Origin of the sequence: Bradyrhizobium sp. CCBAU 51765, from assembly GCF_015291725.1 — a bacterium.
Taxonomy (GTDB): domain Bacteria; phylum Pseudomonadota; class Alphaproteobacteria; order Rhizobiales; family Xanthobacteraceae; genus Bradyrhizobium; species Bradyrhizobium liaoningense.
Map to the genome: position 1 here is coordinate 3,587,051 of NZ_CP030038.1, position 222,768 is coordinate 3,809,818.

The 222,768-nt window shown below is 63.9% G+C and carries 221 protein-coding genes, 2 tRNA genes and 2 pseudogenes (2 of these 225 only partly in view); 115 read left to right on the forward strand and 110 right to left on the reverse strand.

Translation table 11 applies throughout. The features are described 5' to 3' along the window. A protein-coding gene (gene panC / locus XH96_RS17200; protein WP_194393493.1) for a pantoate--beta-alanine ligase crosses the window boundary here: on the reverse strand, positions 1–619 show its 5' portion. 233 nt of this gene lie to the left of the window's left edge; 619 of the gene's 852 nt are visible here — the first part of the coding sequence; it begins with the start codon at positions 617–619; its stop codon lies beyond the left edge, outside the window. 284 nt (positions 620–903) lie between these two features. Here panC and XH96_RS17205 point away from each other — a divergent pair, with 284 nt between their 5' ends. The 4 genes from XH96_RS17205 (at position 904) to XH96_RS17220 (ending at position 4,729) form a co-directional block, all read left to right on the forward strand. Further along, complete coding sequence (locus XH96_RS17205) at positions 904–1,827, forward strand: division plane positioning ATPase MipZ (RefSeq protein ID WP_194393494.1); 924 nt, start codon at positions 904–906, stop codon at positions 1,825–1,827. Between the two features lie 344 nt (positions 1,828–2,171). Continuing rightward, complete coding sequence (locus tag XH96_RS17210) at positions 2,172–3,032, forward strand: alpha/beta fold hydrolase (RefSeq protein ID WP_194393495.1); 861 nt, start codon at positions 2,172–2,174, stop codon at positions 3,030–3,032. Between the two features lie 148 nt (positions 3,033–3,180). Next, on the forward strand, positions 3,181–3,930 hold the full coding sequence (locus tag XH96_RS17215) for a VWA domain-containing protein (RefSeq protein ID WP_194393496.1): 750 nt from the start codon (positions 3,181–3,183) through the stop codon (positions 3,928–3,930). 73 nt (positions 3,931–4,003) lie between these two features. After that, positions 4,004–4,729, forward strand: a complete 726-nt coding sequence (locus XH96_RS17220; RefSeq protein WP_194393497.1) for a DnaJ domain-containing protein — start codon at positions 4,004–4,006, stop codon at positions 4,727–4,729. 240 nt (positions 4,730–4,969) lie between these two features. On the opposite strand, the gene XH96_RS17225 is transcribed toward XH96_RS17220, so the two are convergent. Next, complete coding sequence (locus XH96_RS17225) at positions 4,970–6,808, reverse strand: D-alanyl-D-alanine carboxypeptidase (RefSeq protein ID WP_194393498.1); 1,839 nt, start codon at positions 6,806–6,808, stop codon at positions 4,970–4,972. Positions 6,809–7,194: 386 nt separating this feature from the next. Between XH96_RS17225 and XH96_RS17230 the strand changes: the two genes are divergently transcribed. From XH96_RS17230 to clpA, 3 genes are all read left to right on the forward strand, one after another. After that, positions 7,195–7,533: a phasin family protein gene (locus XH96_RS17230; protein ID WP_011087913.1), complete on the forward strand. Its 339-nt coding sequence runs from the start codon at positions 7,195–7,197 to the stop codon at positions 7,531–7,533. A gap of 1,153 nt (positions 7,534–8,686) precedes the next feature. Then, positions 8,687–9,019: an ATP-dependent Clp protease adapter ClpS gene (clpS, locus tag XH96_RS17235; RefSeq protein WP_028135886.1), complete on the forward strand. Its 333-nt coding sequence runs from the start codon at positions 8,687–8,689 to the stop codon at positions 9,017–9,019. Positions 9,020–9,306: 287 nt separating this feature from the next. Next, positions 9,307–11,715, forward strand: a complete 2,409-nt coding sequence (gene clpA / locus XH96_RS17240; RefSeq protein WP_194393499.1) for an ATP-dependent Clp protease ATP-binding subunit ClpA — start codon at positions 9,307–9,309, stop codon at positions 11,713–11,715. A gap of 72 nt (positions 11,716–11,787) precedes the next feature. Here clpA and XH96_RS17245 read toward each other — a convergent pair whose 3' ends face one another. From XH96_RS17245 to XH96_RS17265, 5 genes are all read right to left on the reverse strand, one after another. Further along, a complete protein-coding gene (locus XH96_RS17245) occupies positions 11,788–12,237 on the reverse strand; it encodes a PEGA domain-containing protein (protein ID WP_194393500.1) in 450 nt (149 codons plus the stop codon). A 126-nt stretch (positions 12,238–12,363) separates the two neighbouring features. Then, positions 12,364–13,785, reverse strand: coding sequence for an MFS transporter (locus XH96_RS17250; protein WP_194393501.1), 1,422 nt, complete (start codon positions 13,783–13,785; stop codon positions 12,364–12,366). Positions 13,786–13,869: 84 nt separating this feature from the next. Beyond that, on the reverse strand, positions 13,870–14,214 hold the full coding sequence (locus tag XH96_RS17255) for a c-type cytochrome (RefSeq protein WP_194393502.1): 345 nt from the start codon (positions 14,212–14,214) through the stop codon (positions 13,870–13,872). Between the two features lie 113 nt (positions 14,215–14,327). Continuing rightward, positions 14,328–15,353: an aldo/keto reductase gene (locus tag XH96_RS17260; protein ID WP_194393503.1), complete on the reverse strand. Its 1,026-nt coding sequence runs from the start codon at positions 15,351–15,353 to the stop codon at positions 14,328–14,330. A 151-nt stretch (positions 15,354–15,504) separates the two neighbouring features. Further along, positions 15,505–16,461: a helix-turn-helix domain-containing protein gene (locus XH96_RS17265; RefSeq protein ID WP_194393504.1), complete on the reverse strand. Its 957-nt coding sequence runs from the start codon at positions 16,459–16,461 to the stop codon at positions 15,505–15,507. A gap of 190 nt (positions 16,462–16,651) precedes the next feature. Between XH96_RS17265 and XH96_RS17270 the strand changes: the two genes are divergently transcribed. Continuing rightward, positions 16,652–17,668, forward strand: a complete 1,017-nt coding sequence (locus XH96_RS17270) for a carbon-nitrogen hydrolase family protein (RefSeq protein ID WP_194393505.1) — start codon at positions 16,652–16,654, stop codon at positions 17,666–17,668. A 27-nt stretch (positions 17,669–17,695) separates the two neighbouring features. Here the strand turns inward: XH96_RS17270 and XH96_RS17275 are convergent, their stop codons facing one another. Then, the gene (locus XH96_RS17275) at positions 17,696–18,334 is read right to left on the reverse strand and encodes an HAD family hydrolase (RefSeq protein ID WP_194393506.1); all 639 of its coding nucleotides are present in this window, start codon (positions 18,332–18,334) and stop codon (positions 17,696–17,698) included. A gap of 88 nt (positions 18,335–18,422) precedes the next feature. Here XH96_RS17275 and XH96_RS17280 point away from each other — a divergent pair, with 88 nt between their 5' ends. The 4 genes from XH96_RS17280 (at position 18,423) to tsaA (ending at position 21,245) form a co-directional block, all read left to right on the forward strand. Next, positions 18,423–19,376 (forward strand): transglycosylase SLT domain-containing protein, encoded by a 954-nt coding sequence (locus tag XH96_RS17280; RefSeq protein WP_194393507.1) that lies wholly within the window; start codon positions 18,423–18,425, stop codon positions 19,374–19,376. Between the two features lie 259 nt (positions 19,377–19,635). Continuing rightward, positions 19,636–20,376, forward strand: a complete 741-nt coding sequence (locus XH96_RS17285; RefSeq protein ID WP_194393508.1) for an AzlC family ABC transporter permease — start codon at positions 19,636–19,638, stop codon at positions 20,374–20,376. Then, positions 20,373–20,723 carry an AzlD domain-containing protein gene (locus XH96_RS17290; protein WP_194393509.1) on the forward strand — a complete coding sequence of 117 codons (351 nt, stop codon included), beginning with the start codon at positions 20,373–20,375 and terminating at the stop codon, positions 20,721–20,723. The genes XH96_RS17285 and XH96_RS17290 overlap by 4 nt, the downstream gene beginning before the upstream one ends. Before the next feature lie 30 nt (positions 20,724–20,753). Then, positions 20,754–21,245: a tRNA (N6-threonylcarbamoyladenosine(37)-N6)-methyltransferase TrmO gene (gene tsaA / locus XH96_RS17295; RefSeq protein ID WP_131867964.1), complete on the forward strand. Its 492-nt coding sequence runs from the start codon at positions 20,754–20,756 to the stop codon at positions 21,243–21,245. Between the two features lie 133 nt (positions 21,246–21,378). Here the strand turns inward: tsaA and XH96_RS17300 are convergent, their stop codons facing one another. The 4 genes from XH96_RS17300 to XH96_RS17315 form a co-directional block, all read right to left on the reverse strand. Beyond that, the gene (locus XH96_RS17300) at positions 21,379–21,804 is read right to left on the reverse strand and encodes an HIT family protein (RefSeq protein WP_194393510.1); all 426 of its coding nucleotides are present in this window, start codon (positions 21,802–21,804) and stop codon (positions 21,379–21,381) included. Between the two features lie 60 nt (positions 21,805–21,864). Beyond that, the gene (locus XH96_RS17305) at positions 21,865–23,106 is read right to left on the reverse strand and encodes a GNAT family N-acetyltransferase (RefSeq protein ID WP_194393511.1); all 1,242 of its coding nucleotides are present in this window, start codon (positions 23,104–23,106) and stop codon (positions 21,865–21,867) included. Between the two features lie 210 nt (positions 23,107–23,316). Then, positions 23,317–24,063, reverse strand: coding sequence for a glycerophosphodiester phosphodiesterase (locus tag XH96_RS17310; protein ID WP_194393512.1), 747 nt, complete (start codon positions 24,061–24,063; stop codon positions 23,317–23,319). A 5-nt stretch (positions 24,064–24,068) separates the two neighbouring features. Next, complete coding sequence (locus XH96_RS17315) at positions 24,069–24,536, reverse strand: RidA family protein (protein ID WP_008130072.1); 468 nt, start codon at positions 24,534–24,536, stop codon at positions 24,069–24,071. Positions 24,537–24,758: 222 nt separating this feature from the next. Between XH96_RS17315 and XH96_RS17320 the strand changes: the two genes are divergently transcribed. Then, positions 24,759–25,604, forward strand: a complete 846-nt coding sequence (locus XH96_RS17320) for a cell envelope integrity EipB family protein (RefSeq protein ID WP_194393513.1) — start codon at positions 24,759–24,761, stop codon at positions 25,602–25,604. Between the two features lie 204 nt (positions 25,605–25,808). Continuing rightward, positions 25,809–26,210, forward strand: coding sequence for a RidA family protein (locus tag XH96_RS17325; protein ID WP_194393514.1), 402 nt, complete (start codon positions 25,809–25,811; stop codon positions 26,208–26,210). Positions 26,211–26,298: 88 nt separating this feature from the next. On the opposite strand, the gene XH96_RS17330 is transcribed toward XH96_RS17325, so the two are convergent. The 3 genes from XH96_RS17330 to XH96_RS17340 are packed head-to-tail and all read right to left on the reverse strand — an operon-like array spanning position 26,299 to position 28,297. After that, a complete protein-coding gene (locus tag XH96_RS17330) occupies positions 26,299–26,700 on the reverse strand; it encodes an ACT domain-containing protein (protein WP_194393515.1) in 402 nt (133 codons plus the stop codon). Further along, positions 26,700–27,989, reverse strand: a complete 1,290-nt coding sequence (locus XH96_RS17335; protein ID WP_194393516.1) for a DNA polymerase IV — start codon at positions 27,987–27,989, stop codon at positions 26,700–26,702. Before XH96_RS17335 ends, XH96_RS17330 begins: the two co-directional genes overlap by 1 nt. Beyond that, entirely contained in the window at positions 27,986–28,297 is a 312-nt protein-coding gene (locus XH96_RS17340) for a DUF3572 domain-containing protein (RefSeq protein WP_061877289.1), read from the reverse strand. Before XH96_RS17340 ends, XH96_RS17335 begins: the two co-directional genes overlap by 4 nt. A gap of 238 nt (positions 28,298–28,535) precedes the next feature. Between XH96_RS17340 and XH96_RS17345 the strand changes: the two genes are divergently transcribed. Together XH96_RS17345 and XH96_RS17350 are read left to right on the forward strand one after the other, a co-directional pair. Beyond that, entirely contained in the window at positions 28,536–28,901 is a 366-nt protein-coding gene (locus XH96_RS17345; protein WP_028177873.1) for a response regulator, read from the forward strand. Positions 28,902–28,915: 14 nt separating this feature from the next. Next, positions 28,916–30,289, forward strand: coding sequence for a PleD family two-component system response regulator (locus XH96_RS17350; RefSeq protein ID WP_131867980.1), 1,374 nt, complete (start codon positions 28,916–28,918; stop codon positions 30,287–30,289). Between the two features lie 427 nt (positions 30,290–30,716). On the opposite strand, the gene XH96_RS17355 is transcribed toward XH96_RS17350, so the two are convergent. The 6 genes from XH96_RS17355 to XH96_RS17380 form a co-directional block, all read right to left on the reverse strand. Next, complete coding sequence (locus tag XH96_RS17355; RefSeq protein WP_194393517.1) at positions 30,717–32,963, reverse strand: DUF3604 domain-containing protein; 2,247 nt, start codon at positions 32,961–32,963, stop codon at positions 30,717–30,719. Between the two features lie 40 nt (positions 32,964–33,003). Continuing rightward, positions 33,004–33,801 (reverse strand): ABC transporter ATP-binding protein, encoded by a 798-nt coding sequence (locus XH96_RS17360; RefSeq protein WP_194393518.1) that lies wholly within the window; start codon positions 33,799–33,801, stop codon positions 33,004–33,006. Between the two features lie 13 nt (positions 33,802–33,814). Continuing rightward, positions 33,815–34,678 carry an ABC transporter permease gene (locus tag XH96_RS17365; protein ID WP_194393519.1) on the reverse strand — a complete coding sequence of 288 codons (864 nt, stop codon included), beginning with the start codon at positions 34,676–34,678 and terminating at the stop codon, positions 33,815–33,817. Positions 34,679–34,689: 11 nt separating this feature from the next. Beyond that, complete coding sequence (locus XH96_RS17370) at positions 34,690–35,688, reverse strand: ABC transporter substrate-binding protein (protein WP_194393520.1); 999 nt, start codon at positions 35,686–35,688, stop codon at positions 34,690–34,692. 31 nt (positions 35,689–35,719) lie between these two features. After that, on the reverse strand, positions 35,720–36,484 hold the full coding sequence (locus tag XH96_RS17375) for a GntR family transcriptional regulator (RefSeq protein ID WP_210337893.1): 765 nt from the start codon (positions 36,482–36,484) through the stop codon (positions 35,720–35,722). Between the two features lie 253 nt (positions 36,485–36,737). Then, positions 36,738–37,343, reverse strand: a complete 606-nt coding sequence (locus XH96_RS17380; RefSeq protein WP_194393522.1) for a TetR/AcrR family transcriptional regulator — start codon at positions 37,341–37,343, stop codon at positions 36,738–36,740. Positions 37,344–37,472: 129 nt separating this feature from the next. Here XH96_RS17380 and XH96_RS17385 point away from each other — a divergent pair, with 129 nt between their 5' ends. Further along, a complete protein-coding gene (locus tag XH96_RS17385) occupies positions 37,473–38,711 on the forward strand; it encodes an MFS transporter (RefSeq protein ID WP_194393523.1) in 1,239 nt (412 codons plus the stop codon). A 1,336-nt stretch (positions 38,712–40,047) separates the two neighbouring features. Here the strand turns inward: XH96_RS17385 and rpmG are convergent. From rpmG to topA, 6 genes are all read right to left on the reverse strand, one after another. Further along, on the reverse strand, positions 40,048–40,215 hold the full coding sequence (rpmG, locus tag XH96_RS17390; RefSeq protein ID WP_007603295.1) for a 50S ribosomal protein L33: 168 nt from the start codon (positions 40,213–40,215) through the stop codon (positions 40,048–40,050). 124 nt (positions 40,216–40,339) lie between these two features. Next, the gene (locus XH96_RS17395) at positions 40,340–41,665 is read right to left on the reverse strand and encodes an LLM class flavin-dependent oxidoreductase (RefSeq protein WP_194393524.1); all 1,326 of its coding nucleotides are present in this window, start codon (positions 41,663–41,665) and stop codon (positions 40,340–40,342) included. Positions 41,666–41,840: 175 nt separating this feature from the next. Further along, complete coding sequence (locus tag XH96_RS17400; protein WP_194393525.1) at positions 41,841–42,593, reverse strand: NUDIX domain-containing protein; 753 nt, start codon at positions 42,591–42,593, stop codon at positions 41,841–41,843. A 31-nt stretch (positions 42,594–42,624) separates the two neighbouring features. Next, positions 42,625–43,065 (reverse strand): DUF983 domain-containing protein, encoded by a 441-nt coding sequence (locus tag XH96_RS17405; RefSeq protein ID WP_194393526.1) that lies wholly within the window; start codon positions 43,063–43,065, stop codon positions 42,625–42,627. After that, positions 43,059–45,416 (reverse strand): ribonuclease R, encoded by a 2,358-nt coding sequence (rnr, locus tag XH96_RS17410; protein WP_194393527.1) that lies wholly within the window; start codon positions 45,414–45,416, stop codon positions 43,059–43,061. The genes XH96_RS17405 and rnr overlap by 7 nt, the downstream gene beginning before the upstream one ends. 7 nt (positions 45,417–45,423) lie before the next feature. Then, on the reverse strand, positions 45,424–48,198 hold the full coding sequence (gene topA, locus XH96_RS17415; RefSeq protein WP_194393528.1) for a type I DNA topoisomerase: 2,775 nt from the start codon (positions 48,196–48,198) through the stop codon (positions 45,424–45,426). A 323-nt stretch (positions 48,199–48,521) separates the two neighbouring features. Here topA and XH96_RS39145 point away from each other — a divergent pair, with 323 nt between their 5' ends. Both XH96_RS39145 and XH96_RS17425 read left to right on the forward strand, forming a co-directional pair. After that, positions 48,522–48,665, forward strand: a complete 144-nt coding sequence (locus tag XH96_RS39145; protein ID WP_246790118.1) for a hypothetical protein — start codon at positions 48,522–48,524, stop codon at positions 48,663–48,665. A 9-nt stretch (positions 48,666–48,674) separates the two neighbouring features. Beyond that, on the forward strand, positions 48,675–49,064 hold the full coding sequence (locus tag XH96_RS17425; protein WP_210337894.1) for a hypothetical protein: 390 nt from the start codon (positions 48,675–48,677) through the stop codon (positions 49,062–49,064). A gap of 52 nt (positions 49,065–49,116) precedes the next feature. Here XH96_RS17425 and XH96_RS17430 read toward each other — a convergent pair whose 3' ends face one another. Further along, positions 49,117–49,581, reverse strand: a complete 465-nt coding sequence (locus XH96_RS17430) for a helix-turn-helix domain-containing protein (protein WP_194393530.1) — start codon at positions 49,579–49,581, stop codon at positions 49,117–49,119. Between the two features lie 122 nt (positions 49,582–49,703). Between XH96_RS17430 and XH96_RS17435 the strand changes: the two genes are divergently transcribed. Then, positions 49,704–50,477 carry an SDR family oxidoreductase gene (locus XH96_RS17435; protein WP_194393531.1) on the forward strand — a complete coding sequence of 258 codons (774 nt, stop codon included), beginning with the start codon at positions 49,704–49,706 and terminating at the stop codon, positions 50,475–50,477. 167 nt (positions 50,478–50,644) lie between these two features. Continuing rightward, positions 50,645–50,812, forward strand: a complete 168-nt coding sequence (locus tag XH96_RS17440) for a hypothetical protein (RefSeq protein ID WP_061877300.1) — start codon at positions 50,645–50,647, stop codon at positions 50,810–50,812. 78 nt (positions 50,813–50,890) lie between these two features. Here the strand turns inward: XH96_RS17440 and XH96_RS17445 are convergent, their stop codons facing one another. Next, positions 50,891–51,499 carry an FMN-dependent NADH-azoreductase gene (locus tag XH96_RS17445; protein WP_194393532.1) on the reverse strand — a complete coding sequence of 203 codons (609 nt, stop codon included), beginning with the start codon at positions 51,497–51,499 and terminating at the stop codon, positions 50,891–50,893. An 83-nt stretch (positions 51,500–51,582) separates the two neighbouring features. Here XH96_RS17445 and XH96_RS17450 point away from each other — a divergent pair, with 83 nt between their 5' ends. Then, entirely contained in the window at positions 51,583–52,005 is a 423-nt protein-coding gene (locus tag XH96_RS17450; RefSeq protein ID WP_194393533.1) for a helix-turn-helix domain-containing protein, read from the forward strand. A 273-nt stretch (positions 52,006–52,278) separates the two neighbouring features. Here the strand turns inward: XH96_RS17450 and dprA are convergent, their stop codons facing one another. Next, complete coding sequence (gene dprA, locus XH96_RS17455) at positions 52,279–53,421, reverse strand: DNA-processing protein DprA (RefSeq protein ID WP_194393534.1); 1,143 nt, start codon at positions 53,419–53,421, stop codon at positions 52,279–52,281. Positions 53,422–53,512: 91 nt separating this feature from the next. Here dprA and XH96_RS17460 point away from each other — a divergent pair, with 91 nt between their 5' ends. The 3 genes from XH96_RS17460 to XH96_RS17470 all read left to right on the forward strand — a co-directional run bounded on the left by XH96_RS17460 (position 53,513) and on the right by XH96_RS17470 (position 56,321). After that, positions 53,513–54,754: an amidase gene (locus tag XH96_RS17460; RefSeq protein WP_194393535.1), complete on the forward strand. Its 1,242-nt coding sequence runs from the start codon at positions 53,513–53,515 to the stop codon at positions 54,752–54,754. Positions 54,755–54,824: 70 nt separating this feature from the next. Further along, positions 54,825–55,682, forward strand: a complete 858-nt coding sequence (locus XH96_RS17465; protein WP_194393536.1) for an AraC family transcriptional regulator — start codon at positions 54,825–54,827, stop codon at positions 55,680–55,682. 42 nt (positions 55,683–55,724) lie between these two features. Further along, entirely contained in the window at positions 55,725–56,321 is a 597-nt protein-coding gene (locus tag XH96_RS17470; RefSeq protein ID WP_194393537.1) for a cupin domain-containing protein, read from the forward strand. Positions 56,322–56,330: 9 nt separating this feature from the next. Here the strand turns inward: XH96_RS17470 and XH96_RS17475 are convergent, their stop codons facing one another. The 4 genes from XH96_RS17475 to XH96_RS17490 all read right to left on the reverse strand — a co-directional run bounded on the left by XH96_RS17475 (position 56,331) and on the right by XH96_RS17490 (position 60,626). Next, positions 56,331–57,515, reverse strand: coding sequence for a patatin-like phospholipase family protein (locus tag XH96_RS17475; protein WP_194393538.1), 1,185 nt, complete (start codon positions 57,513–57,515; stop codon positions 56,331–56,333). 212 nt (positions 57,516–57,727) lie between these two features. Continuing rightward, positions 57,728–58,324 (reverse strand): glycerol-3-phosphate 1-O-acyltransferase PlsY, encoded by a 597-nt coding sequence (gene plsY / locus XH96_RS17480; protein WP_194393539.1) that lies wholly within the window; start codon positions 58,322–58,324, stop codon positions 57,728–57,730. 47 nt (positions 58,325–58,371) lie between these two features. After that, complete coding sequence (locus XH96_RS17485; RefSeq protein WP_194394166.1) at positions 58,372–59,673, reverse strand: dihydroorotase; 1,302 nt, start codon at positions 59,671–59,673, stop codon at positions 58,372–58,374. Between the two features lie 5 nt (positions 59,674–59,678). Next, on the reverse strand, positions 59,679–60,626 hold the full coding sequence (locus XH96_RS17490; protein WP_124157940.1) for an aspartate carbamoyltransferase catalytic subunit: 948 nt from the start codon (positions 60,624–60,626) through the stop codon (positions 59,679–59,681). Between the two features lie 277 nt (positions 60,627–60,903). Here XH96_RS17490 and XH96_RS17495 point away from each other — a divergent pair, with 277 nt between their 5' ends. The 3 genes from XH96_RS17495 (at position 60,904) to XH96_RS17505 (ending at position 64,415) form a co-directional block, all read left to right on the forward strand. Beyond that, complete coding sequence (locus tag XH96_RS17495; protein WP_371740170.1) at positions 60,904–61,623, forward strand: M15 family metallopeptidase; 720 nt, start codon at positions 60,904–60,906, stop codon at positions 61,621–61,623. Positions 61,624–61,813: 190 nt separating this feature from the next. Next, positions 61,814–63,457, forward strand: coding sequence for an isovaleryl-CoA dehydrogenase (locus XH96_RS17500; protein WP_194393541.1), 1,644 nt, complete (start codon positions 61,814–61,816; stop codon positions 63,455–63,457). A gap of 187 nt (positions 63,458–63,644) precedes the next feature. Then, a complete protein-coding gene (locus tag XH96_RS17505; RefSeq protein ID WP_194393542.1) occupies positions 63,645–64,415 on the forward strand; it encodes a CPBP family intramembrane glutamic endopeptidase in 771 nt (256 codons plus the stop codon). 46 nt (positions 64,416–64,461) lie between these two features. Here the strand turns inward: XH96_RS17505 and XH96_RS17510 are convergent, their stop codons facing one another. Together XH96_RS17510 and ruvX are read right to left on the reverse strand one after the other, a co-directional pair. Next, positions 64,462–65,382, reverse strand: a complete 921-nt coding sequence (locus tag XH96_RS17510; RefSeq protein WP_194393543.1) for an AEC family transporter — start codon at positions 65,380–65,382, stop codon at positions 64,462–64,464. A 3-nt stretch (positions 65,383–65,385) separates the two neighbouring features. Further along, the gene (ruvX, locus tag XH96_RS17515) at positions 65,386–65,877 is read right to left on the reverse strand and encodes a Holliday junction resolvase RuvX (protein WP_194393544.1); all 492 of its coding nucleotides are present in this window, start codon (positions 65,875–65,877) and stop codon (positions 65,386–65,388) included. A 45-nt stretch (positions 65,878–65,922) separates the two neighbouring features. Between ruvX and XH96_RS17520 the strand changes: the two genes are divergently transcribed. Both XH96_RS17520 and XH96_RS17525 read left to right on the forward strand, forming a co-directional pair. After that, a complete protein-coding gene (locus XH96_RS17520; RefSeq protein ID WP_194393545.1) occupies positions 65,923–66,150 on the forward strand; it encodes a hypothetical protein in 228 nt (75 codons plus the stop codon). 272 nt (positions 66,151–66,422) lie between these two features. After that, on the forward strand, positions 66,423–68,657 hold the full coding sequence (locus tag XH96_RS17525; protein ID WP_194393546.1) for a DNA/RNA non-specific endonuclease: 2,235 nt from the start codon (positions 66,423–66,425) through the stop codon (positions 68,655–68,657). A gap of 111 nt (positions 68,658–68,768) precedes the next feature. Here XH96_RS17525 and XH96_RS17530 read toward each other — a convergent pair whose 3' ends face one another. Together XH96_RS17530 and XH96_RS17535 are read right to left on the reverse strand one after the other, a co-directional pair. Next, positions 68,769–69,704, reverse strand: coding sequence for a cyclase family protein (locus XH96_RS17530; protein ID WP_194393547.1), 936 nt, complete (start codon positions 69,702–69,704; stop codon positions 68,769–68,771). Between the two features lie 186 nt (positions 69,705–69,890). Beyond that, positions 69,891–70,781, reverse strand: coding sequence for a LysR family transcriptional regulator (locus XH96_RS17535; protein ID WP_194393548.1), 891 nt, complete (start codon positions 70,779–70,781; stop codon positions 69,891–69,893). 97 nt (positions 70,782–70,878) lie between these two features. Here XH96_RS17535 and XH96_RS17540 point away from each other — a divergent pair, with 97 nt between their 5' ends. The 8 genes from XH96_RS17540 to XH96_RS17575 all read left to right on the forward strand — a co-directional run bounded on the left by XH96_RS17540 (position 70,879) and on the right by XH96_RS17575 (position 78,797). Next, entirely contained in the window at positions 70,879–71,901 is a 1,023-nt protein-coding gene (locus tag XH96_RS17540; RefSeq protein WP_194393549.1) for a nitronate monooxygenase family protein, read from the forward strand. A gap of 145 nt (positions 71,902–72,046) precedes the next feature. Beyond that, positions 72,047–73,123: a nitronate monooxygenase family protein gene (locus XH96_RS17545; protein WP_194393550.1), complete on the forward strand. Its 1,077-nt coding sequence runs from the start codon at positions 72,047–72,049 to the stop codon at positions 73,121–73,123. Positions 73,124–73,262: 139 nt separating this feature from the next. Then, on the forward strand, positions 73,263–73,550 hold the full coding sequence (gene gatC, locus XH96_RS17550; RefSeq protein ID WP_194393551.1) for an Asp-tRNA(Asn)/Glu-tRNA(Gln) amidotransferase subunit GatC: 288 nt from the start codon (positions 73,263–73,265) through the stop codon (positions 73,548–73,550). 18 nt (positions 73,551–73,568) lie between these two features. Continuing rightward, positions 73,569–73,781 carry a hypothetical protein gene (locus XH96_RS17555; protein WP_027547180.1) on the forward strand — a complete coding sequence of 71 codons (213 nt, stop codon included), beginning with the start codon at positions 73,569–73,571 and terminating at the stop codon, positions 73,779–73,781. Next, a complete protein-coding gene (gene gatA / locus XH96_RS17560; RefSeq protein WP_194393552.1) occupies positions 73,778–75,253 on the forward strand; it encodes an Asp-tRNA(Asn)/Glu-tRNA(Gln) amidotransferase subunit GatA in 1,476 nt (491 codons plus the stop codon). Before XH96_RS17555 ends, gatA begins: the two co-directional genes overlap by 4 nt. Continuing rightward, positions 75,244–75,546, forward strand: coding sequence for a hypothetical protein (locus XH96_RS17565; protein WP_194393553.1), 303 nt, complete (start codon positions 75,244–75,246; stop codon positions 75,544–75,546). Before gatA ends, XH96_RS17565 begins: the two co-directional genes overlap by 10 nt. Continuing rightward, on the forward strand, positions 75,543–77,021 hold the full coding sequence (gene gatB, locus XH96_RS17570) for an Asp-tRNA(Asn)/Glu-tRNA(Gln) amidotransferase subunit GatB (RefSeq protein ID WP_194393554.1): 1,479 nt from the start codon (positions 75,543–75,545) through the stop codon (positions 77,019–77,021). Before XH96_RS17565 ends, gatB begins: the two co-directional genes overlap by 4 nt. Positions 77,022–78,530: 1,509 nt before the next feature. Beyond that, positions 78,531–78,797 carry a hypothetical protein gene (locus XH96_RS17575; protein ID WP_194393555.1) on the forward strand — a complete coding sequence of 89 codons (267 nt, stop codon included), beginning with the start codon at positions 78,531–78,533 and terminating at the stop codon, positions 78,795–78,797. A gap of 440 nt (positions 78,798–79,237) precedes the next feature. Here XH96_RS17575 and XH96_RS17580 read toward each other — a convergent pair. Then, positions 79,238–79,330, reverse strand: a tRNA-Ser gene (locus XH96_RS17580). 834 nt (positions 79,331–80,164) lie between these two features. On the opposite strand from XH96_RS17580, the gene XH96_RS17585 reads away from it, so the two are divergent. Further along, on the forward strand, positions 80,165–81,703 hold the full coding sequence (locus XH96_RS17585; protein ID WP_194393556.1) for a porin: 1,539 nt from the start codon (positions 80,165–80,167) through the stop codon (positions 81,701–81,703). Positions 81,704–82,174: 471 nt separating this feature from the next. On the opposite strand, the gene XH96_RS17590 is transcribed toward XH96_RS17585, so the two are convergent. After that, positions 82,175–84,640, reverse strand: coding sequence for a transglycosylase SLT domain-containing protein (locus tag XH96_RS17590; protein WP_194393557.1), 2,466 nt, complete (start codon positions 84,638–84,640; stop codon positions 82,175–82,177). A gap of 227 nt (positions 84,641–84,867) precedes the next feature. Here XH96_RS17590 and dapA point away from each other — a divergent pair, with 227 nt between their 5' ends. The 4 genes from dapA to XH96_RS17610 are packed head-to-tail and all read left to right on the forward strand — an operon-like array spanning position 84,868 to position 87,349. After that, entirely contained in the window at positions 84,868–85,758 is an 891-nt protein-coding gene (dapA, locus tag XH96_RS17595; protein ID WP_194393558.1) for a 4-hydroxy-tetrahydrodipicolinate synthase, read from the forward strand. 57 nt (positions 85,759–85,815) lie between these two features. After that, positions 85,816–86,229 carry a large conductance mechanosensitive channel protein MscL gene (gene mscL / locus XH96_RS17600; protein WP_061877353.1) on the forward strand — a complete coding sequence of 138 codons (414 nt, stop codon included), beginning with the start codon at positions 85,816–85,818 and terminating at the stop codon, positions 86,227–86,229. Positions 86,230–86,289: 60 nt separating this feature from the next. After that, the gene (smpB, locus tag XH96_RS17605; protein WP_024341117.1) at positions 86,290–86,763 is read left to right on the forward strand and encodes an SsrA-binding protein SmpB; all 474 of its coding nucleotides are present in this window, start codon (positions 86,290–86,292) and stop codon (positions 86,761–86,763) included. 4 nt (positions 86,764–86,767) lie between these two features. Continuing rightward, a complete protein-coding gene (locus XH96_RS17610; protein ID WP_194393559.1) occupies positions 86,768–87,349 on the forward strand; it encodes a peroxiredoxin in 582 nt (193 codons plus the stop codon). Between the two features lie 84 nt (positions 87,350–87,433). Here the strand turns inward: XH96_RS17610 and XH96_RS17615 are convergent, their stop codons facing one another. Both XH96_RS17615 and XH96_RS17620 read right to left on the reverse strand, forming a co-directional pair. Continuing rightward, positions 87,434–88,108 carry a uracil-DNA glycosylase gene (locus XH96_RS17615; protein ID WP_194393560.1) on the reverse strand — a complete coding sequence of 225 codons (675 nt, stop codon included), beginning with the start codon at positions 88,106–88,108 and terminating at the stop codon, positions 87,434–87,436. Continuing rightward, positions 88,089–88,733: an NYN domain-containing protein gene (locus XH96_RS17620; RefSeq protein WP_028179699.1), complete on the reverse strand. Its 645-nt coding sequence runs from the start codon at positions 88,731–88,733 to the stop codon at positions 88,089–88,091. The genes XH96_RS17615 and XH96_RS17620 overlap by 20 nt, the downstream gene beginning before the upstream one ends. A gap of 327 nt (positions 88,734–89,060) precedes the next feature. Here XH96_RS17620 and rpoZ point away from each other — a divergent pair, with 327 nt between their 5' ends. The 11 genes from rpoZ (at position 89,061) to parC (ending at position 99,934) form a co-directional block, all read left to right on the forward strand. Beyond that, the gene (gene rpoZ / locus XH96_RS17625; RefSeq protein ID WP_007603391.1) at positions 89,061–89,453 is read left to right on the forward strand and encodes a DNA-directed RNA polymerase subunit omega; all 393 of its coding nucleotides are present in this window, start codon (positions 89,061–89,063) and stop codon (positions 89,451–89,453) included. A gap of 205 nt (positions 89,454–89,658) precedes the next feature. After that, on the forward strand, positions 89,659–91,947 hold the full coding sequence (locus XH96_RS17630) for a bifunctional (p)ppGpp synthetase/guanosine-3',5'-bis(diphosphate) 3'-pyrophosphohydrolase (RefSeq protein ID WP_194393562.1): 2,289 nt from the start codon (positions 89,659–89,661) through the stop codon (positions 91,945–91,947). A 45-nt stretch (positions 91,948–91,992) separates the two neighbouring features. Then, positions 91,993–92,745: a pyridoxine 5'-phosphate synthase gene (locus tag XH96_RS17635; RefSeq protein WP_194393564.1), complete on the forward strand. Its 753-nt coding sequence runs from the start codon at positions 91,993–91,995 to the stop codon at positions 92,743–92,745. Beyond that, positions 92,742–93,161: a holo-ACP synthase gene (acpS, locus tag XH96_RS17640; RefSeq protein WP_194393565.1), complete on the forward strand. Its 420-nt coding sequence runs from the start codon at positions 92,742–92,744 to the stop codon at positions 93,159–93,161. Before XH96_RS17635 ends, acpS begins: the two co-directional genes overlap by 4 nt. 249 nt (positions 93,162–93,410) lie before the next feature. Further along, positions 93,411–94,175, forward strand: coding sequence for a signal peptidase I (gene lepB / locus XH96_RS17645; RefSeq protein ID WP_061877333.1), 765 nt, complete (start codon positions 93,411–93,413; stop codon positions 94,173–94,175). After that, entirely contained in the window at positions 94,172–95,008 is an 837-nt protein-coding gene (gene rnc, locus XH96_RS17650; protein WP_194393567.1) for a ribonuclease III, read from the forward strand. The genes lepB and rnc overlap by 4 nt, the downstream gene beginning before the upstream one ends. Beyond that, positions 94,998–95,924: a GTPase Era gene (era, locus tag XH96_RS17655; protein ID WP_194393568.1), complete on the forward strand. Its 927-nt coding sequence runs from the start codon at positions 94,998–95,000 to the stop codon at positions 95,922–95,924. Before rnc ends, era begins: the two co-directional genes overlap by 11 nt. 21 nt (positions 95,925–95,945) lie before the next feature. Beyond that, positions 95,946–96,326 carry a hypothetical protein gene (locus XH96_RS17660; RefSeq protein ID WP_194393570.1) on the forward strand — a complete coding sequence of 127 codons (381 nt, stop codon included), beginning with the start codon at positions 95,946–95,948 and terminating at the stop codon, positions 96,324–96,326. Between the two features lie 147 nt (positions 96,327–96,473). Then, the gene (gene recO / locus XH96_RS17665; RefSeq protein WP_194393571.1) at positions 96,474–97,226 is read left to right on the forward strand and encodes a DNA repair protein RecO; all 753 of its coding nucleotides are present in this window, start codon (positions 96,474–96,476) and stop codon (positions 97,224–97,226) included. 100 nt (positions 97,227–97,326) lie between these two features. Further along, complete coding sequence (locus XH96_RS39150) at positions 97,327–97,614, forward strand: hypothetical protein (protein ID WP_246790119.1); 288 nt, start codon at positions 97,327–97,329, stop codon at positions 97,612–97,614. 61 nt (positions 97,615–97,675) lie between these two features. Further along, positions 97,676–99,934 carry a DNA topoisomerase IV subunit A gene (parC, locus tag XH96_RS17670; RefSeq protein WP_194393572.1) on the forward strand — a complete coding sequence of 753 codons (2,259 nt, stop codon included), beginning with the start codon at positions 97,676–97,678 and terminating at the stop codon, positions 99,932–99,934. Between the two features lie 98 nt (positions 99,935–100,032). On the opposite strand, the gene XH96_RS17675 is transcribed toward parC, so the two are convergent. Then, a complete protein-coding gene (locus XH96_RS17675; protein WP_194393573.1) occupies positions 100,033–100,350 on the reverse strand; it encodes a hypothetical protein in 318 nt (105 codons plus the stop codon). On the opposite strand from XH96_RS17675, the gene XH96_RS17680 reads away from it, so the two are divergent. Together XH96_RS17680 and XH96_RS17685 are read left to right on the forward strand one after the other, a co-directional pair. Next, positions 100,337–101,887, forward strand: a complete 1,551-nt coding sequence (locus XH96_RS17680; protein WP_194393575.1) for an ABC transporter substrate-binding protein — start codon at positions 100,337–100,339, stop codon at positions 101,885–101,887. The two genes, XH96_RS17675 and XH96_RS17680, sit on opposite strands and share 14 nt — an antisense overlap. 4 nt (positions 101,888–101,891) lie before the next feature. Further along, positions 101,892–103,436, forward strand: coding sequence for a GMC family oxidoreductase (locus XH96_RS17685; RefSeq protein WP_194393576.1), 1,545 nt, complete (start codon positions 101,892–101,894; stop codon positions 103,434–103,436). Positions 103,437–103,774: 338 nt separating this feature from the next. Here the strand turns inward: XH96_RS17685 and XH96_RS17690 are convergent, their stop codons facing one another. Next, positions 103,775–104,530: an SDR family NAD(P)-dependent oxidoreductase gene (locus XH96_RS17690; protein WP_194393577.1), complete on the reverse strand. Its 756-nt coding sequence runs from the start codon at positions 104,528–104,530 to the stop codon at positions 103,775–103,777. 214 nt (positions 104,531–104,744) lie between these two features. Here XH96_RS17690 and XH96_RS17695 point away from each other — a divergent pair, with 214 nt between their 5' ends. Continuing rightward, entirely contained in the window at positions 104,745–105,638 is an 894-nt protein-coding gene (locus XH96_RS17695) for an AraC family transcriptional regulator (protein WP_194393579.1), read from the forward strand. Between the two features lie 57 nt (positions 105,639–105,695). Here the strand turns inward: XH96_RS17695 and chrA are convergent, their stop codons facing one another. Next, positions 105,696–107,081 (reverse strand): chromate efflux transporter, encoded by a 1,386-nt coding sequence (gene chrA, locus XH96_RS17700; protein ID WP_194393580.1) that lies wholly within the window; start codon positions 107,079–107,081, stop codon positions 105,696–105,698. Beyond that, entirely contained in the window at positions 107,082–107,900 is an 819-nt protein-coding gene (locus XH96_RS17705; RefSeq protein ID WP_194393581.1) for a chromate resistance protein ChrB domain-containing protein, read from the reverse strand. Between the two features lie 196 nt (positions 107,901–108,096). On the opposite strand from XH96_RS17705, the gene dmeF reads away from it, so the two are divergent. Both dmeF and XH96_RS17715 read left to right on the forward strand, forming a co-directional pair. Further along, positions 108,097–109,062 (forward strand): CDF family Co(II)/Ni(II) efflux transporter DmeF, encoded by a 966-nt coding sequence (dmeF, locus tag XH96_RS17710; RefSeq protein ID WP_194393582.1) that lies wholly within the window; start codon positions 108,097–108,099, stop codon positions 109,060–109,062. A 99-nt stretch (positions 109,063–109,161) separates the two neighbouring features. Continuing rightward, positions 109,162–110,041: pseudogene (locus XH96_RS17715) on the forward strand (DMT family transporter). On the opposite strand, the gene XH96_RS17720 reads toward XH96_RS17715, so the two are convergent. Together XH96_RS17720 and XH96_RS17725 are read right to left on the reverse strand one after the other, a co-directional pair. Continuing rightward, entirely contained in the window at positions 110,038–110,229 is a 192-nt protein-coding gene (locus tag XH96_RS17720) for a hypothetical protein (protein ID WP_194393583.1), read from the reverse strand. The pseudogene XH96_RS17715 and the gene XH96_RS17720 sit on opposite strands and share 4 nt — an antisense overlap. Before the next feature lie 31 nt (positions 110,230–110,260). Then, positions 110,261–111,418 (reverse strand): MFS transporter, encoded by a 1,158-nt coding sequence (locus XH96_RS17725; protein ID WP_194393584.1) that lies wholly within the window; start codon positions 111,416–111,418, stop codon positions 110,261–110,263. 171 nt (positions 111,419–111,589) lie between these two features. Between XH96_RS17725 and XH96_RS17730 the strand changes: the two genes are divergently transcribed. Then, entirely contained in the window at positions 111,590–112,849 is a 1,260-nt protein-coding gene (locus XH96_RS17730; RefSeq protein WP_194393585.1) for an adenylate/guanylate cyclase domain-containing protein, read from the forward strand. Positions 112,850–112,964: 115 nt separating this feature from the next. Here the strand turns inward: XH96_RS17730 and XH96_RS17735 are convergent, their stop codons facing one another. Continuing rightward, positions 112,965–114,209 (reverse strand): MFS transporter, encoded by a 1,245-nt coding sequence (locus XH96_RS17735; RefSeq protein WP_194393586.1) that lies wholly within the window; start codon positions 114,207–114,209, stop codon positions 112,965–112,967. 169 nt (positions 114,210–114,378) lie between these two features. On the opposite strand from XH96_RS17735, the gene XH96_RS17740 reads away from it, so the two are divergent. Beyond that, positions 114,379–115,731, forward strand: coding sequence for an Nramp family divalent metal transporter (locus XH96_RS17740; RefSeq protein WP_194393587.1), 1,353 nt, complete (start codon positions 114,379–114,381; stop codon positions 115,729–115,731). Positions 115,732–115,802: 71 nt separating this feature from the next. On the opposite strand, the gene XH96_RS17745 is transcribed toward XH96_RS17740, so the two are convergent. The 3 genes from XH96_RS17745 to hemB all read right to left on the reverse strand — a co-directional run bounded on the left by XH96_RS17745 (position 115,803) and on the right by hemB (position 118,620). Beyond that, positions 115,803–116,579, reverse strand: coding sequence for an arginyltransferase (locus XH96_RS17745; protein WP_061877765.1), 777 nt, complete (start codon positions 116,577–116,579; stop codon positions 115,803–115,805). Between the two features lie 119 nt (positions 116,580–116,698). Continuing rightward, the gene (locus XH96_RS17750) at positions 116,699–117,241 is read right to left on the reverse strand and encodes an RDD family protein (protein WP_194393588.1); all 543 of its coding nucleotides are present in this window, start codon (positions 117,239–117,241) and stop codon (positions 116,699–116,701) included. Positions 117,242–117,558: 317 nt separating this feature from the next. Then, positions 117,559–118,620 carry a porphobilinogen synthase gene (gene hemB / locus XH96_RS17755; protein WP_194394167.1) on the reverse strand — a complete coding sequence of 354 codons (1,062 nt, stop codon included), beginning with the start codon at positions 118,618–118,620 and terminating at the stop codon, positions 117,559–117,561. A 122-nt stretch (positions 118,621–118,742) separates the two neighbouring features. On the opposite strand from hemB, the gene XH96_RS17760 reads away from it, so the two are divergent. The 13 genes from XH96_RS17760 to XH96_RS17820 all read left to right on the forward strand — a co-directional run bounded on the left by XH96_RS17760 (position 118,743) and on the right by XH96_RS17820 (position 131,224). Next, the gene (locus XH96_RS17760; RefSeq protein WP_035674874.1) at positions 118,743–119,246 is read left to right on the forward strand and encodes a DUF6163 family protein; all 504 of its coding nucleotides are present in this window, start codon (positions 118,743–118,745) and stop codon (positions 119,244–119,246) included. A 518-nt stretch (positions 119,247–119,764) separates the two neighbouring features. Next, positions 119,765–120,283, forward strand: a complete 519-nt coding sequence (ldtR, locus tag XH96_RS17765; protein WP_025036696.1) for a transcriptional regulator LdtR — start codon at positions 119,765–119,767, stop codon at positions 120,281–120,283. Positions 120,284–120,484: 201 nt separating this feature from the next. Further along, the gene (locus XH96_RS17770; protein ID WP_194394168.1) at positions 120,485–120,721 is read left to right on the forward strand and encodes a hypothetical protein; all 237 of its coding nucleotides are present in this window, start codon (positions 120,485–120,487) and stop codon (positions 120,719–120,721) included. 37 nt (positions 120,722–120,758) lie between these two features. Further along, positions 120,759–120,980: a hypothetical protein gene (locus tag XH96_RS17775; protein WP_014494771.1), complete on the forward strand. Its 222-nt coding sequence runs from the start codon at positions 120,759–120,761 to the stop codon at positions 120,978–120,980. A 268-nt stretch (positions 120,981–121,248) separates the two neighbouring features. After that, a complete protein-coding gene (glyA, locus tag XH96_RS17780; RefSeq protein WP_194393589.1) occupies positions 121,249–122,547 on the forward strand; it encodes a serine hydroxymethyltransferase in 1,299 nt (432 codons plus the stop codon). A 15-nt stretch (positions 122,548–122,562) separates the two neighbouring features. After that, positions 122,563–123,045, forward strand: coding sequence for a transcriptional regulator NrdR (gene nrdR / locus XH96_RS17785; RefSeq protein ID WP_011087793.1), 483 nt, complete (start codon positions 122,563–122,565; stop codon positions 123,043–123,045). Further along, a complete protein-coding gene (gene ribD, locus XH96_RS17790; protein ID WP_194393590.1) occupies positions 123,042–124,190 on the forward strand; it encodes a bifunctional diaminohydroxyphosphoribosylaminopyrimidine deaminase/5-amino-6-(5-phosphoribosylamino)uracil reductase RibD in 1,149 nt (382 codons plus the stop codon). The genes nrdR and ribD overlap by 4 nt, the downstream gene beginning before the upstream one ends. Next, positions 124,190–124,813, forward strand: coding sequence for a riboflavin synthase (locus tag XH96_RS17795; RefSeq protein ID WP_194393591.1), 624 nt, complete (start codon positions 124,190–124,192; stop codon positions 124,811–124,813). The genes ribD and XH96_RS17795 overlap by 1 nt, the downstream gene beginning before the upstream one ends. Positions 124,814–124,977: 164 nt before the next feature. Continuing rightward, positions 124,978–125,469 (forward strand): 6,7-dimethyl-8-ribityllumazine synthase, encoded by a 492-nt coding sequence (ribH, locus tag XH96_RS17800; RefSeq protein ID WP_061021904.1) that lies wholly within the window; start codon positions 124,978–124,980, stop codon positions 125,467–125,469. Positions 125,470–125,473: 4 nt separating this feature from the next. Continuing rightward, positions 125,474–125,971: a transcription antitermination factor NusB gene (gene nusB / locus XH96_RS17805; RefSeq protein WP_194393592.1), complete on the forward strand. Its 498-nt coding sequence runs from the start codon at positions 125,474–125,476 to the stop codon at positions 125,969–125,971. A 175-nt stretch (positions 125,972–126,146) separates the two neighbouring features. After that, a complete protein-coding gene (gene thiL / locus XH96_RS17810; protein ID WP_194393593.1) occupies positions 126,147–127,139 on the forward strand; it encodes a thiamine-phosphate kinase in 993 nt (330 codons plus the stop codon). Positions 127,140–127,378: 239 nt separating this feature from the next. Then, positions 127,379–129,499 (forward strand): sodium-translocating pyrophosphatase, encoded by a 2,121-nt coding sequence (locus XH96_RS17815; RefSeq protein WP_194393594.1) that lies wholly within the window; start codon positions 127,379–127,381, stop codon positions 129,497–129,499. Between the two features lie 174 nt (positions 129,500–129,673). Continuing rightward, on the forward strand, positions 129,674–131,224 hold the full coding sequence (locus tag XH96_RS17820) for a heme peroxidase family protein (RefSeq protein WP_194393595.1): 1,551 nt from the start codon (positions 129,674–129,676) through the stop codon (positions 131,222–131,224). A 49-nt stretch (positions 131,225–131,273) separates the two neighbouring features. On the opposite strand, the gene XH96_RS17825 is transcribed toward XH96_RS17820, so the two are convergent. Then, positions 131,274–132,275 carry a tripartite tricarboxylate transporter substrate binding protein gene (locus XH96_RS17825; RefSeq protein ID WP_194393596.1) on the reverse strand — a complete coding sequence of 334 codons (1,002 nt, stop codon included), beginning with the start codon at positions 132,273–132,275 and terminating at the stop codon, positions 131,274–131,276. Positions 132,276–132,492: 217 nt separating this feature from the next. Further along, the gene (locus XH96_RS17830; RefSeq protein WP_194393597.1) at positions 132,493–132,978 is read right to left on the reverse strand and encodes an outer membrane protein assembly factor BamE; all 486 of its coding nucleotides are present in this window, start codon (positions 132,976–132,978) and stop codon (positions 132,493–132,495) included. 98 nt (positions 132,979–133,076) lie between these two features. On the opposite strand from XH96_RS17830, the gene XH96_RS17835 reads away from it, so the two are divergent. The 10 genes from XH96_RS17835 to XH96_RS17880 all read left to right on the forward strand — a co-directional run bounded on the left by XH96_RS17835 (position 133,077) and on the right by XH96_RS17880 (position 139,743). Continuing rightward, complete coding sequence (locus XH96_RS17835) at positions 133,077–133,640, forward strand: ubiquinol-cytochrome C chaperone family protein (RefSeq protein ID WP_194393598.1); 564 nt, start codon at positions 133,077–133,079, stop codon at positions 133,638–133,640. Then, on the forward strand, positions 133,637–134,206 hold the full coding sequence (locus XH96_RS17840) for a DUF177 domain-containing protein (RefSeq protein ID WP_194393599.1): 570 nt from the start codon (positions 133,637–133,639) through the stop codon (positions 134,204–134,206). Before XH96_RS17835 ends, XH96_RS17840 begins: the two co-directional genes overlap by 4 nt. A gap of 296 nt (positions 134,207–134,502) precedes the next feature. Continuing rightward, positions 134,503–135,564 carry a phosphate acyltransferase PlsX gene (gene plsX / locus XH96_RS17845; RefSeq protein ID WP_194393600.1) on the forward strand — a complete coding sequence of 354 codons (1,062 nt, stop codon included), beginning with the start codon at positions 134,503–134,505 and terminating at the stop codon, positions 135,562–135,564. Further along, the gene (locus tag XH96_RS17850) at positions 135,561–136,541 is read left to right on the forward strand and encodes a beta-ketoacyl-ACP synthase III (protein WP_194393601.1); all 981 of its coding nucleotides are present in this window, start codon (positions 135,561–135,563) and stop codon (positions 136,539–136,541) included. The genes plsX and XH96_RS17850 overlap by 4 nt, the downstream gene beginning before the upstream one ends. A 133-nt stretch (positions 136,542–136,674) precedes the next feature. Further along, positions 136,675–137,019, forward strand: coding sequence for an integration host factor subunit alpha (locus XH96_RS17855; RefSeq protein ID WP_028136003.1), 345 nt, complete (start codon positions 136,675–136,677; stop codon positions 137,017–137,019). Positions 137,020–137,042: 23 nt separating this feature from the next. Further along, the gene (locus tag XH96_RS17860; protein WP_194393602.1) at positions 137,043–137,621 is read left to right on the forward strand and encodes a MerR family transcriptional regulator; all 579 of its coding nucleotides are present in this window, start codon (positions 137,043–137,045) and stop codon (positions 137,619–137,621) included. 112 nt (positions 137,622–137,733) lie between these two features. Beyond that, positions 137,734–137,811: transfer RNA gene (locus tag XH96_RS17865), tRNA-Pro, on the forward strand. 80 nt (positions 137,812–137,891) lie between these two features. After that, positions 137,892–138,578: a hypothetical protein gene (locus tag XH96_RS17870; protein WP_194393603.1), complete on the forward strand. Its 687-nt coding sequence runs from the start codon at positions 137,892–137,894 to the stop codon at positions 138,576–138,578. Positions 138,579–138,649: 71 nt separating this feature from the next. Then, positions 138,650–139,525: a serine dehydrogenasease gene (locus XH96_RS17875; RefSeq protein WP_194393604.1), complete on the forward strand. Its 876-nt coding sequence runs from the start codon at positions 138,650–138,652 to the stop codon at positions 139,523–139,525. Continuing rightward, on the forward strand, positions 139,522–139,743 hold the full coding sequence (locus tag XH96_RS17880; RefSeq protein ID WP_194393605.1) for a hypothetical protein: 222 nt from the start codon (positions 139,522–139,524) through the stop codon (positions 139,741–139,743). The genes XH96_RS17875 and XH96_RS17880 overlap by 4 nt, the downstream gene beginning before the upstream one ends. A gap of 13 nt (positions 139,744–139,756) precedes the next feature. On the opposite strand, the gene XH96_RS17885 is transcribed toward XH96_RS17880, so the two are convergent. Genes XH96_RS17885 through XH96_RS17895 form a run of 3 tightly spaced genes read right to left on the reverse strand, consistent with a single transcriptional unit; the run spans position 139,757 to position 141,809 of the window. Next, the gene (locus tag XH96_RS17885) at positions 139,757–140,434 is read right to left on the reverse strand and encodes a hypothetical protein (protein ID WP_194393606.1); all 678 of its coding nucleotides are present in this window, start codon (positions 140,432–140,434) and stop codon (positions 139,757–139,759) included. After that, on the reverse strand, positions 140,431–141,189 hold the full coding sequence (locus XH96_RS17890; RefSeq protein ID WP_194393607.1) for a terminase large subunit domain-containing protein: 759 nt from the start codon (positions 141,187–141,189) through the stop codon (positions 140,431–140,433). The genes XH96_RS17885 and XH96_RS17890 overlap by 4 nt, the downstream gene beginning before the upstream one ends. Next, entirely contained in the window at positions 141,183–141,809 is a 627-nt protein-coding gene (locus tag XH96_RS17895) for a hypothetical protein (RefSeq protein ID WP_194393608.1), read from the reverse strand. The genes XH96_RS17890 and XH96_RS17895 overlap by 7 nt, the downstream gene beginning before the upstream one ends. 321 nt (positions 141,810–142,130) lie before the next feature. On the opposite strand from XH96_RS17895, the gene XH96_RS17900 reads away from it, so the two are divergent. Beyond that, positions 142,131–143,744, forward strand: a complete 1,614-nt coding sequence (locus XH96_RS17900; RefSeq protein WP_194393609.1) for a PIN domain-containing protein — start codon at positions 142,131–142,133, stop codon at positions 143,742–143,744. A 165-nt stretch (positions 143,745–143,909) separates the two neighbouring features. Here the strand turns inward: XH96_RS17900 and XH96_RS17905 are convergent, their stop codons facing one another. The 5 genes from XH96_RS17905 to XH96_RS17925 form a co-directional block, all read right to left on the reverse strand. Continuing rightward, positions 143,910–146,309, reverse strand: coding sequence for a bifunctional DNA primase/polymerase (locus tag XH96_RS17905; RefSeq protein ID WP_194393610.1), 2,400 nt, complete (start codon positions 146,307–146,309; stop codon positions 143,910–143,912). Between the two features lie 73 nt (positions 146,310–146,382). Next, positions 146,383–146,607, reverse strand: coding sequence for a hypothetical protein (locus tag XH96_RS17910; RefSeq protein WP_194393611.1), 225 nt, complete (start codon positions 146,605–146,607; stop codon positions 146,383–146,385). Further along, positions 146,604–146,891 (reverse strand): cold-shock protein, encoded by a 288-nt coding sequence (locus tag XH96_RS17915; protein ID WP_371740122.1) that lies wholly within the window; start codon positions 146,889–146,891, stop codon positions 146,604–146,606. Before XH96_RS17915 ends, XH96_RS17910 begins: the two co-directional genes overlap by 4 nt. Continuing rightward, the gene (locus XH96_RS17920) at positions 146,852–147,031 is read right to left on the reverse strand and encodes an AlpA family transcriptional regulator (RefSeq protein WP_194393613.1); all 180 of its coding nucleotides are present in this window, start codon (positions 147,029–147,031) and stop codon (positions 146,852–146,854) included. The genes XH96_RS17915 and XH96_RS17920 overlap by 40 nt, the downstream gene beginning before the upstream one ends. A gap of 128 nt (positions 147,032–147,159) precedes the next feature. After that, positions 147,160–147,324 carry a hypothetical protein gene (locus XH96_RS17925; RefSeq protein WP_194393614.1) on the reverse strand — a complete coding sequence of 55 codons (165 nt, stop codon included), beginning with the start codon at positions 147,322–147,324 and terminating at the stop codon, positions 147,160–147,162. A gap of 110 nt (positions 147,325–147,434) precedes the next feature. Between XH96_RS17925 and XH96_RS17930 the strand changes: the two genes are divergently transcribed. Further along, entirely contained in the window at positions 147,435–147,761 is a 327-nt protein-coding gene (locus XH96_RS17930) for a hypothetical protein (RefSeq protein ID WP_194393615.1), read from the forward strand. A gap of 3 nt (positions 147,762–147,764) precedes the next feature. On the opposite strand, the gene XH96_RS17935 is transcribed toward XH96_RS17930, so the two are convergent. Together XH96_RS17935 and XH96_RS17940 are read right to left on the reverse strand one after the other, a co-directional pair. Beyond that, positions 147,765–148,175 carry a hypothetical protein gene (locus XH96_RS17935; RefSeq protein ID WP_194393616.1) on the reverse strand — a complete coding sequence of 137 codons (411 nt, stop codon included), beginning with the start codon at positions 148,173–148,175 and terminating at the stop codon, positions 147,765–147,767. 313 nt (positions 148,176–148,488) lie between these two features. Then, the gene (locus XH96_RS17940; RefSeq protein WP_194393617.1) at positions 148,489–148,830 is read right to left on the reverse strand and encodes an excisionase; all 342 of its coding nucleotides are present in this window, start codon (positions 148,828–148,830) and stop codon (positions 148,489–148,491) included. 182 nt (positions 148,831–149,012) lie between these two features. Here XH96_RS17940 and XH96_RS17945 point away from each other — a divergent pair, with 182 nt between their 5' ends. Next, positions 149,013–149,441: a hypothetical protein gene (locus XH96_RS17945; protein WP_194393618.1), complete on the forward strand. Its 429-nt coding sequence runs from the start codon at positions 149,013–149,015 to the stop codon at positions 149,439–149,441. A 184-nt stretch (positions 149,442–149,625) separates the two neighbouring features. On the opposite strand, the gene XH96_RS17950 is transcribed toward XH96_RS17945, so the two are convergent. From XH96_RS17950 to XH96_RS17970, 5 genes are read right to left on the reverse strand one after another with little or no spacing between them, the layout of a single operon-like run. Continuing rightward, the gene (locus tag XH96_RS17950; protein WP_194393619.1) at positions 149,626–150,093 is read right to left on the reverse strand and encodes a tetratricopeptide repeat protein; all 468 of its coding nucleotides are present in this window, start codon (positions 150,091–150,093) and stop codon (positions 149,626–149,628) included. Positions 150,094–150,141: 48 nt separating this feature from the next. Further along, positions 150,142–151,410 carry a CHAT domain-containing protein gene (locus tag XH96_RS17955; protein ID WP_194393620.1) on the reverse strand — a complete coding sequence of 423 codons (1,269 nt, stop codon included), beginning with the start codon at positions 151,408–151,410 and terminating at the stop codon, positions 150,142–150,144. Positions 151,411–151,413: 3 nt separating this feature from the next. Beyond that, the gene (locus tag XH96_RS17960) at positions 151,414–154,785 is read right to left on the reverse strand and encodes a tetratricopeptide repeat protein (RefSeq protein ID WP_194393621.1); all 3,372 of its coding nucleotides are present in this window, start codon (positions 154,783–154,785) and stop codon (positions 151,414–151,416) included. Continuing rightward, entirely contained in the window at positions 154,739–155,917 is a 1,179-nt protein-coding gene (locus tag XH96_RS17965) for a S8 family serine peptidase (RefSeq protein ID WP_194393622.1), read from the reverse strand. Before XH96_RS17965 ends, XH96_RS17960 begins: the two co-directional genes overlap by 47 nt. Beyond that, positions 155,914–156,246: a hypothetical protein gene (locus tag XH96_RS17970; RefSeq protein ID WP_194393623.1), complete on the reverse strand. Its 333-nt coding sequence runs from the start codon at positions 156,244–156,246 to the stop codon at positions 155,914–155,916. The genes XH96_RS17965 and XH96_RS17970 overlap by 4 nt, the downstream gene beginning before the upstream one ends. A gap of 392 nt (positions 156,247–156,638) precedes the next feature. Here XH96_RS17970 and XH96_RS17975 point away from each other — a divergent pair, with 392 nt between their 5' ends. Then, positions 156,639–156,815: a hypothetical protein gene (locus tag XH96_RS17975; RefSeq protein WP_194393624.1), complete on the forward strand. Its 177-nt coding sequence runs from the start codon at positions 156,639–156,641 to the stop codon at positions 156,813–156,815. Between the two features lie 185 nt (positions 156,816–157,000). Here XH96_RS17975 and XH96_RS39155 read toward each other — a convergent pair. Both XH96_RS39155 and XH96_RS17980 read right to left on the reverse strand, forming a co-directional pair. Further along, positions 157,001–157,344, reverse strand: a pseudogene (locus tag XH96_RS39155) (DNA ligase); the annotation flags it as partial. A 414-nt stretch (positions 157,345–157,758) separates the two neighbouring features. After that, positions 157,759–158,709, reverse strand: a complete 951-nt coding sequence (locus tag XH96_RS17980) for an ABC transporter substrate-binding protein (protein ID WP_194393625.1) — start codon at positions 158,707–158,709, stop codon at positions 157,759–157,761. Positions 158,710–159,131: 422 nt separating this feature from the next. Between XH96_RS17980 and XH96_RS17985 the strand changes: the two genes are divergently transcribed. After that, positions 159,132–160,922: an adenylate/guanylate cyclase domain-containing protein gene (locus XH96_RS17985; RefSeq protein WP_194393626.1), complete on the forward strand. Its 1,791-nt coding sequence runs from the start codon at positions 159,132–159,134 to the stop codon at positions 160,920–160,922. Positions 160,923–161,214: 292 nt separating this feature from the next. Here XH96_RS17985 and XH96_RS17990 read toward each other — a convergent pair whose 3' ends face one another. Both XH96_RS17990 and XH96_RS17995 read right to left on the reverse strand, forming a co-directional pair. Beyond that, positions 161,215–161,529 (reverse strand): hypothetical protein, encoded by a 315-nt coding sequence (locus XH96_RS17990; protein WP_246790120.1) that lies wholly within the window; start codon positions 161,527–161,529, stop codon positions 161,215–161,217. A gap of 336 nt (positions 161,530–161,865) precedes the next feature. Continuing rightward, a complete protein-coding gene (locus XH96_RS17995) occupies positions 161,866–162,138 on the reverse strand; it encodes a hypothetical protein (protein WP_194393628.1) in 273 nt (90 codons plus the stop codon). 748 nt (positions 162,139–162,886) lie between these two features. Here XH96_RS17995 and XH96_RS18000 point away from each other — a divergent pair. Both XH96_RS18000 and XH96_RS18005 read left to right on the forward strand, forming a co-directional pair. Then, a complete protein-coding gene (locus XH96_RS18000) occupies positions 162,887–163,105 on the forward strand; it encodes a hypothetical protein (protein WP_194393629.1) in 219 nt (72 codons plus the stop codon). Between the two features lie 66 nt (positions 163,106–163,171). Beyond that, positions 163,172–164,797, forward strand: a complete 1,626-nt coding sequence (locus tag XH96_RS18005; protein ID WP_194393630.1) for a recombinase family protein — start codon at positions 163,172–163,174, stop codon at positions 164,795–164,797. On the opposite strand, the gene XH96_RS18010 is transcribed toward XH96_RS18005, so the two are convergent. The 5 genes from XH96_RS18010 to XH96_RS18030 all read right to left on the reverse strand — a co-directional run bounded on the left by XH96_RS18010 (position 164,787) and on the right by XH96_RS18030 (position 167,954). Beyond that, entirely contained in the window at positions 164,787–166,322 is a 1,536-nt protein-coding gene (locus tag XH96_RS18010) for an FAD-dependent monooxygenase (RefSeq protein ID WP_194393631.1), read from the reverse strand. The genes XH96_RS18005 and XH96_RS18010 overlap by 11 nt on opposite strands. A gap of 229 nt (positions 166,323–166,551) precedes the next feature. After that, positions 166,552–166,887 carry a response regulator gene (locus XH96_RS18015; RefSeq protein WP_194393632.1) on the reverse strand — a complete coding sequence of 112 codons (336 nt, stop codon included), beginning with the start codon at positions 166,885–166,887 and terminating at the stop codon, positions 166,552–166,554. Positions 166,888–166,951: 64 nt separating this feature from the next. Continuing rightward, entirely contained in the window at positions 166,952–167,140 is a 189-nt protein-coding gene (locus XH96_RS18020; RefSeq protein WP_194393633.1) for a hypothetical protein, read from the reverse strand. A 64-nt stretch (positions 167,141–167,204) separates the two neighbouring features. Then, positions 167,205–167,474: a hypothetical protein gene (locus XH96_RS18025; RefSeq protein WP_194393634.1), complete on the reverse strand. Its 270-nt coding sequence runs from the start codon at positions 167,472–167,474 to the stop codon at positions 167,205–167,207. A gap of 12 nt (positions 167,475–167,486) precedes the next feature. Beyond that, complete coding sequence (locus tag XH96_RS18030; RefSeq protein WP_194393635.1) at positions 167,487–167,954, reverse strand: hypothetical protein; 468 nt, start codon at positions 167,952–167,954, stop codon at positions 167,487–167,489. Between the two features lie 840 nt (positions 167,955–168,794). On the opposite strand from XH96_RS18030, the gene XH96_RS18035 reads away from it, so the two are divergent. Both XH96_RS18035 and XH96_RS18040 read left to right on the forward strand, forming a co-directional pair. Next, complete coding sequence (locus XH96_RS18035; RefSeq protein WP_194393636.1) at positions 168,795–170,069, forward strand: hypothetical protein; 1,275 nt, start codon at positions 168,795–168,797, stop codon at positions 170,067–170,069. Beyond that, positions 170,066–171,058: a glycosyltransferase family 2 protein gene (locus tag XH96_RS18040; RefSeq protein ID WP_194393637.1), complete on the forward strand. Its 993-nt coding sequence runs from the start codon at positions 170,066–170,068 to the stop codon at positions 171,056–171,058. The genes XH96_RS18035 and XH96_RS18040 overlap by 4 nt, the downstream gene beginning before the upstream one ends. Before the next feature lie 57 nt (positions 171,059–171,115). On the opposite strand, the gene XH96_RS18045 is transcribed toward XH96_RS18040, so the two are convergent. Beyond that, complete coding sequence (locus XH96_RS18045) at positions 171,116–171,319, reverse strand: hypothetical protein (protein WP_246790121.1); 204 nt, start codon at positions 171,317–171,319, stop codon at positions 171,116–171,118. A gap of 447 nt (positions 171,320–171,766) precedes the next feature. Between XH96_RS18045 and XH96_RS18050 the strand changes: the two genes are divergently transcribed. After that, complete coding sequence (locus tag XH96_RS18050; RefSeq protein WP_194393639.1) at positions 171,767–172,270, forward strand: hypothetical protein; 504 nt, start codon at positions 171,767–171,769, stop codon at positions 172,268–172,270. 320 nt (positions 172,271–172,590) lie between these two features. Here the strand turns inward: XH96_RS18050 and XH96_RS39160 are convergent, their stop codons facing one another. The 12 genes from XH96_RS39160 to XH96_RS18110 all read right to left on the reverse strand — a co-directional run bounded on the left by XH96_RS39160 (position 172,591) and on the right by XH96_RS18110 (position 182,954). Next, on the reverse strand, positions 172,591–173,991 hold the full coding sequence (locus tag XH96_RS39160) for a carbohydrate-binding protein (RefSeq protein WP_246790122.1): 1,401 nt from the start codon (positions 173,989–173,991) through the stop codon (positions 172,591–172,593). Then, positions 173,988–174,356: a hypothetical protein gene (locus XH96_RS18060; protein ID WP_194393640.1), complete on the reverse strand. Its 369-nt coding sequence runs from the start codon at positions 174,354–174,356 to the stop codon at positions 173,988–173,990. Before XH96_RS18060 ends, XH96_RS39160 begins: the two co-directional genes overlap by 4 nt. Positions 174,357–174,474: 118 nt before the next feature. Continuing rightward, positions 174,475–175,620, reverse strand: coding sequence for a hypothetical protein (locus XH96_RS18065; protein ID WP_194393641.1), 1,146 nt, complete (start codon positions 175,618–175,620; stop codon positions 174,475–174,477). Further along, positions 175,569–176,327, reverse strand: a complete 759-nt coding sequence (locus XH96_RS18070) for a hypothetical protein (RefSeq protein WP_194393642.1) — start codon at positions 176,325–176,327, stop codon at positions 175,569–175,571. Before XH96_RS18070 ends, XH96_RS18065 begins: the two co-directional genes overlap by 52 nt. Further along, positions 176,324–176,554 carry a hypothetical protein gene (locus tag XH96_RS18075; protein WP_194393643.1) on the reverse strand — a complete coding sequence of 77 codons (231 nt, stop codon included), beginning with the start codon at positions 176,552–176,554 and terminating at the stop codon, positions 176,324–176,326. The genes XH96_RS18070 and XH96_RS18075 overlap by 4 nt, the downstream gene beginning before the upstream one ends. Positions 176,555–176,605: 51 nt before the next feature. After that, positions 176,606–177,259, reverse strand: a complete 654-nt coding sequence (locus XH96_RS18080) for a hypothetical protein (protein ID WP_194393644.1) — start codon at positions 177,257–177,259, stop codon at positions 176,606–176,608. A gap of 93 nt (positions 177,260–177,352) precedes the next feature. Then, positions 177,353–177,565, reverse strand: a complete 213-nt coding sequence (locus tag XH96_RS18085; protein WP_210337895.1) for a hypothetical protein — start codon at positions 177,563–177,565, stop codon at positions 177,353–177,355. Between the two features lie 110 nt (positions 177,566–177,675). Continuing rightward, positions 177,676–178,074 (reverse strand): hypothetical protein, encoded by a 399-nt coding sequence (locus tag XH96_RS18090; protein WP_194393645.1) that lies wholly within the window; start codon positions 178,072–178,074, stop codon positions 177,676–177,678. Beyond that, positions 178,071–179,489 (reverse strand): site-specific integrase, encoded by a 1,419-nt coding sequence (locus XH96_RS18095; protein ID WP_194393646.1) that lies wholly within the window; start codon positions 179,487–179,489, stop codon positions 178,071–178,073. The genes XH96_RS18090 and XH96_RS18095 overlap by 4 nt, the downstream gene beginning before the upstream one ends. Positions 179,490–179,935: 446 nt before the next feature. Further along, complete coding sequence (locus XH96_RS18100) at positions 179,936–180,463, reverse strand: hypothetical protein (protein ID WP_194393647.1); 528 nt, start codon at positions 180,461–180,463, stop codon at positions 179,936–179,938. After that, positions 180,460–181,569, reverse strand: coding sequence for an NAD(P)/FAD-dependent oxidoreductase (locus XH96_RS18105; RefSeq protein ID WP_194393648.1), 1,110 nt, complete (start codon positions 181,567–181,569; stop codon positions 180,460–180,462). The genes XH96_RS18100 and XH96_RS18105 overlap by 4 nt, the downstream gene beginning before the upstream one ends. Further along, complete coding sequence (locus XH96_RS18110) at positions 181,566–182,954, reverse strand: MFS transporter (RefSeq protein WP_194393649.1); 1,389 nt, start codon at positions 182,952–182,954, stop codon at positions 181,566–181,568. Before XH96_RS18110 ends, XH96_RS18105 begins: the two co-directional genes overlap by 4 nt. Before the next feature lie 124 nt (positions 182,955–183,078). Between XH96_RS18110 and XH96_RS18115 the strand changes: the two genes are divergently transcribed. Then, positions 183,079–183,831 carry a GntR family transcriptional regulator gene (locus tag XH96_RS18115; protein WP_194393650.1) on the forward strand — a complete coding sequence of 251 codons (753 nt, stop codon included), beginning with the start codon at positions 183,079–183,081 and terminating at the stop codon, positions 183,829–183,831. 39 nt (positions 183,832–183,870) lie between these two features. On the opposite strand, the gene XH96_RS18120 is transcribed toward XH96_RS18115, so the two are convergent. Beyond that, positions 183,871–184,494, reverse strand: coding sequence for a TetR/AcrR family transcriptional regulator (locus XH96_RS18120; RefSeq protein ID WP_194393651.1), 624 nt, complete (start codon positions 184,492–184,494; stop codon positions 183,871–183,873). Positions 184,495–184,615: 121 nt separating this feature from the next. Here XH96_RS18120 and XH96_RS18125 point away from each other — a divergent pair, with 121 nt between their 5' ends. Continuing rightward, entirely contained in the window at positions 184,616–185,590 is a 975-nt protein-coding gene (locus tag XH96_RS18125) for an alpha/beta fold hydrolase (protein WP_194393652.1), read from the forward strand. A 127-nt stretch (positions 185,591–185,717) separates the two neighbouring features. On the opposite strand, the gene XH96_RS18130 is transcribed toward XH96_RS18125, so the two are convergent. Beyond that, positions 185,718–185,957 (reverse strand): hypothetical protein, encoded by a 240-nt coding sequence (locus XH96_RS18130; protein ID WP_028178804.1) that lies wholly within the window; start codon positions 185,955–185,957, stop codon positions 185,718–185,720. 565 nt (positions 185,958–186,522) lie between these two features. On the opposite strand from XH96_RS18130, the gene XH96_RS18135 reads away from it, so the two are divergent. Together XH96_RS18135 and XH96_RS18140 are read left to right on the forward strand one after the other, a co-directional pair. Further along, positions 186,523–187,494 (forward strand): SDR family oxidoreductase, encoded by a 972-nt coding sequence (locus XH96_RS18135; protein ID WP_194393653.1) that lies wholly within the window; start codon positions 186,523–186,525, stop codon positions 187,492–187,494. 251 nt (positions 187,495–187,745) lie between these two features. Next, complete coding sequence (locus tag XH96_RS18140; RefSeq protein ID WP_194393654.1) at positions 187,746–188,858, forward strand: S9 family peptidase; 1,113 nt, start codon at positions 187,746–187,748, stop codon at positions 188,856–188,858. A 27-nt stretch (positions 188,859–188,885) separates the two neighbouring features. Here XH96_RS18140 and XH96_RS18145 read toward each other — a convergent pair whose 3' ends face one another. Further along, the gene (locus XH96_RS18145) at positions 188,886–189,392 is read right to left on the reverse strand and encodes a MarR family winged helix-turn-helix transcriptional regulator (protein WP_194393655.1); all 507 of its coding nucleotides are present in this window, start codon (positions 189,390–189,392) and stop codon (positions 188,886–188,888) included. Positions 189,393–189,798: 406 nt separating this feature from the next. Between XH96_RS18145 and XH96_RS18150 the strand changes: the two genes are divergently transcribed. Further along, positions 189,799–191,322: a porin gene (locus XH96_RS18150; RefSeq protein ID WP_194393656.1), complete on the forward strand. Its 1,524-nt coding sequence runs from the start codon at positions 189,799–189,801 to the stop codon at positions 191,320–191,322. A gap of 271 nt (positions 191,323–191,593) precedes the next feature. On the opposite strand, the gene XH96_RS18155 is transcribed toward XH96_RS18150, so the two are convergent. The 3 genes from XH96_RS18155 to XH96_RS18165 form a co-directional block, all read right to left on the reverse strand. Then, complete coding sequence (locus XH96_RS18155; protein WP_194393657.1) at positions 191,594–192,073, reverse strand: GcrA family cell cycle regulator; 480 nt, start codon at positions 192,071–192,073, stop codon at positions 191,594–191,596. Between the two features lie 76 nt (positions 192,074–192,149). Beyond that, positions 192,150–192,347, reverse strand: coding sequence for a hypothetical protein (locus XH96_RS18160; protein WP_024341172.1), 198 nt, complete (start codon positions 192,345–192,347; stop codon positions 192,150–192,152). Between the two features lie 199 nt (positions 192,348–192,546). Next, positions 192,547–193,488: an acetamidase/formamidase family protein gene (locus XH96_RS18165; RefSeq protein WP_194393658.1), complete on the reverse strand. Its 942-nt coding sequence runs from the start codon at positions 193,486–193,488 to the stop codon at positions 192,547–192,549. A gap of 168 nt (positions 193,489–193,656) precedes the next feature. Here XH96_RS18165 and XH96_RS18170 point away from each other — a divergent pair, with 168 nt between their 5' ends. The 3 genes from XH96_RS18170 to XH96_RS18180 are packed head-to-tail and all read left to right on the forward strand — an operon-like array spanning position 193,657 to position 196,451. Then, positions 193,657–194,424 (forward strand): YdcF family protein, encoded by a 768-nt coding sequence (locus tag XH96_RS18170; protein WP_194394170.1) that lies wholly within the window; start codon positions 193,657–193,659, stop codon positions 194,422–194,424. A gap of 56 nt (positions 194,425–194,480) precedes the next feature. Further along, positions 194,481–195,263: a DUF169 domain-containing protein gene (locus tag XH96_RS18175; protein WP_194393659.1), complete on the forward strand. Its 783-nt coding sequence runs from the start codon at positions 194,481–194,483 to the stop codon at positions 195,261–195,263. Positions 195,264–195,272: 9 nt separating this feature from the next. After that, entirely contained in the window at positions 195,273–196,451 is a 1,179-nt protein-coding gene (locus XH96_RS18180) for a trans-acting enoyl reductase family protein (RefSeq protein WP_194393660.1), read from the forward strand. Positions 196,452–196,606: 155 nt separating this feature from the next. On the opposite strand, the gene XH96_RS18185 is transcribed toward XH96_RS18180, so the two are convergent. After that, positions 196,607–197,803, reverse strand: a complete 1,197-nt coding sequence (locus XH96_RS18185) for an FAD-dependent monooxygenase (protein ID WP_194393661.1) — start codon at positions 197,801–197,803, stop codon at positions 196,607–196,609. A gap of 147 nt (positions 197,804–197,950) precedes the next feature. Between XH96_RS18185 and XH96_RS18190 the strand changes: the two genes are divergently transcribed. Then, on the forward strand, positions 197,951–198,427 hold the full coding sequence (locus tag XH96_RS18190) for a MarR family winged helix-turn-helix transcriptional regulator (RefSeq protein ID WP_194394171.1): 477 nt from the start codon (positions 197,951–197,953) through the stop codon (positions 198,425–198,427). Here the strand turns inward: XH96_RS18190 and XH96_RS18195 are convergent. The 3 genes from XH96_RS18195 to XH96_RS18205 form a co-directional block, all read right to left on the reverse strand. Then, positions 198,396–199,652 (reverse strand): O-antigen ligase, encoded by a 1,257-nt coding sequence (locus tag XH96_RS18195; RefSeq protein WP_194393662.1) that lies wholly within the window; start codon positions 199,650–199,652, stop codon positions 198,396–198,398. The genes XH96_RS18190 and XH96_RS18195 overlap by 32 nt on opposite strands. Positions 199,653–199,822: 170 nt before the next feature. Then, positions 199,823–201,373: an undecaprenyl-phosphate glucose phosphotransferase gene (locus tag XH96_RS18200; RefSeq protein WP_194393663.1), complete on the reverse strand. Its 1,551-nt coding sequence runs from the start codon at positions 201,371–201,373 to the stop codon at positions 199,823–199,825. Positions 201,374–201,491: 118 nt separating this feature from the next. After that, positions 201,492–202,625: a glycosyltransferase family 4 protein gene (locus XH96_RS18205; RefSeq protein WP_194393664.1), complete on the reverse strand. Its 1,134-nt coding sequence runs from the start codon at positions 202,623–202,625 to the stop codon at positions 201,492–201,494. A 201-nt stretch (positions 202,626–202,826) separates the two neighbouring features. On the opposite strand from XH96_RS18205, the gene XH96_RS18210 reads away from it, so the two are divergent. After that, positions 202,827–205,112: an exopolysaccharide transport family protein gene (locus tag XH96_RS18210; RefSeq protein WP_194393665.1), complete on the forward strand. Its 2,286-nt coding sequence runs from the start codon at positions 202,827–202,829 to the stop codon at positions 205,110–205,112. A gap of 271 nt (positions 205,113–205,383) precedes the next feature. Here the strand turns inward: XH96_RS18210 and XH96_RS18215 are convergent, their stop codons facing one another. After that, positions 205,384–206,565, reverse strand: coding sequence for a GNAT family N-acetyltransferase (locus XH96_RS18215; RefSeq protein WP_194393666.1), 1,182 nt, complete (start codon positions 206,563–206,565; stop codon positions 205,384–205,386). Positions 206,566–206,694: 129 nt separating this feature from the next. Between XH96_RS18215 and XH96_RS18220 the strand changes: the two genes are divergently transcribed. Further along, entirely contained in the window at positions 206,695–207,741 is a 1,047-nt protein-coding gene (locus tag XH96_RS18220) for a polysaccharide deacetylase family protein (RefSeq protein ID WP_194393667.1), read from the forward strand. Here the strand turns inward: XH96_RS18220 and XH96_RS18225 are convergent. Next, positions 207,738–207,959, reverse strand: coding sequence for a DUF2842 domain-containing protein (locus XH96_RS18225; protein WP_194393668.1), 222 nt, complete (start codon positions 207,957–207,959; stop codon positions 207,738–207,740). The two genes, XH96_RS18220 and XH96_RS18225, sit on opposite strands and share 4 nt — an antisense overlap. 93 nt (positions 207,960–208,052) lie before the next feature. Here XH96_RS18225 and XH96_RS18230 point away from each other — a divergent pair, with 93 nt between their 5' ends. After that, the gene (locus XH96_RS18230; RefSeq protein ID WP_194393669.1) at positions 208,053–209,135 is read left to right on the forward strand and encodes a COX15/CtaA family protein; all 1,083 of its coding nucleotides are present in this window, start codon (positions 208,053–208,055) and stop codon (positions 209,133–209,135) included. A 26-nt stretch (positions 209,136–209,161) separates the two neighbouring features. Here XH96_RS18230 and XH96_RS18235 read toward each other — a convergent pair whose 3' ends face one another. The 4 genes from XH96_RS18235 to XH96_RS18250 form a co-directional block, all read right to left on the reverse strand. Continuing rightward, positions 209,162–209,506 (reverse strand): hypothetical protein, encoded by a 345-nt coding sequence (locus tag XH96_RS18235; RefSeq protein WP_194393670.1) that lies wholly within the window; start codon positions 209,504–209,506, stop codon positions 209,162–209,164. A 220-nt stretch (positions 209,507–209,726) separates the two neighbouring features. Continuing rightward, positions 209,727–211,007 carry an O-acetylhomoserine aminocarboxypropyltransferase gene (locus XH96_RS18240; RefSeq protein WP_194393671.1) on the reverse strand — a complete coding sequence of 427 codons (1,281 nt, stop codon included), beginning with the start codon at positions 211,005–211,007 and terminating at the stop codon, positions 209,727–209,729. 138 nt (positions 211,008–211,145) lie between these two features. Beyond that, on the reverse strand, positions 211,146–211,730 hold the full coding sequence (locus tag XH96_RS18245) for a CoA-binding protein (RefSeq protein WP_194394172.1): 585 nt from the start codon (positions 211,728–211,730) through the stop codon (positions 211,146–211,148). A gap of 25 nt (positions 211,731–211,755) precedes the next feature. Continuing rightward, on the reverse strand, positions 211,756–212,580 hold the full coding sequence (locus tag XH96_RS18250) for an enoyl-CoA hydratase (protein WP_194393672.1): 825 nt from the start codon (positions 212,578–212,580) through the stop codon (positions 211,756–211,758). An 86-nt stretch (positions 212,581–212,666) separates the two neighbouring features. Between XH96_RS18250 and XH96_RS18255 the strand changes: the two genes are divergently transcribed. The 6 genes from XH96_RS18255 to XH96_RS18280 all read left to right on the forward strand — a co-directional run bounded on the left by XH96_RS18255 (position 212,667) and on the right by XH96_RS18280 (position 216,351). Beyond that, positions 212,667–213,095 (forward strand): PaaI family thioesterase, encoded by a 429-nt coding sequence (locus XH96_RS18255; RefSeq protein ID WP_061877809.1) that lies wholly within the window; start codon positions 212,667–212,669, stop codon positions 213,093–213,095. 156 nt (positions 213,096–213,251) lie between these two features. Further along, on the forward strand, positions 213,252–213,716 hold the full coding sequence (gene rplM, locus XH96_RS18260) for a 50S ribosomal protein L13 (protein WP_011087726.1): 465 nt from the start codon (positions 213,252–213,254) through the stop codon (positions 213,714–213,716). A gap of 1 nt (position 213,717) precedes the next feature. Beyond that, a complete protein-coding gene (rpsI, locus tag XH96_RS18265) occupies positions 213,718–214,197 on the forward strand; it encodes a 30S ribosomal protein S9 (RefSeq protein WP_028178828.1) in 480 nt (159 codons plus the stop codon). 229 nt (positions 214,198–214,426) lie between these two features. Beyond that, entirely contained in the window at positions 214,427–215,647 is a 1,221-nt protein-coding gene (locus XH96_RS18270; protein ID WP_194393673.1) for a GGDEF domain-containing protein, read from the forward strand. Positions 215,648–215,703: 56 nt separating this feature from the next. Further along, positions 215,704–215,940, forward strand: coding sequence for a hypothetical protein (locus XH96_RS18275; protein WP_131868128.1), 237 nt, complete (start codon positions 215,704–215,706; stop codon positions 215,938–215,940). Between the two features lie 114 nt (positions 215,941–216,054). After that, entirely contained in the window at positions 216,055–216,351 is a 297-nt protein-coding gene (locus XH96_RS18280; protein ID WP_131868129.1) for an antibiotic biosynthesis monooxygenase, read from the forward strand. A 111-nt stretch (positions 216,352–216,462) separates the two neighbouring features. On the opposite strand, the gene XH96_RS18285 is transcribed toward XH96_RS18280, so the two are convergent. Then, the gene (locus XH96_RS18285; protein WP_194393674.1) at positions 216,463–217,614 is read right to left on the reverse strand and encodes an AI-2E family transporter; all 1,152 of its coding nucleotides are present in this window, start codon (positions 217,612–217,614) and stop codon (positions 216,463–216,465) included. A 279-nt stretch (positions 217,615–217,893) separates the two neighbouring features. On the opposite strand from XH96_RS18285, the gene XH96_RS18290 reads away from it, so the two are divergent. Beyond that, complete coding sequence (locus XH96_RS18290; RefSeq protein ID WP_194393675.1) at positions 217,894–218,667, forward strand: gamma-glutamyl-gamma-aminobutyrate hydrolase family protein; 774 nt, start codon at positions 217,894–217,896, stop codon at positions 218,665–218,667. Positions 218,668–218,806: 139 nt separating this feature from the next. On the opposite strand, the gene glnA is transcribed toward XH96_RS18290, so the two are convergent. Together glnA and XH96_RS18300 are read right to left on the reverse strand one after the other, a co-directional pair. Continuing rightward, a complete protein-coding gene (gene glnA / locus XH96_RS18295) occupies positions 218,807–220,216 on the reverse strand; it encodes a type I glutamate--ammonia ligase (RefSeq protein ID WP_194393676.1) in 1,410 nt (469 codons plus the stop codon). Positions 220,217–220,368: 152 nt separating this feature from the next. Further along, a complete protein-coding gene (locus tag XH96_RS18300) occupies positions 220,369–220,707 on the reverse strand; it encodes a P-II family nitrogen regulator (protein WP_007603495.1) in 339 nt (112 codons plus the stop codon). Positions 220,708–221,088: 381 nt separating this feature from the next. Between XH96_RS18300 and XH96_RS18305 the strand changes: the two genes are divergently transcribed. Continuing rightward, positions 221,089–222,588: an NAD(P)H-hydrate dehydratase gene (locus XH96_RS18305; RefSeq protein ID WP_194393677.1), complete on the forward strand. Its 1,500-nt coding sequence runs from the start codon at positions 221,089–221,091 to the stop codon at positions 222,586–222,588. Beyond that, on the forward strand, positions 222,588–222,768 hold the 5' end (the start) of the coding sequence (locus tag XH96_RS18310) for a GNAT family N-acetyltransferase (RefSeq protein ID WP_194393678.1). It continues 257 nt past the right edge of the window; 181 of the gene's 438 nt are visible here — the first part of the coding sequence; its start codon is at positions 222,588–222,590; the stop codon falls past the right edge of the window. Before XH96_RS18305 ends, XH96_RS18310 begins: the two co-directional genes overlap by 1 nt.

The window sequence follows — 222,768 nt, forward strand, 5'->3', positions numbered from 1 at the left end:
GGACAGTGGCGGTCTGGCGCTCCTCGGGCGAGAGGTAGACGTTGCGCGAGGACATCGCGAGCCCGTCGCGCTCGCGCACGGTGCGGGAGCCGATCACCTTGACGCCGAGGTCGAGGTCGCGCGCCATCTGCGTCACCACCCGCAACTGCTGAAAATCCTTTTCGCCGAAGATCGCAAAGTCCGGCCGGCACTGCGTGAACAGCTTGCCGACGACGGTGGCGACGCCGCCGAAGAAGTGCGGGCGGAAGCGGTCCTCGAGGCCGGCCAGCGCCGGTCCTTCCGGCGCGATGCGGGTGGCAAAGCCCTCCGGATACATGGCCTCGACGCCCGGGTGCCAGACGATGTCGACGTCCTCGGCCGCGAGCTTGGCGATGTCGGCCTTCCAGGTGCGCGGATAGGCGCCAAAATCCTCGGTCGGGGCAAACTGAGTCGGGTTGACGAAGATCGACACCACGACGCGGCTGGCGCGCCGCTTGGCGAGGCGAACCAGGGACACATGCCCGTCATGGAGGGCCCCCATGGTCGGGACCAGCGCGATCGTGGCCTTTCGCTTGCGGAGATTGTCGACGGCACGTCGCAGGGCGGGGACCGTGCGGGCGATCAATGGGCTTGCTGACATCAGGACTCGACGGATTGGGAAACGGCGCGGGTGCGGGCGTCGTGCCCGACCGGCTAACCTTAACAAGCGGCGATCGTGGAGGCCATGCATCCGGATGCGGCACAGCATCCCGCGCAAGGTGGTGCAGGACGTCGCGACATTGCAGACCGGATCAACAGTCGAAAGACGGCGCCGCGATTCACGATGAAGCAGGGCGCGTTGCGATTTGCACGACTGTCACGCATTTCACTTGACCGCAGACGCGGTCAACTCGAAGATATTCGCGAGCGGCGTTGAGGATCACTATGCTTGTGCAGGCTAGCCAAGGCCGATCGGGCTCGGCGCATGTGGTCGTGCTCGGCAACGAGAAGGGCGGCTCCGGCAAATCGACCACCGCCTTGCACGTCGCCGTTGCGCTCCTCAAAGCCGGCCAGCGCGTCGCCACGATCGATCTCGACTGCCGCCAGCAGAGCTTCACCCGCTATATCGACAACCGCGCCGCCTGGGCCCGCCGCACTAAGCTCGATCTCGAACTGCCGGTGCATCGCTGCATCAAGCTCGGCGAGACCATGCAGATCGCCGAGAACGAGCATTCCGAGTTCGAGCAGTTCATGGAAGCGGTCTCGGCGGTCGAGAACAGCTTCGACTTCATCGTCATCGATACGCCCGGCACCGACAGCTATCTCATGCGGCTCGCCCATTCGATGGCCGACACCCTGGTGACGCCGCTCAACGACAGCTTCCTGGATTTCGACGTGCTCGGTACCGTCGATCCCGCCAACTACGCGGTGACGGGCGAGAGCCACTATGCCGAGATGGTGCGCGACGTCAGGCGCAAGCGCCGCCAGCTCGACGGCGCAACCACCGACTGGATCGTCGTGCGCAACCGCCTGTCGATGCTCGGCTCCCGCAACAAGCAGCTCGTCGCCGAGGGCCTGAAGGATTTGTCGCTGCGGCTCGGCTTCCGCTACGTCGACGGCTTCGCCGAACGCGTCGTCTACCGCGAATTCTTTCCGCGTGGTCTGACCGCCCTCGACGAGATCGACGAGGCCACGCTCGGCATGCGGCCCAATCTCGGCCATCTTACCGCGCGGGAGGAGGTGACGAGCCTGCTCCGCCAGCTCAAGCTGCCGCTCGACGAGCGCGGTCGGCGCCGCGCGGCCAACCGGGCCGAGTGGTTCAACCAGGTCGACAAGCCGCTCGAGGTCCACGACATCCTGGGCGTCTGAGGCAGCGGTAAGGTGCTACTCTCCACCGGTCCAAAGCGGCCGGTTCCTGCGGGAACCGTGGCTGCGCTCGACGCGTTTTCACTCCGTGTTGACTGCGAAATCAAACCCAATCAGGGACGGTTGCGTCGGATGGCGGGCTGCACCTGACGTAGTGGTATGAGAATGGGGTGCACAGAAAACGTGTGCGTCGCACAATCGAAGGGCTGCGATTTCACATTATTTAGCCTTCCTGTCACGCTGCTGTGACATATATTAGGGAATAGGCGACAAGGGGCCAAAGAGCTCCGGAAGAACACGATTTTCAACAGGGATTCAGGCCACTAAGCCTGAGGCTGAGGACGAAAATGAAGCGTGGAATTGCCGTTCTGGTTTCGGTCAGTGCCCTCTGCGGCATCGCCTATTTCACGGCGAGCAAGTGGGCCATCAAGCACGAGACCATCACCTTCTACGACACCTCGCGCGACAATCGTCCGGTGCCCGTCTACGTCGCGGTGCGCCGCGACAAGGAAATGCAGGCCAACGCCGGCATGATCACGCTGCCGGTCGCCGTGATCAATCACGGCAACACCGTCAAGAACACCGAGTACGGCTTCCTTGCCAACATCTTCGCTGCGCGCGGCTACATGGTCTTGAGCCCGCAGCATGACCTGCCGACCGATCCTCCGATGGTGACGAAGCCCGGCGAGCTTTATGTCGGCCGCCTGCCGCAGATCCTGCGCGGCGTCGCCAACATTCATCTCGCCATGCACGAGATGAAGAAGGTTCAGCCCAATGCCGACTACGACAAGGTGACGATGGTCGGCCACTCCATGGGCGGCGACATCACGATGTACTTCGCCAAGCAGTATCCGGATGAGGTCAAGAAGGTCGTCACCCTCGACAATCTGCGCGTGCCCTTCGTCACCGCCGGCAAGTTCAAGATCCTGTCGTTCCGCTCCCAGGATCCGCAATTCAAGACCGATGCAGGCGTGCTTCCGACCGACGAGGAATGCGAGAAGGCGGGCATCCAGGTCGTGAAGACCGAATTCCAGCATAACGACATGCGCGACACCGGTCCGGATGTGGCGAAGAACTCGATCCAGAGCATGCTCGACAAGTTCTTGAGCACGACGGACAGCGAAGTGGCGCCGGTCGACACGCAATCGTCCCCGCCCAAGATCCTTGAGCCTGGTCCGGTCGCTCTGATGGCACCCGCCAAAAGTTGACCTACCAGAGCTGACGCACATGAGCTGACGTCACCGCTCGACTGCACCGATCGTCAAAGCCTCCGCCGGCCTTCCCGCGGAGGCTTTGCACATTGACCGGGCCGCATGCGCTGACCACATTAGTCGCTGACGCAAGGTGCAAGCAGCGATGTCGGGCGAACCCATCAAACCGCGCAGTCGCGATGCCGTCTCGGCGCAAGCAGACGGCGCGCTGCCGCAAGCAGCGACCTCAACCTCGGAAGACATCGCCGCCTTCGTCGCCAGGGCGCGGGCACTTTCACCGCATTCGCCCGGCGCAAAGGGGCGGCTGATCTTCGCGCTGGATGCAACGATGAGCCGGCAGCCGACCTGGGACCTGGCCTGCGCGCTCCAGGCCGACATGTTTCGCGAGACCGCAGCGCTCGGCAGTCTCGACATCCGGCTGGTCTACTATCGCGGCTTCAACGAGTGCCGTGCCACGGGCTGGATCTCCGACAGCGCCAAGCTGGCGGCGCTGATGAGCAAGATCGATTGCCGCGGCGGCGATACCCAGATCGGCAAGGTGCTGAGCGAGGCCCGGCGCGAAGCGGTGGCGTCCGGCGTGCGGGCCGTGGTCTTCGTCGGGGATGCCATGGAGGAAAAGGTCGACGAGCTCTACGCCAAGGCCGGCGAGCTCGGCATGCTCAAGGTGCCCGTGTTCGTGTTTCAGGAAGGCCGTGACGCCGTCGCCGAGCAGGCCTTCCGCCAGATCGCGCGCCTGACCGGTGGCGCCTGGTGCCGGTTCGATCCCGGCGCGGCGGCGCAGCTGCGCGAGCTGTTGCGGGCAGCCGCGGCCTATGCAGCCGGCGGACGCGAAGCGTTGCTGAAACTGGCGAAGACCGCGAGCGGCGCGGCGCTTCTGATCGGCCAGATGAAGTAGCGATCGGGCTGGCGCAGCTCGCAGCGGCAGTGGATGCGATGCATTTTGCCGCGAGGGCGACTATATTCCGGTCATGACCCTGATTGCCGGCGCTGTCGCCGTTATCACGCTTTATCTGCTGCTTCAGATGTTCCGCGCGGCCAATCCGGCGGTGCTGGCGCGAACCATCAAGTTTGGGGGCGGCGTGCTGGCGCTGGCGGTCGCGGCCTTCACGGGTTTGCGGGGCGAGCTGGCGGTTGCGATCCCGCTCGGAATCTTCGGCGCGGGGCTGCTCGGCTGGACACCACTGGCGAATGCCGGCTTCGGCAATATCGGCGGGCTGTTCGGTGGTGGTGCGGCGCCGGCGCAAGGGCAGGTTTCGCGCGTGCGCTCGCAATTCCTTGACATGCGGCTCGACCACGATTCCGGGCAGCTTACAGGCCAGATCGTCGCCGGACCTCACGCCGGGCGCAATCTCGGCGACTTCGATCTCTCCGGCCTGCTGGCGATGGTCCCGACGTTCGACGCCGAGAGCGTGGCCTTACTTGAAAGCTATCTGGACCGCCGGTTTCCCGCTTGGCGTCAGAACGCGCAGGGCGATGCGGCAGGGCGGCAGCGCCGCACGGCGGCGAGCGGCAAAATGACGGCGGAGGAAGCCTATCAGATCCTTGGCTTGCAGCCGGGAGCGGGACGCGACGACATCAGCCGGGCCCACAAGGCCCTGATGAAGAAACTCCATCCCGACCAGGGGGGCTCGACGTATCTCGCTGCTCGGGTAAACGAGGCCAAGGATACTCTGCTTCGCACGCATAACGGCTAACTCCGGCACTACGCTACAAACGCCCGTACCGCGTAAGCTCCGTTCGCTCCGTCTGCCGTCGCCCCGATGCCCGCCATTGTCGGCGTGGTCGATCCCTTGAGTAAAGTTTTAACCGTAAATCCTTGACGAGAGGTTGTCGTGGAACGGTCTTGTCAGGAATAGCCTCGGCATCACCGCATCCCCAAAACGAAAATGCCCGCGCAAGGGCGCGGGCATTTGGCTCGGAACGGAGAAGGGAGATCAGTTGCGCACGGTGATGCAGGAGATCTCGGCGCGCTTCAAGGTGCGGCAGACGGCTTCGGCCTGATCGCGCTCGAGCCCGGCGAAGCGGGCGCGGTAGAGCTTGCGATTGTCCTTGGCGACAACCGGCTCGGTGAACGGATCAGCCTTGCTGAGCAGGCCGCGGGCGGAGCTGCGGGCAGCGTCGATGCGCTGCTGGGCTTCGTTCTCGCTCTCGAGCGCGCCGACCTGGACGATCCAACCGCTGTGAGTGACGGCCGGCTTGGTGGTGCTCATCTGGATCGGCTGCGGCGCCGGGTCGGCGGACGCGAGCTTCGGACCGGCGGGGGCGGGCGCAGCGGCGGTTGCCGCCGGCAGGACCCCGAGGATGCCGTTGCCGGTGCCGAAGCCTGCCGGCTGCCGCGGCAGTTCGGTGCGGGCAATCTCGGCCTTCGGTGCTTCCGGCTGGCTGACCGCCTCGGGCCTGTTGATGAGATCCGCCCGGGCGACGACGGCGCCGGAGGTTTCCGCGACGTCGGAACGGGGCGGGATGGTGCTGGTGACCGGCGGGGCGACCTGGGTCGGTGCGGCGGAGGCGACCTTCACGGCGCCGGCCTTGACCTGAACCGTCTTGACCCGAACCGGCTTCATCGGCTCGGACGAGCCGGGGATGATGGAGAGCGGCTGGCTCGAAATCACGCCATTGGTGAGCGGCGCCGGCTCGACCTTGGATTCAGTCGGCCGAACTTCAGGCTTGCTGGCTTCAGATCTGGCGTGAGCGGGCGGCATCGCGGCAGCCGCAGCGGCCAGCGTCGACAGCCGAGAGGCGAGACGCGACGGGGCTGCTTCAGGAGCGGGGGCCTGAACCTGCGGCGCGGAGCGTGCCGGAGCATCCGAGGCATCGGCGACGTCGGTACTGGCATCGGCGCCGTTGCGCTCCGTGACCGCGGCGACCGTGTGGACAGTCGCGCCCTTGTCGAGATTCTCCGCGAGCAGGTTGCGCATGATGGCGTCGCGCGAGCCGCCGCTGCGGCCGCCCAGCACCACGCCGATCAGGTGGCGATTGCCGCGGCGGATCGAGGTGACGAGGTTGAATCCGGAGGCGCGGGTGTAGCCGGTCTTGATGCCGTCCACGCCCTCGACGCTGCCGAGCAGGTGGTTGTGGTTGCGGATCGACTGTCCCCGCCAATTGAAGGTCGAGGTCGCGAAATAGCGATAGTAGCGAGGGAAGCGCTCCTGGATGGCGCGACCGAGCGTCGCCTGGTCGCGCGCGGTGGTGACCTGCTCGTCGTTGGGAAGGCCATTGGCGTTGCGGTAGACCGTCCTGGACATGCCGAGCGAGCGCGCCTTGCGCGTCATCATCTGGGCGAAGTCGTCCTCGTCGCCGGCGATCGCTTCCGCGATCACGACGGCAGCGTCGTTGGCCGAGCGGGTCACGAGGCCCTTGATCGCGTCCTCGACGCGAATGGTCTGGCCGGCACGCAGGTTCAGCTTGGTCGGATCCTGATTGGCGGCGTGCTGGGACACCGGCATCTCGGTGTCGAGCTTCATCTTGCCGGATTCGAGGCGCTCGAACAGCAGATAGAGCGTCATGATCTTGGTCAGTGACGCCGGATGGCGGATCCCGTCAGGGCTTGTTGCCTGGAGCACCGCGCCGGAATTGCCGTCGACGATGATGGACGCGAATTTCGGGCTCGAGCTCTCGGACACATCGCGCTGGACGCGGTGATGCACATGGTGGCGGCGATGGCGCCGCGCCTCCGCGGCATCGGTGGTGATGATGACCGCGATGGTGACCGTAAGAAGCCCCAAAACGCCAACCCGCGCCAAGCGCGAGGAAGACAAGTTGTTACGAAGCATGGAACCCCGTCCCCGTTTCTGACTTGATCACCGGCCCGTGAGGCGAAATTGTGCCCAATGGTCCCGGGATCATTACCTGCTCAGGCTGTCCCTCCGCTGGTGTTTGCCGCGGGGGACGTTGGACCCGAGCCGCTGTTCTGGCTAAGGTGATGTTCTCAAACGGCTTTGGCCGCCTGCGGAAGTGAACACGTCCAGGGAATCAGGGTAGGGGGCCGCGGTTTCTAAAAGCTTAAGGAACCCTTGCGGGAAACCCCGGGAATCTCCGCGAATTGCATCGAATTTTGTGCGACGCACAAGATTCTTGACATTTTTGTGCGTTGCACTATTTTTGGGCGGAGTCAGGGAGCCGGGGCTTCCCGACGCGAGCCAGGGAAAAGGATTCCGACATGTTCAAGGTTGAAGACTTTCAGAGCTACGGGAAAGAGCAGTTCGAGCAGTGCGTTGCTTCCGCGACCTCGGTGCAGCACGGCCTCCAGGCGATCGCCAGTGCCTATGGCGACTACACCAAGAAGTCGTTCGAAGACACCAAGTCCTTCGTCGAGAAGCTTTCCGGCGTGAAGTCGCTGGACAAGGCGATGGAAGCGCAGACCGATTTTGCCCGTTCCGCCTACGAGACCTTCGTTGCGGAATCGCAGAAGATCGCCGGCCTCTACAGCGACCTCGCCAAGCAGGCGTTCAAGCCGGTCGAGACCATCGTGTCGAAGTTCACCCCGGCCGCGAACTGATCCGCTCAACTCGCTCCTGGAATTAAAAGCCCGGCCAGATCTGGCCGGGCTTTTCGTTTGTGGATACGGATGAGAATGACTTCGCGACGCGCAGCTTGGAAATCTGCGTCAAGGTGTTCTTGAACGCGTCCGATGTCTGAGAGGCACTCCGGATCATTTGGAAGTTCCCACTGGTCGGGCAATCCTGCAGCGCTCGAGGTTTTGCGTCCGCCTTGTTGATGTTGACTTGGATCGTGAAGATCGTGGCGCGATCCGGCCGCGGCCAAGTTGAAGGCGAATGCAAACGTCGCCCGTCTGCCTGTCATAGTCGGACAAGGCGCCGACCATGTCCTTTGGCCGCGGCTTGCGTGACCGTCATTTTGCCGCTCTCGGCCATCGATCCTGTTATTCAGAACCATCGCCAGCGCGTGCGGGTATTTCCCCATGCCGCAGTAGAACTCGCGATGTGCGGGTGTCCGCCGTCGACATCGTGCGGGTGCGACCAGTGTAGCGGCCAGTAAACTAGGATCTTGCCTCAGACTCGATCGTTGGTCAGACCTTTGAAAACCATCAACGCCGAATCCAACGCGACCTGCAGCGAGGGACGTGCTTGCACTGCGCGGCTGTAGTTCACCGCGGCACTGAAGGTCAGCGTGGGCACCCGGGGCGGCTGAGGAGGGGCAGGCGAGACTGGCCGTCCCCGAAATCTGTGTTCTGCCCGATTTCGCGGCATGCCATTGAACGGCAGGTCATTTGGACCGTAGAAGCCCGGAGCCATCCGCGAAAAACCGTCGCAGGCTGGTTAACGGCCGGGTTCCTGGTCAACATGTTCTAAACATGCCGGGCGGAAATTTTTGTCAAATCGGTCCGGATTGATTAACCTGACGAGATCGCCCGGACCGGGAATCGCGACTGCCCACAGCCGCATCGGCCCGATCTCCGCATGCTTGCGGCCAGCCGTGGGCAGGCCCATATTGCTGGCGAACGGTCCGGCTCGAGCCGGATGTGTCGGGAGCGGCGATCCAACAAGGCGGCGCGCCTGCGCCAGGCTCCGAAGGGCGGAGTCGCGCGGCGACCGCAATGCGCTTCCGTGGGGAATTTGAACGCCTGTGCCATGCCGCAATTGACTTTCAGTATCGACCTGTCCGCGCCAGCCGCCGCCGACGCTCCTCGCATGAGCAATGACGAGAACCGTTCGGGCAGCCCCTCGGGTCCGAACACTTCGGTCATCACCAAGGTCAAGCCCAAGACCAAACGGCCGAACCTGTATCGCGTGCTGATCCTGAACGACGACTACACGCCGATGGAATTCGTCGTCCACGTGCTGGAGAAGTTCTTCAACAAGGACGTCGAAGCGGCGACCAAGATCATGCTGCACGTCCATCATCACGGCATCGGCGAGTGCGGCGTGTTCACCTATGAGATCGCCGAGACCAAGGTGACGCAGGTGATGGACTTTGCCCGCAAGCACCAGCATCCACTGCAATGCGTGATGGAAAAGAAGTAGGACGCCTTGCGGCGCGTTTGAAGCCGGCTCTTGTGCAAGTCGCGGCGTGATTGCTGCAGTCACGGCTGCGCGCGAGTCCCGTTGCCGCCGGAAACTACGGAATTTCGCGCCGGCGCCGATCCTGCCCAAATCGGAACGGGTTTTGCATTGAAAATACCGCAGGTGTGTCGCCGCCGAGTCGCGGAACCGGTCTTTCGCCGCGGTCTTGTATAACTATATGTGACAAAGGTTGTTGTTGCCTGACCGGGCGAGGACGATCATGATGGTGGGGGCCATAGAGGACGCGAATGCCGACTTTTTCCCAAAGCCTTGAACAATCCCTGCATCGTGCGCTGGCGATCGCAAACGAGCGTCATCACCAATACGCGACGCTCGAGCATCTTTTGCTCTCACTGATCGACGACTCCGATGCAGCCGCCGTCATGCGCGCCTGCAGCGTCGATCTCGACAAGCTCCGCACGAGCCTCGTCAACTACCTTGAGACCGAATTCGAGAATCTGGTGACGGATGGCGCCGACGACGCCAAGCCGACCGCTGGTTTCCAGCGCGTGATCCAGCGCGCGGTGATCCACGTGCAATCCTCCGGTCGCGAAGAGGTGACCGGCGCCAACGTGCTGATCGCGATCTTTGCCGAGCGCGAGAGTCATGCCGCGTATTTCCTGCAGGAGCAGGACATGACGCGCTATGACGCGGTCAACTACATCAGCCACGGCATTGCCAAGCGGCCGGGCGTGTCCGAGGCGCGCCCCGTGCGCGGCGTCGACGAGGAGACCGAGACCAAAGGCAGCGAGGACGCCAAGAAGAAGGGCGAGGCGCTCGAGACCTATTGCGTCAACCTCAACAAGAAGGCGCGCGACGGCAAGATCGACCCGGTGATCGGACGCAATTCCGAGATTAACCGCGCGATCCAGGTGCTGTGCCGCCGCCAGAAGAACAACCCGCTGTTCGTCGGCGAAGCCGGCGTCGGCAAGACCGCGATTGCGGAGGGCCTTGCCAAGCGCATCGTCGACAGCGAGGTGCCTGAGGTGCTTGCGGCCGCGACCGTGTTCTCGCTGGACATGGGCACGCTGCTCGCGGGCACGCGCTATCGCGGCGACTTCGAGGAGCGCCTCAAGCAGGTGCTGAAGGAGCTCGAGGCGCATCCCAACGCCATCCTGTTCATCGACGAGATCCACACCGTGATCGGTGCGGGCGCCACGTCGGGCGGGGCGATGGATGCTTCGAACCTGCTCAAGCCGGCGCTGGCGTCGGGCACCATCCGCTGCATGGGCTCGACCACCTACAAGGAATATCGCCAGCACTTCGAGAAGGACCGCGCGCTGGTGCGGCGCTTCCAGAAGATCGACATCAACGAGCCGACCGTCGAGGACGCGATTGCGATCCTCAAGGGCCTCAAGCCGTATTTCGAGGACTACCACCGGCTGAAGTACACCAACGAGGCGATTGAAGCCGCCGTTCAACTCTCCTCACGCTACATCCACGACCGCAAGCTGCCGGACAAGGCGATCGACGTGATCGACGAGTCGGGTGCGGCGCAGATGCTGGTCGCCGAGAACAAGCGCAAGAAGACCATCGGCATCAAGGAGATCGAGACCACGATCGCCTCGATGGCGCGGATCCCGCCGAAGAGCGTGTCGAAGGACGACGCCGAGGTGCTCAAGCATCTCGAGCAGACCCTGAAGCGCACCGTCTTCGGTCAGGACAAGGCGATCGAGTCGCTTGCCGCCTCGATCAAGCTCGCACGCGCGGGCCTGCGCGAGCCGGAGAAGCCGATCGGCTGTTACCTCTTCTCCGGTCCCACCGGCGTCGGCAAGACGGAAGTGGCAAAACAGCTCGCGGCGTCGCTCGGCGTCGAGCTCCTGCGCTTCGACATGTCCGAATACATGGAGCGGCACACCGTGTCGCGCCTGATCGGCGCGCCTCCCGGCTATGTCGGCTTCGATCAGGGGGGCCTGCTGACCGACGGCGTCGACCAGCATCCGCATTGCGTGGTGCTGCTCGACGAAATCGAGAAGGCGCATCCCGACCTCTACAACGTGCTGCTGCAGATCATGGATCACGGCCGGCTCACCGACCACAACGGCAAGCAGGTCAACTTCCGTAACGTGATCCTGATCATGACCACGAACGCGGGTGCTTCGGATCTCGCCAAGCAGGCGTTCGGCTTCACCCGTTCGAAGCGGGAAGGCGACGACCACGAGGCGATCAACCGGCAGTTCGCGCCGGAATTCCGCAACCGTCTGGATGCCATCGTCTCGTTCGGCCATCTCAGCGTCGAGGTGATCGGCACCGTGGTCGAGAAGTTCGTGCTTCAGCTCGAAGCGCAGCTCGGCGATCGCGACGTCACGATCGAGCTGTCCGAGCCGGCCAAGACCTGGCTGGTCCAGCACGGCTACGACGAGCAGATGGGCGCGCGCCCGATGGCCCGCGTGATCCAGGAGCACATCAAGAAGCCGCTGGCCGACGAGGTGCTGTTCGGCAAGCTGAAGGGCGGCGGTCACGTCCGCGTTGTTCTCGTCAAGGACGAGGCCGACGAGACCAAGGAGAAGATCGGCTTCGAGTTCGTCGAGGGGCCGGTCACGCCGAAGCAGGAGAAGCTGCCCGGTGCTCGCAAGCGTCCGCCGGGCAAGTCGAAGCCGGGCGGTCCCGGCGGCTCGAAGGGGCCGACCTCCAAGGGCCCGCTGGTCAAGGCTTGATCCGCACGCCATGAATTGAAAAGGCCGGCTGCGAAGCCGGCCTTTTCTTATGCGGACGCCGAACCAGCGGCATTAGGTTCCAGCCTCCGGCGCGCGTGGCGGCCGTGGCTTTCTCGGAGTGCGCGGTGCGGCGTGCGGGGTTGACGGCTGCATCGTCACGATCACTGGATTCGGCTTGTGATCGGTGGCCGCCCCCGTTGCGGCATCGACGCCCATGCCGATGAGGCCGCCAGCCAGGAGATTGCCGGCGAACCCGGCGGCGCCGGTACCCGACACTTCCTTGGTGAGCTGCACCGTCTGGGATTGGTAGCCCTCCTTCTCGAAGGTGATCGTGATGTCCGCGCTACGCTTGGCGACGACGGCGCAAGGAGTGGTGCAGGTGGTCGGCACTTCGAGCCCGGAGACCACGGCTTCCACGCCTGACGGTGTTGATGAGATGCTGATATTCTCGGTCGTGCCACGCGTGACCGACGCGCAGCCGCCCAGCATGACGCTGAGCGCCACAATTCCAAATAAACGCATGAAATGCCCCTGTCCCGGCGCCACTGAAGCGCAACCAAAGCGGGATGGCAATACGTCATACGTCGCGATAGTTAAGCCGCGCAACAGTTGTGCACGAAAACAGCGGTAGCCCGGACGTGGTGCCTTCTAGTCTCCTCGCAGGCGCTGGTCGTCCTGGACGCGGACGTGCTCGGCGCCGCGCGCGCCCGCGGGAGACAGCCGCAGCATGCTCAGCACCGCGCCGCAGAGCGCAAATCCGACGCCGACGAGGAGCGCCAGCCTGGTGCCCTCAACCGGATACCGTCCGAGCAGCAGCGCCACCAGCGCTGCCCCCGTGGTTTGGCCGAGCAGGCGCGCCGTGCCCAGCATCCCGCTGGCGCCGCCGGCGCGCTCGCGCGGGGCGGCCGCGATCATGGTGCGGTTGTTCGGGGTCTGGAACAGGCCGAAGCCGGCACCGGCCAGCGCCATGCGCCAGATCACGTCGAACGGGGTCGGGCTTGCGGGCAGGAAGGCCAGCGCGGCGAGACCGCAGGCGAACAGCGTGAGCCCGATGCCGCCGAGCAGGCCGGCCGGATAATGCTCGACGAGGCGGCCGGCGAGGGGGGCCGCGAACGCCACCGCGATCGGCCAGGGCGTGATCAAGAGGCCCATATGCACGGCCGAATAGCCGAAGCGGCTCTGGAGATAGAAGGGGATCGCGACGAAGGCCAGCATCTGCCCGCAGAATGATGCGATCGAGGTCGCTATCGACAGCGCGAACACCGGAATGCGCAACAGATCGACCGGCAAGAGCGGCGAGCTCATGTGGGTTTCGCGATAGATCAGCAGCACGCCGGCGACGATGGCGATGGCGAATTGTGCGAGGCAGGTGATGGCGGCCTCGCCATGACCGACGCTGTCGACAGCGGCGATGCCGACACCGAACGTGATCGCGGACAGGCCCGCGCTCTGCCAGTCGAAGGAACGGTTGGCTGGCTTGGTGTGCGGCAGGCTGCGCAGGCCGATCAGGAATGTCACCGCGCCGAGGGGCACGTTGATGGCGAACAGCCAGGGCCAGCTTCCGACGGCCAGGATACCGGCGGCGAGCGTCGGTCCGACAGCAGCCGAGAAGGCGACCACGAGCGCGTTGAGCCCGATGCCGCGGCCGAGCTGGCTGCGCGGATAGGTGAAGCGCACCAGCGCCGCGTTGACGCTCATGATGCCGGCCGCGCCAAAGCCCTGGAGGATGCGCGCGGCCGTCAGCAGCGGCAGCGTGTGCGCCAGCGCGCACAATGCGGAGGCCAGCGTGAACAGCACCAGTCCGACCAGATAGACGCGGCGATAGCCGACGATCTCGCCGAGCGAAGCCAGTGGCAGCAGTGAGATCGTGATCGCGAGCTGGTAGCCGTTGACGATCCAGATCGAGAAGGCCGGGCTTGCATCGAGGTCGGCCGCGATCGTCGGCAGCGCGACGTTGGCGATGGCGCTGTCGACCACCGCCATGATGATGCCGAGCGCAATCGTCAGCACCGCCTGGTTGCGCTGTGGCTGCGGCAGGCCGTCGGCATGCTCGATGGTGGTCGATGACATCGTGAAGCGTGCTTGCTCGAGACGCGGTTGCTGGTCCGCAACCTGATCCGACCCGGGATGGTTCCAGCCAAAGCCTGCGCAGTTTCAGTGCTGTTTCGGCTTCCGTGGTTCCTGAATCGCCTTGAGGTAGCTTACCACGGCCTCGGCGTCGTCTCGGCCGAACCGAGCCGTGGGCATCGAGCGGTGGATGCTGCTGTAGCCGTCCTGGAGGCGCTGCATGAAGTCGGGGTCGTAGAGTTTGTTCTCGCTGAGGTTCCGGAAGGGCGGAGCCAGCTCGTTCCGGCTCTTGCCCGTCCTGCCGACCGTATGGCACTCCGCGCACATCCGTTGCAGCATTGCTTCGGCGCGCCGCTGTTCGCGATCCAGGGCTTGACTTGCCGTGCTCCACAGAACGCCAACGGCCAGCAGCGCTGGCGCGATCCTATTCATCGCTCATGTCCATCATTCCCGGCGCAGGGCCTTCACGGCAAATCGGCGCGGCAGCATCGCGCGTGGCAGCGTGTCACGGCCGACGCAGGCGGGCTTGATGCAGCTCAACTGTCCTACACGGCCGGCGGATTCCGCTCGGTGAAGGTCACGCGCTGGTGCCAATAGGGATAGGGCAGCGTCACCGTGCTCGCGGCATCGAGCTTTGCGACCTGGTCCTTGGTCAAGGACCAGCCGACCGCACCGAGATTTTCGCGCAGCTGGGTCTCGTTGCGCGCGCCGATGATCAGCGTCGAAACGGTCGGACGCTGGAGCAGCCAGTTGAGTGCGATCTGCGAGACGCTCTTGCCCGTCTCCTTCGCGATTTCGTCGATGGCCTCGACGACACGGTAGACATGTTCGTCCGGCACGGGCGGTCCGAACTCGGCCGTCTTGGGCAGCCGGCTTACTTCCGGCTTCGGCTGGCCACGGCGGATTTTTCCGGTGAGACGTCCCCATCCGAGCGGCGACCAGACCACGGCACCCAACCCCTGGTCGAGCCCGAGCGGCATCAACTCCCATTCGTAATCGCGCCCGATCAGCGAATAGTAGGTCTGGTTGGCGACGTAGCGCGGAAAGCCGTGCTTGTCGGCGACGGCGAGCGATTTCATCAGGTGCCAGCCCGAGAAATTCGAGACGCCGACATAGCGGATCTTGCCGGCGCGCACGAGCACGTCGAGTGTTGCGAGCACCTCTTCAGGCGGGGTGAAGGCGTCGAAGCCGTGCAGCTGGAACAGGTCGATGCAGTCAGTGCCGAGCCGGCTGAGCGAACCGTCGACGGCCGCGAGCAGATGCTGCCGCGACGAGCCGATATCGTTGGGGCCCTCGCCGAAGCGGAAGGTCGCCTTGGTCGAGATCAGAACCTTGTCGCGGCGGCCCTTGATTGCTTCGCCAAGCACCCGCTCGGATTCGCCGAGAGAGTAGACATTCGCGGTGTCGAACATCGACACGCCGGCCTCGAGGCAGATGTCCAGAAGGCGCCGCGCTTCGGTCGCGTCGGTCGTGCCCCAAGCCGCAAGGCGGCCGACGCCGCCGAAGGTGCCGGTGCCAAGACTGAGGGCGGGCACCATGAGGCCTGAACTGCCCAAGCGTCGGTATTCCATCGATGTGCTCCTCGGCTGGCCGCTGGTTGATCGATGCGGCCTTGCGGGCCGATGGTAATGCAAGCAGGCGCTGCGTCCTATCACGCGCTCACATACCGGCCTTGCTTCGGGATGGCCTGGTCGTGCAGGGGATCGCTGACTGAAAGCGATCTCAATGCCGCAACTGGCTCTGCCGGAAGTCGCGCGGCGACATTCCGAAATGCTCGCGGAAGACGCGGCCGAAATGCGAGAGGTCGTTGAAGCCCCAGCCGAACGCGATCTCGCTGATGTGGCGGTGGGCGAGCACGGGCGAAGCGAGGTCGCGCCGGCATCGGGCGAGGCGTTCGGCAAGGACATGGCGCTGGAAGGAAGTGTCCTCGTCGGCGAGAAGATCGTTGACGTAGCGCGGCGAGATGCCGAGCGCGCCGGCGGTCTCCGCGAGCGAGAGGTCGGGATCGGAGAGATGCGCGCGGATGTGCGCCTTCAACCGGTAAAGCAGGGCCGAGCGGTGGGTCGAGGACGGCAGCGATGTCCTGCCGAGCCGCTCGCTCAAAGCCATGGCGAGCAGATCGACCGCCTGCTCCGACAGCGCGGCGGCGGTGTCCGGGGCCAGCCCGTCCGCGCTCTGGCAAAGCCGGAAGATGAAATCATAGGCGAGCCGCTCGAGCGGCGCGTCGGCCCCGAACGACATCGCAGTCAGCGTTTCGGTGCCGCCGAGCCGGCGCCGCAGCATCTCGCGCGGCACCTTGAAGATGGTCTGTGTGAAGGCGTCGTTGAACTTCAGCTCATACGGACGCGTGGTGTCATAGAGCGCGAACTCGCCGGGATGGATCACGGTCTCCCGGCCGTCCTGCACAACGCCGCCGCTGCCGCGATTGCCGAGGGCAATGAGAACAAAATCCTGGCCCGAGCGCGCGATGCGAGAGGGCGTGCGGAACACGTGCTGGCGGTCCGAGCAGACTTCGGAGCATGCGGCCTTGCCGAGCGAAGCCTGCGTGACCGAGCCGCGAAAGGCGCTGCCGAGGTCGGACTTGCAGTCAAGGCCGACGAAGACGTCGCAGACGATGTCCTGCCAGAGGGCGAGCCGCCGATAGCCGGGGCTGCCGTCGGTCGTGAACTGGATTGTCATCTGGACAGCCTCCCTTTCACATCCCGCAAAATCGCCGGGGATCCAGCCTGCCAGAGGCAAATGCCGTACCGGCCCACGGTCCCTTCCCAGTCGAGTTTTTGTTCCGCCGTGGTCGAGCGCCCGGCCGCCCGGCTTGGCCAAATAGACTGCATCGGACGAGGTTTCCGATCAACCGGCAATGGAGGCGGGAATGGGCATCGAGCATCCGAAATACAAGGTCGCGGTGGTGCAGGCGGCGCCGGCCTGGCTCGATCTCGACGCCTCGATCGACAAGTCGATCGCCCTGATCAGGGAGGCCGCGGAAAAGGGCGCCAAGCTGATCGCCTTTCCCGAGGCCTTCATCCCCGGTTACCCCTGGCATATCTGGATGGACTCGCCGGCCTGGGCGATCGGCCGCGGCTTCGTGCAGCGCTATTTCGACAATTCGCTGTCCTACGACAGCCCGCAGGCCGAGCGGCTGCGCGAGGCCGTGCGCAAGGCAAAGCTCACCGCCGTGGTCGGCCTGTCCGAACGCGATGGCGGCAGCCTCTATCTCGCGCAATGGCTGATCGGGCCCGACGGCGAGACCATCGCAAAGCGCCGCAAGCTGCGGCCGACCCATGCCGAGCGCACCGTCTATGGCGAGGGCGACGGCAGCGACCTTGCCGTGCATGCGCGACCCGACATCGGCCGTCTCGGCGCACTGTGCTGCTGGGAGCATCTCCAGCCGCTGTCGAAATACGCGATGTATGCCCAGAACGAGCAGGTCCATGTCGCGGCCTGGCCGAGCTTCTCGCTCTACGATCCCTTCGCGCCGGCGCTGGGTGCCGAGGTCAACAACGCCGCCTCGCGCGTCTACGCGGTGGAGGGCTCCTGCTTCGTGCTGGCGCCTTGCGCGACGGTGTCGCAGGCCATGATCGACGAGCTCTGCGACCGGCCGGACAAGCATGCGCTGCTGCATGCCGGCGGCGGGTTTGCCGCGATCTACGGCCCCGATGGCAGCCAGATCGGCGAGAAGTTGGCGCCGGCCCAGGAAGGGCTGCTGATCGCCGAGATCGACCTTGGCGCGATCGGCGTCGCCAAGAACGCCGCTGACCCGGCCGGCCACTATTCGCGGCCCGACGTGACGCGGCTTCTGCTCAACAAGAAGCGGTACCAGCGCGTCGAGCAGTTCGCGCTGCCGGTCGACACCGTCGAGCCCACGGAGATCGCGGCGGCGGCAAGCTGAGCGTCGCTGGGCGAAGACGGGCTTACGTCAAGCCACACAATGTCCTAGCAGTTCGGGATGTGCGGCGCAGATATGGTGCGCGCCGGCATCGCGCAGCTCGGCCTCGCTGCCATAGCCATAGAGCACGCCGATTGCGGTCATGCCGTTGGTCCTGGCTCCCACCACGTCATGGCTGCGGTCGCCGATCATGATCGCGTTGTTCGCGTCGATCCTGGCCTCGTCGAGCGCATAGCGGAGCAGGTCGCGCTTGTCGACGCGGGTGCCGTCGAGCTCGGAGCCGAACACGCGCTCGAAGTACGGCTTCAGGCCGAAATGATCGACGATGCGGGTGGCGTAGACCGCAGGCTTGCTGGTCGCGACGAACATGCGCGGTGTTGTCGCAGCAAGCCTCGTGAGGGTGTCCATGATGCCGGCATAGGCTTCGTTCTCGAAAAGGCCGATATCGCTGAAGCGCTCCCGATAGAGCAGCAGCGCGCGGTCGGCGAGTTCGTCGGATCCGGTGAGCTTTTTCAAGCTTGCATGCAGCGGCGGCCCGATGCACCAGGTCAGCTCGTCCTCGCTCGGGACAGGCTGGTTGAGCCGCTCCAGCGCGTATTGGATGGATCGCGTGATCCCCGGCTTGGGATTGGTCAGCGTGCCGTCGAGATCAAAAAAGATTGTCACCATTCGGGCGCGACCTGCGTTGATACTGCCGCTTGTGCTAGTTGGCTGGGGTTCCAAGTCAAGGTCCGATTTGTCCGATAGCGTCAATGCCATGCGAATAGCTCGGGTCATCGCAGTCTTGTGCCACGCCGTCGTGCTGTCGCCGGTGCTCGCGGAGGAAACGCCGTCCCCCGTCGTGCCTTCCAATGCCGAGGAACCCGCGAAGCCTGCGGAGAAGCCCGCAGACGCGCGCGAGAGCGACACGCGGGAGTCGATCTGCCTGATCGTGGAGGCGGCTGCGCGCGATGCCAATCTCCCGCTCGAATTTTTCGCCCGGGTGATCTGGCAGGAGAGCCGCTTCCAGGCCGATGCGGTCGGCCCCATGACGCGCAACGGCGAGCACGCACAAGGGATCGCGCAGTTCATGCCGGGGACTGCAAGCGAGCGCGGGCTGCTCAATCCATTCAATCCGGTGCAGGCATTGCCGAAGTCTGCCGAGTTTTTGAACGAGCTGCGCAACCAGTTCGGCAATCTCGGCCTCGCCGCGGCGGCCTACAATGCTGGTCCGCGGCGTGTGCAGGAATGGCTTGCTGGCACCGGGCCGATGCCGGAGCAAACCCGCAACTACGTCTTCGCCATCACCGGCACCAGCGTCGATGCCTGGGCCAAGGCAGGCAGCACCGGCAAGGGGCCGCCGAGTTCACCTCCGACGAGCTGCCGTGATCTGATGGCGCTGCTCAAGCGCGCGCCGAACCCGTTTGTCGCCGAGCTCGAGCAGCATGTGGAGCTTGCCGCTGCAAAGATCTGGGGGGTGCAGCTCGCGGCCGGCTTCGACCGCAACAAGGCGCTGGCGATGTATTCCAGGGCGGTCACGAAACTGAGCGCCGTGATCGGCGAGCGTGACCCGAGCCTGCTAAGCTCGGTGATGCGCAGCCGCGGCACGCGCGCCTTCTACCAGGTCCGTATCGGCGCGGATACCAGAGCCGAGGCCGATGATCTGTGCAACCGCATCCGCAAGGCAGGCGGCGCCTGCTTCGTGCTGAAGAACAAGGGTGTGAGCGGGTAGGGCGCGTCTCTCTCCGCTGGTCATTCCGGGGCGCGCCCTCTTCGGCGCGAGCCCGGAATCCCTCGCACGGCAGTCTCTGCGGCCCAATGGATTCTCAGGTGCGCAATTGCGCACCATAGCTCGCGATTTCGTCCCGCCCGGGAATGACCGCTGTGGGTGTCGGCGCTACGCATGCCAGCCCCGCCGCCGGCTTCCTTGACGCGGATGCCCCCATTGCCCGTTATGCAGGCACGATTCCGTAACCCCGATCGACACTCCCGTGGCGCTTCCTCCGCTCGATTCCCCTCAATGGCAAAGTCCGTGGCGCGCGTTTGCGTGGGGACTGCGTTCGATCACGCAGACGATCCTCACCATCGTGCTGTTCGTGACCTATCTCGGCATCGGCGCGCTTGCTCACGACACCCATTTCAGCCTGGTCTGGGCGCTCGCCTCGACGCTGTTCGTCTGGGCCGGTCCCGCGCAGATCATTCTCATCACGACGCTCGGCTCGGGCGCGACCATCATCCAGTCCGCGATCGCGGTGACGGTGAGCGCCATTCGGCTGTTTCCGATGGTCGTGTCGGTGCTGCCGCTGATGCGGACGCCGACGACGAAACGACGCGAGCTGGTCTTCGCCGCGCATCTGACGGCGGTGACGCTGTGGGTCGAGTGCCATCGCTTCCTGCCGCTTGTGCCGCGGGAGCGGCGCATCGCCTTCGTCCACGGGCTCGGCTGTGGCCTCGTATCGGTGTGCCTCGTCGCCAACACCGTCGGCTATTTCCTCGCCGCCAATCTGACCCAGACGCTGGGAGCGGCGATCCTGCTGCTGACGCCGCTGTCCTTCCTGTTCTCGACCGCGCGCAACAGCCGCGAGGTCGCCGACGTCGTCGCGCTGGCGCTCGGGATCGTGCTCTATCCGCTGGCCGCCAGGATGAACTCCGGCCTCGACATCCTCGTCAGCGGTGTCGCGGCCGGCACGATCGCTTATGGCGTGCATTGGTGGCGGGAGGTGCGCGCATGAGCTTTGCACAGCTCATCGGCGACTGGCACGCGCTCGCCGTGCTGTTCGTCGCCGGCGTCGTTCCGAACCAGATCTGGCGCATGCTGGGGCTGTGGTTCGGCGGCGGCATCGACGAGGGCTCGGAGCTCCTGGTCTGGGTGCGGGCGGTCGCGACCGCGATCCTGGCCGGTGTCATCGCCCAGATCGTGGTGGAGCCGCCAGGGGCGCTTTCCACTGTACCTGACGTGCTGCGCTATGGCGCGGTCGGCGCCGGACTCGTCGTCTTCCTGCTGACCCGCCGCTCGATCTTCGCCGGCGTGGTCACGGGCGAAGTCTTCATGCTGGCCGGCAAGTGGTGGTTGGGCTAAAACCGCCGGCGAACAGCAAGGAACTGAAACATGGTTCGCGAACAGGAGCTACGCGAGGGCGAGGTCGCCATCGAGCTGCCGCCGACGCAGGATGCCGGCCTCGTCTTCATCGGCCGTATCCGCACGCCCTGGACGTCGCGCCTGGAAACGCCGCGGCAGGGGCGTCAGGACGGCCCGATATGCCGGCTCGAGATCTTCGAGCCGTTCGTGCCAGCGATCAAGGGCGTCGATTTCTACAGCAATCTCGAAGTGCTCTACTGGCTCGACCAGTCGCGCCGCGACATCATCCTGCAAAGCCCGAAGAATAACGAGAAGACCCGCGGCACGTTCTCGCTGCGCTCGCCGGTTCGGCCCAACCCGATCGGCACGTCGATCGTGAAGCTGGTCGGCATCGAGGGCAATGCGATCCTGGTGCGTGGGCTCGATTGCCTCGACAACACACCGCTGATCGATCTCAAGCCCGACCGCTGCGAGTTCACGCCACTGGCCGCGCCGCAGAAGGGCGATTTCGAGATGGAGTGATTTCCTCCGTCATTCCGGGGCGTGCCGAAGCCACGAGCTATGGTGCGCAATTGCGCACCTGAGAATCCATTGGGCGGCGAGACGGTGGTGAAATGGATTCCAGGCTCGCGCTACGCGCGCCCCGGAATGACGATCAACCCTTCAACGCCGCGATCAGCTTGGCCGCGTGCTCTTCCAGCACCTTGGCGTCTTCCATGCGGCTCGCTGGCGGCAGCATGGCGACGCCGTCGTGGCGTGGCATCACATGCATGTGCAGGTGAAACACCACCTGTCCTCCGGCAGGCTCGTTGAACTGCTGCACGGTGATGCCGTCAGCGTTGAACGCCTTCATCGCGGCGGCCGCGATCTTGTGCGCGGCGCGGGCGACATGGGCGTAGTCGTCCGGCTTGATGTCGAGGATGTTGCGGGCAGGGGCCTTGGGGATCACGAGGGTGTGGCCGGGCGTGCGCGGCATGATGTCGAGGAAGGCCAGCACGTGCTCGTCCTCGTAGACCTTGTAGCAGGGCAGCTCGCCGCGCAGAATCTTTGCGAAGATGTTGTTGGTGTCGTAGGCGGTCATGATAGCTCCTCGGCGGCTCCTCGAGATTTTGCACTTACTGTCACCAGCGGCGGCGAGGCGTCAAGGCGCCTCATCGGCGCCCTTGCGGAACGGGCCGAGCTCGGCGAGCTCCCGTCCGGCCTCCGCGACATAGGCGCGCTCGCGCTTGAGGTAATCGTCGATGGCGCGGCGCAGGCCCGGATCGGCGATGAAGTGGGCGGAGTAGGTGGTACGCGGCAGGTAGCCGCGCGCGATCTTGTGTTCGCCCTGCGCGCCGGCCTCGACATGCTTCAGGCCGTGTCTGATCGCGAAGTCGATCGCCTGATAGTAGCAGACCTCGAAATGCAGGAACGGATGATGCTCGACCGCGCCCCAGTTGCGGCCGAACAGCGTGTCCGAGCCGATGAAGTTGATCGCACCCGCGATCCAGCGGCCGTTGCGGCGGGCCATCACCAGCAGCACGTCCGCGCTCATGGTCTCGCCGATCAGTGAGAAGAACTCGCGCGTCAGGTAAGGCCGGCCCCATTTTCGCGAGCCGGTCTCCATGTAGAATTCGAAGAAGGCATCCCAGGCGTCCTCGGTGATGTCCTTGCCCGTGAGGCAGTGGATCGTGATCCCCGCGGCCAGCGCGTCGCGCCGCTCGCGCTTGATCGATTTGCGGTGGCGGGAGTTCAGCGTCGCCAGGAAATCGTCGAAGCTCGTAAACCCCTCGTTGTGCCAGTGGAACTGCTGGTCGGTGCGCTGGAGGAAGCCGTGCTCTGCGAGCAGCTTCCATTCGGCCTCGCGCGCGAAGGTGACGTGGACCGAGGACGCCTTGCTGACGCCGCACAGCGCCACCAGCCCGCTCGCCAGCGCCTCAGTGATCCGCTCGCGGTCGATGCCGTCGCGGACCAGCAACCGCGGTCCCGTGGCCGGGGTGAACGGCACCGAGACCTGGAGCTTTGGATAGTAGCGCCCGCCCGCGCGCTCATAAGCGTCTGCCCAGCCGCGGTCGAAGACGTATTCGCCTTGCGAGTGCGATTTCAGATAGCAGGGCACGACGCCGACGACGCGGCCGTCGAGCTTGGCCACCAGATGCCGCGGACCCCAGCCGGTGCGGATGGTCGCCGAACCCGATTTCTCGGCGGCGGATAGAAATGCGTGCGAGACGAAGGGGTTATAGGCAGGACTTGAGAGGCCGAGGGAATCGCCTGGAAGGACGGATGAGGTTCCCAGGCCATGCCCCTTGCAAGCCTTGCCGGGATTGGCGCAGGCGTCCCAATCCTCGGGCGAGACTTCGCCGATGGATGGTACGGCCTCGAGCGTAATGTCGGATGATGCCATTGCGCCCAAGATCGTGCATTGCAGCAGCGACTTCAAGGGGTGGAGGAACACAGGTCTCGTGCCCCGGACGCAGCGCAATACCTGGTGGTGCGCTGCTGAGCCGGGGGCCAGGTGGCAGCGCGCTCGCGGAGAGATGGGTCCGGCTCTGCACAGCGATGCGTTGCAGCGCGTCCGGGACACGAGAGCTTATGTGCGGCGACGACGACGCCTCTACGGCACAAACCCCTCGAAGATCATCTGATCCGCATACTGGGCGACCCGCGTCCGCTGCTCCGGGGTGCGCACGGTCCAGCCGAGCAGGGCGCAGCCGAAGACGTTGCGGGCGATCCAGGGGGCGGGGGCCGGGAGGTGGTCGACCTTGAAAGCGACGAAGTGGGGCTGGGTCTGGAAGCCGTGGCGCAGGTACAGCATGCTGTCGCGCTGCTGCTGCGTCAGGTCAGCCCAATACTCATCCTCATAGGTCCGTTGCGCGACGATGCCGCGCGGACGGGAGGGCAGCAATTGGCGCAGCGCCAGCACCTGGTCGGGATCGAACGACATGCCGACCGCCGGGCCGTCATAGGACGCCAAGACTTCAGCCATCCGCTTCACCAGCTTGCGGTCGCCGCCAAAATGACTCTTCACCTCGATCACCAGCGGTACGCGCCCAGCGACGATGGCGCAGAGGTCGCTGAGCGACATCATCCGCTCGTCGGTGTCCCTGAACCTGACCGCCTTCAGCTCCGCCGCGGTCTTCGAGATGACGTCCCCGGTGGCCTCGGTGAGGCGGCCCAGCGCGTGATCGTGATGCACCATGGCCTCGCCGTCGGACGAGAGCTGGATATCGACCTCGATCGTGAAATTGCCCGCAATCGCAGCCTGCACCGCGGCCGGCATGTTCTCGACGATGCCGCGCGAAATGTCGTGCAGGCCGCGATGGGCGACCGGCCGGGCTGTCAGCCAATCCGGAGCGCGCATTCGTGTCAGGCGACCTCGAACACGCCTTCGACCTCGACCGCCGCATCGGCGGGCAACGAGGCGACCCCGACGGTGGTCCGGGCATGGCGGCCCTTGTCGCCGAAGGCGGCGACCATCAGGTCGGAGGCGCCGTTGAGCACCTTCGGCCCGTCGAGGAAGTCTGGCGCCGAGTTGATGAAGCCGCCGAGGCGCACCACCCGCACGACCTTGTCGAGATCGCCGAGCGCCGCCTTGACCTGGGCCAGCAGGTTCACCGCGCAGCCACGCGCGGCCGCCGCGCCCTCTTCAATGGAGACCCCAGCACCGAGCTTGCCCTTGGCGATCAGCTTGCCGGCGGGGTCGAAGCAGACCTGGCCGGAGACGAACAGCAGATTGCCGGTGCGCACGAACGGGACGTAGTTGGCGACGGGAGTGGGCGCCTCGTGCAGCTTGATGCCCTGTTCCGCCAGTTTCTGCTCGACCGTGCCCGCCATGTCCGACCTCGTTGTCCAAAATCATTGCCCCGGCGCGTCCGTTTGAAGGCCGGGCGCGCCCTGTTTCGCCCATCGTGCCGTCACATGCAAGCAACCGGAAGGGGGCGCATTTTGTTGAGGCTGGCCAACGCGAAGGGGCAACTTTACGTGAAACGGCCTCAGTTGCGACGCAATGGAACGGTCATTAAAATGTCGAATCTGCGCTTTCCTCAGGGAACAGACATGGTGCACCTTTTCCGGACTTCGCTCGGTGTGATGGCGCTCGCGGCGGCCGCTTTCGGCCCCGGCGGCGGGGCGTTGGCCGCCAATGGTCCGTTCCTCGCGCACCAGGCGCTGTATGACCTCAATCTCGTCAAATCGCGCTCCAATTCGGTCAACAGTGCCCGCGGCCGCATCCTCTACAATTTCACGGGGAACGCCTGCGAGGGCTATACCTCGGAATTCCGCCAGGTTTCCGAGCTCGACAGCGGCGAGGGCAAGGTCACGCTCAGCGACCTCCGCTCCAATTCCTGGGAGGACGCCGCCGGCAAGAGCTACCGCTTCAAGATCGAGACGCGCATGAACGAGGTGGATGCCGGCCGCGTCGACGGTTCGGCCGAGCGCGACGGCGACCACATAAACGTCAAGCTGAAGCTGCCGGCGCCGAAGAGCTTTACACTCGACGGCAAGATCGTGTTCCCGACCGAGCAGATCCAGCGCATCATCGCCGCCGCCAAGGAAGGCAAGTCGCTGCTCGAGCTCTCCGTCTATGACGGCTCGGACGACGGCCAGAAAGTCTACAACACGCTGACCGTGATCGGCCAGCCGATCCCCGCCGACCGCGCCACCTCGTCCGATCCGTCGACCTCGGACGAGCACATGAAATCGATGAAGCGCTGGCCCGTCACCGTCAGCTATTTCGATCGCGACGCCCAGCAGAAAGAGGGCGAGCAGACGCCGGTCTATGCGATGTCGTTCGAGCTCTACGAGAACGGCGTCTCGCGCCAGCTCGTGCTCGACTACAACGATTTCGTGATCTCGGGTTCGATGGGCAAGTTCGACGTCAAGGATAGCAAGCCCTGCAATTGAGGGGGCGTGCTCTCTCCTCCGTCATTGCGAGCCAACGGGTCCGCGCGGCGCGCGGCCCGATGACAGGCTCCGCGAAGCAATCCAGAATCCCTCCGCGGAACGATTCTGGATTGCTTCGTCGCTTCGCTCCTCGCAATGACGGGCTAGCTCTCAGCTCGCTCTCCAGCTACGCTCCTCCGAACCACGAATTCCGGGAGCCAGCCCATGCCGAAGCTCGACCATCTCCGCCCCAGCGGCCTGCATCACAATCCGGCCTATTCCCACGTCGTGACCGCGACCGGTGCGCGCACCATCTACATCTCCGGCCAGGTGTCGGTGGATGAGGAGGGGCGCATCGTCGGCGAGGGCGATATCGCCGCGCAGACGACGCAGGTGATGCAGAACCTCGGCCTCGCGCTGAAGGCGGCGGGGGCGACCTACGCCAACATCGTCAAGATCACGACGTTCGTCGTGAACTACAAGCCGGAGCTGCGCCCGATCATCGGCAAGGCCCGCTCCGCCTTTTTCGAAGGCATGGAGCCGCCGGCCTCGACGCTCGTCGGCGTCTCCGCGCTCGCCGCGCCGGAATGGCTGATCGAGATCGAGGCGGTCGCAGTCGCGGATTGAGGGACTGTAGGATGGGGAGAGCGCAGCGAAACCCATCGTCCTTGCCGCGTGGATGGAGCTTGATGGGTTTCGCTGCGCTCTACCCATTCTACGTTGCTATGGACAGCTCTTGCAGAACGGCTATCGCCTCATGCGCATGGTCAACGGGTACGAAGAGATGGTCGTGGTGGAACGCCGAAACAGCATTCACGCTGATGCCGGCTTCGGCGAGACGCGCGGTGATGGCCGCCAGGAAGCCGACCGCATCGAGCGCCGAGGGAACCGTGAGCGTGATCAAGCGTGAGGCGAATTCGTAGCGCAGTCCCGCGCGTTCGGCATCCTCCAGGAATGCTACGACCGTTGTGCCCTCCTGCTCGCGGAACGTCAGGAGGGGATTGAGTGCTGAGGGCACGCGCTGCCCTGCCGGGATCGTGCAGAACACGAAGATGCCCGGCTGCAGCTTCGGCTTCATGTGTCGCAGCAGCATCCGGAGATCGCGTTCACCTGACATCACTCCTGCGCCTTCTCCGGCCCGTCATAGGCGATGCCGCGGATCACCGCGGCGCTGCCGAATTTCTTGCGCAGGCTGTCCACCGCGCGCTCGGCGTGCGCGGCGCGGCGGTCGAGCATGTCGGTATCGTCGCTCGCTGAGCCTTCGCGCAGCGCGCTGACGCCGGCGCCCATCAGGCGGAAGGCGGTGCCGTCGATCTCCTTGGCCAGCATCTCGCGGCAGATCGAGAAGATCTTTGCTGCGAGCTGGGTCGGGGCCGCAATGGACTGCGAGCGCGTGCGCTGGCGGAAATCGGCGGTCTTCAGCTTCAGCGTGACGGTCGAGCCCGCAAGCTCGCTGCTCTTGAGGCGTGACGAGGTCTTCTCGCACAGTCGCCACAATATCTTCTCCAGCGTCGCGAAATCGCGGATGTCGGTCTCGAAGGTGGTTTCGCTGGAGATCGTCTTGGCGCCGCGGTCAGGCTCGACGCGGCGGTCGTCGATGCCGCGCGCGAGCCGCCACAGCCGGCGGCCGTCGCTCGGAAACTGCCGCATCATCTCGATCTCGTCGGCCTTCTGCAGGTCGGCGATGATGCGGAAGCCGCGCTGCACGAGGCGCTCCTGCGTCGCTGGTCCCACGCCGAAGATGAAGCCGACCGGCCTCGAAGCCAGCATCAGACGGGCTTCCTCCTGGTCGAGTGCGGCAAAGCCGCGGGGCTTGTCGAGATCGGAGGCGATCTTGGCCAGGAACTTGTTGCAGGACAGGCCGACCGAGACGGTGATGCCGATGTCACGCTCGATGTCGCGGGCGAAGCGCGCCAGCACCTTTGCCGGGATCATGCCGTGCACCCGTTCGGTGCCGGAGAGATCGAGGAAGGCTTCATCGATCGAGAGCGGCTCGACCAGCGGCGTCAGCGCCTGCATGGCCTGGCGCACCTCGCGGCCGACGCGGACATATTTGGCCATGTCCGGCCGGATCACGGTGGCATGCGGGCAGGCCTCCAGCGCCTTGAACATCGGCATCGCCGAGCGCACGCCATAGGTGCGGGCGATGTAGCAGGCGGCCGACACCACGCCGCGTTTCCCCCCGCCGATGATGACGGGCCTGTCGGCGATGTCAGGATTGTCGCGCTTCTCGACCGTCGCGTAGAAGGCGTCGCAGTCGATATGGGCGATGGTCAGGCCCGCCAGCGCGCGGTGGCGGACGAGGCGAGGGGAACCGCAGGCCGAGCAGCGCCGCACCTCCATATCCAGGTCGGCCAGACAATCCCGGCAGAAGCAGCGGGGCCCGGCCGGGTCGGCGGCCGTCACGGCACGTCGCGCTCCCAGGAGGGGTCGCCGAGCGCGTCCCCGAGGACCTGCCGCGCTGCGGCAACGTTGGTCGGATGCAGCTCCGAGGCGCTCGCGAAGGCCTTCACGGTGGCGTCATCGCGCAGCACGAAATCGAGCACGTTGAGGAGGAAATTCGGGTCCGAGGCGGCGTTCCGGAGGGTCTCCGGGCCCACACCTGTCTCAGCCAGGAACAGGCCCAGCCGCTCGGGCTCGCTCGCGACGAAGGACAGCGCCTGAATCGCAACGATTTCAGCGACTTCGCGGGGGTTGTGAACAGGCTTTTTCACGGGCCCGATTTGCCTTTCCGTTAACTTTCGGTGTCTACTTTGCATCATGCCCGAGTCTCCGCCTTGAGTCTTGCGACCCGGGGGCAAGCAACTGGAAACCACATCGCAGAAAGTGGCCCCTCGGCTTTAACGAAACTAGAGCGAATCTGAGGCTAGTTTGAATCCAGTTTTCGAAGCGCCGGAAAGCGGCGCCTGAGGCGTCACATGTATCCGGCTTCGTGCCAATCAGGAGGACGGGATGGCTAAGACCGTCCTGATCGTGGAAGACAACGAGCTCAACATGAAGCTCTTCCGCGACCTGTTGGAGGCGCATGGTTATCAGACTTCGGGCACCAGCAACGGTTACGAGGCGCTCGATCTCGTTCGCAAGATGCGGCCTGACCTCGTGCTGATGGATATCCAGTTGCCGCAGGTCTCCGGCCTCGAGGTGACGCGCTGGATCAAGGACGATCCGGAGCTGCGCGCCATTCCCATCGTCGCGGTCACGGCATTCGCGATGAAGGGCGACGAAGAGCGCATCCGCGAGGGCGGCTGCGAGGCCTATTTGTCCAAGCCGATCTCGGTCGGCAAATTCATTGAGACGGTCCGGCGTTTTATCGGATAGGAAGTGAGTTCAAAGTGTCCGCGCGTATCCTGGTTGTCGATGACGTTCCTGCCAACGTCAAACTCCTCGAAGCCCGCCTGTCCGCCGAATATTTCGACGTGATGACCGCTTCGAACGGCACCGAGGCGCTGGCGATCTCAAGGCGTGCCGAATGCGACATCATCCTGCTCGACGTGATGATGCCCGACATGGATGGCTTTGAAGTCTGCCGCCGCCTCAAGACCGATCCCGCCACGCACCACATTCCCGTCGTCATGGTGACAGCGCTCGACAGCCCCGCCGACCGCAACCGCGGCCTGGAAGCCGGTGCCGACGACTTCCTCACCAAGCCCGTCTCCGACGTCGTGCTGATCGCGCGCGTGCGCTCGCTGACCCGGCTGAAGATGATGACCGACGAGCTGCGCATGCGCGCCATCACCTCGCTCGAGATCGGCATGCAGACGCCGGAGCGCAGCGCCGTGGCCGACACCGGGAAGGGGGGCCGCATCCTGCTGGTGGACGACCGCGAGTCCTCCTACGAGCGGCTGGCGACCATCCTCGCCGCCGAGCACACCATCGACGTCGAGCCAAACCCGACGGAGGCGCTGTTCCACGCCGCCGAGGGCAACTACGACCTCCTGATCGTCTCGCTCGACCTCAACAATTTCGACGGCCTCAGGCTGTGCAGCCAGGCGCGCTCGCTGGAGCGCACGCGGCATGTGCCGATCCTGGCCATCGCCGACCCCGAGAACTCGACGCGGCTGCTCCGCGGCCTCGAGATCGGCGTCAACGACTATCTGCTGCGCCCCATCGACAAGACCGAGCTGCTGGCCCGCGCCCGCACCCAGATCCGCCGCCGCCGCTACACCGATCACCTGCGCGACAACGTGCAGAACTCGATCGAGATGGCGATCACCGACGCGCTTACCGGTCTGCACAATCGTCGCTACATGGAGAGCCATCTCGCGACCCTCGCCGAGCAGGCCTCGATCCGCGGCAAGCCCCTGGCGCTGATGATCCTCGACATCGACTACTTCAAGTCGATCAACGACAATTACGGCCACGACGCCGGCGACGACGTGCTGCGCGAGTTCGCGGTGCGCGTGCGCAAGTCGATCCGCGGCATCGATCTCGCCTGCCGCTACGGCGGCGAGGAGTTCGTCATCGTGATGCCGGAGACCGATCTTCACGTCGCCGGCATGGTCGCCGAACGCCTGCGCCGCTCGATCGCCGGCGAGCCGTTCGCGATCCACAAGGGCACCAAGCGCATCGAGGTCACGATCTCGATCGGCCTCACCACGCTGGAGCGGAAGGGCGAGGCGGTTGCCGACGTCCTCAAGCGCGCCGACACGGCGCTCTATCGCGCCAAACACGACGGCCGCAATCGCGTGGTGTCGCACGCGGCCTGAGGCCGCCACGACACAGAAATTGCGAAAACAACCCCATGCACAGTAGCCGGCGTTAGTCGGATCAATGGGTTACGCGGGTAGCCAAAAGAATTGCGCTGTCGGCGGCGCGATTTGACTTGTCGGGCAAAACAGGAGCATGTTGGTAGCGTCGCGAAATGGTCCTGACGAGTAGTCAGGCGCCCGCGCTTCCTCCATAAACTCCGCTGTCATTCCCCGCGAAAGCGGGGAATCCAGTACGCCGCAGACTGTCGGCTCCATCACAACCATCTCTGGAATACTGGAGCACCCGCGGGTGATGACACCGTGCCATGCGTGGAAGCGGTTGGTGCGGCGTGCGCTGCCTTCCCCACAGCTGGTGCAAGTCAAATTATGCGCGGAATCCCAGCGGTGCGGTCCCGGCTCCTGTTTGGCAGCTCGAAGCAGAGCCTCAAGGAATGAGATAGATCGGGCTGGACCAGGCCTGGTGACCGTCTTCCTGAGTCACACGTACGTAGACCGGCAAGTCCGCCTGGAGATCACGTCCCTCGACGCGATGCCGGATCCGCATAGACATCGCGCTGCCGTTTTCCGGCAGTCGCCAGACGCGCAGCCGCCGTGCCAGCCCTCCGGCTTCGATCACACGTTCGTCGGAACCGAGAGATGCCAAGTCGACGTCGAGCGAGGCAAGATTGGTTTCGATCGCCAGATGTCCCACAGCCTTGTCTTCGACGAGAACATCGAAGCCCGCCATGTTGCCTGTCGTCACGGATTTCCAGGAGACGATGTTTTCGCCGTCCGACCAGGACAAGGGCTGCTGCGGGTTGAGGAAGTTGATCGCTTTGACCTGCTTGATGCGGTTGCCCGAGAGCCGAGCCTTGCCAGTCCATGAGGTTTCCCGGCCGCGGCCCCGATACTCTGCGCCGCTCCACATCACGCGGATGCGTCGGCCGAGATCAGCGGCGGTGTAGGGACGGAACGTCTCGGCGACCTCCTTGCCGTGGAAGATGTCGATGCGCTCGATCGGTGCCGAGCCGGAGACATCGACGTCCAGGCTCAACCCGGTTCGGTTGGGTGCCACCACCGCGCCCATCAGGACGCTGGTGCCGCGCCGGGACTCCGTCGCTCCGAGCAACGGATCGTCGGCGTAGATCGCGACTGGTGTGTCGAAGGTGCCGTTCACATTCATGTAGAGGCGCGTTCCCGTCGTGCCGTATTGCCGGCGCGCGCGTAGCGCGTCGAAGACGCCGTCGCGAGTCAGTTCCGTTGCCAGATAGCAGGTGAGGCCGCCGATGGCGCCAAACGTCGATGCGCCGGGTTGGGTCGCGCCCTGGCGTCCCTTGTGGTCGTCACTGTGGCAGACGATGCCGGGGCGGTGCCCGAGATCGAAGGCGTCGTGGAGAAGCCATTCAAACGTGCCCCAGCTCGAATGGATCTCGACGGCGCGTTCGAGGCGACCGTCGTGCGCGACGCCGAGATCGGCGTATCGCCCGCCGACATGCGCGATCACGACCGCATCCTCTCTGGCCTGCGCCAAGGTGTCGAACAGTGCGCCAGCCGTATAGCAGTCTGCGTCGGCGGCATCATCGACGAGAATGCGCGAGGAGCGGTGGATCGGCCTGCCTTCGCGGCGGTAGAACACATTGCGATCGCCGCCCATGCCGGTGTTGCCCGACCATTCATAGCCGGGCAGGGTGACGAACCGGCCAGGCTCGTAGAGCTCGGCCGTGAGCGCGTTGAGCTCGGCCCAGAAACCGTCGGTGATCTGAAAATCGTTGCCTTGATGTCCGATCACGTCGAGAAACGCCTGGTCGCGGCCGAACAGGAAGTAGTCCCTTACAGGATTGGTGCCGATTGTCTCGCCGCTCTGCCCGTGCAGGTCTCCCCAGAAATGCCAAAAAGGAGCGCCGTCAACGATCCTCGCGGGGGTCGAGGTGCACAGGACGTGTCGATCCCCAGCCGCTCGGACGTCAATGCGCAGGTCGCCTGGCTTGAGGGCCTTCAAGCCGTCGATGACCAGGGTCCCGCGTTCGCCAACGGCGAGCGCATGCTCCGGCAGTCCGGAAATGCTTGAAGACGCGGTCAGGCGAACGGGCTGCGCTCCCTGCGCCGTCGGGTTGCCCCAGATGTCTTCGGCCGCGATGCACAGCCGGAAACTTTCGCCAAGGATGTTCTGGCTCGGCAAGCTCGCGCGCCAGCGCACCGCTTCTCCCGGTACGAGGCGGATGTGGGGTGAGAGCGGCAGCTCGGTGTACTGATTGGTCGCGAATGCGTCGACGAGGGTCTTGAACTGAAAATGCTCGACCGCCGTCTGAAGCCGAATGCCTGGCGATCCCGCCCTGCGGTCGCCCATCCTGATCGTGATGGTCTCGCCCTTGCGCAGAAAGCCGCGGCCGACCCGAACGGTCAAGCTGTTGGCCCAGGGGCGGACGCCGCTGCGATCAACGGAATATTCGAGCTTGGCGCCGTTCGAGGCCTCGATGGTCGTGTAGTTGAGAGCCTCGGGATCGCTGAACTGCGGCTTGCCCATATCGGAGGTCGTGCGCCAGCAGACGCGGAGCCCGCCGGTGTCGTCGATGCCGAAATCGCCCGCCGTGTACACGAAGGTGAGACTCTGCACCGAGCCGGCCGCGACCGGGTCTATCTGGTCCAGCGACATCGTTCCCATCTGGGCGGGCAGGTAGTCCTTGCAGATCATGTGACGTTCTTCTCGGTTCTTGTGATCGACGATGACCGGCTCATTCCATCATCCTGGCGACTTCTTCATCGAGACTGGCCAGAAGGGCCGTTTCGATCTCCAGGAATTCCGGTGCGGTGATGTCCCGAGGCCGCGGCAGGTTGACTTCAAACACCTGCTTGATCCTGGAAGGCCTCGCGGAGAACAAGTAAACCTTATCGGCGAGAAGCAGCGCTTCCTCGACCGAATGGGTGACGAACACGACGGTTTTGCGGTTGTCCTCCCAGATGCGAATGAAGTCATTGATGAGACGACGCTTGGTTTGCGCGTCCAGGGCGCCGAACGGCTCGTCCATCAGCATGACCTCTGGGTCGTAAGCCAGCGCGCGCGCGATCGCCACGCGTTGCTGCATCCCGCCGGACAAGGTGTGCGGAAAAGCCTTCTCGAAGCCTTTGAGTCCCACGAGCGAAATCAGATGCCGCACGCGCTCATCGGATGCGGCATCCCGACGTCCCTGGACGTCGAGCCCGAAGCGGATGTTGCCTTCGACCGTCAGCCAGGGAAACAGGACATATTCCTGAAAGACGATACCGCGGTCCGGCATCGGCCTGTCGACGGTCCGTCCGTTCATCGAGACCGTGCCGGAAGAGGGGTGCTCGAAGCCGGCGATCATGTAGAGCAATGTCGATTTGCCGCAGCCGGACGGGCCGATGAAGGCGGCGAATTCGCCCTCCGCGATCTTGAGCTCGGCATCGCCGATGGCATGCACCATCTCTCCGTCCGCCGTGCGAAAGCTCTTCGCGACATGAATGACGTCGAGCTTGGGCGCGGACGAGTCGATCTGCGTCGAGATTGTCATGGATTGGCTCTCCTCAGGCGGCGCGGACGGTGCCCCAACGCTCGATCGTGTAGCGTTGCAGCGGACGGAACAGACCTTTCTCGATCAAGAGGCCGAGCAACGCGATCATGACGATGCCGCCATAGACCGTTTCAGTGTCCATGAAGGTTCGGGCGTCGAAGATCAGATAGCCGAGGCCCCAGCCCGAGCCCGCCAGCATCTCGGCGCCCACCAGAGCGCGCCAGCCGTTGCTCACGGCGAGGATGTGGCCGGTGATGATCGAGGGCAGCGCTCCCGGCAGCAGGACCTTGAAGAACAGCTTGAAATGGCTCGCGCCCATCAGCTCGGCGGCCCACAGATGCTTCTTCGAGATGCCTCGCACGCCCGCGGCCGAGTTGTAGATGATCGGAAAGAGACCGGCGAGAAAGATCACGAAAATGATCGTCGCGTCCGTCATGCCGAGCCACAGGATGATGATCGGCACCCAGGCAAGCGTCGGAATCGGCATCATGACGGTGATGATCGGGTCGAAGAAGGCATGAACGCTTCGGTTGATGCCCATGAGCAGACCGAGGGCCGTGCAAATGACAGCGGCTAGCCCGTAGCCGACGGCAATGCGCCCGAAGCTCACGAGTGTATGCTTGAGAAGCACCGGCAGGGCGCCGTTCTCACTGTGGAGCAGGCGCACCATATTGGCCACGACCGCCGAGGGAGGCGGCATCAAGACCGGATTCATCAGACCGAGGCGGCTGCTGGCTTCCCACAGCAGCAGCACGGCTGCGATCGGCCAGCAGAACCGCAAGCCCGCGCGGATCATCTGGACACCATGTGCGGCTGCCGACGTGCCCGCCGGGCGGACCATGCCTTCGCGGGGCGTCACTTCGATTTCGACCGTCATCCGTCAGCCTTTCAGTTCGTGCCGCGCAGTTTGCGTGCGGCTTCGATGGCGCTGCCATCGAATGCCGTCGACCAGTCGGGTTCACTGCCGCGCAGCTTTCCGGCTTTCTTCAACAGCTCGAAATTGGCCTTGGCCTCGGCCTTCACCTGATCTGTCAGATCGATGGCATAGTCGGAGGAGGGGATCGACATCTCGATGGCGGTGCTGTCGATCTGCTGGCCCGCGCGATTCATGGTCTCGGTAATCACCTTGGCGGCGCCCGGCACGTCGTCACGCAGCAGTTTCTGGCCGTCCATGAAGGCCGCAAGATATTTCGCGAAGGCCTGCGGCTTCGCGGCCAGCGCCTTGCGGTTGGCGACGATGAAGATGGGGTTGTTGACGATCCCCTTGAAGCTGAAGATCGGTCGCGCGATTCCCTTGGCGATCAGCACCGATACGATCGGCTCCCAATAGATCACCGCATCGACCGAGCCGCCGGCGAGTGCCGCGATTGCTTCCTGGTCGCCGCTGTTGACGAGTTGAAATTCGCTTTCCTTCCAGCCGCGCGACGCGATGTAGGTCAGGAAGGCGGAATAATTGCCGGATCCGATCCTGATTGCGACCTTCTTGCCGCGCAAATCGTCCATCGACTGATAGGGCGATTCCTTGCGGACCACTGTCCGATAGGTGCCGCCGCCGGAACTTGCGACGCCGATGGCGACCACGTCCGGAGAACGCGACAGCAGCGTCACGAATGGCGTGATCCCGACCTCTCCGACCTCGATGGCGCCGGTGAGGATGGCTTCGTTGGCCTCGATACCGGTCGACATCTTGGCGACGTCGACGTTCAGGCCGTACTTGTCGGGATATCCGGTGTCCTTCGTCGCGATCGACGTGCTGGTCAGTCGATAGGCTGCCCGGATCATGTCCCGATCTGCGTAGGCCAGACGGGCACCGGTCACGAATACGACAGCGATGAGTCCCGCAGAGCACAGGGTGCGGCGGGCCTTTCTGAACAGGTCATGATCCATGGAAATTCCTCGCCAAATCGGCGGCCGCCCGTCAGGCGGCCACCAGCGTGAGAGACGGATGGCTGTCGAGACCGAGAACGTTGTCGATCGAGAATTCGTAGGAATCCGCGTTCATGTAGGCGCGGACCACATCGGCGGTCCGGCCATCCTGAAGCAAGCGCCGGCGATGAAGCACCAGCACCGGCGCGCGTTCGTTGATCTTGAGATGCTGGGCCGTCTCGCGTCCGGCCGATGCCGCGCGGATCGAGACTTCCGACTTCTTGATCGGTTGACCGAACACGCGTTCGATCAAATACGCCGTTGAATGGCTCGCAGCTTCCTCCCTTGAGATTGCTGCGACTTCAGCGCGAAGCCAGCCGACGACCATTCCGACCGGGCGGTCGTTCAGGAGGTAGAGCCGATCCAGGCGCATCAGCTGGCCACCTTCCGGACAATCGAAGAACGGAGCGATATCCGCCGGGGAGTCCTGCAGACCAAAGGCCAGCAGCCGGGACGAGGGGGCATGCTTCTGCGCGAAAAGCGTGTCGAAGAGTCTGTCCGCACCGCTCAAGCCCGTTCGGATCAGCGGGCGAGCCACGAAGGTGCCCTTGCCCTGCCGGCGATCGATCAAGCCTCTGGTCAGGAGGTCCTCGAATGCTTGCCGCACGGTGATGCGACTGACGCTCAGATGCCGGCAGAGCGCCGTCTCAGAGGGCAGCATCTGCCCTGGACCGAAATGGCCCCCTTCGATCTTCGCCTCGATTGCCCGGGAGATTTGGAGGTAGAGCGGCAGCGCGCTGTCGCGCTCCAGAGACAATTCCGAGAGTGTTGCGATGGCTTCCCGTTGTTTCAATCTCTTAACCCGTCCCAAGTTGTCCTAAGATGTCTTATTCAAGAGCCGTGCCAGGTGGGCAAAACGGGCAGAATCGGGCTTGGGAGAGCGGCCAGGGGCGTGCCAAGTGCTTGTGCCGCGTTTCTGGCGGTCCGGGTGGGAGCGTGCGGCGGACGTCATGCCCGGACCGGCGCGAAGATTGCCGACGGTTGAGGCAGTCTGATTGGGACGGCGGCGTTTATTGCGGCATGGACTTGCGTTGCTTCGCCGGCTTCGCATCACCACCCACATCCACCCCCGCATTGCGCAGCAGCACCGTCGCCGCTTCCTTCGCGGCGCGCGCCATCGCGGGATCGTCGCGCACGAGGTCCTGGGCGATGGAGCCATCGACCAGCAGCACGAGCTGCGTCGCCAGCGCATCCGCATCGGCAACGCCGAGCTCGGTCAGCCGGTCGCGAAACCAGATGCGGCGGCTTTCCTTGAAGGCAATCGCGATCTTCTTCACAGCGCGATCCGTGGGACCCAGCTCGGCGACGGCATTGACGAACGGGCAGCCGCGAAAATCTTTCGCCGCAAACCGCCGCTCCAGCGAATCGAACGTCGCGAGGATCTGCTCGGCCGGAGGTTTGTCGGAGGGACGCTGAGATACGAAGCGGCGCTCGAGATAGGCCGCGATCAGTGCGTCCTTGGAGGGGAAGTGGTTGTAGAGCGTGCGCTTGGAGATGCCGATCTCGGCCGCGATGGTGTCGACGCCGATGGCGCGAATGCCTTGCAGGTAGAACAGCTTGTCGGCGGTCTCGAGGATCCGCTCTTTCATCGTCTGTTGTTTGGGCGGGGGAGCCATGCGGCAGCACGCGTCCTGTTCGCTTGACAGCACCTGACATCCATAGCCTATGTAAACAGGTCTGTGTACCCAAAATCATCGGCAAAAGCAGACGACGGCATTTGCGCCGTGCCGACGAGGGAGAAGAAAATGCCCCTGCTGCAGGTCCTGCGTCCGACCTTGCCGATCCTGATCGGCGCCTCGATCATGCTGACGCTGAGCATGGGGCTGCGGCAGAGCCTCGGCATCTTCATGCAGCCGCTGACGCACGACATCCACATTTCGATCTCGGATTTCACGCTGGCGCTGGCCGTGCAGAACCTCGCCTGGGGCTTTCTCCAGCCGCCCGCCGGCGCGCTCACCGCGCGTTACGGCTTCCGCCCGATCATGATCGCGGGCGCGCTGATGTACATTGCGGGGCTCGTGCTGATGGCAACCGCGAACGGGCTCGTCAGCATCATGATCGGAGCGGGGGTGCTGATCGGGACGTCGCTGGCCTGCACCGCGGCGGCGATCGCGATGTCGGTGGCGGCGCGCGCGGTGCCGGAAACGGTGCGCTCCACCGTGCTCGGCATCGTCTCCGGCGCGGGCTCGCTCGGCGCGCTGTTGTCGGCGCCGATCGGGCAGATGCTCAACGAGGGTTTCGGCTGGCGCATCGGCCTTGCCGGCTTCGTGGTCATGTCGGTGCTGATGATCCCCGCCGCCTGGTATGCCGGCCGTGTCGACAGTATCCCGCTGCCGAAGCCGGCCGCCGACGAGATCGACGATGCCACGGCGGCGGCAGCGGCGAGGACCGCATTCGGCAATGCCTCCTTCGTGGTGATGACCTGCGCCTATCTCGTCTGCGGCATGCAGCTCGTGTTTCTCACCACGCACCTGCCGTCGTATCTGGCGATATGCGGCCTCGATCCGATGCTGAGCGCGCAGACGCTCGGCATGATCGGCGGCTTCAACGTGCTGGGCTCGCTGTTCTTCGGCTGGGCCGGCCAGCGCTGGAACAAGCTGGCGCTGCTCGGCGGCATCTACATCCTGCGCTCGCTGGCGCTCGCCTGGTACTTCACGCTGCCGGCGACGCCGTTCTCGACGCTGCTGTTCGGCGCGATCATGGGCTTTTTGTGGATGGGCGTCGGCCCGCTGGTCGCGGGCGCGGTCGCCGAGATGTTCGGCCTGCGCTGGCAGGCGATGATCCAGGGCCTCGCCTTCATGAGCCACCAGATCGGTAGCTTCCTCGGTGCCTATGGGGGAGGGGTGCTCTACGACGCGCTCGGCTCCTACACCATGGCCTGGCGCATCGGCGTCGCGCTGGGCCTTGCCGGCGGCATCGTGCAGGTTGCATTCGCATTGATCCGCCCGTCGCAGCCGCCGGCGCCGGTGTTGCGGACGGCGTAGCAGGGCGACCGGTCGCTTTCCTCAGCTTGGGAGCTTTCAGCGGACGCCGCGCAGTTTGGAGCGGACGTCTGGGGCTTCGGCTGACGCCTGCGTTTTCGAGCGAAGTGGACACCGCTTCGCGTCAAGAAAACGCGTCAAGGCTAGGATCCAGAGCCATTCCGAATCCATCGGAACGGGAAAGGCTTCCAGGTCACCAGGAATGGCGCCCAGCGTAGCCCTATCGGAAGCCATGTTGGAGTCTGTCTTGCTAGGACTTGTCGGACGTCAAGTCGTCTGATCACAAAACCGCTAGCACGCCCCTCGCCACAGGGACTAAGACATGGAATGGGCGGGCCATACGACGCATTGGACACTTGAGACCGGAGCTAAGGTGTGGCTGAGGACCAATTCCGGATTTCACGATTTTCCACCGGCAGGAACCGACCTGCCGATCATACTGGGTGATGCAACTGTCATCAGTACCCAGGTGGTGAGCTCGTCGCCGAGCAAGCTTGTCCTCGAGCTGGACGACGGCCATCGCCGAAGTCTGACGCCGGGCGCTTCACGCCTATCGCCTCGCGGATTTCCGGGCTCAGAGTGGATCGTGCAGCGGCGCGTGTAGCTAAGCGGTCGGCCGCTCGTCACGCGTCGAACGAAGTGATTTGTACCGATCAATCTGGTTTGCAAGGCGGACCCAGCTTTGCGACAGAGACTTCAGGAGTCTTGCTTCAGTCTCGTCGCGCGCTGATTGCATCAAGCTGAGGCATTCAATGGACTTGGCTCGACAATGTTTCACCGTTTCCATGAATGCACCCCACCCAATCGCCAAACATGTCCGCCAGCTTGACATACTTCCGGGCGAAAATCTGTGGGCTGGCTCACATTTCTTGTTGCGCCTGGTTCCGCCGCCATAAATGCGCTGAGCGTGGTCGACAGCATCGAGCAAGGCAAGCCAGCGCCTGTTTCGTGCGGTTCTTAGGCGTCTCTACACGGTTCGATAAGTGGTCGGTTCTGCGCTGAGGTCGCGGAGGCTGCGCGGCGTCACCTCGAGGATTGTGCGGCACAGCCGAGGCCCATGATCCAAGAGCATCGCGGGCGAGTCTCGGGATACGGAATCGACGGGTGCTGTCATCCTCATTCCGTCATTGCGAGCGCAGCGAAGAAATCCAGAGTGCCTCTGCGGAACGATTCTGGATTGCTTCGTCGCAAGAGCCCCTCGCAATGACGCCGTGGAAAAGAGTGGCGCGTCGATCTCCTTCTCGTGCCCCGGACACGCGCAGCGTCCGGGACATGTCGCGGAGAAAATGAAAACGGGGCCCGTGAGGGGCCCCGTCAAAGTCTTCAACGTCCCGCGATCTTACTTGATCTTGGCTTCGCGGAATTCGACGTGCTTGCGCGCTACCGGGTCGTACTTCTTCTTGACCAGCTTGTCGGTCATGGTGCGCGAGTTCTTCTTGGCGACGTAGTAGAAGCCGGTGTCGGCCGAGGACACGAGCTTGACCTTGATGGTGACCGCTTTGGCCATGTTCTGAACCTCAGAATATCGGGGAATCTGGAGCCGGCCAAACGGCCCGCGTTGGCCGGCAACCTAGCCAGAAACCGCCTGATGTCAAGGTTTTACAGCCCGAGAACCACCCAAATCGGGCCTATTACCCCTCAAAGAACCGGTTTTTCGGCCGCGGCAGGCCCAGATTCTCCCTCAAAGTGGGCCCTTCATACTCTTTGCGGAAAATCCCGCGCTTCTGGAGCTCCGGGACGACCTTGTCGACGAAATCGTCGAGGCCGGCGGGCAGGAACGGGAACATGATGTTGAAGCCGTCGGAGCCACGCCCGACCAGCCACTCCTCCATCTGGTCGGCGATGGTCTTTGCGGTCCCGACAAAGGACAGGCCGCCATAGCCGCCGACGCGCTGGGCGAGCTGGCGCACGGTGAGCTTTTCGCGCGCGGCGAGATCGACCATGCGCTGACGGCCGCTCTTGCTGGCGTTGGTCTCGGGGATCTCCGGCAGAGGGCCGTCGGGATCGAAGCCGGATGCATCGGTGCCGAGGATGACGGAGAGCGAGGCAATGGCGCTGTCGTAGTGCACGCGGCTGTCGAGCAGGGCGCGCTTCTCCCTGGCCTCATCGACGCTGTCGCCGACCACGACGAAGGCGCCGGGCAGGATCTTGAGGTGCTCGGGATCGCGGCCGATCTTCTCCATGCGGCCCTTGATGTCGGCGTAGAGCTTCTGGCCGTCGGCGAGGCTGCCGCCGCCGGTGAACACGGCTTCCGCGGTCTCGGCCGCAAGCTGCTTGCCGTCTTCGGAGGCGCCGGCCTGCACGATCACGGGCCAGCCCTGCACGGGACGGGCGATGTTGAGGGGACCGCGAACTTTCAGATATTTGCCCTTGTGGTCGAGCGTATGCATCTTCGCGGGATCGAAGAACAGGCCGCTCTCGACGTCCCGTACGAAGGCGTCGTCGGCGAAGGAATCCCAGAGGCCGGTGACGACGTCGTAGAATTCGCGGGCGCGCTTGTAGCGCTCGGCGTGCTCCATATGGTCGTCGAGGCCGAAGTTGAGTGCGGCGTCAGGATTCGAGGTGGTGACGATGTTCCAGCCGGCGCGGCCACCGCTGATGTGATCGAGCGAGGCGAAGCGGCGTGCGACGTGATAGGGCTCGTCGAAGGTGGTCGAGCCTGTCGCGATCAGGCCTATGCGCTCGGTGACGGCCGAGAGCGCGGACAATAGCGTGAACGGTTCGAACGAGGTCACGGTGTGGCTGCGCTTGAGCGCATTGATCGGCATGTTGAGGACGGCGAGGTGATCGGCCATGAAGAAGGCGTCGAACCTGCCGGCCTCGAGCTTCCGGATCAGCGTCTTGATGTGCGAGAAGTTGAAATTGGCGTCGGGCCAGGCCCCTGGATAGCGCCATGCGGCGGTGTGGATGCTGATCGGGCGCATGAACGCGCCAAGCTTGAGTTGCCGTTGTGCCATCGCCCGGGGTCCGTTCTTGGTGACGCTCGGGAAGACATAGGGACGCGGCGGAGCTCCGCCATCGGGCGCGGCGGGAAGATTATTTTGTTTTTTGCAGATCTCTCAGCACGTCATTCCGGGGCGCGCCTCTTGGCGCGAACCCGGAATGACGAGGAGAGAGCCGCGCCATGACGGCCTAGCTCAAAATATCCTTCTGCATCCTGCCGCCGTAGAAATGGAAGAACGGCACCGGCGCATCGTGGCGGAGCGGGCCGGTGGCAAGGCGGGTGTCGAGCTCGTTGAGCACGTTGCGCGTCATCGGATGGAGGTCGGCGAGCGGTTTCGAGCCGAGCTCGACCCAGACCAGTTCGACCAGCTCGGCATCGGCATGGATCACGCCCTCGACGCGATGGGTGATCGCGGAGGCATCGGCGGTGAAGAAGCGCGTGTCGAACCGCTTGACGCGGCCGGGCGGGGTGATCGCACGCGCGATCAGGAACAGACTGGACGGATCGGGCAGCAGGCCCGCATCCGCAAAGGGCTGCCAAGGGCCGTCGAGCCTCGTCACCTTGCCCTCAGCCTTGCGGCCGAGGCACAGGCCGGTTTCCTCACAGGCCTCGCGGATCGCGGCAATGGCGAGCGATTTCGCGCGCGAGGCCGGCGTCTTCGGGCTGCCCTTGGCGAGATTGGCCTCCAGCTCCGCGGTGATGGGCGCAGCACATGGCACGCGATAGTCGGCCTTGTCGACGCGGCCGCCCGGGAAGACGAATTTGCCGGGCATGAACACCACCTTGTCGTGGCGCTTGCCGACCAGCACTTTCGGAATGGCGCCGCTGCGATCGACCAGGATCAGTGTCGCCGCATCCCGTGGGCGGAAATAGGGATGATGGTCGGCTTCCTTCTCCTCGTGGACTTTGGTTTTCTCCGCTGCCTGCGCAATTTCCGTCATGTCCTCACCCAAACCGCTTCTTGCTTGTTGCTTACACAGGCGGAATACCATCCGGAGGGTTCTCGTCAAACCCGTGCATGCGCAGAGCCCATTGCAAGCCGACCACAGCTCCCTTCACCGGTTGCAGCAGCGCGAGCGAGGCGACGAGGGTGAAGGGCAGGTAGGCTGCGAAGCTGATCCAGACCGGCGTGGTGTAGTTGGTCTCGATCCACAAGACGGCCGGCACCACGACGTGGCCGACGATGACGATGACGAGATAGGCGGGCAGATCGTCGGCGCGATGCGGCGTGTAGTCGAGGCCGCATGTCGCGCAATTGTCCGCCGTCTTCAGGAAGGCGCGGAACAGCTTTCCCTCGCCGCAGCGCGGGCAGCGGCCGCGAAAACCGCGCTTCATTGCCGTCCAGACGTCGCGCTTCTCGACCAGGCCACTCTCGCGCGTCCAGATCTTCGGGGCCGTGCTCATCGTCACCATGCCTTGCCCTTCTGTCCCTTGCCTTTTCCCTTGTTCTTGCCTTTGCCCTTCTTCGGCTTGCCGGATTTCGGCTTCGCCGGCTTGCGTTTTCTGTCCGGGCTGCGTCCGGGCTGCGCCTTGAACGAGGGACGGCGTTGCGGACCGGGTGACCTGCGGTCGCGCGGCGCGGTCTCACTGGAGGACGACAGCAGCTCGAAGCGTAACGCGCCTGCGATGGGAGCAGCCTCTATCAGGCGGACATCAACCACATCGCCCAACTGGTACATGGTGCGGCTGCGTGTGCCGACCAGCGCGTGACGGCTCTCGTCATAGTTGAAATATTCCGTGCCGAGGGATCGGATCGGGATCAATCCGTCGGCGCCGGTCTCGCTCAGCTTGACGAACAGGCCGGCGCGCGTGACGCCGGAGACGCGGCCCTGGAAGCTTGCGCCGATGCGATCGGCGAGGTGATGGGCGATCAGGCGGTCGACGGTCTCGCGCTCAGCCTTCATCGCGCGCCGCTCGGTCAGAGAGATGTGGGCGGCGACCTCGCTCAAGGTCTCGGGCGTCTCGCTGTCGGGCAGGGCGCCTTCGCCGAGGCCGAGCGCGCGGACCAGCGCGCGGTGCACGACGAGGTCGGCATAGCGGCGGATCGGCGAGGTGAAATGCGCATAGCGGCGCAGGTTCAGGCCGAAATGGCCGTAATTCTCGGAGGAATATTCGGCCTGCGCCTGGGCGCGCAGCACGACTTCGCTCACCAGCGGATAGTAGTCATGGCCTTCGAGCTGGGCCAGCACGCGGTTGAACAGTGTCGGGCGCAGCGCGCCTGATTTCGTGAAGGGGACGTCGAGCGTCTCCAGAAATTCCGCGAGCGCGTGCACCTTCTCCAGCGTCGGCTCGTCATGCACGCGGTAGATCAGCGGCAGCGATTTCTTCTCCAGCATCTCGGCTGCCGCGACGTTGGCGAGGATCATGAACTCCTCGATCAGCTTGTGCGCATCGAGCCGCTCAGGCACGACGACGCGATCGACCGTGCCGTCGCTTTTCAGTAGGATCTTGCGCTCGGGCAGATCGAGATTGAGCGGATCGCGCTCGTCACGCGCGCGCTTGGCGCAGGCATAGGCGGCATAGAGCGGCTTCAGGATCGGATCGAGCAGCGGGCCGGTGGCGTCGTCGGGCCGCCCGTCGATCGCAGCCTGCGCCTGCGCGTAGCTGAGCTTCGCGGCCGAGCGCATCAGGATGCGGTGGAAGCTGTGCGAGCGCTTGCGGCCGTCGGGGCCCAGCACCATGCGAACCGCGAGCGCGCCGCGCGGCTCGCCAGGCACCAGCGAGCAGAGATTGTTGGAGATGCGCTCGGGCAGCATCGGCACGACGCGGTCGGGGAAATAGACCGAGTTGCCGCGGTCGAGCGCGTCGCGATCGAGCGCAGCGCCCGGCCGGACGTAGAAGCTGACATCGGCAATGGCGACGTTGACGATGAAGCCGCCTTTGTTGTTCGGATCGTCATCGGGCTGCGCGTGGACGGCGTCGTCGTGGTCTTTTGCGTCCGGCGGATCAATCGTGACGAGCGGGACGTCGCGCCAGTCCTCGCGTCCCTTCAGATTGGCGGGCTCGGCCGCCTCCGCCTCGCGCTCTGCGGCGGCGGAGAATTGCAGCGGGATGTCGTGAGCGTAGATCGCGATCAGGCTGATCGCTTTCTCGGACTTGACCGAGCCGAGCTTCTCCTTGACGCGTCCTGAGGCCAGGCCGAAGCCGCGCGAGCGGACGATGTCGACGCTGACGAGGTCGCCATCCTGCGCGCCGCCTGTATCGGCCTTGGCGATGTTCAGCTCGCGGTCGGCGAATTTCTTGTCGACGGGAATGAGCCGTCCGCCGCCTTCGGGAAGCTCGCGGAACACGCCGAGGATGCGGCTCTTGGCCTTGTCGATGACCTTGATGATGCGGCCGCGCCAGGCCGGGCCTTCGGTCTCCTCCGAGCGCTCGACGCGCAGCAGCGCACGGTCGCCGACACCGGCGGCGGTGCCGGGTTTTGGCCGGCGCGGCATCTCGATGAGGATCTTCGGCGGCTCGCCGCTCTCGACCTCGTCCCATTCGGCGGGGGAGGCGATCAATTCGCCGTCGGAGTCGCGGCCGGTGATGTCCGCGAGCAGCGTCGGCGGAAGCGTATCCGGCTCCGAGATCTTGTGGCGCTTCTTCTTGACGATGCCGTCGTCGGCGAGCTCGCGCAGCATGCGCCTGAGCTCGGCACGGTCGGCGTTCTTCAGGCCGAACTCGCGTGCAATTTCGCGGGTCCCGACATTTCCCTGATTTGCCTTGATGAAGGCGACGATGGCGTTCCTGTCGGGAAAGCCATGGTCATTCTTGCGTTTCACTTAGCCTCTAACTCTTGCCGGCACTTTTCTTGGCCGGAGTATTTGCAGGATTCTTGGGGGCGGCTGCCTTGGTCGGTGACGTCTTGGCAGTCGACGACACGGCGGCGCGCGCCTTGCTGGTGGATTCGGATTTGGTTTTGGCCGCGGCTTTCTTCGCGGCCGGCGTCTTCGGTTTTGGCGCGGAATCTTCGCCGTCCGCTGTTTTCGCTGCAGTCTTCTTGGCCTTGGCCGGCTTGGCCGCCTTCTTCGCCGCCTTGGTGGTCTTGGCCTTGCCGCCGCCCTTGGCGGCGCGCTCGTCGATCAGCGCGATCGCCTGCGGCAGGGTGATGGTATCCTTCTCGAACTCGGCCGGGATCGTCGCGTTGACGCCGCCGGCCGTGACATAGGCGCCGTAGCGGCCGCTCTTGACGGTGACGGTGCCGAGCGTCGGATGATCGCCGATCGCCTTGCCGGGATCGGCGCCGAAGCGGCGGCTCGGGCCCTTGGCGACCTTTTCCGCAATCAACGTCACCGCGCGGTTCAGGCCGATGTCGAACACTTCGTCGCCGGCTTCCAGGCTGGCGTAGGTCTTCTCGTGCTTCACGAACGGGCCGAAGCGGCCGAGGCCGGCGACAATCGGCTGGCCGGTTTCCGGGTGCTTGCCGATCTCGCGCGGCAGCGACAGCAGTTTCAGCGCGAGCTCGAGGTCGACATCGCCCGGCGAGGTACCCTTGGGGATGCCGGCGCGCTTGGGCTTTTCGCCTTCCGCATAATCCTTCTGCTCGCCGAGCTGGATGTAGGGCCCGAAGCGGCCGGCCTTGACCCAGACGTCGAAGCCGGTGTCGGGATCCTGGCCGAGCGAACGATCGGCGGTCGCCTCGCTGTCGGCGGCGAGCTGACGGGTGTAGCGGCATTCCGGATAGTTCGAGCAGCCGACGAAGGCGCCGAACTTGCCGGCCTTGAGGTTCAGCCGGCCGGTGCCGCAGTTCGGGCACTGCCTGATGTCGCCGCCGTCGGCGCGCGGCGGATAGATGTGCGGCCCCAGCATCTCGTCGAGCACGTCGAGCACCTGCGCGACACGCAAATCCTTGATGTCGTCGACGGCGCCGATGAAGTCGCGCCAGAAATCCTTCAGCACCTGCTGCCAGGAGATCTCGTTGTTCGAGATGCGGTCGAGCTGTTCTTCAAGGGCCGCGGTGAAATCGTATTCGACATAGCGGCTGAAGAAGCTCTCCAGGAACGCGATCACGACGCGGCCCTTGTCCTCGCCGTGCAGGCGCTTCTTCTCCAGCTTGACGTAGCCGCGGTCCTTCAGGACCTGGAGGATCGAGGCATAGGTGGAGGGCCGGCCGATGCCGAGCTCTTCCATGCGCTTGACCAGGGATGCTTCCGAGAAGCGCGGCGGCGGCTCGGTGAAATGCTGGGTGACGGAGAGCGACTGCCGCTTCAGGGCGTCGTTCGGGCTCATGGCCGGCAGGCGGCGCGAATCCTCGTCTTCCTCGTCATCGCGGCCTTCCTGGTAGAGCGCGAGGAAGCCGTCGAACTTGACGACCTGGCCGGTGGCGCGCAGCTCCAGCGTGCGGGAGCCTGCCTTCGCCACGATGTCGACCGTGGTGCGCTCGAGCTCGGCGGATTCCATCTGACTCGCGATCGTGCGCTTCCAGATCAGCTCGTAGAGCTTCGCCTGATCGGCATCGAGCCTGCGGTTCAGGCTGTCGGGGCGGCGGGAGAGGTCGGTCGGTCGGATCGCTTCGTGCGCTTCCTGGGCATTCTTGGCCTTGGCCTGGTACTGGCGGGGGCTATCCGGCACGTAGGCGTTGCCGTAATCCTCGCCGATCACCTTGCGCGCCTGGGTGATCGCGGACGGATCGATCTGCACGCCGTCGGTACGCATATAAGTAATGAGTCCGGTGGTCTCGCCACCGATGTCGATGCCCTCATAAAGGCGCTGGGCGATGCGCATGGTGTGCGCCGGCGCAAAGCCGTATTTGCGGCTGGCTTCCTGCTGCAGCGTCGACGTGGTGAAGGGCGCCTGCGGATTGCGTCGGGCCGGCTTGGCATCGACCGCGGTCACGGTGTAGCTGGCTGCCTCCAGCGCCTTCTTGAAGTCTTCGGCTTCCGCACCCGTGCCGATGTCGAGACGCTGGATCTTCTTGCCATCGGCACCGACGAGGCGGGCCTCGAAGGCGTCGCCGCGGGGGGTGAGCAGGGTCGCGATCAGCGACCAATATTCGCGCGCCACGAATTTCTCGATCTCGAGCTCGCGGTCGCAGACGAGGCGCAACGCCACCGACTGCACGCGGCCGGCCGAGCGGGCGCCCGGCAGCTTGCGCCACAGCACGGGGGAGAGGGTGAAGCCGACCAGGTAGTCGAGCGCGCGGCGCGCCATGTAGGCGTCGACCAGCGCGCCGTCGATCTGGCGCGGATGCTTCATCGCGTCGGAGACCGCCTGCTTGGTGATGGCGTTGAACACCACCCGCTCGATCTTCTGGTCCTTGAGCGCGCGCTTTTCCTTCAGCACCTCCAGCACGTGCCAGGAGATGGCCTCGCCCTCGCGATCAGGGTCGGTGGCGAGAATCAGACGGTCGGCGCCCTTCAGGGACTTGGCGATCTCGTTGAGCCGGCCGGCCGCCTTGGGATCGACCTCCCAGATCATCTTGAAATTGGCATCGGGATCGACGGAGCCGTTCTTCGCGGGCAGGTCGCGGACATGGCCGAACGAGGCCAGAACCTCGTAGGACGAGCCCAAATATTTGTTGATCGTCTTGGCTTTCGCCGGCGACTCCACGATGACGATATTCATGTAGTTCCAGTAACTTATGGGGAAATCTTGGGCCGAAAACGAAAGGACTCGGGTCGGCCGTTTCGACCCGAACATGGGTGGTGCGGCCTCCGCTGTCAAATCGAGGGGTGTTGAAAGCCGCCTCGATGGGAAAAGTTTCATATCGAGAAAGTTGCAGAATACCACCTTGGAGTTGCGGTCGATGTGGGCGTAATGTTGCCGTTGAGGCCATGGATTCGGGTGGGGTCTTGGTGACTAAGCCAAAGAAACGGAAGCGTGCCGCATCGGGCGCGCGGGGAGGCTCGCGTCCTGAGGAACCAGGGGAGGGCGGCGCGGACGAGGCGGTGGCCTTCATCGCCGAGCAGACCGGAGCATTGCGCAAGCTCGCCGAGCGCCACAAGCTCGCCGTGCTGCATTATCTTCTGGGCATGACCAAGCTGGAGGCCGACGAGCATCTGCGGCTGCGGACCAAGCGCAAGCTGTCGTGACAAGGCTGGATGCTTTGGCGTGAACTATCGCGTTCGACCGACGACAAAGCCAATGTGAAGAACGCGTCCAATCCCTTGAGCCTTGCGGACAAGCTCCGCAACGACGTTCGTAGCCTCGTGATCATCGCGGCATTGATCGGAGGGTTGATCCTCTGGTTTGCGACCGTCGGCTGGACCGATCGGGTGATCTATCGTGGCGTCGATCAAGCCTGGTTCGAGCCCGGTCGCGTCCATCTCAAGACGGAGCCTTCCGGTCATTACACGATCGAGCGGAATGCGGACTTTGCCGCCATGAAGGTCGGCTGCGTTTATGACCTGAACTACGAGGCCGAGTTCGGCCGGCGCCAACGCGCCGATCGCCAGAAAACGGTTCGCAGGGCGACCCTGGTCGGATGCTAGCCTGAGTTCGCTCCGCGCGCATTGACGGTGTGGTGGCAGCTCGCCGCCGCAATCAGGCTGACCGCCGTCGCGCCGGCCGCGGCTTCAGCGTGGTGTCGGCGGGACTGAGCAGCCGGCCGTCCTCGGCGCGCATTTCCAGCTTCTTCACCGGGCGGCCTTTCGCACGATCGACCAGGATGGTCGCGATCTCTTCGGGGTGGTCGTCGAACGCCTCGCTCCATTGCCGCAGCGCGACCAGGATCGGGAAGGTGCCGCGGCCCTTCGGCGTCAGCAGATATTCCTGATAGGCGCTGCCGTCGGAGGCGGGGGCGGTCTCGAGAATGCCGTGGTCGACCAGCGATCGCAGGCGGGCCGACAGGATGTTCTTGGCCATGCCGAGCCTGCTCTGAAACTCGCCGAAGCGGCGGATGCCGAACAGCGCCTCGCGGATGATCAGCAGCGACCACCAGTCGCCGAGTGCCTCCAGCGAGCGTGCGATCGGGCAGGAATCGCCCTCGAAGCTGGTTCGTTTCACCATCCTGGTCCGTCCTATCGCGTTCGCACGGCGTCGGCGCCGATCACGCGCTTGTGTGGTTGCATTATAAAACCATTTGCCCTAGATGGCAACATAGTTTCATTATGCAACCACTGGAGGCGAGCGTGAGACTGAAAGACAAGACGGCATTGATTACGGGCGGCAACAGCGGCATCGGGCTTGCGACGGCAAAGCTGTTCGCGGCCGAAGGCGCCAAGGTGGTGATCACCGGGCGCAACAAGCAGACGCTGGAGGCTGCCGCGAAGGAGCTCGGGCCGAACGCCCTCGCACTCGCCGCCGATGCCACCGACATCGCCGCGACCGAAGCCGCCATCAAGCAGGGCGCGGAGAAGTTCGGCAAGTTCGACATCGTGTTTGCCAATGCCGGCATCGCCGGCGGCACGCCGCTGGGCTCGGCGACGCCCGAGGTCTTCGAGAAGGTCATCAGCACCAATCTGACCGGTGTGTTCTTCACCGTGCAGTCGGCGCTGCCCTATCTCAACGACAATGCCTCGATCATCCTCAACGGCTCGGTGATCTCCGTGCTCGGCATTCCCGGTTACTCCGCTTACGGTGCCGCGAAGGCCGGCGTGCGGGCGATGGCGCGGATCATGGCCTCGGAGCTGTCGCCGCGCGGAATCCGCGTCAATGTCGTGGCACCCGGCGCGATCCGCACCCCGATCTGGGGACCCGCGACCGCGACGCCCGAAGCCGAGAAGGCGTTCGAGAAGCGGATCGCGCTAACGACGCCGCTCGGCCGCATCGGTGAAACGGATCACGTCGCGAAGACGGTGCTGTTCCTCGCCTCAGATGATTCCGCGCATGTGCAGGGCCAGGAAATCTTCGTCGATGGCGGTGCGGTGGCCTCCCCGAGCGGCGCGCCGATCTATCGCGGCTGATCAAGCCAGGCGCAATCCAACTGGCCGGCGCAGTCCATGGGTTGCGCCGACCGGTTCCGGCGTCCTGCGGGATCACCTAACCTTTGCGCGCGGCGTTGAACCTTCGCGCGAGCTGGAAAGACCCTCTTATGGGGCGGGGCAGACTCATTATTTATATGGAGTCTAGCATGCCGAAAGCAGCCCGCTTTTTCTCGTCGCTGTCATCGCCGCGCATCTTCACCGAAAGATCCGCCGTTCCGGCCAGGCGCTCCGACACGTCCGAGTTCGTCGCCATTGCGTTGTTTTGCGGGATCGGCCTGTTCGTCTCGCTCGTTGCCGTGATCCTGGGCATTTAGGGCGTCTGGTTCCAGCTTTGCAGATCGTGCAGCCGTCAGCCGCCGCGCATTTCGGCGGCGGCCGATCTCGGCGCGGCGTCAGGCCGCCCGCAGGCTGGTGGCCGCTTGAAGCGCGCCAGCCAGCGCTTTCTCGCGGTGATCCGGTCCGACCTGGATGCCGTCGGCGATGATGAATTCGGCATTGTGGATGCCGATGAAGCCGAACACGCCGCGCAGATAGCTTTCGAGGTGCTCCAGCGCTGCGACGGGCGAGCCCGCTCCATAGTAACCGCCGCGCGAGATCGCGACGATCACGCGCTTGCCCCCGGCAAGCCCCTCCGGCCCGGCCGCGCCATATTTAAAAGTCTTCCCCACCACCAGGATGCGGTCGATCCAGGCCTTGAGCTGGCTCGGAATCGTGAAGTTGTACATGGGTGCACCGATCACGACGATGTCGGCACTCAGGAACTCCTCCAGCACGGCCGCGCTTGCGGCCAGGTCGGGTGCGAGTTCCGCCGGTGCGGGGGCGCCTTGGGCTGCCGCGAGGTGCGAGCCGGAGAGATGGGCAAGCGGCGTCTGGGTCAGGTCGCGATAGACCACTTCGAGCGAAGGCGTCGCCTGGCGCAGCCGGTCGACGATGGCGGCGGAAACCTGCCTGGATACGGAGTGGGGGCCGAGGACGCTGGAGTCGAGATGGAGCAGTTTCATTTGGGGTCACCATGGTATAGGTTTGTAACCAGGACTACATGAGTGACTGTCGGAATCCCCGCAAGAACGCACATTTTTGAGCCATGGGCACAACTTTGAAACCTGAGAACACCGGTTTTCCTGCCACGCCGAGGCCCGATCCCATGCCGCATCCGGACCATGCGGACTGCCGCGGGGTCGCCTCCGTGCTGTCCCGCGTCGGCGACAAATGGAGCGTGTTCGTCATCATGATGCTGAGCGACGGGCCGAAGCGCTTCAACGAGCTGAAGCGCATGATCAACGGCATCTCGCAGCGGATGCTGACCTTGACGCTGCGAGGTCTCGAGCGCGACGGCCTCGTCACGCGCACGATCTTCCCGACCATCCCGCCCCGCGTCGATTACGAGCTCACCGATCTCGGCCGCGGTCTTCAGCAGCCGGTGAAGGCCCTCGGCGAGTGGGCGATCGAACATCAGGTGCAGATCGCGGCAGCACGCACGCGGTTCGACGCGCGCAACGAGGGTTAGGACGTGATCAATCTCGGTTCACCGATGCGAGCCGACCGTCACCTCCCACTGAGGGGCACGCGCTTTACCCTCCCCTGGAGGGCAGGGCTATCGCATTTGAATTTTCGAGAGGCCGTCATGCCCGGGCTTGTCCCGGGCATCCACGTTCTTAGTGCTGCGTAGAAAGACGTGGATGGCCGGGACAAGCCCGGCCACGACGATGTGGAGAGGCTCGGTGCCCATAGCCCACATCTCATATGCGATAGCCCTGCGCTCCAGGGGAGGGTAAGCACTCTAAAGCAGCGACACCAATCCGCCGCCGTGGCGCTCTAGCCGGCCGGCGAGCTCGAGCTCCAGCAGCACGGTGCGCACGATCGTGGGCGAGGCGCCGGACATTCGTACGAGATCGTCGATCGAAACAGGCGCCGGACCGAGCAGGCCGATGATCTGATCACGGTCATGGCCCTGCGGATCACTCTCGAACGGCTCGCTGTCGGGCTCGCCTGCGGGGTGCATCAGGGGCCGCTCCATGATCGGCTGCACTGCATTTACGATGTCGGCGGCTTCCGTGACGAGCGTCGCGCCCTGCTTGATCAGGTCGTTGGCGCCGGCGGCACGCGGATCGAGCGGCGAGCCGGGCACCGCGAACACCTCGCGGCCCTGTTCGGCCGCCATGCGCGCGGTGATCAGCGAGCCCGAGCGGTGCGCGGCTTCCACGACGACGACGCCGAGCGAGGCGCCCGAGATCAGCCGGTTGCGGCGGGGAAAGTCGCGGGCGCGCGGGTCGTGGCCGAGCGGCATCTCGGAGATTGCCGCACCCGCGTGGCCGAGGATCGCGGCGAGCAAATCGCCATGCTCGGGCGGATAGATGCAGTCATGGCCGCCCGCGAGCACGGCGATCGTGCCGTTCTCGACGCTCGCGCGGTGCGCGGCCTGATCGACGCCGCGGGCGAGGCCCGAGATGACGACAAAGCCGGCTTCGCCAAGTTCGCGCGCGAGCTGACCGGCGAATTTCAAGCCCGCGCCGGAGGCGTTGCGCGAGCCGACGATGGCGATCATCGGCCGCATCAGGGTTTTCGTGTCGCCGCGTACGGCGAGCAGCGGCGGTGCGTCGTCGATCATCGCCAGCCGCGCCGGATAGCCGTCCTCGCCGGGCGCCAGCCAGGCGATGCCGAACTTGCGGCTCGCGGCAAGCTCGGCCTTCGCCTCATCCGCGTTGCAGATACGCCCCGAGCGTACCGCGCCGCCGCGGCGGGCGAGATCGGGCAGCCGCTCCAGCGCTAGCCGCGCTGTGCCGAAATGATCGACCAGCGACCGGAAGGTGCGCGGCCCGACATTGTCGGAGCGGATCAGCCGCAGGCGGTCGATCCGCTCAGCTTCGGTCAGCTCCACGCTGGGATTGATGGCGTCCACGGTGTCTCCTTGCAGGGACAGCATGGAACAACCAGAAGGCGTTGCGCAACAGTCACCTGCGCTTGCGCGGCCTCGTCGCAATGCTAAAAGCGATCCCAATAAGAAGGATTTTGCCATGATCTCACTTGCCGACCTCCAGCGCCGCATCGAAGCGGGGGAGATTTCGCCTGACGCTGCCATCGCGCAATCGCATGCGGCGATCGAAGCCAAGGAGAAGGACGTCCACGCCTTCGTCCGCCACGACAGGTCGGCGAAGGCGCAAGGCTCCGGGCCGCTGCGCGGCATCGCAGTCGGCATCAAGGACATCATCGACACCGCCAACATGCCGACCGAGATGGGCTCGGAGATCTATCGCGGCTGGCAGCCGCGCGCCGACGCACCTGTGGTGATGATGCTGAAGCGGGCAGGGGCCACCATCATCGGAAAGACCACCACGACCGCGTTCGCCTCGCGCGATCCGACCCCGACACTCAATCCGCACAATCTTGGTCATTCGCCGGGCGGCTCCTCCTCGGGCTCGGCGGCAGCCGTCGGCGCCGGCATGATCCCGCTGGCGCTGGGCACCCAGACCGGCGGTTCGGTGATCCGGCCAGCCGCCTATTGCGGGACGGCCGCGATCAAGCCGTCGTTCCGGATGCTGCCGACGGTCGGCGTGAAGTGCTACTCGTGGGCGCTCGACACCGTCGGCCTGTTCGGTGCGCGTGCTGAGGATCTCGCACGCGGACTGTTGGCGATGACGGGCCGCACCGAATTTTCGGGCATCGCCCCGGCGAAGCCGCCCCGCATCGGCGTCGTCAGGCAGGAGTTTGCCGGCGCGGTCGAGCCGGCGGCCGAAGAGGGGCTGCTGGCCGCGATCAAGGCGGCCGAGCGCGCCGGTGCCAGCGTGAAGGTCATCGATCTCCCCGAGGCGGTGCAGCAAGCCTGGCGCATCCATCCCATCATCCAGGACTTCGAGGCGCATCGCGCGCTCGCCTGGGAGTTTTCCGAGCGTCACGACGAGATCGCGCCGATGCTGCGCGCCAGTCTCGATGCGACGGTCGGGCTGACGCCGAAGGAATATGACGAGGCGCGCCGGATCAGCCGTCGCGGCCGGCGCGAGCTCGGCGAACTGTTCGAAGGTGTCGACGTGCTCTTGACCTATTCGGCGCCAGGCACGGCGCCGGCCAAGGAGCTCGCGAGCACCGGCGATCCCCGCTACAACCGGCTCTGGACGCTGATGGGCAATCCTTGCGTCAACGTGCCTGTCCTGAAGGTCGGCGGCCTGCCGATCGGCGTGCAGGTGATCGCCCGCTTCGGCAACGATCCGCTCGCGCTTGCGGCGGCCTGGTTTCTGGAGGACGCGCTGGCGCGGGCGTGAGTGTGCGCCTCAATTTTATGTGAGCGCTGCGGATGCAACCGTGCCGCAGCTGGCCCGACCAATTGAACTCATGACCCTGCCGAACCCACACTGCACAGCCGGCTCGCAGTTCTTCGCCGCCGGCGCAGGCCTCGACGGCATCGTCGAGTCGTTTTGCGATGTCGATCTCGCCGACGCCGCGTTCGCGCGTGCGTGCACCATCAACGTGCTGCCGACGACGGCGCCGGTCGTCATCGTGCACTACCGCGCGCCGATGGCCTCGCAGCGCGGCACCTACAAGCGCACCATCAACGGCATGCACACCCGTGCCGCGGCGCTGAAGCCATGCGGCCCGGTCGGCGCCGTGCTGGTTCGGCTCAAGGCCGACGCGGCCGATCGCGTGCTCGGGGTGAGGCCCGCCGACTTGCTCGATGCCAGCATCGAGCTGTCGGACATTTTTGGCGACGGCGCCGCCGCGCGGCTCGAGGCGCAACTGGCCGAGGCCGGCAGCGCAGCGGCGCGCGTTGCCTGCATGCGGGATTTTCTCCGGACGAGGACAGGGCCGGGCTGCCTCGATCCGCTGGCAGTGCAGGCGATGCGCGCGATCCAGCGCAATCCGTCGATCTCCATGCGCAGGCTTGCCGGACTTCTCGACATCGGCGAGCGCAGCCTGCAACGGCGCTTCAAGGCGGAGACCGGCGCGAGCGCAAAGCAGTTTGCGCGGATCGAGCGGATGCAGCAGGCGGTCGCCGCATATCGCGCCGGACTTGATTGGGCCGGAGTCGCGCATGCGAGCGGCTTCACCGACCAGGCGCATCTGATCCGCGATTTCCGCGCGCTCGCAGGTGTGCCGCCGGACGCATTCTGCCGGCGTGCCGCGGCCGAGCGCGTGCAGGCCTGGAACACGGAACTCGCTGCGTCGGATTTTTACAATACGTTCATCGCCTAGGTCGCTACCAGCACGTCTCCTGAACCTGCAAGGAGACATGACATGCTGACCGAGATCGCCCGCGGCACGCGGCTGCGCAATGCCTTCAACAAGGAGACGTTCGTCTTCTCCGGCCCGCTCGACAATCTCGACGTCGCGCGGTTCGGCGTGATTCTCGAAAAGGGCGGCTCGGGCGGCGGCAATGCGCTGGTGCATGTCCATCCCGGCGCGGACGAGCATTTCGCGGTGAGGAGCGGTCGCGTCAAGATCGTCGTCGACGGGCGCGAGCAAGTGGTGGAGGCGGGCGGCGGTGTGACCGTACCCCGCGGCCGGCCGCACTACTTCGCCAACGTCGGCGAGGGCAATGCCGAGCTCGAGGTCTCGTTCACGCCGGCGCAGCAGCATCTGCGCTTCTTCGCCAATTTCGTCACGCTCACGGTGAAGCAGCCCAAATGGTTCTCAAGCGCCGGCGATCCGAACTTCCTGCTGATCGCACTGGTGCTACACACCTATCGCAATCACATGTATCTGGCCGGCGTGCCGATCTGGCTGCAAAAACTGCTGTTCGCCGTGCTTGCGCCGATGGCGCGCCTTGCCGGCTATCGGTTGGCGATCGAGCCGTTGCGTGAGGCGCCGGCCAGGTTAGGCCTTGCCGCGTGAGGCGAGGGATTAGACCAGTGCCGGCTCGGCTGCCGCGGGCGCGGCTCCCTGCGTCGCACCCGCGTCTTGCCCGAGCCAGCGTGCGGCGGCCTCGCGACCGCTCCGGTGCAGCAGGCGAATGAAGCCGCGGCCGAGATCGGTCGATGAGCGCTGTGCCAGGCCGTCGACGGAGTCTTCTGCCGCGATCCTGGTGAGGCGCAGCGAAGGCGCAGCATGAGCCTGCACCCATTCGATCGCCGCGATCTCGGCATTGAGGGCGGCGTTGGCCACGATCTGGTCGAGCCTGCGGTCGATCGCGGCGAGCGTGATCGGCACATATCCGTCGCGCGTCGGCGTGACCTGGACGAGCAGGACGTCGGACGTCGTCGTTTGCTGCGCCAGCCGCAGCAGCGGCGGATTGCCGCCGAAGCCACCGTCCCAATAGGCCTCGCCGTCGATCTCGACGGCGCAGTGAACCAGCGGCGGACAGGTCGAGGCCAGCGCGACGTCCGCGGTGATGGCGTCGTTGGCGAAGATCTGCTGCTGCCCGTCGCGGATCCGCGTCGCCGCGATCAGCAGCTTCGGGCAGCGCGCGTCGCGCAAGATCGAAAAGTTGATGTCGCGCGCCAGCGCCTGCCGCAGCGGATCGAGATCGAACGGATCGAACTGCCCGGAGCGCAGCGTCGGGCCGAACGCGACCGAGCTGCCCACCGGCGAAAAGCCGCCGACAAGCATCAGCGAGCGGAACGAGGCCTCGTGCATCAGCCGGACCCAGAACCGGTTCAGCCGGCTGCGGGCGCCTTCACGGCCGCCTTCGGCAAGGCCGCAGGCGAGCAGCAGCGCATTGATGGCGCCGGCGCTGGCGCCGCTGACGGTGTCGATCGCGATGTCAGGCTCTTCCAGCAACCGCTCCAGCACGCCCCAGGTGAAGGCGGCAAAGGTGCCGCCGCCCTGGAGCGCTAGCGAGAGTTTTCGCGGCGGCCATTGTCCGGAACGCGCCTGCGGGAGCGCGACCGGTGCAGCCTTGGTGACCACGACGTCGCGCGGAGCGTCGGCTTGCGCGACGGGTTCAGGCTGCGGCACTTGCGGCGAAGCGGGCGCGGGCGGCGGCGCATCGGACCAGATATTGGTCGCCGAGAGCAGCCGGCTCGCCGCGCTGCCGGAAGCACTGAGCGAACCAACCCCGTCATGCGTGCCGTCAATCATCTGGCTCATTCTGAGCAACCGCGTAACGCCGTTTCCTGTGTCAGGATGACAGGCCTGGAACCCGTTCGCTACTGTCTGCACCGAGCGGTGCGGAAGTTGCGAACAGGATTTGGCGTACAATGCGGAGGGGGTGCGGCGATATCCGTACTTTTTTCCGGCTTCAGGTTCTTGTTGGACGCGTTTTCTTGACGCGAACCGGCACCCACTTCGCGCGAAACGCTTCAGGCCTTTTCGCCGATCCGGCTTTCCTTGCCGGTTTGCAGGCGCCTGATGTTCTCGCGATGCGCGTAGAACAAGAGCAGCGTCAGCACCGCCGTCAGCGCCGACAACGCGAGGTGGCCGAACCACCACAGGAACATGGGCGTGATAAAGGCCGCCACCAGCGCGGAGAGCGAGGAATAGCGGGTGGTGAAGGCGGTCGCCAGCCACAGCACGCAGAACACGACGGCGCCCGGCCAGAACAGGCCAAGCAGGACGCCGATATAGACGGCGACGCCCTTGCCGCCCTTGAACTTGAGCCAGACCGGGAAGAGGTGGCCGAGGAAGGCGCCGAGCCCGGCCACCATGGCGGCGTTGGGCCCCGCGATGTAGCCGGCGATCACCACGGCCACGGTGCCCTTGAGCGCGTCGAACAGCAGGGTGGCCGCGGCAAGGCTCTTGCGTCCCGTGCGCAGCACATTGGTGGCGCCGATGCTGCCGGAGCCGATCGAGCGGATATCCTGCGTGCCCGCGAGCCTGGTCAGGACGAGCCCGAACGGAATCGAGCCGAGGAGATAGCCGATGACGAAGGCCACCGGCAAAAATGCTTCAAGCCCCATGACGGCAGCTCCAAAGGCAGGATTCGCGTGTTGAACGATCGCGTATGTCAGACATGCTCGTAGACCGTCCGGCCGCCGACAATGGTGCGCACCACGCGGCCTGTAAAGCGGGCCTCGTCGAACGGGGTGTTCTTGCAGGGTGATTTGAGGTCGGCGGGATCGACCACCCAGGGCGTGTCTGGATCGATCACGATGACGTCGGCGGGGCTGCCGGCGCGCAGGGTTCCGCCGGGCAGCCCAAGCAGCTCGGCCGGACGGGTCGACATCGCCCGGATCAGCGTCTTCAGCTCCAATTCGCCATTGTGCACCAGCCGCAGGCCGGCCGGCAGCATGGTCTCGAGCCCGACGGCGCCGGGCGCGGCTTCCGCGAACGGCAGGCGCTTGACCTCGACGTCCTGCGGATTGTGGTCGGACATGATGACGTCGAGGAGGCCGGAGGCGATCGCCGCTACCAGCGCGCGGCGGTCGTCCTCGGTCCGCAGCGGCGGCGACAGCTTCAGGAAGGATCGATAGGGGCCGATGTCGTTCTCGTTCAGCGCCAGATGGTTGATCGAGACCGAGGCGCTGACGGCGAGCCCGGCGTCGCGGGCGCGCTGGAGGATGTCGAGGGAGTCGATGCAGGTCAGCGAGGCCGCGTGGTAGCGCCCGCCGGTGAGCGCGACGAGGCGCAGGTCGCGCTCCAGCATCACGGCTTCGGCGGCATTGGGGATGCCCATCAGGCCGAGCCGGGTCGCGAACTCGCCCTCGTTCATCACGCCTTCGCCGACGAGGTCAGGGTCCTCGGTGTGATGCACGATCAGCGCGTCGAAGTCGCGGGCATAGGTCAGCGCGCGGCGCATGACCTGCGCGTTGGTCACGCTCTTGTCGCCGTCGCTGAAGGCGACCGCGCCGGCCGCTTTCAGGAGGCCGAACTCGGTCATCTCCTCGCCATGCATGCCCTTGGTGAGCGCCGCCATCGGCTGGATGTTGACGATCGCGGTGTCGCGGGCGCGGCGCATCACGAAGTCGACGGTTGCCGAATTGTCGATGACGGGAGAGGTGGCCGGCTGGCAGATGATGGTGGTGATGCCGCCCGTCGCGGCGGCCTGGCTCGCGGAGGCAAAGGTCTCGCGATGGCTGAGGCCGGGCTCGCCGACGAAGGCGCGCATGTCGATCAGGCCCGGTGCCACGATCTTGCCGGAGCAGTTGACGATGTCGGTGCCCTCGGGGACGCCGGCCGCGCCGATGCCGCGGCGGGTCTCGCGGATGGTGCCGTCCGCAATGAGAACGTCGCCGATGCCGTCGAAATCCCTGGAGGGATCGACGACGCGGGCATTGGCGAGCAGGATGGGGCGGCGATCGGTCAGCATCGGCATCACGCGTTCGGCAGGTTGCGGGCGAGCGCTTCCAGCACGGCCATGCGCACGGCGACGCCCATTTCCACCTGTTCGCGGATCAGGGACTGGGCGCCGTCGGCCACGATCGAGTCGATCTCCACGCCACGGTTCATGGGACCCGGATGCATCACGAGGGCATCCGGCTTGGCGTAGGCGAGCTTCTTCTGGTCGAGCCCGAAATAATGGAAGTATTCCGACGACGAGGGCACGAAGGAGCCGTTCATGCGTTCGCGCTGCAGCCGCAGCATCATGACGATGTCGGCGCCCTCGAGGCCCTCGCGCATGTCGCGCGCCACCTCGACGCCCATCCGCTCGATGCCGGGTGGCAGCAGGGTGGAGGGCCCGACGACGCGGACGCGGGCGCCCATGGTGTTGAGCAGGATGATGTTGGAGCGGGCCACGCGCGAATGCAGCACGTCGCCGCAGATCGCGACCACGAGGCCCTCGATACGGCCCTTGTTGCGGCGGATGGTGAGCGCGTCGAGCAGCGCCTGCGTCGGATGCTCGTGTGCGCCGTCGCCGGCATTGATCACGGAACCGTCAACCTTGCGCGCCAGCAGTTCCACCGCGCCGGAGGCATGATGGCGCACCACCAGGATGTCCGGGTGCATCGCATTCAGTGTCACGGCAGTGTCGATCAGGGTCTCGCCCTTGCGGATCGAGGACGAGGACACCGACATGTTCATGACGTCTGCGCCGAGCCGCTTGCCCGCGAGCTCGAACGAGGACTGGGTCCGGGTGGACGCCTCGAAGAAGAGGTTCACCTGCGTCCGTCCACGCAGGACGGTGCGCTTCTTGTCAACCTGTCGGTTGACCTCGACATATTCTTCGGACAGGTCAAGGAGGCCGCTGATGTCGGCCGCGGAAAGGCCCTCGATGCCCAGCAAATGCCGGTGGCCGAGGACGAAGGTCGATTTCGATGTCATTAAAAGCAGAGCTATAGGGGCGGATGGCGGGGGGAGCAAGGGGCAAAGAGCGGGGCGGGAGTTATCCCCTGATCTGTCGGCGCGGGCGGCGCGACGTCATCCTCTCCGTCATGCCCGGGCTTGTCCCGCCTGCGCGGCCGAAGCCGCTTCGGCGCGGCGAAGGCCCGGGCATCCACGCTCTTCTATCGCATTTGACGCAAAAGAACGTGGATGGCCGGGACAAGCCATGACGGTTGGAGGCCATAGCGTGAGATCACTTCTGATTGCGACTGTCGTGATGGCTATCGTTTCGCCTTCCCACGCCCAACCTCTCCCCGGCGGCTTCGTTTACCTGCGCGACATCGATCCCAGCATCATCCAGGACATCCGCTACGCCACGTCGAACAATTTCGTCGGGCGTCCGCTCGCCGGCTATGGCGCCGGCGAATGCGTGGTGAAGCGCGAGGTGGGGCTGCGGCTGAAGGCGGTCCAGCAGGAACTGGCCGCGCAGAACCTATCGCTGAAAATGTTCGACTGCTACCGGCCGGCGCGGGCCTCCCTCGACATGGTCAAGTGGTCGCAGAACGGTCATGAGACTGCGGCCGAGCGGCGCTACAACCCAAACATTCCGAAGACCGAGCTGTTCCGCCTCGGCTACATTGCGAGCCGCTCGCAGCATTCCACGGGCGCGGCGCTCGATCTCACGCTGGTCGATCTCAAGGCCGACAATTCGGGCAGCTACGACCCGTCGAAGACCTATGCCGACTGCACGGCGCCGGTTGCGATGCGCGTGCCGGAGGGCAGCGTCGACATGGGCACGGGCTACGACTGTACCGACGCAAAGGGGCATACCGCCGCGACCTCGATCAATCCGGAGCAGCGCACCTGGCGCAAGCGGCTGGTCGCAGCGATGGCCAGGCAAGGCTTTGTGAACTATTCGAAGGAGTGGTGGCATTTTTCCCTGCCGGGGGCCGGCGGGGCGGCCTATGATTTCCCGATCCAGCCCCGACCAAGGTAGAGTTTGATTGAAGCAGATGCAGCCGCGAGTCGGATTACCTCTCCCAAGGGGAGAGGTCGGCGCGAAGCGCCGGGTGAGGGGACCAGATCCCTCGATAGAGCGTAACCCCTCACCCGCGCCTCCGGCGCGACCTCTCCCGTCGGGAGAGGTGGCACCGCCCGCGCCGAGACAGATTTGATCGGAAGCGCCTATGACCCAGCCGAGCTTTGCGACCCACGAGGTCTTCAACCAGTCGCCGCCGTTCGAGGACGTCGACCTGTTCGCCGCGGACCTGCCGCTGGTGGAAGCGGTCAAGGCCAATGGCGGCGCGGCGGCGGAGCGGGAGCTGTCGGCGTTCGGCAAGCAATGGGGCTCGGCCGCGATGGCCGATCGCGGGCGCCTCGCGAACGAGAACACGCCGAAACTGCGCACCTTCGATGCCAAGGGCAATCGCCGCGACCAGGTCGAGTTTCATCCCGCCTATCACGAGCTGATGGCGCACAGTGCGCATGCGGGCGTGCATAATTCGACCTGGACAGCGGACGGACGGCCAGCGGGCGATGCGGCCGAAGTCATTCGTGCCGCGAAGTTCTACATGGCCGCGCAAGTCGAGACCGGCCATCTCTGTCCGATCACGATGACACGCGCCGCCGTGGGTGCGCTGGCGATGCAGCCTGATTTGCTGGCGCGCGTCATGCCGGTGCTGTCGACGAAGAGCTACGATCCCACCTTCGTGCCGTGGTGGCAGAAGCGCGGCATGACGGTCGGCATGGGCATGACCGAGAAGCAGGGCGGTACCGACGTGCGCGCCAACATGACGCGCGCCGTGCGCGACGGGGACGGCTATCGCATTACCGGTCACAAATGGTTCATGTCGGCGCCGATGTGCGACGCGTTCCTGGTGCTGGCGCAGGCCGAAGGCGGGCTGACCTGTTTCTTCATGCCGCGCTTCGCGCCGGACGGCTCGGTCAACGCCATCCAGTTCCAGCGGCTGAAGGACAAGCTCGGCAACCGCTCCAACGCCTCGTCCGAGGTCGAGTTCGCCGGCGCTTATGCCGAAAGGGTCGGCGAGGAGGGCAAGGGCATCCGCACCATCATCCAGATGGTGCAGCTGACGCGGCAGGATTGCGCGATTGCGTCCGTTGGGCTGATGCGCTCGGGGCTTGCACATGCGCTGCATCACGCGCGGCACCGCAGCGTGTTCCAGAAGCATCTGGCCGATCAGCCCCTGATGCAGGCCGTGCTGTCGGACATGGCGCTGCATGTCGAGGCGAGCACGGCCCTGGTGATGCGGCTCTGCCGCGCCTTCGACCGCACGCCGCATGATGCGGCGGAGGCGGCCTATATGCGGCTGCTGACGCCCGCGATCAAATACTGGACCTGCAAGAGCGCGCCGCCGTTCCTCTACGAGGCGATGGAGTGCCTGGGCGGCAACGGCTATGTCGAGGACGGCATTTTGGCGCGCCACTATCGGGAGTCGCCGGTCAATGCGATCTGGGAAGGTTCGGGCAACGTCATGTGCCTCGACGTGCTCCGCGCGCTCTCGCGCGAGCCGGAGCCGGCGATGGCGGTGCTGCAATCGCTTGCGGCCGAGACCAAGGGCCTGCCGGGAGCCGGTGAGGCGGCCACCTTCATCGGCCAGACCTTCCGTCGCGCCGACGGCGAGCGCGTCGCGCGCCTTGCCGTCGAGAAGCTGGCGCTGCTTGCTGCGACGGCTGCGCTCAATGGCGTGTCGGCGCACAATGCCGAATTGTTTGCGCGCACGCGCCTCGCGGCCAATCACGCCAGCATGTATGGCGCGGTCGAACTCGACAGCGGCGACGTGCGCGCGCTGCTGGAGCGGGCGCTGCCGTGAGTGGGGCATTCTCAATCCACATCGTCATGGGCGGGCTTGACCCGGCCATCCACGTCTTGAGTTGCGGCGCGAAGAACGTGGATGCCCGGGCCTTCGCCGCGCCGAAGCGGCTTCGGCCGCGCAGGCGGGACGAGCCCGGGCATGACGGCTCTCTCGGCAGCTCGCCCGGTCTAACGAAAGCCTCCTGATGGACTCCCTCAATCCCGATCATCCGCCGATCTCAGCGGCGCCTGCCGATCTCGCGCCACGTGTCTGGAAGTTCTGGGGCACGGCGCTGTGGGGCGTCTTCATCTTCGTCGCGATGTTCGTCGGGCAGATCGGCGCCGTCGTTCTGCTGGCGGTGCAGCGCGGTCTTCCGATGGACCTGTCTTCGCTCCAGCTCATCGGCCGCGAGCCCCAGACGCTCGCGCTGTCGGTCATCACGGGCCTGCCGGCGACGCTGGCCGCGGTTTGGCTCGCCATCCGCATCAAGAAGGCGTCCTTTGTCGACTATCTCGCGCTGCATTGGCCGTCCTGGAAGCAACTGCTGTTCGGCGCCGTCGGCCTCATCCTGATCGTGCTGGTCTGGGAGACGATGTCGCGCGCGCTGGGGCGCGAGGCGACGCCGGGCTTCATGACCGATCTGTTGAAATCGGGACGCGACAAGGGCGCTGCCCTGTTGCTCCTGTTCGCCTTCAGCGTGGCCGCGCCGATGTCGGAAGAGATTCTGGCGCGAGGCTTCCTCTATCGCGGCTGGTCGGCGAGTTTCCTGCGCGTGCCCGGCGCGATCCTGCTGTCGTCGCTGATCTGGACGGTCGTGCACCTGCAATACGACCTGTACTTCCTCACCGAAGTCCTCGCCATCGGCCTGTGGTTCGGCTACATGCGCTATCGCTCCGGCTCGCTCTGGCTCACCATCGTGCTCCACGCGCTGAACAATCTGACTGCGGTGGTGCTGACGATGTGGCTGGGGAGCTGAGGTCTCATACTTCGTCATTGCGAGGGCAGCAAAGCAACCCAGAATCCTAGGCCAGCGCGATCGCGATCGGCATCGTGATTGCCGCCAGGATCGTCTGCAGCGTGATGATCTGCGCCAGCAACGGCGCGTCGCCGCCCATCTGGCGGGCCAGCACATAGGCGCTGGGCGAGGTCGGCACGGCCGCGCAGATCGCGACGATTGCGAGGCTGTTGCCGGTGATGCCGAACCAGGCCGCGAGCCCCAGCGCGAGCGCGGGCATCAGCACCAGCTTCAGGCCGACGCCGATCGCTGCGCCCAGGCTGGGACGCAACAGCCCCTTCAGATGCAGGCCCGCGCCGGTGACGAGCAGGCCGATGGCGAGCGAGGACCGGCTCAGCGCGTCAGCCACCTCGTGCCAGAGTTTTGGCAGCGGCAGGTGCATCAGATTGACGGCAAGGCCGATCACGCACGCCCAGATCAGGGGATTGCGGATCACCGTCATGGCGATGGCGCGCGGGGATCGCTTCTCATGTGCGGCGTAGTGCGCGAGCACGGCGACGCTGAACACGTTGACCAGCGGGATGATCGCGACCATGGCCACGGAGGCGAGCGCAAGCCCGAGATCGCCGAACATGTTGGCGGCGATCGACAGCGCAACGAAGGTCTGCCAGCGCGTTGCGCCCTGGAAGATCGAGGTGAAGGCGGGGCCATCGATGCCGAGCCGCGACAGCGCCGGCCGCAGCGCGAGACACAGCAGCGACATCGCGAGCGCCGACAGCAGCAGCGCGCCGCCGACGCCGGCGACCGGTACCCTGGAGAGGTCGGCCTTGACCAGGGTCTGGATCAGCAGCATCGGAAACAGCACGAAATAGGTCAGTTGCTCCAGCCCGTGCCATTGCGTGTCGAGACGCATCAGGCTGTGCTTCAGCACGACACCGAGCACGATGAGGATGAAGACCGGCAGCAGCGCCGCGACCACGACCGGCATGGATCAGTCCGTCCCCGGCGCCGCGCGCAGATTTGCCAGACGGTCGAGCGCGCCCTGCAGGATGAAGATCGCAGCATGCTCGTCGATCACCTCGGCGCGCTTGGCGCGGCTGACGTCCATGCCGATCAGCTCGCGCTCGACCGCCGCGGTCGAGAGGCGCTCGTCCCAGAGGCCGATGGGCAGCTGGGTCAGTCCGGCGAGATTGCGGGCGAAGGCGCGGGTGGATTGCGCGCGCGGACCCTCGCTGCCATCCATGTTGATGGGCAGGCCGAGCACGAAGCCGACCACCTTGCGCTCGGCTGCGATCGCGAGCAGCCGGGCGGCGTCCTGCTTGAACGCCTTGCGGGCGACGGTCTCGACGCCGGTGGCCAGCCGACGATCGGGATCGGACACGGCAACGCCGATGGTCTTGGTGCCGAGATCGAGCCCGACCAGCGCGCCGCGTTGGGGCCAGTGGGTTGCAGCATCGACGAGGGGCAGGATAAGAGCCGGCATGGCGTAGCGCATATCACGCGTCACGCAGCGGAGTGAACCCGGAACATGGATGCGCTGACATTATTCGGCCTGTTCGCCGTCACGGCGATGCTGGTCACCTACGCCCTGGAGGACCGCAGCCATTGGTTCGTGCTGCTGTTCGCCGCATCCTGCGCGCTCGGCTCGGTCTACGGTTTTCTGCAGGGCGCCTGGCCGTTCGGGCTGGTCGAGGCGATCTGGTCCGTCGTGGCGCTGCGGCGGTGGCATCTGAAGGCGACAGCAAGATGCGGGTGAGAATGGCCACGCACAAATGCAACGATCGTTTGTGGTGAATCTCACACGGGCGACGTCGCAGGCCATGGCATGATGTCGCGTCCCCAGCAGCGCATGTCGATTGACGCTCTGGTTGCGGAGCGATAGAAATATAGGTCTAAAGTAGTGTGGGGCGCGTGCCCCCGATTTTGAGAACGATCGGCAGCGGCCGGCAGTCAGGCCCGCGCTGCAACCTTGGCGCAGATTTTCAGGCGCCGACCATGTCCAATACTCGCCCTATATTTTGAGAGGTCATGATGCTCATCAAGCCAAGCCTGATCGCGGGCTCAGAAAGGCGATTCAAGCAGGCCGAGTTCTCACCCGAGGCCTTGAACCGAAAATTGGGCGACGGTCCGATCGAGATGACCGTCGAGAAGATGCGCCTGCGTCAGCGTCAGCTGCTGGCCGAGACGCGCGACGTGCAAGCGGCCGAGATCGGCCTGGAGCGGATCATCCAGGGCAATGATCTCGACAGCATCAATTATCTTGCCAAGGGGACCGCCGCCGCGCGCTCGGTCTGCCGTATTCAGCTCAGGGATACCAAGTCGAATCTGCTCGGCTATGGCTCCGGCTTTCTGATCGGGCCCGGCCTGCTGCTGACGAACCATCATGTCTTCGGCCGGCCGGCCGACGCAGCCCATTCGATCGCCGATTTCAACTACGAACTGGACGCTTCGGGAGAGGAGCGTGTGCCGGTGAGGTTCGGATTCGAACCGGGCAGATTCTTCTACACCAATGACCGGCTGGACTTCTCTGTCGTCGCGGTGGCGCCGACCTCGTTGTCAGGCCACGAGGAACTCGAGGATTGGGGATGGCTGCCGCTCAGTGACGCGCCCGGCAAGGCGGATCCGGGGGAGTATCTCACCATCGTCCAGCATCCCAGCGGGCAGATGAAGCAGGTCTGCGTCCGCGAGAACAAGCTGCTCAAATATGTCGGCGACTTCCTCTGGTACAATACCGATACGACGGCCGGATCATCGGGCTCGCCGGCGTTCAACCGCTTCTGGCAAGTGGTTGCGCTGCACCACAGCGGTGTTCCCCGGAAGAATGCGCAGGGCCGTACCCTGACCAAGGACGGCAAGGTGTGGAAGCCGTCGATGGACGAATCCTCGATCGACTGGATCGCCAATGAAGGCATCCGGATCAGCGCGATCGTCGCCGATCTCAAGGTGGCCGTCGGCTCTCACCCTCTGATCAGGCCGGTGCTCGACGAGATGGAGCCGCCGAGCCGGCGCGAAATCGAGCGAGCCTCGCCGTCGCCGGTTGCCGCAACTCCGTACGGCGCCAATGTCTGGGTCGAGCAATCCGTCGACGGCACGTCTTTGGTGGTCCCGATCCGCGTTCCGCTGCCGATCTTCAGGAAGGAGATTCCTCTCGCTCCAACGGCGCCGCTACCGAGCCCGGCGGGAGGTCATGGCAATGGCCGGACGCCGAACGGCGGCAAGCGCAACGGCGGCACGCCATTGATCGCGCCGCCGACCGGCCTGTTGCCTCACATCAGTGCGAGGAACGGCCTGCCGATGGAGGCCGTGCATATCGATCAGAGCACGCTGAAATCGCGTCCCGGATACAAGGCGAATTTTCTGGGCACCGGCAAGTTTTCGGTCCCGTTGCCGAAGATTCCGGCCGCCCTCAAGTCCAGGATCGCGATGCTCAAGGGCCGCTCCAGGCAGTTCGAGCTGAAATATTTCAACTACAGCGTCGTCATGAACAAGGAGCGCGGGCTCGCCTTCTTCAGCTGCGTCAATATCGACGGCGGCAAGCAGCAGGACGTCGGCAGGCGTGAAGGTGATTCCTGGCTGCGCGATCCGCGCATCGACGAGGATGCCCAGATCGGCGACGAGTTCTACCGCAAGCAGGCCACTTTCGAGGCCGATCGCAGCAAGAATCCGTTCGACCGCGGTCATCTGGTGCGCCGCCTCGACGCGACCTGGGGCGACACCGTCGCCGCGGCCAAGCAGCATGGCGACGATTCCTTCCATTTCACCAACTGCTCGCCGCAGTTCTTCTCGTTCAATCAGGGCAAGCAGCTCTGGGCAGGACTGGAGGATTACACGCGCGATGTCCTGCTCGAAGGCGAGGAGAAGGGCATCGTCATGAACGGCCCGGTGTTCGATGGGCCGGATGCCGATGGCTCCGATCTGCCCAATCCGGCCGGCCGGCCGCACAAGGATCCGAGCTTCGGCGGCGTTCAAATCCCGAAGTATTTCTGGAAGATACTGATCCGCCGCAACGACGATGACGACGCTCTCAAGGCGGCGGCATTCCTGATGAGCCAGCGTAAGCAGGTGATGGAGATCGACCGTATCCAGGAGGCGGATCTGCTCGAGCGGATGTCCGAGGAGGATGTCAGCGTCTTCCAGGTCCCGATCGCGGACCTGACGAAACTGACCAAGCTCGACTTCGGCAATCTCGCCGACGCGGATTCGCACGAGGCGACCTCGGTCGGCCCGCGGCGGATCGAATCCTATGAGGACATTCGGATCTAGGACCCAGGTTCTTGGAGTGGGGACCGACGCGGCTTTCGGGTGAGGGGAGCGGTGTGCTCTGTCGAGACACTGATAGCCCTCACCCGGAGCGCTTGCGATGCGGGCCGCGCGTCAGCGGATCGCGATCGGGTTGATCATCGCCTGCACGCCGCCGGTCCAGCGCGGCTGTCCCAGCACGAACAGGAATTCATAGCCCTTGTCGCGGGCCAGCGCGGCGGTATCCATGTTTTCGAGGATGTAGGTCCCGTTCATCGCGAGCAGGATCTGGTGCACCTCGAACACGTTCTTGGATTCGAACGGCAGCACCTCGAGTCCCCAGGTGTCGGCACCGACCGCGACGACACCCTTGCCAGTCAGGTATTTTGCACCCTCGACGCCGAGGCCGGGCTCGCCGGCCGAATAGCGCTTGTCGTCCTTGCCCATCAGGCTGAGCCAGCCGGTGTGGAAGATGACGACGTCGCCCTGGCGGATCTCGACGTTCTGCTGCTTGGCGGCTTCCTCGATCTCCTTGACGTTGAAGGCGGTGCCTTCCTTCACCACGTCGGTCTTGAAATAGGCGGCCATGTCGAGCAGCACGCCGCGGGTGACCATCGGCGGCACCTTCTCGATGCCGAGCTTCTTCAGACCGGTGGGATCGGCGAAGTCGGCGAGCTTGTTGCCGTTGTAATAGACGTGTTCGATGCCGAGATGGCCGAGCCCGTCGAGCTGGCTGCCGATGCCGACCCAGCTGTCGAGGATGTCATCGTTGTAGGTGGCCTTGTTCGGACCAAGCCCCGCGATGCCGGCCTGTCCCGGCTGCACCACCGTGATCTTGTAGGTGCGCGGCGGATAGGCGGGCGTCTGCGACGTGACGGGAATGCCGAGGGCGTAGGTCTTGCCGGTCTTCACCAGCGATGCCGCCTTCACCACGAGCTCGGGCGTCATGTAGTTGGCGGCGCCGACCTCGTCGTTCGGCCCCCATTTCGATTTGGTCCAGTCCTGTGCGCTTGCAGTTCCTGATATCGCCGACAACACAGCGACACAGCACAACACGAGCGTATTGCGCATCGATAGTCCTCCCGATGTTCTTGCCGATGTTTGGCTTCGTTATGGTTTTGCGCTGGCCAGTCAGTCACCCTAACGTAGAATGATCGCGGGCATCAAAGCTTTTTGATGTGCTGCGTTGCCGCGGAAGGCAGCGCGGAAACGCGATGGATTTGTGACGAATTTCGTGGAGTGGAACGCTGCGTCGCGTCAGGCCGCGATGACGTCGTCGTCCTTCTCCAGGCAGTCGGCAAAGCCGCTCAGCGCGCTGGTTTGATGGCCCGCGCGGCGGTGGATGAACAGAGTCTCGACGCGGGCGTGCGCCGGGCTCAGCGTGTGGATCGCGATGCTGCCGTTCATCGCGCTGCGCTCGACGACCGCGCGCGGCAGCAACGTTACGCCCATGTCGGCGGCGACACAGCCGATCATGCCGTCGAGCGTGCCGAGCTCGAAGCGCGCGGCCGACGGCCAGCCGAACTCGACGAACACTTGCTCGAGCCGCTGGCGGTAGGTGCAGCCGGTGCGGAAAACCAGCGCGGTGGGCCCGGATTCCGGCGTTCCTGCGCGCAGCTCGGCCATCGAGGCCCAGCGCCGCGCGCTGACCAGCACCAGCTCCTCGCGGAAGGCGCTCGTCGTGATGAGATCGGCATGCGTGATGGGACCCGCGACGAAGGCGCCGTCGAGCGAGCCTTCAAGCACGCCGGTGACGAGGTCGGCCGTCGGCGCGGTGCGCAAGGAAAGGCGCACGGCGGGGAAGCGGCGGTGGAAATCGGCGAGCAGCGGCGGCAGGCGCACGGCCGCCGTCGTCTCCATCGATCCGATCGCGAGCGGTCCTTTCGGCGCGCCATCGTCGCGTGCGGCGAGCAAGGCTTCGCGCGAGAGCGCCGCCATTCTTTGCGCGTAGGGAAGAAGGCGCTTGCCGGCACCCGTCAGCGTCATGCCGCGGCTGTGGCGCTCGAACAGCGCCGTGCCGATCTCCGCCTCCAGCGCCTTCACGCGCTGGGTGACGTTCGACTGTACCGTGTTGAGCTCTTCGGCGGCGCGGGTGATGCCGCCCGTGCGGGCGACGGCGGCGAAGGTCTGGAGATCGCTGAGTTCCATGGCGCCGTTCCGTTTTCGAGATGGCAGCGTTCGCAACAATTCATTTCTGGAGAATGCTAGTCGCGCCTAGTCTCGCTGTCCAGATCGGGGAGGAGCCATGCCGATGACGACGCCGCTGACCACGTTGCTGGAGATCGCGCATCCGATCTTGCTGGCGCCGATGGATGTCGTCGCCGGCAGCCGCCTGGTCGCGGCTGTGAGCCGCGCCGGCGGGTTCGGCATTCTCGGCGGTGGCTATGGCGAGCGAGCGTGGCTGGAGCAGGAGACTGCGAAGCTCGCCGAACTGCGGGCGCCGTTCGGCATCGGCTTCATCACGTGGAGCCTCGCCAAGCGGCCCGAGTTGCTCGACATCGCGCTCAGCGCGAAGCCATCGGCGATCATGCTGTCGTTCGGCGATCCCGCGCCGTTCGCAGCGAAGATCAAGTCCGCCGGTGCACGCCTGATCTGCCAGGTCCAGGACGAGGCGATGGCTCGACAGGCGCTCGATGCCGGCGCCGATGTCCTGATCGCGCAGGGAACGGAGGCGGGCGGGCATGGTGCCTCGCGCACCAGCGTCGATCTCGTGCCGGCGATCGTCGATCTCGCCGCAGGCCGCGTGCCGGTGGTCGCGGCCGGCGGCATCGCCGACGGGCGCGGGCTCGCCGCCATGATGATGCTGGGCGCAAGCGGCGTGCTGCTCGGTACGCGCTTCTATGCGAGCCGGGAGGCCGACGGCGCGGAGGAGGCGAAGCGGCGCATCTGTGCGGCGAACAGCGGCTCCACGGTGCGCGGCATCATCTTCGATCTCTCGCGCAACAATGTCTGGCCGGCGCCCTTCACCGGGCGGTGCCTGATCAATGATCACGCCCGGCGCTGGATCGGCCGCGAGGTCGATCTGATGCAGAATGTCGCCGCAGTTGCGGTGGACTATGCCGCGGCCAAGGCAGCCGGCAATTTCGATGTCGCAGCCGTGATCGCGGGCGAGGCGGTCGGGCTGATCCATGATATTCCCCCCGCGGCGGAGATCGTCGCGCGGATTGTGGTGGAGGCGGAGCAGTTGCTGGAAGGAAGACGTAATTCGGTGACAGCGGCACGGAATTCCTCACCCTCCCTTGGAGTGGGAGGGTCGCTGCGCATGTAGCGAAGCGAAATGCGGAGCGGGGTGGGGTGATCTCTCCACACGGGCAGCTTCCCCGTGGAGAGACTGTCACCCCACCCCGCTCGCGCTTCGCGCGATCGACCCTCCCCCTCCAGGGGAGGGTCAGAAAGAACACGGGAGAACAACCATGTGGCCTGACCGTCGACTGATCGACCTTTTCAAGACCGAATTCCCGATCGTGCTGGCGCCGATGGCGGGGGCGATGGATGCGGAACTGGTGATTGCAGCTGCGCAAGGCGGGGCACTGGGCTCGCTGCCTTGCGCGCTGATCTCGGCCGAGAAGGCGCGCGAGCAGGTTGGTCTCATTCGCCAGCGCGCGAAGGCGCCGGTCAACATGAACTTCTTCTGCCACACGCCGGTCGAGCTGACAGCCGAGGCCGAAGCGCGCTGGAAGCAGCGGCTCGCGAGCTATTACACCGAGCATGGTCTCGATCCGGCGGCGCCGATCGCTGCGGCGAACCGCGCGCCGTTTGACGCGGCGTTCTGCGAGGTCGTCGAGGAACTGAAGCCGGAGGTCGTCAGCTTCCATTTCGGCCTGCCGGAGCAGGCGCTGCTCAAGCGGGTCAAGGCGGCCGGCTGTCTCGTCATCTCGTCCGCCACGACGGTGAAGGAAGCGGTCTGGCTGGAAGAGCGCGGCGTCGACGCCGTGATCGCGCAAGGCGCCGAGGCGGGTGGTCATCGCGGCATGTTCCTGACCGACAGGATCGCAGAACAGCCCGGCACTTTCGCGCTGGTGCCGCAGGTTGCCGATGCCGTGAAGGTGCCGGTGATCGCGGCGGGCGGCATCGCCGATGGACGCGGCATCGCCGCGGCCTTCGCGCTCGGCGCATCCGGCGTGCAGATCGGCAGCGCTTATCTGCGCTGTCCGGAATCCAGGGTCAGCGCGGGCGGCCGCAAGGCGCTCGCTGAAGCGCGGGACGATTCCACCGTCATCACCAATGTCATGACGGGCCGTCCGGCGCGCGGCGTCCAGAACCGCCTGATGCGCGAGGCCGGCCCGGTCTCGTCGGATGCGCCGCCGTTTCCCCATGCCGCGACCGCGCTGGGGCCGCTGAAGGCCGCCGCCGAAAAGCAGGGCAGGGTGGATTTCACCAATCTCTGGGCGGGACAGGCCGTTGCGCTGGGTCGCGAGGTCCCCGCCGCCGAGTTGACCCGGGATATCGCCAAATCGGCCTTGGCTCGCCTGAAAGCGCTGGCCGGATAAGCCTCCAGGTTCTTGTTTGCGCATGATCTTTTCGGAAAACCGCTTCACACTTTTCCGGATCCTGCGCTAGCGCCGGTTGCGGCGCAAAACCGGCCTCTGCTATACGGCACATGGGTTTTGCCGTGAGAGGCCTTATATAATGTCCGTCGACGCCGCTACCGTCCGCCGCATCGCGCATCTGGCGCGCATTGCGGTTTCCGAGGACGAGGTTCCGCATCTGCAGGGCGAGCTCAACGCCATGCTTGCTTTCGTCGAGCAGCTCTCGGAGGTCAATGTCGAGGGCGTGGAGCCGATGACCTCGGTCACCCCGATGCAGATGAAGAGGCGGCAGGACGTGGTCAATGACGGCGAGATCGCCGACGATATCGTTGCCAACGCGCCCGCGACCGAAGGTCACTTCTTCCTGGTGCCCAAGGTCGTCGAGTAACTTTTAGGACGTAGTCCGATGTGTCTGCTTTGCGACGATGAGAAGGCCTATCAGGCCTACATGAATTATCTCGACAAGATGGAGCGGCAGGGCAAGGCCGCCGACCCCAATGTCGCCGTCAACGCCGTGCTCGACGAGATCGAGGCCGCTGCGAAAGCCGCCGCCAAAAAAGACGACCCGGCCAACGACAAGACCCTGTCTCCGTTCTTCTGCAGCCCGATCAATAAATGACCGATTTGACATCGCTGACGCTCGCCGAGGCCCGCAAGGGTCTCGCCGACAAGACTTTCACGTCGCTCGAGCTGACCGACGCGCATCTTTCCGCGATCGAAGCCGCGCGCGTGCTCAACGCCTTCGTTATGGAGACGCCCGACCAGGCGCGCGCGATGGCGCGCGAGGCGGACGGCAAGATCGCCAAGGGCGATGCGGGCCCGCTCGCGGGCATCCCGCTCGGCATCAAGGACCTGTTCGCGACCAAGGGCGTGCGCACCACGGCGTGCTCGAAGATCCTCGGCAATTTCGTGCCGACTTATGAGTCCACCGTCACCTCGCAGCTCTGGCGCGACGGCGCGGTGATGCTCGGCAAGCTCAACAATGACGAGTTCGCGATGGGCTCGTCGAACGAGACCTCCTGCTTCGGCCCCGTCGGCAATCCCTGGCGGCGCGACGGCAGCAACACCACGCTGGTGCCGGGCGGCTCGTCCGGCGGCTCGGCCTCCGCCGTGGCGGCGCTGCTCTGCATGGGCGCGACCGCGACCGACACCGGCGGCTCGATCCGCCAGCCGGCGGCGTTCACCGCGACCGTCGGTATCAAGCCGACCTATGGCCGCTGCTCGCGCTGGGGCATCGTCGCCTTCGCTTCGTCGCTCGACCAGGCCGGTCCGATCGCGCGCAGCGTCCGCGATGCCGCGATGCTGCTGCGTTCGATGGCCGGTCATGACCCCAAGGACACGACCTCGGTCGACATTCCCGTGCCGGATTACGAGGCCGCGATCGGCAAGTCCGTGAAGGGCATGAAGATCGGCATCCCCAGGGAGTATCGTCTCGACGGCATGCCGGCCGAGATCGAGAAACTCTGGAGCGAGGGCGCGGCCTGGCTGAAGGCGGCCGGCGCCGAGCTGGTCGAAGTCTCGCTGCCGCACACCAAATATGCGCTCCCGGCCTATTACATCGTGGCACCGGCGGAGGCCTCCTCCAACCTCGCGCGCTATGACGGCGTCCGCTACGGCCTGCGCGAGCCGGCCAAGAACATCATCGAACTCTACGAGAATACCCGCGCGTCGGGCTTTGGCGCCGAGGTGAAGCGCCGGGTCATGATCGGCACCTATGTGCTCTCGGCCGGCTATTACGACGCCTATTATCTGCGCGCGCAAAAAGTGCGGACGCTGATCAAGAAGGATTTCGAGGACTGCTTCGCGAAGGGCGTCGATGCGATCCTCACCCCCGCAACGCCGTCGGCGGCCTTCGGCATCGGCGAGAAGGGCGGCGCCGATCCGGTCGAGATGTACCTCAACGACATCTTCACCGTGACCGTGAACATGGCGGGCCTTCCGGGCATCGCCGTGCCCGCCGGCAAGGACGCGCAGGGCTTGCCGCTCGGCCTGCAATTGATCGGCCGTCCGTTCGACGAGGAGACGCTGTTCTCGCTCGGCGAGGTGATCGAGCAGGCCGCCGGCCGCTTCACGCCCGCGAGGTGGTGGTGAATGTCGCCGATTTCATCGCGAGCCTCGGCGGCTCGGCGCCCGCGCCGGACCTGAGCGCGCCGGTCGCAGGTCTCTGGTGGGCCGCGAAGGGGGACTGGGACCGCGCGCACAAGATCGTTCAGGACGAGAGCAGCCGTGAGGCCGCCTGGGTGCACGCTTACTTGCACCGCGTCGAAGGCGATCTCGGCAATGCCGGCTACTGGTATCGTCAGGCCGGTCAGCCCACGGCAAAGGATTCATTGGAGGCGGAGTGGGAGCGGATCGCTGCCACGCTGCTCGGGAGCAGGACATGAGCACGGCCACGCACAAGCTTCTCAAGGGCGCCACGGGTGACTGGGAGATGGTCATCGGCATGGAGATCCACGCCCAGGTGACCTCGAACGCGAAGCTGTTCTCCGGCGCCTCCACGGAATTCGGCGGCGAGCCGAACACGCACGTGTCCCTGGTCGATGCCGCGATGCCGGGGATGCTGCCCGTGATCAACGAGGAATGCGTCAGGCAGGCTGTCCGGACCGGGCTCGGTCTTAACGCCAGGATCAATCTGCGTTCGGTGTTCGACCGGAAGAACTATTTCTATCCGGACTCGCCGCAGGGCTACCAGATCAGCCAGTACAAGTCGCCGGTCGTCGGCGAAGGCGAGGTGCTGGTCGAGCTCGACGGCGGCCGCAGCGTCACCATCGGCATCGAGCGGCTGCATCTGGAGCAGGACGCCGGCAAGTTGCTGCACGACCGGTCGCCGACCATGTCCAATGTCGATCTCAACCGCTGCGGCGTGGCGCTGATGGAGATCGTGTCAAAACCGGACATCCGCGACGCCGAGCAGGCCAAGGCCTATGTCACCAAGCTGCGCTCGATCCTGCGCTATCTCGGCACCTGCGATGGCGACATGGAGAAGGGCTCCTTGCGCGCCGACGTCAACGTCTCGGTGCGCAAGCCGGGTGGGCCGCTCGGCACCCGCTGCGAGATCAAGAACATGAACTCGATCACCTTCATCGGCCAGGCGATCGAGTACGAAGCGCGGCGCCAGATCGAAATCCTCGAGGACGGCGGCCAGATCGACCAGGAAACGCGGCTCTATGATCCCAACAAGGGCGAGACGCGCTCGATGCGGTCCAAGGAAGAGGCGCATGACTACCGCTACTTCCCCGATCCCGACCTGCTGCCGCTGGAGTTCAGCCAGGAATTCGTCGACGCGTTGAGGTCGAAGCTGCCGGAGCTGCCGGACCAGAAGAAGACGCGCTTCATCGCCGACTTCGGCCTGTCGGCTTACGACGCGAGCGTGCTGGTCGCCGAGCGCGAGAGTGCGGTGTTCTACGAGACCGTGCTCGACAAGCTCGCCAATCGCGCCGGCGACGGCAAGCTGGCGGCGAACTGGGTGATCAACGAGCTGTTCGGCCGTCTCAACAAGGAAGGACGGGATATTGCGGGCTCTCCGGTCAATGCGGAGCAGCTGGCAGCGATCATCGACCTGATCGGCGAGGGAACGATCTCCGGCAAGATCGCCAAGGATCTGTTCGAGATCGTCTGGCAGGAAGGCGGCGATCCCCGCACGCTGGTGGAAAGCCGCGGCATGAAGCAGGTGACGGATCTTTCGGCGATCGAAAAGGTTGTCGACGACATCATCGCTGCCAATCCCGACAAGGCAGCGCAGGTGAAGGACAAGCCGCAGTCGCTCGGCTGGTTCGTCGGCCAGGTGATGAAGGCGTCCGGCGGCAAGGCCAACCCGCAGAGCGTCAACGACCTGCTCAAGTCCAAGCTCGGCCTCTAGCCTCACGCGGTCTAACGAGGTGGCGGACATGCTTCGCCGCCTCCCATTCTGCTCTCGGTGCGACGCTCGCGCGCATCCTCGGCAGCAAACTTCATCCCGATCGACAGTGCCGCAGCGACCGAATCGCCGTCACGCGATTCGCGCAAAACGGCGGCTTGCACACGCTCAGACGAGCGTTCGCGCCATTAAGGATGAAAATATTTTCGTTGCCAAAATTCGCGACTCAGAGTCCGCGAAGTGCCTCTGCGAGACAGTCGGGGGAATGGCGATGCACATCATCGCGTCCATCACGTGCGATGCGCGCGTGCAGAAAAATACTTGCTGCATAGTGTTTTTCTGCAATCGCATCAGTCGCGAAGGTCGGCGCTACGCATGTTCTCCGCGATCGCAGGTACACCTCGTGCGGTGCGTTTGCGTCGCGCTCGCCAAGCGCACGCGCGTTGCGCCGTCAACACTTCTTTAAGCGAGACGCTGTTTTTTTCTTCGTGTTGGTGTATTCGGGATGAAGTGCATTCGATCCCCGAGTGCACGCAGCGATTAAAGCCATCTCACACATCGGAGGGCAACATGGCCAAGAAAGCGAAGAAGGCGAAGGCGAAGAAGGCGAAGAGCGCAGTGAAGAAGACTGCGAAGAAGACCCGCAAGGTCGCGAAGAAGAAGAAGTAACTTCGCTTCTGAAGTTGCCGGCTCCAGATAGCCGGCACGTCATCAGCGCCTCCTAGAGGGTTCTGGTCGACGATAGAGGGTGTCGGCGAGACATCAGGTCAACGGTCGGACCGTTCTCTTTCGCGGTCCGGCAGAAGAAACGAGTTTTCTTCGTTCGGTGCGGTTCTCCGGAAGGAGCTCCGCAATTTCACGAGAGGCCTTCGGGCCGAAGTGGAATCTGGTCCTGACGTGTTCGCCGACGCCCTCGTTCTCATGAGGCCGGGGTATTGCCGGCATTCCTTTCCCCCCCCGACATTGCTGATCTGACCGCGACTTGGCCGCGCTGCCTTGGTGCAGGCGAGGGCCGTGCGTGATTGCACGCCGTCTGCGTGCCGCTTCTCCAGGCGCGGTGTCGTCGCCCGGCTCCGACCGGGCGATCCAGTACGCCGAGACCGTCGTGGTTGAAACGATGGGCCGCAGCGTACCGGATTCCCGCCTGCGCGGGGAACGACAGGCGGGCGCGGCCACGACGGCGCGCCGCTCCATGAATTGGAGCCGTAGCACGCGCCACCGCGCGCGATGGTTATCGATCTGCCAAAATCCCAGGGTAAACCGAATCTGACGAATTGCAGAAGTGCCTGCAAATCAGGGACTTTTTGAATTTCCCATACGCGCCTCGCGCGCTCGCGTTTACGTCTGCTTCATTGCGATACTTAAACTGCCATTCAAATTTGCCCGCCATCATCGCCTCCAACAAGCCGGCAAACGGCATGGGCAAGAAGACTCGGGGAAGAGTTGAACAGCTATTTGGACGGGAGCCGCGCTCGGTGGAGCGGGACGGCATAAGAACAAAGGGGATGCGTGATGTTTCAGGGTACTTTCGATCCGGAGACGGCGACGCCGATCGACGCGAGCGCGCTGTCGGACGTGCTGTTCGAGCGCGGGATCTATTGGGCGAGCGGTCGCTCCGGGATCGTCGATCTCGTCGCCGCGCACAAATGGTTCAACCTCGCGGCGTTGAAGGGCCGCAAGGACGCGGTGGCGCTGCGCCAGGAAGTCGCCGGACAGATGTCGGATGCCGAGATCTCCATCGCCCAGCGCGAGGCGAGGGCCTGGGTCTCCGCACACTGAGATGAGAACCGCCTCCGATCCGTGTTTGCACGGGTGGGCCCGGTTGCGCTGAATCAATTTTGCTTGTCGTGCCGCCGCATAAGACCCGACGGCATGGGCGACCAAAACACGAATGGACGATGGCTTCCGATTCAGATCGCTCCCGACGAGTGCGACCTGGAGCTCGGATGCCTTCACAAGACGGGAATTCAGCCCTGGTCCTTCCCGTGCCGGCGCAAGGGCGGCGTCTGGTTCAATGTCTGGGCCGGCGAGGCTGTGCTGATCTCACCCTCGCATTGGCGGATATGGCGATCCGGTATCTAGGTGCGCGCGCACATATATAAGGAATCATGCGAAGCGGGCTGAACGCCCCGTGCTCGTCCGTGGGCTAGTCTAGGCTCTGCGTCGGCTTCACGATCGCTGTCAGGTGAAAGAACGCAGTGATTGATTCTGCTGCTGGGTGGCGGAGAGGGAGGGATTCGAACCCTCGATACAGCTTGAGACCGTATGACGCTTTAGCAAAGCGTTGCCTTCAGCCACTCGGCCACCTCTCCGGTGCGAGCCTTATGCCTCTAATTACTTGGGCCGGTCAATTTAGAAGCGTGTGTTTTCGCTCGAATATTCCCAGTGATCTTCGCCACAAGACCGATGTTGTCGCGGCGAGAGTGTGGCGCTGCGAGAGCGGACGCGAAGCTTGAACCTCGGGCCCATCCCGCGAGGGTGTTCCCCGCATGGAAACCTCCTTGCTCACGCCGGAAGCCGATTTGCTAGGAAATTCAATGGCTCGCGAGAAGGGGCGATAGAGACTTGGCGCCCTGCGTCTCGGCTCGCCCAGCTGTCGGCCTGATTCCCAATAATCCCGCCTCCATAAAGAGTGTCTGCCGGCCGTCTCGGGCGTAGCGGGTGGCCAGCTTGCATCCGACTGGCCGCCCCGGAGGCGGTTGATACCCCCTCATTGAGTCTCGTTTCTGATTCCACGATTCGAGGTCGTCAAAGCCCTCCAGGCCGACGTCTCGGCTGGGCGCCTCATGTGGGGAACTTTGATGGCGGATGGAACTGTCGAAAAAAACATCAATGTAAACAATGTGTTGCGAGGGCGGTTTGATCACATCTGCGTGTTATTTGTGCAACACCCGTTGGAAAACACGCTTCATCGGCCCGTTTCGGAGCGTTCTTTTGTTGTGTGTGCAAGGGCGTTCGGTAATTGTGGCTGAGCGACGGAGGGGGGCATCCCGAGGTCGTCCCGTCTAGGTCTTTCGCTTAAGTCCCTCGCGTTCATGCGGGTGTGTCCGAAGGCGCGAAGGGACTTGAAGCGGTGATTTAGAGGGGGTTTGGGAATTGGCCGTCCGGTCAGTGACCTTCCCTGAAGAGCAACTTGGAGGTTTAACATGAAGTTGGTTAAGAGCCTTTTGCTCGGCTCAGCGGCGGGTCTGATCGCCGTGGGCGGAGCGCAGGCAGCCGATCTCCCCGTGAAGGCCAAGGCGGTCGAATACGTGAAGATCTGCTCCCTGTACGGAGCCGGGTTCTACTACATCCCGGGCACTGACACCTGCATCAAGCTGGGTGGTTATCTGCGCGCTGAAGTCGCGCTGAACACCAACTCGGTCTACGGCGGCCAGTTTAGCGGTACCGGCGGGGCGCACAACCGTCTCAGCAACTACTACACGATGCGCGCTCGTCAAGATCTCAACATCGACACGCGCACCGCGACCGAATACGGCGTCGTCCGCACCTTCTTCGATGCGACGTTCTCCTGGACCACTGGTAACTACACCGGTCAGGGGTCGGCCACTGGCGCGACCGGCTACTCCGCCACGACTGCTGGTACCGCCACCATCAACCCGACCGACGGTGGCACTTCGGGCGGCTCGCTCGGCGTGTATTACGCCTTCATCCAGTTCGCCGGCTTCACCATGGGTAAGGCCGTGTCGCAGTTCGACGCGCCCTGGACCAACTATCCCGGCAACAACTTCGACGGTCTCGTCGGCGGCAGCGGCACGGTCACTGGTGTCAACCAGTTCACCTACACCGCTGACTTCGGTCAGGGCATCACGGCGTCGTTCTCGGCGGAAGATGCGACGGCTTACTATCAGGCAGGCAATCTGAACCTGACGGGCGCAACGGTTGCTGGCATCGCTGGCGGTTCGTACGGATCCAACGCCATCGGCGGCTCGCGTTCGCCGAACCTCGTCGGTATGGTCCGTGTCGATCAGGCTTGGGGTCTGTTCCAGGCGTCGGTTGCCGCGCATGACAACCACGTCGCCTATTACGGCCCGACCGAGATCACTGGCCACCCCGACGACAAGTGGGGTTGGGCGGTTCAGCTCGCTCTGTCGATCAAGAACATCCCGACCGGCGCGGGTGACACGATCAACATTTCGGGCGTCTACACCGATGGTGCGACCCGCTACAACTTCCAGAACCTGGCAGGTAGCTCGTACTCGATGTTCAGTGGTTCCGACGTCGGGTACCAGAGCATCGGCTTCGCCAATGCTCCGGACACCGTGTTCGTGACCGGCGGCTCGCAGGAAACCGTCAAGACCTGGGGCTTCCGTGGCGCGTACACCCACAACTGGGATCCGTACTGGAACACTGCGATCTACGGCGCTTATGCTGCGGCCCAGTTCGGTTCGCTGGCCAAGAACGCCATCTGCGGCGGCGGCGGTTTCGTCGGTGTCATGGCTGTGGCCGGTGTCACCAGCTGTAACCCCGACTTCAACATCGGCCAGGTGGGCGTGATCACCCGCTGGACGCCTGTGAAGAATCTGACCTTCTCGGCGGATTTCAACTGGACCCGTCTCGATCAGAAGTATGCCGGCACGGCCGTCATCACTCCGGCCGCTGCGGTTTCCAAGCCGACCGCAGTGTATGAGCTCAAGGATCAGGACTCCTTCACCCTGCTCCTCCGCGCTCAGCGCAACTGGTAAGTTCGGTCTAACGACCTGACAGAGAACCCCGGCGGGCAACCGTCGGGGTTTTTCTTATGCCGGTCGTGTCTGGTTCGCTCGCGCAGGTGGTACCGCCACTCTCCGTTGATTTCGCGGCTTTGGTTGCGACCTGATGGAAGTCACTGTGGAGGGATGCGCTGCAAGCGCTCTCCGACCGGGGTGCGCAGAGAAGTCCGCCTTTGCCAGGCCCAACCGTACCAAGCGCCCCGACGATTTCGCCCTGCAGCAGGAGCGACCTACGCCTTCATCTGTCAGGGCACCGGTTCATCTGCCAGCCGGCACACCGGCGAGCGCGGCCGATCGGGCCGCAACGGTCGCAGCGCTCAGGGCGCGCGTCGGAAGGGATCGCCAGCGGATCGTGGTCGGTCGCCGGCTATGTCTCGGCGACTCAGGTCCTGACGAAGGCGACGCTCGCCCCCATGCTCGGCCGCGAATCGGAACGGGGCAGCGTCATTCCACGCTTACGGCGCCGCGACGCAGATCGGCTTCGATCTGCAAGCGCGTGCCGCCGCCGAAGCGGGCGCGGTAGACCTGAAGGTTCTCCATGATCCGCTGCACGTAGTTGCGCGTCTCGGAGAACGGAATCAGCTCGACCCAGTCGACCGCATCGACCTTCGGATCGCGCGGATCGCCGTAACGCTCGACCCACTTCTTCACGCTGCCGCGGCCGGCATTGTAGGCGGCGAAGGTCATGATGTAGGAGCCGCGATAATCCTCGAGCAATCCGCCGAGCTCGGCCGAGCCGAGCGCGGCGTTGTAGACCGAATCGTTCTTCAGCCGCCCCAGGTCGTAGGTCGCGCCGTGGCGTTTGCAGACGTAGCGGGCGGCGTCCGGCGTCACCTGCATCAGTCCATAGGCCTGCGCCGGCGAAACCACGCGCGGATTGAACGCGCTCTCCTGTCGCGCGATCGCATAGATGATGCTGCGCTCGACGTCGGGGCCGATCGGCGTGAACTGCGGAATGCCGTTGACGGGATAGGCGTAGAAATCGAACGGCAGGCCGCGGTTGAGCGCACCCTTGCCGACCAGCAGCATGCCGCGCGCATCGCTATAGCGCTGGGCGAGCTCGCCTAGGCCCGCAACCGCTTCAGGATCGCCATTCTCGCCCATGTCGGCGAGCATGGGCACCGCGAGCTCGCGCTCGTCGAGCTCGTAGAGCAGATGGGCAGCGCGCACGATCTCAAGCCGCTCGGCGCCACGCCCGCGCGGCTGGCTGTTGAGCTCGATCTGCGGCAGGCCGAGTTTGGCCCGGGCGAGCTGGCCGTAATAGCTGGTCGACTGTTCGGCGGCGCGCGCATAGGCGTTGCGCGCCTCCTGCTGACGCCCCATCGCTTCGGCCGCGCGGCCCTGCCAGTAGCCGGCGCGCGCCAGCGCGGTCGGATTGACGCTGCCGACGCCGATGCGGGCAAAATGCTGGGTGGCGGTCGCGGGGTCGTTGAGGAATCGCAGCGCGATCCACCCGGCGGTGAACTCCTGCTCGGTCTTGTAGATGTCGCGCGAGGGCAGGGCGGCATCGCGCGCGATCAAATAGGCCGTGCGGAATTCCTCGGTGTCGATCATCTTGCGCGCCAGCAGGCGCCGCTCGATCCACCATTCGTCGAGATTGTGAAGGCGACCCGGATCCTTGGGCGCCGACAGCATCAGCTGGGCGGCTTCAGTGAACTTCTCCTCGCGGCGCAGGAGCTGGATCTTGCTGAAGATGTAGCCGGGGTCATTGTGAAGCTCGCGCGGCACCGCGTCGAGCAGCGCCCGCGCGTTCGGCGCTTTCTTGACGGCGGCGATGCGGGCCTTGGCGAGCGCGACATAGCCGGCGCCGAGGCGCTTTGCGGCGCGCAGGGCCGCCTCGGTCTCGCTGCCGTAGAGCAGGGTGTCCATCCGCGCCTTCTGGTCGCCCGGCGTCAGCAGGGCACCGAACTGGTCGAGCGCGTTGTTCTCGGTGTCTTCCGACATCGGATCGCTGCGCCAGGCCTCGCGCACCAGCCGCTCGGCATTGGCGCGGTCGCCGCGCGCCAGCATCGCCTTGGCGAGCGTGAAGCGGCCCTTGGCGGAGATCGGAGACTCGTTCTCGAACCACGACCACGCGACCGAATCGTCGCGCCTGTCGTCCCACATCGCGGCCTCGAGGCGCCGGCGCAGGAAGGTCTGCGACGGCCAGGTCGGGTTGGCGGAAATGAAGGCGCGATAGCGTTCCACGGTCGCGCCGTTGTCCTCGCTGCGCAGAATGATCCATTCGGCGAGCTTTCGCGCGACCGGATCCGAGATGCCGGCGGCGGCATCGGTGGCGTCGCCGGCCTTGCGCTTGCGTACAAGCTCGATGACGCTCTCGAGCGTGTCCTTGTCGGCTTGCGACGTCGACGATGTCGCTGCGACCGCGGCCGGGATGACCGGCTTGCGCGGCGCCGCATGCTGGCGGGTCGCGGGGGCCAGCACGGGAGCTGTGAGCGGTCTGGCGGCGGCCGGGGCGGTGGGCCTGTCGGTGGCCGTCACGGGTGCGGTCTTTGCGGATTTGGGCGGCGATCCGTTGCTCGCCGGGTGCGATTTCGGCGAGGAGGCCGCTGCCGCGGGTTTCGGCTTGTCCTTCGCCGGTTCCTTGGCGGCAGCATCCTTGGCTGGCGTCTTCGCGCCTTCCTTGGCCGGGGTGCCACCCTTGCTCGCGCCCTTCGCGGCGTCCTTGCCGGCTCCCTGGACCGTGCCCTTGGCTGTTTCCTTGGCCGCGCCCTTGTTCGAGCCCTTGCTCAAGTCCTTGGCCGGTCCCTTCGCGGCGTCCTTGGCAGCTGGCTTCGCGGTCTCCTTGTTGCCGGTCTCCGCGGTCGTCTCATTGGACTTGGCGAGGGCGGCGCAGCCCAGCGACAGCCCTGCCGTCAGGCACACGACCAGACTGGTGGATCGCCATGCGGCACGAGCAAAGGAGGTCACGGCGTTTCGTCGCCCCGAATCAGTGAAGTGGCTCAAGACCTAGCTAAGTTTGATTGAATATGCGGACAAAATACCAACAGCCGCTTACCTCGGGCCGATTTGCACCATCACCGCGGCAAAATCGCGGCCTAAACGTTGCCCACACCCAGAAGCGGGCCTTTTACCGGCAGGATAGACCCGATATGAATGGGGCTTGCTCAAGAGATAGCCGCGTACGGAGGAAGTCCATGGCAGCCAAGACGAAGTTCCGGGGGTCGTTCACCGCCTTGGTCACGCCGTTCAAGAACGGCTCGCTGGACGAGGCGGCGTTCCGCTCCCTGGTCAACTGGCAGATTTCGGAGGGGACCAACGGCCTGGTCCCGGTCGGCACCACCGGCGAGAGCCCGACGCTGAGCCATGACGAGCACAAGAAGGTCGTCGAATGGTGCATCGCTGAAGCCAAGGGCCGCGTGCCGGTCATCGCGGGCGCCGGCTCCAACTCGACCAAGGAAGCGATCGAGCTCTCCCAGCACGCCGAAAAGGCGGGTGCGGACGCCGTGTTGATCGTCACGCCCTACTACAACAAGCCGACCCAGGAAGGGATGTACCAGCACTTCAAGGCGATCAACGACGCGATCGGCATTCCGATCATCATCTACAACATCCCGCCGCGCTCGGTGATCGACATGTCGGTCGACACCATGAAGCGGCTGTGGGAGTTGAAGAACATCGCCGGCGTCAAGGACGCCACCGCCAGCATGGTTCGCGTGTCGCAGCAGCGCGCGGCGATGGGCGAGGATTTCAACCAGCTCTCGGGCGAGGACGCCACCATCATCGGCTACATGGCCCATGGCGGCCATGGCTGCATCTCGGTGACCTCGAACGTCGCGCCGCGCCTGTGCTCGGAGTTCCACGCCGCCTGGCACAAGGGCGACACCAAGGCGGCGCTCGCGATCCACGACAAGCTGATGCCGCTGCACAACAACCTCTTCATCGAGAGCAATCCGGCGCCGATCAAGTACGCGATGTCGCTGCTCGGCAAGCTGGAGGAGACGCTGCGGCTGCCGATGGTGCCGGTCTCCGAGCCGACCCGCGTCGCCGTGCGCAGCGCGATGGTGCACGCGGGCCTGATCAACTGAGGCGTTAGCTTTTCCGGGGGAGCGTTCATGAGCGCGGTCGAGGAAAAGGGCAGGCGGATGCTCAAGGAGTTCCGCGAGTTCGCCATGAAAGGCAACGTCGTCGATCTCGCGGTCGGCGTCATCATCGGTGCGGCCTTCGGCGGCATCGTCAACTCGCTGGTCGGCGACGTGATCATGCCGATCATCGGTGCCGTCACCGGCGGCCTCGACTTCTCGAACTACTTTACCCCCTTGTCGGCGAAGGTCACCGCCACCAACTTAGCTGATGCGAAAAAGCAAGGCGCCGTGCTGGCTTGGGGCAGCTTTCTCACGCTGACGATCAACTTCATCATCATTGCCTTCGTGCTGTTCCTGGTGATCCGCGCCATAAACACGCTGAAGCGCAAGGAAGAGGCGGCGCCGGCCGCTCCTCCGAAGCCGTCGGCCGAGGTCGAACTGCTGACCGAGATCCGCGATCTCCTCAAGAAGTGACGCGCGCGCTTCATCCGAACTGTTAGATTCCGCGCGCATCTCAATCGGGTTTTATCCGTCATGGCCGACAAGAACGAACGTCCGATCAAGGTCATGGCGGAAAATCGCAAGGCCCGCTTCAACTATGCGATCGAAGACACGATCGAGGCGGGGATTGCGCTGACGGGGACCGAGGTCAAGTCGATCCGCAACGGCAAGAGCACGATCGCGGAATCCTATGCCGATTCCAAGAACGGCGAGATCTGGCTGATCAACGCCACCATTCCCGAATATCTCCAGGGCAACCGGTTCAATCACGAGCCCAAGCGGCCGCGCAAACTGCTTCTCCACCGCCGGCAGATCAACAAGCTGATGGGCGCGGTCGACCGCGAGGGCATGACGCTGATCCCGCTCAAGCTCTATTTCAACGAGCGTGGTCGCGCCAAATTGCAGCTGGCGGTTGCAAAGGGCAAGAAGCTGCACGACAAGCGCGAGTCCGAGAAGAAGCGCGACTGGAGCCGGGAGAAGGGCCGGCTGATGCGGGCGAGGGGATGACGAAATGAATCAACGGAACCTGCTCGAGGTCGACTGGAGCCAGATTCCCGCGCCTGCCGACGACGGCGGCGCCGCGCATCTCAAGGGCATGACATTGCCACCGATCGGACTGCTCGCGACCGATGATACGTCAGTCACGCTGTCGGCGCTGCGCGACCGCACCGTCGTGTTCGCCTATCCCCGCACCGGCGAGCCCGGCAAGATCGCGCTGGTCGACGATTGGGACATGATCCCGGGGGCGCGCGGCTGCACGCCTCAGACGTGCGCATTTCGCGATCTGTTCGCGGAGCTGAAAGCCGCGGGCGCCTCACACGTGTTCGGCCTCTCGACCCAGAGCAACGCCTACCAGACCGAGATGGCTTCGCGCCTGCATCTGCCGTTCCCGGTGCTCTCGGACGAGAAGCTGGTGCTGACGCGCGCCTTGAACCTGCCGACCATGGAGGTCGCGGGCCTGACGCTGATCAAGCGTCTCGCGCTTGTCATCGACGACGCCAGGATCACGCATGTGTTCTACCCGGTGTTCCCGCCCGACCGGAACGCCGGCGACGTGCTCGACTGGCTGAAGGCCAATCCCGCCAAGGGTTAGATCGCCCGCCCCAGGATGAAATGATTCCGGTCGAACCGATGCGAGCCAGCTGCGGGCATCGCAACCGCCTGACTCCATCAGGCCCTAATCGAGACCGGCCTTCACCTTCGCGAACACGCTTCGGAACATGTCCGGCGTCAGCACGCCGGTGTTCGTGTTGTAGCGCGAGCAATGATAGCTGTCGTAGAGCTTGAACCGGCCTGCCTGATGCACTGCGCCGTGGCCGAAGGGCGCCTGCGAGCCCTTCAGATTCAGCGGCTTGAGCACACTGTCGTGCGCAATCCGCCCGAGCGCGACGATCGCGCGCAGGTTCGGCATCGACGCCAGATTCGCCACGAGAAACTGGCGGCAGGTGTTGATCTCGACCGGCAGCGGCTTGTTTTGCGGCGGTACGCAATGCACGGCGTTGGCGATCCGGCAGTCCACCAGTTTCAGGCCGTCATCGGGGCGCGCCTGATAGCTGCCCCTGGCAAAGCCGTATTCGAGCAGCGTGGCGTAGAGCAGGTCGCCGGCATAGTCGCCGGTGAAGGGCCGTCCCGTGCGGTTGGCGCCCTGCATTCCCGGCGCGAGGCCCACGATCAGGAGGCGTGCCTCGAGGTCGCCGAAGGGCGCAACCGGCGCATTGTGCCACGTCGGCTCGCGTGTGCGGTTCGCCTCGCGAAAGGCGACCAGGCGCGGACAGAGCGGACAGTCACGGTCGGGAACGACGGCGAGAGGCTGGCGGCTTGACCGGGCCGCCTCACTCCTCGAAGTCTTCATCGCCCCTCGGCGCCATCGTGGTTGCGCGCTGGAGGAATTGCGGGGCGTGGTGACGTTCGCCACGCTCGCCGCGGTCGCGCGGGGCGGGGCGCTCGGACGGGTCGCGGCCGAGCTTGGATTGCAGCTCGACGAGGTCGGTGAAGACGTCGGCCTGGCGGCGCAGCTCGTCGGCGATCATCGGCGGCTGGCTGGCGATGGTGGAGATCACCGTGACCCGCACGCCGCGGCGCTGCACGGCCTCGACCAGGGAGCGAAAGTCGCCGTCACCCGAGAACAGCACCATCTGGTCGATGTGCTCGGCGAGCTCCATGGCGTCCACGGCAAGCTCGATGTCCATGTTGCCCTTGACCTTGCGGCGGCCGGAGGCGTCGATGAATTCCTTGGTCGCCTTGGTGACGACGGTGTAGCCGTTGTAATCCAGCCAGTCGATCAACGGGCGGATCGAGGAGTATTCCTGGTCTTCGATGATGGCGGTGTAATAGAACGCCCGCAACAACGTCCCGCGGCCCTGAAACTCCTTCAGTAGACGCTTGTAATCGATGTCGAAGCCCAGAGTTTTCGCGGTCGCGTAGAGATTGGCCCCATCGATGAAGAGCGCGATCTTGTTGGTCGGAGAAGGTGACATTCAGTTTGCTCGCGTAGTGTTCGTGATTGATCGTTTTTTGTTGGCGCGGCGACAGCAAGCCGCGCAGTTCTAAAGTGCCGCTGAGACCCGTCGAAACCGCAAGTCCGGAGAAGTCGGGGCAATCAAGGTATAGTTATGGCGGACTTGCATACACCCGGGGCTGCCCTCGATGGCAGCCCAGAAAACCCCGTCCCAGCCCCAATGTGGCGTTAGCAGAGCCGTTTGGCGAGACCAAATCACAAATTAGCCTTGCGAAATCGTCCCGGCCCCTATAACTAGCCCCAATCATCCACATATTTCGTCCCACCCATAACGGAGCGACAGTCCATGGCTCGCGTCACCGTAGAAGATTGTATCGACAAGGTCGACAACCGGTTTGACTTGGTCCTGCTGGCCGCCCACCGAGCCCGCATGATTTCGTCCGGTTCACAACTAACGGTTGACCGCGATAACGACAAGAACCCTGTTGTGTCTTTGCGTGAAATTGCCGAGACGACGATCTCGCCGGAGGATCTCCGCGAGGAGCTGGTGCACTCGCTCCAGAAGTTCGTCGAGGTGGACGAGCCCGAGCCGGATACGGTGCCGCTGATCGGTTCCGCAGGGGCGAGCGTCGATGCCGACGATACCGAAGTCGCCGTCGAGCGCATGACCGAAGAGGAGCTCCTGAAGGGTCTGGAAGGCCTCGCGCCTCCCGAGGAGCAGCCCGAGGAAGACGAGTAATTCCTCCATCGTGATCATCGACTGCTTGTGATCTTATCAAAGGCCCGAACCCTTGTTCGGGCCTTTGCTTTTGTTGACGTTTTCGTGGTTACCATAATGTTGCCGGTTGGCGCTGCGCCTGTCACTGAATTGATCGGACACGCGCGCGATCGGAGCTAGGATGTATACAGCGGACCGCCTCGGGCCCGTTTGAAAGCAGGACGGAATGGTATATCGGCGCCGCAGATCCACGCAGATGCAGGCCGCAACCGAATCGGTTGCCGTGGCCCCGACTGCGCCGGTCGCGCGCCCCGCCAGGCCCCGCGCGCGCATGATGCGTCAATATGACCTCGTCGAGCGCGTCAGATCCTACAATCCCAACACCAACGAAGACCTGCTGAACCGCGCCTATGTCTACGCCATGAAGGCGCATGGTTCGCAGACCCGCGCCTCGGGCGATCCGTATTTCTCGCATCCGCTCGAAGTGGCGGCCATTCTCACCGACCTGAAGCTCGACGACGCCACCATCGTGGCAGCACTGCTGCACGATACGATCGAGGACACCGAGGCGACGCGGGCCGAGATCGATCAGATCTTCGGGCCGGAGATCGGCGCGCTGGTCGAGGGCCTGACCAAGCTGAAGCGGCTCGAGCTGGTGTCACGCGAGGCCAAGCAGGCCGAGAACCTGCGCAAATTGTTGCTGGCCATTGCTGATGATGTCCGTGTGCTTCTGGTCAAGCTCGCCGACCGCCTGCACAACATGCGCACGCTGGAATTCGTGCCGACGGAATCGCGCCGGCGCATCGCCGAGGAGACGCTCGACATCTACGCGCCGCTCGCGGGGCGCATGGGCATGCAGGAAATGCGCGAGGAGCTGGAGGATCTGTCCTTCCGCACCCTCGATCCCGAAGCCTATTCGGTGGTGATGCAGCGGCTCGATGCGCTTGCCGAGCGCAACCGCAATTTGATCGGCGAGATCGAGGACCAGCTCTCCAACAATCTGCGGCACAGGGGCCTCGGCGCGCGGGTCTATGGCCGCCGCAAGAAACCATTCTCGATCTGGACCAAGATGGAGCGCAAGTCGGTCGGCTTCGAGCAATTGTCCGACATCTTCGGCTTCCGCCTCGTCGTCAACGACATCGAGGCCTGCTATCGCGCGCTCGGGATCGTCCACACCACCTGGCCGGTCGTGCCGGGGCGCTTCAAGGACTACATCTCGACGCCGAAGCAGAACGACTACCGCTCGATCCACACCACCGTGATCGGCCCCGGCAACCAGCGCGTCGAGCTCCAGATCCGCACCGAGGCGATGGACCAGATCGCAGAGCGCGGCATCGCCGCGCATGTCTTCTACAAGGAAGGCGTGGGCTCGCCGACCGAATACCTCAAGCGCGAGTCCAACGCGTTCGCCTGGCTGCGCCACACCATCGGAATCCTCTCCGAGAGCGCCAATCCCGAGGAATTCCTCGAGCACACCAAGCTGGAGCTGTTCCACGACCAGGTGTTCTGCTTCACCCCGAAGGGCAAGCTGATCGCGCTGCCGCGCCACGCCAACGTGATCGACTTCGCCTATGCGGTGCACACCGACGTCGGCAACAGCGCGGTGGGCTGCAAGATCAACGGCAAGTTCGCGCCGCTGTCCTCGGAGCTCCAGAACGGCGACGAGGTCGAGGTGCTGACCTCGGAAGCGCAGTCCGCGCCGCCGTCGGCCTGGGAAACGCTCGCAGTCACCGGCAAGGCGCGCGCCGCGATCCGCCGCGCCACGCGCACCGCGGTGCGCGATCAATATGTCGGCCTCGGCCGGCGCATCGTCGAGCGTCTGTTCGAGCGCGCCAAGATCGAATATGCCGACGACAAGCTCAAGGGCGCGCTGCCGCGGCTCGCGCGCACCTCGATCGAGGACGTCATGGCGGCGGTCGGTCGCGGCGAGATCAAGGCCTCCCACGTCGCGCGTGCGATGTACCCGGACTACAAGGAGGAGCGCATCGCACGCTACGGCGTCAAGAAGGGCCTCGCCGCGAAGCTCAAGGAAAAGGGCGCCTCGGAGCCGCCGCGCAGCCCGGTCGCGATCCCGATCCGCGGCATCAACTCCGACTTGCCGATCAAGTTCGCGCCCAATGGCGGCGCCGTGCCCGGCGACCGCATCGTTGGTATCGTCACGCCGGGCGAGGGCATCACGATCTATCCGATCCAGGCGCCGGCGCTGAAGGATTTCGAGGAGGAGCCGGAGCGCTGGCTCGACGTCCGCTGGGACATCGAGGACTCCGCGCCGCAGCGCTTCCCGGCCCGCATCAGGGTCGAGAACGTCAACGAGCCCGGCGCGCTGGCGCAGATCGCGACCGTGATAGCCGAGCACGACGGTAACATCGACAACATCAGCATGCAGCGCCGTTCGCCGGACTTCACGGAGACGACGATCGATCTCGAAGTCTACGATCTGAAGCACCTGAGCGCGATCCTGGCTCAGTTGCGCGCGAAGGCGGTCGTCGCCAAAGTCGAACGTGTTAATGGATAGGCGCTTTGCGTATGCGCCTGTCGCCCCGATTTCGTGAGTCCTGAAATGCCCGCAATTCCGCTCCGCCTCGGCGTCAATGTCGACCATGTCGCGACCCTGCGTAACGCGCGCGGCGGCCGCAATCCGGATCCGGTGCGCGCGGCGCTGCTCGCGATCGGGGCCGGCGCCGACGGTATCACCGCGCATCTGCGCGAGGATCGCCGGCACATCCGCGACGAGGACATGGCGCGGCTGAAGGCGGAGATCTCCAAGCCGCTCAATTTCGAGATGGCGGCGACTGACGACATGTTGCGCATCTCGCTCGCCACCAAGCCGCATGCGGTCTGCCTGGTTCCGGAGCGGCGCCAGGAGGTGACGACCGAAGGCGGGCTGGATGTGGTCGGCCAGCACAACGCGCTCGCGCCCTATATCGCGCGGCTGAACGATGCCGGCATCCGGGTCTCGCTGTTCATCGCCGCCGACCCCGCCCAGATCGAAATGGCGGCACGGCTGCGCGCGCCCGTGATCGAGATCCACACCGGCGCCTGGTGCGACGCCGTCGTCGACGGCCACACCGACAAGGCCGAGGCCGAATGGCGGCGGATCGTGGCGGGGGCGAAGCTGGCCAGGGATGCGGGGCTCGAGGTCCATGCCGGTCACGGCCTCGACTATGCGACAGCGGAGACGATCGCCGCGCTCCCCGAAATTATGGAGCTCAACATCGGCTATTACATGATCGGCGAGGCACTGTTCGTGGGTCTGGCCGAGACCGTGCGCAACATGCGTGCTGCGATGGACCGTGGCCGGAGCCGGGCATGATCATCGGCATCGGCTCCGACCTGATCGACATCACCCGTGTCGCCAAGGTGATCGAACGTCATGGCGAGCGCTTCCTCGACCGCATCTTCACCGAGGCCGAGCGGGCCAAGGCGGAGCGGCGCGCCAAGAACGAGAAGATGGTGGTGGCGACCTACGCCAAGCGCTTCGCCGCCAAGGAGGCCTGCTCCAAGGCCCTCGGTACCGGCATCAGGCGCGGCGTCTGGTGGCGCGACATGGGGGTGGTCAACCTGCCGGGCGGGCGGCCGACCATGCAACTGACCGGCGGCGCGCTGGCCCGGCTTCAGGCCCTGACGCCGGACGGATTCGAGGCGCGGATCGACGTTTCGATCACCGACGACTGGCCGCTGGCGCAGGCCTTTGTCATCATTTCCGCCGTGCCGCCTGCGAAGCCCTGAGAATATCCGTCCTATTTTATAATTCATATGTAAAATCAATATCTTACTCAGTTTTGATGCGATCCTTGATTGCGTGGCCTCCGACAACCGTCTAAAAGTCCGCCGTCGCAAATCAGCTTGGGCGAATTCGGCTTTACGCCGGAATTGGCCCTCACTATCAGAATCAGGACAATCTCCATGGGCCGCGAAGCAATGGGCTGTTCGCGCCAGGAGGGCGCTCTGTGACCGCCGGCCGGAATTGAGAGAGCAATGAGCGTGACTTCAGGAACGAAAACTGAGAGCGGCGTCGGTGAAACGATCCGGGTCGTCATTCATGCTCTCCTGATCGCGCTGGTGATCCGCACCTTCCTGTTTCAGCCTTTCAACATCCCGTCGGGCTCGATGAAGGCGACGTTGCTGGTCGGCGACTATCTGTTCGTCTCGAAATATTCCTACGGCTATAGCCACTATTCGATTCCGTTCTCGCCGCCGCTGTTCTCGGGGCGAATCTGGGGCTCGGATCCGAACCGCGGCGACATCGTCGTGTTCCGCCTGCCGAAGGACGATTCCACGGACTACATCAAGCGCGTGATCGGCCTTCCCGGCGACCGCGTCCAGATGCGCGACGGGCTGCTCTACATCAACGACACGCCGGTCGAGCGGCAGCGCATGAGCGAATATGTCGGCGAAGACCCCTGCGGCTCGGAAGGCGGCGGCATCTCCCGGGTGAAGCGCTGGAAGGAGACGCTGCCGAACGGCGTGTCCTACGAGACGCTGGACTGCGCCGACAACGGCTACATGGACAACACCAACGTCTACACGGTGCCGCCCGGCCACTTCTTCATGATGGGCGACAATCGCGACAACTCCACCGACAGTCGCTTCCTCGGCCAGGTCGGCTACGTGCCGCAGGAAAATCTGATCGGCCGCGCCCAGATGATCTTCTTCTCCATCGCCGAAGGCGAGCATGCCTGGATGTTCTGGCGCTGGCCTTGGGCGGTACGCTGGAATCGTTTCTTCAAAATCGTCCGATGAAAGACGAAGCCAAGGACATCGCGACCCAACCGACCGAGGCGCAAGCGGGCCCCGAAGGGGAAGCTGCGACCAGGACAGCTGCAGACAAGGCGCCTGCGAAGAAGAAGCGGGTGCGGAGCAGCAAGGCCAAGGCCACGGATGCGAACGCGGCGCTCGAGGCGCGCATCGGCCACGGCTTCGCTGACCCGAACCTCCTGATGCAGGCGATCACGCATGTCTCGGCGCTGAAGTCCGGACGCAAGCGCGGCGACAGCTATCAGCGGCTGGAATTCCTCGGCGACCACGTGCTCGGGCTCGTCGTCTCCGACATGCTCTATCACGCCTTCCCGAACGCCGACGAAGGCGAGCTGTCCAAGCGTCTGGCCGAGCTCGTGCGCAAGGAAAGCTGCGCCGACGTCGCCAAGTCGCTCGGTCTGCTCGACGACATCAAGCTCGGCTCGGTCGGCCCCAGCGCCGACGCGCGCCTGCGCAAGAGCGTGTTGGGGGACATCTGCGAGGCCGTGATCGGCGCCATCTTCCTCGACGGCGGCCACGCGGCGGCAGCCGAATTCGTCAAGCGCAACTGGACCGAGCGCATGCACAAGCCGCGCCGTCCCTTGCGCGACCCCAAGACCGTGCTGCAGGAATGGGCGCAAGGGAAGGGGCTGCCGACGCCTGTTTACCGCGAGGTCGAGCGCACCGGCCCGCATCACGACCCGCAGTTCCGCGTGGCAGTCGATCTGCCGGGGCTGGCGCCGGCGGAAGGTATCGGCGGCAGCAAACGCGCGGCAGAGAAGGTGGCAGCTTCAGTGATGATCGAACGCGAAGGCGTTGGCGGCGGCAATGACGGCTGAAGCAAGCAGCGAGGCGCCCACTGGTACGCGCTGCGGCTTCGTTGCGCTGATCGGCGCGCCGAATGTCGGCAAGTCCACGCTGGTCAACGCGCTGGTCGGGGCCAAGGTCACGATCGTCTCGCGCAAGGTGCAGACCACGCGCGCGCTGATCCGCGGCATCGTCATCGAAAACAATGCGCAGATCATCCTGGTCGACACGCCCGGCATCTTCTCGCCCAAGCGCCGGCTCGACCGCGCCATGGTCTCGACCGCCTGGAGCGGGGCGCATGACGCCGACCTCGTCTGCGTGCTGCTGGATGCCAAGACCGGGATCGACGAGGAAGCGGAGGCGATCCTCGCCAAGGCCGCTGGCGTCAATCACGACAAGATCCTGGTGATCAACAAGGTCGATCTGGTCCAGCGCGAGAAGCTGCTGGCGCTGGCGCAAGCCGCCAACGAGCGCATGAAGTTCGCGCGGACGTTCATGATTTCGGCGATCTCGGGCGACGGCGTCGACGACATCCGCAAGACGCTCGCGGAAATGGTGCCGCCGGGCCCGTTCCTCTATCCCGAGGACCAGATGTCGGACGCGCCGATGCGGCAACTCGCGGCCGAGATCACGCGGGAAAAGATCTATCAGAAGCTGCACCAGGAATTGCCCTACCAGTCCACGGTCGAGACCGACAAGTGGGAGGAGCGCAAGGATCATTCGGTGCGGATCGAGCAGACGATCTTCGTCGAGCGCGAAAGCCAGCGTAAGATCGTGCTCGGCAAGGGCGGCGCAACCATCAAGTCGATCGGCGCGGATTCGCGGAAGGAACTGATGCAGATCCTCGACGTGCCGGTGCATCTGTTCCTGTTCGTCAAGGTACGCGAGAACTGGGGCGATGATCCCGATCGCTACCGCGAGATGGGCCTGGACTTCCCCAGAGAATAACCAAGAAAAGATCGGTATCCGATGAGCGTGCCCAGCAACGTCCGGCGCTTCGAAGCGCTGCTCTATGCATCGTTGATGCTGGATGCCCTCTCGGTCGCGGTGCAGGACCGCACGCCCAATGCCGAGATGACTGAGCAGATGATCATGACGGCGACCTTGCTCGCCGGCGGCATGATCCTGCTGCTGGTCTATTTCGTCTGGCTGGCCGCGCATCGGCGCAAGAACTGGCCGCGCTGGGTGCTGGCGGCGGCCCTGGTGTTGTCGGTGATCTCGCTCGGCCAGATCATCGGGGAGAGGGGCCTGGAGTTCGATAGCGCCATCGAGATCGTCTCCTGCGCGCTGACCACGATCGGCCTTTATTTCTCCTTCGCCGGCGATGCGCAGGGCTGGTTCAACGCGTGAGTTTTCAGGCGGTGTCGTAGGGTGGGCAAAGGCGCGCCCTTGCGCGCCGTGCCCACCGCGATCGCCAATGTTCGGTCGATGAAAATTGGTGGGCACGCTTCGCTTTGCCCACCCTACGAAAGCTCGAATTGCGCTAGACTTCCTCCCATGGAATGGACCGACGAAGGCATCGTGCTGGGGGTGCGGCGGCATGGCGAGAGCAGCGCCATCGTCGAGCTGCTGACGCGCGCCCATGGCCGGCATCTCGGCCTCGTCCGCGGCGGCGCCGGCTCGCGGATGCGGCCGCTCTTGCAGCCCGGCAACAGCGTCAGCGCGGTGTGGCGGGCGCGGCTCGACGAGCATCTCGGGACCTATGCGGTCGAGGGATTGAAGCTGCGCGCGGCGACGCTGCTGGCATCGTCCCACGGGGTCTATGGCGTCACCCATCTCGCCTCGGTTGCGCGGCTCTTGCCGGAGCGCGATCCGCACGAAGAGATCTTTGCGTTGCTCGAACATTCGCTCGACGATTTCGAGGACATCGGCAGCGCCGCCGTGCATCTGATCCATTTCGAGCTGGCGATGCTCGCCGAGCTGGGTTTCGGCCTGGCGCTGGAGAATTGCGCGGTGACCGGCGAGACCACGGACCTGATCTACGTCTCGCCGAAATCCGGCGGTGCGGTGTCGCGCGGCGCGGGCGAGCCGTGGCGCGACCGGTTGTTGCGGTTGCCGGCCTTTCTGCGCCATGGCGAGACCGCGAGCGATCTCACCGAGCAGGATCTCCAGGACGGCTTCCGGCTCACCGGCCTGTTCCTGCTGCGTCACGTGCTGGAGCCGCGCGGGCAGGGCCATTCCGATGCGCGGGCCGGCTTCATCAACGCCCTGATACGGCAGCAGGCGAGGGCAGCGATTCCCGCGCCATGAGCTCATCGGGACTCTGCACTGCCCGTTGGCATGGAGTTCCCCGGAACGAAATCGGGCCGGTCGAGTTCGCCTTCAGGTTCCACAACGGGGGACAGCCTAAATGTTGATCAGGGGATTCGCCTTCTCCGCGGCGCTGTTTGCGCTTGCGCCCGATGCAATGGCCGGCGAGCCGCAACCCGGCTTGTTTCGCCGGGCTTCCTGCACAGTCGTCCGGTATTATGTGGCAAAATATTCTGCTGCGGCCGCAGAGACATGGGCGCGGGCCCATGGCGCGACCGAGGCCGAGATCGAGGCCGCCCGCCGCTGCGTGAGCAATGCGCCGGCACCCACCCAAACGCCTGGTCAGGCCAAAACCCAGACATTCACGGCCGGCTGGGCAGGCCACTAGGCCGCCCCCAGGGAACCATTCGATCCTTGCCCGATTCGCTTCCACGGTTTAACCGGGCGGCATGGGAAAACGAATCGTTCCGCCGGAAGAACCGGCCGAAATCCATGATGTGCCGCTGCGCGAGGCGCTGGAAGAGCGCTATCTCGCCTATGCGCTCTCCACCATCATGCACCGCGCGCTGCCGGACGCACGCGACGGCCTGAAGCCGGTGCACCGCCGCATCCTCTACGGCATGCGGCTGCTCAGGCTCGACCCCGGCACGGCCTTCAAGAAATCCGCGAAGATCGTCGGCGACGTGATGGGCTCGTTCCATCCGCATGGCGACCAGGCGATCTACGACGCCATGGTGCGCCTCGCGCAGGATTTCTCCTCGCGCTATCCGCTGGTCGACGGCCAGGGCAATTTCGGCAATATCGACGGCGATAACCCCGCCGCCTACCGCTACACCGAAGCGCGCATGACCGACGTCGCGCGGCTTCTGCTCGACGGCATCGACGAGGACGGCGTCGAATTCCGCGCCAATTACGACGGCCAGTCGAAAGAGCCGGTCGTGCTGCCCGGCGGCTTTCCGAACCTGCTCGCCAACGGCGCGCAGGGCATCGCGGTCGGCATGGCGACCTCGATTCCGCCGCACAACGCCGCCGAGCTCTGTGACGCCGCGCTGCATCTGATCGAGAAGCCCGACGCGAAATCCAGGGCGTTGCTGAAGTGGGTGAAGGGTCCGGACTTCCCGACGGGCGGCATCTGCGTCGATTCCAAGCAGGCCATCGCGGAGGCCTATGCAACGGGCCGCGGCTCGTTCCGCGTCCGCGCGAGATGGCAGCAGGAAGAGGGCGCGCGCGGCACCTGGGTGATCGTCGTCACCGAGATCCCCTTCCTGGTGCAGAAGTCGCGCCTGATCGAGAAGATCGCCGAACTGCTGGACCAGAAGAAATTGCCGCTGGTCGGCGACATCAGGGACGAGTCGGCCGAAGACGTCCGCATCGTGATCGAGCCGAAGTCCAAGAATGTCGATCCCGCGCTGATGATGGAATCGCTATTCCGGCTGACCGAGCTCGAGAACAAGATTCCGCTGAACCTGAACGTGCTGATCAAGGGGCGCGTCCCCAAGGTGGTCGGCCTTGCGGAGGCCTTGCGCGAATGGCTCGACCATCTCCGCGACGTGCTGATCCGCCGCACCAAGCACCGTAAGGGCGAGATCGAGCACCGGCTCGAAATCCTCGGCGGTCTGCTGATCGCCTATCTCAACATCGACGAGGTGATCCGGATCATCCGCACCGAGGACGAGCCGAAGCCGGCCTTGATCAAGGCGTTCAAGCTCACCGAGTTGCAGGCCGACTCCATCCTCAACATGCGGCTGCGCAATCTGCGCAAGCTCGAAGAGATGGAGATCCGCACCGAGGACAAGGATCTGCGGAAGGAGCTGAAGGGCATCGAGGCCCTGCTGGCCTCCGAGCCTGAGCAGTGGAAGAAGGTCAGCGAGCAGGTTGCCAAGGTCCGCGACATGTTCGGGCCCAAGACGCCGCTCGGCAAGCGCCGCACCACCTTTGCCGACGCGCCCGAGCACGATCTCGCCGCGATCGAGGAGGCCTTCGTCGAGCGCGAGCCGGTGACCGTCGTCGTCTCCGACAAGGGCTGGATTCGCACCATGAAGGGGCACGTCGAGGATCTCTCGGGCCTCGCCTTCAAGCAGGACGACAAGCTCGGCTTCGCCTTCTTCGCGGAGACGACCTCGAAGCTGTTGCTGTTCGCGACCAACGGCAAGTTCTACTCGCTCGACGTCGCGAAGCTTCCGGGCGGCCGAGGTCACGGCGAGCCGATCCGCCTGTTCATCGACCTCGAGCAGGAAGCCGCGCCCGTCGCGCTGTTCGTCCACAAGGGCGGACGCAAATTCCTGGTCGCGAGCCACGAGGGCCAGGGCTTCGTCGTCAACGAGGATGATTGCGTCGGCACCACCAAGAAGGGCAAGCAGGTCCTCAACGTCGACATGCCGAACGAGGCGTGCGCGATCACCGAGGTGCTCGGCGACACCGTCGCGGTCATCGGCGACAACCGCAAGATGCTGGTCTTCCCGCTCGACCAGGTGCCGGAAATGGCACGCGGCCGCGGCGTTCGCCTGCAGAAGTACAAGGATGGCGGCCTTTCGGATATTGCCGTGTTCGACGCCAAGGCCGGCCTGACCTGGAAGGACTCCGCCGGTCGCGAATTCTCCGCGACCATGAAGGAGCTCGCCGAGTGGCAGGGCACCCGCGCCGACGCCGGCCGCCTGCCGCCGAAGGGTTTTCCGAAGTCGAACAAGTTCGGCAAGGTGATCGGGTAGGGTGGTGTGGTGTCCCGGACGCGCTGCAACGCCCTTCGCGTTGCTGCGCAGAGCCGGGATCCATGCCGCGCGGATTGCCTGGCGACCTGGGCCCCGGCTCAGCAGCGCACCGCCGAAGAAGCGCTGCGCTGCGTCCGGGGCACGAGATTGGTGCCCAACTGCATCCACATCGTCATTGCGAGCGCAGCGACGCGATCCAGAGTCTTTTCGCGGTGGCAGTCCGGATTGCGTCGCTGCGCTCGCAATGACGGGATGCGATGGAGTTGCGCTCCAACCCTGAAGTGCACATCCGCGCAAACGCGCGGCTGATAGCCGTGTGCGCATACGTGCTTCTGCCGTGTGGGCACGAACATTGCTTTTTGCTGGCGACCATAACCGTTTCGCCAAGGCAAGAAGAAACCAATGTTCAAACTCAAGTCTTTCATTCCCGCGCTGTTCGGCCTCGCGCTGGCCGCGGCGCCTGCGCATGCGGCGGGGAATCTCGTCGCGGTGCTCGAGGCGGAAATCGTCACGCTCGATCCGCATTTCTCCACAGCCTATATTTCGCGCACGTTTGGCTACATGGTGTTCGATACGCTGTTTGCGAAGGACTCCAAGGGCGACATCAAACCGCAGCTGGTGCAGGACTGGAAAGTCTCGCCCGATGGCCTGACCTACAGTTTCACCCTGCGCGATGGCCTGAAGTGGCATGATGGCCAGCCGGTCACCGCGGCCGATTGCGTGGCCTCGCTGCGCCGCTGGGGCACGCGCAGCGCGCTCGGCCGCCGCATCTTCGCGATCACCGCTTCGCTCGAGCCGACCGATGCCAAGACCTTCGTGCTGACGTTGAAGGAGCCGTCGGGTCTCGTCATCGATGCGCTCGGCAATCCGGTCAGCCCCGTCGCCTTCATGATGCCCGAGCGCATCGCCAAGACGCCCGGCGATCAGCGCATCACCGAGATCATCGGTTCCGGCCCGTTCGTCTATAGCAAGGCCGATCACCGCACCGGCGATCGCATGATCCTGAAGAAGTTCGCCGACTATGTGCCGCGCCCCGAGCCCGCCGACTTCCTCGCCGGCGGCAAGCGAGTCAATGTCGACACGCTGGAGATCCGCGTCATTCCCGACGGTGCGACCGCAGCCTCCGCGCTCCAGGCCGGCGAGATCGACTTCATGCAATACGCCCCGTTCGATCTGTTGCCGCAGCTGGAGAAGAACTCCCGCGTCAAGCTCGTCAACTTCACCGGCGGCAACATGTTCGCAGGCGCCTATCGTCTCAACGCCGCGTCGAAACCGTTCGACGATCCCGCGATCCGGCGCGTGCTGTGGAAGCTGGTCGATCAGCGCGAAGTGCTGGATGCGCTCGGGCTCGATGCCAAATACGCCACACCGTGCGCGACGTTCTTCACCTGCGGCACCACCTATGAAAGCAAGGCCGGCACCGAAGCGGCGGCAAAGCCGTCGATCGAAGCGGCGAAGGCCGCGCTGAAGGCGACCAAATATGCCGGCGAACCCGTCGTCGTCATGGAGGCCAACGATCTCGAAGCCCCGCGCGTCTCGGCGCAGGTGCTTGCGGAACGGCTGAAGGCTGCCGGCTTCAACGTCGATCTGCAGGTGATGGATTGGGCGAGCGTGCTGGCGCGCCGCGCCAAGAAGGAGGGCTGGAGCGTCTATGGCGTTCACGCCGGTGGCTTCGATCTGGGCTCGCCGCTGACCAATGTCATGGTTGCCTTCAACTGCGCCGACTTCACCGGCTGGCAATGCGATGCGCGCATCACGCCCTTGACGGAAGCCTTCGCCAAGGCGCCGGCCGAGGAGGACCGCAAGAAGATCGCGGGCGAGATCCAGGCCGTCATGTACGATCAGGCACCCGCGATTCCGTGGGGCCAGTTCGCCCAGCCGGCCGCCTATCGCGCGACCCTGCGCGGTCTGATACCGTCCGCCATCCCGGTGTTCTGGAACGTTGAGAAGTAACGCGATGTACGATGTCATTGTTGTCGGCGGCGGCTCCGCCGGCGCCGCTGTTGCGGCACGGCTGTCCGAGGATCCCGCACGGCGCGTCCTGCTGCTCGAAGCGGGGCGCGACTGGCGCGCCGATGAGGCACCCTGGGAAGTGCGGACGCCCAATCCCATTCCGATCATCCACAAGCGCGAATACCAGGAGAAATGGCAATGGCCTGACCTTCTGACGCGCCGGGTGGCGGGGCAGGAGCCTCGCTTCTACTGGCGCGGCAAGGGGCTCGGCGGCTCATCGATGATGAACGGCCAGATAGCCATCCGCGGCGTTGCGGACGCCTTCGACGAATGGGCGGCCAATGGCTGCACCGGCTGGTCTGCGAAGGAGGTGATGCCGCTGTTCTCCGTGATCGAGGACGATCTGGAATTCGGCGACGCCGAGGGCCACGGCCGCGGCGGGCCGTTGCCGGTCTATCGCGCGCCACCCGAAAAGTGGGGTCCGATCGATCGCGGCTTGCGCGATGCGGCGCTCGCGGCCGGGTATCCCTGGTGTGCCGATGTCAACGGCCCGGACGGCGAGGGTGTCGCCTGCTATCCCATCAACAGCCGCGACAGCCGGCGCATCACCACCAATGAGGGCTATCTCGAGCCCGCGCGCGGCCGCGCCAATCTGGAGATCCGCGGCCATGCGCTGGTCGATCGCGTGCTGATCAGCGACGGCCGCGCAACAGGCGTTCGCGTTCATGCCGAGGGGCAGGGCACAAGCGAGATCAGCGCGCGCCAGATCGTGCTCTGCGCCGGCGCCATTCACAGTCCGGCGATCCTGCTGCGCTCGGGCATCGGACCAGCCGAGGAGTTGCGGGCGATGGGGATCGCGGTCGCGCGCGATCTGCCGGTGGGGCGGCACTTCTTCGACCACCCGCTGTTTCGCGCCACGATCCAGCTCCGGGAGGAGCTTCGCCCCACCGATCCCGATACGCGCCACACCAATTGCTGCGTGACCTACTCCTCGGGCCTCGCCGATGGCGGCAAGCGCGACATGATCCTGATCGCGTTCAATCACCGCGGCATCGGGGTAGCAGGGGCGATTGGCGCCGGGCTGTTCAACGCCTATTCGCGCGGCACGCTCAAATTGGCCTCGACCGATCCCGCGATCGATCCCGTCGTCGAGGAGAACATGCTGGCCGATCCCCGCGACATGCTGCGGATGATGGATGCGGTGAAACGCCTCGCCGTCATCACCTCCCAGCCGGCGCTGTCGGGCATCGCCGACTGGATCCGGCTGACCGACACCGACCTGACGCTGCCGCAGGCAGCCAGCCTGCCGGATCACGAGCTCGACGCGGTGCTGCGTCGTGAGACCGGCGACATCCAGCACGCCGCCGGCAGCTGCCGCATGAGCGGCGTTGGCGATCCCGATGGCGTGGTCAACCCCGATGGCACGGTGAAGGGCATCGCAGGCTTGCGCGTCGCCGACGCCTCGATCATGCCGTCGGATTGCCGGGCCAACACGCATTTCACGACGGTGGTGATTGGGGAAGCGATCGCGCGGATGATGATGCGGTAGAGCGACAACAACGGTGTCATGCCCCGGCTCGACCGGGGCATCCAGTACGCCGCGGCCTTTCTTCTCAATCACGCCCGTCTCGGAGTACGGATCGCCCGGTCAAGCCGGGCGATGACACCGAGCGTGGGGCAAGCGGCTCCCACGTCATTGCGAGCCAACGGGTCCGCGCGAACCGCGGCCCGACGACAGGCTCCGCGAAGCAATCCAGGATCTTTCCGCGGAGACAGTCTGGATTGCTTCGCTGCGCTCGCAATGACGGAGCAAGCGGGGAGGCCATCGCTCTCCAGTTCACACTCAAACAGCGACCCTTGCATGTCCGCAAAGGCAATGTTCGGCGTTCAGATCATCTGGCCGCCTGATACTTCAATCCGTTGCCCCGTAACCCAGCGATTGTCCTCACTCAGCAGGCTGGCGACCATCGGCCCGATATCATCCGGCACACCAACGCGGCCCAGCGCAGTCATGCCGGCGAATTGCTTGTTCACGTCGGGATTATCACGCACCAGGCCGCCGCCAAAGTCGGTTTCGATCGCGCCGGGCGCAACGCTGTTGACGCGGATGCCACGCGGCCCAAGTTCCCTGGCCATGCAGACCGCCATCATGTCAGCGGCGGCTTTCGCCATGGTGTAGACGGCGAAGCCCGGATAGGTGACGCGCGTCAGGCCACTGCCGATGGTGACGATCGAGCCACCGTCGGCCATCAGGGGCAACAAGGCCTGGGTGAGGAAGAATACGCCTTTGACATGCAGGTTCATCTGCTGATCGAACTGAGCCTCGGTGGTCTCGCCGAGCGGGGCGAAGAGGCCGTCGCCGGCATTGTGCACGAGGTAGTCGAAGCTCTCGCGACCAAATTTCTCCTTCAGCGTCTGGCCCAGTCTTCGCGCGAAGGAGGGAAATTTGGCGACGTCGGCGCTGTCCAATTGAAAGGCCACGGCCCGGCGTCCCAGCGCCTCGATCTCGGAAACGGCGCTCTCCGCGAGGTCCGAACGGCTTCGGTATGTGATGATGACATCGCTGCCCTTGCGCGCGATGTTGACGGCCATGTTGCGGCCAAGGCCGCGGCTCGCACCGGTGACGATTGCAATTTTTGTCATGTGATGTCTCCTTCGTTTGACACGGCGAAGGTGGCAGACACCGCGGCATTCGAGTTGCCGGATCCTTGAGCCTTCTTGCCTAATCCTCCAAATGACCGCGAGTGTCGCTCGGGCCGGGCCGTCGCTGCGTTGAACGATCAATTCACATGCCCAAAGTTGGAGCAGTCCGGCCATGTCCGGTTGCCGGAGCCCGCGGCTGGTATAAATTCGTGGAATGACAACGACCTTGCTCGAAACTGTTCGCCGCTATGCGGACTTGCATTCCGACCAAAACGGCACGGCCAGGACGCCAATCCCGGGCCTTACGGCCATACGGGCGCTGACGCAGGGCCAGCTTCAATACGCGATCAACCGGCCGCTCGTTGCGCTCGTCCTGCAGGGCCGTAAACGCGTGACAATGGGATCTCACAGCTTCGATTTCGGCGCGGGGGAGTCGCTCTTGATCTCGGCGGATGTGCCGACTGTCAGCCAGATTACCCGCGCCAGCGTAAAGGCCCCATATTTTTCCCTGGTCGTTGAGCTCGACCCGGCGGTGATCGCGAGTCTGATCGTGGAGATGAACCTTGCTCCCGAGCAGCAAGGCATTCCCGTGCGCGTCGATCCGACCGAATCGGAGGTCGCCGATGCCGCGCTCCGCTTGATGCGGCTGCTCGAGCGTCCGTCTTCTTTGCCGGTTCTGCGATCTCAGTTCGTTCGCGAAATTCACTATTGGCTGCTGGCGGGGCGACACGGCGCGGCAATAAGGGCCCTCGGGGTCGCCGACAGCCATGCGCAACGTATCGCGCGCGCCGTCGCGATCATTCGTTCCGAATATGCAAAGCCGCTGCGCATCGAACGCCTGGCGGAAGCGGCTGCCATGAGTCCTTCCTCGTTTCACCAGCACTTCCGCGCGATTACATCACTCAGTCCCTTGCAATTTCAGAAGCAGCTGCGGCTCATTGAGGCGCGTAGGATGATGTTGTCGGAGGGCTCTGACGTGAGCAGCGCGGCCTTCGGAGTAGGTTACGAAAGCGTCTCGCAATTCACGAGAGAATATGGGCGCTTGTTCGGGCTGTCGCCTGCCAAGGATATCAAGGCCGCGCTCGGTCAACTGGACACCGCAGCCTGACGCTAAGCCGGATCATCGACCACCCGGGACATGCAAGGTAACGGCGCTCTCCTCTCCCTAGATCATTCCCGCCAACCTTAGCGTCACGCCCGCGGCACAGCTGCCGGCGAGCACCGTCAGCATGCCCAGCTTGAACCGGAAGATCGCCGTCGCCGCCGCGATCGCCAGCACCAGCGCGGGAATGTCCACGCTCGTCAGCACCGGCATGTCGAAGTTCAGCGGAAACGCATGTACCGGAATGGTCTCGCGAAACAGCGTGTGCAGCGCGAACCAGATCGAGAGGTTGAGGATCACGCCGACGACGGCGGCGGTGATCGCGCTGAGCGCGCCGGCAAGGCCCGCGTTGCCGCGCAGGCGCTCGATATAGGGCGCGCCGACGAAGATCCAGAGGAAGCAGGGTGTGAAGGTGACCCAGGTCGCGAGCAGTCCGCCGAGCGTCGCTGCCAGCATCGGCGACAGGCCGCCGGGATCGCGGTAGGCCGCCATGAAGCCCACGAACTGGAGCACCATGATCAGCGGGCCCGGCGTGGTCTCGGCCATGCCGAGGCCGTCGAGCATCTCGTGCGGCTTCAGCCAGTGATAGTGCTCGACCGCCTGCTGGGCGACGTAGGCCAGAACGGCGTAGGCGCCGCCGAAGGTGACCAGCGCCATCTTCGAGAAGAACAGCGCGATCTGGCTGAACACATTGGCCTGTCCGACGAACAACAGCAGCGCGATCACCGGGACAAGCCAGAGCGCGAGCCACAGTGCGCCGACGCGAATCGCGCGCGCCGCGTTGGGGCGGACATGATCGGGCACGGCATCGCCGAGCATGCTGTCGATCACGGCGCCGCTGCCGCCAGGACCGTGACCGGCCGACGCGAACTCCGGCCGGCCCCTGCGCGCGCCGACATAGCCGATCAGGCCGGCGGCGATGATGATGATCGGGAAGGGGACTGCAAAGAAGAAGATCGCGACGAAGGCCGCGGCGGCGAGCGCGACCATAATGCGGTTCTTCAGCGCGCGCTTGCCGACGCGCACCACGGCCTCGACCACGATGGCGAGCACGGCGGCCTTGAGGCCGAAGAACAGTGCCTCGACGACGCTGACATTGCCGAATGCGGCATAGATGTAGCTGAGCCCCATGATGGCGATGATGCCGGGCAGGATGAACAGCCCTCCCGCCATCAGGCCGCCGGCGGTGCGATGCATCAGCCAGCCGACATAGGTCGCGAGCTGCTGCGCCTCAGGTCCCGGCAGCAGCATGCAGTAGTTCAGCGCATGCAGGAACCGGCCTTCCGAGATCCACTTCTTCTCCTCGACCAGGATGCGGTGCATCACCGCGATCTGGCCCGCGGGCCCGCCAAAGCTGAGGCAGGCGACGCGGAGCCAGACGCGAAAGGCCTCGTTGAAGCTGACGCCGTGACCGGCGTCAGCTTCTGCCTGAACGTTACGGATGTCCATCTACGCCTTCACCTTGTTGGTCGGCCAGTTGTGCGTCTCGGTGGTGGCGTCGCGGCACCAGCGGTAGAAGGCATCGTAGAGCGTCATGCCGGCCTCGAGCTGTTCGAGGTCGTCGTCGTACATCCGGGACAACCCGAGCGAGGCCGCGAGCAGGCCCGGTGCCTCCGGCGCCAGGTCCGGCCGCGCGGTGTCGGCGCCGCGCACCAGCGTCGCGAGGCGAAGCAGGGCCGGCGTTGCGATCCCGAACTCCTCGATCATCACGTCGAAGGTACAGAGCTCGCCACGGTGGCTCCAGAACACGTTCTCGATGTCGAAGGGGGCGGCACCAAAGCGCTCGCCGACGGCGACCACCTCGGATGGCGCGACATAGAGGAACGCCGCATTGGGATCGACGAAGCGGCGGATCAGCCACGGGCAGGCGATGCGGTCGACCTTCGGTCGCGCCCGCGTGACCCAGACGGTGCGTCCCTTGGCATCGCGTGGCGGCAGCTTGCGGGCGTCGACCAGCGGCAGCTTGGCCGCCTTCCAGCCCTCGAAGCCGCCCTCCAGGGTCTCGGCCTCGACGCCGAGCTGGCGCAGCCAGGCCGCGGTGCCCTGGGCGAGCTTCTCGCCGCGGAAGCAGGAGACGACGGCGCGGCGGCCGGCGAAGGTGCCGCCCCAGTCCGTCACATTGTCGTGGCTGAGCTTGATGGAGCCGGGGATCAGCCGCCGGTCGGCGGCAAAATCCTCCTCGGTGCGCACATCGATCAGTGCAGGCGCGTTCGCCGTGCCGATCAGCCGTGCCATTTTGTCAGACGAAATGGTCGTGAATGTAGACATGATGCGTCCTCGCAAGAAACGAACGGGACGCGATGCTTGGGCCTGTCGCCTCGTGGGGAGATCGCTCAAATCCCCATGGCCCAGATTACAGCGAAACTAAGTAGCACTGTCAATCCGCGGGACGATTGGACCTTAGAAAATTGGTGCCCGCCGTCTATATTGCGCGCCGGCAGACCTGAATCTTCCGGAGAATTCGATGCATTCCCATTCCATCGAACAATGGACCCATGACCACGCCTTCCTGGGCGAGAAGCACGACGAGAACGAGCGCCGCACCTGGTTCGTGGTCGTCCTGACCCTGATCATGATGGTCGGCGAGATCGTGGCAGGCTCGTTGTTCGGCTCGATGGCGCTTCTAGCCGACGGCTGGCACATGGGCACGCATGCGGCGGCGCTCGGCATTGCCGCCTTCGCCTATCGTTTCGCGCGCCGCCACCTGGGGAATGCGCATTTTACCTTCGGCACCGGCAAGTTCGGCGACCTCGCCGCCTTCGCCAGCGCGATCATCCTGGGCCTGATCGCAGTCGAGATCGCCTATGAGAGCGTGCTGCGGCTGTTCACGCCGGTGCCGATCGTCTACGGCGAGGCCATGGCCGTGGCTGCCCTCGGCTTGTGCGTCAATCTCGCCAGCGTGTGGCTGCTGCGCGATAGCCACGACCATCACCATCACGACCATGGCCATGCGCATGACGACCACGACGATCATGACCACGATCATCACGGCCATCATCACCATCACCACGACAACAACCTTCGCGCGGCCTATGTCCATGTCATGACCGATGCGGCAACCTCTGTGCTGGCGATCGCAGCGCTCGCCGTCGCCATGTATTCAGGCTGGGTCTGGGCCGATCCGGCGGTGGGCCTGATCGGCAGCGTCGTGATCGCGAGCTGGGCGTTCGGCCTGATCAAGTCATCGGGGGCGGTGCTCCTCGACGTGCGCGCCGACGAGAAGCTGGAGCGGGTGATCCGAGCCCGCATGGAGGTCGGCGACGATCGCGTGACCGACCTCCATCTCTGGCAGGTCGGCCCCGGCCATTGCGCCGTGCTGCTGTCGGTGGTGTCGGACCAGCCGAAGCAGCCGGCCGTCTACAAGCGGCGGCTCGCGGGGCTGAAGGGCCTCAGCCACGTCACGGTTGAGGTCGAGACCTGCCCGCATTGACGGGCCGCGCGAACGGACCCGCCGCGTTGTGCTGCTGCCACCAGGCTGGCAGCAGTGACGTGCTAACGCCCCGGAGGAACTCCGTGACGGGAGATGGCGGTGGGCGAGTGGGCCGGAGTTGCGATCGCGCTGGCGTCGAGCAGCTTCGGCGGGACCGCTGCGGCCATTACGCGCTATCTCGTCAACGGCGCCGATCCCATCCTGCTCGCGATCCTGCGCTGGGGGATCGGCTTTCTCTGCTTGTTGCCTTGCGCGCTTCTGCTCGGCGTGCGGTGGCCGCAACGGCCCGACTGGCCGGTGGTGATGCTGCTTGGCATCTGCTTCTTCGGCCTGTTTTTCATCCTCTATAACATCGCGGTCTCCTACACGACCGCCGCGCGCGCCAGTCTCGCGCTGGCGACGTTGCCGCTCCACACCATGATGGTCGGCGCGCTGCTTGGCGTGGAGCGCCTGTCCGCGCGCAAGATCACGGGCGTCGGCACCGCCGTGCTCGGTGTGGCGGCGGCCCTTGCCGCGGGCCTCGCGCAGAGCCCGCCCGGCGCCTGGCGCGGCGAGTTGATCATGACCGGCGCCGTGTTCTGCATGGCGTTCTACAACGTGCTATCGCGTCCGCTGATGCAGCGCTCCAGCGCGCTCGGCTTTCTCACCGTCGGCATGGGCGCGGGCGCCGGGATGCTGGTGCTTTGTGGGCCTGGTGAACGGCAGCTTTGCGGCGCTCTCGCACTTCACGGCGGCGCAGTGGATTGCCGGCGTCTATCTGGGCATTGGCGGCGGCGCTCTCGCCTTCATCCTCTGGGTCATGGCGCTGGCGCGGGCGACGCCGACCCGGGTCGCCAATACGATGACGGTCAATCCGGTCGCCGCGGCTCTGCTGGCGGCGCTGCTGATCGGCGAGCCGATCACGGGAAATCTTCTGGTCGGGCTGGTCGCGGTGTTCGCCGGTATCTGGATTGCGACCAGCGAGGCAAAGGCGGCCTAGCTCCGCGGCGCGGTCGCCGGCGGCGGGCTCGCCTCCGGCGTCTTCTTCGGCTTCAGCGTGCCGGCATAGAACGACAGCAGCCAGACCAGAAGGAGGGCGAGGAGGTAGACGCCCCAGGCCTGCGGCGGCGTGGTCGCCCAGCGCAGGAGGCCTTTGAATGTGCGGGGCGGGCCGGCATCGTCGCTCATGGCTCGCTTCTGCGCGAAAGCGGCTGCGCCGTCAATCCGGCGGCCGCTCGGGGCGGATCAGGAACAGCGCCACGAGCGCCGAGAGGCTGAGCGCAGAGGAGACGATCAGCACCTTGGCGCCCATGAGGTCGATGAGCAGGCCGAAGGCGAGCGGCGCCACGGCCTGCGCCATCCGTGCCGGGGCGCCGATGATGCCGAGACGATAGCCGAAATCCTTCGGGCCGAAGATCGACAGCGGCAACGTGCCGCGCGCGATCGTCAGGATGCCGTTGCCGGAGCCGTGGAACAGCGCGAACGCGCTCGCCGCAGCGCCGCCGAAGATCGCGACGATCACGGCGCCGACCGGGTGGGTGAGGCAGGCGAGCCGTGTCGACCACAGCGGATGGAAGCGGCTGAGGAAACCGGCCTCGAGCATGCGCGCCCCGACCTGCGCCGGGCCGATCAATGCGCCGGCCGCGATCGCCTCGGCCGGCGTCGCCCCTGTCGCCTCCAGGATCCGCGGGAAATGCGCGGCCATCGCGCCGGTGACGGTCCAGACCGCGGCGAAGATGAAGGCCAGCAGGAGCATGGTGCGGTCGAGCGGCAGATGCGGCTTCTCGGTCGCAGCCGCGGCCTGCTTCGCGCCCTTGATCGCCGGCAGCATGAAGAAATTGAGCGGCAGGCCGATCAGGACGTTGGCGGCGGCCCATGCAAAACAGGTGTCGCGCCAGCCGATATGGGCGATGCCCCAGGCGGTGAGCGGCCAGCCGACGGTGGAAGCGAAGCCCGCCATCAGCGTGATGCCGGTGATGGGCCGGCGTGCCTCGGTGCCGTAGATGCGCCCCAAAGCTGCGAAGGCGGCGTCATAGAGCCCCATCGCCATGCCGATGCCGAGCACGAGCCAGGCGATCGCCATCACCGCGATCGATTGCGAGAACCCAAGGAGCACGAGGCCGGCGGCGATGATCAGGTTCGAGGCCGACAGCACCTGACGGCCGCCGACGAGGTCGATCTGCCGTCCGATACGCGGGCCGAGCATGGCCGAGATCACCAGCGCGGCCGAAAACGCGCCGAAGATCCAGTTGGAGGAGACGCCGAGGTCGTGCGCCATGGGATCGGCGAGCAGCGCCGGCACATAATAGCTCGAGGCCCAGGCCAGGGTCTGCGTGGTACCGAGCGCCAGGATGATCGGAAGCTGGCGCCGGGTCATCCGCGCGGGCTTCCGATTTCGGCCGACGAAGTCATCATCGCCGACATTTGCCGTTCGCGCGGCGAGGGCGTCAACCGGCGCTGCGACATATTCGACCTGCAGGGGATGGGAGCCTGGTGCACACGCGGGCCTGCGCCTTTCGCTCGTCACGAATGCACGCCATAATGGCGCATGCAATTGACCTCGCGCCTTGCGCTGATGAACTGGCTGACGGGCCAGGGGCTGACTGGCCTGCCCGAAAACGAGCTGCTCCGCGGCTTCTGCGAGCGCTGCTGCGCCGAGGGGCTGGAACTGTCGCGCGGGCTCGTCGTCATCGACACGCTGCATCCGATCTATGAGGGCCGGGGCTTTCGCTGGAGCGACCGGCCCAGCAACGAGAGCGATGCGTTCGAATACGGCTCGACCGCCGACGGCGACGCGGCAAAGAGCTGGCGCCGGTCGGTGTTCTTCCACATGCTCGAGAATGGCCACGACGAGATGGTGATCGATCTCGCGGAGGCCCCGTCGATGGATTTCTCGCAGATCGGCGAACTCGCCGAAAAGGGCCACAAGCACTATCTCGCCTTCGTGCATCGGTTCGGCGAGAATGGCGCGCTCGGCCTGATGGATTGCCTCTATTCATGCTGGACCACCCGCCGCGAGAGCGGTTTCTCCGGACTGGAGCTGGAGGCGCTGCGCGATCTCGTGCCGGTGCTGGGGCTCGCGATCAAGTCGGCACAGCAGGTCGACATCGTGCGCACGCTCGGCCGGGTCTATCTCGGCCGCGATGCCTCCGAGCAGGTGCTGCGCGGGCGCATCTCCCGCGGCGTCACCGAGCGCATCAACGCGGTGCTTTGGTATTCGGACCTGCGCGGCTCGACCGGGATCAGCGAGAGCATCGGCCCCGACGAGATCATTCCGTTCCTCAACGACTATGCGCAGACGGTGATCGACGCGATCCACCACGCCGGCGGCGACGTGCTGAAGCTGATCGGCGACGGTGTGCTGGCGATGTTCTGGGGCGAGGATATGGCGGATGCGCGACGGGCCGCGCTGCGGGCCGAGCACCTGTTCCGCAAGAATGTCGCTGCGCTGAACAAGCGGCGGGCGGCGGAGGGCCGTCCGACCACGTCGGCCTATGTCGGCCTGCATGTCGGCCAGGTCTTCTACGGCAATATCGGCAGCGAGGACCGGCTTGATTTCACCGTGGTCGGCCCGACCGTCAACGAGGTCAGCCGCATCGCCTCGATGAGCCGCTCGGTCGACCGCGAGCTGCTGGCCTCATCCGAGTTCTATGGTGGCCTCGATGCCGCCGGCCGGCGCTATCTCGTCTCCACCGGCCGCTACGCCCTGCGCGGCATCGGACGCGCGCAGGATCTCTATACGCTTGATCCGGAGGTCGACGCGAACGAGCCGGTGACGGGGAGCTACGAGCGCTATCTGGCGGGTTAGGCCTCGCTGTCTCGACATGCTCCGTCATTGCGAGGGGCTCTTGCGACGAAGCAATCCAGACTGTCTCCGTGGAAAGATTCTGGATTGCTTCGCTTCGCTCGCAATGACGGCGTGGTTAGCATTGCGCCGCCACTTCGTCCCCCACCATGTCCGGCTGCCGGTCCAGTGCGACCGCCGGTGACAGCAGGATCACCAGCGCCTGCAGGCCGAAGACGGCGGCGGCGAGATAGAGGCACGCTTCCGCGCTCCAGAGGCCGCCGACGATAGCGCCCAGCGCCGAGCCGAGCGGACGGGCGCCATAGCTCATGATGTTGATGGCGGAGACGCGTCCCAGGAGGCGCGGCGGCGTCACCGACTGGCGCAGCGTCGTGGTCGAGATCACCCACAGGATCGGACCGACGCCGAGCAGGAAGAAGCTCAAGCCCGCGAGCCACGGCGAGGGCAGCAGCACCGTCAGCGCCATCACCAATGCGGCGACGAAGCCGGTGACGGGGCCGAGTCCGACGACGGTGCCAAACGCGATACGCTGCATCACGCGCGTGGCGAGGAGCGCGCCGATCACCATGCCGACGCCGTACATCGTCAGCACCGCGCCGACACCGGCCGCCGTCAATCCGAGATGGCGCACGGCATAGGGCACGAACACGGCGATCTGCAGGAACCAGCCGGTGTTGAAGATGAACTGGGTGATGAACACCGGCCGCAACAGCGGATGGTGGAACACGAAGGCCGCGCCCTCGCGGATCTCCTGGAGCGGATGGCGTCGCGGCGCCGGCCCGCGCGCGGGCTCGTAGATGCCGGAGAGCAGCACGACGGCGATGGCCGAGAGTGCCGCGGCAAAGCCGAAGGCCGGGCTGGCGCCCCACCATCCCACCAGCGCGCCGCCGAGCGCAGGGCCGCTGGCGAAGGCGATGGTGCGCGCGAGCTCGATCCGCGCATTCGCCGCGGGCAACAGCTCCGAGCTCACCAGCGAGGGCACCAGCGCCGGCGCGGCGACGCTGTAGACGACGGTGCCGCACACGGCAGCGAAGCCGAGCAGGGCCAGCAGCGGCAAGTCGAGGGCCCCCAGCGCCAGCAGGAGGACGATGGCGGCGAGCGCTGCCGCCCGCAACGCCTCGGCGCCCGCCATCAGCCGGCGGCGGGAGATGCGGTCCGCGAGCACGCCGGCGGGAATGGCGAACAGCACGAAGGGCAGGGTGAGCGCGGTCTGAAGCAGGCCGGTCTGCCCTTCGGCCACCCCCAGCGTCAGCACGGCGACGATGGGCGCCGCGGCGAGCGCGACCTGCTCGGCCGATTGCGCCGCGAGATTCGACCAGGCGAGGCGGTTGAAGGTGTCCGGGAGGCGAGGGGGCGTTGACATGGCTCATATCCTGCAAAGGCGAATTGGCACCAATGTTCACCCTGACGACCACCGGGCCCACCCGCTTCCCGATAACAGGGGCGGCCGGCACAGTCCTGGGCGCGAACGGTCCGGCTAGATGCAGTTGCAAATGAGTTGCAATAAGAATGAACTTGGGTATTGTGCCGGCATGGATGCCCTATCGCCCCACCTGAATCCCGATTCCGCCGGCTGGCGTGCCGACGCGCCCACCACCAAGAGCCTCGCCGAGGTCAATGCCACGGTCGCAGTTCCGAGAGCCGGCCACTGGTCGCGGCGGCTGCTCGCCTTTATCGGTCCGGGCTATCTCGTCTCGGTCGGCTACATGGACCCCGGCAATTGGGCGACCGACCTCGCCGGCGGGTCGAAGTTCGGCTACACGCTGCTCTCGGTCATCCTGCTCTCGAACCTGATGGCGATCCTGCTGCAGTCGCTGGCCGCGCGGCTCGGCATCGTCACCGACCGCGACCTCGCGCAGGCGTGCCGCGCGACCTACTCGCCTGCGGTGAACTTCCTGCTCTGGATCGCCTGCGAGGCGGCGATCATCGCCTGCGATCTCGCCGAGGTGATCGGCACCGCGATCGCGCTGAAACTGCTGTTCGGCATTCCCCTGATCGGCGGCGCATTGCTCGCCGCGCTCGACGCCTTCCTGCTGCTGCTCCTGATGAACCGCGGATTCCGCTTCCTGGAAGCCTTCGTCATCGCGCTGCTGGCGGTGATCGCGGTCTGCTTCGCGGTCCAGATCGTGGCTGCGGCGCCGCCGGTGGCGGAGGTTCTGCGCGGCTTCGTGCCGAAGACCGAGATCTTCACCAATTCCGACATGCTCTACATCGCGATCGGAATCATCGGCGCGACCGTGATGCCGCATAATCTCTACCTGCACTCCTCGATCGTGCAGACGCGTGCCTACGAGCGCAACGACACCGGCCGGCGCGAGGCGATCAAATGGGCGACGACGGATTCCACCATCGCCCTGATGCTGGCGCTGTTCATCAACGCCGCGATCCTCGTCGTCGCTGCCGCGACCTTCCACAAGAGCGGTCATTCCGATGTCGCCGAGATCGGCCAGGCTTTCGAGCTGCTGTCGCCGCTGCTCGGTCTCGGCATCGCCTCGACGCTGTTCGCGGTGGCGCTGCTCGCCTCGGGCCTCAATTCGACGGTCACCGCGACGCTCGCCGGCCAGATCGTGATGGAAGGTTTCCTCGACCTGCGCCTGCCGAGCTGGGCGCGCCGCCTGCTGACGCGCGGCATCGCCATCATTCCCGTGATCATCGTCACGGCGATCTATGGCGAGCGCGGCACGGCGGATCTGCTGGTGTTCAGCCAGGTCGTGCTGTCGATGCAGCTGCCTTTCGCTGTCATCCCGCTGGTCCGCTTCGTCTCCGACCGCCGCAAGATGGGCCAGTTCGCGATACCCAAATCCGTCGCCGCGATCGCCTGGATCGTGGCGGGTGTCATCGTAATCTTAAATCTGAAGCTGCTCGCCGATACGCTGTTCGGGTGAGGAGCGCGAATGGCGGGTGGCGAATAGCGAATGGAGTTCTCATCGCCATTCGCCACTCACCATTCGCCCTTTCAATCCTGCGGCTCGGACGCCGCATCGCCCTGCGCGTCGATGCGTAGCCAGCCTGAGGGGGCAAGGCGCTGCTGCGGCAGGAAGCGGGCCTTGTAGTCCATCTTCTTGGAGCCTTCGATCCAGTAGCCGAGATAGACGTAAGGCAGGCCTTGCCGGCGGGCGCGCGCGATGTGGTCGAGGATCATGAAGGTGCCCATCGAGCGGCCCACCTGGCTCGGCTCGAAGAACGAATAGACCATCGACAGACCATCGCTGAGCACGTCGGTCAGGGCGACCGCGATCAGTTCCTCGCCGCGGCCGGTGATGCCGCTGTCGGGGCCGCGCTTGCGGTACTCGATGATGCGGGTCTCGACGTGGCTGTCCTCGACCATCATGGCATAGTCGAGCACGGTCATGTCGGCCATGCCGCCGTGGCGGTGGCGGGCGTCGAGATAGGCGCGGAACACCGAATATTGCTCGGATGTGGGCACTGCGCTGCGCTGCTCGCCGATGATGTCGGCGTTGCGCGCCATCACTTTCCGGAAGCTGCGGGAGGGCCGGAACTCGTTGGCGATCACCCGGACCGAGACGCAGGCGCGGCACTGGTCGCAGGCCGGCCGGTAGGCGATTGACTGGCTGCGGCGGAAGCCGCCGTGAGTCAGGAGGTCGTTGAGGTCGCCGGCGCGGTCGCCGACGAGGTGCGTGAACACCTTGCGCTCATGCCGGCCGGGCAAATAGGGGCACGGCGAGGGCGCCGTGAGGTAAAATTGGGGGGTGTCGCGCGAGTGCTGGGTCAAGGGACGTCGTGGGCCTCCGAACTGAGCATCAGCATCGCGCTACGAAAGCCCCTGGTCAATCGGTCTGCTCGGCAGGTCAGATCACTCAGCTTAGTCGGTCCTGGTTGATAGGTTCTTGATCAGTACGGTCCTGCCGCTTGAGGCACGGGAGCGCGGACGGAATTGTTGATCACGACCGTGCCCAGCACGAAATCGTGCAGCAGGCGACGGCGGCCGTTGAACAGGCCGACCAGCACCACGAAGGGCGACAGGAACGAGACCGTGATCCAGAACAGCACGGCATGGGTGGCGCCGAGCACGAAGTAGCCGGGCGCGCCGTACCAGGTGCGCAATTCCAGGTCCATGACCCGCATGCCGATCGTCGCCGACGACGGACCGCCGATGCAGGCGCCGTAATAGACGATGGCCCAGATGACGGAGGCCGGCCAGGCGATCCAGAACAGGGCCCAGCCGATGCCGAGGGTGACCACGCCGAACAATGCGATGAAGACGTAGCCGAGGATCACGGGCACCGAGATCACGACCATGTCGATCAGGAACGCGAACACCCGCCGCGTCGCGACGCCGCGGAACAGTTCCGGATGCAAGTAGGGGTCGTAGGCGTGCGGCTGCACCCCGCCGTCATTGCGCCAGACGCCTGAATCACTCGAGTCATACGACATCGTCCGTCCTCCCGGGAGGAAAACCCCTCGTGTCACGACATGGGAGCAGACCATGCCCGTGCCAAGGGCGCGCGAGCGTCAGCAAACCGAAATATTCCGGCGATTCGGGGGCGGGGGAGGCCTGATGGTCGGGGGCTGACATCGGCGCCACATCCTCGGTGTCGTCCCCGCGAACGCGGGGATCCATAACCACAGGGAGGAGTTTGGCGAAGACTCGCAGTTTATCCTTCGTCTGTACGACTAGCGTGCATCATGGATGGATCACGCGGTATGGGTCCCTGCGTTCGCAGGGACGACACCGAAGATGGAGCGTGAGCTTACCCCTGTGCCCGCAGCTTCTCCGCTGCGTTCGGCGCGAAATAGCTCAGCACGCCGTCGGCGCCGGCGCGCTTGAAGGCGAGCAGGCTCTCCATCATGGCTCGTTCGCCGTCGAGCCAGCCGTTGTTCGCGGCGGCCACGATCATCGCGTACTCGCCGGAGACCTGGTAAGCGAAGGTCGGCATCGCAAACGTGTCCTTCACGCGGCGGACCACGTCGAGATAGGGCATGCCGGGCTTCACCATCACCATGTCGGCGCCTTCGGCGATATCGAGCTCGACCTCGCGCAGCGCCTCGTCGGTGTTGGCGCTGTCCATCTGGTAGGTGCGCTTGTCGCCGGTCAGCGCCTTGGCCGAGCCGATGGCGTCGCGGAACGGGCCGTAGAAGGCGGAGGCATATTTGGCTGCATAGGCCATGATCTGCACGTCGAGCAGACCTGAGCGATCCAGCCCCTCGCGGATCGCAGCGACGCGGCCATCCATCATGTCGGAGGGGGCGATGATGTCGCAGCCGGCCTCGGCCTGCACCAGCGCCTGACGCACCAGCACCGCCACCGTCTCGTCGTTCAGGATCTTGCCGTCAGAAATCAGGCCGTCATGGCCGTGGCTGGTGAAGGGGTCGAGAGCGACATCGCAGAGAATGCCGATCTCCGGAAACTCTTTCTTGATCGCGCGCACCGCCTGGCAGACCAAGTTGTCCGGATTGGTGGCTTCCGAGCCTTCCTCGTCGCGCAGGGACGGGTCGGTGTAGGGAAACAGCGCGACGCAGGGGATGGTCAGCTTCATCGCGCGCTCGGCCTCGCGCACGGCCTGGTCGACGCTGAGGCGGTCGACGCCCGGCATCGAGGCGACCTGTTCGCGCTTGTTGTGGCCGTCGATCAGGAACAGCGGCCAGATCAGGTCGTCGGTGGTGAGGACGTTCTCGCGCACCATGCGCCGGGCCCACTCGGCCTTGCGGTTACGGCGCGGACGGACGGTCAGATCGAGGGCGTGGGGCACTGCCGTGCTATCCCGGCGCGAAACCTCGCGCAATTCGATCGGACGTCCGTATTTGATCGCCATCATTCTTCCTCCGGCTGGAATTATTCTTATACCAGCTCGCACGGTTCCCGTCACCGCGGCTTGACCTGCCGCAAGGGATGGCAGCCGATTGATTTTGCGGGGCGAAGCAGCCAGAAGGGGCCATGTCCGAGATCTCCACCCGCGATGCGGCCCGCGACGGCGCCCAGGCCAGGGACGCCGCCCGAGACAATGCCAGAGAGAGCGCGTTGTCGGTGGCGGCGATCTCCTCGGAGCGCACCCAGTCCGATGACAATGTCTGGACGCGCCGGCTGGTGCTGTTCCTGCGGGTGATGGCGCTGCTCTCGATCCTGAAGGGTCTCTATCACTGGGCCCAGGTGACGGGGTTCGTCGGCGGCGAGGACGAGGCATTCGAGAACCAGTCGATGGCCTGGCAGGCCGCGACCGTCTACTTCGCCGTGATCGAGCTCGTGGCCGCGGTCGGCCTCTGGCTCGCCACGCCCTGGGGCGCGGTCGTGTGGCTCACGACCGTGGTGTCGATGGCCGTGATCGAGCTGATGTTCCCCGGCATCTACGGCGGCAGCCTCGTCGTGGTCGGCGTCGAGGTCTTCATGCTCGCCGCCTATCTCGCGCTCGCCTGGATGGCCGCGCGCGAACGGCCGCCGTAGGCGTCGCGTCGCGCGCAATTCTCTCGTGCCCTGGAGGCAATGCAGCGCGCCGCACATGCGGCGTGATGCGTTGCAGAGCCGGGGCCCATCTCTCCAACATCTCGCTTGCAGCTCTGGATCCCGGATCTTCGCTTCGCTCGTCCGGGACACGAGAGTAGCGTCAGCGGAGTTGTACGCGTTTGGTTGACCGTTGGTTGCGTAAAATTCGACGTAAGTTTTCGCTAACCAGCCGCTTTCGCCACAGCTCTTACGCGCTCGTTTCGAAACGGGGCGGGGCTGTTCTGGAATGCGACAGCAGGGGCGGACGGAGGGTGAACAGGACCTTGCGAAGGTCAACAGACGGTTGCGAAAAGCCCTTGTGGCACAGGCTTAATCCGCAATTCACTGTCTTAAATTCATGATCTCTTTATTCTCTTATTTAAGCCGATCTTCAAACGGCCCCCTTAAGTTGCACCTATCAGGCGGGACACAAGTTTCGTCGAATAAGTGTCGATAAAAACGACAACAGGGGAAGTGTCATGATGAAAGCCGTCGCAACTGCGGCAGATACCGCAGAGCGCGTCTCCGGCCAGCAAGGTTCGGTGCAGTCGCTCTATCTGGAAGCTTTGACTCTGGTGGAGCGGCTGCATCGCCGGCTCCTCGACGTGATCAAGGATGAATTCGATCGCCGCGGCCGTGCGGACATCAACTCGGTCCAGGCGCTCTTGCTCTACAACATCGGCGACAAGGAGCTGACCGCGGGCGAGCTGCGCACGCGCGGTTACTATCTCGGCTCCAACGTCTCCTACAATCTGAAGAAGCTCGTCGAGCTCGGCTTCCTCGATCATCAGCGCTCGCGCGTTGACCGCCGCTCGGTGCGCATCCGCCTGACGCCGCAGGGCCAGGAAGTCCGCCGCATCGTCGATGCGCTCTACCAGAAGCACGTCAAGACGGTGGAGCAGGTCGGCGGCATCTCCGGCGACGAGTTTGCGACCCTGAACAAGTCGCTGCACCGCCTCGAGCGGTTCTGGACCGACCAGATCCTCTATCGCCTCTGAGTTTTCTGAAGGGATCAAGGCCAAGCCGGCCCGCAACAAGACCGGCAGCCTTCCCGAACGAGCCTGACCTCCCCAAGCGCGCCGGCCCGGATTTTCCGGACCGGTGCGTTTTGTGTTCTCGCACCTGCGAAAAAAATGTGCCGGCCGTGAGGAACCAGTTCCGGGCCGGGCGCTTATCTCCTTCGGATCGGAGGGATGTCGATGCTGGTCGAGCGCGGGCTTCGGGCGATGAACGTGGAACTCGTCAGCGAGGCTTATGGCATCGCCGCGAATTACCTTCGCCGTTCCGGCGCGATCCCCGACACGCTCGTCACTGACGAACGCCTGCTCGGCCTCATCGTCAAGCTGCTCCAGCAAGGCGAATTCAACAAGATCGGGCTGGCCAACAAGGCGATTGCCCGGTTCCAGGTGCAGATCGAGGCCAAGGCGGTTGCCTGATCGAAACTCCCAAAATCGCGACCAACCAGAGGATGCCATGGAAGCTGCCATCGACCGCATCATGCAGACTTACGACCTGCTCGCCAACCGCACCGCCGCGGCCAGCGAGGAGGCCCGGGCCAAGGTCACGAACTATCTCAATACGTTGATGGAAGCCGGCGAGAAGGACCCTCACAGGTTGACGGTTTGCGGCCTGACCTATCTGCGCCAGCTCGACGGCAGCGTGGATCCGGTGAAGGCGGGGTACACGGGGCTGTGAGACGGCACTGGGTCGGGCCGGTGGCTCTTGGCGTGAGATGAGGCCCCCAGCGCCCCTGTCGAGATATTGCAGAGGAATGGTTCCATAGAACCGCTCCCGCGCCGAAAACCTCCAATCCCCCACCATATCTTGCATAAATATCAGGCTCGACCCGCAACTACTTGGCCTGTTGCGGGCGATGTGGTAGATCGCGCTCGCCGCTTCCGATCGCCACACCAGACCCGTCCGTAGCCCGCCAAACGGCTGCGGGGGTGGAGATATTCGCAAGATGACCGCACCCAAAACCGCCTCCGCGCCTGATTCGTTTTTCACCGCCTCGCTCGAGCAGGCCGATCCGGAAATCGCCGCCGCCATCAAGGGCGAGCTCGGCCGGCAGCGCCATGAGGTCGAGCTGATCGCCTCCGAGAACATCGTCAGCCGGGCCGTGCTGGAAGCGCAGGGCTCGGTGATGACCAACAAGTACGCGGAAGGCTATCCGGGCGCGCGCTATTACGGCGGTTGTGAGTGGGTCGACGTCGCCGAGAACCTTGCGATCGATCGCGCCAAGAAGCTGTTCGGCGCTGGCTTTGCCAATGTGCAGCCGAACTCCGGCAGCCAAATGAACCAGGCCGTGTTCCTGGCGCTGCTGCAGCCCGGCGACACCTTCATGGGGCTCGATCTCGCGGCCGGCGGCCATCTCACCCATGGCTCGCCCGTCAACATGAGCGGCAAGTGGTTCAAGGCCGCGCACTACACCGTGCGCCGCGAGGACCAGATCATCGACATGGATGCGGTGGCCAAGCAGGCCGAGCAGGTCAAGCCGAAGCTGATCATCGCCGGCGGCTCGGCCTATTCGCGCGCCTGGGACTTCAAGCGTTTCCGCGAGATCGCGGACAGCGTCGGGGCGTACCTCCTGGTCGACATGGCGCATTTCGCCGGGCTCGTCGCCGGCGGCGTGCATGCTTCGCCGGTGCCGTATGCGCACGTCACCACGACGACGACGCACAAGTCGCTGCGCGGTCCGCGCGGCGGCCTCATGCTGTGGAATGACGAGACCCTGACCAAGAAGCTCAACTCGGCGATCTTCCCGGGCCTGCAGGGCGGTCCCCTGATGCACGTGATTGCGGCGAAGGCGGTCGCCTTCGGCGAAGCGCTGCGTCCGGACTTCAAGGTCTACGCCAAGAACATCGTCGAGAACGCCAAGGCGCTGGCCGAGACCTTGAAGGGCCATGGTCTCGATATCGTCTCCGGCGGCACCGACAATCATCTGATGCTGGTCGATCTCCGGCCGAAGGGCCTCAAGGGCAACGTCTCGGAGAAGGCGCTGGTCCGCGCGGCCATCACCTGCAACAAGAACGGCATTCCGTTCGACCCGGAATCGCCCTTCGTCACGTCAGGAATTCGGCTCGGCACGCCGGCGGCAACCAGCCGTGGGTTCGGCGTGGCCGAATTCCAGCAGGTCGGCGGCATGATTGCCGAGGTCCTCAACGCGATCGCGCAGTCCTCCGACGGCAAGGCGCCGCTGGTGGAAGCTGCGATCAAGGAACGGGTCAAGGCGCTCACCGACCGGTTCCCGATCTACCAGTAAGGCTAGGCCAAGCGGATGCGCTGCCCGAACTGCAACAGTCTGGATACGCAGGTAAAGGACTCGCGTCCGACCGAGGACTCGTCCGTGATCCGCAGGCGGCGCGTGTGCGTCGCCTGCAATTTCCGTTTCACCACCTTCGAGCGCGTGCAGCTGCGCGAGCTCACGGTGATCAAGCGCAACGGCCGCCGCGTGCCGTTCGATCGCGACAAGCTGATGCGCTCGGTACAGATCTCGTTGCGCAAGCGGCAGGTCGAGCCGGAGCGGGTCGAAAAGATGGTCTCTACCATCGTGCGCGAGCTCGAGACCGGTGGCGAGGCCGAGATCTCCTCCGAGGTGATCGGCGAGACCGTGATGGAGCACCTGCGCACGCTCGACGACGTCGCCTATGTGCGCTTTGCTTCGGTCTACCGCAATTTCCGCGAAGCCAAGGATTTCGCCGACGTGCTCGGCGAGCTCTCCGGTGAGGAGGAAGCGCGGCTCGCCGCGATCCGCAAATGATCTTCCGCATCCTGGAAGACCAGTTCGCGCAGAAGGCCCGCGAGGCCAGGGACGCTGATCGCCGATTCATGGAGCTGGCGCTCGCACTGGGCAAGCGCGGGCAGGGGCGGACCTGGCCCAATCCGGCCGTGGGCGCCGTCATCGTCAAGGACGGCGTCATCGTCGGCCGCGGCTGGACGCAGCCTGGAGGACGACCGCATGGCGAGCCTGAGGCCTTGCTGCGCGCGGGCGAGGCGGCGCGCGGCGCCACGCTCTATGTCACCCTGGAGCCATGCTCGCATTTCGGCAAGTCGCCGCCTTGCGCAGATGCGGTGATCGCTGCGGGCATCAAGCGGGTGGTGGCGGCGATCGAGGATCCCAATCCTGAGGTCGCAGGCCAGGGGCATGCGCGTCTGCGCGCTGCCGGCATCAATGTGGATGTGGGTCTTTGCGCGGCGGAGGCGGCCTTCGACCATGCCGGCCATTTCCGCCGCATCAGGGATCGCCGCCCGCATGTGATCCTCAAGCTCGCGGTTTCGCCCGACGGCAAGATCGGCGCGGCCGGCGGCAGGCCGTTCGCGATCACGGGTGAAGCCGCGCGCGACCGCGTGCATCTTCTCCGCGCGCGCAGTGATGCGATCCTGGTCGGCATCGGAACGGTGCTGGCGGACGATCCGCTTCTCACTTGCCGCCTGCCGGGCATGGCGGCGCGCTCGCCGGTGCGCGTGGTGCTCGACCAGAGCCTGCGCATTCCCGCATCGAGCCAGCTCGTGCGATCCGCTCGCGAGACGCCGCTCTGGGTGGTGGGGTCCGAGCTCGCCGAGGCTGCCGCCGCCATGCGGCTTGGCGCGGCCGGTGCGCAGCTCATTCGCATGTCGCCGGGGGACGCGTCCGGGCTCGATCTTGCGGCCGTGCTGCGCGCGCTGGCCGAGAAAGGGATCACGCGGCTGATGGTCGAGGGCGGTAGCCGTGTCGCCGCGTCCTTCGTTGCGGCCGATCTCGTGGACGAGATTTGGCTGTTCCGCGGGGCGGAAACGGTGGGCAGCGGCGGCGTGGATGCGCTCGATGCATTGCCCCTGTCGAAAATCACGCAGTCGCCGGCCTACAAGGTTCATGCTAGCGAAACCTTGGGCAAGGATACTCTCACCATCTACGAGCGCGCGTAATGTTCACCGGCATTGTCACCGATATCGGCGAGATCATCAGCTTCACGCCCACGGCGAAGGGGCAGCTGCATCGCCTGCGCATTGCTTGCCACTATGATCAGAGCACGATTGCCGACGGCGCCTCAATCGCCTGCAACGGCGTCTGCCTAACGGTGGTTGCCTCGGGCGTGGAAGGCGGCAAGGGCTCTGCTCAAAGGACCTGGTTCGACGTCGATACCGCCGCCGAGACGCTGGCGTTGACGACCGCCAAGCACTGGAAGGTGGAGACGAGGCTCAATCTCGAGCGGGCGCTGAAGATCGGGGACGAACTTGGCGGGCATATCGTCGCCGGCCATGCCGACGGCATCGCGACGCTTCGCAGCCGCGAGGATCTGCCCGACATGGCGCGGTTCGAGCTCTCCACCACGCGGGAGCTGGCGCGGTTCATCGCCACCAAGGGCTCGATCACGCTCGACGGCGTGTCGTTGACGGTCAATACGGTCAAGGACGCGAGCTTTTCGGTGCTGATCATCCCGCACACGCTGACGGTCACGACGATCGGCGACTGGAAGGCGGGGGATGAGGTCAACATCGAGGTCGACCTGATGGCCCGCTACGCGGCGCGGCTGACGGAAATGAAGTGACGGCAGGGCCGTCATTCCGGGGCGATGCGTTAGCATCGAACCCGGAATCTCGAGATTCCGGGTTCGGCTCTTCGAGCCGCCCCTGAATGACAGTGTCTTTAGAACTTGGCTTACCCGTTTGCGGCGACTACATAGCGCCGACCCCTTTCGAAACGGATTGAACGATGGCAGACGCGCGGCGCGCACCCCTGAAGGACCAGACCGACATTTCCGGCGCGCGCGCGCTGATCGTCGAGGCGCGGTTCTATGACGATCTCCAGGACGCGCTTCTGGATGGCGCGGTGGCCGAGCTGAAGGCGGCCGGCCTGACGCATGACGTGATCACGGTTCCCGGTGCGCTGGAAATCCCGGCGGCGGTCGCCATCGCGGTCGATGCCGCGGCGGCGAACGGCAAGCCCTATGATGCGGTGATCGCGCTCGGCTGCGTGATCCGCGGCGACACCATTCATTTCGAGATCGTGTCGCAGGAATCCTCGCGCGCGCTGATGGACCTCGCGGTGGCGCGAAAACTGCCGCTCGGCAACGGCATCCTCACCGTCAACACCGAGGCGCAGGCCTGGGCGCGGGCGCGCGCCAGCGAACTCGACAAGGGCGGCGATGCCGCGCGCGCCGCGCTGGCGATGCTGCGCATCAAGCGCCGCCTGGCGCAGGCCTGAAGCCATGGCCGACAACACCAGAAAGCCGCCGCTCGGCACCGAGAAGAAGGCCAACCGGCGCGGTGCGGCGCGGCTCGCGGCCGTGCAGGCGCTGTACCAGATGGATATCGCAGGTGCCGGCATCAACGACATTTTCGCCGAGTTCGAGAGCCATTGGCTCGGCAACGAGGTCGAGGGCGACACTTACCTGCCGGCCGAAGCCGCCTTCTTCCGCGACGTGGTCTCGGGCGTCGTGCGCGACCAGAAGAAGCTAGATCCGCTGATCGACGAGGCGCTGTCGAAGGGCTGGCCCCTGAAGCGGATCGAAGCCATCCTGCGGGCGGTGCTGCGGGCCGGAGCCTATGAGCTCCAGCACCGCAAGGACGTGCCGGGCCGCGTCGTGGTCTCCGAATATGTCGATGTCGCAAATGCCTTCGTCGACCGCGAGGAGACCGGCATGGTGAACGCCGTGCTCGACCAGATCGGCCGGCAGTTTCGCGGCGACGAGTTCGGGCGGGGGTAATTTCCCGCGAGGGCGGTGAGGTGATGCGAGACGACTGCCCCATACTCCGCTGTCATCACCCGCGAAGGCGGGTGATCCAGTACGCCGCAGCCTATCGAGCTGACACGACAGTCTCTGGAATACTGGATCGCCCGGTCGAGCCGGGCGATGACAGCGGTGGATGGGGCTGGCGCTGATGGCAAACAATCCCTCCGGCGAAGATTCCCTCATCGCGCGCTACTTCAAGCCGCTGGCGACCGATCCCGGCGCATTCGGGCTCGTCGATGACGCCGCAGTCCTGTCCTCATCCGGCGAGGACATCGTCGTCACCACCGACGCCGTCGTCGAGGGCGTGCATTATCTTGCCGACGATCCGCCCGCCACCATCGCGCGCAAGGCGCTGCGGGTGAACCTGTCCGATCTCGCCGCCAAGGGCGCGGTGCCGGCCGGCTTCGTGCTGACGCTGGCGCTGCGCATCCAGGAGGATGCCTGGCTCCGTCCGTTTGCGGACGCGCTGGGCGAGGACGCCAGGACATTCGCATGCCCGCTGCTCGGCGGCGATACGGTGTCGACGCCGGGCCCGCAGATGATCTCGATCACTGCCTTTGGCCGCGTGCCGCAGGGGCGGATGGTCGGGCGCACCGGTGCAAAGCCAGGGGATTGCATCCTCGTGACGGGAACGATCGGCGATGCCGCGCTCGGCCTCGACGTGCTCAAAGGCGGTGCCGCTGCCGCAGCGGTCGCGTCCGATCCTGCCGCGAGGGAAGCCCTGGTCTCACGCTATCGGGTGCCACAGCCGCGCAACGTGCTGGCGCGGGCGGTGCGCGATCATGCGACCGCAGCAATGGACGTCTCCGACGGTCTCGCTGGCGATCTGGCCAAACTCTGTGCAGCGTCGGGGGTTTCGGCTTCGGTCGACGTGACAAGCGTGCCGCTCTCGGCCGCGGCGGCCGGCCTGCTCGCAAGCAACGTCGTTTGCGTCGAGACGCTGCTTGCGGGGGGCGATGACTATGAAGTGCTATGCACCGTTCCGCCGGCGCAAAGCGAGGCGCTGATGGCCGCCGGGCGGGCCAGGGGCGTTGCGGTGACCGCGATCGGCAGGATCGTGCAGGGTCATGAGCGGCCGCGCTTCCTGGACGGGCAGGGCCAGGAACTGCTCTTGACGCGGCTGTCCTACAGCCACTTCTAGGAATTGCTCCAAACCGGCATCCTGGTTCTCAGCACTTGGTCCTAAATACCTGCCGAGATCGGCGCTTTCGGCCTTATCCGGCGTTGCACCCTCAATTTGATTTTGGCAAGCTCGCGACCGACTGAGGCCGCCTCTTTTTTTGGGCAAGGGGGCGGCCTTGTTCGAAATCAAGGCGCCGCACCGCACGACGGACAACAAAAGGCGCCGGGGGTACATCAAGGATCTGAGGCAAAAATCACATGACAGCATTATGGTTGATAGTGCTCTGCGGAGTGCTTTCCGTCGTCTACGCGATTTGGGCGACGTCTTCGGTGTTGAGCGCGGATGCGGGGTCGCCGCGCATGCAGGAGATCGCAGGAGCCGTGCGCGAAGGCGCACAGGCCTACCTGCGGCGCCAGTACACCACGATCGGTCTCGTCGGCATCGTCATCTTCGTGCTGCTTGTCTATTTCCTCGGGCTCTATGTCGCGATCGGTTTTGCCATCGGCGCGATCCTGTCCGGCGCTGCCGGCTTCATCGGCATGAACGTCTCGGTCCGCGCCAATGTGCGTACCGCCCAGGCCGCGACGAAGTCGCTTGCCGGCGGGCTCGAGCTCGCCTTCAAGGCGGGAGCGATCACCGGAATGCTGGTGGCGGGTCTCGCGCTGCTGGGTGTGACCCTCTATTTCGGCTTTCTGGTCCACTCGCTGAAGCTCGCGCCCGATAGCCGCGTCGTGGTCGATGCCCTGGTGGCGCTCGGCTTCGGCGCCTCGCTGATCTCGATCTTCGCCCGTCTCGGCGGCGGTATCTTCACCAAGGGTGCGGATGTCGGCGGCGACCTCGTCGGCAAGGTCGAGGCCGGCATTCCCGAGGACGATCCGCGCAACCCGGCGACCATCGCCGACAATGTCGGTGACAATGTCGGCGACTGCGCCGGCATGGCTGCCGACCTGTTCGAGACCTATGCGGTGACCGCGGTCGCCACCATGGTCCTGGCGGCCATCTTCTTCGCCAAGACGGCGATCCTCTCCAACATGATGACGCTGCCGCTCGCGATCGGCGGCATCTGCATCATCACCTCGATCATCGGCACCTTCTTCGTCAAGCTCGGGCCGAGCCAGTCGATCATGGGCGCGCTCTACAAGGGCCTGATCGCGACCGGCATCCTGTCCCTGATCGGCATCGCGCTGGTGATCTACTACCTGATCGGCTTCGGCAAGCTCGAGGGCGTCGACTACACCGGCATGGCGCTGTTCGAATGCGGCGTGGTCGGCCTCGTCGTCACCGCGCTTATCATCTGGATCACCGAATACTACACGGGCACCGACTACCGTCCGGTGAAGTCGATCGCCCAGGCCTCGGTGACCGGTCACGGCACCAACGTGATCCAGGGCCTTGCCGTCTCGATGGAAGCGACCGCGTTGCCCGCGATCGTGATCATCGCCGGCATCCTGGTCACCTACAGCCTCGCGGGCCTGTTCGGCATTGCGATCGCGACCGCCACCATGCTGGCGCTGGCCGGCATGATCGTCGCGCTCGACGCCTTCGGTCCCGTCACCGACAACGCCGGCGGCATCGCCGAGATGGCGGGCCTGCCGAAGGAGGTGCGCAAATCGACCGATGCGCTCGACGCGGTCGGCAACACCACCAAGGCGGTGACCAAGGGCTACGCGATCGGCTCCGCCGGTCTCGGCGCCCTGGTGCTGTTCGCGGCCTATAACCAGGACCTCAAGTTCTTCGTTGCCGGCTCCGCGCAGCATCCCTACTTCGCCGGCGTCAATCCGGACTTCTCGCTCAACAACCCCTACGTGGTGGTGGGCCTCTTGTTCGGCGGCCTCTTGCCGTATCTGTTCGGCGCGATGGGCATGACGGCCGTGGGCCGTGCGGCGAGCGCGATCGTCGAGGAGGTGCGACGCCAGTTCCGCGAGAAGCCGGGCATCATGCAGGGCACCGACAAGCCTGACTACGGCAAGGCGGTCGACCTGCTGACCAAGGCGGCGATCAAGGAGATGATCATCCCCTCGCTGCTGCCCGTGCTGTCACCGATCTTCGTCTACTTCGTGATCTACGCGATCGCGGGCGGCGGCGCGGCCGGCAAGTCGGCGGCGTTCTCGGCCGTGGGCGCAATGCTGCTCGGCGTGATTGTGACGGGCCTGTTCGTCGCGATCTCTATGACCTCGGGCGGCGGCGCCTGGGACAACGCCAAGAAGTACATCGAGGACGGTCATTTCGGCGGCAAGGGCTCTGACGCCCACAAGTCTGCCGTCACCGGTGACACCGTCGGCGATCCCTACAAGGACACGGCGGGCCCCGCTGTGAATCCGATGATCAAGATCACCAACATCGTGGCCCTGCTGCTGCTGGCGATCCTGGCGCACTGAGCCGCGTCACGAATTTGCACGACAAACCCCCGCGGTGCGAGCCGCGGGGGTTTTTGGTTCACGATATCGTTCCTTCGCAGGTGCTTTGTCGCGGCGGAACTGTGAGATCAATTACAAGGTGTCTTCTCTCCGGGGACTACCGTGCAGCTGCTGTCTCACCCACTGGAGGGAAGAATGACGCAAGCTGCAAACCTGAATCCAAGACACGGGAAAGCCGGACGCCAGCCGACCAGGGCCGGACTGAAACCGCCCAGCGCCAATGCAGACCCCGGCTTGTTCGGCAGGATGTTCGACTTGCCGGCCTTAACGGCGCCGGAGCCTGCGCTGCAGGCGCTTGCCGCCGCGATGAAGGACGTCGCTCCGGACGATGTGACCGGTGACAACTCCAGCATTCCGTCGGGCTTCACCTATCTCGGCCAGTTCGTCGATCACGACATCACGCTTGATCTCACGTCGCTTGCCGAGAAGCAGGAGGATCCCAACGCGACCACAAACTTCCGCACGCCGAGGCTCGATCTCGACAGCATCTACGGTCTGGGACCGGATGGCAGCCCCCAGCTCTACGCTCGCGACACCAACAACGTCACACAGCCCGGGCCGAAGTTCCTGCTCGGCAAGACAGAGCCCACGCCGCGCGCGGCCGGCGTCTTTCCGAATGATCTGACGCGGAATTCGGAAGGGCGGGCCCTGATCGGCGACCATCGCAACGACGAGAATCTGCTGGTCGCACAGACGCACCTTGCGTTCCTGAAATTCCACAACAAGGTCGTCGACAGGCTCGCGGCCGGTCCCAACGCGCCGGCGCCCGACAAGCTCTTCTCTGAAGCACGAAAGCTGGTGACTTGGCACTATCAATGGATGGTGCTGCACGATTTCGTCGAGCGCTTAACGGAGAAGGGCATCGTCGCCAGGATTCTGGACGAGGGCCGGAAGTTCTATCGATTCCAGAAGGTGCCCTACATGCCGGTCGAGTTCTCGGCGGCAGCCTACCGGCTCGGACACAGCATGGTTCGCGAGACATACAGCCACAACCATGTGTTCACGAAGCCTGGCGGCTTTGCTGCGGCGACCCTCAACCTCGAGTTCTTCTTCTCCGGGCTCTCCGGCCGCATCCTGGGCGAAATTGCCGGTACTACTCCCAACGCGTCCAATTCCCCACCCAACGTCAGCACCTTGCCTACGGACTGGATCATCGACTGGAGCCGCTTCTACGAATTCGATCCGGCGATCGCGCCGACGCCAAACTTCCTGTTCAACCATTCGCGCAAGATCGATCCATTCCTCATTCCGAAATTGCACGATCTTCCAGGTGGCGGCGGCAGCCTGCCGCTCCGCAACCTGCAGCGCGGAGTCAATCTCGGACTGCCGTCGGGGCAAGACGTGGCTCGTGCGATGGGGATTCCTGCGCTCAAGCCGGCGGAGATCGCAACCGGTACCGACGGCGCCGTTGCGGCCACGCATGGCTTCGATCGAAAGACGCCGCTCTGGTACTACATCCTCAAGGAGGCCCAGGTGAAGACCGGCGGTCTTCGGCTCGGTCCGGTCGGCGCGCGTATCGTGGCCGAGGTGTTCATCGGCATCGTCGCCGGCGACAACCAATCCTATCTCAGCCAGAAGAACTGGAAACCGACGCTGCCGGCGAAGACCCCGGGCACGTTCCTGATGAGCGATCTGTTGCGCTTCGTCGGAGATATCAGCCCGATCGACGGGGTCACGACCGGATAGCAGTCGCTCAAGTCCCGGATGCCGCAGGCGGCATCCGGGACACGAGAAACTACTGCACGTCCATCTGCAGGCCTTCCTTCTGGATGATGCCGGCGAATTTCTTCGTCTCGGCGTCCAGGAAGGCGGCGAACTGCTCCGGCGTTCCGTAGTCGGCGCGGGCGCCCATGGCGGCGATCTGCTTCTTGATGTCTTCGCGCTCCAGCATCGCCTTGACCTGGAGATTGAGCGCGTTGAGCACCTCGGGTGAGACGCCCTTCGGCAGGAACACCGAGAACCAGGACGAGATGTCGAAATTCGCCAGCTCCGGCGCGCTCTCCCGCATCGTCGGCAAGTTCGGCGCAAGGTCGCTGCGCTCGGTCGTGGTGACGCAGAGACCTGTGAGCGTGCCGTTCTGCACCTGAGGCAGGCTCGGATAGAGGTTGTCGAACAGGATCTGGATGTCGCCGGCGAGGGCCGCCTGCAGCGCGGGTCCGGCGCCGCGGAACGGGATGTGCGTCATCTTCAGGCCGGTGAGCTGGAGAAACCAGGCGCCGGTGAGGTGAGGGCTCTGGCCGACGCCCGAGGAGGCGTAGCTGAGCTTGTCCGGATTGGCCTTGAGGTAGGCGATCAGCTCGGGGATCGACTTGATGCCGGTCTTCGGATGCGCCGAGACGATGTTCGGGATCCGGATCATGTTCGAGACCGGCTGCAGCTGGTCGGGCTTGTAGGTGAGGTTCTTGAAGATGCTGTAGGCGATCGCGTTCGGACCGGGATTGCCGACCAGGATGGTGTGGCCATCAGGCTTGGCGCGGACCACCTCGGCGGTCCCGATGGTGCCGCCGCCGCCCGAGCGGTTTTCCACGACCGCCGACTGGCCCCAGGCGGTTTGCAGATGCGCGGCCAGGAGCCGGCCCATCACGTCGGTCGAGCCGCCGGCCGCAGCCGGCACGACGAGGCGAACGTTTTCGGTGGGCTTCCAGTCGGCGAGGCTCGATCGCGGAAGTATGGCTGCGGCTGAAAGGCCGGCAGCGCCGGTGAGCACGCGACGGCGGGACAACAAAGGCTTAGGCACGAATCCACTCCCTGCTTCTTATGTTGCGGGGACCGTACGGAACCGCTCGTGCGACCGCAAGTCGCGTGCGACGGCATGTGGCGCGCGCAGAGCGGCACGACGCCGCAGTTCAGAGCGATTTACCTTCCGGCGGAATTGAAAGGGCTCTGGCTGCGTGTTGGACGCATTTTTTTCCGCGCGAGCCGTTATCGACTTCGCGCGAAAGCGCTCTGGAGTCTCAGTTGAAGCTGAGCAGCTTGAACAGCGGCGTGAGGTAGCTCATCTCCTGGCCCGACGTCGGCGTCGTACGGCTGATGAAGTCGAAGATCTTGCCGTCCTGCAGACCGTAATTCGCAAGCCGGCGCACGCGCCGGTTCTTGTCGAAATAGATGGCGATGACGCGCTGGTCGACCACCTTCTGGTTCATGAAGGCGACCGGGCGCTCCGAGCGCTGCGAGATGTAGTAAAACACCTCACCGTCGAGGGTTGCGACTGTGGAGGGGGTGCCCATCACGATCAGCACCTGGTCCTGGCTCGCGCCGATCGGAATCTGCTCGAGCGCGCCGGGCGGCAGGATGTAACCCTTCTGGAACTGCTCGCCCGTACAGCCCGCAAGAGCCGCGCCGACCACGGCGGCAGCTGCGAGCATGCGCAAGCCGCGCCAGCATGCGTGAAGGCCTCGCCGCTGGTTCGCGCGCAGGCTGGTCTTGTTCGTTGTCGTCATAGCGGAACTGATTCCGTCCCCTTGCGTCGCGCGAGGCGCTGAAGTACCGGGCGGAGGCTCTGAATGCAACACGCGCGCGCCCGCTTGCGGAAACCACAATGCTTTGGCCGTTCAATCACTTCAGGAAACCCCGACTAACCCCGCCGGGCACCATTGAAGCCATCTATGGCATGATCGTGACGCAGGCGCGAGAACCCATATTTTACCGAGACTTGGGCGTGCCCGATACGGTTAACGGGCGTTTCGACCTGTTGCTGCTGCATCTCTGGCTGCTGCTACGCCGCCTGCGCGCGGTCCAAGGCGGCACTGCAGGCGCAACGGAGCTGTCCCAGGCGCTGTTCGATCGTTTCTGCGAGGACATGGACGACAATCTGCGCGAGATGGGAGTGGGCGACCAGACCGTGCCGAAGCGGATGCGGGCCTTCGGCGAGGCGTTCTACGGTCGCGTCCAGGCCTATGACCAGGCGATGGAAGGCGGCGGCGAGGCGCTGGCATCGGCGATCTGCAAGAATATCTTGAATGGGACCGGCTTCGGCCAGGCCCAGCAGCTCGCGGCCTATGCCCGGGCCAGTGAAGCCGAGCTTAGCCGGACCGACGAGGCCGCGCTGCTGCGCGCCTCCTTCAAGTTTCCTCCAGCACTCCCCGAGGATGTCACGCCATGAGCCGACCGAATGCCGGATCCGAGCCTGATCCCTGGCGGGCACCCGTCATCGTTGCGCAGATCCCCGATGCAGGCCTGCATCGCGAGCTCGAGGCCTCAGCGGCCGAGCGGCAGGCCATGGCGGCGCTCGCCGGCGTGCGGGAGATCCTGTCCGCGCATGCCAGCTTCGATGTCGTGCCGAAAAGCGGTGGGCGGGTCCATGTCACGGGGCTTGTTCGCGGCCGGATCGGCCAGACCTGCGTCGTCACGCTGGATCCGATCGAGAGCGAGATCGAGGAGGAGGTCGACCTGATGTTCGCCCCCGAGGCAGAGGCACGGCGCCTGGCCGATCTGATCGAGGAGGGGCAGGACGATGAAGGGCCGTCCGAGGTCGCCGATCCTCCTGAGCCGATCGCTGGTGGCATCATCGACCTCGGCCGGCTCGCCACCGACGCCCTGTTCCTGGCGATCGATCCGTATCCGCGCAAGGAGGGGGCCGTGTTCGAGACGGAGGTCACCGCCCCCGATCCCGAGGACCATCCCTTCGCGGTGCTGAAGGCGCTTCACGACAAGAAGAAGGGCCAATAGGGCATTTCCGCTTGTGCCCGCCTTGCGAGGGGACGCAAGGCATTTCCCTTGATGGTTTGAAAGAAGCATTTATCCTTCTGATTTCAATGTCTTTCCTGCTCAATCCGGGATACGAGGCCGCATCGCCCCAAATGCAAAAGGCTGGGGGCAAGAGGTTGTTTCGGGGTAACAAAACGCTATTGTCGCGCCCCGGTCCGGGTGCGGCGAGGCGCCTGACCGATCGCCATGTCCGTGGCGAATTCATTTTGCGGCCCCGCTAGCTCAAGACCGCACCAGACCAGGTTTCCAGGACTTTTATGCCAAGCAAGGTTCGCATCGCGCTGGACGCCATGGGGGGCGATGTCGGCCCCGCCGTGGTCATTCCGGGCGCCGCCATCTCGCTTGGCAGGCATCCCGATACCGAGTTCCTGCTGGTCGGCGACCGCGCCAGGATCGAGCCCGAACTCGGCAAGCACCCGAAGCTCAAAGCCGCCTCCAGGATCGTCCATACCGACGTCGCCGTCAGCATGGAGGACAAGCCGAGCCAGGCGCTGCGGCGCGGCCGCAAGACCTCCTCGATGTGGCTCGCGATCGATGCGGTCAAGAAGGGCGAGACGGATGTCGCGATCTCCGCCGGCAACACCGGCGCACTGATGGCGATGGCGCGCTTCCACCTGCGGACGCTGCCGGGCATCGACCGCCCGGCCATCTCGGCGATATGGCCGACCATGCGCGGCGAATCCGTCGTGCTCGACCTCGGCGCCACCCTCGGCGGCGATGCGCACCATCTGGTGTCGATGGCGGTCATGGGCGCAGCCAAGGCGAGCGTGCTGTTCAACAAGAAGCGGCCGACGGTCGGGCTGCTCAACATCGGCGCCGAAGAGATCAAGGGCCACGAGGAGATCCGCGAGGCCAGCGAGATCCTGCGGTCGAGAAACCTGCCGGAGCTCGACTATATCGGCTTCGTCGAGGGTGATGGCATCGGCAAGGGGCTGGCCGACGTCATCGTGACCGAGGGCTTCAGCGGCAACATCGCGCTCAAGGCCGCCGAGGGAACCGCGCGCCAGATGGCGGAATTGCTCCGTAACGAGATGCAGCGGAGTTGGCTCTCCAAGCTCGGCTATGTCTTCGCCCGCAGCGCTTTCCAGGCCCTGCGCGACAAGATGGACCCCAACAAGTCCAATGGCGGCGTGCTGCTGGGACTGAGGGGGGTGGTGGTCAAGAGCCACGGCGGAACCAACGCCGAAGGCTTTGCCTATGCGATCGATGTTGGCTATGAGATGGCTCACTACGATCTCCTGAACAAGATCAATCAGATGCTCAACCGCGAGGGTGGTGCACTCAGTTTCGTGCAGCCCGCGCCGGAGGATGTTTCGTGACTCAAATTCGTTCGGTCGTGCTTGGCTGCGGCTCATATCTGCCGGAGCAGGTGGTGACCAACGCCCAATTGGCGGCCCGCATCGACACCTCCGACGAGTGGATCGTTCAGCGCACGGGCATTCGCGAGCGGCACATCGCGGCGGAGGGCGAGTTCACCTCGCACCTGGCGATCAAGGCGGCGCAGGCCGCGCTCCGCGATGCCGGCATGGACGCGCAGTCGATCGACCTCATCGTGCTGGCGACCTCGACCCCGGACAACACCTTCCCGGCGACCGCCGTCGCCGTGCAGCACGCGCTCGGTATCAACCACGGCGCGGCCTTCGACCTTCAGGCGGTGTGCTCGGGTTTCGTGTTCGCGCTTGCCACCGCCGACAACTTCCTGCGCACCGGTGCCTTCAAGCGTGCGCTGGTGATCGGCGCCGAGACCTTCTCGCGCATCCTCGACTGGAACGACCGCGGCACCTGCGTGCTGTTCGGCGACGGCGCCGGGGCGGTGGTGCTGGAGGCGCAGGAGCAGCCCGGCAATGCCGCGACCGACCGCGGCGTCGTGACCACGCATCTGCGTTCTGACGGCCGCCACAAGGCAAAGCTGTTCGTCGACGGCGGCCCGTCCTCGACCCAGACCGTCGGCCATCTGCGCATGGAGGGCCGCGAGGTCTTCAAGCATGCGGTCGGCATGATCACCGACGTCATCGTCGACGCCTTCCAGGCGACCGGGCTCAATGCCGACAGCATCGACTGGTTCGTGCCGCACCAGGCCAACAAGCGAATCATCGACGCCTCCGCCCACAAGCTCCACATCCCGCCGGAAAAGGTGGTGCTGACGGTGGACCGCCACGGCAACACCTCCGCCGCCTCGATCCCGCTGGCGCTGTCGGAGGCGCGCAAGGACGGCCGCATCAAGAAGGGTGACCTTGTTCTCCTGGAGGCGATGGGCGGCGGCTTCACCTGGGGCTCCGCGCTGGTGCGCTGGTAAGCCGCAGTCGATAAAATTTTGCCGGAATCAGTGCCGATTATCGATGCGTCTGCATTGATGAGCGCTGTTGACCGCCGTGTCGTAACCTCATAATTTCAGACAACAATTGTTCGCCGTGATGTGGGGCAGGGCGATGACCGATCAAAGTAAAACCGTAACGCGTGTCGATCTCTGCGAAGCCGTCTACCAGAAGGTAGGGCTGTCGCGCACGGAATCGTCCGCTTTCGTGGAACTCGTGCTGAAGGAGATCACCGATTGCCTCGAAAAGGGCGAGACGGTGAAATTGTCCTCGTTCGGGTCCTTCATGGTGCGCAAGAAGGGTCAGCGCATCGGCCGTAATCCGAAGACCGGTACCGAGGTGCCGATCTCGCCGCGCCGGGTCATGGTGTTCAAGCCGTCGGCGATCCTGAAGCAGCGGATCAACGGCCAGCACCGCGCCAATGGCGACGCCACCAGCAAGGCTCAACAAGAGGCGTAACCCTTTCGCAAAGGATTTGGCATTTGGACAAGGCGCCGGATGCGTTCCGAACCATCAGCGAAGTAGCGCAGGAACTCGACATTCCGCAGCACGTGCTGCGGTTCTGGGAGACCCGGTTCTCCCAGATCAAGCCGATGAAGCGCAGCGGCGGCCGCCGCTATTACCGCCCCGACGACGTCGACCTGCTCAAGGGCATCCGCCGGCTGCTCTACGGCGAGGGCTACACCATCCGCGGCGTGCAGCGGATCCTGAAGGAGCACGGCGTCAAATCGGTGCAGGGCCTCGCCGACAGCGCGGCCGCGGTCTCCTTCGGCGCCATCGAGGACGCCATCGGCGCGAGCCTGATGGAGCCCGAGGACGAGGCGCCCATCAAGGGCGTCGCCGACACCGACGATGACGACTACCAGGGCAACGAAGAGGAAGGCATCGACTTCCGCTTCAGCGAGATCGACGACGAGGAGATCCTCACCACCTTCCGCAAGGGCGGCGCCCCCGCCGCGCCCGCCGGCCCCAGCGCGCTGGACCGGGAGCGCCTGGGCCGGGCGCTCGCCGACCTCGTCGCCTGCCGTGAGATGCTGGATCAGGCGCTGAAGGACGGCTAGGGGCGGTGGTCCCACCGGCTTGCCGGCAGTTCCGCGTGCTTTGGGCGGATACACCAAAATGCTGCGGCCTCGCCTTGCGCAAAGCGGCGATCCTAGCTAATGGAACGACGTTCGGAGCGTGGCGCAGCCCGGTTAGCGCACTAGTCTGGGAGACTAGGGGTCGGAGGTTCAAATCCTCTCGCTCCGACCAACACTTAGCCGGATTTCAGGGCGTCCGGATTTTCCACAAGGTAACGATTGGGGTAACGGTTCTCGGCTGAAGGGATAAGCATGATCACTGACGAGGAGTTGGACAATCTCTCCGAGGATGATGAGTTAGCATTTGTTCAGTATGAATCGATCGTCCGGGCATCGATGGAGCAGGCGCGAACCAACAACAGTTGGGACGCCGAAAGATCTTACGCCACCCACATGGTCGCTTTCCTCGACCACCGCCCTATCGCCTTCCAGTACTCACGTCCTCCACAGGCAGAGGAGGAATTTGTCGATTGGTTTGAAGAGTTCCAACGGGCTGTCGATACTTACAAGATTTCGGTGCGGCTGAAGAGTTCAATCCGCAAGAAGCAAAACGTTGCCGTCTTATCGTTGTCTCAGGAATTCAAAACTCAGATCGGTGGCCATCTCACCGCCATACGAAAGATCGTCTTTGATGCGGACCATCTGCCACTTAGCAAACGCGAGGCATTGATTCGGCGGATCAACAATCTTCAGGAGGAAGTTGATCGCGATCGCACGCGAACCGAGGCTGCTATGGCTCTTTGGCTTGAGCTAACCAGTGCCATCGGCAAGGGTGCGACGAATCTTGATCCGGCAATAGAGCGGCTAGGTCGAATCGTGAAGGTGCTGTCGCTTCAGAAGGATGAGAACGAAACTAAGGCGCTGGAGCCGCCTTCAAAACCGAAACAAATTTCTCCTCCCAAACAATCCAAGACCGAGGACGACGGCATTCCCTTCTAGGCGGGTATGTACGGCCAATTGTCGCGGTGGCAGAATCATGATACCGCAAGTTGTTTTTGCGCGAGATGTTTATGAATCCGCACGATTTAGATCATACGATTATCCATCACATCAACATCAAGGCGCGAGAGCTCGAAAGCACGCTCAAGTCTGATGTTGTCTCCTACTTCGGCCAGATCCATCCGCAATACTTTCGTCTTTTCCGAAATTTCGTTGAAGAGGTTCAAGCCAAGAGCCAGCGTAAGGAAAAGTGTCTGTCGATCGTTCTTAGGACGCCGGGCGGATCAGCGGAGACAGCAGAGCGCTATGTGACAGTGGTCCGCCAGCACTATGACACCGTCAACTTCATCGTGCCGGATCTCGCCATGTCCGCAGGCACGATATTCTGCATGTCTGGCGATAAGATCCATATGGACTATTCTTCCTCTCTTGGTCCGATTGATCCGCAGATCATGGCGTCAGATGGGAGCGGCTACGTTGCCGCCTTGGGTTACCTCGACAAGGTGGCCGAGATCACACAGAAGAACTCGCTTAGTCCTGCCGACGTCGTGTTCCTCAAGGGCTTGGATTTGGCAAAGCTCGCGCTGTTCGAGCAGGCCCGGGATCTGTCTATCGATCTCCTCAAAAAGTGGTTGGTGCAATACAAATTCAAAGATTGGAATAAGCATCGCACAACCAACCCAGGCGCCGCCGTCACCGACGACGAGAAGACTGCCCGGGCCGCAGAAATCGCCGCGGCACTTTCGGATCACAAGAAATGGTTCTCGCATGGTCGTGCGCTCAACCTTGCGAAGCTTCAGGAACTAAAGCTGGAGATCGACGATTATTCAAACGATACAGTATTGAGGTCGGCAATCAGAGCGTATAATGATTTATTAACCGCCTACACCGATAGGATGGGCTTGCCATTCTACCTGCACAGCCACTTGACGACGGAGCCAACATGACCGTTCAGCTAGCCAAAGTTGTGCAAGACCGCTTGAGTGAGAATTCTCAGTCCCTGTTCTCGCCGGAAGCACTGGCGGCATTGCGGCTTTGCGACGTATTCGACAGCGTGCGCCCGCAAGAGTATGTTCTCCCCTTGGACGCGATGGCCGGGTTCCCCAGTCATACCCAATCGGACGATCGCGCAGCAATCGTGTATCGACGTGATCTTGGCGTTTGACTGATTCGCGCCTCTAAACCCGCAGCTCCCAACTGCTCGTCTCCGGCCCCTGCGTCGCCATCCAAAGCGTGATGGCGACCGAGAGCACCAAGTCATCGTGAGCGCCGACGCGCGCCGCGTAGGTCGTGCGCCCGGCCTCCGAAATCTTCCGTTTGAAGTCCTTCAGTTCTTCCTTCAGCGCCGCGGCGTCGCTCGCGGCTGCCGCGATACGCAGTTCTCCGGTGTGCGAATGCGCTTCGAGGTTCGAGATCAGCAAACCTTTGGGTACGTGCCAGGTACTGCCGCCGTGCTGCGTCGCCTCGAGTCCCGCGGTGATGGTGATCCTGTTTGGGTGAAGGCCGGCAGCATCGAACATGTCGCCGACTGGTCGGCCGACACCGGTTTCGTCAATGACCAGCTTGGGCTTGAGCGCGTCGAGCGGCGGGCGAGCCAATAGGTTGATCACGCGTTGAATCTGTTGCGGATAGGACATGCCGAGCGGCAGGCGCTCCAGATGACGCACGTCGAAGTGCTCGGTCCGGTCCTGGCGCCAGTAGCCGGCCTTGATGTTCTCTTTCCACGTGTCCAGCGGCACGACGCGATGGTTCATGACGCTGATCGCGGTGGGGTCGGTGCTCTGACCAAGGTCGACGCCGACTAACCAACGGTTGACCGCGCGGGCAGGGATTTCACGTCTACTGATTGCCGTCATGCCCATAGCGGACGAACCTCATTGGTGAACATTGCATCGATGATCGACGTGGAGAACGCGGCGTCTTCGGTGTCTAGGAATTCGCAAAGGTACTCTTCGCGGAATTTGGTCTCACCGAGGTTCTTACGCTCGCGCGCCAGGAATTCCGGTGTGATGCGAGGGCACGCCCCCAGCTCGACGCGGATGCGATGCCACTCTGAATCGCGCGACGTCCAGGTTTCGTAAAACGCACCCCGCTTGCCTTTGGGTGTCGACAAATAGACCAGTTGCGCACGCCGATTAGTCGCGAGCATGGGGCGGATGGCGGCAATCAGCGCGTCGGAACAGCGCGCCGCCTCATCGATGATAGCCAATCGAACATTGGCCAGGCCGCGAATGGTGTCGCCGTCGTTGTCACCAGGCAGAGCCAGTAAGCGGCTGCCGTTTGCAAACTCGATGCGCCGGGCCGCATCCCCTACGAGGGGCGCAGCATCCCTGATTCGGTTGTACGTGGTGCGGGACCGCAGCACAAATTCGTCCGACAGGCGCTGTGCCGGCGACGCGATCAAGATCAGGCTGTCCGGCTCGGTTGTCGCGACGGATAGAGATTTGATGACGCTCGCCTCGGTCTTACCGTGCTGCCGCGGGATCAACATGGCGGTTTGGGGTGCATCGGAGCGGACGAAATCGGCCTGCCAATCGTCCAATTCGATATCCGCGTCGCGGGCGAGCAATGCCGGATCCAGCGCCCGAGCTATGTCAGCGGCCATCAGCATGGCAGCGGGACCGGGCAGGGCGGTACGGCGGGCTTGGCCTCGATGACCAAGGGGGGCTTACCAGCGCGGGCGGCGATCGCGGCGGCTGCGTCCGTCTCCAACCGGTGCAGGGCCGCGCCCACGGCTTGCGCAGCCTCAGGGAAGGGGCGTAGGGCGGTCACGATCGCCTGGCGCATGGCCAGGTAGTCCGCGCTGATCAGGAGCGACGTCGACCGCACGTCGTGGCGCTGCACGATCATGCCCAATAGCTTGCCGACGAGTGCCAGGTTTGCGGTGATCGCGCCTTCCGCGCTGATGGCCGCTTTGATGTCGCCGAAATCGATCGCGGTTGCCACGTGCTGTTGCAGCCGGGCGCGCTGGTGCACGAGATGCGACAGTAAGCCTTCCTGCTCGCTCGCTTGCAGCGCGTCTAGATCGATCTCGGTGGGCTTCTGTGCGGTCAGGATCGCCGCGCGCATGGCGGGGCTGACATGGTTCGCAGCGTGCCGGCCGACGGCATCAGCGCTAACGTTAAACCGGCGGGCGAGGGCGTTGTGCGCGATGCCGTGCGCGAGTCCAATCTCGATCTGATGCCGGGACTTGTGAGAGCAAATGCTGCACTTCGGGCCAGTCTTGCCCATTACTCAACTCACCTGCGATTTGGTCACGCGAATTCGCGTTTCGATACCCCAACGTTTACCCCAGCATACCAAAGAATCCGTGAATCAGCAAAAGTGCTGCAATGTTAGTAACACAGCGTAACGGAGCACTAGTCAGTAGAACTAAGGCGCGTCGAATCGAGTGCTCAGAACGGCGCGATCGGGTGGAGACGAACGGGCGTATTGATGCAGCGTTGCGACAGCAAGAACTTGGCTGAACCGGCAGAATTGTGCTCGCGACTAAATATCATAAACGTCGGTCAAGGCTGCAAAGGAACCCACGTCTTTCCGGGAGCCAGGGAAATGACCATTCTTCTGGACAAAAACGTGATCACGAACATTGCACGGGGGGACGTAGCCACTTCCCAAGCTCTGAAGCGAATTCTCGCGTCGGGAGAACAGGTTTACATAGCCCATGCCGCATATAACGAACTGGTGCGGGACTCTCCGATCCAAATGCGCATGGGGTACGAAAAGTTGCTGAAGGACCTGCAGCTCACAACGCCTCCGGCGGGTGCCACTAGCGTCAAAGATCGGGGAGACTTCTACGCAGACAACATCACTCATGTGCCGGCGCCGGGGAAGCCGGGCCAAATAAAGGAATATGGGAGACGAGACAGCACAACGCCTGGCGACGCTTTCATCGCTGCGGAAGCGAAAGCCCTGAACGCACGCTTGTGGACCCTTGATGAACGGTTCGCCAAACGAGCCGAGAACCTCGGCGTCACTCTCCTTGCGGGAGTTTCCGGAATTAAGAGCCAGAGCGGCCCCGAAAGCATCGCGCAGGCCAGGAAGCTAATGGGCTTGAAGCCGTTGAGCATGTTGCAGAGTGCCTCGGTCAAACCAAACAAAGGCGGACCCTCCAGTCCTCCATCCGGCGGCACAAAAGTAATTAGCAAGGGCGGTCCCGCGAGTCCGCCGTCCGGCCGCACCACAACGTCCAGCAAAGGCGGCTCAGGGGCTTCTGGGGCTAAAACGAATATAACTACTGCCGAGGTTGGGCCACCGATCAAGCCTGTGCAGGAACATGGCCCTAGTGCGAGCGGCGATGCCAAATTTCAGGCCGCCACCTTGGTGTTCGATGGCGTGAACTTTTTACTGCAAAAGATCAACGATCGGATTCAACGCCAGCGCTTTGAGGCCGAGTGGTCACGCTTGGCTCCCGAAGTAAAGAGGCGGCTCGACGCGGACCCTCAACTTGGCGCCATGGTGTTGATTTCCTATTGGAAGGGGCAGGGCGATGTTAATAGTGCTATCGATACAGTTGCGGTCTTTCAGAACATTCAAGTGGGCTATGGGCTAACTCCTGATGACGCCCGGCGCGACGCTTATTCGCAGAGCCGTTGGAGTGCCGGGTTCTCAAATGTTGGCGACCAGATCTGGCTCAAACCCAAGGCGCCACCGGACATCAAAAGACTAAAGCTTCCTTTTGACTGCACCATCGCCGGACTGGCCACCTTCGTTCCCGGAAAAGAAAAGCTTGTGCGAGTCAAATTCAGCGGAAAGGCGGGCTTCGACGATAGAATGCAAAGCAGAGAAGTGTTGAGTGTTCCGGCGGGGATGACACCGCGGTTTTTCTATCTTTGGCCACCGGACAAGGTCCGCTATTTTCAGGACAGATGGGTAACGCAGGAGGTGGATTGGGAAATGTCCAACGATGCTGACGTTCGCTATGGGGACGTTGATCCCTTTTTTAGCGGCGTACCGGTGATAAAGCTCGACTCGTGGTACAATCCGGGCAATGCCACCGCCGCGATGGTTTGGCCTGCCGACAATAGCACCGCCAATCTGTTCCAGGGCGCCGCGAAGACTCAGGACAATTACGGTCTGCTCCGTGATCAGATGATAGGGCCGTTGCGATGGGTCAGGCCAGAGTTCATCCGCATTCTGAAAGCTCCTTACGAATCCACTCCTTAAATCCGCTCGCACCTTCCACCATCGCCGTACCTCTGGGCATTTGGGCGCGGTGGGCGCGGTTTCTTATGTGCTCTCTTTTCTCCCTATCTTCCCTGTCTACACATTATTGAACTCAGATTCTGACAACATAAATAACCGTGCCCACCGCGCCCACCCTGCCCAGGCTCATTGCCTCGCCGGTATCGGCGGCGGCACCATTGCGCTCACGCTCAGCGACCGAGCAGCCGCCAAGCGACCGTCCTCGGTCAACTCCTGCCGCGCATAGATCGTCGTCTTGCATCCGGGCATGCGCCAGCGACCGCCGCTGTCCCGAGCGTCGGGATTTGAGACGGCGACGTAACCGCATTCCGCAAGGCGCTTCGGAATTGCTCGGCGAAGCTTCGCGTCCTCGAACAGCAACCGCAACTGACTGTCTCCAGGCGTGTGCGAACGGACCATCGCGAGCGTCAGCGCGTCGGGCTTGCCCATAGTCTCGATCACGTCCGCTAAGTCGCTGCTCTCGGGCGCCACGCCGGCCGCGACCACCATGTGCCAGGCAGCCGTTTTCGGCGGCGGTGCCTTTGCGTTGAAGGTCGAAAGGTCGAGGTGCGCTAGGTAGTGCGCGACTGTTTCGTTCCCGCCGTTCTCGAACCACGCGTTGATCTCGTCCCAATATGCCGGCGTGAAATCGTCCTGCGTTCGGGTCGACACACAGACGAAGTGCCGGCGGTCGTCGGGAGCTAGATACAGCGCGTCGTGGTGGTTCGACGTCATAATCACCCCGCACACATTGACCGCGGCATATTGCGGCACGTGCTTGGTGTTGATCCGGTGCGCCTCGGGCGGGTTGGTGATTACGTCCTTGGTGGCGTCGTAGAAGCCATATCGGGACTCGCCTCCGAGGTCGTGGACCTCGTTAATTCGAAGGATGACCGACTGCAGATAGTCGTTCCATTCCGAATTGAAGAAAGTCTTTGCCGTGATCTGCTTGAAGTTCTGGCTTCCGATCGCGGTGATGGCGGGCTTTAGGATTGTATCTTTGCCGATCCCCTGTGAGCCGATGAACATCAGGGCGTGGTTGACCTTGTCGCCTGGTTGCTGCACGCGGTGCGCCAGCCACATGACGATGTGCTCGGCCTCGCCAGGATAGACGAACCGGACATGGTCCAACCACTTCGAGACGTCGCCCTCGACCGGTTCAATGTGAGACGGAATATAGCGGTTGAACGTCCGGTCACCGGGGCTGCGGATCCAACCATCGATCGTGAGCACCTTGTTTTCGATGATCTTCGGTTCGCCAGGTGCCCAACCCATCGATTTGACGAACCGGTGTTGCGAAAGCCACGTGGTTGCCAAAGTCCCCGGGCCTTCGGTTTTCATCGCGTCTTTGACCCGGCCGATGTGCTTGTCAACGCTGCTCGCGCTGAACAACTCGCTTGTCCGCTCATAGATCATTTTGCCGGACGGCAGATGCGCCCAATAGTCGTTCAGCGCGTGCGCCTGGTCGATCGGTAACTCCGGATGATCGGGCAGCGGACCGAGCACCGCGGCTTGATACTGCTCCCGATCGAGTCTGAGCCGTTCGAGAATTTCGGCGGGGATCTGAACCGGAAGTGGAACAGGACATACCGGAGGCTGCGGACAACCGAAAAGCTCCTTAAACATCCACGTAATGTCGCGTTTCAACAGAGCCAGCAGCGTCTCAAGGTTCTCGCCCTCGGTCTTGAAGTCGGTGGGATTCCACCAGCGCCGCGTGATCAGCTCGTGTTGGTCCGCCCAACACATTGCCAGGAACGCGTTCAGCCCATCTTCACCGGGGAACGAAAGCTTGATCCGCTTCCCGATTGAGATCCACTCATCGTTTCCCAGCGTTTCGGCGCCGCTTGTCCAACGCTCCACCTTCTTGCCGATCCACCAGCAAAGTTGATCGTATCGGATGCCGTCGTGAGAGACGCCGCCGACTGCGTCGGGCACCGGTCCGGTGATTGAACCGCCTTCCGGGCGCTTCAACAGGTCGAACAGCGGTGCAGTTCTTTCACTATACGGGATCGGCGGCGGCGCGTTGGCGGCGAGCAGATACGGACGTCCGCCAAACGCCGAGCCGGGCGCGACATTGTAAGCAAGATTGCGTACCGAGATTCGCTCGCCATCGTCCGCGGGCATCGTGTCCGGCCGAAAATGCGAGATCCTGACCTTGTAGTGTCCGCGATGCTTTTGCGGATCGAAGCCGGAGGGACAGCGGAATGCAAAGTGCCATCCGCCGCTCGGCGAATGTCCATAGGGCGTGGGAACGTCTATGCCGATCTCGGCGCACCAGGCGGCAAACTGCATCCATGCCTCGTCGCGATCGCCGTGCGCGTCGACATCAAGCAGAACGAGTCCGGACAAGCAGGCGCTGATACCGAGCTGATGCCCTTGTGCCAGCCAGGCTTTCCAGTCCGTGGGGTGAGGTGTCGCGTCGTAGAACCCGTGCTCACATGCCGGCGTCTTTGTATCGGCTCGGAGCGGAAATAGCGCCAAGGCGTGCAGCTGCGCGTATTCGAAAAACGTTGCAAAATTGGAAGCGGTGCTGTATGTATGTTGCATCGATTGCGCCCTCCATCGGCGCGGTCAGGTCAATACAGAGCCCTGCAATTGCCGTTGCGGGGCTCTTGCTTTTTCAGGGTCGCAAAGGTGGCGGCGGGGGGTAGTTGGGCGGGAGCGTCTTTGGCGCCCGCGGCAATTGCTGTTCCTTGCAGAAAATCAACCACGACAGATTTTCAGCGAGTTCCTTTGCACGCCGGTGCCAGGCGCCCGGCTCGCACACAATCTCCTTGCGGTACAGTTCACAATGACGGTGCAGCAGCTCGGTTGCGTGCCCGATGGCGAGTTCGATTTCGCTCATCGGCCGATCACTTGCACGGCGACGGCTTTCGCCTGGCGTCCGACCGGCTTGCGATCGTCGTGCAGGACTTCGTATTTCACGCGGTCGCCGACAGCGATTGAATGGAAATCCACGACGTTGCTCGCGTGAAAGAATAGATCCGGGTCACGCTCGGAATCGGGTCTCAGAAAACCGAAACCACGGGTGTCATTGACGAATGTGATTCTTGCGGTGGGCACGTGTGTTTCCTTCTGATGATGGAGAGCTAGGAGCAGGCGGGACTCGACTCGCGCGCTGCCATCCACTCGGCGGCGGCGGCTTCGCTGATGCGGGTGCTTCGTTTGCCGACCTTCACCACGCGTGGGCCGTCGCCGTTGGCGAGCAGGCGATAAAACGTGCGCCGGCAGATGCGGTAGCGCTCGCAGAATTCAGACACGGTCAACATGCTGCCTCCGGGTTGAACGCAAAAAAGCCCGCCGGCGGGCACTCAAGCCGCAGGCGGGTGGAAGTCGCAATTATACACGAAAGGCACGCCGAGTAAACTAACGGCGCGTTAATGCCCCAGTTGCGGCGCTACTCCTTAACGCGCGCTTTCAATCCGATCTCGATCAATTGCCGGATGGCATCTGACACATTCGGGATCGGCTTCTGCTTCGCACGCCATTTGTCGATTGCTTCGAGCATGCTTTCAGTGAGCCCGACGAGTTTCTTGACGGGATAAATTTCGGGACGCGGCATCGGTACTACTCCAACAAATAGCGCATATGCGTTATTGACAATATCGCATATATCGCATATACGCTATTTTCGAGCTTGAGGCAATGGCCCGGCCGAATCGGAGAGCAGCAATGATTAATCTTGCCAAATGCACGTTCGATCAAAACTTGCCCGGCGCGTTCTTTTCGAGCGCCCGCACTTACCTCGGCTCTCACAGCGAGCGCCGCGAATATGAGTCCGCCGTGCGGGCTTTCGCCATCGAAGCCAGCCCGACCGCCATCAGCAACGCGATCAAGGCGGCCCATCGGCGCGGTTTCCGCCTGACCAAGGCCGACGCTCGCGAAGCCGCGGTGGCGGGCCTGCGCGACAGGCTGTTGGCGTTGCCAGGGTATAGCGAGACGGACGTGCAGTGGCATGCGGTTCGGCGCGGCCGGCGCGAGCGTCACTTTTACGCCTAACTGTCATTTGCGGGGCGGCCGGGCTCTAGCCTGTGCCGCCTTCCGCGCGGCGCGGCGCTCAGCGTCCCGTTCCGCCTTTCTGATTAAATTATTGCGATCGCGCTGCGCTCGTGCCGCTTGTTTCTTTTCTTGATCAATACGGCGGAGATTTTCCAACACGAGATCTAACGCCGCTTTCGATCGCTCCATTGCGGCGGCATCCAGTCGGGATTGTTGAACCACCCTTGCAGGCGTCACGCGAGAATTGACCTTTACCGCCTCGATGACGTTTGCCGCGGTCGTAAGCAGCTTCTTGCCCGGCCTGTAACAGACCAGCTTTCCAGCGCGGTGCATTTGCTTCAAGGTGTCCGCGTCGGCGCCAGGGATGAGCTTGGCGGCTTCGTCGAGGGTGATCAGCGGGTCATCATCAGTCATCGAGGACGCCGAGCTTTTCTCGCTTCATATTTCCGTTCCCATTCCGCCTCCGCTCTAGCAGCGTTCTTGCGCGCCTCATTTTCGGCTTTCCAGGTGGCCAAAGTCGCGCCGACGTCCTCTTCCGGACGCTCTGCAGGGGCCTCAATGCCCGACAACTTGTCCAACGCTAGGTCGAGCGCCTTGCGGTCCCAACGGCGCGTGCCTGGCAATGGCGGCGGCACAATGCCGGATGCAACCCATTTCGCCCACGTCGCCTGCGTAACGTTGCAGTACGCAGCGGCTTCACGTCCGGTCATCAAGCGAGGGGCGGCGGTCATTTTCGCGGCCAGGGTGGCCGGCTCTCCAGCCGCTTTCGGAAGGCCTCCAGCTTCGATGCTGCAGATTCCAGTGCTTCGCTTGAATTCACTTCCGACGCCGCAGGAATGCGGCAGAGTTCTCTCATCTTAGCGATTGCGGCCAAAGTCGTGTAATCCTTACCTGCAATTCTCTCGATCATTAGCCGGCCGCGCGCAGCCTCTTTACGGAGTCCGCTAGCGGTCATACCGCCCTGCGGGAAAGCAACTTCCGCGGCAATGGCCAGGCGAAGCGGCGTCTCAGGAGAAATCGCGTCTCTCTCGGTTTCGAAGTGACCGTTGAGTCGGGATTTGCTTTTCATCTCAGATCGCCAAGTTCTGTCTGAATTTCTCGCGAGCACGCACCATGAGCCGAGCCGATCAGATAACACGCGCGCGCCTCAGGTTATGTTGACAATCTACATAAGCACCTGTTTCCACAAACATTTTGTAGTTGCGTCGGGTCGTCGGTTGCGTTTGAATGTCGCAATTGGGGGTATTTCAAATGAGTATTTTCGCGCGCGCGGCGCTTTATGCCGCATTGGGTGTTTGCGCTTTCTCACTGGTGGCCTGCTCGTCCACGCCGGCCGATCTCGAAGCCAAGGCGGCACCGATCGTCCAGGCGTATTCCGAAAACTACCAGGAGATTTATCGGAGAGTTTCGACGACGGCGAAACGCTGTTTCGCGGGCAATGTTAGTGCTTATGCATCCTTTGCGGTCGACTCAGAACTGTATTCGGAACTCGGCTATGGAGAGCTAACGCTTTCTCTGATCAACCTGGGGACGCGCAACTACTACCTTTCGGTACGCGTCGACAAGGAGCCGACTGGCTCAAAGTTGACGGTACGCTCGGGTAACACCCTGGCAAGCGAGCGATACAAAGCGCTGATACTTGGGTGGGCCGGGGGCGATCAGAACTGTCCTGTCATTTAGCCTCCGCGAGGCACACAGAAGGGAAGGCTAGTGAGCGATCAAAGCCAGGATAAACACAAAGAAATCGCGAAGCTTACGGCAGCCACGTTGAGGAAATTCACCTAGTCGTTTTACGATCTCACCACTTGGTGCGATCGCCGGGCGCGAGCTACATTTAAAGCTCAAAGATGCCGCCCAAACCTGATCATGCAAGTTGCGCCAGCGCCTGGCGCGCGAGGTGATAATCGGGATCGAGAGCCAGTGCTCGCTGGAAGCATGCTCGGGCTTCGTCGCTCTCACCGGCCATCAGGTAAACATTGCCGCGGCCAAAGTGATTCTTCGCGTAGTTAGGATCTGCTTCGATTCCCGCCTCGAACGCGCTCGCCGCCCCAACCCAATCGTTGAGCATCGCTAGCGCGGTTCCTAGGTTGTTCCAAGATTGCACGAACTTCGGCGCGAGACTGGTGCTGTTGCGCAGGGCGACCACAGCTTCCTCGGGCTGCTGAAGCTTCAGCAGGCACAAGCCCAGGTGATGCCAGCTAGCCCAGTCGCGCTCGTTGATCTGAACCGCGGCGATAAACTTCTCCGCAGCTGCAAGAAAGTCTCCAGCTTGCGTCAGTTGAACACCAGCTTCCGCCAGTTGTAGCCCTTCGGGTGTGTGCTCGTCCGACAAGGCGACCTCCCGTATGTTTGACCTGCACGATCGACCAGTAATAACGCATCAGAGCTTCCAGTCCCCGTGAAGAAAGAAACCGGCCCAGTGTTGCTCGGCATTGAACGGCCTCCGCTCGTAATTCAAGGGCGGAGGCTTCAGTAGCATGCGGAACTCAAGTTCCTCGATCTGATCCGGAAGATAATCGCCGCGACGTGGAAACGCTGCAGGTGATGACTGGGCGAGCGTTCGCAACAACTGGTAGCGCCGCAGCGCTTCCTGAAGATCCCCGGCCGCGGTGACCAATTCAGCCGCTTTCTCCAGCAAATCGAACTGGCCCTGCAAATCGGATCGCGCAGCGCATTGCGCGGCCGTCACGTCGCACTGGCCGACCACATCACGCACAGTCAGGTCATACACGTATCGCTGTGCTTCGCGGATGGCCGTTGCTTTGTCCCCAGCGCCTTCCGCGATCATATGGCGCAGGCTCTCATAGGCGCGCGTAACGATAAGATAGGTCGAAAAGTCATCGAGCGGCCAGTAAGACAGCAACACTGACGCAGCGCCGGCGTACAACAGCGCGCGCGTAAGTCCAAGGACCTCATCTGAGGCCGTGACCTGACCAAGCCCAGCATCGCAGGCACTGACTGTGACGAGGCCGGCGTGCAGCTTGCGCCTAAGTATTTCATTGGCCGCCAGAAGCTCGCCGCGCAGCTCGTCGCTCGCGGGATCGGCAGCCAGGATGATTCCGGATTGCATGGCTTCCTTAGCGCCGGCGAGCCCATGACAGGCGAGGTGAAGAATGTCGACTGCGTCGTATCTTGCAAGCTCGGCGAACAGGGCTTTCTTGGTTGCGCGGGCGCCGGATAGAAGCGTGCCATGGAACGCTTCAGCCACGCTCTCTGCCTCGCGACGCGCGTACTTGAGATCACCCGTCGGATCGCCTGCGACCACGACGGGATTGCCTCCGAGGCGGGTCGCGCCACGACAAACGGACAATGCAGATGCGCTCGGCGCGTAGCAGACGGGATTGCGGAATCCCAGGATTCCTTCGGATGTCGGTAGCGCGTGAAAAGGCAGGTAGTGCAGCATGTCGTACGGTACGACGCAGACGACCTCGTCCTCGTTGCTGTGCTCGATGATGGGTTGCACAAGCGAGCGCAGCGCATTTCCGGCTTCGCTGCTACCCGCTCTGAGAAGCTTGCCTAGGTACACGGTAATTTCCTCGTAGAGCGGCTGCAGCGGGAAGCGCGTGACATGCAGGTTGCTCCTGCGCGCACTGGCAATGAACAGGTAAATTTCGTCGCGACCGCAGAAGTACTCGGCAAGGAGAGTCATCGGCTACCCCTCTAGAAGTGCAGCGAGCTCGTCGAGCCCAATGACCGCGTCCACGGCGCCGCTTGCCGCGTCTCTCATCGCTCGCTCCTGGTCCGAGATCCGGCCGCGACGCTCGTCCAGCATTCCCTTCAGACCCGGCAGGTCGCGCTCCTTGAAGGAAGGTGAGGCAAGCACGTCCTCAAAAGAAGATTTCAGGAGATGCGCGAGCTTGGCCAACATCTCGATCCGCGATGGGTCCGCATCTTCCGCAGTTCTTGGATCGACGCCACGCTCGATGATCTGTATGGCCTGCTCGACCGTCTCCAGGTGTTCGACGAGCGCGGCGTGCTCCGGAGACAGCGCCCCCCTTCCGGCCAGCTCATCGAGAAGGGTTCTCGCCTTGGACATCTCGACGTTGTGCCAGGCTTCTCCCGGACAACCCATGTCGACGTGCAGCTTTACTGCAATCGAGTACATATTGGTCTGCTGCCCCTGCCACGCGCGCCGGCTGGTGACATCCCTAATTTCCACTCTGCGCCCCTCCGCTATGGCAAGCGCCTTGCTCACCGAGTTCAGCGCGTCGGCGTAGGCAAGACGGTCGGCATCGATTGCCGCTGCCAGCGTGTAGTACATCAAACGATCGCGGTCCGACGAGGCGGCCTGCTCGATGTCGAGTTTCTTCACGGTCTCGCGCGCGTCGGCGGCGCGACCGACGTTGAGGAGGCTGGCAGCGTATTGAAGGTACGGCGTAACGCCCGCGGCAGCCGGTCGCTCCCCGATGACCGCGAGGGCCTTCTCATAGGAATCGACCGCGAGCAGAGACTTTCCGTTGGCGTCGTAGATCAGACCGCGGGCGTAGAGCACATCGAAGGACTTACGCCTCTCCACGGCAGGTCCTTGAAGCAAATCGAGCAGGCCCAACGCGTCGTCGTAACGCCCGGCGCTGCGCAGGATTCCCGCGACCTCGATGACTTCCTGGACATTAAAGTATCTGTCCAGGACCTGATCGAGGTCCGAGAGCAGCGGCATCAAGAGGTCGGCACACTCGACAGCGCCGGCCAGGTTGCCGACGCGATGGCAATACGTGCCTTTAATGATCATCAATTTCAGTTGGTAGTGCGCCGTGTGGTCGTAGATCCAGGCGTACTCCAGCTCGCGGCCGAGTGTCGGACTCTCGTAGCGTCCTCGCTTGGTTACAAGCTCCCGATACTGCTCCTGTACATCGAGGCTTAACGGCACATTGACCAGGAAGTGCCAGTTCTCGGCTCGTTCGAGATGTGTTGCCGCCTTCTCCAGGTCGAGCAATCGCAGATGAACGTCAGCAAGGCGAAGGTGGACGCTCTCCGCCAGGATCATGAAGCCCAGCTTCTCATAGGCCCGCATCGCCGCGGTCCATGCGAGCGCGCACTCGGCGTACTGCCGCTTCACGCCGAGGGAGTCGGCCTTCCAGGCCTGTTCGAACGCGGATTTCAAACCCGGGAATGCGTTGAATAGATCGCCCTCTTGGGATCCGCCGGCCGAGAATATTTCGTACATTTCGGGGTTCGCGGCGGCGCGCTCGACGAGCCACTGGATGACGCGCCGGACCTCCGCATGATCGGGACTTAGCTTCAACGCGGCGTAGAGATCGCTTAACGATTCGCGTATGTGCCGCATGTTGCGCGACTTGTTCCAATCAGTCTGACCTTCCTGTATTCCCGCTGTGATGCGGGCCAGGGCGCGCCAAAGCAGGGTCTCCGGGTCCGTGGGGGCCGCCTTCAGCGACGCATCGAGGTCCTCGAGTCCTTCCCGAGGCCAACCGCCCTCGGTTTTCGCGTAGCCGCGCCATTTAAGGGCACGCGCGTGGCCGCTCCAGTTCCCCGGAATGCGATCGAGCAGCGCGATACATTGCTCGGGCCGGCGGCTCTTGTGGCAGAGGGGGGCGATCGATTCGAGTGCCTCGTCGAACCGTCTTTGCTCGACGAGCACCGTTGCGAGGCGCAACTCGACGTCGTCGAAAGGCTCGGAGCCGAGTGATAGGGCAAGCCCGAGCAAGTCTGCCGCTTCCTGCAGGCGTCCTTCTTCCCGCGCCCACTCAGCGAGCAAGACGAGCGCGCTGCTTCGGGAGACCTTGTCCCCGTGACCCAACAGCAGTTGAAGGCCGGACACCGCCTCGGCTTTGCGCCCGTCGCCGCGCTGGCGGTAGGCGCGGCGGAAGATGGCAAAGTCGCGCAGATCCTCGATCGAAACGTGCTCCTGGTGTGATGACGCTTGTGCCGGTCTCGATGGCGCGTCCGCGAGACGCTGCTGGCAGATTCTAATCGTTTCCGTGTATTCCTCGACGGCACGGCTGGCGTCACCGGTAGCTTCGAGAATCTGAGCCGCGGCGAACCTGAGATAAGGGCTCAACGGCGCAGCCTGAATGCCACGCTGGATTGAAGCGACTGCTTCCGGCGCGCGATTAAGGTGCAGAAGACACATCGCGCGGCGGTGATGCAGGTCCGATACGTCGTAACCACCGTGCCTTTCGCCGGGCGCCTCAAGCAGCCTATCCAGCCATACAAGCGCGTCGGCGAAATCCTCCAGCGCAAAAGCGGTACGCGCGAGCACCAGTAGTAGTGGCCTGTTCGGGCCGGCTTTCTCGTCCAGGATGCGCGCGATCCGTCGCGCCGAAGCATATTCCGCCTCACCCGCCTCATATAGTCGCGCTGCCGTCGTGCCCAGGAGCGTCACCAGGTGTTCCCGAAATGCGCGGTCGCTTGCGCTGGCCTTCCAGATCGGCAAAGCGATCAGGCGCAGCGCATGGGCTTTAGCCGAGGCGAGATCATCGGTCGACAGCGCCAGCCAGAGGAGTCTGGCGACGATGCTTAGCTGAAGGTCCGGTGAAGGCGCCCCCCTCGCGCGGCGCAGGACCCGGCCCAGCAGCTCACGCGCCTCGGCGGTCTTGCTCTCCCGTATCGCATGTTCGGACAGCGAAATGCCGGCGGCGCAATAAGCTCTCAGGAGCACCTCGTCGTTCGGCGTGGAGGGCACGTCGAGGAACTCGAAGCCTTCGCGGAGCAGCGACTGCGCGCGCGCGTCGTCGTGCCGACGCGCGGCGATGTGGCCGCGAGCGGTCCTCGCCCAATACCGGATCGACTCCATGTCAACGAGTCTTGCCGCACGCTCGGTCAGCATCAGCATCGCGTCTGCCGCATCGAGGTCGCCGGCTTCGGCTGTTTCGCGAACGACGCTCTCGATTTTCGCGAGCACATCGGAATTCAGCCGCTTGGCCAGGTCGAATGCGGAATTAGCAGTTCCTGTCCTCGCCTTGAGCAGAATGGCGATCGAATCCGAAGCAGTAGGTGAGGGTGTGCTCATTGACGGCAGTTCACCCTTGAGGTGCCTGAACGAGGCCTGCCCCGGTGTCACCGGCATCGACGCCAGGACTCATACCGGTCGTTGTCGCAGTCCCAATGAGACGATCCACGAGCAGCTGACCGCTGAGCTGGTCCGAATTCGACAGCTGCTGCGCCCAGAGCGCCGCAACCCCGGCGACATGGGGCGTTGCCATGCTCGTGCCGCTCATGCTGACGAGCCCGCCGGTGTGTCGCGCGGACACGATGTCGACGCCCGGTCCGGCGACGCGAGCGCCGACGTTCGAGAATGGCGCCACGGTGAATCCTTGGTGGCCGTTGTTGCCCACGGCCGCGACCGAAACGAACCCATCGGCGACCGAGGGAGGGCTGGCGGCTACTTCGAAGTCCGGGCTCAAGTCCCGGCGGCTCTCGTTCCCGGCCGCGGCGATAAGGATCGCGGGCTGCATGAACGCCCCCTGTGCCGCGATGAAGGCGGCAAGGCGCTCGAACAGCAGGATGTTCGCTCGGTAGCCTTCGAGCGCCATCGAGGTCGCCAGCTCAGTGGGCACGCCTTCGGTCTCTAGTGACTTCACGTAGCCCGGGAAGTCGATTCCGAGAGACATCGAGATCACGTGGGCACCGCTGCTTACCGCCCATTGAATCGCCTGTGCCACCCTATCGCTGCCGCCGCCACCTTCACCGAGCACTTTGCCGATCAAGGCCTTCTTAACGCCAGGTGCGACGCCGATCCGAAGTCCTTCGATCTCGCGGCCGAAGATGGTGGCTGCGCAGTGAGTGCCGTGTCCATGTTCATCGTCGTCGCCAGCCTCAGTGAAATTCTTGCGCACGATCTCCACCCCGGCGAAGGCGGGGTGCGAGGGGATGATGCCCGTGTCGAGAACCGCGACCACGATCCCCGCGCCGGTGAAGGGTGATGTGTCGGCACGAACGGCCTGAATACCCCAGGTCGCGCTGCCTGTCTGTGCCGCCGCGGAGGGTGCGACGGCGAAGGGCGCGATCAACTTCATCGGCACCACGGGCGCTACTGCCTTGACGAACTTCTTTTGCGCTAAGCTGGCGGCGATCCGCGGCTGCAATTCGCCGACGTCGACTTCGGGCCTCGATATGGAGTGACCATCAGAACCGCCGTTCCCACGAGTTCTGGCTGTAGGTTCCATCACACTCCGCAGAATGATGTACTTCCTTGTCATAAGTCGCCCCCGTCTGCCAGGACGTCCTCGATGTGCTTGGCAAAGACTCCTGAATCGTCTTGCGATAGTACGCCTTTTGGCGTTTTCGGATGATTGACGTGAACGATCGGTCCAGCGATACGCGCGATTTCCTTGTTGTAAAATTCCGTTCGATCAGAGCCCCACAATATGAGCATTGGGTGATCCGCGTTTTGTATAAAGCTGGCAGCGATGGAAAGGGCCGAGGGCCAATCGTCGCGTTGACCATATGGTGCGACAGGCTCCGCTGGGGTTTCTAGGCCCGTTACCGATTTCCTGCCGTTGTCAAAAGTCACCTGACGATCGACCATCTGATGCTCCGGTCGAGAGAAAGGCAGTCAAATCAATCTGGTGGCGAGCGCATATGCGCGAACCAAAGAATTGGGTGCACGATACCACCGTTTATGCCAGTGAATGGTGAAATGCCTCACATCTCCGTTAGCACTCAGCCGCGCGGTTGGTGGCGTAAGGCTAAGACGTCTGCCGCGCCCGTTGCATCATCCACCCGTACTGATGAGTTGATCGAACAACCATTGTCGCTCCCGCTCTTGAGGCCATCGCGACGTTGCCGCCCGAAGTCGGTCGCTATAGGGGCAAAGCAGACATTGCTTTAGTCGCATCACGCCGCCGGGTTTATGGGTACACGGCCTAGTATGGAGCCGATTTAAAATAGAGAGCCGTGCTTCTGCTGGCGTCTGGCCACATGCTCAATGTCGCTGGTATCATGCTGTATCCGGCCGGATCGCTGGCCGAGATCGCTACCATTCGTGCCCAGGCAGCGGAAAAGCTAGGTGGGATGTCGACGGGGATAGGCTTTATTGGTTCACCGGCTTGGGCGATTGGTGCTGGTGCGGCATTGGGTTTGCTGGAGGGGCAATGACGAACGTTGCGAGAAAGGATGCAGTTCTGCTGCTCCAGCGCGCTCGTGAAATGGAGCAGAGTGTGCTCGCCGCTGGTCTGCTTTTTCGCGTTGGAGAATTAAGGGAATCGGCAGGCCAATTCCGGCAGGTTGGACGGCCGTTGCCCAGGTTGAACGTGTCCACCTTAATCCCCTTGACCGTCGACAGCGAGCAGCGCCTTGAGGGCGGCCTTCCGCTCGAGCAGCGGTAACTGCCGAAGATCCCGGCCATCGAAATAGAGCAGGTCGAATGCCACCATCACGAGGTTGTCGGCCTTCGTGCGCCACTTTCCGGAAACGCTTGGTCCAGTCGAGTCCGCGCCGCGTGTAGATCCTGATCTCCTGCTTGGCGATGTGGAGTTGGGCGCGGTAGCCGTCAAATTTTGATCTCGTGAATCCATCGCTCGCCGCGGGGTACGCGGTCGACCTGCTCGGTAAGCACCGGTTCGATAAAGGCGGGGAAGGGCGCCTTCGTCCCGATCGCCTTCCGCTTCTGACGCTGCAACGCCACTGACAAACTCCACGGAACAAACACATGGACTCGAGTCCTTTAGGGCCGTTCGTTCCGACGGCGAGATCTAGCGGGCGAGCTTGGCGGTGTCGGCACTAGCGGTCGAAAAGAGAAGGCCGCCTTCGCGGCGGCCTTGTCAGAAGTCTGTTCGCCAGTCAAAAGATTAGGTCCACAAAGCCAGCCCCGGGATAAAACATCTAAGGATACAAACATCGCGCCCGGATAGTGGGAATGAAAGCAGCGGTTTGTTTCAGGAGTATGTCGTCGTCGGTAAATCGATGGTCGGACAAAGGAACTAAGGCGTGTCCTCATAAATGAACTGTCCCCCTGACGTCCGGTTTGCCGTCAACATCGGTCGAAGAGCAGCTGGCCTTCAAGGTCGCAGATGGGCCACAAGGCGACTGGCCCAGTCCTTTATTCGATCACCTCGTCGGCGCGCGCGAGGAGTTTGGGCGGTATGGAAAGTCCGATGGTCTTCGCTGTTCTCAGATTGATCGCCAATTCGAATTTGATCGGCTGCTCGACAGGAAGATCTGCGGGGGCAGCACCATTCAAAATCTTTCCCGTATAGACGCCAAGCTGACGGGAAACATCGGTGATGCGAGGCGAGTAACTCATAAGCCCCCCATACTTCACGAAGAGCGACCATTCGTAGATCGCAGGAATTCGATTTTGCTCGCAAAGCATAGCTAGTCTCTCTCGACGCGCAATGTAGAATGCGTCTGGACTGACAAGAAGCGCAGCGTGTTTCCGGTCTTTGATCTCGCCGAAGGCAATAGCAATTTGCTCGTCCGTGCTTGCCTTCAGAACTTGGATTGTCCGCCCAAGCGACTTGGCCGCAGCTTCAGCATCCGAAGCGACTACACTCCCGTTGGGATTTGTCGGATTGATTAGAACAGCGATTGAACCGCCTTCAGGCGTCAACTCGGCCAGGAACTCAAGTCTCTTGGCGGTGAGCTGCGGAGTGTACATGCTCACGCCGGTCGCGTTGCCTCCCGGCCTGTTCAGACTGGAAACAACACCAAGGGATACAGGGTCCATAGCGATTGCAAACACGATGGGGATCGTCTTTGTTGCAGCCGTTGTCGCCAATACCCCGTTGGTACCGGTGGCGGCGACAATTACTTGGACCCGATCTTGAACAAAGTTTGCGGCCAATTCCGGAAACCGATCATACTTTCCCTCGGCGAAGCGGTACTCGATTGCAACGTTCTGGTTTTCCACAAAACCCCTGGAGCGAAGGCCGTCGCGAAAGGAGACAAGCAGTTCCTTGCTCTTCTCGGCGGAGTCGAAGCCAAGATAGCCAACTACCGGAAGCGTGCCCTTCTCTGCGTATGCCGCACACGGCAAGATTACCGCGATCATGAAAAACGGAATGAACTCCCGCCGCCTCATTTGGGGCCCCAAGCTAGTGAGAGGAGACCGCTCTAGGATATCAGTTGCTGGTCGTCGCACCCAATGCAAGATCGTCACACCCGATGTCAATGTTGCGTCGCAAATGCCGTGCGAGGGCTCAGCCGCTTTGCGGTCAGAAGCGCCGGTTTGAACGGCGCCGCGTCACTTCCGGTGTGCCCGATACCTGAGCCAAACCGCACTTCGCCATCGGGCCATTCAGCGACATATCGGCACCCCCTCAAAACGTTCGCGTACCCGCAGCATCAGTCAGTGCGGCTGACATTTCAGCCCGATGAGCAACGAACATCAGCTAGGCGGCAGCCCGTCATGGCGCGGTTTGGCAGTCCTCTGTGATCCGGTGTACGGTGTGCCGTGGATTGGATTTGCGGGCCATGGTGCAAGAGTGGCCAGTCCGGGTCGAGCGCAGATTGTCGGCAATATTGGCCGCCGACGTGGTTGGCTATTCGCGGCTAATGCACGACAACGAAGAGGTTACCCATACCAAACTTGCAATGCTCCTGACGGAAGCTGTCGGTCCTGCGATTACGGAGCATCGTGGCCGCATCGTGAAGAACACTGGCGATGGGTTCTTGGCAGAATTTCCGAGCGCGGTTGAAGCAGTCCGAGCGGCTGTGCGGTTCCAAACCCGAGTTGCGGAACTTACAATTGGAGACGCGGAAGGCAGTCGCATTGCGTTTCGGGTGGGGGTCAACATCGGCGACGTAATCATCGAACCTCATGACATATTCGGGGATGGAGTAAACATCGCGGCGCGGCTTGAGACCATCGCAGAGCCCGGCGGCATCTGCATCTCGTTCTCTGCGTATGATCACGTCCGAGGCAAAGTCGGCGTCGAGTTCGCCGACATAGGTGAGCAGAGCCTTAAAAACATTGCCCGCCCGGTCCGTGCCTTTGCCGTGGTCTGGGAAGAGCAAAGCCCCGCGACCCATGGTGTGTGCGCAAAGTCGGACACGGCTTCGGCGCCTCACCTGTCCATAGTAGTGCTTCCTTTCACCAACCTCAGCGGTGATCCGGAACAAGAGTACTTCGTTGATGGCGTGACCGAGAGTTTGACCACGGACTTATCGCGCATCTGTGGCGCGTTCGTGATTGCACGCAACACCGCCTTCACGTTCAAGGGCAAAGCCTTGGATGTAAAGAAGCTGGGACGTGAGTTGCACGTCCGTTATGTACTTGAAGGTTCGGTGCAGCGAAGCGGTAACCGCCTCCGCGTGAACGTGCAGTTGGTTGATGCCGAAACGGGCAACCACCTCTGGGCCGAACGCTTTGACAAGCCTATTGCCGACCTCTTTGACATGCAGGATGAAATCGTATCGAGGCTCGCCAACGCGCTCGATGCCGAACTCATTGCCGCCGAGGCACGGCGAGCGGAGCATTTGGTGCATCCAGACACGATGGATTTGGTTTTCCAGGGTAGAAGTTGCTTCAACAGGGGGCTAATCCCCGATTACATGATACAAGCGCGCCATTTTTTCGAGCAGGCTTTGGCGCTCGATCCCGAAAATATCGAGGCCATGGTCGGTTTGGCGCGGGTTGATCAGAACCTTGGAGCTTCCTTGATGACCGACGACCGGTCGGCGCGGCTTGTGGCGGCAGAGACAACCATAGCCAAGGTGTTATCCCTCGCACCGAAACACGCTTCGGCTCACGCGATTGTGGGCGCCGTGCAAATATTTACGAAACGCGCAGCTCAGAGCATCGCAGAATTCGAGCAGGCTTTAGCGCTGGATCACAATTTGGCCCGTGCTCATGCTCTTATCGGCCTTGCGAAACTCTTTCTTGGTCGGGGCGAAGAAACCGAATCTCATGTGAACGAGGCAATTCGCCTTTCTCCTCGTGACACCTTTGCTGCTGAATGGCTGATATACGTCGGCATAGCGAAGGCGCAGTTCGGTGCCGATGCCCAAGCAGTCAGTTGGATGCGTCGGGGGCTCGATGCAAACCGAAACTATTCGATCGCGCATTTCCATCTCGGGGCTGCACTCGCACGGCTTGGCGAACTAGAGCAGGCGCGCACTGCGGTACAGGCGGGACTTGCGCTAGATCCGAACTTCACAATCCACCGGTTCCGCGCTCATGCACCAAGAGACAATCCGATTTCTCTTGCTAGCCGCGAACGCCTCATTGAGGGCATGCGTATGGCCGGGGTGCCGGAAGGATAGCGTGCGTCATGTCAGACCCCACTGGCGGAGGAACGACTCTCATGCCGAGCGAATTTAGATTTTCGGTCTGTGGCGCGACACTCCAAGTGTCACGACATCCACCCGGGACGGCCCATCGTCTGACGCGCGTTTGGCGATGGGTCGGTTCTCGCCGCCTGGCGCTAGCCTTTCCGACCTTTGAAATTGAGAGTGGCCTATTTTGATTTAGGACCCTGTTTGGCCGTGATACGTTAGCTTCCCATGACGGACCAGATTTGTCTTACGGAGGTGCAGAGGCAGACTCCGCAAGTTGTCACTGCCCATCGCGAGAATGTCGAACGCGTAAAGCTGGACTTTCGTGATCATGCTTGTGGGAGTGCAGCGCGTTGAAGTCGGATAAGCCGTCCACCCCAAGGATCACGGCCTCCCCATCGATCACAAAGCGCTTTTGCCGGTTCTTCAGCGCCGCCTGAGCAATCCAGGGATAACGCTTGGTCCGATCGGTGCCGCTGCGCGACAGCAGGCGCGCGCGCTCGTTCTCCCGGATGATTAGCGTCCGGTAGCCGTCGTGCTTCACTTCGTGGATCCAGTCAGGCCCGTTCGGGACCTGCTTGCTGGCGGTAGCCAAGCAAAGCTCGTACGCCGTGCGCATGGATCGAAGATAAGACTTCCCGGTCGGCTTTACCAATCGGGAACAAGTGGCAATCTGGCGAATTGGCTTTCTGCTCCGGCGTTCCCAAAGCCCCCCTGAAGCCGGAGCAGACCCCAACGGCCTCAGCCGCCCAGCTGAGGCCGCTCTTTCGGTAAGCTACATGTCAGCGGGCGTTCTCCGGCCCAGAACAATTGAAAATATAACCAATCCGGCTTTGTTCTCTCTGCGTGTATCCATAAACGGAGCACCCAGAAGAAGGTCATTGGATTCGGCAGTTCCCTGGACCGCGGCTCTAGGCGCTGGCTACCGATCTTAGCTGCCCGTGATTGCAAGCCGCGGATTTCCGCGATCGAAGTCGGGCCGCACGTCGGCACCTCGACTGCCACAGCCTTGGCAGACGAACCGAGGTTCGATGTCCGACAGCCGCACCTCGTCCGGCCACCTGGCACTGTCCAAGGCGACATGATGGCCGCAGTGGCAGTAGACCAGAACCCCGCGCAAGCCCATCGCGCGCATCTGGCCGAACGTGATCTTCATCTGCCGGCCATCGGGGTGGGTGGGAGTGGCGCGTTTAGGGCGCAGCACGCGGCCTCTCCCAGCCAATGATCCGGCCGCCCCAAATGACCTCTAGCGATTTGGTGCTCATGCGAGATAGATTCCGCGAGGAGGCTCAAGAGGCAAGCCGCTAGATTTTGCGACGGAGCCGAGACCGCATACCTCAACTCGGTCAAGCGCGACACTGAGCCTATCCGCTCCAACTATCGTACGTGATTCGGCTGGTTCGCCGCTGCGGCGCCTACCATGTTTTGCTCAGTGCCGCATGTTGATTTCGCTCTGCGGTTGCGGTTCTATACGAGCAATATTCTTGTTTGGGGGATATCTTAATGCGCGTTCTGGCCATCTTGGCGCTTAGCTTGTCGTTGGGCGGATGCCTCACTAGCGAGCAACTTATTGCGGAACGCAATGCCAAAGACGATCAAAAGTGTCAGGGCTACGGGGCTCGGCAGGGCACCGATGCCTACGTAAATTGCCGTGCTCAGTTAGATAGCGCTCGCACGACGGCGATAGCTATTGACAGCGCGGCGCCGGCGCAAACTACGGTGGTCGTGCAGTCCCCTAGCGTGCCGACACCCATGCCCTCGACAGTCCCCGGGCAACGCTGCACTTCGCGTGGGCCCTTCTGCTAAGGCAAAGATCATGGCGGTTCTATCTCGCTTGCGGCAGTTACTCCCCGCAAACCTAAAAGATTTTTGATAAAGCGAATTTCGCTTGCTCCGTCGGGCAAAACAGGAGTTTATAGGACGCTGGCTTCAATCAAGAGGGGACCAGCGCAATGGCCGGCGAAATCGATACCTTTGATCTTGCCAACATCGCAAAGCTCAATGGAGACTTCAGGAGGAACTACGGCACGCTATTAGGTGCGTTCCTCTATCTGCGGTCGATCAGTGCAGCGCGCCGTACATCGAGTTGGGGCGGATTGATCGTGGCCCTTGCGACAGCCATTCTGACCTGGGTGGTGAAGTATGGGTGCTCTTGGAGTAGCCCGTTCTAAGACGTGAACTTCACGCCGCTCGCTGGCCGTCGTAAATTGCCTAGGCGCAAGGTGAGGCGACGTCCGATGATCAACGCGCTCATTCCGCACAAAGTCTCTTTACCCAAAGCACAGCGGACGCTCTGCGCTGCGCAATACGTTAGAATGTCGACGGACCACCAGCGCTACTCGATCGAAAATCAAGCTGCGGCGATTGCGACCTACGCGCAAGCGCGCGGACTAGAGATCGTGCGAACTTATCGCGACGACGGCGAAAGTGGTCTCGGGATCAGAAACAGACCGGGTTTGACCAGTTTGATTACGGACGTCCGTCAAGGCCGCGTGAATTTCGATCACATCCTCATCTACGACGTCAGCCGCTGGGGGCGCTTTCAAGACATTGATGAAAGTGCTCACTACGAATTTATCTGCAGGGAAGCAGGAATGACGGTTTGCTATTGCGCAGAGCAATTTGAGAACGATGGGAGTGTCATTTCGGGCATTATTAAGAACATCAAACGGGTGATGGCAGCTGAATACAGTCGAGAACTTGGGGTCAAGGTGCACACTGGCGCGTGCCATCTCTCAAGGCTTGGCTTTCGACAGGGCGGCCACCCGAGCTTCGGACTTCGCAGAGAACTGATTGATGAAAACGGCCGATCCAAAGGAATAATGGAGACCGGTCAATGGAAGTCGCTTCAAACCGACCGCGTTATCCTACGTCCAGGACCGCAACACGAAATCGAGATGGTGAGGCTAATATTTGATTTTTTCGTGAAACGTCATCTTACCGAGACGAAGATTGCGCGGGAGCTCAATCTTGGTGATGCCCGCAATCGGGGACGGCCATGGACCTTCGCCCAAATCCACTACCTGCTACAAAACGACAACTACATTGGCACCAATCGTTACAATCGCCATAGTGCGAGACTGCGAACAGTCCGAAAAGAAAATCCTCCGGCAGATTGGATCAAGAAGGAAGACGCTTTCGAGCCAGTAGTCGACAAGGAAATTTTCGCGAAGGCGCAGCAGATACTTGAAGATCGACGACACTGCTGGGGGGTGTCCGATGAGGAAATGCTCAAGCGATTGAGGGTCTTGCTTCACCGAAGAGGGCGGCTGAGTAGGGACATTATCAATGAGACAGAGGGTATACCTAGCTCGGTAGCATACCTGACGCGTTTCGGCAGCTTGAGGGCGGCTTATCGCCTGATCGGCTACAGTCCTAAGCGAAGCTACGAGTACGTCGAGTCTCGAACCGTTCGCCGCGATATGGTCAAAGCCCTAGCCCGAAAGATCGCGGCGTGGCTCGCCAAATCTGGCGAGGATGTCAGGCTCAATCAAGCTCATCAGATACTCAAGATTCACGCCGTCGCAATATCCTTTCGCGTGGCGCGCAGTCGGCTTTCTCATGGTGCGACACATCCGAGTTGGGTCATCATACGTGGCCGGCATCTTCCTCCCGGCCTGATCGTCGTGGTTAGGTTGAATGAGGGTAATCGAGAGATAAAGGACTACCTCCTGATGCCTGCGTCTCAATTGGTTGGTCGCGAGTTGCGCTTCAGTGAGAGAAACCAGGAGCGTTTTGGGTTGCGACGATATGGGACTGTCGCCGGAATAATGGAAACGATCAAGCGACGCTTAAGCAACTTGGCTTTTCTGACCAAGCCGACGGCATCTGATCTGGATCGGTCCACAGAAACTACGCAGTAGTGATCGGTCCGAACCAGGCAGTCAGCGCCTCCGCAAGTCCCCGTTCGCTCCCATCTCCTACCCAGGCCACATGGCCGTCCGGCCGCACTAGCACGGCGGCGGGCGCGGCGACATCGCCGATGGCCGGAAGCTGCCATGGGCCGTCATAGTCGCCATCGACAATAGTGATGCGATCGGCCCAGGGCGTTGCCCTGACGCTGCTGCGCTGTCCGAAACTGAGCAGCACGCCGCGCGCGCCGTGCAGCAGCGTGAACAGTTTGAGCGGCCGGCCGTCGACCATAAAATCGAGATCGGGCATGCGGCGTCCGAGCAGCGCGTGGTCTGCGCCGAGATCATAGCGAATGTCGAGCCCGCTCATCATCGCGCCAAGACGCTGTCGCGGCTCGTCCATGGCGAGCAGCTCGGAGATCACCTCGCGCGCGGCCTTGCGGCCGTCGTCGCCGCGGCGGAGCAGGGCGATCTGCGCCATGGTGTTTTTCAGCACGCGTGCGGCCACGGGGTGGCGCTCGTCGTGATAGGTGTCGAGCAGGCTCTCGGGCGAGATGCGCTTGACCACCTGCGCCAGCTTCCAGCCGAGATTGACCGCATCCTGCACACCGAGGTTGAGGCCCTGGCCGCCCACGGAGTGGTGGATGTGCGCGGCATCGCCGGCGAGCAGCACGCGGCCCTTGCGATAGGACTTCGCCTGCAGGGCGGAATCGGTGAAGCGGGAGATCCAGGCGGGGTTCTGCACGCCGAAATCGGTGCCATAGACTGCATTGAGGGCCCCGCTGAGATCGCGCAAGCCCGGCTCGCCGCTGCGCGCGAGCGTTGCTTCCGTCACGACGACCAGCACGCGCCCGCTCTCGGTCTTGCTGAGTCCATGGAAGCCGAGCGCGTCGTGGCGCAGGCCGAACCTAGGGGCCTCGCGCATCTCGACCTCGGCCATGAGATTGCTCAGCGTCGGCTCGAAACCGGCGAAGTCGATGCCGGCCGCCTTGCGCACCACGCTGCGGCCGCCGTCGCAACCGACGAGATAGTTTGCGCGCAGCACCTTGCCGCCCGAGAGCGTGACGTGGACGCCGGCCTCGTCTTGCGCAAAACCTGATACCTCGGTGTCGCGATAGACCGCGACCCCGAGCTCGGTGGCCCAATCGGCCAGGATGCGCTCGATGTGGGCCTGTCGCAGCGCGAGCCCGTAGGGATGCCGCGTGGGGAGGTCGCTGATGTCGAGCCTGGTCCAGGCGAAACCCGCGAGCTGGGTGATCTGGCCCTCGCGCAGGAAGCGTTCGGCGATGCCGCGCTGATCAAGGATCTCGAGCGTTCGCGCATGCAAGCCGCCGGCGCGGGTCTCGACCAACGCTTGATCAGCGCGCCGCTCGATCACGGCGACGTCGATTTTGGTGAGCGCGAGCTCGGCGGCCAGCATCAATCCGGTGGGGCCGCCGCCGGCGATGAGGACGGCATGATCGGCGCTCGCCGCGGCGCGCGCGCTGGTGCGATGGACCTCGTGGTTTGAACGCGACTTTGGAAGCAATACGGGCATGTGACCCCTCGATGTCGTTGGCTGGGTCACGGGTTCTACGGCAGGAACAGGGGCTTGAAGCAAGCCCGTTGCGCGCCACATATCAAACTGGGAGGAAGGGCGCCTTCTTCCGCGTTCGCCGCGACGGGCAAAACACCGGCACAATGGCATCATCGAAAGAGTTCGGTTCAGCTCGCGCGGGAACATCCGCTGCGGGCTTTTTCTTTTGGCAGCTGTCTTCTGCCTGCGTTCAGCTGATCCGCTGCATGACGCCGGCGAGTTCCTCGAACGAGAACGGCTTTCTGATCATCGGGAGGCCGCCGCGCCGGGGCTCGCGGCCGGACAGTTGCAGCACCTTCAGCTTAGGACGGACGCGTCTGGCTAACTCGGCCAGCTCATGACCGTCCATGCCGGGCATGCTGATATCGGTGATGAGAATGGAGATGTGTTCGTTCTGTTTTAGCCGGTCGAGCGCGTCCGCGCCGCTTTGGGCGCGGATGACTTGGCAACCGAGACCCTCCAGCATGTCCCCGATCGCGTCAAGGACTGCCGGCTCATCATCAACAACCAGAACAGTTTCGCTCATCTCGCGAACGTTCCTTCAATCACGAAAATCAACGCGCTTCTCGCCAGATAGGTTCCAAGCCAGCCTAATCGTCCCTAGACAAATCGCCGGGCTTGGTGGGGATGTCGATAGTGCCGCCTTCTCCGTGCACGAGGTCGCGACCTCCGTCCTTAAACTCTTCGGACTCCTCGATGATCGACTCCTGAGATGCGCCTTTGCGGTCGATGTTAGGTTTTGCACCGGACTTATTGCGCGATGGATTGGGTGTTGTCATGGCCGATCCTCCAGATCATTCAATGTTTGCTCGGCCATTTCGTTCGGTCAGATGACGCGTTCAGCTATACTTGAGGCTTCATAAGTTGCCGCGGAAGCACGAGCACTACATTGATCTGGCGATTGAGGATCTTCGAGGCGACGATGGAGATGTGAAGCGCGAACTCGTCTTCCATTTCTGCCGCCGCATCTTCGTCTTGGGCGTAGACGTAAAGGACATCGCCATCCACTTCGTCGAACCGGACGGCTCGAAAGAGTCGATCGAACCGGTCTGCACCGACAATCAGCGCCATTCGGGCAGCTATCGCCTGGTCTTGGATTTCGGTCACAATCATGGCTAGGCGAGCCTAATCTCTGCTACCACAGTCCACTGGAAAGACTTGGTAGAATTGGCCCGGCATGGCCTGCGTGAACACAATCTCCAATGCCACGATCTCCCTATATCCCTTGATTTGGTCGCCGGTATTGATGAGGTCGACCGCGGTAAGCCCTTTGCCGGTATCAAAGTTGGAGGCGGGAGCACCGGGAATGCGGATGAGGCCCTTCAGGGCAGGCCCTCGGGTCTGGATGACGACTTTGATCTGTGGCGCCGGTCGGACGGAGAGCCGCTCCGACCGGAAGTCGATCCTTTGCCATTGATCGAGATCTCCCGCTGCTTGCGCCCAATACGTGGGGGCTGTCGCCGGATCGACGGCGGCGCCAGTAGGGACGTTGCGCGCCACTAGCCCGATGATGAGCGCGACTACACCGATACTTGAGTTAACGAAGAACTCGCGCCAGCGGCCTCTATCGACTTGCGGTACCTTTGGCAGCATGCGAGCGATCCATCAATGACCGGATAGTTGCTCCTTTGACCGCAGCATCATCCGATCCCGTGGCAACGTTCTCGGGTCTACAGTGTGTGGACGGCGGATTGCCACATTGACGCGCAAGCGCCTCCCAGCCCACGCACTTTCCAGACTGGTTCCGATATCCTGGGCCACCATTGTCTCCGCAGGCCGCAACTCCAGGCATGCATGCGCTCGAAAGGAAAGCGGCGGCAACAGCAAATATCTTCAGAGAGCGTACCATGCTATCCGAGCGACCAAACCGTCTCCCCGGCTGTCATGCAGCCAGCCAGCGTGGTGCAGGCGGCCGCCATCACCAAAATGCGCATGCTAAAAAATCCCCCGTCGAGAGCACCATGCAAGCGCAACTGCTGCGGGAGAGCAAGTGGAGTCTGCGCGCGCCCGGACGGAATCCGTCGTCAAAAAGGCCTAAGCAGAGCCCGCATACTAAGCCGCCCGCGCGATATCTGTAGAAGGGCGGGCGTCCAAAGAAGGAGGTAGACGCCCGGCGGTAATCTTGGCCTCAAGCTAGTCGCAGAGGCGGCAGGTAGGGTTCGGAACAGTTTGCCACATACGGAAATCCGAACTGTTTCGTGAACGGTGATGCGGCCCGTGCTGCCCCGGCGCGATGGGTAGTTTCTATTTCTGCTGCCGCGTTGAGTCGCGCGGTATGCGCAATCGAAGTGTTCGGCCCGAGACGGCTTACGCTCCCTAAGCCCAGTGGAGAACAGGCGTTGAGGCCGATCTCAAAGCCCGCCAGAGTGACCAGCATCTTGCGCGATCGCTGGTTGTAGTGGTAGCGTTGCCCGCTTTCTGGGCAAGGGGGCGATGTTGAAACGCTACTTTCCGGCCATACTTCTGGCCGGGCTTTTGGTTGCTGCATTGCAACCAGTTTACTTTTTGCTGATGTCGAACTTGGACCGGGTGATCTCTCACGAAAGGACGTGGGAGCACATCCGAGACGCTTTCGATTCAGGCGTTCTTGAGACGAGTTTTCATTCTAAGAATTTCTGGATCACCGGCGGGGACCGCTTCACGGACTGCTATTCGCTCGGGATAGGGCTCCAGCCAGGCGTTGACGCGGCCGCAGCGGGAATCACGGCTTCTAGACCCGTTTCTGAGCGGCATTCCTGTGATGATCTGAAGGCGGCCGCTGCTGACCCAACGTCCGTCACATGGCACCGGTACTCTCGCTATTGGCATGGCTACCGGCTCTACGGTGCACCGCTGGCGTCGGCTTTTCCAATCCTGGTGCTCAAGCTTCTAAATCTGCTGGTTCTGGTGGTTTTGGCTGTCTTCTTCTGTTCTGAAGCGGCCAAGCTGATCGGTGTGGCCGCGACGATTGGACTATGCGCACCGGTGTTATTCATGTCTGACTTCGTGCGCATCTGGCAAATTACGCCACATGCCATTAGTACGGCCGTTATCCTAGGAGGCGCCGCCATCTTCGCCGCCGCGATCAGGAAGCGGGCGGCGGACCTTGTCTTGATTGTGATGGCGGCCGCCTTCGGCACACTTTTCAATTTCGTCGACTTCTTGGTCAACCCGCCGTGGATGCCGATGCTATTGGCGTTCTTTCTTGTCGCGGCTGGTCGCGGCGCTCCGATCGCTTTGATCTGCGTCGCGACTTGGTTTTCGGCCTATGGCGCTACCTGGGTAGCAAAATGGGTGGCAGCTTTTATCGTCGAGCCATCGTTCGATATTAAGACTGACGTCATCGATACCGCCCTGTTCAGGATTAGTGGTGCCAACGTCAAGGTATGGCATTTCCCACTTGCGGCGACGGCTAAGGTCTTCACCAACGCATTCTTGAGTTGGGGGATGCTGATACTTCTGCCGGTACTGTTGATCTTCCGCTTACCACTGCGGCGACCTCCACTGGCGTTGGCTTGGCCGGCCCTGATCCCTATCGTGTGGTTTGAGATTTTGAGCAATCACAGTCAGATCCATGCGTTTTTTGTATCGAGAAGCGCAGCAGCGGCGATCGGCGTTGTAGCGGCCGCGGCCCTTATGGCGGCCCGCGTGACGGACGCTAGGCAGATCTTCGTAGCGGCGCGCCGATGGTCGTCGCGAGACGGCTTTCGAATGCGAGAGATTCAATGAGCCTCTCGCAGCTCAAGATCGCCGTCTTGGTGCCATGCCACAATGAGGAGGCGACCGTCGGCACGGTCGTGAGAGATTTCCGTAGCGCCTTACCCGGTGCCGAAGTCTACGTCTACGAGAACAACTGTGCTGATCGCACTGCGGCGATGGCGGTGGAGAGCGGGGCGGTGGTGCGCAGTGAGCGCGCCAAGGGAAAGGGACATGTGGTCCGGCGGATGTTCGCCGACATTGAGGCCGACATCTACGTCCTTGTCGATGGCGATGCTACCTATGACGCATCCAGCGCACCGTACCTCATTCATAAGCTCATCGCCGAACAGTTAGATATGGTGGTTGGCGTTCGTGTGGATCAATCCGAGGCAGCGTATCGGCGCGGCCATCGGACTGGGAACCGGATGCTGACAGGCCTTCTATCGCTGATCTTCGGGCGAGCCTTCAAAGATATCCTATCAGGCTATCGCGTCTTTTCACGTCGGTTCGTGAAGTCCTTTCCAGCGCTGTCGAACGGATTCGAGATCGAGACCGAGTTGGCCGTGCATGCGTTGGAATTGTCGTTGCCAGTTGGAGAGCTCGATACGCTCTATTTTGCGAGGCCTGTCGGGTCCCGTTCTAAGCTCAACACCTGGAGAGATGGGATCCGTATCGTTGCCACGATGCTGAAGCTATACCGGTCGGAGAGGCCCCTTCATTTTTTTACCTGCATCGCCGTAGGGCTAGCAACAATGTCGATTGGGTTTGCCGTACCGATCATCATCACGTTCCTGGAAACCGGATTGGTGCCGCGGCTCCCCACGGCGGTATTGTCAATGGGACTGATGATCATGGCCATGCTGTCGGTTTCTTCGGGCCTGATCTTGGACACCGTCACCCGCGGTCGTCGCGAGATGAAGAGGTTGGCATATCTGGCCCTCGGCGTGCCGGTGTCCTCACGTGCCGCCAGGTTGTTTAGTTTGGAGAGTCCAGACGAGGTGGTCTGCCTGCGGTCTTGAAGACCGTCGCTCCTTTGGGGGCGCGACTCCTCACAACTCTCCGCCAAAGGGCCGGGTTCAGGTGAGCTGGGTCGCGTGGTTGTCTTTGGTGCAGGACGCATCGCTTGAGCCCGAGCCGGCTAGCGTGTCCAGCTTTGATTGCTCCTCGCTCAGGCGCCTTTCGACAAACTGCCGCTCGAACTCCGTCAGAGTGGTTTGCAACAAGAAACGATAGCGTTGAATATTGTTGCGATGCGCACGGACCAATTGGTCGTCAATCATCGTCGTCGTCTTCCTGTGACTGACATACCAATCCATCGCAAGAGCGTAGAATCCGCGGCCCCGCTCCTCCACGGTAGTGAGCTTTTCTCTTCCGATCTGTGAACCAGTTCACAACTGCCATCAATCGTTGCCAGATCGCGTAGCGGCTTATGTCGAGCGCGATGGAATCGACTGTGGATGGGCGGCTGATATGGGACCGGCTGCAGCTCGACGCAGCGTTCACGCTGCACCATCCCGTCCTCACGCCTACGTAGCGAGCAGCTTCATCACGCGACATGCCCCGCGGGGGGTTATGCGATTTGATCGGGCCAGAGGGTCATAACTGGCGAATAGCATGGGCGCAGCGCATCTAATGTTGACAATTTACAATAGCAATTCTTTGCACAGAAAGTAGTAGTTGCATCCCCTCCGCGGTTGCGCTTCAATGCTCCCATTTAGGGGGCGTTCATGTTTCTTCGCCATTGCACACTGGCGGCCGTTTTGGCCGTCGTTCTCGCCGGATGTCAGACGGCCGCGCAGGCGCCGAATACCGCAAGCGGAAAGCCGGAAGTCACCATCCGCGCCACGACTGCCGCGATCAAGGCGAGGCTATTGTCTCTCGCACTGGACAAGCGCTTCAACGTGACCAAGGATACCGAGTATCTGCTGCAGGTCGAAAAGCCATCCGAAAACTTTGGGGCAGCCCTGTTGCTCGGCTCCAAATATGACGGGATCCCTGCCGAGCGGATCGTGTTCACATTTGCCCCGATCGGTGACACGACCCGTGTCGTCGCGGCCGGCATGTTCGTTACCAATCCCGGTTCGGCCTTCGAGCGCATTACTCCGGTCAACGGTGGTGAAGGCGCCGTGCGGACGCAACAGACGCTCGATGAGCTTAAGATTAGCATGGAAACGCCTGCACCGGCCGCATCGGTTGCTGCCGCTCGCAAGCCCGCAAAGCCGGCGACGTAGAATATGACCATCCCCCTTTACCCTTCCGAATCCGAAATTGCCGTGCTCGTGCTAGGTGCCAAGCGGGCCCGCGAGTGGCCCGCCAAGGCACGCTATCTTGAGGACAAGCACGGATTACCGCGGATTGACGAAGTGATGGGCGGTCGGTTCTGGCCGGCTGTCGAAGGCTTTTTTCGGCAACGGCATGGAATGTATTTGATGCCGCATGCTGGGGATACGCCTCCGAGACCACGCGGAGCCATCAAAATTATACCGAAGCCGGACTGGAGTTGACCCGGATCGACTGCGGATCCTCGTAGTCCCAACGTCGCTTGTCGATCCTACCGCATCCGCCGGCCCCGAATGGACCATGTGGCAGTAGTCGCCGAGCCTGTATAGACGGCCTGCGCGTTGATGTAGAGCGTGGTGGTGGCATTGAGCAGCGCTTGCGTCGGCATAATGGTGAAGCCGTTGCTATGGTCTGCCGCGGCGGGGATGCGCTCGTGCAACGCTCGCGAAGTTCCATAGGGGGCCGAAACGCTGGCGCTGGTCGCAGAAAGCGACACGTAATAATCGGTCGTACTGGTCGCGCCGCCTGTGTTGAACTGCACAGTGGCAGTAACGTCCCAATCACCGGCAGTGAACGGGACGGAACCAAGAGCGGCGGTAACACCACTCGACAGCGTGCCCGACGTTCCACTCGCAGAGATCACCTCACCGACTTCGCCGGTCGATGCAGCGGTGTTGGACGCGATACCCGGCAGGTGTCCAATCGTCGCCGTGACGATGCTTTCGGTCAACCCGAGATTGCCGCGCGCCGTCGCCGCATCTGCCAGGTCGGACAGATTGTTCGCGCTCGACAGATCACCCGCGCCCGGCTCACCCACGACATTGAAATTCCACGCCGTGCCTGTGCCGGTCCCGCTGGACTTGTCACTCGTTATCGTCAGCGTCGTTCCGCTGTATGTCGCAACGCCTTCTAGCCATCCGGTGGCGCCAGCGGTCGCCGTGGCCCGCACGCGCGCACCGTCGGTGTAAGCGAGACCTGATTGCGTGGTAAACGCCTTGGAGCCAGTGCCGATCGTGAGTGACGTCGTTGAGGTGCCGCCGTAGCCGGAGCCGGTTGGTCCTGTGCCGCCTATGTCACCTTTGCTCGCCAGCAATTGCCAGTACGTAGCGTTCGGTGGCGTGTGGTTGGTGTGGTCCGACACGCAAACGTAGCTTGAACCGCTCAGCGTGGCGACATCACCGACAGTATAGGCGGTTCCGCTATCCCATGCGCCCTTGAGTTGGAGCCCCTTGTAGATGCCTTGATAAACCCACAAACCGCCGGTCTTCAGCCAAAACTTATACGTCCCTGGCTGGATCGCGTATTGATCTTCTTCACCGAGGGACGGATCCGGCTCGGTTGCGCCGGAAGGAACGATAACAGGCACGCCATTTGTGTTCAGCGCCGCGACCAGTTTGTTCACATCCGCCGCCACCTGCGCGCCGGCAACGCGTTGCGGAAACCATTGCCAGATCGTGTACGCAACATCCGTCTGCGCGCCGCCGCCCCACGGCGGAATGGTCAACGTATCGGTGTCGGGAACGTTGGCAATGATCGTCTGGAAATTGCCGATTTGCAGAATGTCGCCGGGGCGCGCATTGACGCCGGACCAGATCGTTCCGGTGCCGGTAACGGTCGTTCCGCCGGCTGAAACCGTGACGGTCCCGGTGGAATAACTGGCGAGTGCGGTCATCGAGATTTCCTTGCTTCGATAAGGGCGTTTGCTTCAACGATCGGCAGCCATTTTCCAGCGATCTTCCGCCAGGCTTTTCCCGTCGCGGGTTGGAAGGCGATCCACCCGCGCGCTTCCTTCGGTGGTTCGCCGAGTTCCGGCGGCAGGTTGTGAAATTCCGGGGCGGTTGTGGCGGTCGAGGAATCAGTATGTGCCGTTTCTTCGACTCGCACTTGTTCGCCGCTGAGCTTCTGCCAGACTTGCCAAGTCTCGCTGCCGGCCGGCTTGAATACGAAGCCCTCAACGTCGGCTTGCTTTTGCGGTAGGTCGTTCTCCCTGGTCATTTTTCTCTGCTCCTGCGGCGTTCCGGTGTTGGCCAGCGCCAAGCACACCATTCGGCGTTGGCCTCGTACAAATCGTTGAATTCTGGATCGAGCATTTCGCCCGGTGGCAACGGCGGCGACTGCTCCCGCGGCCGACCGTTTTGCCGTTTTTGCTTCGGCGTCATAGATCCCGCCTTTTCTTCGCGCTCTGCACGATCCGCACCGTGTCCGAGTAGCGGGCGGCGCGATCGCGGGCCAATTCCTCGCGGAGCTGCGTCACGGTCTCAGCGGACGCGCCCTGGCCGATGTTGATCTGCCGATTGTCCTGCATGACCACGGACGGGCTGCCGCCACCCGCGGCCGCCGCCAGGCGCGAGACCATGCCGTTCGGAGACATCGTGCCGCCGTCGGCGAAGCCGGGCAGGAACGGCTTGGAGATGTGGTTCGGAACGACGGTAACGCCGCCCTTGTGGACATTGATCAGCTCGGGGCCGCGCTCGCCAACAACGCCCCAGCCCGGGCCGAACGTACCGCCGTTGGCGGCGGCGAACACGCCAGGGCCGGACGGACCGCCGAGCACGATCCCGCCATTTGCCACGGTGCCAGACCCACCGACACCGAACAACGAACCAATAAAGCCGGAAATTCCACCGCCTGACGACGAGCCGCCGAATGCCGACGCGAACAGATTGTCGGCCGCCATCTGCATCAGCTTGTCGCTCAGTTTGCCGAGGGCGTTGAGACCGGCGTCCTTGAACGCATCCCAGGCACTCGCGCCGTTCCGGATCTGCTGTCCGATCTCGACGAAGAACGACCTATTGACGTTCATTCCCTCGGTCATGAGCCCATCGAGCTGCTTCCACGCGTCGCCAGCGTCGTTCAACGACTGCTGGAACATGGGCAGCATGGAGCCGGCGACCTTGGCCTGATCGGCGAGTGCTCTGACGGATTTCGCGGCAAGGTTTGAGGCACTGCTAAACTGTTCGAGATTGGTCGGATCGATCAAGCCCCGGTCGACCCAGCTCTGCAGCGTGTCGGCGGCGGCCTTGCTGGCGTCCTTGAAACTGAAAACGCCGATGCTAGCCTGATCCTGCACACGCGACATTTCCGCCTGCGCGCGCGTTGCATTCAGGATCGCGTCGCGCTGCTCTTTGGAAACGCCAACGCCTTGCAGCCCCGCCGCAGCAAGTTCAAGTTCCTTTGCCTTGACCTGATCCTCGACGGTTGCCAGTTGACCGAGAAGCGCAATCCGCTGAGATACCGCGCCGTAGGAGCCTATCCGCCCGCGAGCCGGCGGCCCGGCGAAAATCCATGCGCGACGTTCCACCGCGGCCAATCGATGGGCGCCGGCTTGATCATTTGCCCGATCTGATCTTCCGAGCGCCAGTCTTGAAGTCGACATTGGATAATTCCTTCGCGGGTGATTGTCGTGTGCTGCGCATATCCGCCGATCCAGTGAATGCGATCGTCAAAGAGCGCGTGGCGCTGCATTTCGATGACTTTGCGCAGCTTGTTTTCCAGAACCGCCGGCTCGTCGTCTTCGGACAGACCTTCGAACCAAGCGTTCATAATGACTTCGCTAGGAATTACGGGACCGGCGATGACGTTAGGCAATCGTTGCAGTGTGAACGGACCGGGGAGATATTCTCCCTTGGTACCGTCGGGAACGCCGATCGGTGTCTGATCGGTCGTTTCGATGACGTATGCTTCGGGGCCTCCGCGGGCCTCGGAGAACCCGACCAAAAGCATCTCGATATGATCGGTGAACTGCCAGCGATTCACGATCGAAGGCAGAACGATCTCGATGCACTCGACAAGGTCGTCGAACGTTGCGAACGCGTTAGTCAACTCGTAGCCGAGGACTGGCGTGGCAATCGTCATGCCTCGAATCGCAATTCCGCCGGGCCAGCCTGGTACGGTATAGAATTTCGGTACGAAGCCGGCCAAAACACCGTTGCGATCGTAACTTGCCGCGTCGGTGACAACGTGGATCGCCTGATGCTTGGGGCTTATAACGATGTTGGTCGCGGTCATGTCCGGATCGCTTTCAATGCCATGTGCAACTTGAAAGTGATCTCCGCAGCGAAGTCGTAGATGGTCTCTAGAGGCGGCGGCGACGGACCATCCTTAACCTCGCGCAAGCGGTCGAATGCGAAATCGCGGACCTTGGTCAGCCCCGCTTCATCTGCGCCGCTGCGAACACCGTCCAACAGGGCGGTTTCGAAGTCGAGGACGATCTGTTTCAAGTTTCCCGGGATCATGCGACGGTCTCGTCAAAGTCAGTAGTGGCCCGATATTGGTCCGCCCGGATGTTAGTCAGGTAGCGCGTTGTAGGCGGAAAGCCCCTTTGTATTGACGAAAGCGGCACGATCTTTCTCGGTTCTGAAATCTGATTTCCGCGCGATCGACTTCTTGGCCGCGACTGTCGGAAGGGCTTGATACGCCGCGAGGCCATGTTTCTCGACCCAAGCAGCCCGCTCTTTCTCCGATTTGAAATCGGATTTGCTGGGCGCCCTGGATGGGTCCTCGATGTCCGTCGGGGGCGTCCCGCCTCCATTGAACATCGAGGGAAACTTCGCAGTGATCTCTTTGACAAGGTCGTCGATCGTGGCGCGTCCGCTCGAGTCCTTTCCGGTCAAGAACGTCCCGTCCTCAGCCAGGATCGAGATGACCCGCTGTCCGTTTTCACTGTCGAGTGCGATTCGATGTTCGAAGCGTTGAACTAGTAGGTCGTCGACATCCTGCAACACGTTTGCATTTCGTAGCGCTGCGCTAAGTGCTAGTCTTCGCTCATTCTCGCGAGCAAGCTTAAGCTCATTTTCGACCGGAGATACGTGTGTTTCAACGTAGGTTTTCAGGTCTGACAGTTCGAGATGATAGAGCCCCGACGTCGCATCCTTGACGTACAAACCGTGCAACTCCGGTTTCACATTTTCGAGGTTCGGTTCGACGATTCTTAGCGGCATGTCTTGGTCTCGGTAGAGTGATCTAGGAGTGGCTTAAGCGGTGGCGTCGCGCGGAGAATGTTGCTGGTTCGCATCGAATGTTGATTGTCAACGTCAGGCAGCAACGGGCTGGCGGCGGGCTGCGACGTCGCGCTCCCATGCGGCGAGTTCACCGAGACGCCAAAAGCGACGCTTCGCGATGTAGAGCGGGCGAGGGAAGTCGGGATCGTCTTTGAGACGGCGCTCGACCCACATGTGACTCACGCCGCCATAGCGGGCGCGGAGCTGCGAAGTGGGGATGAGAGCGTTCGGATCGTCCATGGACATGCAGACCTCATGTGTTACGCACAAGGTCTCACGACTCATCACATCCCGCTATCGAGAGGGACAAAAGTGCACTTTTGTGTTGACGTGCTTTTGTCCGCGTTAGTTCTTAATTAAGAATTAGACACATCGCGCCGAATGGTCTTTACGGTGACACCGAGCTTCACTGCGGCTCGCTTGTAGGCTTCGGCGTCTGAAAAACAGCGTTTGCGTTCGGCCTCAAAGACCGCGCGCCGTTCATTGGTCCTTTCTCGCTTGCGACGCCGCCAACGACCGCGTTCGTCTTCCTCTCGTTCCAGTCGACGCGCAATTTCTCCGAGGTGCCGGATCTCGCCGAGACGTTCACCGAGCTGGCACGCGGCCCATGCTGCGGCGGCGGCATTCTTCGCCATCAGCGCATCGCGGATTTCGTCACAGCGTTCCTGCGTCCAAGCGGCCAAATCTTCGTCTGCAAGCAGATAAATCAATCCTTCGACTTCAAATAGCAAATCGAGGATTGGGGCGGTGCTCATGCCTGCTCCCTCTGGAACGGATACACGTTGCTGGCAGGACGATTATTCACCAGATCATCAACGTATCGCGCCCACGCGGTAAAGGCCTGCGTCTTTTCGCGGAGGTATTTGTGCCGAGCGTATACTCTGGCAACGCCGCGGATCGCGCCAGACGAGTGGTTGACGCACGCTTCCGCGATCTCGATCGAGAACCCGAGCGCCTGTAGGCCGGAATAGAAGGTCCGGCGCAAGTCGTGCAGTGTCCATGGCTCCAATTGCGCGTTCGGATTGCCCTTGCGCAGCTCGGCTAGCATGGCTTCATCGAAACGTTTCTTCGCTTTCGACAGGCCGCTGACGGGCGTTTCACCGGTTGTCGTGAATAAGAGTCCTTTTCCCTTGATAGTGGGAAGCGACTTCAACAGCGCCACAGCCTGCGGGCAGAGCGGCACAAGATGTTCACGACCGTTCTTCGTTCGCTCTTTCGGGATCGTCCACAGCGGCTCATTCCAACGGCTGCCGTCGTCGAGCACGATAGGTGTTCCGTGCAGGTCCAGTTCGGACCGTGGCAGCTCTCGCAACTCGTCGCGCCGTTGTCCAAGCAGGATTAAGGATTGCACGAGCCGGCCGAAGGGGTAACCTTCACGATCGGCGACCTTCCAGGCGGCAACCAGCTCGGCGGCGGAGAGCTTGCGCTCTCGTTCGGTTTCACGGGCGAAGGCGTCAAGCGAAGCGACGGGAGAGGCTTCCCGCATGTCACGGTCGACGCACCAGTCGAAGAACGTCTTGAGGGTAGTCAAGGTCCGATTCGCCGTCACGCCGCGACCGGAATCGACCAGAGCGTCGAGCAACACGATTGCCTCGTGTTTCGTAATGGAGGTCAGAATGCGGCCGGACCATTTTTCGAGCACGCCGTTCCCGGTCTTTTCCCATTCCCCGGGGGTCTCCGGATCCGGCTTAAGGCCGAAGTAGTGGGCTGTCAGCAGGCGGGTCGATTCCCGCAGCCCTTGGCGCTTGCGGCCTTTGTAGCGCTTCAAAAACTCGATCATGGCCGCGTCGATCGTATTGTCGCGGACGGCCTCGCGCTTGGCTTCGGCCTTTTCCTGGCGCCGGACATGGGTGGGGTCGATCCCGCGCCGCACGTCCTCCGCGGCGGCCGTGGCCAGCATTCGGGCTTGGCTGGGGGTTAGAGGATGGCCGATCTGCGGCCTGGCCGGGGAGGGCGTGTGCGCGAGTGGTCCGAGTGTCAGTTTCTTGGGTGCGCGTTGGCCGGCGGCGCGCTCCACGGGGGACCGGAAGCGGAAGACCCAAGACTTCACGCCGGATGGGTGGACGACCAGAAATAGGCCGGCGGCGCCGCCGTCGGACCTCTCATAACGGACCGCGCGCGGCTTAAGCTGTTCGATCGCCAGGTTGGATAGCGCCCTAGTCTTGCCCATACCGTTACCCCAAGGTGCTGGAGGGTAACGTCCCATCCCCGTTAGTGGCTGTTACCCCGCGTTCGTAACATGCCACGACAAATCAAAATTATCTAGTTCAATAAAGTGTTTACAGCTTACTTGATCGTTCAGTCTCGTTACGCTTCGTTATGGTATCGCCTTCGTCTGGGAGACTAGGGGTCGGAGGTTCAAATCCTCTCGCTCCGACCATTTTTCTCAAATCATCTGTCGGGTGGATTGATCGTCGGCGTGGAGTTTCCTCCCGCCGGTTAGGCGTGCGCGTGATCAGCGCATGCCGGACACTTCGGTGACCGACTACGGCAAGAATTTCGAAAACAACCCCATGCACAGTAGCGAAGTCATTGACGATTAATGTTTTTCCGAATCGATTGGACGCGTCGGGCAAAACAGTGGCATGATGTCATCCTGCCAGCCGCATCACCCCGCTAACCCAGCTCCGATCCCAACGCTTGCTCGAGCAGCTTCCGGCTCGGCTCGTAGCGATTGATGAACTGATCGATCAGCAGGGGCGTTCGCCCAGTACGGCAGGCTTCGATGGTATCGGTGATGTCGGCGAGCTTCATCTGGATCGCGGGCTGATTGCCGGAGGCGCAGAGATTGCGGATGTAGTCGAGATAGATCGCGCATTCGGCGGGGCCGACATCCTGGAAGCGGCGGTAGTAATCCGCGTTCGGAGGCGGGGTCTGGATCTCGATGATCTCGCGGGCTTCCCGGCTGACCCCGAGAGCATCGAGCATCTTGCGTCCGCCGCCGCGCTCCATCATCGCGTCGTGCAGGAGGGCAGCTTCGATATGGGCGCGGGTCGCGTCCGGCTTGCGGAAGATGAGACGGAGCGCCACGCGCTCAAAATGCTGCGCCCAGGGTCGGCCGAGATGATCCTTGATGCCGGCCTGCTGCTGGTCCACGGCGGCGATGATATCAGTGTACCAGGATGCGCTTGGAACGAGCGTCATGCGTTGGTCCCTTCTTGTCTTGCGTGTTTGCGATCCGAATCCTCGGACGAGAGCTCGACGAGCCGCTGCTCGGACGGGCGAACGGCGCGACTAAGGCTGCGTTGGCTTGCGACATCTTCGACCCGGCGCTGCCAGCCCTCGACCATCGGACGCATCGCAGCTTCCCAGGTGCCGAGCGCGGCTTCGATGTCGCCGGCGTGCGCAACGGTCTCCGCGAGCGCGACGGCGTTGACGATGCTGACGCCGGCGCCTTGCCCCAGGCTCGATGGCATCGCATGTGCCGCATCGCCGACGATCGCTGCACGTCCCGTCGACCAGGTCGAGAGCGTCGTCGTTGCGTAGCGGTCGTGACGGCCGGCATTGCCGACCCGCTGCAATGTCGGTGCGAGATCCGGAAATCGCGCGGTCCAAAGCGCGCCGGCGATCGGAACGGACGTCGCCTCGAGATCGGTGATGGGCGCCATCAGGCAGAAATAGAAGGCATCCGGGCCACACGGCGTGTAGAGCACCCGCAACGGACGTCCCCGGTAATCATAGTAGTCGTGAATGCTGCTCCATTTGTCGTCACGCAGCCCGTCGCGATCGAGAAGGATCCGCGTGATGCCGTCCTGGTGCGCGACGCGCGTGATCGGAATGTCCAGCGCTTTCGCGATGGTCGATCGCACGCCGTCGGCGGCAACGACCAGATCGGCTTCGAGCCGCGTGCCGTCTGCGAGGATCAGGACGCCGCTCGGGTCAGCGGCAACAGCCCGCGATCCGCCGACGATGCTGACGCCGGCGCGCCTTGCCGCATCGATCAGTGCAACATGAAGCAGCGCCCGGGTCGTGGTGACGATGTTTCCTTCCGTGGACGCATTCGATTGCCGCGCGCCGTCGATGTAGACGCAATGCGCGGCAGGTTTGAATGCCCCACGCATGAAATCGTCGTAGGCGCCGGTCTTGCGAAGGGCGTCATGGACGAAACCGTGCACATAGAGACCGGCGCCGACGCTTCTTGGCTCGGGATCGGCCTCGTACACGGAGACGCGCCATCCCGCGCGCGCGAGCACGGCCGCCGCTGCGAGGCCGGCGTAGCCGGCCCCGGCAATCGCTGCTGTCCGCGTCATTCGGCCGGTGCCTCAACGGCGTTTGGCCGCGCTGCAACGTCGCGCGCCGCCGACGTCGCCTCGAGCGTCTTGCCTTTCGTATTGGGGCCAACCAGCGCCACCACGATGATGCTGACGATCAGCAGGCCGTCGCTCACCAGGAAGAGCGCGAGCCGTCCGTGCAGCACGGCGAAGATTCCGAACGCAAGCAGCAGGAGGATGCCACCGACGCGTCCCCAGGCCGAGGCCATTCCCATCGCCGTCGTCCGAATCTCGGTCGGATAGAGCTCGGGCGTGTAGGTGTAGATGCAGGTCGAACCGTTGCCGAGGAAGAAGGCGGTGAACCATGCACAGGCCATGATCGTGACGGGCGTATTCGCAAGGCCAAACAGCGTGCTGGAGATCCCGATCCCGGCGAAGCAGATCATCAGCCAGTATTTCCGGCCGACGAGATCGAGGAAGTAGCCCGCGCCGATATAGCCGGGGATGAAGCCCGAGAAGATCACCACGGTGAACTCGGTCGATCGCACGATGGAGAAACCATCCATGGCGAGCAACGTCGGAAGCACGGATTGGAAGGTATAGAGAACGCCGTACTCGGTGAACCAGACAAGCCAGAGCATGATGGTGACAGGCAGGATGGCGGGGGCGACAATCTCGCGCCTGCTGACCGGACGGGTGACGGGCGCCGGGATCGGAACGATCGGTGGCAGAGTGCCACCGTTCGACCGGGCCACCTGCGCTTCGATGGATGCGACGATTCGCTCGGCTTCCTCGGTGCGGCCCTGGCTCACCAGCCATCGCGGGCTCTCGGGAAGGAAGGTCCGCATCAGGCCGATCAGGAGCGCAAACGGGAAGGTGAGCGCGAGCGTCCAGCGCCAGCCGACTGTCGGGATGAGGAGGAGGGCCCAAACGGGGGACAGGGCGATGCCGATCGCGAAGAACGCCATCATCCAGCCGTTGAAGCGGCCGCGAAGCCGCGAGGGCCACAGCTCCGCCAGATAAGGCGGCACCACGCAGCTCTCCATCCCCACAAAGATCCACGTGAAGAAGTTCAGCAGGCAAAAGACCTCGATGCCGGGGGCCAGCGCGCGGGAGGCCGAGAACAGCGAGTAGAGGCCGAGGCTCCAGGTCATGACGGCCTTGCGGCCGAACCGGTCGGCGACGAAGCCGACGAGGACGGAACCGAGCAGGTAGCCGCTCAGCCCGATCGCCGAGGTGACGCCGAGCGCGAGCGGGCCGAGGTTCCATTCGGTCCGAAAAGCTGCGAAGGCAAAGCCGGTGACGGCCGTGTCCAGCGTATCGAAGAACAGTGAAAGGCCAGCAATAATAAGGACTTGAATGTGGAAACGGGATGGAGGTAGCCGGTCGATTCGGGCAACGAGCCCTTGGGCAGTGATGCTCATGGACGAGATCCTTTGCTTGCGCGAAAACGGCCCGGCAGTCGCCCTCGCATCGCACGCACCTGTGATAGGATTGGCCGTGCATGCACAGTTTATGCACGATGAATAAACCAAGGCAAGATATTTCATGATGGCCAGCAGACCACCTCCGCCGCCGGGCAAAGGGAAAGGCGTCGAGTTCGCCTACACGGCGCTCCGGCGCGAGATCGTTTCGCTCACTCTGCGACCGGGCTCGCCGCTTGATGAGGCGGCCCTCGCTGCGAGGCTCGGGCTGTCGCGAACCCCTGTGCACGAAGCGCTCGTCAGGCTCGCGTCGGAATCGCTGGTGGTGCTGCTGCCGAACCGCGGCGCCAGCGTTGCAAGTCTCAACTGGGATGACCTTCGCGAGATGTTCGAGGCACTCGATATCACCCAGCGACTCGTCACGAGGTGGGCGGCGCTACGCCGGACCGATGCCCAGCTTGCCGAGATCGATGCCGAGCGGATTGCATTCGAACAGCATGAGGCGGCGGGCCGCGCGGAGGAGATGAACGAGAGCAATTGGCGGTTTCATGCGCTGATCGCCGCCGCCTGCGGCAACAAGCTGATCGAGCGCAACTACCTCCACCTCCTCACGCTCGCGCTACGCATCGCCTATCTGGCCTACAACGTAGAGCATTTCGCGTCGAAGGCTGCGTATCAGAAGCACATGAACACGATCCTGACGGAGCACATCGCCATGGTCGCGGCGATCAGGGACAGGGATGCCGACAAGGCGGATGCCCTGGGACGTTCTCACGCCGATCTCGGCCGGCAACGCATTCAGGATGTTCTCACGAGAGGGGTGAGCAATTCGCTGGATATCGCACTCGATCATCCGATCACGATGTTGAAGCAATGATGGTGCGGCCGCCAGCCGGCAATCCTTCGGCCACTGCGCCTACTTCAAATACCCCACCACCAACCGCGTCGTCTCGTCCACCAGCACCTTCACAATCTTCTCCGATAGCATCTCGGCGCCGTTCAGCACGGTGTTGTGCGCCACCGCTTCGATCGTGCTGACGCAGATAAGGGTCGCCACATCGAGGTCCACTTTACGCATCTCCTTGCGGCGGCTCTCGAGATAGGCGCGCACGAGAGCGTGGATCTCGCGGTTGTACGCTTCGACATCCCTAAGCTGGCCGGTGCGGGGGATCTGCTCGGCGAGGACGCGGTGGAGTTTCGGGTTGATGCGGTGGGCTTCGATGGCGACGGTGACGAGTTTTCGCACCGCCTTGTCGATCGGCAGGTCGGCGACTTCGATTAGCGCGGTGCGGACCAGGCCCATGATCTCCTCGTTGTGGCGGTCGATCACGGCGGCGACGAGGGCCTCCTTGCTCGGAAAATACTGGTAGAGCGAGCCGACGCTGACGCCGGCGATTTCGGCGATGCGGTTGGTGCTGGCTTTCTCAAAACCTTCGCGGACCAGAACGCGAGCAGTCGCCTCGACCAGCGCGTCCACGGTGGCGCGGGATCGCGCCTGCGAGGCATTTTTGCGGGGTTTTGTGGGCGGTTTGCGGGCCACGGCCTTGTGATCTGAATGCGAGTAGGAAAAGCGAGTGAATGCTCGCATTATAGCGGAACATATTGGCGGGTCGGCAAGCCTCCTTGTCGCCGTCGCGAACGCGCCAGATGGGGATGTGGCCATGAGCGTTGCCAGGATCGTGTCGGCCTTGCAGTTTTGTCCTGGTGGCTGCGTGTCCGGCCCGCCGGCACGGCGCGATCCCTCACCGAGCCTGCAAAGCCGCGCCTTCAACCTCTTGCTGCGACGCCTCCCGTACAAGCAGCAGCTCGCATCAGCAGAAGCCGTGCAGGCACACGTGCAGAAGCTCGCATTGCAGCCGGCATCGTTCGAGCCGACGGGACTCGGCCGCGGCGTCGAGGTGACGCTGACCAAGATGGGCGGATGGCCGGTGTACTACACCGCGCCGGCGTCAGGTCATGAAGGCTGCAACTACGTCATGTTCCTGCATGGCGGCGGCTACATCAACGAGATCGTGCCGGCGCATTGGCGCTTCATCGGCGAGATGACGCGCAAGGCGCGCGTGTGTTGCGTCGTGCCGATCTATCCGCTGGCGCCGCGCGCGACCGCGAAGGACGTGGTGCCGGCGACGGCTGAACTGCTCAGGATGCTGCTGGAGGACGCCGGCACTGCGAAGGTCACGGTCGTAGGGAATTCGGCCGGCGCGGGGCTCGCGCTCGCTGCGTGTCAGTGGCTGCGCGATCACGGCCATCCGCAGCCGAGCCGGATGGTGCTGATCTCGCCCGCGGCCGATGCCTCGGTCAGCCGTCCGGAGCAGGTGGCGATCGCCGCACGCGATCCGATCCAGGACATTCCGGGGATCGTCGAGGCGGGGCGGCTCTATGCCGGCGAGCTCGATATCGGCCATCCCTTCGTCAGCCCGCTCAACGGCGCCTTCCGCGCGCTCGCGCCGATGACGATCTTCGCCGGCACGCGCGATCTTCTCTATCCCGACAGCGTCGATCTCGCCGAAAAGGCGAGGGCGGTGGGCGCGCCGGTCGAGCTGCATCTTTTGCGCGAGCAGCCGCACAACTTCGCGCTGATGCCGACACCTGAAGGGCGGCGGGCGCGTGCGATCATCTTGCGTGCTGTGGCTTGAAGGAAAGGTGTGACCGTTGTCACAGAGCGCGGCCGCAATGGGGCTGGCGCTGCAAGCCGCACAGGGAAAAGGCGCCCTGGGCGTTTCCTCGTATTGGTAGTCTTTGATCAGTAGTTTTGCGGGGCCGTCAGGCGTGGCCCTTGATCTCGTAGTGACCCGGCACGCATTTGTAGCGCTCGAGGCGCCAATTGGCGTGATAGATCGGATGCTCGCCCATCCATTTCGCGAGCGGTGCCTGTGCGCCGACGGCGCACTGCATCATCGAAATCTCGGGCGTCATGTTGCTGTCGGTCACGATTTCCTCGACGCAACTGCCTGAACTGGCTGCGCCAAGCCGGCAAAGTACGGCAACGACGGTCACGAACATTCCTGTCACCTCATCGGTTGTTTCTGACCACGACAAGGATGCAAGCGGAGTGCCAGAGCCTGTTGCACGCAAACGACACGCTGGCCTTGCCGACTCGACCCAGCGTCCACCTCCATCTGGCGATTCGGATTGTAAAAAATCTGCCCTTAACCCGAAGCCGGCCAAATACGGGAACCGGAGACTATGCTCGGCCGCGGCGCCGCCGCGGGTGTTGTGCTTCGGGCAACGAGCGAGCGCCTCGTCCTTCGCTTCGCGGTCTCCTCAGGATCACGTTCAGCGGCAGCGACGCTCGTCAAACTAGCGCAACGCACTCTGGTCCTCATCCTGAGGGCCCGCCAATGGCGGGCGTCTCGAAGGATGTGCCGCGGGCGCTGCTGCCTCCGTGTCTGGACGGCGTGGCGACCGACCTGAAGCGGACGATAATCCGCGCGCCGAAATAACGCCGAAGATTGCATCTCCGATCCGCTTTCTTTTGCGGATGCGGCGCTGCTACAGTTTTGCACGCGGCCCGCTGAGCGGCGCTGTGACGAAGAAACATACCGACAAGGGGAGGGACCGAAGTCCCATGAAAGAGTTTGCTGGAAAGATCGCGGTCATCACCGGCGGCGGCACGGGAATGGGGCGCGAGCTCGCGCGGCAGCTCGTCGCCGAAGGCTGCAACGTCGCCATGTGCGACGTCTCGGAGGCCGCGATGGCCGAGACCAGGCGGCTTTGCGAGACCGAGAAGCTGCCGCAGGGCCTGCGCGTCACGACGCATGTCGCCGACGTCGCGATCGAGGATCATCTGAAGCGTTTTCGCGACGAGATCGCCGAGCAGCAGAAGACGGACAAGATCCATCTGCTGTTCAACAATGCAGGCATCGGCGGCGGCGGCAGCCTGTTCACCAACACGCGCGAGCAGTGGGAGCGCACCTTCAACATCTGCTGGGGCGGCGTCTATCTCGGCGTGCGCACGTTCCTGCCGATGCTGGTTGCCGCGGACGAGGCCCACATCGTCAACACCGCGAGCGTCAACGGCTTCTGGGCCTCGATCGGCATGAACCAGGCGCACACCGCCTACAGCTCGGCCAAGTTCGCGGTGAAGGGATTCACCGAAGCGCTGATCAACGACCTCCGCCTGCACGCGCCACACGTCAAATGCTCGGTGGTGATGCCCGGTCACATCGGCACCTCGATCGTCTCCAATTCGCGCAAGGTGCAGAGCGCGGACGGTTCGGAACGGCTCAATGCCGACGAGGTGGCGCTGACCCGCAAGCGCATGGTGGCGGCCGGCGTGCCGGATGCGGACAAGATGTCGGACGAGGACATCCAGGCGGTGTTCGCCGAGCGCGCTCGCAGCTTTCTGGAGGATGCGCCGACGACGGCCGCGCAGGCGGCGAAGATCATTCTCGACGGCGTCAAGGCGGAGCGCTGGCGCATCCTCGTCGGCGAGGACGCAAAACGTCTCGACGAGCGCGTGCGCGCCACGCCGGAGCAGGCTTACGACCGTGCCTTCTACGAAAGTCTCGTGCAGGAGGTGGGCTGGCGGCTTGGTTGAGAGGGTCTCCGAGCGGGTGCGAATGTAAGCATGATGATCATCATGGCAAGAGATGTGCAGGGCAAATCGTGCGTGCCACCTCTTGCCAATGTTCGCCCGCTCCATGACCTGTCGGTATGTCACGCATGCGACATGACGATGTTCAAGCGATGGTGATCTGAAACGCCTCTCATCGGGCGCACGGCCGCTTGGTTGGCGGACTGAAATCGTTTAATTGATGGGGGTAACGCGACGATCGAGCGTAGCTCCAGATGATACCAGCATGCCTCTCCGACGACTGGACCCTTTGCCCGGAACGAGAGGACATTTCCGCTGAGTTCACGCGGCTGCTCACTGCGGCCCAGGAGGGCGGCGCCACGATCGCGGAATGCCTCATGATCGCGCGACAGTTGAAGCGGGGCGACGACCGGTCCTGGCATCGCGAGTGGAAGAAGCTGGCGCAAACCAATCGGCAGCGCGCCGAGGCTGCGTTCGCGGAGGGCCACAGGGCGAGCGCGCAGCGCAATTGGCTGCGCGCGATGAACTACTATGGTGCCGCGGCGATGCCGCTCGATCTGGCGGATGAGCGCCGCTGGGTCGCGGTGCTGGCGATGCAGGATTGCGCCCGGCGCTACCTCGCCGCGCGCAGCCCGGCCGGCGAGGTCGTGACGATACCCTGGCTCGGCGGGCATCCGCTGCAGGGCTACTTCGTTCCTGCGCCGTCAGCCGGCGGGCGGGCTCCGACGGTGATCTGCATCGGCGAGCCCGGTCACCGCAAGGAAGAGTTCCTGATCAAGCTCGTGCCGCATGCGCGCGAGCGCGGTTTCTCGATGCTGGCCATCGACCTCTTCGGCGACCAGCGCGACGATTTTCTCGACGCGCTGTTGCGGCGCCGGGATCTCGAGAGCGCGATCCCTGGCGTCATGGACTATCTGGAGACGCGCGGTGACGTCGACTTCGCGCGCATCGGCATCATCGCCGATGGCTGGGGCTCGTCCTTCGTTTCGCGCGCGGTGTTGCAGGAGCCGCGGCTTGCCGCCGCCGTCTGCGACGGCGGCCTGTGGGACCTGCACGAGCGGGCCTTCTTCGCCAGCCGATTCGCGATGAGCGACGTCAGCATCGTCCCGGTGCCGCATGCGCCGCTCATGGCCTCCAGCGCCGAGTGCCCGGTGCTGATCACGCTCGGCGAGGACGGTTGGCTCAAGGCCGATCGGGCGCGTCAGATCGTCCGGAACTCCAGGCTCGGCGGTTCGGACGTCATGCTGAAGGTGTTCACTGCGGCCGAGACCGGCGCGGCACAGGGCCATGCGGACAATCCCAGCCTTGCCAACGAGTACATCTTCGACTGGCTCGAATCGCAGCTCAGTGCCGCCGCGCGCATCTAGCGGCGGTGGCCCGGATCGGGCCGGGCGTCAGAAGTCCAGGCTGAGGCGGACGCAGGCCTTTTCGAGACGGCTCTTCAGCGTCGCGAGCTTGGTGGTGAATTCGGTGAGTTCGGCCTCGTCGAATTCCTGGAAGACGAATTCCCTGATGGTCTTGTACTGCTCGTTGAGGCTCGTCAGGTGCTTCTGCGTCTTGTCGGTCAGGGACAGCCGGACCACCCTGGCGTCGGTCGGCGAGGGGCGGCGGCGCAACAGGCCCTTCTTTTCGAGCAGCTTGGACTGGGTGGTGACGAAGGACGGATCGACGTGGAGGAGCTTGGACACGACGTTGACCGGGATGCCGTCGTCCTTGTCGAGGTCGGAGATGGCCATCAGGATCAGCCATTGCGGCCCGCTGATGCCGAGCGTCCTCGCCCAGAACTGACGCAGCTCCTCGAGATACAGGTTGATCGACGATATCTCCCAGGTGAATCGCCTGATGATATCCAGGTTGCCGATGGTGCGCAGGCGCGCCCCCTCTTTCCTCGTCGCGGACACAGCGTCACTCCGTGAACCGGTTGTTCAGATCAGTGTTCGTGGAATGTCATAGTCCACGCAAGCCTGCTCTGACGCAAGTGCAGAGCAGTGTAATTTTGTCACCAAAACCACAAAGATGACCAGCTCAGCAGATTTGCCCGGCCCGGGTGTTGCGGCCGGGGCACAGGTTTAGTGAAACCAGTAACATTAGCTAATAAACTATTTTGATTAGCGGAACAGCGCAGGCATATTGATCGCGACGGTGGGGGGTACTCGATCGTCCCGTTACAGGTGGTTCGCTCACGTCCCTCGCCTCGAAAGCGGGTGTGTCCGAAAGCGCAAAGCGGCCGAGCGGATTTGAGAGAGACGGGGATCTGGGGGGCCTCACGGTCCGGTCTCCGCAAAATGAGCAACTTGGAGGTTTTAAATGAAAGTGGTGAAGAGCCTTTTGCTCGGCACTGCGGCGGGTCTGATCGCCGTCGGTGGAGCCCAGGCGGCCGATCTTCCGGTCAAGGCCAAGGCGGTCGAGTACGTCAAGATCTGCTCGCTGTACGGCGCGGGCTTCTACTACATCCCGGGCAGCGACACCTGCATCAAGCTGGGCGGCTACCTGCGCGCCGAAGTGGCGCTCAACGCCGGCGGCAACTACAGTGCCCAGTACAACGGCGTGTTCGCGGCCAACAACCGCCTGACCAACTACTACTCGATGCGCGCTCGTGAGGATCTCAACATCGACACGCGCACCGCGACCGAGTACGGCGTCGTCCGCACCTATTTCGACGCGGTCTTCACCTGGACGACCGGCAACTATGTCGGCACTGGCTCTGGCACGGGCGCGACCGCCTACAGTGCCACGACGGCCGGCACGTCCAACCTCAACCCGACTGACGGCGGCATCTCGGGCGGTTCGCTCGGCGTCTACTACGCCTTCATCCAGTTCGCCGGCTTCACCCTGGGCAAGTCGGTGTCGCAGTTCGACGCGCCCTGGATCAACTATCCCGGCAACAACTTCGACCAGCTCGTCGGCGGCAGCGGCACCACCAACGGCGTCCCCCAGATCAGCTACACGGCCGATTTCGGCCAGGGCGTGACGGCGACGTTCTCGGTGCAGGATCAGACGCAGATCTTCCAGACCAACATCTGGAACACCGCGGGCATGACGACCACGGGCGTTCTCGGCGGCGCCTACGGTTCGAGCGATTTCGGCGGCACTCGTTCCCCCGACATCGTCGGCGCGGTCCGCGTCGACCAGGCCTGGGGCCTGTTCCAGGCGTCGGTCGCTGCGCACGACAACCATACCGGCTATTACGGTGCGACCGAAGTCACCGGTCATCCCGAAGACAAGTGGGGCTGGGCGGTTCAGCTCGCTCTGTCGATCAAGAACATTCCGACCGGCGCCGGCGACGTGATCAACGTCTCGGGCGTCTACACCGAAGGCGCGAGCCGCTACAACTTCCAGGAGCTGGCCGCGACCAGCTACTCGATGTTCGGCAGCTCGAACGCCGCCTACCAGAGCATCGGCTTCGCCGGCGTCTCTGACGCGGTGTTCGGCCCGGGCGGCCAGCTCGAGCTGACCAAGACCTACGGCTTCCGTGGTGCCTACACCCACAACTGGAGCCCGTACTGGAATACGGCGCTCTACGGCGCGTGGGCTGCGGTCAACTACAACAGCGCAGCGAAGGGCCTGATCTGCGGCAGCGCCGCGTTCGCGACCCTGACCGGCACCTGCAATCCGGACTTCAACATCGGCCAGGTGGGCGTCATCACCCGCTGGACGCCGGTGAAGAACCTGACCTTCTCGGCCGACTTCGTCTACAGCCATCTCGACCAGAAGTATTCGGGCGTGATCACGACCCCAGCGCTGACGAGCGTCGCCAAGCCGGCTGCGACCTACGAGCTGAAGGACCAGGACACCTACAGCCTCCTGCTGCGCGCCCAGCGCAACTGGTAAGCTCCGAAGGTTTCGAACTTGATGAAGCCCCGGCGGGAAAACCGCCGGGGCTTTTTCGCAAGGAAGGGCATTCGGAAAATCGGCCTTTGCGGAGGACGAAGACGAGCCATGCGATTCGACCGGCTCAAACTTATTTACTTACCTGAGTTACTAAGCTATATATCGGCCAGCCAAATACGAAAGTTGCGGCTCTTAGCTTCACGCTAAGCCTCCAGAAACCTCCGGTGATGCCCCGCCGGAGGTTTTTTGTTTTCTGGAGCACGGCGCGGCATCAGCCGCGCATCACGCGAGCGCGCGTGTTCGGCCGGTAGGCGAGGCGGCTGTGACCGGCGCAATAGGGCTGGCCGTCCGGAGCCGTGTTGCCGCAGAAGCAGAAATCGTCTTCGCCCGGCGTCGAGATCGGCCATCGGCAGCGGTTCTCGGACAGCTCCAGCAGAGAGCAGCGATTGGCCTCGTCGATGGGGCCTGCGGCCGCGGGGCCATCGCTCTCGCCATAGATCGTGGCGAGCATCTCGTATTGCAGCCGCGGTACGGCCTTGCGCCCCCGCGACGGCGACAGTCCTTTGTCCTGGACCTTGCGGTCGTCGATGGTCCGGCCGCGCGTCAGATTGAGCCGCGACAGCTTGCCGATCACGGCGTTGCGGCTGACGCCGATGTCGGCGGCGATCTCGCGACAGGAGAGGCCGGCATCGAAGTGCTGCTTCAGGAGTTCGATTCGTTCGTCGGTCCAGGTGGGTGAGAGAACAGGCATTTGTCGGCGGTCCCAGGTTGCAGATGTCGGCCATCCGCTGTCGCGAGATCCGTCCGCATCACGTCCTGGCGCGCGCTCACGTCCTGCCATTGTCGCGGATCGACAGAAGCCCGTCCTTGATGGCGAGACGGATGCCTTCCTCGATCAATGTCCGTGCGACGCCGGGAACGCTGGTGCCGTGGGTGCCCTGTCTCACCAGTTTCTCCAGATAGGCGATGGTCGAGAGCGCCAAGGTAACGGGAATGCGGTCAGTCTCGGCTTTTTCGGTGGCCATGGCCGAACGCTAGCCTCTTACTCGGGTACATAAAAGTAACGATTAAGACTCTATTTAGGTTCGGGGGTGGAAGTCAAATCGGCCCGCGGTCAGCAGCTTATCTCTTTGAAATGTCTTAAAAATTTTGACGCGACGCGGCGCGCCGCGGGAAGACGCGCGGCGGTTCGCTGTCGATAGGTCCGGGAACGGGTGGGGCGGCTCAGCCGTGCACGATCGCCTTTTCGATCATGCAATGGATGCCCTTGGCGCCATTGACGGTCTGGGTCACCCGAAGATCGGCGGCCAGGCTGCACAGCGTGTAGGCGTCCTCGCGCGACAGGTTTCGCGTCTCGCCGAGCAGCGCGATCATGTCGCGCAGCGCGCGCACCACGCACTGGTCGAGGTCGGGGTCCATGGCCATGGTCATGTAGTGCGTCGCCGTCTCGGCGCGGGGGTAGTCGAGCCTGAGGTCCTTGCGCAGCGTCAGGCGGAAGCGGCCCTGGAGCGCGGTCTCGATCGCGGTGACGCAGACTTCTCCGTCGCCCTGCACGCCATGGCCGTCGCCGCAGGAGAACATCGCGCCTGGAACGAACACCGGCAGATACAACGTCGCGCCGGCGCCGAGCTCCTTGTTGTCGAGATTGCCGCCCATCGCGCGCGGGATCAGCGAGGAGATGCGGCCCCAGGCCGGCGGCGGCGAAACGCCCATCACGCCGAAGAACGGCTTGAGAGGCAGGTCGAGGCCCCACGGCATGCGGCCGGTCATCCGCGACCGGTCGAGCGGGATGTTGAGGATGCGCGTCTCGTGGAAATCGTCGGGCAGGGTCCCGGACAGCGGCTTGATCATGTTCCAGCCCCAATCCTGCCGGAGCTGGACATCGAGGATCTCGACCGCGAGCACGTCGCCGGGCTCGGCCCCCTCGACCGCGACCGGACCGGTGAGGATGTGGCCGGGCAGCATGCGCTCGTTCTTCGCATGAACCTCGTGCATCTCGGGCGGAATGTGAAATTTGTCCCGGTCGGGCAGCATGTCGGGGCCGCCGCTGATGGTGTCGACCGTCACCTCGTCGCCGCTGGCGATGGTGAGGACAGGCTGAAGCGCGGCTTCGAAGAAGCCCCAATGGCAGGTTTCGGGGCTGGAATGCAGGTGATGATGGGTCATTTGCCGCGTCCGCTCGGTTTCATCGGCCGCGGGCTTGACCCAACGATCGATCCTCTTTCAAGAAGATTTCTGAAGATGGCGGGGCCGGTCAAGCCCTGCACAGACAGGCACGATGATTTCAGCGAGGCTCCCCTGTTTTTTGTTCTTTCCAAGACCCTCGGCGTCGCGCTGCTCCCGATCAATCTTCTGGTCGAGCTCGGGATCCTGTCCGTCGTGCTGATGGCGACGCGCTTTGCCGCGCTCGGCCGCAGGCTCGCGGTGATCACGCTGGTGGTGCTGGGGCTCGCTGCGTTCTCGCCGCTCGGCAATCTCCTGATCTATCCGCTGGAGTCGCGCTTTCCGGCGTGGGATCCGTCGCGCGGCGCGCCCGACGGCATCATCGTGCTCGGCGGGTCCGTCGACACCGATCTGTCGGCGGCGCACCGCACGCCCGTCGTCGCGCACGCGGCCGATCGTCTGTTCGCGCCGGCCGAGCTCGCGCGGCGCTATCCGAACGCACGTATCGTCTTCACCGGAGGCTCGGCGAACCTGGTTTCGACCGAGGCGAAGGAGGCCGACTACTCTGCGCCGATCCTGGAGAATCTCGGCATACCGAAGCAGCGCCTGATCCTCGAACGCGACTCCCGCAACACCTGGGAGAATGCGATCTTCACCAAGAAATTGGTGTCGCCAAAGCCGGGCGAGCGCTGGCTCCTGGTCACGTCGGCCTTCCACATGCCGCGCTCGATGGGGATCTTCCGCAAGGCTGGATTTGACGTCGAGGCCTACCCCGTGGACTGGCGGATGGGGGGACGAGACGATCTGTTTTCCTTCACCAATGTCGGAGCGGACGGGCTGGGCCGAACCGAAGTCGCCGTCCGCGAGTGGATCGGCCTCGTGGTCTATCGTCTGATGGGCCGGACCGGCGAGTTGCTTCCGGGACCGGGCAAGGACTAGAACGAGGGTCGCAAAACAACAACACACGGCGCGATCGCCGGCCGGGAGGGACCGCCATGCAGGAGCAGAGCGCAGAGAGGATCGATCTTGCCGGCCTCGTCGCCGACCTCAACAGCCTGCTGCGGCTGAAGACGACGGTGATCGGCATGAAGCTGTTCGCAACGGCCGCGGAGATGGAGGCGATCCCGAAGATCCGGCGTCCGAACGCAATCCACACCACCGATCAGATCGTCAGCATGGCCGCGCGCCTCGGATGGACCGTCGGCATCACCGCCGACGACCTCGTCGGCGCGCAATGCCGCGCGGTGATCGGCCTTGCGCCGCAGGACGAGAAATGGCTCGCCGGCGAAAACTATGTCGGGGTCTGGCACGGTACCGCAGAGGATGCGCGCAGGCGTCAGGAGGCGCTGGATGTGGTTCCGTTCGGGCAATATCAGGCGCTCGCCGTCAGTCCGCTCGCGAGCGGACGGCTCGATCCGCCCGACATCTGCCTGGTCTATGCGACGCCCGGGCAGATGATCATCCTGATCAACGGGCTGCAATATACCGGCTACAGGAAGTTCGAATGGGGCGTGGTCGGCGAGACCGCATGCGCGGATTCCTGGGGGCGGGCGCTCAAGACCGGGGAGCCCAGCCTGTCCTTGCCATGCTATGCCGAACGGCGCTATGGCGGCGTGCCGGACGAGGAGATGCTGATGGCCTTGAAGCCGTCGCATCTCGCCAAGGCAGTCGAAGGCATGAAGGCGCTGGCCAGGAACGGCCTGCGCTATCCGATCCCGCCCTATGGCATTCAAAGCGACGTCCGTGCCGGCATGGGCGTGAGTTACGCGAAGAAGTAAAGGCCGACCATGAGCTCTGCGAAATTCGACATCGTCGTCTACGGCGCGACCGGCTTTACCGGCCAGCTCGTCGCCGAATATCTGACGGCGCACTACAAGGACGACAAGTCCCTGAAATGGGCGATGGCGGGCCGCAGCCTCGACAAGCTGAAATCGGTGCGCGACGCGATCGGTGCGCCCGCGGATACGCCGTTGATCGTGGCGGATGCGTCGGATGCGGCGTCGCTGAAGGCGATGGTGGTGCAGACCAAGTCGGTGATCACGACGGTGGGGCCGTATCAGTTCTATGGCGAGGATCTGTTAACTGCCTGCGTCGCTGCGGGCGTGGATTATTTCGATCTCTGCGGCGAGCCGGTCTGGATGCGGCAGATGATCGACAAGTACGAGGCGGCGGCCAAGGCGAGCGGCGCGCGCATCGTGTTCTCCTGCGGCTACGACTCCGTGCCGTTCGAGCTCGGCACGTTCTTCGTGCAGGAAGAGGCCAGGCGCGTGTTCGGTGCGCCGGCCGCGCGCGTGAAGGGCCGTGTGCGCGACATGCGCGGCACGCTGTCAGGCGGCACCGCGGCGAGTGCCAAAGCGACTTTCGATGCGGTCGCCAAGGATCTCAGCCTCGTCGCCATTCTCAACGATCATTTTGCGCTGACGCCTGGTTTCACCGGCCCGAAGCAGCCCAAGGGCAACAGGGCGGCTTACGAGGAGGACCTGCAATCCTGGGCAGCGCCGTTCATGATGGCGCTGATCAACACCCGCAACGTCCATCGTTCCAACATGCTGATGGGCTTTCCCTACGGCAAGGACTTCGTCTACGACGAGATGGTCCTGACCGGTCCCGGCGAGGAGGGCGAGGCCAACGCCAAGCGCGTGATGGCGGTCAACGCCGAGAAGACCGGCCCGAACGCGCCGAAGCCGGGCGAGGGCCCGTCGAAGGAAGAGCGCGAGAACGGCTTGTTCGATCTGCTCTACGTCGCGATCGCACCGGACGGACGCCAGGTCCGCGCCGGCGTCACCGGCGACCGCGATCCCGGCTACGGCTCGACCTCCAAGATGATCTCCGAATGCGCGATCTGCCTGCTGCGCGATGCGACGGATGTTCCGGGCGGCTTCTGGACGCCGGGCGCAGCGATGCAGCACAAACTGATCAAGCGGCTGCAGGACAATGCGGGGCTGACGTTCAGGGTGGAGAAGTAGGCGCAGTCGCGCGCCACACCTGCGCTGTCATCGCCCGGCTTTGACCGGGCGATCCAGTATTCCAGGGACCGGCGTTGGAGAGCTCACTCTTGCCACATCCGCCGCGACGTACTGGACGCCCCGGTCAAGCCGAGGCATGACAGCGTCAGTTGCCGCTACACCGTCCGCGCGTCATACGCGTACATGAACTCCATGCTCTTCGAGCCCAGCGGCAGCAGCCATTTCATCATCTGATTGCGCATCCACGCGCCGGTGGCGCTGAACTCGCGCTTGCTGTTGCCGTTGCGACGCGCCATCGCGACGATCTTCTCGGTACGCGGACGGCGCTCGGCCTCGAAGGCCTGGAAGGTGGCGCCTAGCTCCTGGCCCTCCTGCATCAGCCGCGCGAGGCGCATCGCATCTTCGAGCGCCAGCGAGGCGCCCTGGCCGGCATGGGGACTGGTCGCGTGCGCGGCATCGCCGATCAGCAGCGAGCGCTTGCGCGACCAGGTCGGCAACGTGGCGACGTCGAGCGTGTCGCTGACGACGATGTTCTCGGCGGCTTCGATGATGGCGGGGATCGGATCGTGCCAGTTGCGGTGGAATTCGCGCAGATGCTGCTTCAGCGTCGCTTGGTCGCGCGCGCGGAAGCTCGCGGCGTCCATGCTGTGCGCAGGCTGCGTGCTCCACCACATCACGCCGTCCGCGGGATCGGGGCTGCAATGTCCGTAGCCAAAGAAGCCGCTCTGGCCGAACGTGGTCTCGACGTGCTGGCCGATCGATCTGCCGTCGAGCACGGCATGCGGCACGAAGCCGGCAAAGCCGATCAGACCGGTATTGAATGGCTGCGGGCCGTCCGGGATCACCTGGCGGCGCACGACGGAGTGCACGCCGTCGGCGCCGATCAGGAAGTCGCCTTCGGCCGTGGTGCCGTCGGCGAAATAGGCGATGATCGGCTGGTCACCGCGGTCCTCGATCTTGATCAGGCGCTTCTCGAAATAGAGCGAGACGCAGGCGCACCAGGCCTTGTCGATCAGGATCTCGTTCAGCGCGGCGCGTGAGACGTTGACGGCCGGCTGGCCGAAGCGCCGGGCCATGTCGCGGTTGATCGAGCCGAGCTTCTCGCCGTCCTGCGAATAGAAGTCGAAGGCTTCCGCGACCGAGCCGCGGCTGATCAATTCGTTCGCAAGCCCGATCTCGTCCAAGACATGCATGCCGTTCGGCGCGATCTGAAGGCCGCCGCCGATGCCTTTCGCATAAGGCCAGGCCTCGTAGATCGCGGACTCTATGCCGGCGCGGCGCAGCAGGATCGCGACGACGGGCCCGGCGATGCCGGCGCCGATGATCAGGGCCTTGCGGGGACGGTGCGACATGGCTTGCTCCCGACGTTTGCGTGGTGCTAGGAGAAATTACGGCCACTAAATCTCTTAGTGGCTAAGATATATATTGACTAAGAGATGAGGTGGGCCTTGTCAAGGACGAAGGCGCGCGCTGCGCTGCTGCAGGAGCTCGAGGACGCCATGCGCAGGTCCTCCGCGCAGGGCGTGCTCTACGGGCAGACCGTTGCCAACGTTGCCGGAATTGCCAATTCCGATCTCGAATGCATGGACATCCTGTATCTCGAAGGCCGCGTCACCGCAGGGAGGCTCGCCGAGGTCACGGGCCTCACGACCGGCGCCATCACCGGCGTGGTCGACCGGCTCGAAAAGGCCGGGCTGGTGCGCCGTGAGCGCGACGAGAAAGACCGCCGCAAGGTGTTCATTTCCGTCGTGCCGGAGAAGGCCATGAAGATCGGTGAGCTCTATGTGCCGATGCAGCAGGCGATGGAGAAGGTTTTCGGCGCCTATTCGGAGGAGGAACTGCGCTTGCTGCTGCGCTTCGCCAATGAGGGCTACAAGGGCGTGCTGGCGGCAACCGAGGCGCTGAAGGGGCTGCTCGATACGCCGCCGGAAAAGCGTCCCGCTCTCAAGCTGAAGGCGCCTCGTCGTCAGCCTTGATCTTGTAGGCCTGCGCGGCCGCGATCATGCCCCACATCGCGCCCAGCATCATCCAGAAGTGCCGCCAGTGATCGGTGTCGATCACGAAGCTCTCGCCGACGGTGCCGAGGAAGGCGGAGAACACCGCGAGATAGGCGCGCTGCCAGGGCACACGGATGAAGATGTGCCGGAAGCCCATGATGACGGTGGTGAAGACCAGCGCGGGATAGCACACGCCGGAAAGCCAGCCGCCGGACATGAAGGCGTTCAGGTAGGAGTTGTGGGTGTCCTCTGGGAAGAAGCGGTGGAATTGCAGGGGGCCGATCCCGAACGGCAGGTCGAGCGCCATCTCCGCGCCGAGGATGTGTCGGCCGAACCGGCCGAAGCGGCCTTCGTCATAGCTCTGATCGAAGCTCGCGCGCTGCTTGAACATCTCGGCGGTGGAATCGAACGACAGCAGCACCGCGATCAGCGCGAGGCCCAGCACCGCGGCGACGATCGCCAAGACGATGATGCGCGAGCGCTGCGCATTGGTTCGGCTGGTCAGCACCATTAGCGCCAGCATGAAGGCGGAGGTCAGCACCAATCCGCCCCAGGCGGCGCGGGAGAAGGCGAGCAGGATCGCCAGCGACATGATACCGAAAGCGATGACGTTGCGGGACGCCTTGCCGAACTTGTCTGAGACCACGCTTTGGAGCGCGAACAGCGCCGGCAGGATCAGGAAGGCGCCGAGCACGTTGGGGTCCTTGAACGTGCCGCGCGCGCGTCCGTAGAGCGTCAGGAGGTCGTTGCCGCCGGGCACGAGGTGGAAGTAGCCGGCGACCGCCAGGAGCGAGGCCACCATCGCGCCGACCACGAGCCCGCGGCGGAGCATGTCGAGCCGGGCCGCCGTGTCTTCCGAAATGACCATCGCGAAGAACACCACGGTCACCGCCATGTACCAGGAGGTCGCGATCCAGGTCACCACCTCGGGCTTATCGAATAGCGGGATCGCGCTGATGGTGTAGCCCACATTGAGCAGAACCAGCAGCGCTACCAGCGGCATCAGCGCGAGCCGCAGGCGCAGGCCGGTGGCGAAGAAGGTGACGGTCGCGAGCAGCGTCGCGATCTCGTAGGGGCTCGGTTCGATGAAGACGATCGCGCCGGAGGCGCCGACCAGCCACACCAGCGCGCGCTGCAGCGCAAGCACGCCGGGCGCAGCCGGTGCGGCCAATTTCACTTCACCGGCTGTCGCCGCATACGCCATTACACGCTCACGCTACTCGTACGCTACAAACACAGCTGTCATCGCCCGGCTTGACCGGGCGATCCAGTACTCTGCGGCGCCTATCGTGAAGAACGGCTGGCGCCGCGGCGTACTGGATGCCCCGCCCCAGTGCGCAATTGCAAGGCGGGGGCATGACCGGGAAACTCAATTCAATACGCGTTCTCGTTCTTGGTCAGCAGCGAGATCGGCGTCTTCAGGAGGATGTAGAGGTCGAACAGCACCGACCAGTTCTCGATGTAATAGAGGTCGAACTCGACGCGCTTCTGGATCTTCTCTTCATTGTCGATCTCGCCGCGCCAGCCGTTGATCTGGGCCCAGCCGGTAATGCCTGGCTTGACGCGGTGGCGGGCGAAATAGCCGTCGACGGCTTCGTCGAACAGACGGCTTTGGAGCTTGCCCTGCACCGCATGCGGCCGCGGGCCGACCAGCGAGAGATTGCCTGAAAACACCACGTTGAAGAGCTGCGGCAGCTCGTCGAGGCTGGTCTTACGGATGAAGCGGCCGACGCGGGTGACGCGCGGATCGTTCTTGGTCACGACCTTCGATGCGGTCGGGTCGGCCTGATGATGGTACATCGAGCGGAATTTGTAGACGTCGATGCGCTCGTTGTTGAAGCCGAAGCGCTTCTGGCGGAACAACACCGGGCCGGGGCTGTCGAGCTTCACCGCCAGCGCCACCAGTCCCATCACCGGCAGCGCTGCGAGCAGCGCGAGGCTGCCGACGAGGCGGTCGAACAGCCACTTCATCACCAGATCCCAGTCGGTGATCGGCGCCTCGAACACGTCCAGTGTCGGCACCTCGCCGAGATAGGAATAGGAGCGGGGACGGAAACGCAGCTTGTTGGTGTGCGCGGACAGGCGAATGTCGACCGGCAGCACCCAGAGCTTCTTCAGCATCTCCAGGATGCGCGTTTCCGCCGAGATCGGCAGCGCGAACAGCACGAGGTCGACGCGGGTGCGGCGGGCGAACTCGACGATGTCGTCGACCTTGCCGAGCTTGCGCGCGCCGGCGCAGGTGTCGAGCGCGCGGCTGTCGTTGCGGTCGTCGAACACGCCGAGCACGTGGATGTCGGAGTCTTCCTGCGCCTTCAGCGCCTCGACCAGCTGCTCGCCGTTGCTGTCGGAGCCGACGATGATGGTGCGGCGGTCGAGCCGGCCCTGGCGCGCCCAGCGACGCACCAGCGCGCGCAGCGCCAGGCGCTCGGCCATCAGCGCGGCAAGTCCGAGGAAGTAGAAGGCGGCAAGCCACAGCCGCGAGATTTCGCTGCCGTACTTGGCGAAAAAGGAGATGCCGATGAACAGCAGGAAAACGAAGGACCAGGACGAGATCATCCGCGTCATCTGCCGCAGCTGACCACGGAACAGCTGCACCTGGTAGATATCGGCGGCCTGGAAGCAGACCACGGCAGCGACCGCGACGGCGACGACCTCGACGGGATAGATCCAGCTGAAGGCGCCGGAGAGCGGCATGACATAGCCGACATAGAGCGCAATGCCGACGAGGCTCAGCAGCACGAAGTCGGCCAGACGGACGAAACCGGCGATCACGACCGGCGAATAGGCGCGGGCGACCTTCTGGTTGACCACGTCGAGCGCGGCAGGCGAGAGCCGGCGACGGCGCTCCACGAAGGACTGGTCAGCCGGTTTTGCCGCGGCACTGGTCGCGGCATCGAGCATCGAGCGTGCGTTGAGCGGTTCCACGGGTGTCCACGTCCATTCCAAAGCCCGCGGCACGGTCTTGCGCGCCCCGGGCAGGCATCCCCTGGCGCCTCGATTATCGAACAAATCGGAAGATTTTCTAAAGCGAGCTTAAGGATGGTTAATGATTGGCAAATGCGTCGCGATAGCCGGCGAGCACGCCCTCGACCATCGCGGCTTGCGAGAAATGTGCCGAGATGCGCTCGCGCAAGGACGTCGCGCGCTGTGCGGTCGTTTGCGGATCGTCCAGCGCCGCGGCGATCGCCTCCGCCATGGCCTCGGGATTGCTCGGTGCAAACAAAGCGGGGCTGTCGGAGCCGAAGATCTCGGGAATGCCGCCGATGCGGGACGCGATCATCGGAATACCGGCGGCACCCGCCTCGATCACCACGTAAGGCATGGAATCGCCGCGCGAGGGGACGATCAGCAGCCGCCCCTTGGAGAAGCCGTAGCGCGGCTTGACGTGGCCGATGAAGCGGATGGCGTCGGAGAGTCCCAGCCTCTCGACCTGCGCTTTCAACGCCGCCGTTTCCTCGCCGTCGCCGCCGAGCGTCAGCGTGACCTTCCTGCCGCCCGCATGCAGCTGCGCCACGGCATCGACCAGCAGATCCGCGCCCTTGATGTGCCTGAACTCGCCGACATAAGCGAGGTCGGTGGCATCGTCGGCCGTCACGACAGGCTCGAACTCCTCGGGAGTGACGCCATTGAAGACGCAGCGCACCACGCCCTTGGGCGTGCCGACGATGCGTTGATAGGTGTCGCGGGCAAATGCGCTCTCGAACAGGAACAGGTCGGTCGAATCCATCAGCGCGCGCTCGAGCCGTGCGTAGAACTCGCCCTTTAGGGTGTTGAGGGGATAGTGCAGCGAACCGCCATGCGGGGTGTAGATGCGGATGGTGTCGTCGGAGCGCCGCCGCATGCGGATGAAGGCGCCGGCCTTGGCGCCATGGCCGTGCATCACGTCGGGCTTGAGCGTGGCGATCAGGCGCCGCATGCGAAGCCATACCATGACATCGTCGGGCGACGGCTCGCGGCGGATCGCGAGCCGGTGCACGCCGAGCTTCAGCCTAGGCGCGAGCTCGGCGAGCGCCTTGTCGGCGCGCTCCCCTCCGGTGAGGCTGTCGGCGAGAATGCCGACATGATGGCCGCGGTCGACCTGGCCGTTGGCGACGTCGAGGATGTGGCGGAAGATGCCTCCGACCGGAGCACGCACGGCGTGCAGGATGCGAAGTGGCCGGTCGGGAGAGGAGGACATGATCGAAACCAGATCGACGGCGACTGCCGAACAATTCTCGCGAAATAATCGTGAGGGATTAAGGGCCCTCGTGGTTAACAAACGGTGACGAGCGCACGCGGGTCGGCCGCCGGCCGCCGCGATTAACCCAGCGGCAACCTTAATGGAGTGTAATCGCCCCGGTTGAGGTAGAGTCGCAGCGTTGCCCTGCGGGAGTGTTCGATGCGTTTAGCGTTCTGGCGTGACAGCAAGGCCAAGGCGGTGATCGAGCGGGCAGTCTCGAAGTCCAGACCCAAGCCTGCGCCCAAGGTCGAGCCCAAGGTCGAGCCCAAGATCGAAGCCGAGGTTGAAGCAGGCGCTGCGCCGGTTACCACGAAGCCGGCCCAAGTCGAATCCGGCGACATCGACCTGCGCGCGCTTGGAGCGGCATTGGCGCGCAAGCGCAGCTGGATCATCGTGCCGACGATGCTGGCGCTCGTTGCGTCCCTCGCTGTCGTCAATCTCGTCACGCCGCGCTACAAGTCTGAAGCCCGCATCCTGATCGACGGCCGCGAGAACGTGTTCCTGCGCCCGAACAGCGACCGCACCGAGGAGCGGCAGGCGCTCGACGCCGAGGCCGTCACCAGCCAGGTGCAGCTGGTGTTGTCGCGCGACCTCGCGCGGGAGATCATCAGAAAGAACAAGCTCGCGGAACGCCCCGAATTCGACCCGGTGCTGCAAGGCGTCTCGCCTCTGAAATCGCTTGCCGCGCTCATCGGTATCGCCCGCGATCCGTTCTCGATGACGCCGGAAGAGCGCGTGCTCGATGCCTATTACGAACGCCTCCAGGCCTACGCGGTCGACAAGTCGCGCGTGATCGTGATCGAATTCCAGTCCGCCGATCCCGAGCTTGCCGCCCGCGTCGCCAATTCGATCGCCGACGGCTATCTCGTGCTCCAGCAGGGCGTGCGCCAGGAGCAGGCCAAGAACGCCAGCCAGTGGCTGGCCGGCGAGATCGAGAGCCTGCGCAAGAAGGTCTCGGAGGCCGAGGCGAGGGTCGAGGACTTCCGTTCCAAGTCGAGCCTGTTCGTCGGGACCAACAACACCACGCTGTCGAACCAGCAGATGGGCGAGGTGAACACCCAGCTCAACAATGCGCGCTCGATGAAGGCGGATGCGGAATCCAAGGCGCGGCTGATCAAGGAGATGCTCCAGACCGGCAAGCCGATCGAGGCATCCGAGGTCGTGAACTCCGAATTGATGCGCCGGCTGTCGGAGCAGAGGGTGACCCTGCGCGCGCAGCTCGCCGAACAGTCATCCACGCTGCTCGGCAATCATCCGCGGATCAAGGAGCTGAAGGCGCAGCTCGGCGATCTCGACAATCAAATCCGCGACGAAGCGGCCAAGATCTCGCGCTCGCTCGAAAACGACGCCCGGATCGCCAGCGGCCGGGTCGATGGCCTGACCGTGAGCCTCGAGCAGCTCAAGAAGCAGGCGGCCTCGACCAACGGCCAGGATGTCCAGCTCCGCGCCCTGGAGCGCGAAGCCAAGGCGCAGCGCGACCTGCTCGAGACCTATCTGGCCAAGTACCGCGAAGCCAATACCCGCGAAACCATCGATACCGCGCCGACGGACGGCCGCATCATCTCGCGCGCCATGGTCTCGAACACGCCGGCCTATCCGAAGAAGCTGCCGATCGTGCTGATCGCGACCATCGCGACGCTGCTGCTGTCGTCCGGTGTCGTCGTCACCGGTGAACTCTTGCGCCAGACTGCGCCGCGTGCGGCAGCCGTGTTCACGCCGGCGGCGGTTCGGCGGGAGCCGGCGGTGGCTCGGCAAGAATTGGTGGTGGAGCCAGTCGTCGCACCCGTCACCGAAGAGCCGGCGCCGCTTCAGCCGGAGATCACGGCCGACGCCGGTGTGACGGAGTTCGCCGAGATCGAGCACCTCGCCGACCGCCTGCGTGCCGCGGGCGCGGCCGCGAAGAAGGTCACGGTGCTCGGCACCGCGCCCGGCGCCGCCATCACGCTGTCGACGTTGACGCTCGCCCGGCGCCTGGCGCGCGATGCCCGCGTCGTCGTGGTCGATCTCGCCGCGTCCTCGCCGATCATTGCCGCGGTCTCCGTCGATGCGTCGGCGCCGGGCCTCGCCGAGCTGATGCAGGGTGAGGCCTCGTTCGCCCAGATCATCACCCGCGACAAGCTCTCGCGTCTGCATCTGGTCATGGCCGGTCGTCCCGGCTTCGACCGCAGCCTGCTGCAATCGCCGCGCGTGGCGCTCGCGATCGACGCGCTGCTGCGCGCCTACGACCACGTGCTCATCGATGCCGGCAGCGCCTCCGATCTTCCGGCCGAACTGCTGACGGCGCATGCCCGCGCCGTCGTGGTGCCCGATGCGTCGATGGCCGCTGATGCCCGCACGCTGATGTGCGAGCAGCTGAGGGAGGTCGGCTTCAGCGAGGTGACGATGCTGAGCAAGCCGGTGCAGCCGTCGGATGCGATGGAAGCGCCGCGCGTCGTGGCGGCGTGATCTCTCTTGCGATCTCCTCTTGTGGGAGAGGGTGTCTCGCCGCGTAGCGGCGAGACGGGTGAGTGGTATCTTCCACGAGTCGGGAATCGTAGGGTGGGCAAAGGCGCACTTGCGCCGTGCCCACCACACTCCAGCGGTTTTCGACAGACGTGGTGGGCACGCTTCGCTTTGCCCACCCTACGATATCTGTGTTCGCGGAGAGAACCCCTCATCCGGCGCTTCGCGCCACCTTCTCCCGCAAGGGGAGAAGGGAAGCCAGCTCGCGAGTTCTTTACCCGAACGCCTGCCGCAGCCGTCGGGCCATGTCGAACAGCATCTGGTTCTGCTTCACCAGCCGCTTGCCGTGGCTGAGCGAGGACATCGCCATCGCCGCGAGCTTGCCGCGGGAGGTCAGGGGCACGAAGCTGTCGAAAATGTCCTCGTCGTCCTTGCAGAACATTCGCTTGTACTCGTCCGAGCCGATGCCGAGGTCGAGCGAGCGGTAGCCGAATTCGGCACAGCGATCGATGATGTAGCGCATCAGGATCAGGCCCGGGCTGTAGCGGGCGTGCTCGGACATCGTGTAGGTGTTGAACATCATCGAGAAGCGCTCGCCGTCGGCGACGCCGGCGAAGATCGCGATCACCTCCTCGTCGCATTCCAGCGCATGGATGTCGATGACGCGGCCTTCACTGCGCGGCGCAAGGCAGGCGCTGCGGACGAACTGTTCGACGCCGGGCTCGGCGAAGACGTTCGGGAGCTTCTGCTCCGCCATCCGCACCGGCTTGACGCGGAAGAACCAGTCGAGCAGCCGGGTGATGTCCGCGTCCGACGTGGCCAGGTGATAGCGGTAGCCGGCGAGCGACTGAAGCTTCTTTTCCTTGCTCTTGAGACGGCGACGAAGCGAATTGCTGATCCGCGATGCCGGCGGGCCGCCGGGCTCCATCACCAGCCGGGGACAGCCGTTGATCGCGCTCTGTCGCGGCAGTAGCGCAAACGGGTTCTGCTGGTCATGCCAGCGCTGCGGCTGCTGCGTCAGCACGAGCACGTCGAGATGCTCTCGCAGCGGCGCAAGCAGTGCGTCGAGATCGGCGACGGCGGCCTGTGCCGCGAACTCGGCATTCCACAGGGCCATGTTGAAGGTCGTATGCTTGCCGCCCATGAAGCAAGCCGTGCGCACGCCGTGGCTTTGGCGTTGCGAGAGCGGCAGCAGCAGCAGCGGGTGGCGCTCGGCGTCGCGGGCGATCACGATGAACGGCCGGGCGCCTTCATGGGTGCCCACCAGGCGTTGCCACGGGCTGAGCAGGTCGAAGCGTTGGTAGGGCGTGAAGAGATGGCCGTTCGCCTCGAAGGCACGCCAGATCGCCTCGGCCTCGGCGAGATCGGTGACGATATCGACCTGCGCGATACGGCTCGCTTTCGACCGCGCTGGCGCTTCTGCCGTCCGGCTTTGCATCGCCGCAGCCATGGTCATTCGCGAAACCTGTCGAGAAATCCAGAATACGTATTTCGGCCTGTGGCCGACCTTTGCAAACAAAGGTCAACAAAGGGTAATGACGATGGGAGAGGGGAACGGGCGCCGGCGAGCGCGAAGGGCGGGAATTTGGCATCCGACGACAGATGGCTGGAACGGCTGCGCCTTGAACTGGCCTGGTTCACTGGCCGGGCCATGCTGCACAGTCGCGGTGCCGGCGTCATCCTGCGCTTTGCGCATGTGCGCCCGCGGCGGCGAGGATTTCAGCCGCTGCGCGCCAACGAGATCACGCCGCAATTCCTCGATCGCGCCATCCGCGCGCTGAAGCGGTGGAGGTACGATTTCCTCGGCATGGACGAGGTCTGCCGGCGCGCCGTGACGCTGCCGGAGAAGCGTCGTTTCGTGGCGCTGACCTTCGATGGTGCGCCCAAGGACCTCATCAGCTTCGCCTATCCGGTGCTGAGGCGCCATGCCGTACCTTTCACGATCTATGTGCCCACCGCCTTTCCCGACGGCGTCGGCGAAGCCTGGTGGCTCGGTCTCGAACAGGTGATCGCGCGCGAGAGCCGGCTCAGCCTGATGATGGGCGACAGGGAGCAACGTTTCACCGTCACCGACAATGCCGGGAAGCAGGCACTGTTTTCGTATCTCGAGAGCTGGCTGCGCTCGTTGCCGCCCGCGGAGCTGTCGGCCGCGATTGCCGATCTCTGCACGCGCTACAGGATCGATCTCGCCGCGCTCTCGCGCGAGGCGTCGATGGATTGGGAAGACCTGGCGCAGCTGGCAGCCGATCCGCTCGTGACGGTCGGCAGCGCGACCGTCGACTATCCCGTTCTCGCCAACATGAAGGATGCCGCCGCGCTGCGCGAGATGGCGATGGGCAAGGCCGTCGCGGAAGCGGCTTTTGGCCGCGAGATCAGGCATTTCGCTTTCCCGTTCGGCGATCGCTCTTCGTTTCGGCGCAGCCACGTCGTGATGGCGGAGGAGGCCGGATTTGCCAGCGCGGTGTCGACGATCCCGGGTATCGTGGACGCGGAGGGCCGCACCAATCTGCGCGCGCTGCCGCGGATTTCCTGGGACGGACGAGTGCGTTCGCTGCGGATGCTGCGCGTGCTGGCGTCGGGTGTCGCCTTTGCGCCGGTGAAACCGACGGGCAGCGTGATGGGCCAGACTTAACGCGTGGACTTGACGCGGTCGGGCCGCTGCATCCAGCTCACGATCGGCATCGCCGGCAGCACCCAGCCCATGCCGATCACGACATAGTAGATCGCCTGCCGCCAGCCGGACTCGGCGATCCACGGCATCTGCGCGGCCGCCATGCCAAGCAGGGACCAGACCGTGGCCAGCACCAGGAGCAGGATGGCGCCGAGGAACTTGCGGGTGCGGATCGTCATGGCGGGAGCTTGCTGCTTTCGCGTAACTTGCACTGAAGGAGCGGGGGACTATAAGGGGCACGCAGTCCGGTTCAAGCCTGGTTTTTGCTCCGAATGACGACGATTTCCACCCCGTCCGAACCGCATCGCGCCGTGCGCTGGTGGCTGATCGCAGTGGCCGCGCTGATCGCACTGATGGTGCTGGTCGGCGGCGCGACGCGGCTGACGGAATCCGGCCTCTCGATCGTCGAGTGGAAGCCGGTCACGGGCAGTGTTCCGCCGCTCTCCGAGGCGCAGTGGACCGAAGCATTCGAGGCCTACAAGAAGATCCCGCAATATCGCGAGCTCAACGCCGGCATGAGCCTGTCCGAGTTCAAGGAGATTTTCTGGTGGGAGTGGAGCCACCGGCTGCTCGGGCGCTTCATCGGTATCGCTTATCTCTTGCCGTTCCTGTTCTTCCTCTGGCGCGGCGGCCTGTCGGGCGAGCTGAAGCGGCGGCTGTGGCTGCTGTTCGCGCTCGGCGGTCTGCAGGGGGCCGTCGGCTGGTGGATGGTGGCCTCGGGCCTGACCGAGCGGGTCGAGGTCTCGCAATACCGGCTGGCGACACACCTGGTGCTGGCGCTTCTGATCTTCGCCGGGATCGTCTGGACGGTGCGGCGGCTCAAGGAGCGGCCGCAGATCTCGTCGCCCGCGCGGCTGCGGCTCATGAGCGCGCTGCTTCTCGCCGTGACCTTCGTGCAGATCTATTTCGGCGCGCTGGTCGCGGGCCTCCGCGCCGGGCGCGCCTACAACACCTGGCCGCAGATCGACGGCGCGTTCATCCCGTCGGCGGAACGGTTGTGGTTCGAGACTCCGTGGTGGCGCAACATGTTCGACAACGTGCTGACCGTGCAGTTCGAGCACCGCATGACCGCCTATCTGCTGTTCGCGCTTGCGGCGCTGCACGCAATCGACGCGGTGCGCTCGCGCGCAGGGTCGGCGGCGATCGGCGCGCTGTGGCTGTTTGCGGCCGTGAGCCTGCAGGCGGTGCTCGGCATCCTCACGCTGCTCAACCAGGTGCCGATCGATCTGGCGCTCGCCCACCAGGCGGTCGCGATCGTGGTGTTGACGCTAGCGGTGATGCAGGTCGAACGGCTGGCGACGCGACAATCAGCGCAGGCAGAGCCGCGCGCGGTTCCGGTCAGTCAGCCCGGCTGATCACCATCAGCCCGGCTGATCGGAGATCAGCAATAGCCGTAAACGCCGCACGCGTAGGGCAGACGCCAGAAATAATCGACCTGCTTCCCGCCGTAATACGCGCCCTGATAATCGTAGCTCCAGGGGCGGCCGTAATAGCCCGGCAAGGTGTTGGAGCCGGGCAGCAGCGGCGTGCCCGGCAGGTTGCGGATGTAGCTGCCGATGCCATAGGCCGGCGAGATCAGCGCATCCGGATCGGTCTCGACATAGACCTGCGGCGGATCCTGCGGCGGCACGGCGGCGCGCCGCTTCGGCGTCGCCGGCAGATCGGCGGCCAGCGCGCCTGAAACCGTCAGCATCGCCGCAAGGGCAGGCACCATCCAGCGCAGCATCGTCGGCTCCGAATCAAAAGGGGCGATCCAAGGACGATGTATGGGGCAGATGTGGTTAATGACTGTTAACTGACGACGGCCAAACGGCCGCCGTCATCCGGGGCGGTGCGAAGCACCCAACCCGGAACCTCCAGCTGGATCAGACAAGATCGAGGTTCCCCGGTGCGCAATTGCGCACCTGAGGTTCGCGCTATCGCGCGCCCCGGAACGACGCGGAAAACTACGCCCCCAGCGCCTGTTCCAGATCCGCGATCAGGTCTTCCTTGTCCTCGATGCCGACCGAGAGCCGCACCACGTCGGGGCCGGCACCGGACTTGATCTTGGCGGCGTCGTCGAGCTGGCTGTGCGTGGTCGAGGCCGGATGGATCACGAGCGAGCGGGTGTCGCCGACATTGGCGAGGTGCGAGAACAGCTGCAGCTTCGACACCAGGCTGACACCGGCGTCATAGCCGCCCTTCAGGCTGAAGGTGAACACCGCGCCGGCGCCCCTCGGCGCATATTTGCGGGCGAGCTGGTTGTACTTGTCGCTCGGAAGGCCGGCATAGCTGACCGAGGCCACCGCGGGGTGGCCGGCGAGAAATTCGGCAACCGCCTTGGCGTTGTCGCAGTGCCTCTGCATGCGCAGCGGCAGCGTCTCGATTCCGGTGAGGATCATGAAGGCGTTGAAGGGCGACAGTGCCGGTCCGAGGTCGCGCAGGCCGAGCACGCGGCAGGCGATCGCGAAGGCGAAATTGCCAAAGGTCTCCTGGAGGCGGATGCCGTGATATTCGGGGCGCGGCTCCGACAGCATCGGATATTTGCCGCCCGTGGACCAGTCGAAGGTGCCGGCGTCGACGATGATCCCGCCGAGCGAGTTGCCGTGGCCGCCCAGGAATTTCGTCAGCGAGTGCACGACGATGTCGGCGCCGTGGTCGATCGGGCGGATCAAATAGGGCGAAGCCAGCGTGTTGTCGACGATCAGCGGCACACCCGCTTTGCGCGCCACCGTCGAGATCGCCTCGATATCGGTGATGCTGCCGGCGGGGTTGGCGATGGACTCGATGAAGATGGCTTTCGTGCGCGGCGTCACCGCGCGCTCGAAGCTCGCGATATCGTCGGGATCGGCCCACACCACATTCCAGCCGAAACTCTTGAAGGCGTGCGTGAACTGGTTGATCGAGCCGCCATAGAGCTTTCGCGCGGCGATGAACTCGTCGCCGGGCTGGAGCAATTGCTGCAACACCACGACCTGCGCGGCGTGGCCGGAAGCCACCGCCAGCGCGGCCGTGCCGCCTTCAAGCGCGGCGACGCGCTCTTCGAGCACGGCATTGGTCGGGTTGCCGATGCGGGTATAGATGTTGCCGAACGCCTGCAGGCCGAACAGCGAGGCGGCGTGGTCGGCATCGTTGAAGACGAAGGACGTCGTCTGATAGATCGGCGTTGCGCGCGCACCGGTGGTGGGGTCGGGCTGCGCACCGGCATGCACGGCAAGAGTCGAAAATCCCGGAAGGCGATCGCTCATTTGGGCGTCCTGTTTCTCGTTGTCTGAAATCGCGAGGCATGCTGATAGGCGCCGCGCTCGCCGTCAAGGCGCGGCTTCACATCGGAATGATCGTGCTGCGCATTGTCGCGTTCGCGAAAGAAATCCTTCGCAAGTGCGTCAGCTCTGTTCGCTCTTGTTTTTCGCGGCGCGATCCGATGCTGCGGTATCGCCGCCGCCGACACTCATCCGATTGAGGGATAGCCGCATGCCCTGCGTCGGTACCGGCGCCCGCTTCGAGCTGAGCGTGCGCGAATTCACGCCCATCCAGGATATTTCGGACGACAGCCGGCCATACTCGATCTTCGGGCAGCGGTTCATGACCACCTTGATGCCGACCGACTCCGCCTTTGCCGCCGCGGCATCGTCGCGTGCGCCGAGTTGCATCCAGATCACCTTCGGCAGCGGATCGAGCGTGAGCGCCTCTTCGATGACAGGCATGATGTGGCTGGAATTACGAAAGATGTCGATCATGTCGACGGGACGCCCGAGGTCGGAGAGGGAGGCGACGAACGGCTTTCCGAGCAGCTCCTTGCCGACATGGCCGGGGTTGATCGGGATCATGTCGTAACCGCGCTGCGCCAGATATTTGAACGCGAAATAGCTCGGCCGCACGTTGACCGGCGAGGCGCCGACCATCGCGATCGATTTCACGCTGTTCAGGATGCCGCGGATGTAATTGTCGGGATAGGCGTCGTGGTTCATCACTTGTCTTTTCTTGTTGACGGGGTCACTCATCCCGCCATGTCGGCGTGCGCTTCTCGATGAACGCGCCGATGCCTTCCTCGGCGTCGCGCGCCATCATGTTCTCGGTCATCACCTCTGCCGCATAGCGATAGGCGTCTGCAAGGCTCATCTCGGCCTGGCGGTAGAACGCCTCCTTGCCGAGCTTGATCGTGTGGGCGGATTTCAACGCGACCTTCTGCGCCAGCGCAATCGCGGCCTCGCGCTCGGTGCCGGCGGGAACGACGCGATTGACGAGCCCGATCTCGCGGGCACGCACGGCGGGAATCGGCTCGCCCGTCAGCAGCATCTCCATCGCCTGCTTGCGCGGCACGTTGCGCGACAGCGCCACCATCGGCGTCGAGCAGAACAGGCCGATGTCGACGCCGGGCGTCGCAAAGCTCGCCGCCTCGGAGGCGATCGCGAGATCGCAGCTCGCGACGAGCTGGCAGCCGGCCGCGGTCGCGATGCCCTGGACGGCGGCGACCACCGGCTTCGGCAGGTGCACGATCGCCTGCATCATCGCACTACAGGCGTTCATCATCTCGGCGAAGAAGGCGCGGCCGCGATCCGGATCGGTGCGGCGTGCGGTGAGTTCCTTCATGTCGTGGCCGGCGGAGAAGGCGGGGCCGTGGGCCGCGATCACCACGCCGCGGACGGCCTTGTCGCTGCTGATATCATTGAGCTCGGCATGCAGGCCCGCGATCATCGCCTCCGACAGGCTGTTGCGCGCGGCCGGGCGGTTGAGCGTCAGGACCGCGATGCTGCCGATCGTCTCGCGCAGCAGGATCTGTGGTTGCGGGGAGGGGGTGCGGGCGGCATGGACGGACATTGACGCGATTTCCGCTACATGATTGCAATTGGATGACACAGATAACTTAATGTAACAGAGCAAGCGAAGCGAGGGTGGGGAACGGCATGGCGGTAGCGAGGATGAGCGTGGCGGAGCTCGAGCTGTTCCTCCGTGATGAATTTCCCCAGGCCTTCAGCGGTGACGACATCACGATCGAGAGCGCGGACGGCCAGACCTGCCTCCTGCGCCAGCGCTACAGCGAACGGATGCTGCGGCCGGGTGGAACCGTGTCCGGTCCGACGCTGATGGCGCTCGCCGATTTCGCGATGTACGTGGTGCTTTTGTCGGCGATCGGGCCGATCGGGCTCGCGGTCACCACCAATCTCAACATCAATTTCCTGCGCAAGGGCCAGCCCGGGCAGGACGTGCTGGCGGAGGCGCGGCTGCTCAAGCTCGGCAAGCGCCTCGCGGTCGGGGAAGTGAACCTGCTTTCGGGAACCTCACCCGATCCGATTGCCCATGTCACCTCCACCTATTCCATTCCAAATGTTTGATGTTTTTGCAGGTAATATAGTACCATATTTGTAAGTAGCTGATTTTACGAAAGTAATTTCCGCCGTTGGGCATTGACCGTTGCGCGTCTCTTCTCTAGAAAACCGCGCAGTCCGGTGCGGTGTTCGCGCCGACGTCTCCCTCACGGAAATTCTGACATGAAAACCTTTTCGGCAAAGCCGGCCGAGGTGACGAAGAAGTGGGTGCTGATCGACGCCAAGGGTCTGGTCGTCGGCCGTCTCGCCACCATCGTCGCCATGCGGCTCCGCGGCAAGCACCTCCCGACCTACACCCCGCACGTCGATTGCGGCGACAACGTCATCATCATCAACGCGCAGCATGCGGTCCTCACCGGCCGCAAGCGCGAGCAGAAGACCTACTACAAGCACACCGGCTATGTCGGCCACGTCAAGGAGCGCACCGCGCGCCAGATCCTCGAAGGCAAGCATCCCGAGCGCGTGCTCGAGAAGGCTGTCGAGCGCATGATCCCGCGTGGCCCGCTCGGCCGCGTGCAGATGGGCAACCTCCGCGTCTACGGCGGGGCCGATCATCCGCACGAGGCGCAGCAGCCCGAGAAGATCGATATCGCCAAGTTGAACCGCAAGAACACGAGGGCCGCATAACATGGCCGAATCCATCCAGTCGCTCGACCAGCTCTCGCAGCTCAAGACGGCGGCAGCGCCCGAGGCGCCCAAGCACGAGAAGAAGGTCGACAAGTTCAACCGCGCCTATGCCACCGGCAAGCGCAAGGACGCGGTCGCTCGCGTTTGGATCAAGCCGGGCGCCGGCAAGGTCACCGTCAACTCGCGCGAGGTCGAGGTCTATTTCGCCCGTCCCGTGCTGCGCATGATGATCGAGCAGCCGTTCTCGGTGGCCCAGCGTTCGGGCCAGTACGACGTGATCTGCACCGTCGCCGGCGGCGGCCTGTCCGGCCAGGCCGGCGCGGTCCGTCACGGCATCTCCAAGGCGCTCACCTATTTCGAGCCGGAGCTGCGCGGCGTGCTCAAGAAGGGCGGCTTCCTCACCCGCGACTCGCGCGTGGTCGAGCGCAAGAAGTACGGCAAGGCCAAGGCCCGCCGCTCCTTCCAGTTCTCGAAGCGTTAATCGCTTTTGTCGCATTCGCCGCGAAAGCGGCTTCAATGAGATGCAAAAGGGCGCTGATTTCAGCGCCCTTTTTGCTGTTCGTTTGTATGCAAATTGACGGCGTGTTTCCCGAAAACTTGGGCGTCCGCGAAAACCTGAATGGAACTCGCCGGACCTAGCGTCGCCTGTGGAAGGGCGCGCAAATCGGATGTGCCGATCGCGTAACTGCTATGTTCTAGAGGGGGCCGACATGATGTCGCTCGATAGCATCACGCTCTATTTGGTCGCCACCATGGTCGCCGCACTGCTCGGCGCCATGATGGTGTTTTTCGGCAAGCAGGAGAACAGCCCCGCGCTGAAATGGTGGGGCACCGCCTATCTGCTCGGTGCCGCCTCGGTCGCGCTGTGGACCGCGGCGGGCGACAGGCTGGGTCCTCATATTTACCTTGCGCTGAACGCCGTCGGTTTCGTCGCCTGCGGCATGGTGTGGAATGCGGCGCGCGTCTTCCACGGCCGCAAGCCGAACTGGCCCGGTCTCGTGCTTGGTGCGCTCGCCTGGGTCACTGCTGCGACGCTGCTCGATCCCGCCGCGTCCATGCTGCGCATGCTCCTCGGTGCCGGTATCGTCTCGATCTATGCGGCGCTGACCGCGAGCGAGCTCTGGGTCGAGCGGCGCAAGAGCCTGCAACGGCGCTGGCCCGCCTTCGTGGTGCCGGTGATGCACGGCTGCGTGTTGATGCTGCCGATCCTGATCGGCAGCTTCCTGCGTCCTCACGACGCCGGCTTTTCATCGAGCATCTGGGTGACCGTATTCGCGGTCGAGCTCGTGCTCTACGCCGTCGGCACCGTGTTCGTGATCTTCATGCTGGTGTCGGAGCGCACCGTCACCGCGCACCGGACCGCGGCGTCCACCGATCCTTTGACCGGCATGCTCAACCGCCGCGGCTTCTCGGAGGCCTGCGCGCGCGTGATCGAGCGCGAGGCCAAGGCCGGGCGGCCCGTGACCGTGATGATCTTCGACATCGACCACTTCAAGTCGATCAACGACCGCTTCGGCCATCCCGCCGGCGACGAGATGCTGAAGCTGTTCTCCACCGTCGTCGTCAGCAATTTGCGTATCTCCGATCTCTCGGGCCGCATCGGCGGCGAGGAGTTCGCCGCGCTCCTGCCGTGTTCGCTGGAGGAGGGCGTGCTGGTCGCCGAGCGCGTGCGCGAAGCGTTCGAGACCTCCGGCGTCGTGGTCGACGAGGGCCCGGTCGACACCACCGTCAGCATCGGTGTCGCCGGCGGTCCGGCCGGCACCGAGCTCGAAGTGCTGCTGGCCTCGGCCGACACCGCGCTCTACCAGGCCAAGCGCGGCGGCCGTAACCGCGTCGAGGCGGCCGAGGAGCTGCCACTGTCGCTGGAGAACTGGCGCCGCCAGAGCGCGGCACGGATCGGCGCGCCGCAGGCGCGCCCGGCCACCGCCTGATCGCAGGGGCCTTGCGGTAATCCTCTGTTTACCGTTCGATTCCTACCATTGCGCTCATGGAATCGATCCGTCGACAGAATCCGCAAATCACCCTGATGTCACTCGAAGCAGCCGCGGCCTCTGCACGCGGAGGCTTCGCCTGTCTGTTCTCGACCGCCGATGAATACGAGACGGCGCTGATCGCCGAGCGTCGCGCGCAGGGGCGCTATGGCCAGCACCGCAGCTATTGGCCGTTCGCAATGTTCGTCGGTTGCGTGTTCATCGTTGCGGGCACCGTTTTGCTGCTCGCCTGACAGGCCTGCATTCAAGAGACCTGCATATTCCAGTGAGCCAGGCGCCGTTGCAGCGCCTTTTTCTTTGTCGCCGTCTGCGGTAGACACGCCGATCGAACGAAAAGGTGGAAACCGATGATCACCGAGATCGCGCAAATCGACGTCAAGCCGGGCAGCGAGAAGGATTTCGAGGCGGCCGTCGCCAAGGCCAAGGCCGCCTTCGGCGGCTCCAAGGGGTTTCATGGCTTCGAATTGCACAAATCCATCGAGAAGCCGCAGCGCTACCGGCTGATGGTGAAGTGGGCGACGCTGGAGAACCACACCGTCGACTTCCGCGGCTCGGAGAGTTTCACCGAATGGCGCGGCCTCGTCGGCCAGTATTTTGCCTCGCCCCCCGAGGTCGAGCACACCGAGACCGTGCTGACGACCTGAGCGGCTCTATTTCTGGAGCATGATCTCCGCGCAAACGCGTTCCGCGTTTGTCGCGAGGGAGAACCGCTGCGCAGTTTGCGTTAACGCGGCCCTTCGGGTCCGGATCATACTCTACGCCGCCTCGGCGAGCGGCGGCGCCTCATACGTCTTGAAATGGTCGATCATGACCTTGGCGATGGCGACCAATGGCAGCGCCAGCGCGAGGCCCCAGATGCCGAACACGACGCCAAGCAGGATCTGGAACGCGAACAGCGTGGCCGGCGGGATGTCGAGCGCCTGCCGCTGCAGGATCGGCGTCAGCACGTAGCTCTCCATCGCGTGCACGCCCATGAAGAGGAGAAAGGCCGACAAAGCCGGGATCCAGCCCGAGGCGAGGCTTGCCAGCACCACGATGACGCCGGCGATGATGGCTCCGACGGTGGGAATGAAGGCGAGCAGACCCGCCTGGATCCCTAAGATGAACGCGCCGGGGATGCCGATGATCGCAAGCCCGATCCAGGTCACGACGCCGACCGCGATCATGACGATGATCTGGGCGATCAGCCAGCGCTCCAGTGTTTCGCTGATACGGTCGATGACGAGGGCGACACGCGTGCGGTGCCTCGCCGGTGCGAGGAACAGCAGGCCATCGTGATAGACGCCGGGCTGGGCGGCGAAGGCGAGGCCCAGGAACAGCACGATGAAGACGTTGCCCACGCCGTGAATGGTGCCGAGCAGCAGCTTGAAGGTCTGGCTGACGATCGCCCCGCCGCTGGAGGCGAGCGCGCCGGCACCGGGCAGGGGCCCGCGCGATGGCGCCGCCGGCGCGGGCGTTGCGTCCGGCGACGTCGTGGCCGAGGCGTCCGACGCTGCGTTGCCGAGATCGAAGAAGCTGGTGTCGATGCCGTGGGTTTCCAGGAAGGACCTGACATTCACGATCTGTGACTTGATGGTCTTGCTCAGCAGCGAGGCCTGTTCGGCAATGGTGGCGCCGCCCAGATAGGCGATGCCGGCGAGAAGCAGGGCGAGCGCGACGCAGACGATCGCAAGTCGGACCGTATGAGGCAGGTGAACCCGGCGGCCGAGCGCATGGACCAGCGCGTTGAGGCCGAGTCCGAGCAGCATGCCCGTGAAGATCAGCAGCAGGGTGGCCGCAAAATACCATGTGAAGGCGAGCAGTGCGGTGAACAGCACGACGCCGATGCCTCCCACCGAAATCGCCCAGGCCTGATCCCGAGCCAGGTCGCTGCGGGTCCGGGAGCGTTCATCTCTGGGAATCGTCACATTGGGTCCTTTTCGAGGGAGGCGGCGCCAGCGCACTCTTTCGCGAAATCCTGGCGCGGATCAAGCGGGACACGCGCCGGATCGGCGCGCTGGCCGCCAACGCGGGGCTGTAAGTCCCCTCCGAGCGATCGGACTCGCCACCGCCCGGCCTGCCACGGCGCTCCAGTCCGGGTATTTGCGCGAAAATAGCATTGCCGTCCCGCGATCCCTTCTGTTGAATTTGTTCCATCGGAGGGGCATGTTGACAGAATCTTCTTACCTGGAGGCGCGGAACGACAGATGAGAAAGCCGGTCGTCGGCGTGATCGGGAATTCCCATCGCGTCGAAAATCGATTTCAGGTCCAGATGGTCGGCGAGCGAAACCTGCGCGCCGTGGCTGAGGTCTCCGGCGGCTTGCCGGTGATGTTCGCGGGCTCGCCCGACATCACGGATATCGCGGCGCTGCTCGATACCGTGGACGGCATCATCCTCACCGGCGCCCGCGCCAACGTGCATCCGACCCGTTTCAATGTCGATCCTTGCGAGAAGCACGAGCCCTACGACATCCACCGCGACGAGGTGGCACTGGCGCTCTCCGTCGCCTGCGTCTCCCGCGGCATCCCCCTGTTCGGCATCTGCCGCGGTCTCCAGGAGATGAACGTCGCCTTCGGCGGCTCGCTGCATCCCGAGATCCGCGAGATCCCGGGCCGCATGAACCATCGCATGCCCCGGCTCGAGAACGGCGAGATACATCCCGATCCGACGGTGGTGTTCGCCGACCGCCATGATGTCGACCTGACGCCGGGCGGGGCGTTCGCGAAAATCCTCGGCTGCGAGAGGATCCGGGTGAATTCGCTGCACGGCCAGGGCATTCTCGAACCCGGCAAGCGCGTCCTGATCGAGGGCGTTGCCGAGGACGGCACCATCGAAGCGATCCGCATCGCTGAAGCCCCGGCCTTTGCGCTCGGCGTGCAATGGCATGCGGAGTACGATCCGCAGCACAATCCGATCAACCGCAAGCTGTTCGAGGCCTTTGGCCAGGCACTGGCCGCGCGGCAAAAGGCGGCGGCGTAGCGCGCGTTGGGTCCGGACGCGCTGCAGCGCTCCCAAGCTGCCAGCACCGTCAGCCGCGTCATGCGGCTGCGGCCTCCTCAAACGAAAAGGCGCCTCCTTCCGGAAGCGCCTTTTGCCTGTCGTGGTCTGTTCGAGCCGATCAGCCCGAATAGTACATGTCGAACTCGATGGGGTGCGGGGTCATCTCGAAGCGCTCGACCTCGGTCATCTTCAGCTCGATATAGGCGTCGATGAAGTCGTCGTCGAACACGCCGCCGGCCTTGAGGAAGGCGCGGTCCTTGTCGAGGTTTTCGAGCGCCTCGCGCAAACTGCCGCATACCGTCGGAATCTGCTTCAGCTCTTCCTTCGGCAGGTCGTAGAGGTCCTTGTCCATCGCCGGACCCGGATCGATCTTGTTCTTGATGCCGTCGAGGCCGGCCATCAGCATCGCGGCGAAGCCGAGATAGGGATTGGCGAGCGGATCGGGGAAGCGCACCTCGACGCGCTTGGCCTTCGGCGAAGCGGTGTAGGGGATGCGGCAGGACGCCGAGCGGTTGCGCGCGGAATAGGCGAGCAGGACGGGGGCCTCATAGCCCGGGACCAGACGCTTGTAGGAGTTGGTCGAGGGGTTGGTGAAGGCGTTGATCGCCTTGGCGTGCTTGATGATGCCGCCGATGTAGTGGAGGCAGGTCTCCGACAGGTCGGCATATTTGTTGCCGGCGAACACCGGCTTGCCGTCCTTCCAGATCGACTGGTGCACATGCATGCCCGAGCCGTTGTCGCCGTAGACCGGCTTCGGCATGAAGGTGGCGGTCTTGCCGTAGATGTGCGCGACCTGATGGATGCAGTACTTGTAGATCTGGAGGTGGTCGGCCATCAGCGTCAGCGTGTCGAACTTCATGCCGAGCTCGTGCTGGGCGGAAGCGACCTCGTGGTGATGCTTCTCGACCTTGACGCCCATCTTGGCCATGGCCCCGAGCATCTCCGAGCGCATGTCCTGCACGGAGTCCTGCGGCGGCACCGGGAAATAGCCGCCCTTGGTGCGGACGCGGTGGCCGAGATTGCCGCCTTCATATTCGGTGTCGGAATTGGTCGGCAGCTCCGAGGAGTCGAGGCGGAAGCCGGTGTTGTAGGGGCTGGACGAGAAGCGCACGTCGTCGAACACGAAGAACTCGGCCTCGGGGCCGACGAACACGGCGTCGCCCACGCCCATCGACTTCACCATCGCCTCGGCCTTCTTGGCGATGCCGCGGGGGTCGCGGTTGTAGGGCTCGCCGGTGGTCGGCTCGAGCACGTCGCAGGTGATGACCATGGTGGTCTCGGCGAAGAACGGATCGATCGTCGCGGTCACCGGATCGGGCATCAGGCACATGTCGGACTCGTTGATCGCCTTCCAGCCGGCGATCGAGGACCCGTCGAACATCGTCCCTTCGGCGAAGATGTCTTCATCGATCATGCCGACGTCGAACGTGACGTGCTGCCACTTGCCGCGCGGATCGGTGAAGCGCAGGTCGACGTACTTGACGTCGTTGTCCTTGATCGATTTCAGGACGTCTTTGGCGGTCTTCATGCATACCCCTTTTGGCTCTGCGGATCGGTTTCCAGATGAGCAAACTCGTTCTCGCTTTGGGCGAGTTTTGCGCGACCGCACAAACGAAATCAGGCCGCCGAAGCAGCCTTATTTCTTGTCGGAGTGTCGCAAAACGCGGGATAGCACCCGGCTCAGATAGCGTCCAGCCCGGATTCGCCGGTCCTGATGCGGATCGCTTCTTCGATGTTGGAGACGAAGATCTTGCCGTCGCCGATGCGGCCGGTCTGCGCGGCGCGGCGGATCGCGTCGATGGCGCGCTCGACCAGATCGTCGCCGATCACGATCTCGATTTTTACCTTCGGCAGGAAGTCGACGATGTATTCTGCGCCGCGGTAAAGTTCGGCATGACCCTTCTGCCGGCCGAAGCCCTTGGCTTCGGTGACGGTGATGCCCTGAAGACCGACTTCCTGAAGCGCTTCCTTCACCTCGTCTAGCTTGAATGGCTTGATGATGGCTTCGATTTTCTTCACTGCGCGACTCCCGGCCTTTCGATCAAATAGCAACGTCTTCGTCAGGATGCGCATCTCTCAACGCACGATCTTGTCTTCTCTATGCCGGGATCCCTGACCAGTCCGGCAACAACGGCCGGCCACACCCTGTAAGATGCCAGTGAGCACGACGAACCGAAGCGGCTTCCTCGAAAGCAGGGTCTATGCCAAGTTGCAAATGCCCTGGTTATTGGAGCGTTATCAGCCTTTTAACGAGCATCCCTGGGTGGTGGCGCCGATCTGCCCAAAATACCGAAGACTACGAAATAGGCAAACAGTTCAATATATGTGCAGATCGATGTTTTCGCCGTCGGGTCGGCACGGAAGGTGCCTGTTGAAGAGGCGATTGTACTAGGAAGTGGCATGGAAGTTCTGACCAACGCCGAAATGCAGCGCGCCGACCAGCTCGCCATTGCGGCCGGGACGCCCGGTTTCAAGCTGATGCTGAGCGCGGGCCAGGCGGTCGCCAAGGCCGCCCATGCGCTGGCGGAGGAGGGGCCGATCCTGATCGTGGCCGGCCCGGGCAACAATGGCGGCGACGGCTTTGTCGCGGCCGCCGAGCTCGCTGCCCAGGGGCGGGAGGTCTCGGTGATCCCGATGTGCGAGCGCGACCAGCTCCAGGGCGATGCGGCCTCCGCGGCGCGCGGCTGGAAGCATCCGGTGCTTCCGTTCAACCCCCAGGCGATCGGAAAGCCTGCGCTGATCGTCGATGCACTGTTCGGTGCCGGTCTCAGCCGTCCCGTCGACGGCGAAGCGCGCGAAATGATCGAGGCGATCAACGCCAACGGTGCCCCGGTGCTCGCGGTGGACCTGCCGAGCGGCATCAACGGCACCAGCGCGGCCGTGATGGGGGTGGCGGTGAACGCCACCGAGACCGTCACCTTCTTCCGCAAGAAGCCGGCGCATCTGCTTCTGCCCGGGCGGATGCATTGCGGCCGCGTGCGCGTCGCCGACATCGGCATCGACGCGCAGGTGCTGGACGAAATCGCGCCGCGGACCTTCGAGAACGATCCGGATCTCTGGGGCGCCGCCTTTCCGGTGCCGCGCATCGATGGCCACAAATACGCGCGGGGTCACGTGCTGGCGGTGTCCGGCGACGCGGCAGCGACAGGCGCCGCGCGGCTTGCTGCGCGCGGCGCGCTGCGGGCCGGCGCGGGCCTCGTGACGCTGGCGAGCCCGCGCGATGCGCTCGCGATCAATGCGGGCGCGCTGACTGCGGTGATGGTTCGCCCCGTCGACACCGCCCTCGAGTTCGGCGAGCTGCTCGGCGACAAGCGTTACAGTACCTGCATCATCGGTCCCGGCGCGGGCATCGGTCAGCGCACCTGCGACCTCGTTCACACCGCTCTCAAGGCGCAGCGGCAAGTGGTGCTCGATGCGGATGCGCTGACGAGCTTTGCCGCGACCCCCGAGCGCCTGTTCGAATCGATCAAGTCCTCGCAGGACAATGTGGTGGTGCTGACCCCGCACGAGGGCGAGTTTCCGCGCCTGTTCTCCGATCTCAGCAACAAGCATCCCGGCCGCTCCAAGCTCGAGCGCGTCCGCGCTGCTGCCGAGCGCTCCGGCGCCGTCGTGCTCCTGAAGGGCCCGGACACCACCATCGCCGCCCCTGACGGCCGCGCCACCATCGCCGCCAACGCGCCGCCCTGGCTGGCCACGGCCGGTGCCGGCGACGTGCTCTCCGGCATCATCGCAGGGCTCCTGGCGCAAGGCGTCCCGGCTTTCGAAGCCGCCAGCATCGGCGTCTGGATGCACGGCGAGGCGGCGAGCGAAGCCGGGCCGGGCCTGATCGCCGAGGACCTGACCGAGACGCTGCCGGCCGTGCACCGGCGGATCTATGATGCGCTGGGGGTGGAGTACTAGTGCTGAGGCGCCTCGCGCTCGCCGATATGGACGTGGCGGCGTGTGTCCATCGAACGGCTTTTGACCAGGCGATGCCGTGGCTCGCCGGGTTGCACACGCCGGACGAGGACCGCTGGTTCTATCGCGAGCGTGTCTTTCCGACGTGCAGCGTGTGGGGCCGTTTCGACGGCGATGAGCTTT

What these genes read in the sequence shown, in the direction of transcription:
- XH96_RS17205 (WP_194393494.1), top strand. Translation starts at nt 904, where the DNA reads ATGCTTGTGCAGGCTAGCCAAGGCCGATCGGGCTCGGCGCATGTGGTC.
- XH96_RS17210 (WP_194393495.1), top strand. Translation starts at nt 2,172, where the DNA reads ATGAAGCGTGGAATTGCCGTTCTGGTTTCGGTCAGTGCCCTCTGCGGC.
- XH96_RS17215 (WP_194393496.1), top strand. Translation starts at nt 3,181, where the DNA reads ATGTCGGGCGAACCCATCAAACCGCGCAGTCGCGATGCCGTCTCGGCG.
- XH96_RS17220 (WP_194393497.1), top strand. Translation starts at nt 4,004, where the DNA reads ATGACCCTGATTGCCGGCGCTGTCGCCGTTATCACGCTTTATCTGCTG.
- XH96_RS17225 (WP_194393498.1), bottom strand. Translation starts at nt 6,808, where the DNA reads ATGCTTCGTAACAACTTGTCTTCCTCGCGCTTGGCGCGGGTTGGCGTT.
- XH96_RS17230 (WP_011087913.1), top strand. Translation starts at nt 7,195, where the DNA reads ATGTTCAAGGTTGAAGACTTTCAGAGCTACGGGAAAGAGCAGTTCGAG.
- clpS (WP_028135886.1), top strand. Translation starts at nt 8,687, where the DNA reads ATGAGCAATGACGAGAACCGTTCGGGCAGCCCCTCGGGTCCGAACACT.
- clpA (WP_194393499.1), top strand. Translation starts at nt 9,307, where the DNA reads ATGCCGACTTTTTCCCAAAGCCTTGAACAATCCCTGCATCGTGCGCTG.
- XH96_RS17245 (WP_194393500.1), bottom strand. Translation starts at nt 12,237, where the DNA reads ATGCGTTTATTTGGAATTGTGGCGCTCAGCGTCATGCTGGGCGGCTGC.
- XH96_RS17250 (WP_194393501.1), bottom strand. Translation starts at nt 13,785, where the DNA reads ATGTCATCGACCACCATCGAGCATGCCGACGGCCTGCCGCAGCCACAG.
- XH96_RS17255 (WP_194393502.1), bottom strand. Translation starts at nt 14,214, where the DNA reads ATGAATAGGATCGCGCCAGCGCTGCTGGCCGTTGGCGTTCTGTGGAGC.
- XH96_RS17260 (WP_194393503.1), bottom strand. Translation starts at nt 15,353, where the DNA reads ATGGAATACCGACGCTTGGGCAGTTCAGGCCTCATGGTGCCCGCCCTC.
- XH96_RS17265 (WP_194393504.1), bottom strand. Translation starts at nt 16,461, where the DNA reads ATGACAATCCAGTTCACGACCGACGGCAGCCCCGGCTATCGGCGGCTC.
- XH96_RS17270 (WP_194393505.1), top strand. Translation starts at nt 16,652, where the DNA reads ATGGGCATCGAGCATCCGAAATACAAGGTCGCGGTGGTGCAGGCGGCG.
- XH96_RS17275 (WP_194393506.1), bottom strand. Translation starts at nt 18,334, where the DNA reads ATGGTGACAATCTTTTTTGATCTCGACGGCACGCTGACCAATCCCAAG.
- XH96_RS17280 (WP_194393507.1), top strand. Translation starts at nt 18,423, where the DNA reads ATGCGAATAGCTCGGGTCATCGCAGTCTTGTGCCACGCCGTCGTGCTG.
- XH96_RS17290 (WP_194393509.1), top strand. Translation starts at nt 20,373, where the DNA reads ATGAGCTTTGCACAGCTCATCGGCGACTGGCACGCGCTCGCCGTGCTG.
- tsaA (WP_131867964.1), top strand. Translation starts at nt 20,754, where the DNA reads ATGGTTCGCGAACAGGAGCTACGCGAGGGCGAGGTCGCCATCGAGCTG.
- XH96_RS17300 (WP_194393510.1), bottom strand. Translation starts at nt 21,804, where the DNA reads ATGACCGCCTACGACACCAACAACATCTTCGCAAAGATTCTGCGCGGC.
- XH96_RS17305 (WP_194393511.1), bottom strand. Translation starts at nt 23,106, where the DNA reads ATGGCATCATCCGACATTACGCTCGAGGCCGTACCATCCATCGGCGAA.
- XH96_RS17310 (WP_194393512.1), bottom strand. Translation starts at nt 24,063, where the DNA reads ATGCGCGCTCCGGATTGGCTGACAGCCCGGCCGGTCGCCCATCGCGGC.
- XH96_RS17315 (WP_008130072.1), bottom strand. Translation starts at nt 24,536, where the DNA reads ATGGCGGGCACGGTCGAGCAGAAACTGGCGGAACAGGGCATCAAGCTG.
- XH96_RS17320 (WP_194393513.1), top strand. Translation starts at nt 24,759, where the DNA reads ATGGTGCACCTTTTCCGGACTTCGCTCGGTGTGATGGCGCTCGCGGCG.
- XH96_RS17325 (WP_194393514.1), top strand. Translation starts at nt 25,809, where the DNA reads ATGCCGAAGCTCGACCATCTCCGCCCCAGCGGCCTGCATCACAATCCG.
- XH96_RS17330 (WP_194393515.1), bottom strand. Translation starts at nt 26,700, where the DNA reads ATGTCAGGTGAACGCGATCTCCGGATGCTGCTGCGACACATGAAGCCG.
- XH96_RS17345 (WP_028177873.1), top strand. Translation starts at nt 28,536, where the DNA reads ATGGCTAAGACCGTCCTGATCGTGGAAGACAACGAGCTCAACATGAAG.
- XH96_RS17355 (WP_194393517.1), bottom strand. Translation starts at nt 32,963, where the DNA reads ATGATCTGCAAGGACTACCTGCCCGCCCAGATGGGAACGATGTCGCTG.
- XH96_RS17360 (WP_194393518.1), bottom strand. Translation starts at nt 33,801, where the DNA reads ATGACAATCTCGACGCAGATCGACTCGTCCGCGCCCAAGCTCGACGTC.
- XH96_RS17365 (WP_194393519.1), bottom strand. Translation starts at nt 34,678, where the DNA reads ATGACGGTCGAAATCGAAGTGACGCCCCGCGAAGGCATGGTCCGCCCG.
- XH96_RS17370 (WP_194393520.1), bottom strand. Translation starts at nt 35,688, where the DNA reads ATGGATCATGACCTGTTCAGAAAGGCCCGCCGCACCCTGTGCTCTGCG.
- XH96_RS17380 (WP_194393522.1), bottom strand. Translation starts at nt 37,343, where the DNA reads ATGGCTCCCCCGCCCAAACAACAGACGATGAAAGAGCGGATCCTCGAG.
- XH96_RS17385 (WP_194393523.1), top strand. Translation starts at nt 37,473, where the DNA reads ATGCCCCTGCTGCAGGTCCTGCGTCCGACCTTGCCGATCCTGATCGGC.
- rpmG (WP_007603295.1), bottom strand. Translation starts at nt 40,215, where the DNA reads ATGGCCAAAGCGGTCACCATCAAGGTCAAGCTCGTGTCCTCGGCCGAC.
- XH96_RS17395 (WP_194393524.1), bottom strand. Translation starts at nt 41,665, where the DNA reads ATGGCACAACGGCAACTCAAGCTTGGCGCGTTCATGCGCCCGATCAGC.
- XH96_RS17400 (WP_194393525.1), bottom strand. Translation starts at nt 42,593, where the DNA reads ATGACGGAAATTGCGCAGGCAGCGGAGAAAACCAAAGTCCACGAGGAG.
- XH96_RS17405 (WP_194393526.1), bottom strand. Translation starts at nt 43,065, where the DNA reads ATGGTGACGATGAGCACGGCCCCGAAGATCTGGACGCGCGAGAGTGGC.
- topA (WP_194393528.1), bottom strand. Translation starts at nt 48,198, where the DNA reads ATGAATATCGTCATCGTGGAGTCGCCGGCGAAAGCCAAGACGATCAAC.
- XH96_RS17425 (WP_210337894.1), top strand. Translation starts at nt 48,675, where the DNA reads ATGCTTTGGCGTGAACTATCGCGTTCGACCGACGACAAAGCCAATGTG.
- XH96_RS17430 (WP_194393530.1), bottom strand. Translation starts at nt 49,581, where the DNA reads ATGGTGAAACGAACCAGCTTCGAGGGCGATTCCTGCCCGATCGCACGC.
- XH96_RS17440 (WP_061877300.1), top strand. Translation starts at nt 50,645, where the DNA reads ATGCCGAAAGCAGCCCGCTTTTTCTCGTCGCTGTCATCGCCGCGCATC.
- XH96_RS17445 (WP_194393532.1), bottom strand. Translation starts at nt 51,499, where the DNA reads ATGAAACTGCTCCATCTCGACTCCAGCGTCCTCGGCCCCCACTCCGTA.
- XH96_RS17450 (WP_194393533.1), top strand. Translation starts at nt 51,583, where the DNA reads ATGGGCACAACTTTGAAACCTGAGAACACCGGTTTTCCTGCCACGCCG.
- dprA (WP_194393534.1), bottom strand. Translation starts at nt 53,421, where the DNA reads ATGCTGTCCCTGCAAGGAGACACCGTGGACGCCATCAATCCCAGCGTG.
- XH96_RS17460 (WP_194393535.1), top strand. Translation starts at nt 53,513, where the DNA reads ATGATCTCACTTGCCGACCTCCAGCGCCGCATCGAAGCGGGGGAGATT.
- XH96_RS17465 (WP_194393536.1), top strand. Translation starts at nt 54,825, where the DNA reads ATGACCCTGCCGAACCCACACTGCACAGCCGGCTCGCAGTTCTTCGCC.
- XH96_RS17470 (WP_194393537.1), top strand. Translation starts at nt 55,725, where the DNA reads ATGCTGACCGAGATCGCCCGCGGCACGCGGCTGCGCAATGCCTTCAAC.
- XH96_RS17475 (WP_194393538.1), bottom strand. Translation starts at nt 57,515, where the DNA reads ATGAGCCAGATGATTGACGGCACGCATGACGGGGTTGGTTCGCTCAGT.
- plsY (WP_194393539.1), bottom strand. Translation starts at nt 58,324, where the DNA reads ATGGGGCTTGAAGCATTTTTGCCGGTGGCCTTCGTCATCGGCTATCTC.
- XH96_RS17485 (WP_194394166.1), bottom strand. Translation starts at nt 59,673, where the DNA reads ATGCTGACCGATCGCCGCCCCATCCTGCTCGCCAATGCCCGCGTCGTC.
- XH96_RS17490 (WP_124157940.1), bottom strand. Translation starts at nt 60,626, where the DNA reads ATGACATCGAAATCGACCTTCGTCCTCGGCCACCGGCATTTGCTGGGC.
- XH96_RS17495 (WP_371740170.1), top strand. Translation starts at nt 60,904, where the DNA reads ATGGCTATCGTTTCGCCTTCCCACGCCCAACCTCTCCCCGGCGGCTTC.
- XH96_RS17500 (WP_194393541.1), top strand. Translation starts at nt 61,814, where the DNA reads ATGACCCAGCCGAGCTTTGCGACCCACGAGGTCTTCAACCAGTCGCCG.
- XH96_RS17505 (WP_194393542.1), top strand. Translation starts at nt 63,645, where the DNA reads ATGGACTCCCTCAATCCCGATCATCCGCCGATCTCAGCGGCGCCTGCC.
- XH96_RS17510 (WP_194393543.1), bottom strand. Translation starts at nt 65,382, where the DNA reads ATGCCGGTCGTGGTCGCGGCGCTGCTGCCGGTCTTCATCCTCATCGTG.
- ruvX (WP_194393544.1), bottom strand. Translation starts at nt 65,877, where the DNA reads ATGCCGGCTCTTATCCTGCCCCTCGTCGATGCTGCAACCCACTGGCCC.
- XH96_RS17520 (WP_194393545.1), top strand. Translation starts at nt 65,923, where the DNA reads ATGGATGCGCTGACATTATTCGGCCTGTTCGCCGTCACGGCGATGCTG.
- XH96_RS17525 (WP_194393546.1), top strand. Translation starts at nt 66,423, where the DNA reads ATGATGCTCATCAAGCCAAGCCTGATCGCGGGCTCAGAAAGGCGATTC.
- XH96_RS17530 (WP_194393547.1), bottom strand. Translation starts at nt 69,704, where the DNA reads ATGCGCAATACGCTCGTGTTGTGCTGTGTCGCTGTGTTGTCGGCGATA.
- XH96_RS17535 (WP_194393548.1), bottom strand. Translation starts at nt 70,781, where the DNA reads ATGGAACTCAGCGATCTCCAGACCTTCGCCGCCGTCGCCCGCACGGGC.
- XH96_RS17540 (WP_194393549.1), top strand. Translation starts at nt 70,879, where the DNA reads ATGCCGATGACGACGCCGCTGACCACGTTGCTGGAGATCGCGCATCCG.
- XH96_RS17545 (WP_194393550.1), top strand. Translation starts at nt 72,047, where the DNA reads ATGTGGCCTGACCGTCGACTGATCGACCTTTTCAAGACCGAATTCCCG.
- gatC (WP_194393551.1), top strand. Translation starts at nt 73,263, where the DNA reads ATGTCCGTCGACGCCGCTACCGTCCGCCGCATCGCGCATCTGGCGCGC.
- XH96_RS17555 (WP_027547180.1), top strand. Translation starts at nt 73,569, where the DNA reads ATGTGTCTGCTTTGCGACGATGAGAAGGCCTATCAGGCCTACATGAAT.
- gatA (WP_194393552.1), top strand. Translation starts at nt 73,778, where the DNA reads ATGACCGATTTGACATCGCTGACGCTCGCCGAGGCCCGCAAGGGTCTC.
- gatB (WP_194393554.1), top strand. Translation starts at nt 75,543, where the DNA reads ATGAGCACGGCCACGCACAAGCTTCTCAAGGGCGCCACGGGTGACTGG.
- XH96_RS17575 (WP_194393555.1), top strand. Translation starts at nt 78,531, where the DNA reads ATGTTTCAGGGTACTTTCGATCCGGAGACGGCGACGCCGATCGACGCG.
- XH96_RS17585 (WP_194393556.1), top strand. Translation starts at nt 80,165, where the DNA reads ATGAAGTTGGTTAAGAGCCTTTTGCTCGGCTCAGCGGCGGGTCTGATC.
- dapA (WP_194393558.1), top strand. Translation starts at nt 84,868, where the DNA reads ATGGCAGCCAAGACGAAGTTCCGGGGGTCGTTCACCGCCTTGGTCACG.
- mscL (WP_061877353.1), top strand. Translation starts at nt 85,816, where the DNA reads ATGCTCAAGGAGTTCCGCGAGTTCGCCATGAAAGGCAACGTCGTCGAT.
- smpB (WP_024341117.1), top strand. Translation starts at nt 86,290, where the DNA reads ATGGCCGACAAGAACGAACGTCCGATCAAGGTCATGGCGGAAAATCGC.
- XH96_RS17610 (WP_194393559.1), top strand. Translation starts at nt 86,768, where the DNA reads ATGAATCAACGGAACCTGCTCGAGGTCGACTGGAGCCAGATTCCCGCG.
- XH96_RS17615 (WP_194393560.1), bottom strand. Translation starts at nt 88,108, where the DNA reads ATGAAGACTTCGAGGAGTGAGGCGGCCCGGTCAAGCCGCCAGCCTCTC.
- XH96_RS17620 (WP_028179699.1), bottom strand. Translation starts at nt 88,733, where the DNA reads ATGTCACCTTCTCCGACCAACAAGATCGCGCTCTTCATCGATGGGGCC.
- rpoZ (WP_007603391.1), top strand. Translation starts at nt 89,061, where the DNA reads ATGGCTCGCGTCACCGTAGAAGATTGTATCGACAAGGTCGACAACCGG.
- XH96_RS17630 (WP_194393562.1), top strand. Translation starts at nt 89,659, where the DNA reads ATGGTATATCGGCGCCGCAGATCCACGCAGATGCAGGCCGCAACCGAA.
- XH96_RS17635 (WP_194393564.1), top strand. Translation starts at nt 91,993, where the DNA reads ATGCCCGCAATTCCGCTCCGCCTCGGCGTCAATGTCGACCATGTCGCG.
- acpS (WP_194393565.1), top strand. Translation starts at nt 92,742, where the DNA reads ATGATCATCGGCATCGGCTCCGACCTGATCGACATCACCCGTGTCGCC.
- lepB (WP_061877333.1), top strand. Translation starts at nt 93,411, where the DNA reads ATGAGCGTGACTTCAGGAACGAAAACTGAGAGCGGCGTCGGTGAAACG.
- rnc (WP_194393567.1), top strand. Translation starts at nt 94,172, where the DNA reads ATGAAAGACGAAGCCAAGGACATCGCGACCCAACCGACCGAGGCGCAA.
- era (WP_194393568.1), top strand. Translation starts at nt 94,998, where the DNA reads ATGACGGCTGAAGCAAGCAGCGAGGCGCCCACTGGTACGCGCTGCGGC.
- XH96_RS17660 (WP_194393570.1), top strand. Translation starts at nt 95,946, where the DNA reads ATGAGCGTGCCCAGCAACGTCCGGCGCTTCGAAGCGCTGCTCTATGCA.
- recO (WP_194393571.1), top strand. Translation starts at nt 96,474, where the DNA reads ATGGAATGGACCGACGAAGGCATCGTGCTGGGGGTGCGGCGGCATGGC.
- XH96_RS39150 (WP_246790119.1), top strand. Translation starts at nt 97,327, where the DNA reads ATGTTGATCAGGGGATTCGCCTTCTCCGCGGCGCTGTTTGCGCTTGCG.
- parC (WP_194393572.1), top strand. Translation starts at nt 97,676, where the DNA reads ATGGGAAAACGAATCGTTCCGCCGGAAGAACCGGCCGAAATCCATGAT.
- XH96_RS17680 (WP_194393575.1), top strand. Translation starts at nt 100,337, where the DNA reads ATGTTCAAACTCAAGTCTTTCATTCCCGCGCTGTTCGGCCTCGCGCTG.
- XH96_RS17685 (WP_194393576.1), top strand. Translation starts at nt 101,892, where the DNA reads ATGTACGATGTCATTGTTGTCGGCGGCGGCTCCGCCGGCGCCGCTGTT.
- XH96_RS17690 (WP_194393577.1), bottom strand. Translation starts at nt 104,530, where the DNA reads ATGACAAAAATTGCAATCGTCACCGGTGCGAGCCGCGGCCTTGGCCGC.
- XH96_RS17695 (WP_194393579.1), top strand. Translation starts at nt 104,745, where the DNA reads ATGACAACGACCTTGCTCGAAACTGTTCGCCGCTATGCGGACTTGCAT.
- chrA (WP_194393580.1), bottom strand. Translation starts at nt 107,081, where the DNA reads ATGGACATCCGTAACGTTCAGGCAGAAGCTGACGCCGGTCACGGCGTC.
- XH96_RS17705 (WP_194393581.1), bottom strand. Translation starts at nt 107,900, where the DNA reads ATGTCTACATTCACGACCATTTCGTCTGACAAAATGGCACGGCTGATC.
- dmeF (WP_194393582.1), top strand. Translation starts at nt 108,097, where the DNA reads ATGCATTCCCATTCCATCGAACAATGGACCCATGACCACGCCTTCCTG.
- XH96_RS17720 (WP_194393583.1), bottom strand. Translation starts at nt 110,229, where the DNA reads ATGAGCGACGATGCCGGCCCGCCCCGCACATTCAAAGGCCTCCTGCGC.
- XH96_RS17725 (WP_194393584.1), bottom strand. Translation starts at nt 111,418, where the DNA reads ATGACCCGGCGCCAGCTTCCGATCATCCTGGCGCTCGGTACCACGCAG.
- XH96_RS17730 (WP_194393585.1), top strand. Translation starts at nt 111,590, where the DNA reads ATGCAATTGACCTCGCGCCTTGCGCTGATGAACTGGCTGACGGGCCAG.
- XH96_RS17735 (WP_194393586.1), bottom strand. Translation starts at nt 114,209, where the DNA reads ATGTCAACGCCCCCTCGCCTCCCGGACACCTTCAACCGCCTCGCCTGG.
- XH96_RS17740 (WP_194393587.1), top strand. Translation starts at nt 114,379, where the DNA reads ATGGATGCCCTATCGCCCCACCTGAATCCCGATTCCGCCGGCTGGCGT.
- XH96_RS17750 (WP_194393588.1), bottom strand. Translation starts at nt 117,241, where the DNA reads ATGTCGTATGACTCGAGTGATTCAGGCGTCTGGCGCAATGACGGCGGG.
- hemB (WP_194394167.1), bottom strand. Translation starts at nt 118,620, where the DNA reads ATGGCGATCAAATACGGACGTCCGATCGAATTGCGCGAGGTTTCGCGC.
- XH96_RS17760 (WP_035674874.1), top strand. Translation starts at nt 118,743, where the DNA reads ATGTCCGAGATCTCCACCCGCGATGCGGCCCGCGACGGCGCCCAGGCC.
- ldtR (WP_025036696.1), top strand. Translation starts at nt 119,765, where the DNA reads ATGATGAAAGCCGTCGCAACTGCGGCAGATACCGCAGAGCGCGTCTCC.
- XH96_RS17770 (WP_194394168.1), top strand. Translation starts at nt 120,485, where the DNA reads ATGCTGGTCGAGCGCGGGCTTCGGGCGATGAACGTGGAACTCGTCAGC.
- XH96_RS17775 (WP_014494771.1), top strand. Translation starts at nt 120,759, where the DNA reads ATGGAAGCTGCCATCGACCGCATCATGCAGACTTACGACCTGCTCGCC.
- glyA (WP_194393589.1), top strand. Translation starts at nt 121,249, where the DNA reads ATGACCGCACCCAAAACCGCCTCCGCGCCTGATTCGTTTTTCACCGCC.
- nrdR (WP_011087793.1), top strand. Translation starts at nt 122,563, where the DNA reads ATGCGCTGCCCGAACTGCAACAGTCTGGATACGCAGGTAAAGGACTCG.
- ribD (WP_194393590.1), top strand. Translation starts at nt 123,042, where the DNA reads ATGATCTTCCGCATCCTGGAAGACCAGTTCGCGCAGAAGGCCCGCGAG.
- XH96_RS17795 (WP_194393591.1), top strand. Translation starts at nt 124,190, where the DNA reads ATGTTCACCGGCATTGTCACCGATATCGGCGAGATCATCAGCTTCACG.
- ribH (WP_061021904.1), top strand. Translation starts at nt 124,978, where the DNA reads ATGGCAGACGCGCGGCGCGCACCCCTGAAGGACCAGACCGACATTTCC.
- nusB (WP_194393592.1), top strand. Translation starts at nt 125,474, where the DNA reads ATGGCCGACAACACCAGAAAGCCGCCGCTCGGCACCGAGAAGAAGGCC.
- thiL (WP_194393593.1), top strand. Translation starts at nt 126,147, where the DNA reads ATGGCAAACAATCCCTCCGGCGAAGATTCCCTCATCGCGCGCTACTTC.
- XH96_RS17815 (WP_194393594.1), top strand. Translation starts at nt 127,379, where the DNA reads ATGACAGCATTATGGTTGATAGTGCTCTGCGGAGTGCTTTCCGTCGTC.
- XH96_RS17820 (WP_194393595.1), top strand. Translation starts at nt 129,674, where the DNA reads ATGACGCAAGCTGCAAACCTGAATCCAAGACACGGGAAAGCCGGACGC.
- XH96_RS17830 (WP_194393597.1), bottom strand. Translation starts at nt 132,978, where the DNA reads ATGACGACAACGAACAAGACCAGCCTGCGCGCGAACCAGCGGCGAGGC.
- XH96_RS17835 (WP_194393598.1), top strand. Translation starts at nt 133,077, where the DNA reads ATGCTTTGGCCGTTCAATCACTTCAGGAAACCCCGACTAACCCCGCCG.
- XH96_RS17840 (WP_194393599.1), top strand. Translation starts at nt 133,637, where the DNA reads ATGAGCCGACCGAATGCCGGATCCGAGCCTGATCCCTGGCGGGCACCC.
- plsX (WP_194393600.1), top strand. Translation starts at nt 134,503, where the DNA reads ATGCCAAGCAAGGTTCGCATCGCGCTGGACGCCATGGGGGGCGATGTC.
- XH96_RS17855 (WP_028136003.1), top strand. Translation starts at nt 136,675, where the DNA reads ATGACCGATCAAAGTAAAACCGTAACGCGTGTCGATCTCTGCGAAGCC.
- XH96_RS17870 (WP_194393603.1), top strand. Translation starts at nt 137,892, where the DNA reads ATGATCACTGACGAGGAGTTGGACAATCTCTCCGAGGATGATGAGTTA.
- XH96_RS17875 (WP_194393604.1), top strand. Translation starts at nt 138,650, where the DNA reads ATGAATCCGCACGATTTAGATCATACGATTATCCATCACATCAACATC.
- XH96_RS17880 (WP_194393605.1), top strand. Translation starts at nt 139,522, where the DNA reads ATGACCGTTCAGCTAGCCAAAGTTGTGCAAGACCGCTTGAGTGAGAAT.
- XH96_RS17885 (WP_194393606.1), bottom strand. Translation starts at nt 140,434, where the DNA reads ATGACGGCAATCAGTAGACGTGAAATCCCTGCCCGCGCGGTCAACCGT.
- XH96_RS17890 (WP_194393607.1), bottom strand. Translation starts at nt 141,189, where the DNA reads ATGCTGATGGCCGCTGACATAGCTCGGGCGCTGGATCCGGCATTGCTC.
- XH96_RS17895 (WP_194393608.1), bottom strand. Translation starts at nt 141,809, where the DNA reads ATGGGCAAGACTGGCCCGAAGTGCAGCATTTGCTCTCACAAGTCCCGG.
- XH96_RS17900 (WP_194393609.1), top strand. Translation starts at nt 142,131, where the DNA reads ATGACCATTCTTCTGGACAAAAACGTGATCACGAACATTGCACGGGGG.
- XH96_RS17905 (WP_194393610.1), bottom strand. Translation starts at nt 146,309, where the DNA reads ATGCAACATACATACAGCACCGCTTCCAATTTTGCAACGTTTTTCGAA.
- XH96_RS17910 (WP_194393611.1), bottom strand. Translation starts at nt 146,607, where the DNA reads ATGAGCGAAATCGAACTCGCCATCGGGCACGCAACCGAGCTGCTGCAC.
- XH96_RS17920 (WP_194393613.1), bottom strand. Translation starts at nt 147,031, where the DNA reads ATGTTGACCGTGTCTGAATTCTGCGAGCGCTACCGCATCTGCCGGCGC.
- XH96_RS17925 (WP_194393614.1), bottom strand. Translation starts at nt 147,324, where the DNA reads ATGCCGCGTCCCGAAATTTATCCCGTCAAGAAACTCGTCGGGCTCACT.
- XH96_RS17930 (WP_194393615.1), top strand. Translation starts at nt 147,435, where the DNA reads ATGATTAATCTTGCCAAATGCACGTTCGATCAAAACTTGCCCGGCGCG.
- XH96_RS17935 (WP_194393616.1), bottom strand. Translation starts at nt 148,175, where the DNA reads ATGACTGATGATGACCCGCTGATCACCCTCGACGAAGCCGCCAAGCTC.
- XH96_RS17940 (WP_194393617.1), bottom strand. Translation starts at nt 148,830, where the DNA reads ATGAAAAGCAAATCCCGACTCAACGGTCACTTCGAAACCGAGAGAGAC.
- XH96_RS17945 (WP_194393618.1), top strand. Translation starts at nt 149,013, where the DNA reads ATGAGTATTTTCGCGCGCGCGGCGCTTTATGCCGCATTGGGTGTTTGC.
- XH96_RS17955 (WP_194393620.1), bottom strand. Translation starts at nt 151,410, where the DNA reads ATGACTCTCCTTGCCGAGTACTTCTGCGGTCGCGACGAAATTTACCTG.
- XH96_RS17960 (WP_194393621.1), bottom strand. Translation starts at nt 154,785, where the DNA reads ATGCCGGTGACACCGGGGCAGGCCTCGTTCAGGCACCTCAAGGGTGAA.
- XH96_RS17965 (WP_194393622.1), bottom strand. Translation starts at nt 155,917, where the DNA reads ATGACAAGGAAGTACATCATTCTGCGGAGTGTGATGGAACCTACAGCC.
- XH96_RS17970 (WP_194393623.1), bottom strand. Translation starts at nt 156,246, where the DNA reads ATGGTCGATCGTCAGGTGACTTTTGACAACGGCAGGAAATCGGTAACG.
- XH96_RS17975 (WP_194393624.1), top strand. Translation starts at nt 156,639, where the DNA reads ATGCTCAATGTCGCTGGTATCATGCTGTATCCGGCCGGATCGCTGGCC.
- XH96_RS17980 (WP_194393625.1), bottom strand. Translation starts at nt 158,709, where the DNA reads ATGATCGCGGTAATCTTGCCGTGTGCGGCATACGCAGAGAAGGGCACG.
- XH96_RS17985 (WP_194393626.1), top strand. Translation starts at nt 159,132, where the DNA reads ATGGTGCAAGAGTGGCCAGTCCGGGTCGAGCGCAGATTGTCGGCAATA.
- XH96_RS18000 (WP_194393629.1), top strand. Translation starts at nt 162,887, where the DNA reads ATGGCCGGCGAAATCGATACCTTTGATCTTGCCAACATCGCAAAGCTC.
- XH96_RS18005 (WP_194393630.1), top strand. Translation starts at nt 163,172, where the DNA reads ATGATCAACGCGCTCATTCCGCACAAAGTCTCTTTACCCAAAGCACAG.
- XH96_RS18010 (WP_194393631.1), bottom strand. Translation starts at nt 166,322, where the DNA reads ATGCCCGTATTGCTTCCAAAGTCGCGTTCAAACCACGAGGTCCATCGC.
- XH96_RS18015 (WP_194393632.1), bottom strand. Translation starts at nt 166,887, where the DNA reads ATGAGCGAAACTGTTCTGGTTGTTGATGATGAGCCGGCAGTCCTTGAC.
- XH96_RS18020 (WP_194393633.1), bottom strand. Translation starts at nt 167,140, where the DNA reads ATGACAACACCCAATCCATCGCGCAATAAGTCCGGTGCAAAACCTAAC.
- XH96_RS18025 (WP_194393634.1), bottom strand. Translation starts at nt 167,474, where the DNA reads ATGATTGTGACCGAAATCCAAGACCAGGCGATAGCTGCCCGAATGGCG.
- XH96_RS18030 (WP_194393635.1), bottom strand. Translation starts at nt 167,954, where the DNA reads ATGCTGCCAAAGGTACCGCAAGTCGATAGAGGCCGCTGGCGCGAGTTC.
- XH96_RS18035 (WP_194393636.1), top strand. Translation starts at nt 168,795, where the DNA reads ATGTTGAAACGCTACTTTCCGGCCATACTTCTGGCCGGGCTTTTGGTT.
- XH96_RS18040 (WP_194393637.1), top strand. Translation starts at nt 170,066, where the DNA reads ATGAGCCTCTCGCAGCTCAAGATCGCCGTCTTGGTGCCATGCCACAAT.
- XH96_RS18045 (WP_246790121.1), bottom strand. Translation starts at nt 171,319, where the DNA reads ATGATTGACGACCAATTGGTCCGTGCGCATCGCAACAATATTCAACGC.
- XH96_RS18050 (WP_194393639.1), top strand. Translation starts at nt 171,767, where the DNA reads ATGTTTCTTCGCCATTGCACACTGGCGGCCGTTTTGGCCGTCGTTCTC.
- XH96_RS39160 (WP_246790122.1), bottom strand. Translation starts at nt 173,991, where the DNA reads ATGACCGCACTCGCCAGTTATTCCACCGGGACCGTCACGGTTTCAGCC.
- XH96_RS18070 (WP_194393642.1), bottom strand. Translation starts at nt 176,327, where the DNA reads ATGACCGCGACCAACATCGTTATAAGCCCCAAGCATCAGGCGATCCAC.
- XH96_RS18075 (WP_194393643.1), bottom strand. Translation starts at nt 176,554, where the DNA reads ATGATCCCGGGAAACTTGAAACAGATCGTCCTCGACTTCGAAACCGCC.
- XH96_RS18080 (WP_194393644.1), bottom strand. Translation starts at nt 177,259, where the DNA reads ATGCCGCTAAGAATCGTCGAACCGAACCTCGAAAATGTGAAACCGGAG.
- XH96_RS18085 (WP_210337895.1), bottom strand. Translation starts at nt 177,565, where the DNA reads ATGTCCATGGACGATCCGAACGCTCTCATCCCCACTTCGCAGCTCCGC.
- XH96_RS18090 (WP_194393645.1), bottom strand. Translation starts at nt 178,074, where the DNA reads ATGAGCACCGCCCCAATCCTCGATTTGCTATTTGAAGTCGAAGGATTG.
- XH96_RS18095 (WP_194393646.1), bottom strand. Translation starts at nt 179,489, where the DNA reads ATGGGCAAGACTAGGGCGCTATCCAACCTGGCGATCGAACAGCTTAAG.
- XH96_RS18100 (WP_194393647.1), bottom strand. Translation starts at nt 180,463, where the DNA reads ATGACGCTCGTTCCAAGCGCATCCTGGTACACTGATATCATCGCCGCC.
- XH96_RS18105 (WP_194393648.1), bottom strand. Translation starts at nt 181,569, where the DNA reads ATGACGCGGACAGCAGCGATTGCCGGGGCCGGCTACGCCGGCCTCGCA.
- XH96_RS18110 (WP_194393649.1), bottom strand. Translation starts at nt 182,954, where the DNA reads ATGAGCATCACTGCCCAAGGGCTCGTTGCCCGAATCGACCGGCTACCT.
- XH96_RS18115 (WP_194393650.1), top strand. Translation starts at nt 183,079, where the DNA reads ATGATGGCCAGCAGACCACCTCCGCCGCCGGGCAAAGGGAAAGGCGTC.
- XH96_RS18125 (WP_194393652.1), top strand. Translation starts at nt 184,616, where the DNA reads ATGAGCGTTGCCAGGATCGTGTCGGCCTTGCAGTTTTGTCCTGGTGGC.
- XH96_RS18130 (WP_028178804.1), bottom strand. Translation starts at nt 185,957, where the DNA reads ATGTTCGTGACCGTCGTTGCCGTACTTTGCCGGCTTGGCGCAGCCAGT.
- XH96_RS18135 (WP_194393653.1), top strand. Translation starts at nt 186,523, where the DNA reads ATGAAAGAGTTTGCTGGAAAGATCGCGGTCATCACCGGCGGCGGCACG.
- XH96_RS18140 (WP_194393654.1), top strand. Translation starts at nt 187,746, where the DNA reads ATGATACCAGCATGCCTCTCCGACGACTGGACCCTTTGCCCGGAACGA.
- XH96_RS18150 (WP_194393656.1), top strand. Translation starts at nt 189,799, where the DNA reads ATGAAAGTGGTGAAGAGCCTTTTGCTCGGCACTGCGGCGGGTCTGATC.
- XH96_RS18155 (WP_194393657.1), bottom strand. Translation starts at nt 192,073, where the DNA reads ATGCCTGTTCTCTCACCCACCTGGACCGACGAACGAATCGAACTCCTG.
- XH96_RS18160 (WP_024341172.1), bottom strand. Translation starts at nt 192,347, where the DNA reads ATGGCCACCGAAAAAGCCGAGACTGACCGCATTCCCGTTACCTTGGCG.
- XH96_RS18165 (WP_194393658.1), bottom strand. Translation starts at nt 193,488, where the DNA reads ATGACCCATCATCACCTGCATTCCAGCCCCGAAACCTGCCATTGGGGC.
- XH96_RS18175 (WP_194393659.1), top strand. Translation starts at nt 194,481, where the DNA reads ATGCAGGAGCAGAGCGCAGAGAGGATCGATCTTGCCGGCCTCGTCGCC.
- XH96_RS18180 (WP_194393660.1), top strand. Translation starts at nt 195,273, where the DNA reads ATGAGCTCTGCGAAATTCGACATCGTCGTCTACGGCGCGACCGGCTTT.
- XH96_RS18185 (WP_194393661.1), bottom strand. Translation starts at nt 197,803, where the DNA reads ATGTCGCACCGTCCCCGCAAGGCCCTGATCATCGGCGCCGGCATCGCC.
- XH96_RS18190 (WP_194394171.1), top strand. Translation starts at nt 197,951, where the DNA reads ATGCGCAGGTCCTCCGCGCAGGGCGTGCTCTACGGGCAGACCGTTGCC.
- XH96_RS18195 (WP_194393662.1), bottom strand. Translation starts at nt 199,652, where the DNA reads ATGGCGTATGCGGCGACAGCCGGTGAAGTGAAATTGGCCGCACCGGCT.
- XH96_RS18205 (WP_194393664.1), bottom strand. Translation starts at nt 202,625, where the DNA reads ATGTCCTCCTCTCCCGACCGGCCACTTCGCATCCTGCACGCCGTGCGT.
- XH96_RS18210 (WP_194393665.1), top strand. Translation starts at nt 202,827, where the DNA reads ATGCGTTTAGCGTTCTGGCGTGACAGCAAGGCCAAGGCGGTGATCGAG.
- XH96_RS18215 (WP_194393666.1), bottom strand. Translation starts at nt 206,565, where the DNA reads ATGACCATGGCTGCGGCGATGCAAAGCCGGACGGCAGAAGCGCCAGCG.
- XH96_RS18225 (WP_194393668.1), bottom strand. Translation starts at nt 207,959, where the DNA reads ATGACGATCCGCACCCGCAAGTTCCTCGGCGCCATCCTGCTCCTGGTG.
- XH96_RS18230 (WP_194393669.1), top strand. Translation starts at nt 208,053, where the DNA reads ATGACGACGATTTCCACCCCGTCCGAACCGCATCGCGCCGTGCGCTGG.
- XH96_RS18235 (WP_194393670.1), bottom strand. Translation starts at nt 209,506, where the DNA reads ATGCTGCGCTGGATGGTGCCTGCCCTTGCGGCGATGCTGACGGTTTCA.
- XH96_RS18240 (WP_194393671.1), bottom strand. Translation starts at nt 211,007, where the DNA reads ATGAGCGATCGCCTTCCGGGATTTTCGACTCTTGCCGTGCATGCCGGT.
- XH96_RS18245 (WP_194394172.1), bottom strand. Translation starts at nt 211,730, where the DNA reads ATGAACCACGACGCCTATCCCGACAATTACATCCGCGGCATCCTGAAC.
- XH96_RS18250 (WP_194393672.1), bottom strand. Translation starts at nt 212,580, where the DNA reads ATGTCCGTCCATGCCGCCCGCACCCCCTCCCCGCAACCACAGATCCTG.
- XH96_RS18255 (WP_061877809.1), top strand. Translation starts at nt 212,667, where the DNA reads ATGGCGGTAGCGAGGATGAGCGTGGCGGAGCTCGAGCTGTTCCTCCGT.
- rplM (WP_011087726.1), top strand. Translation starts at nt 213,252, where the DNA reads ATGAAAACCTTTTCGGCAAAGCCGGCCGAGGTGACGAAGAAGTGGGTG.
- rpsI (WP_028178828.1), top strand. Translation starts at nt 213,718, where the DNA reads ATGGCCGAATCCATCCAGTCGCTCGACCAGCTCTCGCAGCTCAAGACG.
- XH96_RS18270 (WP_194393673.1), top strand. Translation starts at nt 214,427, where the DNA reads ATGATGTCGCTCGATAGCATCACGCTCTATTTGGTCGCCACCATGGTC.
- XH96_RS18275 (WP_131868128.1), top strand. Translation starts at nt 215,704, where the DNA reads ATGGAATCGATCCGTCGACAGAATCCGCAAATCACCCTGATGTCACTC.
- XH96_RS18280 (WP_131868129.1), top strand. Translation starts at nt 216,055, where the DNA reads ATGATCACCGAGATCGCGCAAATCGACGTCAAGCCGGGCAGCGAGAAG.
- XH96_RS18290 (WP_194393675.1), top strand. Translation starts at nt 217,894, where the DNA reads ATGAGAAAGCCGGTCGTCGGCGTGATCGGGAATTCCCATCGCGTCGAA.
- glnA (WP_194393676.1), bottom strand. Translation starts at nt 220,216, where the DNA reads ATGAAGACCGCCAAAGACGTCCTGAAATCGATCAAGGACAACGACGTC.
- XH96_RS18305 (WP_194393677.1), top strand. Translation starts at nt 221,089, where the DNA reads ATGGAAGTTCTGACCAACGCCGAAATGCAGCGCGCCGACCAGCTCGCC.